Source organism: Psychrobacter sp. P2G3 (assembly GCF_001593285.1).
Lineage (GTDB): Bacteria > Pseudomonadota > Gammaproteobacteria > Pseudomonadales > Moraxellaceae > Psychrobacter.
On sequence record NZ_CP012529.1, the window covers coordinates 1,266,945 to 1,497,630 of the forward strand.

A 230,686-nucleotide genomic window follows, 5' to 3' on the forward strand; every position below is an offset into this window, starting at 1 on the left:
AATGCGTCTCTCCATTTACCATCTCCCTTGTAGATTGACGCTCTTGCTTGGCAAAGGTAGCCTGCTGACGCCGAATCCAAGGTATACGGTGGATGACAGCCATCCGAATGGCCGTATCGGTCATAGCATCAGGCGCAGATACTCTGACCTGTCCATCAGGTGGCATCACGCTGATATGTAGGTTTTTAATATCCTTGCGAGTTAGATGTATATCTAACTCGCCAATCTTAACAAGCGCTGACTTAACAATCACTGATATTCCTGTTGTGCTTTCACCAAACTAATCAGCTCTTCTAAGTCAGTATCAACTTCATATTCTTTGATGACCTGATGCACCGCATTTGTAATCTTGCGCTCTTTGATTAAATGACCTCGCCAATCTGCTTGCTTATGGAGGCGGATAGCTGCGTCTACTTTATCTGCCAAATCCTCATTTTGATCCAAGTTATCATATAGTGCGCGCTTAGCAGGGGTGTTAATGGTCTCAGGATATGCGGCACCACTTGCTGTGCCAGTCGGGTTGATTACTTTAGAGGCTAGCTGGCGTATCTTTTGTAAGTACTCAGCGTAAGCAATGGCTTTTTGTCGGCGTAGCTCAATGAGCTCATCGAGTAGGGCAGACATATGCTCATAGTATTTAGGGTTGACGGGGTTTTCATCGACAATCGTTTTGCGCACGTTGTTTTCTATGGTCTCTGCAACGTTTTCAGGGTTGCTCGCTATATCCTCAGGTATGGCTTTGATTAAAGCTTCAGGCCCTTGATTGACAATTAACTCAATAAGTCCTAAATCTTCAAAGTCGATAACCGTCTCGCTAGGTGTGGCATGAATATAAGTGTCTAACATCCTACGCATGGTTGGCTCATAGCTTTTCATATCGATATGGTCGCCACTCATAAGCTTGATGTTATTACGAACCGACTCAAAGTGCTTTACATCATCTTTGATGCGTTTGATCTCCTGATCGTTATATCCCGCTTCCGCCAGTTCATTGGCGATGTTGCCATAAGCACGTATCAGCTTGGAGACGCTTTTGTACAGGGTGAGTCTAAGCTGTTCTTGTTCTATTTTTTCAGCCTCAGTCGTGCCCTCGCTAGGGCAAAAGTAAGCGCCATAATCTTGTGTATTTCTGGGGTATTTAACAGGCTCACACAGTCCTCTAACCATCTCTAGGGCATCATCTAGGTTTTGTTTTGCCGCACTTAAGCGGTTCTTTAACAGCCCATCAATATCTTCATCTTCGTATTCCGAAAACGCGCCTTGCGTATAGTCAGAGATAGTACTGTTTAAAGACTGAAATAGATCCTGATAATCAATGATATAGCCATAGTCTTTTTCTGCACCATCGAGTCTGTTAACCCGGCAAATGGCCTGAAAAAGATTGTGATCAGCCATCTTTTTATCAATATATAGATAAGTAGCAGAAGGTGCATCGAATCCTGTCAGTAGTTTATCTACAACTATCAACAGTCGCATTTGACCTGGTTCTTCGATGAAGCGTTTTTTAACTGACTTTTCAAAGTCCTCGGCCTTAGAGCCTGCTTCTTGTTCGCTGATATCATAATAATCAGCAATCATCCTGCGATAGATTCGATATTTGAAAAGCTTCTCTGTCATGCCTTCGCCAGTTTCTTCCCCTTTGATGCTATCTGCAGTTGGTAAGTAACTGGTCACAATTGCCACTTTGCCTTTCAAGAAAGAGTTCTCAAAGGCCTCATAAGATTTACAGGCTTGATAAATACTGCTACAGACCAGCATGGCATTGCCATGACCGTCCATAAGTCTGGGCTTTTGCTGCATATCGAGCAAAATATCATTGACGATGCATTCAATGCGCGATTGGCTAGACAGAACCCGCTGCATGGTGCCCCATTTTTGCTTAAGCTGGCTTTTAGCAATATTGGTTAAGCCACGAGTATGCGCATCGAACCATTCATCGACTTTCTTAGAGGAGGTAAGCTGTTGATCGATATCACGTGCTTCATATAGAAGGTCCAATACCACACCGTCAGCAACCGCTTCATCAAACTTATAGGTGTGAATAAAGGGTCCAAATACCTCAATAGATTTCTTTTTATCTTTTTTAAGAAGTGGCGTGCCAGTAAAACCGACAAACATCGCTTCTGGCAATAATGCCTTCATAGCGCTGTGCAGCTTGCCAGACTGAGTACGGTGACACTCATCGACAAAGACAAATAAATCGCCCTTAGGGCTAAAGTCTGACGGTAAGCTGGCTTGAATGTCCTTTATAAAGTCGTCTGTGTCTTTACTGTCATGACTATCATCATCACCGCCGCGCCCAAATTTATGAACTAAGGAGCAGAGCAACCAATGGTTAGGCTGATTTAGCTGGCTAATAAGATCAGCACCGCTCTTGGTGCGATATATTGATTCATCGACACCAAAAAAGACCTTCTCAATCTGTTCATCAAGCTCAGTACGGTCAGTAATAATGAGTACACGGCTATTGGTAACATTCTCCCGTATCCATTTAGCCAGCCAAACCATGGTCAAGCTTTTGCCTGAGCCTTGGGTATGCCAAACAATCCCATCCTTGCGCTGTGCAATGTTTTTTTTTGCCGCCTGTATTCCGAAATATTGATTGTGTCGGCAGGTCTTTTTGACACCCGAATCAAAAACAATGAAGTTATTGATGATGTCTAAGAATCGGTGCTTATTGCATATATGATACAGATGGAAGTCTAAGGGCTGATCGGTGAAGTTAGCGTTTGCTAAAGTAAGATGCGTCGGTACGCTAGTATCAGACTGTGGCGTATGATTGGGGTTGGCTTCTTTCCATTCTAGGTAATACTTCTCAGGCGTTTCGATTGTGCCATAGCGTAAGCCTTGGGTATCGTTACCTGCCATAACCAGTTGTATGCTGCTAAAGAAACCGCGAATAAATTCTTTCTTTTGGTTATCTAGGTTCTGGTGGATGCCTTCGGTGACGTTGATGCTAGAGCGTTTAAGTTCAATAACGCCTAATGCAATGCCGTTGACATAAAGGACGATATCGGGACGTTTTTTATTTTCGCCCGCGATAGAAACTTCTTCGGCAATGGCAAAGTCATTGGCCTCAATATTGTCCCAATCAATCAACCAGATGGTCTCTTTATGATCGCCAGTGCCTTCTTTTTCTTTGACACCATAGCGCAGTAGTCTATAAACCTCTTTATTGGCATCGTATAGTTTAATGCCACTGCCGAGAGCGGCTGCTTTTTCTAAAGCGTTAATGGCTCGGTTTTGCAAAGTGCGACTGACATTACGTGAGCTTAACCATGCTGCCAAAATTTCAGACTCAATATTCTTGTTATTAGGTCTGTCTTTAAAGTCGCCTAGATAGCGATAGCCTAGGGTATCGGTGAAAAAGCGTACGACACGGTTCTGAGTGAGTCTTTCTATGTCGGTGACGTTACTCATTCTCAATACTCCTCAATGAGCTACAAGTTTGAATAAGCTGACTAATAACGTCATCTACCGTTGTTAATGAGGTAATCTCGTAGTGCACTGCTTCGTCGCCTGTTTCCTCGTGCTTAGTATATTCGCGCTGAAGTCCATTATTTTCAATTACATCACTAACTTTTTGAGGGTAATCGTTTGATGAGCCGTTTTTAAACTGGATTACGAAGTTCTCTGGGGCTTTTAAAATTTCGAAGTAGTAATTACTATCCGCATGACGCCAACCTTCTATATTCAGACTGGCAGGTATGGTACTAGACATGACTTCCTGATAATTTAGATTTTTAAAGGGCTTTATTAAGGATTTGTCTTGTCTTAGTTTAATTTCAATAACGCGTGTATAAAGTTCATATTGTGTATGGTTGCGTTGAGCTTCTTTAAACAAGATAAACTCATCATCATTTTTTAGAATAAAACCTTGTTTACAGTCGCTGAAAAGTTGCGGATATTGAACTAAATACTCACGCCATTTCTCTAAACCATTACTAGCCAATGCTATATCACAAATATTCTGTAGTGATGATTTAATATTATTAGCATTGAAATTGGAATCATCTAGTACAGCTTTTACGTATGCCTGTTTATCTTCCATCTCGGTAGAACCGATTCGCAATAGACGTTTCCAGCTATGATCCCGATCAATATTGTTTCTAGTCTCTTGAGTGCTTAGCAAGTTATAACGGTCGTACCATTTCTTTTTGGTAAAATACATACCTTTAGTAAGGGTCGCTCTCTCCCACAAGTAGTCTATATGTGAAGAGCCATCAGCTATTAGATTAAAGACAGAACCTAAATATTGATCGTATTTTTCAAAATTATTGTAGAAAACATCATCTTGAATGCTATCCCAGTTACAACTATTATTATTGCGATAGTATTCAAGAACACCAGAGAAGTTGAGTAAACAGCCTATCTGTCCTTTGAAAAACAGGTGATTTTCAGCCCGTAGAATTGCGTCTCTCCAATCGCCTGATTTCAGTATCAGGTGAGCTTTAATTTTTTCTTCAAGAACCTGATCTCCTGAGAATCCTGTAATTTTGGTTTCACTTGTCAATATATTTAAAATGGGCTGTTTAATATCACTTAGAGAGCTAATACTTTGTATAGTACGATAGAAAATATCAGTGCCGTCCACTATTGTGTTTTCAGTTAAGTTGTATATTACACGAGTCCATTCCATCAGTTCAGTTTGGTTTAATGACGCCTCGTTTTTTGCAAGATAAGAATAAAAAGCAAAGAATCTTAGTTTGTTTTTATAGTCTGTATCATTCTGCAAAACCTTCTTAAAAACTTCATTCTCATCATAGTATTTATTGTTAGATAAGTAGGTTGTAAAGCTCTCTTCTGAATTAGTTTTATATAGTATATCAAGCCAATTTATTAATTTTTTAATAAACGCTTGATTTAAGCATTTAAGTTTGTCGTATTGAGAGATTGTAGTCGGTAATAGTTTAGATCCTGTCCCCAATAAACTTGATAAATCTTCTTTATTGAAGTCATTACTTGTAATGTTATTGTCTAATAAATATTGATACAAAATGATTAAGCGAATAAAATTCATAAGCTCATCATCGTAAGTATCATCTTTCGTAGCTGTATTTCTATATGGCCAAAACAAATCTGCCCAATCAGTATCGATCTTATGGATGAAGTACCTATAACCATCTACCAGTGCATCATCAAAACCTTTAATATCTAACTGATAAATAGGCCAATCGCTGCTATATGACTTGATAGTTTGCTCAAGTTTGGCCTTGAAGTGCTCAAATGAAGTCAGTGACTTACCGCGAGCGTTCATTTTAATGTATAGCTCATCAGTTAAACCAAAGGACTGTAACTCCAGATACTGAAAGGTAATATAAGGAATTTCAGTCTCAGTCAGTCTTTGATATAAATTGGTTTCAACACTGCTAAACTTTTGCTCAATGGCATCTAACATGTGCAAACAAGCTTGGACGGTTGGGTCTAGCTTCCACGATGAAAAGAACCATTTACAATCGCTGATTAGCTCGCTTATTTTTAGTTTGTTTGATCTTTCAGATTGATGGAACTTATCTTCAAAGTTTGCATCCGAGGTTAAAGCATCAAAGAATTCTGCTGAGCTTGGGCGGGTCTTATAACTAAATCTAGACTTATTATTAAGTGTGAAATGCTTCCTGAACTCAGATGTACAGTTATTTTTTACTGCCAAAAACCAATGCAGTAAAAACAGAGTAGTCAGTCGTTGCTGCCCATCGAGTACTGAAAAGGATTTATCAGACTCTATACTTCCATAAATGAAGTCCAAATCTAGAGATTGGTTAGATACTGCTCGGTTTTTTGTTAGTGCTGTAGATAGGGCATCCAAAAACAGGTTTCTAACTTCATGTTGATCTTCTCTGCCTTGAGCGTAGTCACGTTGGATAATTGGGATTTCAACACGCTCGACTCTATTAAATAACTCGCAAAACGTTATTTTTTCACCCTTATCCATGGTTAAGCTCCTTGCTACAGAAAAAATCAGTAAATGTGTCTATCATCGCCTGTTGATAATCTGAGCTATCTTTGTCTTTCCAAAACAGCATTTCATCTACGTTTTTACTATAGTATTTTAAAAACACGTTTTTAGTGCATAAAGGGACATAAGTGGCTTGTTTATCAAGTTCAATAATGCATTTTCTTTTAATAGGGAAAATAGCATTCTTATAGCTACGATTGGTGCCGCTATCAAGTAAGGTTAAATTACCTATAGAGTTATCTACTTCATCATCACTACTAGGGTTATAAAATTGAGTGACACGCTGATATAACTCTTCAAACTGTGAGTACTTGAACGAAGATCTATTCAGGCTAGTCGCTTGTTCTTTAATTAGCTGTGCTTCAGTAGTTTGTTTAACTGATAGGTGTTTTTCTTGATCAACAACATCACCGTCTGAAATGTAATCAACAATCTGTTCAAGCCATCTTTTTTGCGTGTCCTGATTTTTTGGCATGTCTGAAGCCACAGAACTTATATGCTCTATATCCCATTTATCTAATTTGTAGCGCTCAAACTGGAATCTAGCATTCGATTTATCGCTGTTCAGCAAACTAACTATATTAAACAGCAATAGGACGCCACGTATTTGATTATGCTGCTTATTGCTCTCATAACTGAGTGAGGATAGGAGTGTCTCGATAATACTTTCAAGTGCTTCAAAATCTTGAGAGAGGTTTTGGGAGTCAAAAAACACTGATTGTGTTATTTTATTAAGCAGTCTGGTTCTAAAGTCACTTTTACTGTGACTGTTATCTCTAGTTTTAAATATATCTTTGATATCATGCCCTTGATGGATTAAATAGCCAATTAAGTGATAAAGCGAGCGATCGTTAAACCACTCTTCGAGTACCATAAATACTCGTTTAATTTCAAGCCATTCATCACTGACATTAATGTCATCATTTTCAAGCCATGAGCTGAATTGTAAAAAGGTTCTTAGCTTGTCGCTTTCGATAATTTTCTCTACACAATCTAACTGTGCAGCTCTAAGATCTAGTACAAACTCTATGCGATTGTCTTTCTTATTTTCTTTACTTAAAAAATACCAAAAAGCGTCATCTTGTAGACTCTTTTCGATTGAATCCCACTCTTGCGATATTTTTACCTGCTCTAAGTCAACGATGATGCTTTTATTCTTATCATCTTTATTTTCGTTGCGTTTGAAGTTGCTAGACTTTAAGAATAATGCTTTGACAAGTTCTGCATTAACCAATGGAATTTTACCCATGTTTAATCGGGTAAATACCTCGGTGGCATTTTCATGTTCGCTGAGTTCATACCATATAAACTTGACCTTAGGTTCTATATCATCACTATTTAACAGAGTTTGAGTGAGCTTGAAGGGTAACATAGGATCTTCATCATCAAACCATTCTTCAATAGCTACTTTTGCGTTACTGATATGGAAATAATCAATATTGTTTTTTGCAAGATCATTATTTATGTTTTTTAGAAAAGCTTCGGAATCTGCTCTTGTTTCATAGCTAAGCTGATAGCATGACTTAATAACCTTGGGAAATAGTTCCTGTAGATAATTTAAAATAATATAAATAGTGGTTAAACGCTGCTGACCATCTACAACCTCCCATTTGTCCTGATTTTTTTTAACGACTATGGGCTGTAAGCAATAGAACTCCTTCTTTTTAGCCTTTTGTTGAAATTCTTTAAGGTCGTTCAGTAGGTCGGTCACTTGCCGTTTAGTCCAGCGGTAGCCCCTTTGATAGGCGGGTATAAAAAACTGTTCATCTAATAAATAACTTATTGTTTTCATCTCTAGTTGATTGTCTTGCATATTATTTCCTTATAATCTTAGTGCGCTAACCGCACTTTGCCTGTCAACAGCTGCTGCATCATGCCTTGCTTAATATCTTTAGTTTTGTCTAAATGCTGCTGCAATGCCTGAATCTCAGTATCCATATCAGAGAGAATAGTGGCGATGGCGGTTTGTTCCTGCTTAATCGGTAATGCAACTGTGAGTTTTTTAAGTTTTTGAGCTGATAATCCAGGTTGAGCAGATGATTCAGAGTACTGATTGAGGTTCATTCTATTAAGCACATAAGCTAGCCATTTATAATTACAATCATCTATTGCTGTAGCAACTAAAGCATGTTCGCTCGCAAAAAACTTAGTATTCACATATTCGACATTACCGCATAACGCACCTTGACGGCCTACTAAAACATGCTCGCCATTTTTGTTGAAAGTTGAGGTATATCCTCGTAAACCATTACCGCCATAGCAGGGAAATTGGTCATCAGAATTAATATCTTTTGATGTTATTGTTTCCCCACTTTTAAGTTCAATAATTTGACCTAATTTTTTTACACCCCAATCCTCAGGAATTCTTCCCAATTCAGTCTGTCTAAACCCTTTTGGATTGCCATCTTCACGAGTAGCAAACTCAGGCAAGCGTGTTTTGCCAGTGAGTAGCTGTTGCATCGTGCCGATTTTGATGGCTTCTTTTTTCGCGATCAGCTTTTCTAGCGATTGGATTAAATTATCGACATCAGATAGGGCGGTGGCGATGGCGGTTTGTTCTTGGATTGAGGGCAAGGGCAATGGTGTCGCATTGCAGTTGTCTTTGTTTAAATAGGGCAGCGCAGTCTTAGTCGCTGCTCCGTGAAAATAACTTTCTTGATCCTTTAGCGCATACATTAAAAAATAGTTATCTATTTTTTTAGAAGGCAAAAATGCATGGAGCTGTTGATTGATGACAATATTAACGCCAGCGATTGCAACCAGTCCCAGCTCGCCCACGCAAGACATAATCACGGATCCTGCCGGTACGATTTTAGAGCCAACAGTTTTTGCTACTTCTTTTGAAATTTTTAACCCTGAGCGCGAAAAAAATACCGCTCTACCATCAATCAAGTCTGGAGTTGTTATCCAAGGAATATCGCCATCAAATTTCTGAGGTTTATTTCGACCAGGAACGATAAAATCACAGACATCTTGAACTTTAATCGAACCCCAATCCTCAGGAATAACGCCAACCTCAGTCTGTTTATAACCCTCAGGTAATTTAACCTCACTCATTACGCCACTCCCATCGCTTGCAGATGCGCTTGTACTTTTTGACTTAATGTCTCCACCTCATCTACGATTTGCGATAAAGGCTCAGCATAACGCTCATCCAGCTCCTTAATACGGTTGGCAAGCTGGGCAGTGATGCGCTCAATCTCATCTTCGATACGCCCTTGTAGCGTGGCGTGCCATTTATCATCAATCAATAGCGTCTTGATAGCCATTTCATCCAAAGTCGGATAGTGCTTAAATACTGCTAGATCTAACGCCTCTTGCGCTTCTTTTAATACCTTTTTAGCATTGGCTTCTAGCTCGAAGTAAGCGAGCAGTTGCTTGAGTGCCTCGATTTCATCGCTATCGGTGGCCAGCTTGAGACGTGCATTGACGCTCGACTTAGTAAAGCTGCCTTTGTCCGTAGCAGCATCTGCTAGTGAGCCTTCCTCATCGCCATGCTCTTCCGTATAGTCAGCTATGGTACTCGAGGCAGTATCTAGCTCGGCTTGCATTTCATCGATATGGGCTTGCTCATCGCTATAGTAGCGGTCGATGATGAGCGCAGGCGGAATCAGCTCGGCTTTATATTTCACCTTATTGATAGTCAGGTCAGGCTCTTCTTTAAGCTTTTCACCTTTAGCCACGACCAACTTGCGCAGCTGTGCGCCTACTTGCCAGCCATCTTGACTAATAGCATAGATGTCGTCCTGCAAGCTCTCACTCCAGTAGTCCATCAATATTTGATAGATATCATATTTATCGAGAAGGGGCGCTATTTCGTAGCGCTGTAGCAAATCTTCGCTGATTTTATGAATAAGGGCTTTAGGTCTATCGCCTTTGGTGATTTCACTCAGCTGGATAGCTTGCCACCAGTCATTGAATGGCGTTAAGCTTTGCTCAGCAAAGGCAATAAACTCAGGATGAGCCAATACCGCTGCTTTGACCTCAGTCGATGCCACGAGACACTCGCGGTAACCATCACGTAAATCAGAAAATAGCGTCTGGCGTAAGGTAGGTAGTACTTGCCAATAAGACTCTAGAGAGTCGATGTCGGCAACAGGGATACCGCCTTTTAAATGCGCGGTCAGATCATGCTGATCTTCATCGATACTGGCATCGATATAGCGAGGAATGTTTAAGTTATAGTCGTTATCAATGATTTCATCTAATTCAACCATTCGGCTATAGCCTGTTAGATTGATTTGAGAGTTAAAGACATCGACGATTTTGTGAATATCTTGGCTACGTAAGCGGTTTTTATTGCCATCTTTCATGTAGCCGCGGCTGGCATCTATCATAAACAGACCCGCGTCACCTTTTGCTCGACTCTCTGCAGTATTTTTATCTATCACGATGACACAAGCAGGGATGCCTGTACCGTAGAATAGGTTGGCTGGCAAGCCGATGATGCCTTTAATGTAGCCTTGCTTGATTAAGTTCTGGCGGATATGTGCTTCAGCGTTACCACGGAACAGCACGCCATGGGGTAGAATCACTGCGCCAACACCAGTGCTTTTTAAACTTTTGATGATATGTAAAAGGAAAGCATAATCACCGTTCTTCTCGGGCGGAATACCCCAAGTGAAACGGTCAAACTCATCAGACTCCGGGTTTAAACCACTGGTCCAGTTTTTATTACTAAACGGCGGGTTTGCCACGATAAAATCAAAAGTCTTAAGCTGACTGCCTTCTACAAAATGCGGGGAAGATAGAGTATTGCCTTTATAGATGTCAGCGCCTGTGGCCCCGTGCAATATCATGTTCATCTTCGCCAATGCGGTAGTCGCGAAATCCATCTCTTGACCATAGATAGTCAAGCCGTTTGGTGCTTCATCACTAACCTTTAGCAGTAGAGAACCTGAACCGGCGTATCCGTAACATATTATAGTGGTGACATGACATTAGCCTCTTAAATACAGGCCATTTACGCCTAAATATTATGTCACCATGTTAGTTTTATTAATGGTGACATAAGCAATATAATGTCACCAACAGTTAAACGTAATAAGTATTTCAGGCTGGGTCATAGACAGTTGCGTCTAGTGGTGTATTGTCATCTACACCGATAATCTTCGCTAGAATACGTGACACTTCTGATGGCGTATAAAACTGCCCCTTTGACTTACCTGATTCGGTGGCGAAATGACGCATCAGATACTCGTAAGCATCGCCCAGCAGATCATCACCATCAGCACGGTTGCCTGATAAATCCAAACCTTCAAATATACCAATCAGCTTAGACAAGCGGTCAACGTGCTCTTTGCCTTTGCCCAGTTTTTCTTCGTCGTTGAAGTCAGCCACGTCAATGACACCACGCAGGCCATTGGCTTCAGCCAGCTTAGCGATAATCTTGTCGACCTTTTCGCCGATCTCTTTGTCACCTTTCAGCGCCACCATGTCATCGAAGCTACCACCTTCTGGTACTACGATATCGCCAAAGGCATCGTCTTTATATTTATCAGACACGTACTTCATAAATAGCATGGTCAATACGTAGTCTTTGTATTGGCTGGCATCCATGCCACCGCGTAGCTCATTGCAACTTGCCCAAAGGGTAGAATAAATCTCGGTTTTCTTAAGTGCCATAGTTATAAGTCTTATGATTAGAGGATACTTTATTAAGTGAAAAAATTATCGAAGAATGGTATCACATTACAGCTTGTTTGCTTGTCATATAGACTGACCTAAAGCGTTACTATATATAAGCTCTAGTCTAGCGTCAGTATAGTTAAGATAAAAGACCATTAAATAGTAATAGAGAGTCACACGTCATCTAATGTCGTAAGTGATCAGCGGTAACTTAAACTATAGTTACTCTACAATCAACAATATCAAGACATGTAGCTATTGATTCTCAAATTTATCTATTATTTTCTAGATATTAATTGTCAATCATTAACTAGCCATTTGTTTATGTTACTATTTACTTTTTGTAAGTTACAGTTTGTAATAGTGAATGTGGCCTGTAGTCATGGATGTTTTTTGACGTAAATATTGGTCATAGGGTTGAGGTTCTTCTAATTTAGCTATATTTGGACTTGATAGGCTTAGTAATAGAGCTGTCAATCTTTTATTTGATGAGATAGGTGGTATTGATGGATTTGTTAGGTTTAGCTCAATTTTCGCAAAAGTTCTTTATTTTGCCACTATCGATGTGTGCCTTCGTTTTGATTATCGGTACAATCTTTTATTTTAATTACACTAGACCTGCTAAATTACTGAAGATCAGGCTATCAAAGCTGGCTAGCGATTTAGAAAAGCTTGATAAAGAATCTATGACTGATAAAGATTCATTAGATGCAAGCTTTACCGATGACCCTGCTTTGAAACAAGCTTGGTTAAATTACAAGCACACCTTTCATAATGTTTATGAAGTGGTGGACGGTGAAGATACTCTAGCTCATTCACGTGCAACTGCGCCTAGCGAGATATTTTTCTCTGAATCAGTTGTAGTTGACGTACCCCTGAAAGTAGAATTTTATAAACATTTACCCGGTATGATTACCGGTATTGGTATTATTGCGACCTTTATAGGCTTACTATCTGGATTATTAGCATTTGACCCTGCGGGTAATCCTGACAAGGTTCAAGATAGTTTAGATTTGCTGCTAAACGGGGTTGCCGAGGCCTTTATGGCTTCTGCAGTAGCTATTCTCGCAGCTATGGTTATCACGTGGCGTGAGAAATCATGGCTTAGACAGTGTTATGCACAGTTACAACGACTGAATACCGCCATTGATAATGCCTTCACTCCTGATGATAGTGGTGAAGAATATCTAGCCAAGCTACTTAAATCATCTCAAGCAAATGAGGCTAATGCTCGACAACTTAAAGATAGTCTGGTTAATGATTTAAAAACCATGATGACTAATTTGGTCGAAGAGAATAAAAGAAATCAAGCTGCCTTTGCAAGTCAATTGAGTGAGTCTTATGCTAAAACAAGCCAGTCGATGGCAACACAGATTGGCGAGTCTATTACAGATAACTTGCAAGGTCCTTTAGATAAAATTGCCTCGAGCGTGCAGCAGGTCAGCGGTGATCAAGGTTCGGCTGTGCAAGAACTTATGACTGATGTCCTAACCGCATTTATGAGTAAGTTGGAAACGACATTCGGTGGTCAAATGACAGGTATGAGCGACATGATGACTCAGTCTGTTACGGCCATGCGTGAGATGCAATCTGGTTTCTCTCAATTAATTACAGATATGCAAACTAACAGTGAAGTGTCGACTAAAACTTTAGAAACTCAAATGGCAAAAATGATGGAAGATATTCATCAAAAGCAAAATGAGATGTCTACCCAAATGAACGAAATGGTAGAAAATTTATCAGCAGGTTCGGCTAAGATTGGTGATCAGGGGCTATATGCTGTTGAGCAGTTAAACAGTAAGGTTTCAGAGCTTGTATCGGGTTTAGGTACTTCAATGTCAGAGTTGCTATCAAGTGTCGCAGAGCAACGTATCGAGCAGGATCGCCAAATATCAAATAACCAACAGAAATTGCATGAGCAGTCGTCTGTAATGATTGATAGCTTAGGCAGTGAAATTAAAGAGCTCATTACGCATAGCAAAGAAGCCGTTCAAACTCATAAAGAAAACATCCAAAAACTCTCTCAAGTGACCACCGATAGTATCACTGGTATGAATAATGGTGCAGAAAGAATGCGCTTGGCTGCTGAGCAGTTTACTACGGCTGGTAGCTCGCTAAGCGCAGTGACTGGTAAAACATCAGAACTTATTGCACAGGTTAATACGACTTCGACCAATATGACTAGTGCAAGCAGTAATCTGATTGAGTTGATAAGAGATTATAAAAACTCTCAAAACAGCGTTAACCTTGCAATTGAAACACTAGAAACTCTCATTCAGCAGTCAAAGTCTGAAGCTGGGATGAGTAGTCAAATGCTTAATGATATGCAGAATATGACTACAGCTTTAAGCCAAGTGAAGATGGAGATGCAAGAGTATTTAGCAGAAGTTAGTGATGTTCTAGTGAAGAGCTTTGATAGTTTTGGTACTTCCGTTGAAAGTAGTCTAAATCAATCGCTATTGTCTTTTGACAATACACTTGACCAAGCCGTTAAACGTCTTGCAACAGGGGTAGAGGGTTTAGGTAATGTGGTTGAAGACCTTGAAGATCTTACGCAAAAAACCAGACGCTAATTTTGGAGTGTATCGCTAATGATTGGTAATAGGTACGCTAAAAAACCTCGTTCGAAGGATGAGGGTGAAAAGCCTTTCTGGATCTCATTTGCTGACTTAATGACAGCGCTAATGACGCTTTTTTTGGTAGTGATGGCGGTATCTTTAATGGTAGTCACTAAGAAAATTAATGAAGCAACCCAAGCGGAGAAAGAACGCAGTTCAGAGATCTTAGATATCTGTACTAGTATTAAAGACGACCTTACTTTAAAGAATCAGCTCATCACAGTAGACTGTAGAGAGAACCGTATAAATTTTGGTGAAGCAGGTCGCTTTGGGCATAATGATTACCGATTGAACTCAGAGGGTATACAGGCTCTAAGTGCTTTGGTGCCTGTTGTCTTGGAAGCTGCCAACAGTGAAAACGGCAAAAAATGGTTTAAACAGATTGTGATTGAAGGTTTTACAGATACTGATGGTTCATACTTATATAACTTGAATTTAAGTTTACGTCGCTCGGAATGGGTGATGTGTAGTTTATTGGATCCCACATTTAACCAAGAACTCACTTTAACTAATGAGCAAAAAAACCAAATCAAACAGCTGTTTCTAGCTGGAGGTGTTTCATTCAATGCGGCAAAAGACAGTAAAGAGGCTTCACGTCGCGTAGAACTACGGATGCAGTTTTATGGCTTAAAAGAAAAAGACAGTGCTGAAGCGCAGCCAATTTTTGTTTCAGCCCCTATTGAAACCTGTCAGTTGGCAAGGTGAATGTGATGAGTATAGCTATTTTAAAGCAGAGGCTAAATCAAAGTATCGATAAGTTCTCTGAACCGGCCCAGTTGCATAACAAATTTGCTAGACCGAATAAACTAATTAAGACCTTAGGCCTTATTGAACGTAAGTTTGATGATATGGAGAATGCCCAGCCTATCGAAGAAAAAATGGTTAACTCAATTTTAAAGTTAGAAAAGCATGGCACAGACTATCTAACAAAGCGCGATTGGAAGAACCTAGCTTGGTCATTAAGTAAGAAACTGCTAAGTTATGAGGATAAAATACTTTTCACCTTTATAGGTGGCCAGCTTATTGAGCAGTTTAGCAAAATGGAGCCTGAGTCACTAAAGCCTATTTATTTCCCGCTGTTGTACGGTTATTTTGCAGTAGAACAAGACGAGATAAACAAACGACCCAATAACTGGATTCAGCTCAGAAATATCTTAAATAACAATCGCTCTACATTATTTCAGGCCACGCTTAAGCCTAAAAAATGGCTTACCACGTTAACTGCTCATCCTGAAGTACTCTCACTAGATCCTTCAAAACGATTCATTCGTGATTTTTTACAGAATAGCGATGACAGCAGAGTCAGTAATCAGTTAGAAAGTTTGAGCATTGCACCAAACAGCTGGTTTTGGGACAGTTTGGTCAACTCATCTATCAAGTCTGTTAAGACCATGAAAGAAGAGGATTACTTTAAAGTGATTCCACGTTTTTTACTGCTATTAGAAAGAAATCCTATCTATACCACCGCTATTCTAACAGCTCTACTTGAACGCTATGCTGCTACCTCAAAGCGCGCGGTAGTACACGGAGCTTTAAAGCACGTCTGTTTGACGCAATGGGATAATCCGCAATACGACTCATCAGCAGGCTGGCGGAATGTCAGTTCAGACACTAAAAAAATGGTGATTCAGTGGTTTGTCCGAGCCGACTTAGAGGCTTTCTTTAAATTATTCAGCCAAACAGCTGATGTCGACCGCTTTGATTATTGGATTAAATTTATTGATAAAATCTCGTTTTCTCAGATATTTTTAGGCCCAGCAGCCGTGCAATCTAGACATGCTGAGCATAGAAAGTTCAGAGAGCTTAATCATGGCAGATTAAAAAATATTACGGGTTCTACTCCTAGTAATAATGCTTTTTTACTAAAAATTGATAACGTCCATATTGTTGATTTTTCAGATACTGGAAATGCTTGCTATGGATATAGTGATTTACCTTTTAATCTTAGTAAGAAAAACATAACGGTTCATGAATTAAAGAGCAAACAGCATTCAATATTTAAAAGTGATTCTGGTCGAGCAATGAGTTTGAGTCATTCAGGAAACTGGGAAGCAAAATTTGATGAAAAACTCGCTGAGTTGGGCGTCTTTGCAAGCCAATCCAGTAGTCTAAAATACAAAAAACGTTATTAAAGAGCTGATATGAAACTAGCGTTCTGGAAAAGAAAAAAATCCGTTGAGCATGCTTCTGAAGAAGATGCAGTAGAAAGTATTCTGCCTTTACAGCTGCAATACGATGATATTGGCTTAAAGCACTGCTATACATCTGCAGCTAAAACGGATGCAGATTTCTATTGGGAGAGCTTGGCTGACGAGGAGGTTGCCTATCAGTCAGATGATAACTATATCTTACCATGGGAAGAGCTTTTTCAGATCCGACAAGACTCTGAGCATGATGGCGTTATTAATCTGCTCAACCTGCCGTTATCAAATGATTTATACCCAGTCATTCGTAGTGAAAATGGCCTCAGTGATTCGAATTTCCAAATTATTTTAGATGGCTGGTGCGATAACAACAAGGTTAAATTCAAAGGCTCAGTCAAGCGTACAGGAGCAATCATTAGTCTTGCTAGTAAAGAGCATCTGTTGAGTGAGGCAACTTGGAAGCTATTAGAGAAAATCAAAGAATTCTCTCGTGTCACGGATAAAGATAAATCATTAAACCAAAAGTATTGGGCGCAAATACGCAGTTTAGCGAATAAAAGTGAGGCGAACTTAGATGAGTTTCTGCGTAAAACCATCGTACTTGCCCCAGAGCAGCTTCAACTTAACCTTCGTAAAAACTTAGTTAGTACAGAGTCAGTGATAGAGGTACAGCCTGACTTTAAAGATTCACCCTCAAATTGGCTACAAACTTTTGATAAATATAATGACGTTCAAAACGAATATACGATCAGCTTACCAGAAGGTGGTTTGGCACACGTTATCATCGATCCGCAAGTTAAAAATGTGCTTAATGAAATTAAGAAGATGCCAAATCGTCGGATAGCTGGCGAGCGTGCACAGACGTTTTTACATAATCCTTTTGCTCAGTTAGGAGAAGATGCCGTCGAGGTTATCTCTTCAGAGGGTTTTGAGCAATCCAAAGAAGAAGCAGAAATCTATAGCTATCGTTTACTAATAGATAAAACTTATAATGAATTATCACATTTTAGTTTGGCTCAATTAACATTGCATGAAAACTCGAGTCGAGAACAAGATCCTATTCTTTTGGAACTCTCAAATCTAGAGCAAGCTCAACATTTTATCGCAACTTATGAGCGATCATCACCTGTTTTCTTATGGGCGGGCTATAGTATAGATAGAACAAACTACTTAGATAACCAGATGGAAGAGCTGAAAAGCGATCTAGAAAAAATTCAACAGTATGATGATGAATTGCAAGCTAAAACAGTGCTAGATTTAAGCAATTACAGCGATAGAGTGATTGGTATTGGTGAAGCTGAAAAACTGAGCTCTGAAGCCATTCAAAAAGATAGTGGTGAATCCGAATGGTTACCACAGAATTTTATTGATGAATCAGCCAACTTATCCCAATTCCCTTTCGAAAATACTGATGCCAGCACTGAACTGCTTGAGCAACGTATCCAGCATGCAGAAGCAGAAGGGGAGGATTTTGTTCTACACCCAGACAGTAATGTATCTATTGGCTTAGAAGATGCAAAAAACTTACTTGATGAGCTTCGTGAGTCAAAAGGTGAGGGCACAGCTGAAAACGATGTAGAACAAGAGCAGCCAGATATTGATGAGAAAAAGAAAAAATCCACCTTATTAATTGCCAATAATATCGATGAGGCTGACTTTACTAAGAAGAGAGCTGAAATTCTGACTTTTGATGAAAGTAATCGCCCTCCGGCCAGATTGCCCTCAAGTTTTAGAAGCCAAGAATTTAGTCTAAAAAAGCATCAAGAATATGGTATCGCTTGGCTACAAAACTTATATCAGTATGCGCCAATTCAGGTAAGTGGTTGCTTGTTAGCGGATGATATGGGATTAGGGAAAACGTTGCAGTTACTTTGTTTTATTGGTGAGTATTTAGAAACCACAGAAGATAAAAAGCCCGCATTAGTCGTAGCGCCAGTTTCTTTATTGGAGAACTGGGAGGCTGAAATCAATAGATTTTTTAGCGCAAAGTTTGGCAAGGTTCTAAGCTTGTATGGAGATAACTTAAAACAGCGAAAAATACCGAAGCACTTAATATCCTCTCAATTAAGAAATGATTACGGAATAACGAATTTGCTTGAAGAAGGTTGGTTAGATGGTGCAGATATCGTATTGACTACTTATGAAACCATGCGAGACCTTGAGTTTTCTTTAGGAAGAGTAGATTGGAGTGTCATGATATGTGACGAAGCCCAAAAAATAAAAGTGCCTACTGCAATGGTTACTAAAGCCGCTAAAGCACAAAAAGCAGACTTTAAGATCGCTTGTACAGGTACACCTGTAGAAAACTCACTTGTTGATTTATGGTGCTTGTTTGATTTCATTCAAGAAAATCTAATGGGTTCGCTTAGTGAATTTAATAAAGAGTATCGTCGTCCTATTGAAAAGAAAGACGATGAAGACAATACGATAATAGATGAGCTTCGTCAATTGATAGAGCCACAAGTATTAAGACGTATGAAGCATGATGTCGCTGAGTTGCCAGCAAAACACGAAGTTAATGATTGTAAAAATATTGAAATATCAACGCTGCAACGCACACTCTATAAACAAGTATCAAATGATTATAGAAGTTTATCTGAGCAAGGCCACAAAGGCGTTATGTTAAAAGCGTTACATGACATGCGAATGATTTGTGCTCATCCCCTAAAGTTCCAACAGCAAGCGAATATCAATGATTCGCCTAAAGCTGAATGGTTAATAAAGACTTTAGAGACCATAAAACAAAAAGATGAGAAGGTAATTATTTTCACTGAGTTTAGAGATATTCAAGTCTTTTTAAAACGCCTTCTCCTTGAGCGATATGGATTAAGCGTTACTACAGTGAATGGGGATTCAAATACTAACAGTAGAGTAGGCTTAACTCGACAGGGCATTATTGATAAGTTCCAAGAAACGGATGGTTTCAATGTGATTATTTTATCCACGGTGGCAGTGGGTTTTGGTGTGAATATCCAAAAAGCTAATCATGTGGTCCATTATACACGAAGTTGGAACCCCGCTAAGGAAGACCAAGCAACCGATAGAGCCTACCGAATTGGGCAAGATAAAGAGGTTTATGTGTACTATCCATCTATTGCAGCAACTGATTTTGAGACGTTTGAGATTAAACTGGATAAGCTACTATCAAGTAAGCGTAGTCTTGCTGATGATATGTTGAAACCAAACGTAGAGCTCACTCAAGAACTGATTCAGTCGATTTATTGATTATAGTGGTTGTTTAACTGCCTCATTATGGTTGGAGACTCAATATTCTGAGAGTGTATGACCATACTGAGGCGCTTCACATTACTTTTTACCAAGTCACCTTACCACCCACACTACCCAAAAATCGACTGACAGCTTCTGATACATCCGAGAGAGAGTTTTCCGTGACATCGAGCTGCTCCAATGCTTTTATATTGGTAAAACTATCAGGCAAACTTTGTAGGCCATTATGATAGAGCCCAAGACTTTTTAATTGATGTAGATTGCCTATAGAGCTTGGCAGGGTTTTGAGATCAGAAGCACGTATCTCTAGTTTTTCAAGGTTTGTTAAATTACCAATACTATCAGGCAAAGCTTTCAACGATTCATTGGCATATAGCTCAATACTAGTAAGCTTGCTTAGATTGCCAATAGCGTCTGGTAACTCCTGAACCTGCGTTCCTCTCATATCAAAACTGGTAAGCGATGATAGATTACCGAGCTCATCAGGAAACCTCTCTAAGCTTTTTGAAAAAATCTTAAGCGCTTTGAGGTTCTTCAGTTTACACAGTACTTTCGGGAACTCGATGAAAGCACAGTTCATATACACCAGTGTCTCTAAGCTATCTAGTTGGGCAATCTCTTCTGGCAGTTCATTAAAACCTCTGAGTCTAAGGTATCTTAAATTCTTTAAATTGCCGATAGCAGCTGGCAATGGCTCAGTGGACTCACTTTCGCTTTGTAGTACTGGTTTATTATCAATATGGCTATAACTCGTCGATTTTCCATACCCCAAATCCAGTCGCTCTAACTGGCGCAACGCTTTAGGTTCACGAGGGACAGTGCTGTCAGAGCTGCCTGCTATATTATGGTTATCAATCCAGTCCCATATCTCTGTCATCCAGCCTTCAACGCGCGTATCTTGATTGCGAGTGGTGATGTTATCTTGGTTGGTTTTATCGCTATATGCTGTCATAAGGTTACCTATTAATACCTGTTAAATAATGATGGTTAAATGAGGTGAGTGCATTCAAATTTTTATTTGGTTTTATTGTTATGCGTCAAACTGCAAAATAGTTGGGCACAGTAATAAAACCAAGGTAAGCCATATTTTTAACAAAGCTTGGTATACCAGTGACTGATAAAGATTTATAAAGCGGTTTTATGGGTTTGCTTAAAAAAGCGGAATAGCACAAAGCGCTCATAAGACTCAGTAGCTGAGTATGAGGAGAATGATTGAGAAGTATAAAGGTTGGATGTAACTGACTAGAAGTAGTCATAAAGAAATCTCCTGTTGCTCTGTCTGTGTCAAATTGAAACGACACAGTCACCTTACAGAGCGAAAAGGAGTTGTGCGTTTTACCAGTCTTTGTTTTTCATCGCGCTGGAAGTAGCGGTAAACCCACGATGTTTTTTTATGATAGCAAGCGGCTTATTATTTGTCAAAAGTGAGATTGAGCTATGCAAAAGAAACAGCACAACTAAAACTGATAAACTAACGGCTTTATGAGGAGCCTATCATGACCAAGAAGATAATAACCTATAGCGCAGAATTTAAAGCAGACGTCCAGTTATGGATGGCATAAACCACTTTTTGGATGCTTGCTGCGTTGCCAGATACACTACCTTGAAAGCTGTTTGATCAAACGTAATGGTCTCAAAAATACTCACTGTTAGCGCCATGGGCAAACATCAACACACCCTAATTTATTAAAACCTCATATTACTTCAATTTAGCGACGGCAGTTGTCGCATGCACTAATTAAGCTCTTTCTTTTCTTCTATTTTTACATTATAGTTACCCAATCAAGAAGTTATTAAGTTTGAAAGAAATAAGGCAACATGGAGTTAACCCTCGAGGCGCAATGCTTCACCCTATAACTCTGCTAGTGCTGTTAAATACCAAAAACTTTAACTTGTGCTAATCATTATTCTTGTTATCAATAAACCCAAACGAATACTAAATTATAGCCATAATGAAAATGATGGTGAAACCCTTCTTTTTGTCAAAATAATAAGACTAGTCAATCATTAAAAAATAATATTTCACTTAAATATATTGTTTTATAACGTGGTTCAAAAAGCTGCGAGCAAATTCGGCTGACTCAAATTTGTCTTGAGAATAAAACAAAAATTAAAAATACTACTATCAAAAAAACTAAAAAATAAGGAAGGTTTTATGACAAACATAACCAACGCTTTTGAGCAAAAACGTATCAATAATATAAACTGGTCAGATGTATCAGAAGTCTCTAAATCCATTCAAAATAGCGTACAAACTAAGCAAAATATCCCACTGTTTTATCTGCATAACGAATCTATCAATGACTATGAAGATGATATTTATTTTGTGAACAACAGCGATGAGACATTGAGCTTTGTTGCTCCCTATGAGCTGATGAACAGAGATTCAGATTGCTCTGAGGTAGTGATTGCTGTCGAACCAAGTGAGCGTGATAAAGCCTTTACCTATACTGATGTATTGCCTAAGCAAGGTGTGAAAATAGATCGTCAACATATCATTTATGATAGTGATTATCTTAATCAAATCATTGTCTATACCATAAGTCGTGCTAGCAAAGAGATGTGGGGTGTATGGCGTTTGAATGTTTGCGAGAAAGGCTTGTTTTCGTCGTCTTATCCCTTGCTTTGGGAAGGTGGGGCTAAACCTTCATACGTTGTAAGTGCCGATAAACGAAATGATCCCAAAGATCGTCCTATTTTACCGCCAGTACTACCCATACGTCAGCAGCTATACCAGCAATGGGTTGAACATTATGACGACGCGCGTGCAAGCTTTATGATGGCTATTACAGATGTGATCTATCGTTATGATTTTGGCATGGTGGGCTGTTATTACAATCATACATGGGATGAGTACAGCAGTGAGGCGGAGCAGATTGCCAATCGCCTCATAAAAGGTGATGCCGATAACGTAGGTGATGTTTTGGCGCTGATGACAGCGGTCTATGACTCATCGTTTGGTGCAGGGTATACCGCGGTTCCTAAAGAGGTCGCCGAGATCATCTATGATCTATGGCTGAGGCATAGAAATACCGTTAATAAGTAAAATAAATAATGATAAAGGAGAAAGCCATGATGTTTCCCACTGAAAATAATGACACATTTTTACTATTCTTTCACGGTCTTGATTCGAGCTGTGAGACCAGTAAGTATACTTGTATTAAACGTGAGCCTAAAACCTGCCAAACCGTCAATTATCGAGAGAACTTTAACGAGGTTTTCGATACTTACGACACATTAATACAAGAAAAAATAAAACAGTATTCGCGAGTGGTCTTGGCAGGGCACTCATTGGGTGCATGGTTTGCCAATCACTTCGCCCATAAATACAATCTGCGTGCGCTATTGATCGCGCCTTGTATCTATCCCAGTGAATTCTTAGCCGATCGCATACCTGAATTAGCTGATATGAAACTGTCGTTCCCGACTTATAACCCTAAGATGGTCAAAGTGATGGTTGAGATTGATGATGAGTGCTTGGATGTGGCTGTTGCCAGACGAACACTGGTCAACTTACCTAAAAGTTGGGAGATAGATTACTTTGAGCGTGGTCATCATCGTATTGCTCGTAGCAGTGATATTTGGTATCACCTAGTCCATCTGTGTGAAGATCCCATTATTTGGATGGATGAGGCGACGTATCATGGGGAAGATTAATCGCTATTACTGATATCATTTCTGACATACTGTTATTATTAAGATCTATCGTGGGTTTAACAGTTTTGTAGGCGCTATCTATCATAATTCTTGAATAGTAGTACCACAAACCTTGCAACTTCCAGCACGATATAAAACCACTCTGGTAAAGCGCATAAACCTGGACTCCGACAAGGTTGTTCGTGCTTAATTTAATGAGCCTATCTTGGCTTACTTTCATAACTTGTTGTCGGAGTCCAGGAGTCAACTATGTCTGATATTAAAGCCCAGTATTCTGAGCAGTCAAAATATACCCATCGTTACACACCGCGTCATCCGTTAGCAGAATATGCTGTCAGTCAAATAGGTAAGCTGGAGCTAAGAGCGCAAGATATTGTCCAAACCATGGGTTATTCTTCAACACATGCTATTGCTGCCTGTGATCGATTGCGTCATGTGTTGTCGAGTGAGATATTAGGGCTGAATGATACGGCTGTCGATACGCACTTCACTGCTCATGAATTCTTAAGAGATCTATTGTTCGTACTTGATATAGCATACAAGCCGTATGCAGATGATATTGCTAAAATCGAGTATGACTTGGCGCATTATCCTTACCCTTTACCTCGATACAGCTTGCGAGCCGATATTAATTTTGTATGGAGTGGGGGCGCAAATTGGATGTCACGTGGCGTAGCTAGTAGTAAGGCCAATGCCTATTTACCTGAGAATATTGCCAAAATGAATGATTCAGAGCGTGAGGCGATAGTGCAACAGTGTATCGAGGAGCATTATCAAAAGTATCATGGTCATCTACCCTATAAGGGCGTGATTAAAAGCTATCAACTTATTATTAAACAGCGTGATGAGATTATTGGTAGAGTAGAGTATGGGTTGCCTGTTAAATTATAACTATATGTGGGCAATGCTTCTTAAGGGGTTTTACATAAGTGAAAAGCCAGGCAACCCAAGCTGCCTAGCTTTAGAATTTTGAACGACTTATCTATGATTATGTTCCCGCCATACAGCATGTTCACATACCTCACAGCACCAACTGTCTTTTGAGCGCATATAAGGAATGTCTGCTGGTATCTGTAAAGGGCACACATAACCACAGTACTCGCATCGCACATCATCTAAATAAGCAAAACACTCACCGATTGTCTCAAACAGTAATTGAGGGCTTATCTTATACTTCTCACAGACGGTTTCTACATGAGCAATATAATAACTTTCGTTATCATATGCCCAGTAATCCTCGCATATTTTGATATCGTATGCGTTCTGCATCATATTAGGCTGAAGTTTTACGCTCATCATATTCTCCTTAGTAGCCGCCATAACCAGAGTGCGGTAGTAGCTCATAAAGCTCGCTCTGAAGCTGATGACACATATCATCAACCAGATAACCAAGACTCGCATCCAAGCGCTTCTGTACCCACACACGCATTGCCATATCATTACCAAAGCAGCGCTTCACTCTCAAGAAGCGTGCTAGGTTATGACCAGATGAAATATACAGCTCGCGCATCAATGAATTAGCGATAAGGTTGGCATCCTCACTAATCGCACCGTCAGGTTTAAACTCACCAAACAGCTCCTCATAATTGATAATTTTCATTATGACGTCTCCTTGTCAGTTTGTGCACTTGTAATGACTTCTTTAGTCTCAGAGCTATTTGATGCGCTGGTTAGCTTCTCCTTGCTCGCCAGTAGCAAGTTATCCATTGCTGAACCATCTTGACGGGTAATATCAGGCACATAGCGGCTATATACTCGAAACAGCATTTCTGTACTGCTGTGACCCATCTGGCGAGCAATCCACTCAGGGTTTTCACCAGCAGCGAGCCAAAGGGTCGCTGCCGTGTGCCGAGTCTGATAAGCACGCCTGTGCTTAAGTCCGAGTAGGGCAAGGGTGGGTTTCCATACCCGTCTATTCACATTACGATACTCCATTGGATTGCTTTGTGAATTGCAAAACACAAACTCTGACTTTCCATAGGTGTGTGCCTTCTGCTCTAATAAGGCGTTATGGACTAACTGTGACATCGCAATGTCACGTTGTGAGCCTAACGTCTTCGTTGGACCCATCTCACCGTTCACTAACGCAGCACGGATACTGATTTCACGCCGATCAAAGTTAATGCAGTCCCACTTAAGCCCATCGATCTCACTGGTACGCATCCCTGTAAAGAAGCGAATGGTGTAGTAGGGCTTATAATCCGCACGGACATGTTTTAAAATCAGCCATACCTCAGAAAGTGTAAAAGGGTTTACATCCGGACGAGCCTGCTTGAGATTCTTAATATTTTTATAAGGCATCTCAAACTCATGGCGATCTGATGCTTCTTCTAGTATCATACGAAGAAGTATCATGATCTGATTGATTCGTGCTACTGACAGACTTGACTGACCATCTTTACCGTAACGAACTTTGGCGAGAGAGCTACGGAAGGTCAGCAAGTCTGGTTTTTTTATGGCATGTACTGCTTTACCACCAAACTCAGGTAACAAGTACTTATCCAAGATAATCTGCGTCTTTTGCCGATAGCTCGGCCGCCATTCAATCTTCTTCTCTTCATACCAAATCTCTGAAAACTGCCTAAAAGTTGGATTGCGACTGATACAAGCTTCGGCTCTATCAGCCAGTGCCACCATCTCCTGTGCTCGTTCACTTTTGGGAAAGTAAGCAGCATAGTCAAAGATACCTAGGGTAATTTCTGCTTCCATTTTTTTCATGACTTGCGCTAATTTTTTACGATTAGCTGGGTTGTCTTCTAAACTGGTCTTTTCTCGACAGCGCTTACCTAAGTAGCGGAAGTCAACGACCAGCTTGCCAAACCGTCCTCGCATAGTAGCCATAGTAAATCTCCTTATTTTTTATTGAAGTGCCATACCGTTGATAGCGCTCATAACCGGCTTGCACATATCTTCTTCGATACGTTCCCATACATACAGAATCTTACGACCACCAAACGGGCGTATGTAGTGAATGTTTTCAATCAAAACGGTGTCTTTCATTTGATTGCGGATAGTACGTGCGTCGTACTTGATGCGTTCAGCTAGCTCATCAGTTGTTAAATAAGTATTGCTCATGGTATTTACCTCTTTTCAGTTATTAAGTCATTGCATTAAGTGATAGAATAAAAATTATTTCATCAGTCTGTAAAAATGTACCTTTGAAGTATCAGCTATAATTTACCCGCTTAAAGGTAATTAGTAACCGATTTGTGTACTATATTATCCTTTTACCTCAATGTAAAGCATTTTTACCCGAAAAGAGGTATTAATTATGATTGTGTCTAAACTTCCTGTGATTCTGGCAGAGAAAAAGTTGCGTGTAGCAGATGTCGTAAGAGCAACAGGCATGAGTAAATCAACACTTCATAAGCTATACAATGAAGAGTCATCAAGAATTGACTTCAATACTATCGACCAGTTATGTGAGTTTTTAGATGTGCAGGTGGGTGACTTATTTATTTATAAGCCAAATACTAAAAATGCTAGTGACGAGTCTTGAAGACCTACAAAAATGGAAGTAGATGCATAGAGAAGTAGAGATACAGCCTTATATACAAGACGCTTCAAAGTATAGAATTAAGGTTGGGGTTATTTTTAAAACTTACTTTTTCATGATTTGGTCACGTTTTGGTCACGCTATGAGCTCAATATACAAAAGCAGTAAAAAAGGAAAAGCGATGTTAAGAAAATATTTCTTAGCATCGCTTTTGATAAAGATAAGAATAATAAGTTGGGGTCAATTACGGAATTAGTGTTTATAGCGTGGGCACGAAATGGTCACGTTTTGGTCACGGTGCTGTTTTTTGGGCTTTCAATATATTAGCTAAACTTAGTAATTACACTTAATAGCTAATACTAAAAATCGCTGTAACCCTCGAAAATTGGACAAAAAAAAGCCTCACTGTTAAGTGAGGCTTTTTAAGTATTTGGAGCGGGAAAAGAGATTCGAACTCTCGACCCCAACCTTGGCAAGGTTATGCTCTACCACTGAGCTATTCCCGCTGAATCATCGTTTAAGTAACATCAGATGATGAAGGCGTATTATACGCAGTTTTTTTGGTCTGTCAATAACCATCATCAAAAAAATCAAAATTTAGCAAAATAGGCATGTCATCATGCTATGAATGTATGATATAACAGATTTTTATAATATGTATTCCAAAAGCTTTATGTTTTATAAATAAGCTAGATATACAACTTTATAATTATCTCCAACCATTTGAATAACCATTATGACTTACACAGATAATTCTTAAGGATAAGAGCTATGAGCCAACAATACACCATCGCTGACTATTTGTTTGATCGCATTGCTGAAGCAGGGGCGACCGAGATATTTGGCGTACCAGGTGATTTTAATTTAACCTTTTTAGACAATATTATCGATTCTGATAAATTGCGTTGGGTAGGCAATACTAACGAGCTCAATGCAGGCTACGCAGCCGACGGTTATGCACGTGAGCGTGGGTTTGCAGCGATGGTGACGACTTTTGGTGTAGGGGAGCTGTCGGCAATCAATGCCACCGCAGGCTCCTATGCTGAGTATGCGCCTGTATTGCATGTCGTCGGCGCGCCTAGTACCGCTCTGCAAGATTCCAAACGCCGCATCCACCATACGCTTGGTGATGGCGTGTTTAACCACTTTATTAAGATGGTAGAGCCAGTAACGGTAGCACGTGCGCAGCTTACCGCTGAAAATGCTGCTTCCGAGATTGATAGAGTCATTCGTGTGACCCTCAAAAAACATCGCCCAGGCTACTTGTTGCTATCGCCAGATGTCGCACGTCAGCCCATTTATCCACCTTCTACTAAGCTTGTCGATAGTGCAGAGAATATAACCAGCCAAGCAGCATTGGTCGATTTTAAGAAAGCGCTGATAGAGTTTTTACCGAATAAGACTACCACTTTAATGGCAGATTTGATGGTGCATCGCTTGGGACTACAAGACCAGCTCAAAGCATTAATTGCTGATACTGAAATTCCTTATACGACTTTATCATGGGGTAAAACCCTTCTAGATGAACAAAGCGAGCGCTGGGCAGGCACTTATGCAGGTGTGGCATCACGTCCAGTAGTGAAAGATGCGGTGGAAAACTGCGAATGCCTCATTAAGATTGGGGTGCAGTATACCGATACGACGACTGCAGGTTTCAGTCAAGATATTGATGAAAAGGTCGTTGTTGACTTGCATTATGAGCGTGCGACTATTAGCGGTAAGAACTTTGCTCCTATCGCATTAGAAGATGCCTTACAAGCGTTGCATGAAGTAATGACTTCGGGTATCAATATTGTACCCAAGCCTTTTTGTAAAGAGATCAAGCCGCATGAGCAACATGGTACTGATGAAGAAGCTATCCGTCAAGATGACTTGTGGCATGTCATCGCAGATCATTTAGACCATAATAATCTGGTGTTTGCTGACCAAGGAACCGCTTACTTTGGTATCAGTGATGTGCGTCTGCCAGAGGGCGTGACCTGCTACGGTCAGCCAATGTGGGGTTCAATCGGCTATACCTTGCCAGCAAGTTTAGGTGCTGCCATTGCATCGCCTGATAAGCGTAGTGTCTTACTCATTGGTGATGGCTCAGCATTATTGACCATTCAAGAAATAGCAGTGATGATCCAAGAGCGTATCAATCCAGTTATTGTGTTGGTTAACAATGACGGCTATACCGTTGAGCGCGCAATTCATGGTGAAAATCAACGCTACAATGATATTCCTAAGTGCAACTGGCACTTAATGCCGCAGGCTTTTGGTGCTGATGAGCATAATAGCTTGGTACTAAAAGCTGAAACGATGGGAGAATTAAAATCTGCCCTCAAGACAGCCGCAGCAACGACAGATAAAATGGTGTTTTTAGAGGTGATGACTGACAAGCATGATATTCCGCCTTTGTTAGCAGATATCAGCGCGGCGCTTAAGCCAAAGGCAGATTAAGTTTAGAGTAATTAAATAGGAAATTATAAAATCCCAAGCTACAGAAAAGCCCTATTCAACCTATTAATGTTGAATAGGGCTTTTTTATAGTTAACCAGTCTCTATATGTCATAAAAATTATTTAAAAATGAACTTTTACTAGCGCGCTTGGAACGCTTTGGTCGACACCATCAACACCAAATTTGTTTTTCCAATAGCTGTATTCCATACCGACTTCGATACGATTATCAATACCAAGCACTTTTTGCAAGTTGTACTTAATCTGCGGGTTAATATGCAACTGATTTGCCTTATCATCGTTATTAAAAGAATAATCAACATAGCCGTCAACGACGAAGTTATTTTTCTCCCAACCATAAGCCAAAGTAATTTGTTGATCATCAGCGTTACTGAAAGTGTCATCGTTAAAAGCATGATATAAAGTAGCTGAAGCATACTTCATACCATCAATAGGTATATTTAAATCAGCACCAATACCTACTAAGAAGTTATCTTGCTCAAAACCGCTACTATTCGAGCCGAACTCATAAGTACCAGCTAAGTTTACCTGCTTAATAAAGCCATTATTGTAGTCTGAAATCTTGAACTTTGGAGACAGCTCGCCATAAATATCTTTGGCTCGGCTACCTTCAGCATTACTGACGCCTTGCAAACGATCAACGAAGAAGAATATGCCACCCCAACTATGAGCGGACGCATGCTCTAAGGTAACTGTCGTCAGCTCTCCATCTTCTGCTAGTTCATAATCAGTACCGTAAAGTACAGAAACGCTCGTATCAGTAAAAAAAGTCTTAGCTTGAGCAGAGGTTAGACTGCCTAAAGCACCGATAGTAGCTGCTGCTATAAACAATGGTTTTAGATAGTAGAGCCTGTTTTTAGCTGAATGGATATGAGTTGTTGCTATTAAGTTTAAACGCACAGTATTACTCCCTTAAGTACAGTCGTTAATTTCCCTTAAAAGCGCAATTATAGGACCATGCAAAGTCCGGTTTTAACATCCTGTCCAAACGCGCTGTTATCTCTAAGGAAAGACAATTTTTAACATAGTTGACCATTTGGTCAGGATTTATATTACTATAAAGAAATTAAAATAAGTAGTATTAATTACTCAGGAATTAACGAGAGAGTTTTAAAGATGCTAAGTATTTATGAATGCCATCTTACTGTGGGAATGGTGGCTGACTCTTTTTTATTGCAGGGCTTATATATCTGACCATGATTTGTGGTATAACAATAATTTGTAATGTTCGAAACGTGAAGAACTCTGTGTCTGTTCTAAGTTATTTTGAAAACTGACTACTAAAAGTTGGATATAAAAAAAGGCTTACAATTTAATGTAAGCCTTTTATGCCTTAAAGAGTGCAGTTTTACTATCGACTATATTTCATTTACATACACATAGTAGTTAGGCATATTCTAAAATCAACTGGTTATATACCAATAATAAGCTTCAATAATTCTTAGTCAGCTTTCATTCAGATATTGCAGTTAAATCTCTCGTCTAAATATAGCAGTTAAATACAGTATCTAGATATAGTAGGCTTGGATTTTTGCTGCACAATCACGTAGTATTGGTAAAAACTGTTCGATTAATACGTCATGAGAGATACGAAGTGCATTGGTACTAATATTAATAGCGCCAATAAGTTCATTATTTGCTTTATAGACTGGCAGTGCTAGCGATAGAAGGCCTGTATCCAACTCTTGATTTACAACGACGTACTGCTGATCTTTAGCTTCTTTGAGCGCCTGACTAAGCTGATTACGATCAGTAATACTGTATGGCGTATGAGCGCATAGTTCAACGTTATTAATATAATCTTTAAGCTGTTCATCAGGAAGGCTGGCAAGAATCGCACGACCCATAGAGGTATAAGCTGCAGGTAGTCTCGTGCCAATCGCTAAGGTAATAGACATCAAGCGATGTTCAGCCGCAGAGCGGGCGATATATACCACTTCATCATCATCTAATACTGCAAACGAGCAAGATTCACCTGTTTTTTCAGTGACGCGTTCTAAATAAAACTGAATAATATCGTGATGGTGGACGCCACTTAAATAACTGGCGCCAAGGCTTAGCGTTTTCGGGGTCAAACTAAACTGACGCTTACTTTTATGAACGTAACCGAGGGCATGCAAGGTTAATAAATAACGTCTAGCCTTTGCTCTATCTATCTTGGCGCGCTCGGCTACTTCGCTCAACGTCATACTAGAGTGGTTTTCATCAAAAGTCAGTAATACGCTCATCCCTGCCGCAAGCGATGCAACAAAATCTGGACTATCTACAGGTATTTTCTCATCTTGTTCTTTATACATGCTATTCAATGATTACCAAAATTAGAGATTCTAAATGAAAATTACTCAATTAATCAATCAGCCATTTATGCATTCTGATATTGCAAAGCGCTTTTCTGATCGTTTGTTTGTGCAGGCCATGTTGGATTTTGAACTGGCCATCATAGAGGTCAGAGAATATCATAGCCTCATTCCAGCAGGCATTCTACAGCAAACTAAAGAAGCGTTAGCGATAGATTTGTTTGATATTGATGATATTGAGGCACAAACCTACCTTGGTGGCAACGCGGCTATTCCTTTTATCGCCCAAGCCAAAGCCTTATTACCTCAAGAAATAAAACCGTATTTCCATCAGACTGTGACTAGTCAAGATGTTATTGATACAGCGATGATGATGATGCTTAAGCCAGCTCTAAAACGTATCAATGACGATTTGCTGGATGTGCTACAAGCTTGCGCTATATTAATTGAGAGTCATCGTACAACACCGATGGCAGGTAGAACATTGTTGCAACAAGCTTTACCGATTACTTTTGGAGTAAAGGCCTCGCAATGGGCAGCATCGCTAATCGCTGTTATGCAAAATTTAACGCAATTAGAGCATTCTGGCTTTTATTTACAATGGGGTGGCCCTGTTGGGGTTAGTAATGAAGAGAATGAACATCATGAGTTGCCTCAACAAGTGGCGACATTACTCGGACTATCGTTGCCATTGCTGCCTTGGCATACGAATAGACAACCTATTCATGCGCTCGCTTCTGGATTAGACGCTTGTGCTGGCGCTATGGAAAATATCGTTGAAGATATAGCCTTGATGTGTCAGTCTGAATTAGGTGAGTTGGCTGAACCTGCTATTGAAGGGATGGGCGGCTCATCATCGATGCCGCATAAACGTAACCCTGTGTTGTGTGCTTTAATTAAGACCGCTACGTTAAGAATGCACGGGCATCTAAGTGTGATTAGCAACACAACCGCTCAGCCTTTTGAGCGTGCGTTGGGCCAGTGGCATGCGAGCTGGATGCCTTTAATGGAAGGCGTCGCTTTGGTCGCTGGTGCCGCAGATTATCTAAAGACTTTATTACAAGGGTTGCAAGTGTATCCCGAGCGCATGGCGGCCAATCTTGATTTAAATAGTGATGCGTATCTCGTTGAACCTTTAAAACGTCATTTTCTAGACCGTCAAGAGCGAATCTATCCTTTAATAGAACAAGCTAGCCAGCAAGCACATAGAGAGCATAAAGGCTTTGTGCAAACTTTCTTTGAGATAACAACAGAGTTATTGGTAGATGATAGCGATAATGACTCAAATGAGCTTGCAATACTTCTATCTCCTTTGACTTATTGCGGTGCAGCAGATAGACAATGTCAGCTCACACTACGAGCAATCGAAACAATAATTTCAAATTCATTAAGCATAAACAGATAACCAGATTGACAGAAGCCTAGAAAAGGGTTACGTTAATTCACTATACGAACAAGAATTCTTATATAGAACAAATTATAAATATTTTATTAGGATTATTTTTGACCATCAAAAAAAGGAATTTATGATGAAGAAAACCCTCCCTACTAGTATGGCGTTGGCAGCCTTAATTGGTTTTACTGGCTGCTCACAATCAAACGATACCGCTAATGATGCGGCTAACGGCGATGCTGCAAGTTCTAAAGAGACGACGACATTACGTTTCGCGCATTTTTGGCCAGCGACTTCAGCGACGCATACCGATGTTTTTGAACCTTGGGCAAAAAAGGTTGAAGAAGAGTCAAATGGACGATTGAAAGTTGAAATCTTTCCTTCTGCAACACTCAGTAAAGCCGACGCTGCCTATGATGCAGCTGCTAAAGGCACTGTTGATATCGGTTCTCAACTTCAGGGTTATACCAATGGCCGCTTTCCATTAACTCAAATCACAGAGCTTCCCGGTCTCTCCAATTCAGCCACTCAAATGAACTGCATGCTACAGACATTGTATGATGATGGGGTGATTTCGAGCGAATATGAAGATACGCATTTGCTATTTATGATGGGTACCGGTCCTGGAGGCATTCATACTATTGATAAGCCTATTCGTAAACCAGAGGATTTGAAAGGTTTACGTATTCGTCGTCCTTCTGCCATCGCTGGTGACATTATCGAAGCGGCAGGGGGAACGCCTGTCGGCCTACCGGCTCCTGATCTTTATACTTCGCTTCAACGCGGCGTACTGGACGGCTTAAGTCTGCCATGGGATGCGACTGGCTCATTTAAACTTATCGAGCTTGTAAATACTCATACCAATATGCCTTTTTATAGTTCCGCTATTATGGTTACTATGAATAAAGACAAATACGAAAGCCTGCCTGATGATCTCAAAAAAGTCATTGATGACAACTCTGGTAAGGAAATGGCTGCTATTGCCGGTGAAGTGTTTGACGGTGAAGACGCCAAATTTATGGCTGAGGCAAAAGCCAAAGGCGACATTATGATAGACATTCCTGATCCATTAAATGATCCTGCATGGAAAGCACCGTTAGAAGCAGGGACGCAAAAGTACTTAAAAGACACTGAAGCGCTGGGATTGGATGCTCAAACAGTCTATCAAAAAGCAAAAGAAGCCAGTGCTGCTTGTCAGTCTTAATTTGTACGGTAACATTACTTCGTACAGATGATGTTTTGTGTGATTTATAAATATTCTAATAGTGCCTTATTGATTTTATGTTTAGTAAATTTAATTATTTAAATTTTTGAACTATGTTGATTGTATAGTTAATGGTAATAATTTCTAATTTATCTACAAGGAAGAGATAAAGATGTTTATTAAAATTAAAATGGGCGCTATACCTTTATCTATAGTAATGGCATTGAGTATATCAGGTTGCTCTAATCAATCCGAGCAGGGTGGCGATACTAATTCAGCCGCAAAAGATGTAACAACGCAGGAAGTTACGACACTAAGGTTCTCACACTTTTGGCCATCTACAGCAGCTTTGCATACTGATGTGTTTGAGCCTTGGGCTAGAAAAATTGAAGCAGACTCAGAGGGTAGGCTGAAGGTTGAGATTTATCCTTCAGCCACTCTAAGTAAACCTGATATCACTTATGATTCGACTGCTAAGGGTACTGTTGATATAGGGGCGCAAGTTCAGGGCTATATCAGTGGCCGTTTTCCATTGACTGAGATTACCCAGCTACCCGGTCTTTCAAGCTCAGGTGCTCAATTAAGCTGTATGCTACAAACCTTGTATAACGATGATGTGATAGCAAGTGAGTATGAGGATACCCATCCGCTATTTATGATGGCTTCAGGACCTGGCGTTTTTCATACTATCGATAAGCCTATTAGCAAGCCAGAAGATCTCAAAGGCATGCGTATTCGCCGCCCGTTAGAGATAGCGGCTAATATTATCGAAGCGGCAGGAGGTACCCCTGTTGGTATGCCAGCATCTGATCAATATACTTCCTTGCAACGCGGTGTAATAGATGGAGTGAGCACGCCTTGGGATGCGGCAGGCGCCTTTAAGTTAGCGGAATTGACTAATACGCATACGACCATGCCTTTATACAGCTCAGCATTATTAGTGACCATGAATAAAGATAAGTATGAGAGCTTGCCTGATGATCTCAAAAAAGTCATCGATGACAACTCAGGTATGGATATGGCAAAGATTGCTGGCGGTTTATTCGATAGTGAAGATGTTAGAGTTAAAGCTGAGTCCAAAGCTCGCGGCGATACGATGATAGAGATTCCTGACCCATTAAATGACCCTGCTTGGAGCGGTATACTTAAGACAGAAATTGAAAAATATCTTAATGATGTGGAAGCGCTTGGATTAGATGCACAAGGCGTTTATAAAAAAGCCCAAGAAGCTGGCGTTGCTTGTAAGGTTTAATTTTTATTAGCGAAAAAATTAGTACCCATATTGAAGTATTGTTTTTTCAGTTTTCAGTTTTCAGTTTTCAGTTTTCAGTTTTCAGTTTTCAGTTTTCAGTTTTCAGTTTTCAGTTTCCGTTGATATAGTAAAACTCAATCTTAATAATTTTTAAGGGATTAAAAATGGTTAATAGCGTTCACCCTACAGGACTTTTTGATAATAGTGCAAAAGATTATCAGCATATTACTGCCCATCCTTTAGCATCAGCTATGGGAGCAGAAATCAGAGGCGTAGATTTAAGCAATGTCAGTGATGATGTCATGGCTGAAATCGAAGATGCTCTCTATCGACATAAAATGATTTTTTTTAGAGATCAGGAAATATCTTTTACTGATCACGAAAACTTAATCCTTCAACTTGGTGAGTTCGGAACGGATGCTTATACGACTGGTGTCCCTAATCATCCCAATATTCAACCACTCATCAAAGAAGCGAGTGTCGCCACCAAAAGCGTGTTTGGCAGTGGCTGGCACGTGGATTCAGCTTTTTTAGAATGCCCACCTTCTATTGCTATTAATTATGGTGTAGATATACCGCCATATGGTGGCGATACGATGTTCGCCAATGCTGTATTGGCTTATAACTCTTTAAGCCCAGCGATGCAGGAGATGATAGCGCCGCTAAAAGTATGGATGAGTGGTAAAAACGTCCTTGCCAATATGCAAGCAGAAAAGCAATCTCAAGAATCAGGAAAAGTAGGGGCTATCGGCAATATCGAGCTTGATTTGAATACCCAGCAGATGCTAGAAGGCTTTTATCATCCAATGGTCAGAACCCATCCCGTGTCAGGTGAGAAGTCACTGTATGTCGACAAGATTTATGCTTGCGGAATAGAAGGCATGACGGACGATGAGGCGCGACCTTTGCTTGATTTTTTATCGAGCTTTGCCACTCAAGAGTCTTTTACTTGCCGATTAAGATGGGAAAACAACACGGTTATTATGTGGGATAACAGGATTTGCTTGCATCAAGCGTTTAACGACTATGATGGTTATAGACGTGAGATGTATCGTGCGATTGTCATGGGCGAGAGACCAGTATAATAGAATTATAGTAATAGGATTGTATTATGGAAGATATTTTTGCATCTACAGTAACCCCGCCAGGCTATAGTGACGTTGAGTGGCAAGCTCGAGTCGACTTGGCGCTGTGTTATAGAATGGTTGATTACTACGGCTGGACGACTCAAGTCTATAATCATATCTCCTATAGGATACCCGGCACCGAGCATTTACTCATCAATGCTTTTGGACTCTTATATAGTGAAATAAAACCTTCAAATTTAGTAAAAATAGACTTTGATGGTAATAAGGTCGACGACTCGCCTTATCCTATCAATCAAGCCGGTAATGTCATTCATACCGCTCTTCATAAGGGCAGACCGGATGTACATTGTGTGATGCATACGCATAATGCCAACGTCCAAGCGGTCAGTGCTTTAAAGTGCGGATTTATACCTTTATACCAAGAAGCTTTCATGTTCTACGATCGAATTGGATATCACAGTTTTGAAGGCATCGTATTAGATGAAAGTGAGCAGCAACGACTCATAGATTCACTCGGACCGACCAATCATACTTTGATGTTGAATAATCATGGGGTTATCACCATTGGCCCTGATGTTGCTTGGACATTTATGCGAATGTATCAAATTATCCAAGGATGTGACGTACAGCTCAAGGCTATGGCATCAGGAGGAGAGTTGATTGCAGTGAGTGATGATGCGATGAGAAAAACAAGAGAGCAATTTGAAGGTGGTGACGCTCAAGCTGGTGCCGAAGTAAGATTGCCTGAATGGCCAGCTTACTATCGCTTGATGAATAGATTGGATCCAAACTGGGATAAGTAATAGCTCTTTGAAAGTTACACGCGCAGGAGAACAAAAATGGCATTTTTAGCAACCGACGTACACCTTATTGCTTATCAAGATAGTGGTGAGTCTTATTTACCAGTATTATTCATGGCGCATCCATTAGGGATGAGTCGTGACGTTTGGGATAAGGTATGTGACCAATTACATGGGCACTACCGTTGTATCCGCTGGGACTTACCGGGGCACGGTAGTAGCGGAGCAGCAGCAGAGGGTGTCTCAGCAGAAATGCTGGCTCATGATGTACTCGCCTTAGCCGATACTCTAGAGATTGAAAGTTTTAATTTTATCGGTACGTCAATTGGCGGTGTCATCGGTCAAAGCTTATGTCAGATAGTGCCTGAGCGTTTAGAGCAAGTTTGGCTTACCAATACCGGTGCTGTCATCGGTACCAAAGCAGCATGGGCAGAACGCGCTGAAAATGTACGTCATTTAGGCTTGGCTGAGATGGCTGAAGGCATTGTGTCACGTTGGTTCTCGCCAAATTTTGTTAAACAGAACCCTGAGACATTACAAGGCTGGCAAGTACAATTGTCACGCAGCGACGATGAGAGCTATGCCAAGCTTTGTGAAGCATTAGCACAAGTTGATAACCGCGACAAACTAACAAGCTATGCTAGAAGCGTTGCCTTACTTACTGGTTCGGATGATGTGTCTACTCCTCCTGCTACTTTAGAAGCATTGCAGTCGGCTTTTTCTGATGCACACTTGACCGTATTTGCAGGAGTAGGTCATGTCCCATCGATTGAAACACCGAATCAGTTGGTGGACTATATTCAAACGAATGCTGCTCGTGCGACTGTCGGTCAAACAGGTATCAGCTATGAGCAAGGGCTTGTACAGCGTAAGCGGATTCTTGGTGACGCGCATGTCGAAAGAGCGTCTAAAAACGCGACGACGTTAGACAGTCCGTTCCAGCAGTTTATTACTCGTAATGCTTGGGGCGAGCTATGGGGAGATCCCAGTTTGACCTTCCAGCAGCGCAGTATGATTACGACCGCTATATTGGCAGCACTTGGGCGTGATGGTGAGTTAGGATTGCATTTGCGCACTGCGCAGCGTTTGGGCATCAACGAAGCTCAGCTGCGTCAAGTACTGATGCATGTGTCTATCTATGCTGGTGTACCAGCGGCCAATCATGCGTTTTCTTTAGCCAAGGAAAATGGCTGGGGTAATGCAATACCTTAATATTAAAGCGGCTTAAAAAGACAGTGTCTTAAAATCAAAGTGTTAAATGCTTTAAGCCTTTTATAAAAATGGAGATACTCCTAATGAATCAGAACACCAGCAAAATGAGTCAAAATTATCCTTATTTTGTCGCTCGTGATCGTGCGTGGCAACCTGCCCAATATACACCGGGTTATAAAACCTCAGCTTCTCGTTCACCGCGTCAAGCATTAGTCAGTATTCAAAATGCTAGCCCTTCAGAGCGCAGTGGCCCTGTCTTTAATAATTTAGACATGGGTCAACATGATAATGATTTATTGATGAACTTCCGCACTGAAGGCTCGCAGGCAGGTTTACCTATTGGTGAGCGCATTGTGGTGCATGGCCGTGTGATTGATCAGTTTGGCAAACCAGTCCCCAATACACTAGTTGAGATGTGGCAAGCCAATGCTGGGGGCCGTTATCGTCATAAAAAAGATAGCTATCTTGCGCCTCTTGATCCAAACTTCGGTGGGGTCGGTCGCTGTATGACGGATGCTGATGGTCGTTATCGTTTTCGCACCGTGCGCCCAGGTCCTTATCCTTGGCCAAATGGTATTAATACGTGGCGTCCTGCGCATATTCACGTCTCAGTCATGGGCCCCTCGATCTCAACACGTTTAATCACCCAGATGTACTTTGAAGGTGATCCATTGGTTCCATTGTGTCCAATCGTACAAGTATTAAAAGATCCAGAAGCGGTAGAAACGATGATTGCGCGCTTGGACATGGCTATGAGCAAACCGATGGACTATTTAGCGTATCGTTTTGATGTGGTCGTTCGCGGCGCATTACAAACCTATTTTGAGGAGTAAAACATGTATAGCCAATACAAATTACAAGACGAGACGGGTCTATTACGCGAAACAGCTTCACAAACGGCAGGGCCTTTCGTCCACATAGGTTTAGCGTTAGAGATCGCAGGCTTTGAATCACGCTCAGATGAAATATGGCAGGATTTGGCTAAAGAAAATGCCGAAGGTGAGCATATTGAACTGGTTGGCTCTGTATATGACGGCAATGGCGATTTAGTACATGACGCCTTAATTGAGGTTTGGCAAGCCGATAGTCTCGGTAACTATATTGCTGATTTTGATAATAAAAAACCCTTTAGCGGTTTTGGTCGTAGTGCCTGCGCAATGGATGGTGACTTTTATTTTAAGACGATTAAACCTGGGCAAGTAGATTTTGATGGTAAATCAATGGCGCCTCATATCAATATTGCCATCTTTGCACGTGGTATCAATCTTCATTTGCAAACTAGAGCGTACTTTGATGATGAGCAGGACGCCAATGAAAATTGCCCAGTCTTAAATAAAGTTCCGTCACCCGTGCGCCGTAAAACATTGATAGCAGTCAAAGAAGCAGGTGCTGGAAAACCGCGATATCGGTTTGATATACGCTTACAAGGTGACGATGAAACGGTCTTTTTTGACTTTTAATTTGACTCTTAACATTGGGGTGGCATAGAACTCTAAACGGACTTTATTAAATATAGAGAGGGATTTCATGACTAAGACTCAGGCAACTTCAAATGCACAAGTAACGACCAAAACCCAAGTTGCCATCATTGGTGCAGGTCCATCTGGCTTATTACTCGGACAGTTATTAACCAAAGCTGGTATCGACAATATTATTTTAGAACGCCAGACAGGTGAGTATGTGTTAGGCCGGATTCGTGCTGGTGTATTAGAGCAAGGCACGGCAGACTTAATCCGTGAAGCGGGTGCTGGCACGCGTATGGATGAAGAGGGCTTAATTCATACTCACACAGACTTTAGTTTTCAAGGTGAGCATTATCAGTTAGACCTCGAAAAATACAGCGGTGGCAAACATGTGATTGTGTATGGTCAAACAGAAGTCACTCGCGATTTAATGGCTGAACGTGAAAAAGCGGGCGCTATTACAGTGTATCAAGCGGATAACGTTAAGCTACATGATATTGAATCAGACAGCCCTTATGTGACTTATCAGCATAAAGATGAAATATTTCGTATAGATTGTGATTATATTGCTGGGTGTGATGGCTTTCATGGCGTTTCGCGCAAATCTATTCCTGCTAATAAATTAGAGGAATACGAAAAAACCTATCCATTTGGTTGGTTGGGTTTGATGAGTGATACGCCGCCAGTCAATGACGAATTGGTTTATTGCGCCCATGAGCGCGGCTTTGCACTGTGTTCAATGCGTTCCCCAACCAGAAGTCGTTATTATATCCAAGTACCTGATACGGATAAAATCGAGAACTGGAATGAAGAAAAATTCTGGGAGGAGTTAAAGCGCCGTATACCACCAGAAATGGCTGAGCGCTTAGTTACTGGCCCAGCATTAGAGATGAGTATCGCTCCATTGCGCTCTTACGTATGTGAAACCATGCAATATGGCAAAGTGTTTCTGTTGGGAGATGCCGCGCACATCGTACCTCCGACCGGTGCGAAAGGCTTGAACCTTGCTGCCAGTGATGTAGAAACCGCGTTCCGTCTGTTTGTAAAAATCTACGAAGAGGGGCGTACTGATCTAATTCCACGCTATCAAGAGATATGCTTGGCACGGGTCTGGAAAGCAGTGCGTTTCTCATGGTGGATGACTATGTTATTGCATCGCTTTCAAAGTGCAGGCCGTTTTGATTTCCGTGTACAGCAGGCTGAGTTTGACTACTTTATTAACTCAGAAGCTGGCAAGACGACCATTGCGGAGAATTATGTGGGCTTGCCATGTGAGGCATTGGAATAGTAGATAAATACTGAATTATAATTAAAACGAAAAGGCCTTTAATGCTATGTTTATTATAGTATTAAAGGCCTTTTTGTTATTTAAAAACCCATATGTTTTCTCAAGATCTTATAACACATAACTGCTACGATTGAGTACAGCGGTTGTGCTACGGTTAAACGTAATCATTCAATATATTCAAATAAAGTAATGGTGTTCTTTTCACTCTAATGGACTAGATAATAATATGAATATTAATTTCCCTGACCTCGAAAAGCTGATAAAGATAGTTGAACGCTCTAACATAAATTCCTTAGAAATAACGGATGGTGACGCGCGTATCTCTATAATATGCCGATCTGATGGCAACGAGGGTATCAGCGATAACAACAATAACAACAAGCGCGATCTTGCTAGCACCTCCGGCTCAAAACAGCGAGCGAATATAAGCGCTGAGAGCAATAAAAACGCTGTTGATGATAGCGATGCAGTTCTCAATAAAAAAGAGGCAAATGAAGACGCCCAAAATCGAGTAACAGCACCTATGCTAGGGACTTTCTATCGACGCTCAGAGCCTACTGCTGATGAGTTTGTTAAAGTAGGGGATAAGGTAGACAGAGGACAGACGCTATGTATTATTGAGGCTATGAAAATGATGCACGAGGTCAAAGCTGAGTTTCCATGCACTATCAAAGAGGCATTAGTAGATGAAGGTGAGGTCGTAGAATATGGACAACCCTTGTTTGTCATTGAACCTGCCAGCTAAGATTAGCTTAGATTGCTCACTTATTGTAATTTTAAGAAGACCAGCTTAGGAAAACCGACATGTTCTCAAAAATCTTAATTGCTAACCGTGGCGAGATTGCCCTACGCATTGTTCGAGCTTGTAAACAGTTGGGTATACAATCAGTCATAGCCCATTCGGAGTCGGATAGAGACTCGCTACCCGTACGTTTAGCTGATGAGAGAATATGTATTGGCCCTGCTAATGCGACACACAGCTATCTTAACCAAAGAGCGATTGTTTCCGCGGCAAAAATGACCAACGCCGACGCCATCCATCCAGGCTATGGGTTTTTATCCGAAAATGCAGAATTTGCGGATTTAATTGAAAAGTCTGGTCTCGTTTTTATCGGGCCGACCGCAGATAATATCAGACAAATGGGAGACAAGGTCGCTGCCAAAAAACAGATGATTGCCGCGAGTGTGCCTTGTGTACCTGGTTCCGAAGGTGCTTTGCCCGCAGATAGCGATCAGATAATCAAGACTGCAAGTGATGTCGGCTATCCCGTCATTATTAAAGCGGCGAGCGGCGGCGGTGGCCGCGGTATGCGAGTCGTGGAAAAAGAGGCCGATTTATTATCCGCTATTTCTATGACGCAGACAGAAGCTAAAGCCAATTTTGGTAGTGCTATCGTTTATCTTGAGAAATACTTACAAGCCCCGCGCCATATCGAAATCCAAGTACTGTCTGATACCCACGGCAATGCTATTTATCTAGGTGAGCGCGATTGCTCTATGCAGCGCCGCCACCAAAAAGTAATAGAGGAAGCGCCAGCACCAGGTATTACGGATGAACAAAGACAGCGGATAGGTCAAGCTTGCGCGACTGCCTGCCAGCAAATGAAATATAGAGGGGCGGGCACGTTTGAGTTTTTATATGAAAACGGTGAGTTCTTTTTTATCGAGATGAATACTCGCATTCAGGTTGAGCATCCTATTACCGAGATGGTCACTGGGGTCGATATCGTTCAAGAACAAATACGAGTAGCCGCAGGGCTCAAGCTTGCGCATAAACAAAGTGATATTGTTATCACTGGACACGCTTTTGAGTGCCGTATTAATGCTGAAAATCCGGATACCTTTTTGCCTAACGCTGGCCGTATAGACTACTGTCATATGCCGGCAGGGCTTGGCATTCGAGTGGATAGCCATATCGAATCAAACTATACCGTTCCACCCTCTTATGACAGTTTAATAGCGAAAATATGCGTGCATGACCATTCAAGGGAAGCGGCGATTAAGAAGATGCAAGCGGCATTATCAGAAGCGCAAATTACAGGCATTGATACCAATATCAGCCTTCACGAGCGACTGTTTAAAGATGAAGCATTTTGTCAGGGTCAAGTGAGTATTCATTATCTAACCGAATGGATAAAAGAGAATATCTAAGTTAAGTTTTAATATTTAAAAATAGATCTGAAGCCGACATGAAAGACAAAGATAACGGAGCGTGTGGTAATGGAATTACAATGGCAGCTATGCAGTGAGACCAATCTAACTTTGTTTTTCCCTAAACCTATAACGTTAGAGAAGCAGCAACAGTGCTGGGCGCTCGCCGACAGCATACAGCAAATGCCAGAAGTCTTAGAAGTCGTCATCGGCATGAACACGCTAAGTGTCTTTACCGTCTCCTTAACATGGATCGAGCTTGAAGCGTTTAAAGATAGACTATCAGCTCTGCTTGATGACATTCCTTCAAAAACCATAAACGGTAAACATATTGAAATTCCAGTACATTATGGCGGCAAATATGGCCCTGATTTAAAAACACTGGCCACTGAACTGGGTCTCTCCGTTGAAGCGGTTGTCAAATTACATACCGAGGCGACTTATACCGTTTATTTTATTGGTTTTCAGCCCGGATTTCCTTATCTTGGCGGCTTATCTGAAGCCTTATATTTTCCAAGACATGCGACCCCCAGAACGAAAGTGCCTGCAGGCTCAGTCGGCATTGGTGGTGAACAAACCGGTGTCTATCCCTTTGAATCCCCAGGTGGTTGGCAGCTGTTAGGCCAAACTGATATACCTTTATTTGATTTAACAAAAGCGTCTCCTACTTTGCTTAACGCAGGCGATACCCTGAAATTCACAGCTATCGATATTTATAAATAAAACATCTTTAAATCAGATATCTGCTAATACCAATAAATAGGTGCTATCAATGAAGATTTTAACCACTAGTGCGCTTGCTAGCATCCAAGACTCGGGACGATTCGGCTACCGAAGCATGGGCGTGGATAGAAGCGGGGTAATGGACAGCTGGGCTTTGCAAGCGGGAAATGCGTTGTTAAAGAATGATCTTAACGAGCCTGCTATCGAAATAGCTGTCGGTAGTCTTACGGTGCAGTTTGAAGAGGACGTGTGTTTTTGTTTAACGGGTGCGCTCTACGAGGCATATATAGATGATAAGCGCATTCCTTGCTATTGGCGTATTAATGCGCAGGCGGGACAAACGCTTAAACTGCTGCGTCCATTACAAGGTATGTATACCTATCTGTGTGTACATGGTGGCTTTGATATCGAGCCTGTCCTGCAATCGTCGAGCACCAACCTAAAAGCCGGTTTTGGCGGTTTTAAAGGTAGATATCTTAAAACAGATGATGTTCTGAAAGTTAGAATAGCTTCAAGCTTACCCGTTATAGGGGTGGCTCGCCTTGAGCCAACCAATATGATTAGAGTGATAAAAAACAGTGAGTACGAGTATTTTACCTCTGCCTCAAAAGCAGCGTTTGAATCACAGCAATGGCAACTACAAAGCAGTAGCAACCGTATGGGTTATCGCTTGGATGGTACCGCACTTGAGTTTAATGAAGCTACGCAAATGAGCTCGCACGGTGTCGATATCGGCATGATTCAAGTACCGCCGCAAGGGCAGCCGATTGTTCTGATGGCTGATGCCCAAACGACAGGTGGCTATCCTAAGATTGCGACAGTGATTAACGCTGACATAGGGTTAATGGCGCAAATTCGGTTTGGTAAAACTTGTCAATTTATCGTCGTAGAGGTAGAGCAAGCATTGCGTGAGCAGCAAAAAAGACAACACTATATCGAGCAAATTAAGGAGTACGCCCATGAAAGTTGATTTAAATGCCGACGTTGCCGAAGGCTGCGGACAAGACGATAAGCTGATGACCATAGTAAGCTCGGCTAACGTGTGCTGTGGATTACATGCCGGTTCTTATGCCGAGATGCTAATCACCTTACAGTTGGCAAAAGAAAATAACGTCAGGGTAGGGGCCCATCCCAGTCTAGACGATAGAGAGAACTTTGGTCGTACCGATCAAGTTTTAGACGAAGAAGGCTATCGTGCCTTAATGCGGTATCAGTTGGGAGCAACCAAAGCGCTTTGTGACTTGGTTGGTGTGCCGTTAGAGTATGTAAAACCGCATGGCGCTTTATATAACCAAGCCGCTGCCAATGAATCATTAGCAGATATTCTGGTCAGTGAAATTAAGAATTTTGATTCGAATCTAAAAGTGATGGGTTTGTCGGGTGGCTATCTGGTCAAGTCAGCAAAAAATCATGGTCTAGAGGCGATATCTGAAGTATTCGCTGATAGAAACTATGAGAAAGATGGTTCTCTGGTCTCGCGTAGCAAAGACAATGCCCTAATAACGGACACGGATGAAGCGACCAATCATGTCATGCAAATGATTACTGAAGGCTCTGTTACCAGCGTATGCGGTGAAAAAGTGCCGGTAGATGCCCAAAGCGTCTGCTTACATGGCGACGGTGAACATGCCATTCTTTTTGCTCAAGAAATAAAAAAGCAGTTAGAGCTGAAAGGTATTGAGATATCAGCTTAATATTAGATTAATAATAGTTTGAACGACCTACTCTGTATAAAACAAGGATGTTTATGAGTACCTTAAAAAAACACAATACAGCTATTTTAGGTGCCGCTTTTTTGATGGCAACCTCAGCAGTAGGACCAGGGTTTTTGACACAAACCGCCACTTTTACCGAAAGCTTGATGGCAAGCTTTGGTTTTGTTATTTTAATCTCTATCGTCATGGATATTGGCGTCCAGCTTAACGTTTGGCGAGTAGTAGCCGTATCCAAAAAGCGTGCGCAGGAAATTGCTAATTTAGTGTTTCCTGGAGTGGGCTATTTGCTCGCTTTCCTGATTATTGCTGGAGGCTTAGCATTTAACATTGGTAATATTGGCGGCGCTGGTCTTGGTATGCAGTCGATGTTCAATATCTCGCCCATTACTGGCGCACTGATCAGTGGGGTAATCGCTGTTGCTATATTTCTAGGCCGCGAAACCGGGCCTATCATGGATAAGTTCACTCAGCTAATGGGCTTTATTTTAATTGTGTTAATTATCTATGTAATGTTTAAGTCTGATCCACCATTAGCCGAAGCAGTTACCAAAACCATCATGCCTGATAAGATTGATGCCGTCGCTATTGTGACTTTAGTAGGCGGAACGGTTGGTGGTTATATTACTTTTTCCGGTGCGCATCGATTGTTAGAAGCAGGCGTAAGCGGGGAAGAAAACCTAGACTCGGTGACCAGAAGCTCGGTCTCTGGTATTTTGATTGCCTCTGTTATTCGCGTCTTTTTATTCCTTGCCGTCTTGGGCGTGGTCTCCAAAGGTATTGCGTTAGATCCAACCAATCCAGCTATGTCGCCTTTTCAGTATATCCTAGGCAATACTGGTAAAGTTGTTTTTGGTATGGTGATTTGGGCGGCCTCAGTTACCTCTGTTATTGGCGCTGCGTATACTTCCGTATCTTTTATGACCAATTTTCATCCATTTATTGAGAGACACAAGCGCTATTTTATTATTGGTTTTATTGTCATCTCGACATTCGTCTTTGCCACTATCGGCAAGCCAGCTCAAGTACTCGTATTAGTTGGGACGTTAAATGGCTTAGTACTACCTATCGCTATGGTGATTATACTTATTGCCGCTTATAGAAAAAATATCGTTGGCAATTACAAGCACCCTATTTGGATCGCTGTCTTTGGTTGGATAATTGCCATTGCGATGAGTATCCTAAGTGTGATGACTATCGCTCAATATCTCGGCATCAGTTAAGGAGTTTATTATGGATATAGAACAAGTGGCACGGGTGGTTAAACTCGTTGAAAGCAGCCAATTATATAAAGTAACGATTGAAAATAACGGGCAGTCAGTTACAGTAGTGAATAACGTAAACCAGCATGAGATGGCCAGCCCTGTAAAATCAAAGACTATTCAAAATGGCGCAGATAGAAATAGTGTAGACATCGACAGTGCTCTATCGCAGGTGCGCGCGACTCATGTTGGTCAGGTTTATTTAAGTAAAGATGGCGCAACAGATCGTTTAGTTAGCAAAGGTGACCACATCGAAAAAGGTCAAACGATTTGCTTTATTGAGGAATTGTCTCGTTTGCTACCTGTGGTCAGTGACAAAGCAGGGGTTGTGAGCGATATATTGGTTGAGAATGGGCAAATTGTTGAATATGGGCAGCCTATTTTAGCTTTGGAAGTGTAAAAAAATTAAAGTGAGAAAATAGTCCTTATTAAGGCTATTTTTTATATTTGGCTTAACTCTTTTTGTTAGGCTGCTTGATAGGAAGTATTCTAAGTTATGTAGTACATTTTGAGCTAGGTGATTAAAATCTCTTAAGTTTAAATGTGTGGATTTGACAGTAAGGATCCATCACGGAGGCAGGTAGTATTATGTATAGTTGATATACATAAGTGTCATAGTTTTTACCCTGTTAGTTTTATAAGGTGGATGACGGATTTATCAATAGTATCTAAAACAGGGATGTATGACATCATGGAAAACGAAACGATATCAGATGTAAAAGGAGTGGTAACCCAACAAGAATGGGATATGCGAGTCAACCTTGCCGCTTGCTATCGACTGATTGCCTTATATGGTTGGGATGATTTGGTCTTCACACACATCTCAGCGCGAGTGCCAGATACCGAGGATGAGTTTTTAATCAACCCTTATGGTTTATTATTTGAAGAGATTACTGCCTCAAACCTTGTCAAAGTGAATCAAGCTGGCGAAAAGATATTATCATCAGCCTACGATATCAATCCAGCAGGATTCACCATTCATAGTGCGGTACATGATGCTCGCGCCGATGCTCACTGTGTCATTCATCTACATACCAGTGATGGGGTCGCCGTCTCTACTCAAGTGCAGGGCTTACTGCCTATTTCTCAGCAATCATTATTTCCGTTATCTAACTTGGCCTATCATGATTATGAAGGGATAGCACTAAACCCTGCAGAAAAAGTGCGACTAGTCGATGACCTTGGCGATGCCAACTTTATGATTTTGCGTAATCATGGCCTGCTAACTTGTGCGAGCACCGTTGCCGATGCGTTTTTATTCATGTATATCATGCAAAGAGCGTGCGAAGTACAAATCAAAGCCCAAAGCGGCGGCAGCGAGTTGACACATATACCACCGCAAATACTAGCTGGTATTCAAGCGGCATCAAAAGCAGTCACTAAAGAGGCTAATGGTGATATCGCTTGGCCCGCGTTATTAAGGAAACTACGCCGTACCGATCCATCATTTGAGGAGTAATGATGGATGATCACTCTGAATGAATGGCAGCAGCAGGGACAGCTTGAATCTATCAATGGTCAGCAAATCTTTACTCGACAGGGTGGGGATAAAAGTGCGCCGGTATTATTATTGATTCACGGCTATCCTAGTGCGAGCTGGGATTGGGAAGGGATGTGGGAGGCTCTGACTGATTGTTATTATGTTATCACCCTCGATATGTTGGGCTTTGGTTTATCGGCTAAGCCCAAAAATGCACGCTATCTTATTACTGAGCAAGCAGATATTTTTCAGAGTTATTTAAATAAGCTAAAGGTCAGTAACTATCATATTTTGGCTCATGATTATGGCGATACAGTCGCTCAAGAGCTGCTGGCAAGACAGGTCGACAGCAATGACGGTAGTGGTAGTCACGAGCCGCGTATTGCTAGTGTCTGTTTTCTAAATGGTGGCTTATTTCCTGAAACTCATAAACCCATATTAATCCAAAAATTATTACTATCACCACTAGGGTCTTTAGTAGCTAAACTCATTAATAAGCAGAAGTTCGCGGACAATTTACAGCGAATCTTTGGGCCAGCAACCCCGCCAACTCAAGAGGTAGTTGATACGCTATGGCAGCTATTAAACTATAATAATGGTCTAGCAGTGATGCATAAATTGATAGATTATATCCCTCAGCGCAAGCAGCATCGTGAACGCTGGGTAGGAGCTATTATCAATAGTGATGTTCCGGTAAAATTAATCGACGGCGCTAAAGATCCCATCTCAGGTCAGCATATGATCGATCGTTATCGTGAATTAATTCCCAATGCCAATGTGACTGAAATGCCAGATCTAGGCCACTATCCACAGATTGAGGATGCTGATGCTATTACTGCTGCGTATCTACAATTTAGAGAGCATATTAGCTAAAGAGTTATATAAAAAAAGGGTGCAGAATATAATGAGATGGTATGTAAGACTAAGTTTTGAAGAGAGGTATAATGGCGTCAAATTATAAAGATAATATTGGATATTGTTTATAGTATATTTTCTAGAATTTAAGCAATAAAAACAATAATAGTCTTCAATAGATTGGCTCAGATTAGGCTTGTTATGCATGTTGATTTGGCGCAATATACAATTTGACTTGTATCATAATTCATTATTCATTGCTCAGTAAGGTATGGGCTATAGACCCCACCTCTGTTTTTAGTGTCAATCAGGGCGACAAGGCATTACTTATATTTTGTAGCTATTACTCTATTTATCACTCTAATCAAACTATAAACATAGTTACTTCTAATGGGTTATCTTATAAATTATTATGATATCGAATCCATTTACTCGCCTTATCAATGTTTGGATTGCTATTCTTGTTATAGTATTACATGGTGTTACTGTATGGGCTATGGTATCTATGGATAGTCCTGAACGTCCTATGATAAATGCTCCCGAGCCTAAGACAATTCAATTAGAGTTAATAACATTATCAGCACTATCCAACGAAAAACCTGACGTAAGACCAAAACTCAAGTCCGTTTCTCAACCTCAAAAATCATTGCCACCAGTACAAGAAGTAACTGAGCAAACTGAAAACATCAAACTTACCAAATCTGCCAAGCTAGCACCAATATTAGAATCTGAACCAAAAGCAAAACCTATAGAACCTAAACCAAAAGCAGAACTATCAAATTCAGTAGAAGACTCTGTAATAGCTACAGAAGAACCTCAGTTAAATCAAGAGACCAAGGATTCTTCATCAGAGCAAAAACTAGTAATAACAGAATCAAGAAAAATATCGAATGCCACAGATGAGATAGAGTCAGATCTATCCGCGATGATTCTGGCCGTGACAAAACAGTTCAATCGCGAACAAGCTATGCAGCAGCAAGCCGTTCAGAGTCAGTCTAATAGGAAACGTATCGAACAAGATAAATTACAGCTGCAAGCTGTTAATGATGCCGTCGCCAAAGTGTTAGCAGCAGACCAAGCGAACGAAAAAAAACCTGAACAACCAGCTCTAGAGGATAAGATTGATGAGAGTAGTGAAGTAGTACCGTTTTTGGAAGAGCAAGCCAATTGGCTTGACGAATACCAACCTAATACAAGCCTTCCGCTGATAGTATGGCGCAATACTACTGCCCGATCGGGTGATATCTTTAATGTATTATTGGAGCTATATGTCGATAAAAATGGTCACATTACTGAGGTGCAACTACTCCAGTCATCCGGTAATGTAATCATCGATGCGGTAGCAATGATCCAAATAAGAGAAGGACAGTTCAATCCATTTCAAAAAAACGGTCTGCCAGTAAATGCTACTGTACCTATGCAATTAAGTTATGAGATGCCTTAGCAATAAAGAATATTCTGCTTTAGACATTTTTATAAATGGCTCTTTTTAGTTGAGATAATTAAGCTCTAACACTTAAGCTCTACATGGATGAGTTTGTAGGCTTAATAATTAGTAGAGCCTATAAGTTTTAGAACAAGATTAAAATGCCCTCTGAAAGAACCACCATAATGCAATCAAGATACTGACCACTGAACCTGCATAAAATATGATCGTTTTATAAAAACGCGTATGCCGTAGTAATAGCGCTATCGGAAATACTAAAGCGATAAATACGAGTTGCCCTAGCTCTATTCCTATATTGAAACTCAGCAATGCTAGTACGCGCTCGCTAGTGGCTAGTGGCAAATCTACAAGTACATTAGCAAAGCCAAAACCGTGAATCAGTCCAAAAACGAATGCCAGATAGACGGCGCGTACGCGTAGCAGGGGCACTAAATTGTTTAATGCTGCGAACGCTATGGATAGAGCGATTAAGGATTCAATAAAGCGGGCAGGTATACTGACGATCTGAAGCGCCGCTAAACTCAAGGTAATTGAATGCGCTAACGTGAATGAAGTTGCAATCCAAAAGACTTCAAGTAGCGCTGCTTGCGGTTTAGTAACGGCGATCAATGCTTTTTGCTTACGTAAGTAAACTGCAGGGATAAGCAGTACAAATAAGAATAATAAATGATCCCAACCAATCAGCAGGTGATGTATGCCACTTTTCAAAAAGTTTGTTGCCGTAGACAGCCATCCAGATTCAGCCCCCGAACCTAAGGGGTTTTCTCCTACAGCCAGCACTTGAAGAGGTGTCTCATCACTAGCCCCTGTTAGAATCAAGCGGTGATTGGCATCGATACCTGCTAAGATTTGATAGTCAAGATTATCGATTGAGGTCGCACAGTTTATCTCAAAGTCTGTGTACAGGTAATTAAACCCACCGCGTGTATTAATAGCCAATGGTGCAAAGCTTGTCATGTCACAGACTTGAGCACCAGCTTCTAACTTTACTTGGGATTCGATTAGCTGCTTTATGAGTGGCGTTTGCGATTTTACCTCTATCCAACTTACTTTATGATCTTGGTTTGAATCTATATCTACTAGCAAAGCAAGGTCGCGTAGTGACAACTCATATTTAGCATTATAATTAATATTTGCTGCGGCTTTGGAATTGCTCGTTTGAAGGTTCAAGTAAGCTGTACTAGATTCGTGCGCCTGTAGTGCCGTGCAAGTCATCGCTAGTAAAAGCAGCGTCAAGTAACGATAGCTATGACTCCAAATGCGTCTGCTAAGTGCGCTCATAAAGGCTTATCCTTGCTTGAAGTTTGCATGCCTGAGGGTGGGCAGTTCAAACAGTCACTAATTTTACCCAAACGTAGATCGCGTTCAAGTGCTGGATATTCAAACTGAGTGTCTTTTATGAATTGGCGTATAACTTCAATGTCTTTTTGGCTGCCAGCTTGGATAGCTGCTTTTGTATAAATCTCAATATCAGCTGTTTCGCGTTGCTGTTGCCAGTTGTTTCGAGCCAACTGTAGTGCCGAGTCGATTTGATTAGCAAGCATGGCGTAAGTAGCTTGTTCACGCATATGTGCATTTTCTTTGCGTATTTGCCATACCTCAATACGTTCTTCCATGAGCGCTAAGTTTTGTTTAGATTTAGGGTCACGCAGTTTGATTTGAGCCGTGATGAGTCGCAACAACAACGCATCTTTATCAGTATGAGTTTTAAGCAGTTGAATTACTTCTTGATACTCTCCGTTACTCAATAACCAGTCAGCGCGAGCCATGAGTGCAGGTACAGTTTGAGCATCTATAACGCTAAAAACTTCATCAGCAAGAGAGGTATCTTGGCTTCTTAATGCCGCGTCCGCTTGAATGAGATATATCCAGCGTGCTGTAGATGCATCAAGTTGAGGTGCAATAGCAGCTAGCTCATTTAGAGTTTGTTTTGCCTGTGTGATCTGACCAGTCATGCTCTGTATTTGAGCCTCGCATGCTGCACGGTAGACACTGAGTGATGAATCATTAAGCTTTTTGCAGTAACCCATGGCTTCCTCAAACTGACCTTGAACAACTAACAGAGAGGAGAGAGTCAAAAGGGCATCTGGATTAGCAGTATCTTTACTTAGTATCTGTTTTAACAATTCTTTTGCTTCAGAGAACTTATGATCTGATTGTAAAGCCCGCGCTCGTAGCATGAGTGTCTCTATGCTTTGATCTGTTGTTTGATCAAGTTGCGCTCTTGCTTGGCCTAGTGCGCGTGGGTCGCCTTGCAAGTAAGCACGTTCTAATAGCTGGCTAGTCTGTTCAGGATCATTTGTATTTTTGCTAGACGAAAAATCGTCTGAGCTGAGATAGCGTGCAGGCGGTGAATCTGAAGGTAAGGTTTCAAGAATCTGTTGGTCATCTTTAGGAATAAAAGGGGTGGCATAAAGTAATTGGCTGCTTATGATTAATAAACATAGTAATCCGATAAGTTGCTTAATCCATTGCATAAATTCTGTCCGTTCAAAACATAAAGAAACACCTGAACAGTAGCCTGATCAGGTGCTCGATTTACCTCATATCAGACTACAATGAGGCGTTGGCGCCCGTCACAGCGACAGGTTCTGCCAAGTTGGCTTCGGGAAGTATAATCCGATCGATGTCTTGCGGCTCATCGGTGTTTACATCTCTACTGACGTCAATTACGGTAGATGTCCTGCTAACCGCCAATTTTGCCTTAGCTTGATCTATCGCTACTTTGCTATCAGTCCGATCCTGTGAGTTAGAGTTGTTATTATCGTTAAAGCAACCAGAAAGAGCGGCCGATCCGGTGACTAATACTGCTAAAAGTACATAGCGCATCGTATTTCTCCTTGAGTTAGATTCAACTTATCGGCTACCTGGATTAGGGGTGGTTAGATAAGGAAAGACTGAGTCAAACTCGGTAGCGGGTTTAAGTGCACCATCAGTAAATAGAGCTTTTCCGGCCCTGGCATCAGCAGGGACACAGGTAACATCTGCTGGTAAGCCCGCGTGACATAATGCACCCATAGATACTCTTAAGGCAATATCGGTTACATCATCTCCAGGTCTTCTGCCATTCGGAAACCCTGCAACATCTTTGCTATTGGCACTAGGTCGACCATCGTTTTGACCAGGAATGATACTAATGACACCTAAGTCGTTTTGATTAGCAGCTGCTACTGCAGGTGTGCTGGTATTCAAACGCAACATATCCGCTGGTACAACTTTGGCAGGTTTATTGATAGTCGGAACACCTGTCAAAAAGGCAGTGACTAAATCTTGACGTGGAAAATTAGTTGGCGCTGGTGCTTGTGGGTACAAAGTCTGAATCAACGCAGGAAGCGTAGGATAAAAGACATAAGGCGCAAATTTAGCCACGTCATCTTTTGGTTCTGAGGCATTAAATTTGTCTTTGTCCTTAAGACCGATTACAACTTCGTTGACCAGTGGCATACCGAGTCTTGAAACCTGAGTCCATGCACCGCCTTTTTTTGCTGTGGTACTAATACCAGATTCAGGAGAAGGATTTACTAAAGTCGCCTGACGGACACTAGCGGTCGTCCAAGCTCCAATTACTGGATCGTTACCAGCTGAGTTGACTAAGCACGCTTTAGGAACTTCCAACGCAATTGAGGTAATGTTTTTACCTGCCAACACGTTCGTACCGGCATTACGTGCACCCAATGGGTTTAGGTTAATCAGATCAAACACCTTACCTAAATCGATAGCAAAGCTTTCAGCACGTTGACCGACGAACACTTTACCTTGCCCACAGCTACCCATGTTCAAAGTTTTGATAAAGCCTTTTGCATACGTTGGGTAGTCTGCAAAAGATTTAGTACCGATATAGTCAAACGGCTTGTTAAAATTCCCCAGCGAAGTACGCGAGCCGCTGCGGCGATCGCCTTTAACCATCGTCACTTCGTAACTCTCGCTAGTTTGTACATTAGCGGGGTTTGAAGCATCACCAGCATTAGACAAAGGAATCGCAACGTTTGGCGTTGATGGGTTACTGTCTGAGTCAATTTCAATGCTATTTAACTTTTGGTTAAAGTCAAACTGGAATGTGAGATCTTCGACCGCATCGCCATTGTTGTCGATATGAATCTCATACAGTGCATCGGCGTCTAGGGCGAAGTAATTGGGTCCGCCGTAAGCGTCTTGAAGTGGTAAGTAGTTAGCAATAATCGTGACATAATCTGCACGATTATTCTCATAACTATTAAACATATAAAAGTCAGTGGCATCGACTTTAGGAGTTTTAGTGATAGAAGGGGCTTCACGGTGGCTAGATGCCACAGCGCTTGCGCTAATGCACAATGCCATCGCTGCTATTAGAGCCTTAGTAGTATGTTTCATACGAAATCCTTGTAGAGAAACTTGAGGGGTACTGGCTGCTAAAATAACTTAGTATTACGTATAATTTATAAGTAACTTAAACTAAACTATTCTTACGACAAATTAAACTAAACTATACGTATAAGCAAGATTTTAGTTAGGAGGGTGTGTACAAGATAATTAAGAATAACAGCCGAAAAAACACTCGTTACATTGTAATTTGTTCATCATAATCCAAAAATATATGCTCTTTACGATCTATAGATTTCTCAGAAATTAATAATAAAAAATTTTCTGATCCTATAAAAATTAAGGGATGGTAGATTTTTACAGATAGTAGAGTTTAATCAACACTTTAATTTTAATAATAAGTCCAATATAAATAATTCGTTATTAATGAAACGTTTAGCACCTTCTATACTGTTGTCTAAAGTGAATTTTATTCAAATATTTTTATATAACATGAAAAATTAAACCGATGATAAGCGCTAATTCATCATTAATTTGTTCTCAGTTTTGATTGAAAGCGGTAAGGATGTACACAGGTACTATCATTAACCGTCTAGTAGATTAATAACAGTATGGAGTAATAGGTATTGTTCTTTTATTAGATCTTAACAAGTTGATAGGTAGAAATTACTGAAGGATTGATCTTTCAGAAATATCACATGTAAATTGATGAGCTATGCTGTCAAATCCGTAAATATTAACTTAGGAGATTTTGATTAAGCAGCCTGACGATAAGAGTCAAACCACATTTGTCTTGGCACTTTATAGCTTAGAACCTTTTGGACCCTAGTACCACTGCGAGCATAGCCCTCATTTTGCGTTGGGGCAAAGCAATGCCTCGCTTTATCCCTCCTCATTTAATATCTCTCGTTCCTCTTCAGCTATTTTTAATTGCGGTTTAAGTTACTTGATTCCTTCAAGAGCTGCCATAACTTCAGTATAATGTGGTTCTATACTATATCTCTGGATTTTCTTAGTCATGGTAAACTACTCGTCGAGTGGTCAGTTTACCAGGTTCATCTTTACGATTTTTTCAGCATGGCTCAATCTCTAAGTGATTAAAAATTACTTATTTAATTAAGCAAACACAATAAAGCAGCCATTTCATTAACTTTGTACTACCATACGCCTTTAATAAGAAGAGTTTATTATGCCAAACCAACGTCCGTTGTATATTCCCTTTGCAGGTCCTGCACTGTTAGAAACCCCTTTACTAAATAAGGGTAGCGCTTTTTCATCAGAAGAACGTGACAGCTTTAATTTAACAGGTTTATTACCTCACAACATTGAGACGATTGAAGAACAATCATTACGTGCTTATCATCAACTTCGCTCATTTACTAGTGATATGGATAAGCATATTTACTTGCGTAATATACAAGATACCAATGAAACCTTATTTCATCATTTGATTGAGCAGCATATTGAGGAAGTTATGCCGCTCATATATACACCAACGGTTGGGCAAGCTTGCGAAAAATTCTCACAAATTTATCGCCGTAAACGTGGTTTGTTTATCTCTTATCCTGAGCGCCATAAAATCGATGACATGCTGCAAAATGCCACCAAACAAAAAGTAAAAGTGATTGTTGTCACTGATGGTGAACGTATCTTGGGCTTAGGAGATCAAGGCATTGGAGGAATGGGCATTCCAATTGGCAAACTGTCGTTATATACGGCCTGTGGTGGTATTAGCCCGGCATATTGTCTACCAATTTTGTTAGACGTAGGTACTAACAATCAACAGTTACTTGACGACCCTATGTACATGGGTTGGAGAAATCCACGCATCTCTGGTGATGAATATAATGAATTTGTAGACTTATTTATTCAAGCGGTTAAACGTCGTTGGCCAGAGGTATTATTACAATTTGAAGATTTTGCTCAGGAAAATGCGACACCATTACTGAATAAATATCGTGATCAGCTATGTTGCTTCAATGATGATATTCAAGGGACCGCTGCTGTTTCAGTCGGTACATTGATTGCAGCGTGCTTGAATAAAGGTCAGAAACTTAGTCAACAAAAAATAGCATTCTTAGGTGCAGGATCGGCAGGTTGCGGTATCGCCGAACACATTATTCGCCAAATGCAGCGTGAAGGATTAACGGAAGAACAAGCCCGCAGCCAAGTATTTATGGTTGACCGTTATGGCCTGCTCACTGATAGCATGACAGAGCTACAAAAATTCCAAGAACCGTTGGTACAAAAAGAATCAGATATTGAAAGTTGGGATAAAAGTAAGAAACTCGGTTTAGCGCAAGTGGTTAAACAAGCAAAAATAACGGTATTATTCGGTGTAAGTGGACAAAAAGGTTTGTTTACCCAAGAGGTGATCGAAACGTTATGTGCTAATACTGAACATCCAATTGTATTACCGCTTTCAAACCCAACGTCTCGTGTTGAAGCAACACCGCAAGAAGTCACTAATTGGAGCAAAGGTAAGGCAATTGTTGCAACCGGTAGTCCTTTTCCTCATACAACTTTTGAAGGTCAGACTTTCGAGGTCTCACAGTGTAATAACAGCTATATTTTCCCCGGTATTGGCCTAGGTGTTTTAGCATCGCGTGCGACGGGCATCAGCGATAATATGTTAATGGCTGCAAGCCAAGCATTGGCAGATATATCAATGGAATATGAAAAAGCACCAGGTGCAGTATTACCTCCAATTAAAGTCATTAGAGAGATCAGTGAAAAAATAGCCTATGCAGTCGCACGACAAGCGATTGAAGATAAGTTAGCATTACCTGTCACGGCAGAAAACCTAGAACGTCGATTAAAAGCTAATTTTTGGTTACCTAAATACCGTAACTATCGTCGTACCTCTTTCTAGCGGTTAAAAAGTAACTGCTAGAAAGCACATAAAAGAAGTACCTATAAAAAAGCCGAATGTTATTGAAAATAGCATTCGGTTTTTTAGTACTTATATTAGTATTAATCTTTAGATAATAAAAAACCCTTACAAGCCAATGACTGTAAGGGTTTGAATTTGGTGGGCCCAGTAGGACTTGAACCTACGACCAAAGGATTATGAGTCCTCTGCTCTAACCAACTGAGCTATGGGCCCTAACGTTAGACGCACAATGATACCTGATTTTTTTAATTTTTCAAGTAAAAGATAACAACTAAACGATATTATTTAGCTATCGTCACTTGCTTACTAAATATTACCACCAGCTAGGGTCAAACTACGACCACCATCTACGTTAATAATCTCTCCTGTGACATAGCTGGCCTTTGCCAAATACAACACGCTTTGGGCAATATCATCTGGCGTACCAATCCGCTGCATAGGAATAGAGTCGATGATACTGTGCTGCTGTGTGTCATCAAGTGCTTGGTCGCTATCGGCATCAGGCAATACGTTTACTCCAGGTGCAACGCCATTAACGCGAACATAAGGCGCCATATCTAGCGCAAGAGACTGTACCATCATCCGGTGTGCTGCCTTTGCCATATTATAGACAGTGTAGTGCTTAAACGGCTTATTATGAGCGTGAATATCAAGTAAGCTAATGATGCATCCATGCTGCTTTTGTAAGTAAGGTAAAAAAGCTTGGCTAAGTAATAATGGCGCTTTGGCATTGGTCAAAAACAGCTCATCCCATTGGTTATTGTTAATATCACTGAGCGGAGTAGGATAAAACCTTGATGCGTTATGTACTAGCACATCAAGCTGTCCAAAATTATCTATAACGGATTGGACGAACTGAGTTAATAAACTGCCATCGTTGACAACTGCTAAATCTGCAACGATAACTGCAGCGCTATTGTTACGGATTGTATTAAGCTGAGCTGCTAGAGCTTTTGCTTCTTGCTCACTACGATGACAATGAATAATGACACGATAGCCTTGATGATGCGCTGCCCGAATAATAGCTGCACCAATACGCTTGGCGCTACCAGTAACGAGCATTACGGGGCCACCATCATCAGATCTTACTGTAGATTCAACTGTCATAAAATAAAGTTTCCATCATCTAATCGTATTTCGTTTAATCAAAACGGTTGTGAGCTATGATTATTAGATTGCTCTATAGTAACCAAATGCGCAACACGTGCCTCATTTAATGCTCTGCCAATTGCAGCGCCTTTAATATCTGGAGCAATGGCTTCCATACCGATGGCATGAAAGCTGTTTAATGCGAGCATCATTTGGCGGTGCTGACAGGCTAACTGCAATACGTGACTGGTTACCAATAGCTGTGAGAGCTTATTAGGTTCTTTGTGGGCGCTACAGGCTTGGATAAGGTCGATTTTCTCAGCTGCAGTCAAGCCATCTATGGTGTTCAGTTTGCTGGCTTGTTGAATGAATAGGGTTGCAAACTGAGTGGGTGCTTTAGGTACTTTGGCGCTGTTACCTATAGAAGTAATGGCTTTTAGAGCAGCTTTTTTCTCATCATCCGTAACACTAATATTTAGATGAGATGATGGAGTTTTAGGGTCAGGTTTGGAATCGAATAACGATAGATTAAGGCTAGCCATCAATAGCGCCCAACGCTGGGATAAGTTCAATTGCATTTGACCAGCAAAGTACAGCGCCGTCTGCACTGTTTCTCGTATATGTACATTGCTCCAAGCATGATGCAATGGCGCAAAGTACTCAGCTAAAGCACCGATTGCATACAGCTGCTCCCAATAAACCTGAGGAGAGCTCTGCATCGTTGCACGGCTTGATTCTTGCCAAATGCGTTCAGCACTTAAATGCGCAAGCTCACCTGAATCGACCAATTGGTGCATGAGTGTGATGGTTTCCTCAGCAACCTGAAAGCCTAAGCTGTAATAACGTCCATAAAAGCGCGCGACTCGCAGCACCCGTAGTGGATCTTCGCTAAAAGCCTCCGATATATGACGTAAGGTCTTGCTTTGGATATCATCGAGTCCTCCGTGATAATCGATCACTGCACCTGTGAGAGGCGTGTCGTCGGTTAAACTGGTGACTTCAATTGCCATCGCATTGATAGTTAAGTCGCGGCGCTGCAAGTCTTCCTCTAAGCTGACATCAGGGCTGGCATGCACACTAAAACCTTGATAGCCATGACCAAGTTTGCGCTCAGTACGTGCTAATGCATACTCTTCCTGAGTAGTTGGATGCAGAAATACCGGAAAGTCTGCACCTACTTGCTGAAAGCCCGCTGCTAGCATCTCATCGACAGTTGTACCAACCACCACAAAGTCTTTATCTATAATAGGACGACCTAACAGCTGATCACGAACTGCACCACCGACGAGATAGACTTGCATTGGAGCCTCTTTTATTTGCTAGATAAATTTTAATAACATGAATTTTGACAATGTTTTTATTGGATCAAAAAAAACCAGTCAATACCATTTATTACAACGGCATTGACTGGTTTTAGTATAGCAGACTGCTACTAATGATGATTAATAGTAGTAAGCCGGCTTTAGCGATATCATTACAGTTATCGACCGTTTTCTAAGTCTTGAGCTTCGGTTACAGCAAGGGCTGTCATATTTACCACACGGCGAGCAGTCACTGATGGAGTCAGGATATGTACAGGCTTGTTAGCACCTAACAAGATAGGACCAATAGAAGCACTGCTTGTTGCTGTTTTGAGCAAGTTAAAGGCAATATTTGCTGCATCAAGCGTTGGCAAGATGAGCAAGTTGGCAGCGCCTTTTAGAGGGCTTGATGGCATATCTTCTAAGCGGATATGCTCGTTAAGAGCGGCATCACCTTGCATCTCACCATCAAAGTCAAAATCTACATTCATCTCATTCAGTAGCTCATAAACTTTGCGCATTTTAACAGCACTGGCACGATTAGAGGTACCGAAGTTTGAATGTGAAACTAAAGCAACACGAGGTGTAATACCGAAACGGCGTAATTGATCAGCAGCCAACACTGTCATTTCAGCTAATTGATCGGCAGTAGGATCTTCATGGATATAAGTATCAGCAATAAAGATATTGCGGTCTTGCATTAAGACAGCATTCATCGCATAAAAGTCTTTAACGCCTTCTTTTTTACCGATAACGTTTTGAACATACTCTAAATGCAGTTGATAGTGGCTAAACGTACCACAAATCATACCTTCAGCATCACCATTTTCAACTAACAATGAGCCAATTAAAGTGGTTTTGCGACGGACATCGCGACGTGCAAGCTCGATACTAACACCGCGGCGTTTGTTCTTCTCGTAATAGCCCTGCCAGTAGTCTTTATAGCGCGGATCATCATCTTGGTTGATAATAGTCATGTTTACGCCATCTTGTAGACGTAAGCCAAGCCTTTTGATATTGGCTTCGATCACTGAAGGACGTCCGACCAAGATAGGTTTTGCCAGCTTCTCATCAACGACGACCTGTACGGCAAGAAGGACATTATTGTCTTCACCTTCACAGTAAACGATACGTTTTGGATCTGATTTGGCGCGAGAGAAGATAGGCTTCATTACAAACGCTGAGTTATAAACAAACTCAGATAAGCGCTGACGGTAAGCATCAAGATCATCAATCGGTAGAGTCGCAACACCTGAGTCCATAGCAGCTTTGGCTACTGCAGAGGCAATCTCAATGATTAAGTTTGGCTCTAGCGGTCCTGGAATGAGGTATTCACGACCGAAGCTTCTCATGCTTTCGATGTCTCTGACGTTTTTAGTTGGTGTCGCTTCGACATGTGCCATCGCTGCAATTGCACGTACGCAAGCGATTTTCATCTCTTCGTTAACAGTCGTTGCACCTACATCTAATGCACCGCGGAAGATATAAGGGAAGCATAACGCGTTGTTAACTTGGTTTGGATAATCTGAGCGTCCGGTTGCCATGATGACATCTGGACGTACTGAATGCGCCAATTCTGGCATAATTTCAGGCGTTGGGTTGGCTAGAGCAAAGATAATAGGGTCTTTGGCCATACGGCGAACCATATCGGTGCTCAAGATACCAGGCATTGACAAGCCTATGAACATGTCCACATTGTCCATCACATCATCAATGCTACTGGCATCGGTGTCACGAGCATAACGTTGTTTTGACTCGTCAAGGTTTTCGCGACTAGTGGTAATAATTCCGCGTGAGTCAGAGACAAATATATTGTTCTGATCCACACCAAGTGCACAGATAATGTCTAAGCAAGAGATTGCTGCAGCACCAGCGCCTGAACAGACAATTTTGATCTCTTCAACCTTTTTGCCAGTCAGAATTAATGCGTTAAGCATGGCAGCCGCAACAATAATTGAAGTACCGTGTTGATCATCATGGAAGACCGGAATTTTCATACGCTTGCGCAATTCGCGCTCGATTTTAAAACATTCAGGCGCTTTAATGTCTTCTAGGTTGATACCACCAAACGTTGGCTCAAGAGAGGCCACTGCTTCGATAAATTTATCAGGATCATTTTGATCAATTTCAATATCGAAAACATCAATACCAGCGAATTTTTTGAATAATACCCCTTTACCTTCCATCACTGGTTTTGAAGCCAATGGACCGATATTACCTAAACCCAGTACAGCAGTACCGTTGGTAATAACACCAACCAAATTGCTACGTGCAGTATATCTAGCGGCTGCTGTTGGGTCTTTTTGAATTTCAAGGCAAGGAACTGCAACACCTGGCGAATAGGCCAAAGCTAGGTCGCGCTGATTAGCGAGCTGCTTGATAGGAGTTACCGAAATTTTACCAGGTCTTGGAAATTCATGATAATGCAAAGCAGCTTGTTCGAACTGCTCTTGATCTGTATTGGGATTATCCATATTCAAATTGGTATCGTCATTCATAATAATGGCCATTGTTGGAATAAATTGAAATAAAACAAAGTGTGATAAACAAAATAAGTTAACGCTTGACCCTAAAAAAATCGTTGAATATGAGCTCCAGCAATTACTAGATTGAGGAACTACTAACAAATTATTAAAAGGCGATGCACAGTCGAAAGAGCGTTAATCTGTGATTAGATGGCATCGTAAAATAGAAAGCTAGTAAACATAGCTATTCTAGCATTATTGACAATTAGCTGCCTAGGGCGTGCCCTCAATCTGAACGAACGAACTTTTAATGGGCTAAAAATGGCTATATTTTCGTCAATCTTTGAAAATTCCTAGACAATATGTTCATATTCTCTGCAAAACTTCCTTTGATTGACAAAAATCTATCTCATTTTTATCACCATTATCAAAATGAGGACACGCCCTAGTCAACCATAGCGAAATGCATAACTTATATAATAAATTGATAACGAACATTTAGCCAGTTGATAGTGATAAATAAAGTAAAATTTACAATATATATGCAAGATTGTGACTATTGTTTTTCAAAACCAGTTTGGTTGTTGATTATTAACCAAACTGGCTATGATTATTGGCTTTAAATTTATCAAAAAAATATGATTGTTTATGACGAACAGCTAATTGGCATTTGCGGCGCATGAGGCGCAGGGGGACTGCTATCAAGTGCTGTCGCGATATCCTGTACAGTATAAGGGCTGGCGAGCAGGTCATATAACCGCGCTACCTCCTCAAACTGGCCTTGTTCAGCAGCAGTAATAGCCCGCTGAGCCATACTATTACGTAATACATAAACTGGATTAGTCGTTTGCATCTCGTTGATAACTTGCGCAATAGGTAGCGCTTGCACATGCTCTAAGTAGCGCGCTGACCAGTCTTGCCAAACTTTTAATGCCTCACCTTGCAATTCATGAGTCAAGGTAGCTAATAATTGCTTTTCATAAGGGCAATCTTCTGGAGATACTAAACCTAAGAGCGCACGGAAGCTGTTGGTATAATCAAGTAAGTTGTCCTCTAACAAGGTTAGCCATTCGAAAGCCAAAGTTAAGCTTTCTTTTTGATGCGCTAAGCCTAACTTGCGGCATAATCCTTGTTGATAGTGCTGCATAAAGGTGGCTTCATAAGGTGCTAAGCAATCTGATAAGGCCTCACGCGTCACTCCTTCTAATCGCATAAAGTGTGGCAACCAGATGTTGAGGTTCCAATGTCCAATAGCGGGCTGGTTTTGATAGGCGTAGCGTCCGGTATGGTCAGAGTGATTGTTAATCCAAGCAGGATCAAAACGTTCCATAAAGCCAAATGGACCAAAGTCTAAGGTACTACCAGTGATGGATAAGTTATCAGTATTCATCACCCCGTGAGCAAAACCAATCAGCTGCCAGTCAGCTATCATACGTGCGGTACGCTCAACGACGGCTTGCAAAAATGCTAGCACTGGCGTTTCGCTATCACGGCATTTTGGATAATAAGTATCAATCATATAATCGGTAAATTCACCGAGCAAATCAGGGGCAAAGCTTGCAATCCATTCTATGTGACCTAAGCGAATATGACTATCCGCTACCCGCATCAAGGCAGCACCTGCTTCCATACGTTCGCGGCGTACAGGCGTATCGGATACGACAAAGCCCAGCGCATTAGAGGAGGGGATACTGAGCTGGTTGAGGGCATGACCACATAAATACTCACGAATAGTACTGCGTAAGACTGCACGTCCATCACCCATCCGCGAATAAGGTGTCAGACCAGAGCCTTTAAGGTGCAAGTCTTGCAATTGGTTATCATTGTCTAGTACTTGTGCCACGAGCAAGCCGCGTCCATCACCCAATTGACCTGCCCATTGTCCAAACTGATGACCTGCGTAGGCCATTGCCAAAGGCTGAAACTGAGCAGGTACATACCGACCCCCGAGAATCTCAACCCAGCGTGCCATTAAATCTTTGTCATCTATCCAACCAAGCTGCTCTGCCACTTGGGTATTAAAATGCCCAGCACGCGGATTTTCTAGCGCTGTTGGTGGCTGCTTATGATATAAACGTGGGTCTAAATTGACATAGGTATTTTGATAGCGCATACGTGCTTTTCCTATTGATACTGACTAAATATGAATAATAACGACGATATAAAAAACAATGAATCTACTATAACATAGCCCTAGTGCTACACCTGTGCACTCTGTCCATGTCTTGTAATTTATCTTGAATTAATCACTGTTATAGAATGGCAAATTACTTTGATGATTTGCAATTGTAGCTTTTGCTTAAAATCCAATTTCCAATACAATATTTGACTCGCTGTACTCATATTGAATAAGTCTATATTGGCTAAGCTTATATCAAATATTGATAAAAATTCACAAAAAAATCCCCCTATCTTTTGCAGAGAGGGGGATGAGGTAGCATTATCATGAATACGCTAATTAATAATTAGCTAGCCAATTTTAGGCGGCTTTTTTATTATATCCAATCGAGCGAAAGGCAATCTTCAAGTTGTCATTATGCTCATGGATTTTCTGTTCAATCTTAGCATACTCAAGTTTGAGCTTGTCATCGACTTCATGCAAGCGATCTGCAAATTCAGTCTTTTTCATCTCAACGGCTTTGGCCTTTAGTGCCTGCCATTCTTCTACAGTTTGCGTAAAGGCATCGTATTCAAACTTGATGCGATCTTGGAAGCTTTGCATGACATGCGGAATATCAATGCCGCTTGCACTTACTGTATCGATCTGCTGTTGAGCTTGTTTAAACTGCATTTGAACTTCAGCGTGCTTAATTGTCGTATCATCAACTGTACGAAGCTCAGTCGTCAGACCAAATTTAGATAAGCCAGCAATCAACCATTTAGTAGGGTCATACTGCCACCATTTCACACCGTTACGATAATCGTATTGGAAGAAGTGATGATAGTTGTGATAACCCTCACCCCACGTAAAGATAGCTAAAATGAAGTTATCACGAGCAGTGTTGGTATCAGTATAAGGACGCGAACCAAACATATGGCATAACGAGTTGATAAAGAAAGTAAAGTGATGAGTCAATACTAAGCGTAGCAAACCTGCTAGTACTAAAGTCCCCCAAACATCACCCAATAACCAACCAACAGCTGCTACTAAACCGACGTTCGTCGCTAGCACCCAAAGACCATAATATTTATGCTGAATTTGAAGTACTTTATCTTTGGTCAAATCTGGAATGTTTTTGTAGTCAAACTTACCGCTTGGATAGTTACGTAGCATCCAACCGATATGACTAAACCAAAAACCACGCTTAGGTGAGTACGGATCTTCCATACGGTCATCAACATGGCGATGATGGCTACGGTGACCAGAAACCCAATCAAATGCAGAACCCTGTACTGCCAATGTCGAACCAAGCAATAAGAAATTTTTGACTACTGGATGTGCTTTATAGGCACGATGCGAGAGTAGACGATGATAACCTGCAGTGATACTGATACCTGTCCATACCATAAAGGCACCAAACACCCCCCAAACAGGTGCACTGACTTGATGGGTAAACAAGTACCATGGAGTAATGATAGCAGCAGCAATAGGCGTTGCTACTAGTATGGTCGCCGGTATCCAGTTGATTGGCGCCTTTTTAAACTCAAGTTCACGTAAATCGATGGTTTGGTCATTCATGGAGACATCGCTTTGCTCAGCAACGTTTGAATAGTTGCGTTTAGCGGTAGGTTGCTCATCGAGCGCAGCTTTTGCTTTAGCATTATCAAACCAAGTCTTAAAACGCGTCACCTGCGTGGTTGCGTTATCCAAAATGCTGTCACCAGATTTGATAGCGAAACGTAAGCCTTTAAGCGGTAAGCCCATTGCTTTTTTTGCAATCATATAATATTCCTAGCGGTATTAGTTTCAGCCCCTATATTAACCTAAAAAGAGACGAAAGTGAACGGTTATGCACTAGAAAAATCTTAATAAATAACAATAACTTGTATGAGTTATTAGATATTATATTGTAAATACCCTGCTAACTATCAGGAATTAGGTGAAAGTGTAAGTTCTGCTAATATTATGTTAAGTCGCTATATGGCATAGAGTTATATCAGTAAGTGTGAAGAGTGGTTTTTGATAGCTTTATATCAATTATGTTGGCATGTCATAGCAATTGTGTTGGAATATCTGTGATAATCACATCAACCTGCCATTTTACAAGTTGCTTCGCTACTTCAATGTCATTTACTGTCCATGCACTCACTGGTAAACCGTGCCGATGAGAGTTTTGGATAACCGACTGCGTAATGAGCGGATAATATATACCAAGCCGGGTACAGCCCAATTGCAAGGCAGTATTAGGTGCTGATGCAAGTAATTGTGGCATACGTACTAATAAGCCCCGCGGGATATGTGCGAGTGATTTATTACGTTGAAGCTGGGCGAGAAGTTGGACATCAAAGGTGGTTAGAACGATAGGTAAACTGGCAAGTGGCGTATCTACTAGATAACGTGTCAGTGCCTGTATTAATTTGGAATAATTTGTGCGGTCATGGGTTTTAATCTCTAGCTCAATATGAGTAAATTGAGTCAAAGTAGGGATGAGTATTTTGGGCTTTTGAGTAACAGGTATTAAATACTTAGATAAACTTGATTGAAAAAGAACAGCTTTAGAGGGATAAATCATTGATTGAGCTAACATATCTAAAGTAATGATTTTATGCCCTGATTGTAGTTGGCGTTGAATCTCAACCAAACTGAGCTGATCTACTCGTGACTGCAAGCCACATAATCGTTGTAACGTCTCATCATGAAATATTATCAAATGACCATCTGCAGTCAGCTGTACGTCAAACTCTACCCCTGCCAAGCCACGTGGCTGTAAACCATACGCATGCTCAAAACCATATAGTGTATTTTCTAACGCTTCACTACGTGCGCCTCGATGACCTAAAAGCAGCGTATTATCAAGTTTTATCATAAATGCCTGCTATCAATTGTTTCTTAGCTCAATAGTATGATGCCTCGTAAAATTTTGCCAAAAAATATAAAAACTGTGTGGTACGAATTTAAACAGTTTAATTTTAGAGGGCTTAGCAAAAATAGCAATTATCATCAACTCAGTTAAGATAATAAGCCAGTTAAGCTATAAATATCTTAATGAATGTTTGTTGCATTTTTGCAACTAAAAACGTCTTTTATGGTCCTTGATAGATTTTATTTGTATATCAATGGTCTACATTACTGACCAACAGCTGTAAACCTCGTATAATGGCCTGATTTTAATATTGGTCTTACGTAGCTATCATGGCTGTATGACAATCTAGATAGCAATACTGTCCATCGTTGACGGTGCAAATGAGTAAATCGGGAGCAAAATAGATATGAGCGTAGCGAATAAAAAATGGATGAAATGGCAGAAAGCTGCTGGTATTAGTGTGATATGTGGTTTAGCTATTGCTGGGTGTGATCGTTCGGATAAAGAAGACGATACTGCCGAGACAGCAGAGGTGACAACTGAGCAACCGGCAGCCAATGATGGCACAGTTGTTCCTGCTATTAGCTGTGATAACCCAATGGTACAAGATCGTTTGAAAATCTCCCTAAAAAATATGCTCAATCAGCAGGCACAGACATTGGCTGCTAATTATGCAAACGATGCAGAAGTAAGTGTAAACACTGGTGCTATCAGTGATAAGGTTAACAGTATTTTAATTGATGTACAAAATGCTGCAATTTTACAAGAAGCCAATGCTAATGGCATGACGACCTGTCAAGCAAGTGTCAGCATGACGTTGCCAAGTGAGGATTTATATCAAGCTAGCCAAATGCGTGCTGCTAATAACCAGCCAAGTTTGCAGACTAGTCTCGCGCAAGACAATATTCGCATTAATAATAATATGCTAGTCGATGATACGTTTACTTATGTCGTTGGTGCTCAAAGTGGTCAGATACAAGTACGTATCGCCGGACAGCCAGCCTTAATTACCGTAGTATCTGATGTGATGGCAGGCTCTGTCTTAAAATCAGTTGTGGATGAGCAAATAGCTAAGCGTCAAGCACAAGAAGCTGCTCGTCGCCGTGAAGCTGCGCGCAAAAACAGTGAAAACCAAGTAAATCGCCAGCCTAAAGCTGTAACCCCAGTTGAGCCAGTGCGTCCAGCTAAACCTGCTACGCCACCTAAACCTGCTACGCCGCCTACTATTAATCAAGGTAATAGCCAAAGTAGTGCTCAAGCAGTAGAGCTACCTAGTGTTGACGCTAAAGCACCAGTAACGCCAGAAGTACCAAAGATCGTTCCTAAAGATGAAAGCATTGATATGGTTATCGTTGAAGATGAAAACGCTACTTATTAACAGTTAGCACTACTTTTGAGCTAGATGATAATTATTTCAAAGTTAGTTATTTAAAAGCTTAGATAAGAAAACGCCCGCAACCATGATAAGTTGCGGGCGTTTTACGTATTGAAGAGTGGTGATGAAACGAAATGAAGTTAGATGATTAAACAAATTATATGCTAGCCATCATTATTCTAGCTGTTTTGTTTCTAGTTATCGTTCTATCCATTAGTTTACTTATTGTTAGTTGTGAAAGCCTCTAGTACCTTACTATTCCATAGTATCTCAGAGACTTGTTCGGGGTCAGTACAGAAGCGTGCGGCGACAAACAGCCAATCAGATAAGCGATTGATAAAGCTCACCGCAGTACCACGAATTGCTTGTGGACGCTCTTGCTGTAATAGCACTGCTTGACGCTCAGCACGGCGACAAACCGTACGCGCTACATGCAGTTGGCTGACCAAAACTGAACCTGTCGGTAAAATAAAATCTTTTAACGGTGGCAGGGTGGTATTCATCGCATCAATCTGTTGTTCTAACCATTCAATATGGGTTGCACTCACACCTTCATATTCTGGCATGGCAAGCTCGCCACCGATATTGAATAATAAATGTTGAATAATGATTAAGGCTTGTGCAAAGTCCAACTCTTTTTGTTGCAAACGCTCAGGTAACTGTTGTTTATTTGGCGTCTCGTTATCAGTTATCGCTTGTGTGAGATGTGCCCGTACTAGGCCGATATGTGAGTTAAGCTCATCGATATCGCCCATTACGCTAAATAGGTTATCAGCTTTACTAACGCGACTACCATCTGCCATGCCAGTACTGCCGTCATCTCCAGTACGTGTATATATTTTGCTTAAGCGATTACCCATGTTTAAATCCTTAGATGTTTTTATCGTTGAATACAGTTAGTTATGCGCTCATTGTAGTATTTTACAGTCGTTTTCGCTAAGATAATGGGTTAAGTTTTATATTGTAGTAATTTTTGGAATTATAAGCGGAATTTCAGGCTTGCTAATAAGCTTAATACTGCCAATATGTTCCTTTTATCTCAATTTATCTATCTTGTTTTAATTAAAAGGCTTTTATACCATGAACACACCACTTGCCGACGCTATGTCTCAGCTTGCCATTTATGATTCACTGACTGGCGGTAAACGTCAGTTTGAACCGCTTAAAGCCGGGCAGGTAGGCATGTATGTGTGCGGTATGACTGTCTATGATTATTGTCATATTGGTCACGCCCGCGTGATGGTTGGGTTTGATATGGCGGTACGCTGGCTTAAGCAATTGGGTTATGACGTTAATTATGTACGCAATATTACCGATATTGATGACAAAATCATCGCTCGCGCTAACGAGAACGGCGAAGATATTAGTGTACTGACTCAGCGCTTTATCGAAGCGATGCACGAAGATGCGACCGCACTTGGCTGCCAAATGCCGGACGCTGAACCACGTGCCACTGATCATATTGATGAGATGCAGCAAATGATTGAGACGCTGGTCACCGGCGACTATGCGTATGCAGGCGACAATGGTGACGTTTATTATGCAGTAGATAGCTTCGCAGATTATGGCAAATTGTCAAAGCGTAATCTTGATGATATGCAGGCAGGCTCGCGAGTCGATGTCGAAAATGATAAGCGGAATCCGTTTGACTTTGTACTCTGGAAATCGGCAAAACCTGATGAGCCGCAATGGGCATCACCATGGGGACAAGGGCGTCCAGGCTGGCATATTGAGTGCTCGGCCATGTCGACTAAGTGCCTAGGCAATACCTTTGATATTCATGGCGGTGGTCATGACTTACAGTTTCCGCATCACGAAAACGAGATAGCCCAATCTGAAGCAGCGACTGGCTGTGAGTACGCGCGTAACTGGATGCACGTTGGTTTTATCAATGTCGATGGCGAAAAAATGTCTAAGTCATTAGGCAACTTCTTTACCATTCGCGATGTAACCGCAAAATATTTGCCTGAAACGGTGCGCTTCTTTTTATTATCGAGCCATTATCGTAGCCAAGTGAATTTCTCTGATAGTGCCTTAGATGAGTCGCACAATAGCCTAAGCAGATTATACAATGCGTTAAAGCTAGCCGAGCAGCAAAAAGGGCAGGCTTTGACAGTCACTGACGAGTTGATAAATGATGCTTACAGGAGCACTGCTGGGCAAGATTTCATTAAAGCGATGAATGATGACTTTAATAGCTCAACGGCGATTAGTGTATTATTTGGGCTGGCACGTGATATTAATAAAGCTGTCAAGGCTGAAGAGGTAGATACTGCATGGCAGTTGGCGCAGCAGCTAAAAGCGTTGGCACAGGTGCTGAACATTCTACAGCAGCCAGTCCAACAGTTTCTGCAAGCAGTGATTGGCGAACAAGCGGATGACGGATTAACCGATGCTGCTATTGATGGCTTAATCATTGAACGTGCAGATGCCAAAACCAACAAAAATTTTGCACGTGCTGATAAGATACGTGAACAACTAAAAGAGGCAGGTATTGAGCTTGAAGATAGCCGTGCTGGTACGACATGGCGTCGTGCTTAACGTAAAATCTAGCTTTCGTATATACGTATACTAACAAATTAAGTCAGCTTTACGCTGGCTTTTTTTTGCTGACTGCATTAGCTTATTATCAATCTAAAGCTAAAATTTTTTTGTATGCAAACTCCTTATAACCAACGATTTTTTAAAAATATGAATACTTTTAGAAGTGATGATGTTAAAGGTAATAAAATTGCAAATCGTCCTAAGTGCTCTTACTCTTACGAAGCTACGTGGTGCACTGTGCTTCAATCGATATTTGGTTTTATAGTCATTGCACTGGGTACTATTTACACTCCTGTTTATGCTGCAACCAGTGATAATGAAGCTAGCACTAGTGAACAGAACGCTGGTATTCAAGATGATTCAAAATCACAGGTGGCGACCAAAGCAGAGAACTTAGTAGATTATGCTGCCCAAAAGATTGAAACAATCAAAAAGGAAGGTGTTAGTGTCTCCGGTGTAGCAGAAGAGATTTTTGATCCAACTGAACGCAATGCAGTACAACAAGCTGGAAACTTACAAGGCGATACAGGACTTAAAGGAGAGTATAACGAAGGCTACTATCTTTTAGACAAAATCAATACTGGTCTACCCCCATTGTCTGAGCCACCAAACCTATCAACACCGTTGGCTACTTTAGAGTTTTTCCAATCAGCAGTGATGAAGCAGCAATTTGACTTGGCAGCCTATGCGCTTAATATGAACCTGATTGATAGTGAGGTTCAGCGTAGTCGTTCACTTGAATTGGCCAAGCGTCTTGATTTTTTGTTATCTGAAAGAGAGCTCTACTTATTTGATGACCTGCCAGATCGTCCTGATGGTTTAATCGAGCCTCCACTTGGCAATACCAGTAGTGTAATGGGTATTCCGCGACGCTCTATTCAACTCGGTTACATCGAGTACCGTGAACGCCGTGTACCTGTCTATCTGGAGCGAGTACAAGTTGATGACAAGGCACCAATTTGGGTGTTCTCAGCGCAAACGGTTGGCAATATTGACAATCTTTATGAGCAATATCATCCAGCAGAGTTTGAACGCTATCTACCTACATGGATGAAAATACAGTTTTTTAACATTGCCTTATGGGAGTTTTTAGCATTATTTTCATTTTTCTTAGTGACTATGGGAGTAGGTTGGCTACTTAGTAAGGGTACTGAAAAAATTATCAGCCGTTATATTGATGATGATCAGAAATACAGCTCTTACGTCGGCAGCACTAATGGTGTGGCAGACTTAGTCAGTAAGCTAACCGTGCCGCTAACCTTTAGCATTAGCTTTTTATTAGTTTTTACTTTAGTGTCGGGTGGTTTTCCCTATCTAGATGCAGTAGCATCATCGACTCGTCCAATCATTTGGATTGGGTTAGTGTTTAGTACCATGTGGTTGGGTATACGCGTTATTAACTTTTTTGCCAATCGCTATCAAGACATGCAAATTGAGAATTTGGCTGAAGAGCACTTTGATAAGGAGCGTCGCCGCCGCACTTATGTGTCGGTATTTCGTCGCGTTTTTATCTTTGCCATGATTCTCGGCAGTATTTGGATTGGTCTTAGTGAATTCACTAATATGGAAGGCCTTGGCACGACGTTATTAACATCGGCTGGTATTGCTGGCGTGGTCATTGGTATTGCCGCCCAACCTATACTAGGTAATATTATTGCTGGTGTACAGGTGGCCGTCACTCAGCCAGTACGTATCGGCGATACAGTGATGATGGAAGGTGATTGGACAACGATTGAGGATTTACGTTATACCTATGCGGTGCTAAAAACATGGGATGAACGCCGCTTGATTGTACCGATGCGTAGACTAATTACTGAAATTGTAGAAAACTGGTCACATACGGAAGTTCATCAAACTTGTGTGGTTTACCTATATGTTGACTACGGCGCAGATATTAAAGCCATTAGAAAGAAGTTTGTGGAACTAGTGCAAGCGAATGAGTTGTGGGACGGCGAAACCGAACCTGAGCTGCTCACTGTATCATTAAGCGAAAATACGATTAAATTACGTGGAAGTTTGGCTTCTGATGGTCCTATGAGTGCTTTCGACTTGGAATGTCAGGTACGTGAACAGATGCTCAACTATCTGTACCATGAACAAAGAGAACATCTACCAGCTGAACGCTTGATATTCAAGGATAGAGATGAATAAGTAGTCATAGGTTAAGTTTTTTGCCCATAAAAAAGTGATGAACATAATTAGACAGATATCAGTAAAATAATCTGATAAATATAGCATGCGATTTGCACGCTTATTTGTTATAATATGGCGTTATTTTTAAGGGATAACTGAGCTATTAAGAGTAAGACTGCGCTATATTTGCGCTAACTTACAACTGATAAATCAATTGCAATTTTCGAGTGTCTCCATTTGTTTAATGACAAATAACTACTGGTTTATTGCTAATTATCTAAAGCTCTATGATTGTAAGTCTTTGCCACATAAGACTTAAATATCGTAAGGTCATACCGGTATCTTGGTTCATTGTCTTAATATGAAAATCCCACCCATCAAAATAACCACCACTAGGGGTCTGTATGTTGCGAATTGTCGATGAAGCCTTAACCTTTGATGACGTCTTGTTGTTACCAGCCTATTCTGAAGTCCTGCCAAAAACTGCCAATCTGTCTACTCGTTTGACCAAAAATATCACTCTGAATCTGCCGCTAATTTCTGCTGCTATGGATACTGTGACTGAGTCAGAGATGGCTATTACTATGGCACAGCTGGGCGGCATGGGTATTTTGCATAAGAGTATGGATATCGTTAAACAAGCCATGCAAGTACGCCGCGTCAAAAAGTTCGAAGCAGGTACGGTCGTTGATCCTATTACGGTACATCCAGAGATGACGATCGGTAACTTATTACAGCTAACTCAAGATAATAATATTTCAGGTGTGCCTGTAGTAGAGAAGGGTACAGATAAAGTCGTTGGTATCGTTACCCATCGTGATTGGCGCTTTGAGACCAATTTATCGTTACCAGTTAGCCATATCATGACGCCAAAAGAGCAGTTAGTCACCGTTCATGAAGGCGAAAGTAACGAAAATATCAAAAAATTGCTGCATGAGCATCGTATCGAAAAAGTCATTGTCATTGATGATAATTTCCGTCTACGTGGCCTGATTACAGTTAATGACTTTGCCAAAGCTGAAAACAACCCTAATGCTTGTAAAGATGAGCATGGTCGTCTGCGTGTTGGCGCTGCTGTTGGTACGGGTGCAGATACACAAGCGCGCGTTGAGGCTTTGATTGAGGCTGACGTGGATATTATTGTAGTCGATACAGCTCATGGTCACTCAAAGGGTGTCATTGATAAAGTCTCTTGGATTAAGAAAAACTACCCAAATGTGCAAGTTATCGGTGGTAATATTGCGACAGGCGACGCTGCTAAAGCCTTACGCGATGCGGGTGCTGATGCGGTAAAAGTCGGTATTGGTCCTGGGTCTATTTGTACCACGCGTATTGTCGCTGGTATTGGTGTACCCCAAATCTCCGCTATCGATAATGTTGCCAGTGCATTGCAAGACAGCATTCCATTGATAGCAGATGGCGGTATTCGCTATTCAGGCGATATAGCAAAAGCAATCGCTGCTGGTGCGTCGTGCATCATGGTAGGTTCGCTCATGGCTGGTACTGAAGAAGCACCGGGCGAAGTTGAGTTGTTCCAAGGTCGTTACTATAAAGCCTACCGCGGTATGGGTAGCTTAGGCGCGATGTCAGGTTCGAACGGTTCATCAGACCGCTACTTCCAAGATGCCAAAGATGGTGTAGAAAAACTCGTACCAGAAGGTATCGAAGGTCGCGTTCCTTATAAAGGACCAGTTGCTGGTATTGTTAACCAATTGGTTGGCGGTTTGCGCTCATCAATGGGCTATACCGGTTGTGCTACTATCGAAGATATGCGTAGCAAACCACAGTTTATCAAAGTCACATCAGCAGGCATGAAAGAATCTCATGTCCATGATGTGCAAATTACCAAAGAAGCACCGAACTATCGTGTGGACTAAACGAAAGCGTTAACTAAATTATCGCTTTAAATATTCATTCTTTGATATATAATGTCTTTAAGATACAAACAGTCAACAATGCTCGTGTGTTGTTGGCTTTTTTTATAAACGATGCAGTAGATAGACTGTGATGTCTGATGGCATTATCTAGTCTTTTACTTTTAGCACCTAGCATAAGGATATAATCATAATGAGCTATTTTGGTACCGATGGTATACGTGGAAAGTTTGGTCAACTACCTATTACCCCCGATTTTATTTTAAAACTAGGTTATGTAACGGGGCGAGTGCTCATAGAAAATAATGATAATCCTAATCGCAAACCGAGTGTCGTAATTGGTAAAGATACACGCCTATCAGGCTATGTAATTGAAGGAGCGTTGCAGGCAGGTTTTAATGCCGCAGGGGTAGATGTTCATATGCTTGGCCCATTACCGACACCAGCTATTGCACATATTACTCGTAGTTTCCATGCAGATGCTGGCGTTGTTATTTCAGCTTCACATAACCCTTATTATGATAACGGTATCAAATTATTCTCAGGTAATGGCAAAAAGCTGACCGATGAGATGCAAAATGCCATTAATGATAAGTTACAAGCGATGATGAATGCATCTCATAGTGATAATGATTTACTTATGCCTATTGTAGATCCAGCGCAGTTGGGTAAGCATACTAGAATTGATGATGCTATAGGTCGCTACATTGAATTCTGTAAAGGTAGCTTTCCTTATCAGTATGATTTAGGCCATCTGACGGTAGTAGTAGATTGCGCGAATGGTGCAGGCTATAGTGTAGCGCCGAGAGTCATGCGTGAGCTTGGTGCCACGGTGATTGCTATTAATAATAAACCTGATGGCATTAATATTAATGCTAACTGTGGCTCGACGCATCCCGAAGGTCTGCAAAAGGCTGTATTAGAGCACAATGCAGATGTTGGTATTGCTTTAGATGGTGATGGCGACCGTATCGTGATGGTTGATGAAAAAGGCGAGCTGGTCGATGGTGATGGCATCTTATATGTACTTGCTACCCAAGGTCAGACGCGTGCTGAAGGGGTTGTAGGTACGCTCATGAGTAATATGGGTTTAGAGCTGGCACTACAAAACGAAGGCATTGAATTTACCCGTGCCAAAGTTGGCGATCGTTATGTGATGCAAGAGCTTGAAGCCAATGACTGGATACTAGGCGGAGAGCCATCGGGACATATTTTATGTTTAGATAAGAGTCGTACTGGGGATGCTATTATTGCAAGCTTACAAGTGCTTGCCGTTATGCAATCACAAGGTAAAGCATTAAGTGAGTTGACGGAAGGCTTTGAGATCTTACCGCAAAAACTTGTCAATGTCCGTTTGAATCAAATGCAGGACCCTTACGAGTATGAGGAATTGGTGACAGCTTTTGATAAAGCACAGACTACTTTAGAAGGTCGTGGTCGTTTGCTTATCCGTCAATCAGGCACAGAACCGATGATTCGAGTTATGGTCGAGTCAGATGACGAAATTGAATGTGATGTAATGGCCAATGATTTAGCCAACCACATTAAAACCGTATTGGGCTAATGGTGTTTGATATGATAATAATATTAAAATAAGGAAGCACAATGAGCATGGACTTTACTGATCAGCGTTTATCATATGAAAAAGGTAGTCTTGATCAGCAGTCGGTACCAGCATCACCGTTTGAGCTGTTAAAAGGCTGGATGAGTGAGGCGATAGAGCAGCAAGTGCAAGAGCCGTATGCTATGAGCTTAGCGACTTGCGGCGCGGACAATAAGCCTAGTGTCCGTATCGTTCTTATGCGCGAAATCACTGAGAATGGCGTAGTATTTTATACTAACTACGAAAGCGCTAAAGGTCAGGATATCGCAGAAAATCCAAATGCTGAGGTACTGTTCTTTTGGCATGAGCTTGAGCGTCAAATTCGCATTAGTGGCAGCATTGCTAAAATAAATGCTGATAAATCTGCAGCTTATTTTCAAAAGCGTCCACATGATAGTCAAGTAGGCGCGTGGGTCAGTCAACCACAAAGCGGTGAAGTGGCTAATCGCGAAGTAATGGAGCAAACCTTTACCGAGCTGCAAGCTGATTACCCAGAGAATTCACAAGTACCAACGCCGGAGTTTTGGGGTGGTTATGAGATTACCATTAATGAGATTGAGTTTTGGCAAGGGCGCGCTAGTCGCATGCATGATCGTATTGTCTATACTCGTGATAGCAGTAATGTGAATAAAGATGATGCTAGCTGGTCTACCAAGCGCTTATTGCCATAAGCTTCTCATTCTTTATTGCAAATAAAAAGGAGCCCAATTTAATTGGACTCCTTTTTTTTAGTTATCATTATTTATAGTGGCTAAAATGACAAACAAGACATTTATGTTTGTCTAGATTCATCATACTCGGCTTCAAGGCGCATAGCGTTTTGATAGCTCTCAATGCCAGCAAGCTGCAATGCATATTGCTTAATGTTAGGATAATCTTCAAGCTTTTGACGCTTAGCAAGAATAATTAAATCAAACGATAGCATAAAGTCGGCACCACTCAGTTTATCACCTACAATAAACGACTTATTTTCGACTGATTTATCCAGATATTTGAACAATCTGGTTTTTTCTGTCTCGATATAACCGTTTAAAAACGCATTGTCATCAATGCCTGCTTTACTAGTAAACAGTTCAAGCATTAATGGCAACATGAGTGAGCTTTCTGCAAAATCAATCCATTGCAGATAATAGCCATAATCTGAGCTATCTGTTGCAGGACGCAGACGATCTGGCGCAAATCGTTCAATCAACAACTCAGTAATAGCACCTGACTCAGCATAGATTTGTCCATCCATCTCGATAACCGGAGACTTACCAAGTGGATGTACCGCCTTTAGTGAATCTGGTGCTAAATGAGTCTTGGCATCGCGTTGATGACTGACAACTTCATAAGGCACACCCAGCTCTTCTAATAGCCAAAGCGTACGTAGCGAGCGCGATTGATTAAGATGATGTAAGCGAATCATAGTATTGGCCTTTTTTGATTAGTCTGTTGTGTTAGTCATCGATCGAATGCTATTAGCCTTTAAGCTTAGCAATCAAACGTTTAGCAGCTTCTTCTGATGAGGCTGGATTCTGACCAGTAATCAACAAACCGTCTTCGACCACAAACGACTCCCAATCAGCGGCTTTTTCATAGTTACCGCCATTAGCTATCAGCGCATCTTCTACCAAGAATGGCACCACATCGGTAAGGCCAACTGCTTCTTCTTCTGTGTTAGTAAAGCCAGTAACGGTCTTACCTTTTACTAAGTATTCACCGTCAATCTTAACGTTTTTGAGTGCTGCAGGAGAATGACAAACAAAGGCAACAGGCTTGTCTTGCTTCACAAAAGTCTCAATCAAATTGATAGAGTTTTCATCGACTGCCAAATCCCATAATGGACCATGACCACCAGGATAGAATACTGAATCAAAATCTTCCGCTTTCATATCAGCAAGTTTTTTGGTATTGGCAAGATGCTTTTGAGCATCGCTGTCTTCTTTAAAACGCTTGGTATCTTTCGTTTGCGCATCTTCAGTATCGCTACTAGGATCAAGTGGTGGCTGACCACCAGCAGGAGAGGCGAGGGTCACATTGACGCCAGCATCAAGAAAAGCATAGTAAGGGGCTGCGAATTCTTCTAGCCAAAAGCCAGTTTTTTTACCAGTATCGCCTAATTTGTCGTGTGAAGTTAGTACCATTAAAATATTCATATTTGTCCTTTTTTATTAAAGTGATTTTTAAATTATTGATTGTTAGCAGTCATGCTTAATTCATAAAACCTAGTAAATATTGGCATTAACGATGACTGCTAGCCGTATTCATGTAACAGTATTCATGGTAAAGATGTCATTTTCAGTAGTTGTCTTAACAAATTATGTTGTTAAGTCGTTATTTAACTGTCCAGTGAGCATCGGTTATTTAACAAGAATTATTTAACGTCAGCTACTTTAACGACTGTTTTACCGAAGTTATCGCCATTTAGCATACGAACGAAGGCATTTGGTGCATCGTCTAAGCCCTCAGCGATGGATTCTTTGGTTTTCACGTCACCTGACTCAACCCATTTGCTCATGGTTTTTAGGAACTCTGGGAAATGATCACCATACTCTTCAAAGATGATAAAGCCTTTGATGGTTAGACGGTTGGCCAATACTTGACCCATTAGCATACCTAAACGATCTTTGCCATCAGGCAGTTCAGTCGCGTTGTATTGAGAGACCAGACCGCACACTGGGATACGTGCATGAGCATTTAATAATGGCATGACCGCGTCAAATACTTTACCGCCGACGTTTTCGTAATAGATATCGATACCATCTGGGCAAGCGGCTTTTAATTGTTCAGCGAAATCATCGGCTTTATGGTCAATACAGACATCAAAGCCAAGCTCATTCACTGCAAAGTCACATTTCTCTTTACCGCCTGCGATACCAACGGTGCGTACGCCATATTGATTACCAACTTGACCAACTGTTGCGCCAACGGGACCTGTTGCGGCAGCGACGACCAGCGTCTCACCTTTTTGTGGTTTACCGATATCAGTCAAACCCATGTAACCGGTAAAGCCAGGCATCCCCAATACGCCTAAACCATATGAAGGGTTTGGCATATCTTTATCTAATTTCAGTACGCCTTCGCCATCACTGACGCTATAATCCTGCCAGCCTGAATTTGAAACAACCAAATCGCCGACGGCAAATTTATCAAGGTTAGATTCAACGACTTGAGCAACCGTTGCGCCCATCATTACATCGCCAACTTCTAGTGGATCAGCATAGCTTTTAGCATCGCTCATACGTCCGCGCATATACGGGTCTAATGATAAATAGACGGTACGTAGCAGCATCTCATTTTCATTTGGCGTTGGGATATCGCTGGTTGTCATGTCAAAGTTTTCAGCTTTTGGCGCGCCATGAGGGCGACTGGCCAATTTAATTTGACGGTTTATTTTTTGATTTTGTTGTTTATCAAAGCTCATTTTAATAATCCTTATTTTATTTATTGGTTTATAGTTTTAAAGTATGGTGTTAGGTTTTAAAGTTAGCAGCCACTCAACAGTGAATGGCTACTAATAATAAAAACAATACGCAAAGCTGCTGTTTTATATAAAGTTATTATTTTTATTGGCTTATATTCTCAGATTACAGCTTCTAAAAGACTCTACTACTATTAAGCCACACTGGTTAACGAACGTTCTAAGATACGACGTGATACTTCTAAGTCATTGTTACCGTGTTCGCCCAGTTTTACCATGTTATGCGCTTCAAGCTGCTTGATAATCGGGTCAATCGCTGACTCATCTAATTCAGCATCTGCTAAGCTAACTGGTAGGCCAAGGCTACGGAAGAAGTTCTCGGTATATACGATAGCAGTCTCGATGATGCTGTCGTCGTCTTGTTTTGTATCAGTATTGCTATCGATAGCCCAAACGTTACGGGCATATTGAAGTAACTTGTCTTTTTTGCTTTCTTTTAGCTCACGCATTACCGATGGCAACAAGATGGTAAGAGTACGAGCATGGTCAATGCTATGTAATGATGTTAATTCATGACCAACCATGTGTGTCGTCCAATCTTGTGGTACACCAGTGCCAATCAAGCCGTTAAGCGCCATAGTTGCCGTCCACATAATATTCTTACGTGTCTCTAAGTTTTCTGGATCTGCTTTAACCGCTGCGCCTTCCTCAATCAAAATCTTAAGTAAGCTCTCAGCGAAGGCATCTTGCACTTTCGCATTGACTGGATAAGTCAGGTATTGTTCCATCACATGGACAAAGGCATCAGCAACACCGTTCATTACTTGACGTTCAGGTAATGTCATCGTCTTGGTTGGGTCTAGAATTGAGAATTTAGGGAAGACAAGTGGACTACGGAAAGGTAGTTTTGCTTGACGTTCACTATGGTTAACCACACCGCCGTTATTCATCTCAGAACCAGTCGCTGGAATAGTCAATACGGCACCCAAATCGATAGCAGTATCTATGTTTGCACAACCATTAAGAAGTGCATCCCATGCTTTTTCACGTGAGACAGTGCTGTCATCTTCGTTAAGTGAAGACACGAGCGCGACAAACTTACTACCATCAATGACTGAACCACCGCCAACTGCTAATAGAAAGTCAATGTTATGTTCATTAACCATATCAGCTGCTTTAAGCAGAGTATTGAATTCTGGGTTTGGCTCGATGCCGCCAAACTCAAAGACTTCGCGATTTCCGCTCGCTGATAACGCTTTTCTGACTTCGTCTAGAGTACCTGTGCGTTCAGCCGAGCCGCCACCATAAGTGATAAGTACTTTTGCATCATTAGGCACTAGATCTGATAGTTGTTCGATTTGGCCTTCGCCGAAGACGATACGTACTGGATTGTAATATTGAAAGTTATTCATAAGGTTCCTGAAATTCATTTAGTATTGGTTGAGTGTATGGTTTGTAGAAGTTTATGGTTTGCAAAAACAGACTAGAAAATTATCTAATCCGTTTTTGCGTATGTGGGCATTGTACAGTAATTAGACCGGTCGTCTATAGGTTTTTACAAAACTCTCGTATATCTATCATTTATAAGAAACTGGATATGAAAATGAGAATGCAAAATCTTTGAGCAGAACTTAAAGTACAAGCTTAGTAACCCATATGCTGTTAAGCGCTGCTTAGATCATCTTGAGAGTAAAGTAGTTAGGATGAAACTGATAGATAAAGAGGCTTGTCTAATATAGCTCATAGGCTAGACGTAATAGGTCTTGGAAATAGTTTTTACAAACTTAAAGCTAGATATAAAAGGGATACAGAGCAAAGAGCCGCTATTAGCGGCCCATCTCTGTAGTGGTCATCTGCCATACTTCGGCAAGTGGTGTATTGGTTTGACTAATTTTAGCAATCAAGCTAGCACCAAGCCATGCAAAGTACCAACGCTTCGCCACACTTTCTGCAGCGATATTATCGAGTTGTGGTACAGAGTTATCTGCCCAGCCAGCTTTGATTTGTTCGGCAAGCCAACTGATGGTTTGCTGGTAACCGGCGTAAAGTACTTTACGCATGGGCTCTGACATATCGGCAACCTCAGCGCTAAGCTTAACGACCAAGCATTTTTCGTGATCACAGCCGTTTTGCTGAGTGTCATACCAGCTTTGAAAATAGTCATAAAGCTTTTGCTGCGCGCTAATATCTTGGGCGCCAATAGTCTCAAGGCGATTCTTATACTTGGTAAAGTAATGATTGATAATAGCTTCACCAAACGCTTCTTTCGAAGCAAAGTAATGATAGAAAGAACCTTTAGGGACGCCTGCCGTGTCTAGTATCTGCTTGATACCGACAGCAGTGAAGCCCTTCTGCGCAATCAGTTGGTAACCTATCGCTAGTAGGTGGGCCCTTGTATCTGATGGGGTGATATTCGATGGAGCAATATCTGAAGGTGCAATATTTGATGTTGTAGCAGTTTTAATAATAGACATAAGAGCTCTGTTCTCCTTAGAACAATGTTTTTTAGTTTTATAATTATATTAGTGTAAGAGTTTCAAACTAAGGCATCAGGTTATAACGCTTAAAAACATTGCGTAGTGCTGTGTAGTGCTATATTACATAAGTATAATTTTATAGAAGTTACGTTTTATCAACAATGTTTAACGCCGAAGCAGTCTTGTTTTATCTACCGTCTATGTTACCATTAGACCAGTCGTCTAGCAAGCTTGGTTTTTGACTTAATAGCTTTATCGTCTATATAAGGTATATAGTCTAGAATCTTGCTAGCGCTTTTTTATGATTTTCGCAAAATATTTTATAAAGAATAATTTTAATTAACATCACACTAATAATTATCACAACTAATTAAGGATAGTAGTTATGACAACCAATAATACTGATAGCAATAACAACGCCTATAGCGACTTTCATTTGCAGTATATTGCAGGTGAGTGGCAGAGCGGACAAGATGACAGCATCAATACTAATGTCAATCCATATAATGGCGACACGCTGGTCGAGATTAAACAGGCGACGAAAGAACAGCTTGATGAAGCCTATCAGGCAGCGAATGCGGCACAAAAAGAATGGGCACAAAAGACGCCAGCTGAGCGTGCCAGTTTAATGTATAACGTCGTTAATGTCTTAGATCAGCGTCAAGACGAAATTGTCGATTGGCTCATCAAAGAGTCGGGCAGTACGCGTATCAAAGCAATGGTAGAGTTCGGTAGTGCGCGTGCGATTACGCTTGAAGCAGCCAGTTTCCCTAACCGTGTCCATGGCGAAATTCGCGCATCAAACACCCCCGGTAAAGAAAACTTCGTCTACCGTGAGCCAATCGGTGTCGTAGCCGTTATTAGCCCATGGAACTTCCCGCTACATCTTACCCAGCGTTCTATCGCGCCTGCATTAGCACTCGGTAACGCGGTTGTACTTAAGCCTGCAAGTGACACACCTATTACCGGTGGTTTATTGTTAGCAAAAGTATTCGAAGAAGCCGGTTTGCCAAAAGGATTACTCAACGTTGTCGTCGGTGCTGGTAGTGAGATTGGTGATGCCATTGTTACTCATGACATTCCAAGCTTTGTATCATTTACTGGTTCAACTTCAGTGGGTAAACATATTGGCGAATTGGCCAATGGTGGCGATTACATCAAGCAAGTTGCGCTTGAGCTCGGTGGTAATAGCCCATTTGTGGTATTAAAAGACGCAGATATTGAGCAAGCGGTTAAGGCAGCAGCCTTCGGTAAGTTCCTTCATCAAGGTCAAATCTGTCTCGCTATCAACCGTATTATCATTGAAGACGAGATTTATGATGACTTTATTGAGCGCTTCTTAGCTCATGTTAAAACCTTAAACGTCGGTGATCCGAACAAGCAAGATACGGCAGTCGGTCCAATCATTAATGAAAAACAAGTCAAATCACTGAAAGAAAAAATCGCTAAAGCACAGGAAGAAGGTGCCAAAATGATTTTGAGTGGTGAGATAAAAGGTCAGGTAGTACCACCGCATATCTTTACTGAAGTCACTCGTGAGATGGATTTGTCACGTAATGAGGTGTTCGGACCATTGGTCGGTATCATCCGTGCCAAAGATGAGGATGATGCGTTATCGATAGCCAATGACTCCATGTATGGTCTATCTAGTGCGGTATTTACAGTAGATATGCAAAAAGGTCTGCGCTTTGCGCGTGGTATCAGAGCTGGCATGACCCATATTAATGATATCTCAGTCAACGATGAGAGCAATATGCCATTTGGCGGCGAGAAAAATTCAGGTATTGGCCGCTTTAATGGTGAATGGATACTGGAAGAATTTACCAGAACGCATTGGATATCAATGCAAAACGAACCGCGTCAATATCCATTCTAATTTAGCCGTTTTAATAATACTAAACTTAATTAACACGTATGAAAAAGACCGCTTTTTTAGCGGTCTTTTTTTGTGTGAGTATTGGTCGTTCTATCTAAGAATTTTCTATCTAAGGTTGTGCTATCGAGAATGAAAACCTAGCAAGGCTTCAATTTCTTCAATAGTCATATTTCTAACAAGCGCTTGCTCTTCTACTGACAAACGATTGGTATGTTCTTTTATCATCGTATGGATGCTACGAGAGATCTCAGATGTCGTTGCATAATACATTTGTGGCTGTTCTTTGGTAAGCGTCATCAAAAATTTATTGACGATTTTGCGTTTTTCTTCCGGTGCATTTTCTTCAGTCATAGTATTCTCCTAGAAGTGAACCATTTAAGCAGCGAAGGTCTTAACAGTCAATGAGGCGAGTGTAATGTAAAAGATGAAGGAGCGATAATGTTTACGGTTATCCATTGTATAGCTTATAACATTCATTTAAAATGAATTTTAATATCTATTTTCTAAAATTACCCTAAGAAGACGGTCATGCAATCTATCAACTTACCTAGCAAGCCACCAAGCTCTCCGCATCCTATTCTTAATTTGAGCTTTCGCATATTTTTTAGTGCAGCGGCAGTATTTGCGGTGGTGATGATGGTGCTGTGGTCATTTGTATTTACTGGACATACTGATATCGATGCACAGGTTTTAAATCCGTTGTACTGGCACGGCCATGAGATGATTTATGGTTATGCCTTGGCAGTGGTCGCAGGATTCTTGCTGACAGCGGTAAAAACCTGGACAGGAGTAATGATGCCGCATGGCTATAAGTTGCTGGGTATCTTTAGCTGCTGGTTGCTGGCACGTATTAGCTGGTTCGCTTTTGGGCTTGGCATGACGATTGCGGGTAGTAGTATATCGTTGTTATATGCTGCCGCAGTATTTGATTTATTGTTCATCGGCTTAATGGCTTTTGTAATATTTCGAGCAGTATTGCAAGTAAAGCAGTATAAGCAGATGGGTATTTTAGCGAAGCTGGCGCTATTAACGTTGGGCAACGGATTGTGTTACTGGGGGATTATCAACGCAGACATGAGTACGACCAGAGTAGGTATCTACTTGGGTTTTTACTTAATTATCGGCTTGGTATTGACCATTGGCAGGCGCGTGGTGCCATTCTTTATTGAACGGGGTCTTAGCGTGACCAATGCTGAAGGCGTCAAAGAAACCGTCACCTTACGTAATAGCAAAGTGCAAGATATCGCCAGCCTAGTGTTCTTTTTAGCCTTTTTTATCGTGGATTCGTTTTACCCTAATAAGTACTTACTTACCGTTACCGCGCTTGGCGTGGCAGTGGTCAATATCGTGCGCCTAAAAGGTTGGTATCACCGCGGTATTTGGCAAAAACCATTGTTATGGTCACTATATATCGCGTTTTTAGGTATGTGTTTGAGCTTCTTGTTGTATGCGCTACAGCCATGGTTAGGGTACGCGCATAGTATTGCTATGCATGGGTTAGCGATTGCAGGTGTTGGGATGATGACGGTGGCGATGATGACGCGTGTATCACTTGGGCATACGGGACGCAGTATTCATCAGCCACCCAAGAGCGTGAATGTAATGTATATTTTGATGGTGCTGGTATTTGTTAGTCGGGTATTATTACCACTCGTTGATATGAGTCATTATCTATTATGGATTATGATTGCTCAAAGCGCATGGATTGCCTGCTTTGTGCTATTTTGCATGAGTTATCTGCCGATGCTCGCACGTCCTAGACCCGATGGTTTATTTGGGTAATGACTTATAGTTTATAGTTTTTTGGTAATTAGGTTTGAATGGATAAATTTTTAAGTAATTTGAATTAAATAGGAGCGCAAATTTATGCGACTGACCAATTATAGTGATTATGCACTGCGCTCATTAATTTATTTAGCAGTGAAGCCAGAGCCAGAAACACTGGCAAATATCAGTGATATCGCTAGCAGCTATAATATATCCAAAAGTCATTTGACCAAGATTATTCATCAATTAGGTCAGCTTGGTTATATAGAAAGTGTGCGCGGTAAGAATGGTGGTATTCGGCTGGCTTATGCGCCTAAAGACATCAATTTGGGTGTATTGATTAAACAGATAGAGCCTGATTTTGACTTGGTCGAGTGCTTTGCCACGCCAGTCAGCAGTGATGATAGAAAGCCACGCTCGACAGGTTTGCCAATCACGCTTATCAATGAAGATGTCAATAAAACTGTAGGCTGTGTAATTACGCCAGTATGTCAACTTAAAGGCGTGTTTTTTGAAGCGTTAACGGCGTTTATTACCGTCCTTGAAAAATATACCTTGGCAGATATTATTAAAAATGAAGACGAGTTGAGTCAGTTTTTGTTCTCCCAAAAGATGTAAAAAGGCTCAACATCAGCGATATAGTAAATCCACTATATTGCTGGTTTTGAGCCTAGATTTTTATCATTCAAGTTTAGTAGTACTCAAACAATAGACTTTCTGAATACTACTAATACTTGTTATTGGCTATTAGTTGCTAAGCTGCTCTACCTTACGCGAGCCTTGTGGCTGAATAGGGCGGTTATTACCTTCGTACAGATCAGACATAATATCAAACTGATCGCTAGCAAGGGTCAGAGGTTGCTTACTGACATACCATTGGACTTGTTCTGAACAAGGTGGTGTCGTTAGCGAGCCACTATAATGATAGAAAGTAGGCATTACAGGTGCTAAAGCAGACAAATCAACTTTATTGGCTGTGAATTCATCATCGTTTAAGGTAGTGATTTTAGTGCCGTTTAGCAATACGCGTAGCACATCATTGGCTTCACCAATTTGCAGCATAATACCCATTACAGCAAGATTGCCTTCACTATTGGCATGAACAAAATGAATTTCGCCTGGATAGTTCTGACTACCGAATTGATGCTCGCTTGGGGTATGGTAATGGAATTGCTTGAGCACATAGCGCTTATTGTCTAACTGAATTGTATTGTCTTCGGTCGTTGGTGTGTAGACGACAGTATGACCATTATCATGAATGCGGACATCGGTAGATTGGTTATAGTTAATGACAGGAGCGGCTGCACTACTGGCGGTAACGTTTGTAATATTGATAGGCGATTGCTGTTTGCCAATTTTGCAAGCGTTAGCACCTTCGACGTCACCCCAATATTCGGGGCCTGTATTGCCTACATATGACCATTTAGGATGATGGACGCTATTATTATCTTGCGCTGCCACTACGGTCGCATTGGCATCAGTAGGCTGATCTTTCAAAGCTTGCTGATTAGAGGTACAGGCAGAAAAACCTAGGGTGCTTACTGCCAAGATAGCAGTCGCTAAATAATGACGATTCATATTACAGTCCTTAATATGGTTAAAACGATAGTGTTATAGTTCGTTCAAAATAAAATCGATACGGCTTCTGTCAGCCTCGCGCGCAGATAAAACACATCACACTTTTATTTGATATGGGCTATAGCTTGCACTTAGTTTATTTATATCAACATTATTATCAATTGGCTATAAAACAGATTTATTAAAATATGGTTAAATGAATAATTAATAAATTTAACACTATTCGTTAATAAGAATATATTTGTAAGAAGGGTTTATAACAGAACGGTATTTATTTAGCAAATTACGATTACAGAAAAATATTAATGTGTAATAAACAGTTTTTGGAAAATTTTAAGAGATTTTCTCTTTAAAAGATGAACTTACGCAGTTATTTCTCAGAGTAGTAAAATCAAAGAAGCCACCAAGATGGCAGCTTCTTTTCTAGCTTTATCTTTTAACTTTTAAAGAATTACGCTTTTTCAAGCTTAGGGCGCGCTTTTTCAATAGCTTTTAATAGTGCCTTTTCAAATCCACCAATTTCAAACTTAATCAAGCTTGAATGGGCAGCACAGAAGTTATGAGTTTCGCGCCATTGATGCGCAAGCTCGGTTGCCCAGTTGCAATACTGTTTACCTGCATCTGGCTCATCTTTAAGCGCTTGCTTGGTAGTAGGATGTAATAGTAGCTCAGGTAAGACTGCTTCAAGAAGCTTTGCCGGTGGACTCATAAAAGTATCGTCAACGTGTAAGCTTCTGCTAGCAGGATGATAAGCCAATAGCGAACCTGCATGAATTTTTTCATTAGGCGAGATATAGTAGACCCCCTGAGATAAGGAGAATTCAAGCTCCGGATAACGCTTGGCGACTGCATCGCTTTCGACCAAATCATCTGCCCATGATATCTCAGGTATTTGTTCATGATGACGGCTACTGCCGTAAAATTCGGCTTGCGGAAAGTCTTTTGCCATTTGGACGCAATGCACCGTATGGAAAGGATGAAGATTTAACACTGCCTCTACATCTTGACCGTCATTAGTCAATGCCATGACTTTATCTCGGACATCATCCGTCAGCTTATAGCTATCTAAAAAAATAAACTTGCCTGACTCTAATTGCACGAGCGAGCATTGAGTGCCTATATCAAGCACCCCTCCCAATCGGAATGACCCGCGTATATTCCAAAATCCTGCCCCTAAATCATAAATTTTATCTGCCATTAGCAATATTCCTTAATAATGGATAATTTGTAAAAATAGTAAATTAAAAATTTGAATCGAAAAGTTGAGTAGTTAAAGCATACTATGCTTCAAGCTCAGGACGCGCTTTATCGATGGCAGAGAGTAGAGCTGCCTCAAATCTGTCTTCTTCAAACTCGACCAAACCTGAAGGCGCGCCACAAAAATTGCGTACCTCACGCCACTTATGCGCCAGCTGAGTTGCCCAATCGCAATACTCTTTACCCGCATTAGGCTCATCTTTAAGTGCTTTTAAAGTTGTTGGGTGTAAGCCTAAGTCAGCTTGTACAGTATTAATTAACTTCGAAGGTGGAATCTCAAAAGTATCATCAACATAGATACTCAGACTGGCTGGATGGAATACCAGAAGTGAGCTGGCATGAACACTCTCATCAGGTGCGATGTAATAAATACCTTTGGGTAAAGAAAGTTCAAGCTCGGGATAACGTTAAGCGACAGCGTCACTTTCAACCAAATCGTTACTCCATTGCACGTTAGGAGCCTGCTTGGGATGGCGACGGCTACCGTAAAAGGTCGCTTGCGGAAAGTCTTTTGCCATCTGCTCACAATGAACAGTATGAAAGGGATGCACGTTCAACACCGCTTCGACATCTTGACCATCATTGGTTAGTGCCATTACTTGCTCGCGCACGTCATCCGTCAGAGTGTAGCTGTCTAAGAAAATAAAACGACCAGATGACAGTTTTACCAAGGCACATTGAACACCTATGTCTAGTATGCCATTTTTAATAAATGAGCCTCTGATACTCCAAAATCCTGACCCTAAGTCATAAATCTTATCTTCCATAGTTGTTATTTCCTGTTGATTAATACTTGATCAAATAGTTGTTTAAAACTGGAGACTATAGCTGCTGTCACAGTTGTTTTTGAAAATTATGAACTGCGAATTTATTAAAGTCTGTTATAAAAGCGATGTGGAATGTATAGATAATTTAGACTGATGCTGATTGGGCAACTAAAACAGAACATAATACGGTTCTAACAATGGATAAGTGATTTCAATGAAAGGGCAATAATGTATCAAAACATTTAATAGGCAATGCTTGACAGTATGCATCTGTAATTGTTATAAAGCATCTACCTAAACGAATATAGTTAAACAAATGCCTATATCATCAGATTCAAATCTTAGAAAGATATATATTAGAGATTATAAGTCACCTCAAGCTGCTGTAGACTATGCCAAGTCTATCGGCGGCGCTCGGATTATATTCCCAAATGGAGATTATCCATGTAGTTTGGTGATTAATAGTCCCAATATCGAGCTGTTTAGTGATGGTAATACCATACTACGTGCTGCAGGCTCTTCTACTGTCGTTGATGTACAGGCAGGCGGCATAAACTTTGTCTTAGATGGCTTTGATATACGTGGTCAAACTTTACGTGATGAACTGACATCTAATAGAAATGGCACCAAGAATAATACTAAGGCTTTGCACTGTATTCGCATTCAAGAACGTGGGTCTCGCCTGCGTAACTTCAAGACAAGTGGCGCGCGCTATGATGGTATTTATCTTAAATATGACGGAAAAATCGATTTTGAGGCGCAGGACTTTTTATGCGACTCCACTGCTCGTAACCCAGTATCTATTATTGCAGGACAAGGCTTTAAATTTATACGGGGTAAAGTGCGTTTAGATAATAATTTTTCTGCCGGACAAGGTAAATTAAGAAGCGGTATATATTTATTTGATTGTGAGCCAAATACTACCAGCGATAGGTACCGAGATATTGTCTTTAAAGAGGTAGTTTTTGAAAATGCTGGTAAACGTTATGGCAATAACCAAGTTATATTTCAAGATACCAATATAGGCAATTCAAATGATTTGGGTGTGCACTTTGAAGACTGTGATTTTATTAAGTCTGGTACAGCTACTGGATCTGCCTATGTACGCCTTAAAGCTGATGGAAAATTGAAAGAGTTTAGTAATATTCACTTTGAAAGAACCTATCATCAAAACAGAGCCATGGCAATTGCTAGCGGTCGCGAGCTATTACTTAAAAACTCATCCTTTAACGATGTTGTTATTGATGATCGAAACCTAACATTTGCTATTAGATTATCTTCTGGCACGGTCGTTAATAATGTGCGCACAACAGCTGATAAGTCATCGGCTAAATCTAAAGCCCCAACTGTCCGTACATTCTTAAATAAGCCCGTAAATTTGCTTTTAGATAAGAAAAGTAATGTAAAAGTTATCGATGTTCCTGGGTACTAAAATTATAGTTCTAATCAATATAAGCTGCCTTAAGCGGCTTTTTTTGTGTCTTAAGATTATAAATCGTGTTGGTCAAAAAGTTGCAGCTTTGATTAAAAGTATTATGATTACTCTATGATTCAGCTCTCATAATTATTCTTAACGTTTAAGCTTGATAACCAATACCAAACTTACATAACATTTTGCATCTTAAGCCCAACTTTTAGTGTGCTACCATGATGCGCTTGTCATTATGACTATAAATTTAGGCCTTTATATTTATATATTTACAGCCTGTTCCTACCACCCACGCCGATATCAATCGCGTATAACATAGTCAGTAACTTTGTGAATCACACACCAGATAACGCCTCAATTAATAACACACCGCAAGATAGCGCGAATTCAACTGTCTCTGCAAAATCATTGACTACCTATGCTCCTCAATCTAATTCACCTTCATGGGTTTTAAAACTAACCATTGGCTTGATTGGCATGTTTGCTTTTTTGCAGGTGTATTCAATCCAAGCAGTGTTACCTGTACTGATGGTAGACTTTGCTGCGACTGAGGTCCAAGCAGGCATGGTCGTTGGCGCGACAGTGATGGCGATTGCTATCATGTCACCATTTTTAGGAATGTTGTCCGATGCAGTAGGGCGCAAATCATTTATAGTCGGAGCGTTATTATTTTTAGCGATACCGACAGCGCTCATTGCGCAAAGTCCGAGTATTGGCTGGATGGGTCTGTGGCGCTTTATGCAGGGCTTGTCCGTGCCCGGTATTACCGTAGTGACGATTGCTTATATTGGTGAAGAGTTTGAGGGACGGGCAGTTACTGAACTGATGTCATTTTACGTTTCAGGTTCAGTACTTGGTGGCTTTTTAGGACGTTTTCTGCTTGGGCATTTGCATGAGCTTATCGGCTGGCGTTATGGTTATTATGTGATGGCGGCGATGACGCTGATAGGGGCAGTATGGGTAGGTAAAATGCTACCAACCTCACGTTGTTTTGAAGCCAATCCAAACTTTCGATCCGCTATGCAGACGTTGGGCGAACATCTGACGAACCGTTATGTGGTTACGGCTTGCTTGCTCGGTGCTTGCGTACTGTTTTCTTTGGTGGGCTGCTTTACCTTTATCAATTTACATCTGGCCAAGACTCCATATGAGCTAGGTACTGGACAACTTGCCAATATCTTTGCTGTGTATTTAATAGGCGTAGTCATTACCCCATTATCGACGACACTATTGCGCCGATTTGGCGCAGCGCGTACGGTACGAGTGGCAGTAATGGTATCGATGGTAGGGGTGCTATTGACCTTAGTGACGCCGTTATGGGGTGTGATTATTGGGCTAGCGATCATGTCATCTGGGGTCTTTATCACCCAAGCTGCGACCATTAGTTATATTGCAGTCAACGTCAAAAAGGGGCGCTCATTGGCCTCTGGTTTATACTATATGGGCTATTACGCAGGCGGGACAATGGGTGCATGGCTATGCGGAATTGCCTATGCACGTGGGGCGTGGACGCTGACAGTATGGCTGTTGTTAATTGTGCAGGTTTTAGCGTTATTGGTAGCAAGTTTTGGCATGATTAAAACCAAAGCTCGTACTGCTTAAGTTAAGTCTCGTACTATTCAAGATAAATATCAGCTAACACAATGTGGTAAGTAGTGGAATCATTATCCTCGAATGCTGAGTGTTGTCACGCTTACGTGCGCGCGCTTTACATAGGACTGGTTTTTTCTTACTATCAATAAGCACCCTGTTAAAAGGCAACTTATAGTCAATCTACTATAAAAGAGTTGCGGCGTTAACCTCGCTTATTAAAATAATGGCTTGCTTCTAAGTAAAAACAAAATTATTAAAAATTTAATTGCCTATGCCTTATTTATATTTATTCATAATTTACGAAAATGAGAATTCACAAAAACGACAAACAAGGAAGTCCGATACATGTCAAATATTTATAACAGCGCCCCGTCAGCCTACGAGTTTCCACTACTGATCAAACAACTATTAAACCGCGCCAAAACAGTATCATTAGATCAAGAAATTATTTATGCGGACAAAAAACGCTTAACTTATAAAGATTTATTTACCCGCATTAACCGTTTAGCCAATGTCTTAGCGGGCTTAAATCTCGATGCTGGGGATGTGGTAGCAGTGATGGATTGGGATAGTCATCGTTACCTTGAATCGTACTTTTCTGTGCCTATGTCGCAGTATATTTTGCAGACGGTCAATATTCGCCTGTCGCCTGAAAAGGTGCTTTACACTATTAATCATGCTAAGCCAAAAGTATTAATGCTGAACTCTGAGTTCGCAGCTTTGGTTAAAGATTATCAGTTTGAGAACTCAAGTATTGAGCATATTATTTGGCTTGATGATAATGGCATGACGGTTGAAGGCGTTTTTGGTGGTAACCAAGGTCGCGTTATCGGTGAGTATGAAGCGTTATTAGAAGCAGCTGACACGAACTTTGATTTTCCGGATTTTGATGAAAACACTATTGCCACAACCTTCTATACTTCAGGAACGACAGGTGATCCAAAAGGCGTGTTCTTTAGCCATCGCCAATTGGTGTTACATAGCTTAGCAGAAGCAGCGTCACTAGGTATGCTACCTAACAAACAAGGCGTCAGCTACGGTGATGTCTATATGCCGATGACCCCGATGTTTCATGTTCATGCATGGGGCTTTCCGTTTACGGCTACTATGATTGGCTTAAAACAAGTCTACCCAGGTCGCTACGCCCCTGATACTTTGCTGGATTTAATTATTAATGAAAAGGTAAGTATCACCCACTGCGTGCCAACGATATTGCAAATGGTACTTAAAGAAGCACAAGATCGTGATGTCAGCTTTAATGGTTTAAAAATGATCATTGGTGGTTCAAGGTTAACTGAAGGCTTGGCTAAGTCGGCATTGGCACAAGATATTGAGGTATATACAGGTTACGGAATGTCAGAAACTGCACCATTGATTAGCTTAACTGACTTTAGTGTTGATGAGCCTGAGATGACTGAAGATGAAGATATTAGCCGTCGCTGTATGACAGGTAAGCCAGTATTGATGGTCGATGCGCAAGTCTGGAGTACAGATAATGAGTCGGTAGGCGTCGGTAAAGAGAACACTGGCGAGTTGGTACTGCGTGCCCCATGGTTGACCCAAAGCTATCTAAAAAATGATGATGCGGGTAAAGAGCTATGGGAAAACGGCTATATGCATACTCAAGATATTGCCTATATTAGACCTGACGGTTATATCAAAATTACCGATCGTCTCAAAGACGTTATCAAGTCTGGCGGCGAATGGATCTCATCATTAGAGATTGAGACTATTTTATCGTTGCATCCAGCGGTAGCGGACGTGTCAGTAATTGGTGTCCATGATAAACAGTGGGGTGAGCGCCCATTAGCACTAGTGGTGCTAAAGCCAAATAAACAAGACACCAGCGCTGAAGATATTATTGCCATTGCAGAGCAGGCAGTCAGTAAAGGTATTATCCCCAAATATGGTGTACCAAGTGATTTTAAGTTTGTTGATGAGCTGCCTAAAACCTCTGTTGGCAAGCATGATAAAAAGGTAATGCGAGAGATGTATGCCAATCAGACGCAAGTGTAATTAATCTTCACTGTAATCATATTGCAGTTTATGTGCTAAACAGTTGACCTTTATTACTAGCTCTGCTACATTTTAAACCGATACATAACGTATCGGTTTTTTGGTTCTAGCAGGGAAAGCCAGAGCAACAATACTTAAGCTATTATATAAATTTGCTATATTGTACTTATAATATATAAAGCGACTATTCAAACTTCATTTGCTATTTCATATAGTATATATAGTCGTATTGCATCACATTTCGTTTACGCTAAGGATAGCCATTATGAGCGAGCAAGCCAACAATTTAGCTTCTAACCAAGCCTCCAAAGACACCGTCACCTCTACGCAGAATGCCACCTTTGCTGATATCTATAACGCTTCAATCAATGATCGGGAGCAGTTTTGGGCAGAGCAAGCAAAGCGTATCTACTGGCATAAAGAGCCTGAGCAAATCCTTGACGATAGTAATCTGCCTTTTGCTAGATGGTTCGTTGGTGGTGAAACTAACCTTTGTTATAACTGTGTAGATCGTCATCTTCCAGAACGTGCTGAGCAAGATGCTTTTATTTGGCTCTCATCAGAGATCAATCAAGAGTTAACAGAGACTTATCCAGCAGTGATTGACGCGTTTAAAGATTTGGGCAATAACGTTGAGTTTTATACTGACTATACCAAACGTCGCCTAACCTATAATGACTTATATAAAGAAGTTAATTACTTTGCAGATGTGCTGCAGCGTCATGGTATCGAGAAGGGCGATCGCGTTATCATTTATATGCCGATGATTTTAGAGGCCGCTTATGCCATGCTGGCCTGCGCTCGTATCGGTGCGGTACATTCGGTCGTATTTGGTGGTTTTGCCGCGCACAACTTAGCTATTCGCATGGATGATGCCGAGGCAAAAATGGTCATCACAGTCGATGCTGGCCTGCGCGGTGGCAAGGTGGTTAATTATAAAAACCTTGTGAATCAAGGGGTCGAGCAGGCGAGCGTAAAACCTGAACACGTGCTAGTAGTCAATCGCGGCGTGTTGCCGTTTGAGCCGCAAGCTATTGATGTGGATTATGCGACTCAGCGCCGCATCAGCTGCGAGGCCAATGCTGTGGTAGAGCCAGTTTGGCTTGAGTCAAACACGCCATCGTATCTGCTCTATACTTCTGGTACTACGGGTACGCCAAAAGGCGTGCAACGTGATACGGGCGGTCATGCAGTAGCACTCACTACCTCGATGGATTATATCTACGATGGCAAGGCAGGCGAGACCTTTTGGGCGATATCAGATATTGGCTGGGCGGTTGGACACTCTTATACGATTTATGCGCCATTGCTGGCTGGCATGACGAGCGTGATGTATGAAGGCTTACCACATCTACCAAATCCAGGTATCTGGTGGCGTATCGTAGAAGCCAACAAAGTTAACATTCTATTTACTGCACCGACCGGTGTGCGTATGCTCAAAAAGCAAGATGAGACTTGGATGACGCGCTACGACGTCTCAAGCGTGAAGTCATTCTTTTTGGCAGGCGAACCACTTGATGAGTCAACGGCCAATTGGCTTACTCAGCATTTAGGTGTGCCAATTTTAGATCATTATTGGCAAACAGAATCCGGCTGGCCCATCCTAAGCAATACCCCAAAGTTTGATCATAAACCGCACAAACAAGGCTCGCCTGGTTATCCAATGTATGGCTATGATGCGCATGTTATCAATGAGGAAACAGGAGAGCCTTGCGCTGCTGGAGAAAAAGGTCTATTAGCCATTAGCGCACCATTGCCGCCGGGTTGTCTCACGACTGTATGGCGTAATGATGAGCGCTTTATCAGCAGCTATTTTGGGCTGTTTGATGGTAAGCAATATTCAACTTCAGACTATGCTGTAACCGATGAAGATGGGTACTTCTATATTCTTGGTCGTACCGATGATGTGATTAATGTAGCTGGGCACAGACTTGGTACTCAAGAGATTGAAGAAGCTATTAGTACTCATCCAGAGATGGCGGAGTGTGCAGTCGTAGGTATTCAGGATGAGTTAAAAGGCGAATTGCCCATCGCTTTTTGTGTGCTAAAAGATCATGAGCAAGTAGCGACTACCGAAAACCGCTTCCGTCTTGAGCAGCAAGTAATCGGTGCCGTTGTGAAGTCCCTTGGTGGTATCGCCAGACCTGCGGCGATTTACTTCCCGCAAGCACTACCAAAGACTCGCTCTGGCAAAATCCTACGCCGTGCTATTCGCGCATTAGCAGAGAACAAACCTACCGGTGATATGTCAACACTTGATAATCCAACTGCCATTGATGCCATTAAGCAGTCTATGAAAGATTATTGATTAATATGAAAGGTTAATCCGTATTCGCTAGTTGTGAATAATTATCTGAATATTGCACAAAAGCTCATGAATCGTCATGGGCTTTTTTGTTTACTCAACTGTTCTATATATCAACGCTGATAGCTAACGTTACCAAAATTTCAACAAAGCACTTGACCCTAAAATTGATTTATTGTTATAGTCAATAACGATACGAAATAAATCATTTTAAAATAAATTTTCATTAATATTAAAACATCGATTTTGACACTCTTAATAAATACAGACGCTGCTTAACGGCAGTCTCGCAAACAAGATAAGGATATCTTATGCACCACGTCCAGCAGCTCATCAATGGTCAATTTACCAAATCAACGACTAGCGAATGGCTCGATATCACTGATCCAGCCACGCAAGAAGTCATCGCTAAAGTCCCGCAAACCACTGACGATGAGATCAATCAAGCCGTCGCTGCCGCCCAGACGGCTTTTCAAACATGGCGCAAGACCCCAATTACCACGCGTGCGCGAATCTTTTTAAGATATCAAGCGCTCATACGTGAGCATATGGATGAGCTAGCAGGAATCTTAACTGCTGAACAAGGCAAAACCATTGCTGATGCTCGCGGGGATGTATTCCGTGGTTTAGAAGTGGTCGAGCATGCAGCGGGTATTGCTAACTTACAGATTGGTGATTTTGTTGAAAATGTCGCCTCAGGCGTTGATACGTATAGTATCTGGCAGCCACTAGGTGTCTGTGCTGGTATCACCCCGTTTAACTTCCCAGCGATGATTCCGCTATGGATGTTTCCAATGGCGATTGCTACGGGTAATACTTTTATCTTAAAGCCTTCTGAACAAGACCCAATGGTTACCATGCGTTTGGTTGAGTTGGCAGTCGAAGCGGGCGTGCCTGAAGGTGTGCTCAACGTGGTGCATGGTGGCAAGGCCACCGTTGATGCCATTTGTGATCACCCAGATATCAAAGCGGTTTCATTTGTTGGTTCTACCGCTGTTGGTAAGCATGTCTACGAGCGCGCTAGTAAATCTGGCAAACGTGCCCAGTGCATGATGGGCGCCAAAAACCATGGCGTTATCTTGCCTGATGCCAATAAAGAACAAACGCTCAATCAGCTAGCAGGCGCTGCATTTGGTGCTGCCGGTCAACGTTGTATGGCGCTGTCAGTCGTGGTGCTAGTCGGTGCAGCAGGTGAGTGGATTGATGATATCAAAGCCAAAGCAACAGGCTTAGTCGTATCAGCAGGTAAGCATGATAAAGACTTAGGTCCACTGATTTCTCCTGCTGCAAAAGCCCGTGTTGAGCATCTCATTGATACTGGTGTAGAAGAAGGGGCTAGCTTGATTCTTGATGGTCGTGGTATTACCGTAGAAGGCTATGAGAAAGGCAACTTCGTAGGACCGACTATCTTTGATAATGTCACAAGTGATATGCAAATTTATCAGCAAGAAATCTTCGGTCCAGTACTTTGTATTATGCGTGCAGCTAGCCTTGATGAGGCAATTGAGATGCTTAATGCCAATCCACATGGTAATGGCACGGCTATTTTTACTCAGTCGGGAGCGGCCGCGCATAAATTCCAACAAGATATTCAGGTCGGTCAAATCGGTATTAACTTGCCAATTCCTGTGCCACTACCGATGTTCTCATTCTCAGGTTCACGTGCTAGTAAGCTTGGCGATCTCGGTCCTTATGGTAAGCAGGCAGTACAGTTCTATACTCAGACTAAAACGGTGACTGCACGCTGGTTTGATGATGAAGCAAGTCGCGGAGTCAACACCACTATTTCAATTTAATCGTTCATTCACTATGTTTGCGATATAGCGTCAATCTTACTTAATATGTGCTTTACTAGTAGAGCATAATTTTGTGAATGTCGTTATGTCGCTGCTATACTGTATAAACGATGTTGGATTGATGACTTACCAAACTTTCTTCACCATATTTGCTTTGCAAGCACAAGGATGATCTTATGGATTTCTCATTAACGGAAGACCAAATTGCTTTTCGCCAAACCGCTCGGCAATTTGCCCAAAAAGAGCTAAAGCCGAACGCGGCTGAGTGGGATCGTACCTCACATTTCCCAATCGATGTCATCAAAAAATCAGGCGAGCTTGGATTTTTAGGGTTATATACCAATCCAGAATATGATGGCTTAGGGCTACCGCGCTTAGACTCTGCAATGGTATTTGAGGAGCTGGCATGGGGTGATACGGCAGTCGCTGCTTATATGAGTATTCATAATATGGCGGGCTGGATGATCGGTGAGTATGGTAGTGATGCCTTATGTAAAAAGTATTTGCCCAATATGGTCAGTGGTGAATGGCTTGGTAGTTATTGCTTAACTGAGCCGAATGCTGGTTCTGATGCGGCTTCATTACGTACCAAAGCCGACAAGCAAGGCGACTATTATGTACTCAATGGCGAAAAAACCTTTATCTCAGGCGCAGGCTCGACCGATGTCTTAGTGGTTATGGCGCGTACAGGCGGTGCAGGCCCAAAAGGGGTTTCAGCATTTGTAGTAGACGCTGACAGCGATGGTATTGAGTATGGTAAAAACGAGCATAAAATGGGTTGGAAAGCGCAACCAACGCGTGCTATTAGCTTTAAAGACGTTAAAGTGCCAACAGAAAATTTAATCGGCGAGGAAGGCCAAGGCTTTCGTATTGCGATGAAAGGCTTAGATGGCGGTCGTATCAATATCGGTATCTGTGCGGTAGGTACGGCGCAGTCAGCGCTAGAGACAGCGACTAATTACGTCCAAGAGCGCAGTCAATTTGGTAGCCCGATTGCCAGCTTACAGTCAGTACAGTTTAAACTTGCGGATATGCTCACTCAAACAGTTACCGCGCGGCAAATGCTGTATCTAGCGGCTAATAAAGTCGATAACAATGATGGGCAAGCTTCTACCTACTGTGCGATGGCGAAGCGTCTTTCCACTGATCTTTGTTTCGATGTTGCCAATGAGGCCTTACAGCTACATGGTGGCTATGGTTATCTAAATGAGTATCCGCTAGAGCGACATGTACGAGACTTGCGTGTCCATCAGATTTTGGAAGGCACCAACGAGATTATGCGAGTGATTGTCTCGCGTCAGCTCATGCAGGATAATGCATTGAGTCAATTGCGTTAATCGAAGTACGCAACTATTTTATGGCAATATTTTAAGTTCGCTATGGTTTTCTATGGCTATTTTACCTAGCGTCTCACCAATAAATCGTACCAAATTCCGATAAAATAAAGGATTATTTATGACGGATTATACCAATCTCAAGTTATCAATTGACGGTCATATTGCTACCGTGACATTGAATAACCCACCAGCTCACACGTGGACGATGGACAGTCTGCCGGCCCTCAAGCAGCTGATTACTGACCTGAATGCGAATGATGATGTTTATGCCTTAATTATCCATGGCGATGGTGAGAAATTCTTTTCAGCAGGTGCGGATTTAAATAATTTTTCAGACGGTGATAAAGGCCAAGCAATCAGCATGGCCATTGCTTTTGGTGAAGCTTTTGAAGCGCTATCAGCGTATCGCGGTGTCAGTATCGCAGTCATCAACGGCTATGCGATGGGCGGTGGACTTGAGTGCGCGCTGGCCTGTGATATCCGTATCGCAGAAGCGCATGCACAGATGGCCTTACCAGAGACCGGGGTGGGCTTATTGCCATGCGCGGGCGGTACGCAGAATCTGCCTTTACTGGTCGGTGAAGGCTGGGCAAAGCGTATGATATTGTGCGGCGAGCGCGTCGATGCCGAGACAGCATTACGCATTGGCTTAGTCGAAGAAGTTACGGCAAAAGGTGGCGGTTTATTAGCGGCGCAAGCCTTAGCGCAAAAAGTCGCTAAGCAATCACCCGTTGCCGTCAGTTATTCTAAACAGCTTATCCAAGCGGCAAGAAACACCCCGCCTGCACAGAACCTTATCCATGAGCGCGAAGCTTTTGTTAAGTTGTTCGACACCAAAGATCAGCGCGAAGGCGTGCAAGCGTTTTTAGAGAAGCGCAAACCCACTTGGCAAAATAAATAGGCCAAATTAAATCAGACTTAGCGCTAATATTTTTCCTTTTAATTTTTAGGTTACTTTTATGACAGCAGCTACGACAGCGACGGACGATACTAATAATCAAAATTCCGTAGAAAATATCACACAAGAAGCGCCAGTATTGTTCGATACCGAGCCGACAGAGTGTGGCCATCTTATCGGAATAATGACGTTAAATACGCCCAAATCTCTCAATGCACTCAGTGTTGAGATGTGTCAGTTATTAGCTCAGCAGCTAGAGCAGTGGCAAAATGACGATCAGATAGTGGCATTGGTATTAAAAGGGGCAGGTGATAAGGCGTTTTGTGCCGGCGGCGATATTCGTAAGCTGTATGACAGTATGTCTACCAGTGCGCCGCTACCGAACCCTTATGCGACAGAGTTTTTCGGTCATGAGTATCGTCTTTATCGGCAGATGCATTTTTATCCAAAGCCGTTAATCCTCTGGGGCGATGGCATTATTATGGGTGGCGGCATGGGTTTGATGGCTGGCTGTAGTCATCGTTTGGTCACTGAGCGCACCCGCTTTGCCATGCCAGAAGTGACTATTGGACTGTTCCCTGATGCCTCTGGCAGTTGGTTCTTGCAGCGCATGCCAGCTAAAACAGGTTTATTTTTAGGGCTAACAGGTGCGATGTGTAACGGCAATGACGCTTTATTATCTAATCTTGCAGAGTCTGCCGTTGCCAGTAGTGATTACGAGGCCATCATACAAAGTTTAAAACAGAGCGATTGGCAAGTGGCAGCAAGTAGCACCGATAAATGTCACAACAATAGCGCCCATAGTATCGTTAGCCGCGCACTGGCAGCACAACCAGTAGCCGAATTGCCTGCTAGCAAGTTAGCGACATATTGGAAACCTATCCAACAGTTGATGAACAGCGGCGGACTGGGAGATATTGATGCACTTCTACAACGCGATGAGGCGCTGGCAAAGCTAGATACAGACTTTGCAGCAGACAGCTGGACGCAGCGGGCAGTAGACACTTATCGTCAAGGTTGCCCAGTTACTGTCGCTCTGACCTACGCGCTTTATCATAAAGTCACGGACTTATCGCTAGAGCAGGTTCTGTATTTAGAGGCCAACGTAGCGGTGCATTGTGCGGCCAATCCTGACTTTAAAGAAGGCGTACGTGCGCTACTGATTGACAAAGATCGTAATCCACAATGGTCACGTTCATTAGCAGAGTGTCTCAGCACCGAAGGGCAGGAATATATACATCAGCACTTTGTAAACCCTTATGCTAAAGGCGAGCATCCCTTAGGCGATTGGTTGGGTGATGAAGCGTTAGGCAGCCAGCTTGTGCGCTAAGTATCTTTAACTATATATAAAGCACTATAAACAATCTAAATTAAATAATGCAATACCATATGTAGCACTGTCTGCATAAGCAATCATCAAGGAGCGATGAGATGGGAACAAAGGATTCAAGTTTAAGCAATACAGCTGCGATCGATAACAATACTGCTAAGCCAAATATAGCCTTCATTGGGCTTGGCAATATGGGCGCACCGATGGCAGAGAACTTGTTAAAGGCAGGTTATACGCTCTCTGTCTATGACTTGTCTGAGGAGGCGACCCAGCGCTTGCAGCAAGCAGGTGCCAGTGTAGCTAATAGCCCTAAAGATGCTGCGAGCAATGCACAAGTCATTATTAGCATGTTGCCTGCGGGCAAGCACGTTCATTCTGTCTATCTAGGTGAAAATGAGGCTGATGGCTTACTAGCAGAATTACCCAAAGGTACATTGGTCATTGATAGCAGTACCATCGCGGCAGCTGATGCTAGGACGGTGGCAGAGGCTGCAAGTAAGCTTGGTATAGACTTTTTAGATGCGCCAGTCTCTGGCGGTACGGGCGGTGCTATCGCTGGTAGTTTAACCTTTATCGTCGGTGGCAGCGCTGATGCGTTCGCTAAAGCCGAGCCAATACTAGCCGTTATGGGCAAAAACATCTTTCATGCAGGCGACCATGGTGCCGGACAAGTCGCGAAAATCTGTAATAACATGCTGTTAGGTATTCTAATGGCGGGAACGGCAGAGGCGATTAATTTGGGGGTAAAAAATGGTCTCGACCCTAAAGTACTATCAGATATTATGCTACAAAGCTCAGGTCGTAATTGGACATTAGAAGTCTATAACCCTTATCCGCAAGTGATGGAGAACGTCCCATCTAGTAATGGCTATAAAGGCGGCTTTATGAGTAAGCTGATGCAAAAAGATTTAAATCTTGCGATGCAAACCGCTAAAGATACGGATGTTGAAACTCCAATGGGAGCCAAAGCGACAGAGCTTTATGAAGCACATACAGTAGAAAATGGCGATAAAGACTTTTCTAGTATTATGGCGCGTCATGATAGTTCGGTATTGTCTTAAGGCTCCAAGTGCTTAAAATTCATGATGCTCAAAGTTCTTAACACTTAAGGTTCTTAATCAGTTTTAAATAGAGTACTTTTGCTAGTTGTCATAGCACTAGCAAAAATAAAGTATAAAAAAGGTCTGCGCTATAAAAATAGCGCAGACCTTTTTTGTATTCGGTCATATTTTTTCTTAATGATACAGACTCTAGTTTTGTAGCTCATACACCAACGCTTGAATGTCTTGCGCTGCTGTTTGCAATCTTGGTACATGTGTCAGTAGATCATCTAAAGATACGCGTATGGTAGGTGCATGCAAATACAAAGATGCTAGATAGCGCGATTTCTTGTCCAATATTGGCACCGATACCGCTACCATCTCAGAGATGAATTCTTCATTATCTACGCCAACCCCTGTCTTGGCAATATGGTCAAGTTCAGCATTTAGGGCATCAATGTCTACAATGGTGTTTTTAGTAAATTTATTTAAAGGCAAGTTACTTAGCATTTTACGGCGACTTGCGGGTGAGAGCTGACTTAGATACAGTTTGCCAGTTGCCGTACACCACATAGGAGATTTAGCCCCAACAGGTAAGTATATCTGTAGTGGCAATGATGTTGTGACGCGATTGGTATAGATCATATCCATATGATAAGGGATACCAATACCGCAAGTTTCTTGAATATCATCTACTAGCTTTTGCAAAATAACTTGGCGTTCATTAAAGAACTGCCGCTGTTGCCATAAAGCCACACTTAGATTGCGTACGCGCTTACCAGGGATAATACCACCACCAATATCAATCGCTACAAATCCTTCATCGACTAAATTTTGAATCAAACGATGAATGGTTGGTTTTGGAATATCAAGCTCTTGTGAAAGCTCAAGCGGAGAGATAGGTTTAGGCGCATAGGATATCGTTTCGATAATCTCTAATACACGGGTAATCGAAGACACTTTCGGCATATAGATAGCTCAGTAATGATGAATGATAAGTAACGTCGGGCGTTATAGTATTAGTCACATCGACAAATTAAAGAGACTAAAGTTAAAGAGACTATAGCCAGATAAACACTATATATAGATTATAAAATAAAATAAGACTGAAAGGTGAGCTGTATCATAAACTTTTTTTGAGAGCAACTATTGATACATCATCTGACAAATCACAACAAACAGTAGTAATAAACTATATAACCCTTATTGAGTTATTTTAGAGGATACGACATCATAGTTACATACTTTGCAGTACTGTTGCGCAAGCTTTTACTATTTAAGGTATATATATTTATACTGATTAGTTACTTTGAGAGTATCGTGTAACGGCAGGGCGATTTTTTACAGGTTCGTGTAGTAATTATTACAATTTCTATGCAATCTTTACATAATGGCAAATAAAAAGCTCCTTTGTAGGGGTGACTTTTGAAGCCAAAATTGTTTTAATCTGCTCAACAAAACGATTGTTTAAAATAGAACAGAAATAATCGTTTTTTTGGGCTAGTTATTTCATACTTTAGGAGAACAACCATGAAACTTATTAAATTAACTGCAATCTCTGCTGCTGTTTTAGCATCAACTGCTGCTTTAGCAGCTGAGCCTGTAATCGTTGTTGATAACAATGATGCAGTAGTATACGAAGCTGAGCCTGTAGCTGTTGCGTATGAAGCTGAGCCTGTAGCCGTTGCATATGAAGCTGAAGTAGCTCCTGCTGCTTATAATAATGATGCAGGTGTTATTCGTAACACTACTGGTGCTATTTTCGGTGGTACTAAGACTTTATTTAACACAGCTATTAACCCAGCATCTGTTAGTGCTGAAGTTGGTACTTTAGGTTATGGTGCTAACGTAGCATGGAGCATCAACGAAAAAACTGAATTACAAGCTGGTTGGGCTGGTGGCGATGTTGCTGACTTATTTGGCGGTGATTTCGATGCAAACGACGTAAACTATGACGTTGATACTGATTTTAGCAACCCGTACTTAGGTGTACAGTTACGCCCTATGTCTAACTGGTTCACTGTTGGTGCTGGTATCATCGTTCCTGACAACGATATCGATGTCCGTGCTAACGCTGAAGGTCCAAACTTTAGAATTGATAATGTCGATTATAACTCTGCTGAAACTGGTACTTTAGAAGGTACTATGGAACATCGTAACAAACTAGCTCCATACGGTACTATTGGTTTCCGTCCTAACATCGGTAACAACTGGGGTGTATTCGGTGAAATCGGTGCAGCTTATATGGGTACTACTGATGCCACTGTTCGTTCAAGCAACCCAGATGGTGATGTCACAGCTACTTCAGTAAATGGTACTACTACTGTTACAGGTAACGATGTTGCAGCTGCAGCAGAAAAAGAGCTAGAAGATAAAGATTGGTTAGAGTGGATGCCAATTGTTAAGCTTGGTGCAACTTACCGCTTCTAATCTAATCACAGTTTAAGTACTGTCATTAGAAGAAGAGTAAAAGCATAAAAAACGACCCTAAAAAGGGTCGTTTTTTTATGTCTGCTCCAAAGTACTAAATAGTCGTAAAGAGATAAGGTTGACAAAATTATGCTAAAAAATGACCACGGTCTGGTGAGAAAGTAACAATGTAATCTGATAGCCTAACTCATTATCTTCAATAATAGTTAGAAGCGAATTATTTTGTTCAAAGTTGACAACAATATTCGGAATGAGATGTTCATAGTTCATTCCTAATCCTTGCGCCAACTTATAATGGTGAATCTTAATAAAGCTCTCTTTTATCTGCCAAAGTAACTTAGCAGTGGTTTCACGTTGAGTAGTGGGCAATGTTTGTAGCAGAGCAATCTCGTTAGAGTGATAAAAACGCTGTGCCACATGCCAATCGACTTTATTGGTTTCTATATCAATACCCACAGTGCGCTGACGACTGATAATTACAGCAACCTTATTATTTGCATAACTATCACTTGAATGACTAAAGCACACGTAGTATTTGCTATTAATGAGTCGATAAGGGTATTGGGTTTCGTCTAACGTATCCTCTATTTCTAACTTGGTCAGTAACTCTTGTAGCAATAACCGAACGCCTAGACGTTGTTGTTGACGTTGATTCAGAGCGTTTTTGCGTGCTGATAAATATGTTTCAGCAGTATAGTATTGCCAGTTAAAATCAGTAAAATTAATAGGATGAGCGCGTAGAGTGTTAGACACTAATGATAGAGGTGGCTTATTCCGTAAGCTTAGATGTAAAGGTGAGCCCACATCGGCAACTGCGCACCATGTCATAGGATCAAGTTGAGTATATTCGATGTTAAAAAGATGTGGGATTGGCATAATTTTTTTATATCAAAAGTTAAAAACGATTATAAAGAAATATAAAAAGTTAATTAATAAATAGCAACTATATATAAACCTTGAGAAAGTAACCATTATTATTATCTTAATTTAACATCATTTTAGCTGAACTAAAAAGCCCAACAATATTAATATTGCTGGGCTTTTTTTGATGCTAAATAAAGTCTATCAACTACATATAATAGCTCTTAGTAGGAAAGCTCGGCACGACGGTTCTGTGCATAAGCTTCTTCAGTAGTACCAGCCGCAGCAGGACGCTCTTCGCCATAACTGATGACTCGGATGTTATTTACAGAAACACCTTGGGCAGCAAGATAATCACGTGCTGCCTGTGCACGGCGCTCGCCTAGAGCAACGTTGTATTCACGGCTACCGCGTTCATCAGTGTGACCTGCAATCACGACACCAGCTGCTGGATTTGAGCTTAATAGGTTAGCATGTTGGTTCAAGATGCTAGCAGATTGTGAAGTAATTTCACTACTGTCAAAGGCGAAATATACAACGGCTTGAAGATTTTCAGCACCAGTAAGAATAGCATTTGAATTGTCTACAACCACAGCACCAGTGTAACCGACTTGACCACCTGGGATACCTAGAGGAGCAACGACGACTTCAGAAGTAGCGCGCTTAGTAGCACAACCAGTTGTGATTGCGACAGCACCTGATAATAGGGCAAGCGCAGCGATTTTAGCAAAACGGCTATTGGATATAGGGTTAGACAACGTAGAGTTAATTGACATGATGAGCTCCTAAATTTTTAATAAAATTTGTTTTTTTTGAACTGCTTATAGTAAAACCTAGGCAATTACTGCCCATAGTAGAATCAATGTTACGTTATGTAAATAACATTACTGTAAATCATGTCAAAATTTGTCAGCTATTACAATATACATTTGGCAACTTTTAGTGAGAATCAGTGGTCTGACAAGTCATAAAGCCATTACCAGCGATGTTTGTTCCAGTTTTCAGGGTTGGCCCAATAATCAGCATTCAGCCAATTTGGTAGCTTTTTATAATCATATAAATTAAATTGCCATAACGTTAATGATGCTGACAAGTTTGACGATGACTGAGGCAATGGAGTCTCACCTAATATATCAAGAGGTGTAAAGCCATAAGCTCGCAGATCTAAAGTACTATCAAGAGCAATAACTAAATGTGCAGCATAGAGGTCACGGTAGCGCATTAGCAATGGAATGTAGGGTTGCAGCATGTCTAATGATAAGTTGGGTAGCCAAAAGCACGCAAGTTGGTAGCGCTGCGGTATGGATTGCGTCGTAAGCTCTGATAATGTGGAGAAGTCTGCTATTTTTTTCGTAGCGGCATTTATACTAGCAGGAGTGTTGACAGTTTTTTCATCATTAGCCCCTTCATTTTTGAGACCCAACTGCGATCTTAACTCAGCAAGCATTTTCTGATTTTCAACTGTCCATAATAGCTGAGGGATATTATTCGACTTTATATTATTCGATGTTTTATTGACGGTGTTTTTATTATCTGAAATCGCTGCATTATCCTCAATATTAGATGGTGAGATTGAATCGTCGAGGGTGGGTAGTAGTGCCTCTATATAATCATCCAATATATTTAGGGTAATCGTACTATTCGTTGTATTTGCCGATGAGTCAGTCATAGAGTATTGCCAGCTGATTAAAAAATGAGTCATATTTTATTATAGAGGATAAATAAAAAGTTTGGTGACCGAGCTTAAAACTTGCTCGCCCTTGAAATCTAGCAGACTGAGCCAATGTAGCAATAGAAATGAGTATCATATAGTCTATCGCTTATATACAAAAATACTGTAGAAAATATATCGCTTTGTTTTACCTCACAACTATGCTCATTTGCTCATTATAATGATAATTATTGGCTCAAGCATATTCATCTTAAATAATAGGAATTTCTATGTCTATCTCTGAAACTGATGCTCAAATCATTAACCCTGATATGCCTGACGTGCCACCACATGCACCTAGAAAAATTCATCTGACTGATTATCAGCTGCCAAGTTTTGATGTGGATACCGTAGATTTAGATATCAAGATTTTCGATGATTATGCAACGGTTGATAGCAAGCTAGTCATGAACCGCCAAGCGGTAGGTGATTTGGTGCTATACGGTGAAGATGTTGAGCTCGTTACTATTAAGGTTGATGGTGAGCCTCTTAGCTCTGAGCAGTATAGCCAAGCAGATGGCAAACTCACGATTGCTGATGCTCCTGATAATTTAACGTTAGAGTTGCAGGTTCGCATTCATCCGCAGACCAACACTGCGCTAGAAGGTTTGTATATGGCAGGCACTGGTAGCGATACCATGTTTGTCACCCAGTGTGAGCCAGAAGGCTTTCGCAAGATTACTTTTTATCCAGACCGTCCCGATGTACTGGCGATATTTACCACGCGCGTTGAAGCAGATAAGCGTTATCCGACACTGCTCGCCAATGGTAATTTGGTGGAGCAAGGTGAAGTTGCAGATGTGCCAGACCGTCATTATGCTATTTGGCATGATCCGACCAATAAGCCAAGTTATCTGTTTGCCTGTGTTGCTGCTGATTTAGATGTGCTTACCGATCATTATACAACCAGTGAAGGTCGCGAAGTCACGCTTGAAGTGTATGCTAAATCTACGGATATTGATAAATGCCATGTCGGTATGCAAGCATTGAAAGACGCGATGGAGTGGGATGAAGTTAATTACGGCCGTGCGTATGATTTGGATCGCTACATGATAGTCGCGGTCAGTCAATTTAATATGGGCGCAATGGAAAATAAAGGCCTAAACATCTTTAATACCGCCTGCGTATTGTCTAGTCCTGAGACCACGACCGATGCGCGTAGCTTTAATGTCAAAGCAGTCATCGCTCATGAATACTTCCATAACTGGACGGGTAACCGTATTACCTGCCGTGACTGGTTCCAATTGTGCCTAAAAGAAGGGTTGACGGTTTATCGTGATCAATCCTTTTCAGCGGATCAGCAGTCGAGTGCGGTGCAGCGTATCGATGATGTAGCGACATTACGTGCGCATCAGTTTGCGGAAGATGCAGGACCACTTGCGCATCCAGTACGTCCTGAAAGCTTCGTTGAGATTAATAATTTTTATACCACCACTATTTATGAAAAAGGCGCTGAAATCGTGCGCATGCTGGCCAATACATTGGGGCCGGATAATTTCCGTAAAGGCACTGACGAATATTTTCGTCGTTACGATGGTCAAGCAGTCACAGTTGAGGACTTTTTATCAGCACTAAGCATTACTGACGATAAAATCGAGGACTTCATCGATTGGTACCGTCAACCAGGTACGCCAATGCTGTCTGGTCATCAAGACTATGATAGCGAGACGCAAACGTTGACCATTACTCTGAGTCAGCAAACGCGCCATGTGAGCGGATTTGAAGCTCCTAAACCTTTACCGATTCCAGTAGCGACAGCGCTATTCGATAAAGCGTCTGGTGATATAGTCGGCGAGCGTATGTTGTTGTTAGATCAGGCTGAGCAAACCTTTAGCTTCGATAATATTACCAGTGAACCTGTGGTGTCATTACTCCGTGATTTCAGTGCGCCGGTACAGCTCAACTATGACTATCAAGATGAAGACTTGGCATTTTTACTCAAACATGAGACCAATGGTTTTAACCGCTGGCAAGTGACGCAGATGCTAGTAAATCGTATTTTACTGCAAGGTCAGGGCTCTAAAAGCAGTCCTGAGGTATATCTGCAAGCATTGGCACAGACCTTACCAACCTTGGCTACTGACGATGCTATGTTGGCTGCACGCTTGCTTGATATTCCATCAGCGCAAGAGTTGGCCTCTGCCATTCACAAAAACTACGATCCGATATTGATTAAAGAGCAGCGTGAAGGCTTGTATCGTCAAGTGGCAGAGTCACTATCGGGGCAGTGGACAACGCTCTATGAACAACTGCCGTTACAGGCTTATGAGGATAGCTCTGAGGCTCGCGGGAAGCGTGCCTTGCGTAACGTAGTATTGGATATGGCATTGACTGCCAAAGTTGCAGGCACGGCTGAATTGGCACAGCAGCAGTACGATAATGCTAGCTGTATGACCGAACGCTTTGGTGCATTAAAGGCGATGGTCAACCATCAGGTCGCAAATGCTGATGAGTATTTGGCAGATTTTTATAATCGCTTTCAAGCCGATGACTTAGTAATTGACTTATGGTTTAGTGTGCAAGCCGCTGCTGACAATGTGAGTACTAATAAAATTAAAGATCTGCTGAATCATGCAGATTTCGATTGGAACACGCCCAATCGTGTACGCTCAGTAATCAGCGCTTTTACCTCGCAGCCGACTATACTTTGGACGACAGAAGGATTGGACATCTATACCGATGTGATTCAAAGGTTGGATGATGCCAATCCTGTCTTGGCCTCGCGCTTACTGCAAGTGCTGGCACGCTGGTACACATTGGTTGAACCACGTCGTCAAATGGCGCATGAGCAGCTTATCAGTTTGCAGGAAAAAGCATCTTCTAAGCATGTACTTGAGAGCTTAGATAGTGTGCTAGGCGCGGCAGCGGATTAATAATTTGCTTTAACAAGTAAAATAAAAGGCTAAACTAAAATATCAGTTTAGCCTTTTGACGTTATGAGTTAGGCTATTTGAAGATCTAAATTCTCGGCTTGGGCGCAGGTTCTCTATCTGAATCACCAGAATTTGGCTCGCCTTTTGGTTCGATTAGTAAAACCTTCACTTCATGCTCTGCGCGTGGTCGATGGCTCACACCTTTGGGTACGATAAACAATTCCCCAGCTTTGACAAGACGAGAATGTTCACCTTCTATATCCATAAACATCTCGCCCTCTAACACATAGAAAAAGTCGTCCGTTTCTTCATGTTTATGAAAGGGGTACTCTCCTTGAAATTTTACTACCATCACTTCGTTTTGATTATAATCAGCAACGACATGTGGATCCCAGTAGCTTGAAAACATGCTTAGTTTATCCGAGAGTTTAATGGTATTCATGGTTTTCCCTTTTCATATAAAGATCATTTATCCCATAATAAACTAAAAGCTTATTGTTTTAATTTGATTAGGCAATAAAAAGCCCACCTACGCATAGATGGGCTTTTTCTCAATTAATATTTAGGTAGTTAGCTATTAGCGATTAGGTAAAATGTCTTTCACCGTATCACGTAGATTATGTATAGCAGTCACGGTACTATCCCAATCGAGACAACCATCGGTGATAGATTTACCATACTCGAGCTGGCTCAAATCTTCAGTAAGCTTTTGGCTGCCACCTTTTAAATGGCTTTCAATCATCATGCCGATAATTGATTTATTACCGTTTTGAATCTGCTCAGCGACATTTTGGATGACCATCGGTTGTAAGTAAGGGTCTTTACCTGAGTTTGCATGACTTGAGTCGATCATAATCTTACTGCTGGTTTTTCCTTTAGCTAGCTCGTTTTCGACTTGGGCGACAGCGGTTTCGTCATAGTTAGGTTTGCCATTACCACCGCGCAGTACGACGTGTGCATAAGGGTTGCCTTTAGACTTGATGATAGATACTTTGCCATCTTCTGATAGACCTAAGAAGCTATGACCAGCTTTTACTGCTTGCATAGCGTTGACTGCGACAGTCATGCCACCGTCAGTACCATTCTTAAAGCCTACTGGGCACGATAAGCCTGAACTCATCTCACGGTGTGTTTGGCTCTCAGTGGTACGTGCGCCAATCGCTGACCAGCTGATCAAGTCCTGCATGTACTGCGGGGTATTTGGGTCTAAAGCTTCAGTCGCACAAGGCAAACCCTTCTCATTTAAATCAAGCAGTAGCTTACGAGCGGTACGTAGACCTTTTTCGATATCGAAGCTGTCATTCATATCAGGGTCGTTAATCATGCCCTTCCAACCAACAGTAGTACGTGGCTTTTCAAAATAGACACGCATAACGACAAAGATAGTGTCTTCGACTTCTTTTGCCAATACGGCTAAGCGGTCAGCATATTCGTGCGCCGCCTTGATATCATGGATAGAGCAAGGACCGATGACTATAAACAGGCGCTTATCTTTACCATCCAAAATATCTTGAATAGTATGGCGACCTTTTAGAACGGTTTTATAAGCTTCGTTCGAAAGGGGCAGCTCAGCTTTTAGCTCAGCGGGAGTGATCAAAGGAATGAATTTTTCAATGTTCACGTCATCAATATCTGCATTATGGGTAGCTGGTGTTGTCATGATTACACTTCGTCTAGCTAATTTATAGGGATATTCATTATGCGGTCAAAATTGCATGTTGACAAGGGCAGTCGTTCAGTTAATTGACTGATAACTGGAATGTTAAAACCAAAATTTTGTTATACTTGCCCATTATCGGGATGCGCAGGGTGCATTTTTACTATATGTAGCTCATTTATGGTCTACAGTTTTACGCATTAATGTACTTAATATGTTTAATAAAAAATCAAAATCATAGGTTAAGGCACATAGTTTCATACTTTACTACATAGACAAGCCCTGATTATTTTGTTTGTACTAATTGTTTTAGACGTCTGATTTTAGGCGCTTCCCCATCTGATTCTTATGGCATACGCTTTGCTGTATTTTTTAATTGTTCATTATTGCATTGTTAATGTTGAGACCTGTCATGACTGATTCTGCCACGCCCTTTCAAACTACTGAAGAATCTGCCGATTCATTTGGTATGACGAATGATAATCACCAGTTGCCAAACAAACCGCTGGTGATTGGTATTGTTGCAGGTGAAGTATCTGGTGATAGTTTGGGTGCAGATTTTATGCAGCAAATGAATAACCTGCGTGATGATATCATTTGGGTAGGGGTTGGCGGGTCAAAAATGCAGGCGCAAGGGTTACACAGTATTTTCCCATTAGCACGCCTAGCGGTGATGGGTTTGGTGGAAGTGTTATCGCAGTTGCCTGATTTGCTCAAAGCACGACGTGAGCTATTAGCAGCTTTTCAGGTTGCTCATATAGACTGGTTTGTCGGTATTGATGCGCCTGATTTTAATCTACGGGTTGCAAAGAAGCTCAAACCAAAAGGGGTGTTCTGTGTGCAGTATGTTAGCCCGTCAATTTGGGCTTGGCGTGAATCGCGTATTCACGGCATTAAGGCAGCGACCGATTTAGTACTATGCTTATTTCCATTTGAGCTGCCAGTATATGAGCGTCATAACCATCCTGCGATATGTGTCGGCCATCCGCTATTGCGAACCCTAAATCAAGACTTGGTAGATACCCCGACCAATCAGCTACGTAGTGAGCTGGTCTGGCATAATGACGGCTTGCAACAGTTTTTTATTGAGCGTTTCGATGATGTTAGTCAGTTGATTTGTGTAATGCCGGGATCAAGGCGTGGTGAGATAACCGCTATCTTGCCACTCATGCTAGACGGTATTCAGAAGTTATTATTAGTAGATCCTAAACTGTGCTTTATCATACCAACTGTTGATCAAAACCATCAATACATCGTACAAGATGTGATTGATCAACGCTCAGAGCAATTGCGTGCTGCTATTGTTGTAGTCTATGACGAAAGCCAGCCAGCCTTTAGCCAACAGGCCATGGCAGCCTCTGATATTATTATGCTGGCATCGGGTACGGCAACGCTTGAAGCCATGCTCCTTGAACGCCCGATGGTCGTTATTTATCAATTAAATCAGCTTACTTATCAGATTGCCAAGCGTCTGGTAAAAGTACCCTATGTCGCATTACCTAATATATTAGCAGGAAGAACTATCGTAACTGAGCTTATACAAGAGCAGGCGAGTGGGGAAAATATTTGCCGAACAGTCACAAAGTTATTGCAGCCTCGCGCCTATGCTGAGCAGTTACAAGCTTTGATCGAGACCAAGCAGACATTGCAACAGCAAAGCAATCATGAGCCAGCTAATAGTGTGATTGCGCAGTGGTTTGCTCAAGGTAATCGTTAAATTATTAATTGATTGGTTTAATTGTTATTGATCGAAGCATTATTGATTGAAATATTATTAATTAAAACATTGTTAAAAAATAAATAAAAAGTCTGATAATTATGGATATTGAAACCTGTTTAGATAGTCGTATTATTCATATTAAAAGCGATATTGAGCTCATAGATGTTAAAGGACAGTTTATTAGTTTAGCTGCTCCGATTCGCTTAACTGGTCAATTACGGCTTACTGACGATTTACGTCAGATACTTGCGTGTATAGACAATGAAGTAGAAAAATTAACGCTACAGATTGGGGTTGATGAAGCAGGGCGCGGCCCCTTGCTAGGCAGTGTGAACGTGGCTGCCGCAATACTACCAAGCGCGTGGTCAGGTTTGATTGAGATGCAGACATTAGTGAATACGCCGTTATCTATACTGACGGACTCCAAGCAATTAAGCGAAAAAAAACGCGATAAGCTTTATCCATTGGTGCAACAAAACGCTTTAGGTTATGTGGTTGCAGAGATTCCAGCAGCGGTCATTGATCAGATAAATATTCTGCAAGCAACGATGCTTGGTATGCGCTTATGTACAGAGGCGCTATTAGTTGCGGTAGCAGAGCAAATTGCAAATGATACAAGTAGCACGTCATACAATCTGCAGGCTCAGGTATTGTTCGATGGAAATCGCTGTCCAGAGTTAGATTATCTGAAACTCTCATCTTTTGGTATATCTGAGTCAAGCATTGATTGCCAAGCTTGGGTAAAGGGTGATGCACGTCACACTAGCATTGCAGCTGCTAGTATCTTAGCAAAAGTCAGCCGCGACCAGACTATGTATCATTTAGATTCGTTGCATCCACAGTATAGTATCGCTAAGCACAAAGGTTATCCCACTCGTGTTCATATGGAAGCCATTGAGATGTATGGCGTATTGCCTGAACATCGTCGTAGTTTTGCGCCAGTAAGGCGAGTACTTGAGAATAAATGACGAATTAAATCTAGAAGAACTACTTATTCTACAAGGTGATTGAAGGCTAAATAGCCTAAGCAAATAATCTTACAGCTTTCACATTAATCCTAAATTTATTATTCAAACCCCTCTCCAAATTACCTTTCAAATCAACTCCTAAAATTCACGTTATATCAAACCGTCTCCTACAGACGGTTTTTTTATTGTCATAGACGGTTCTATTTACTATGAATTGGCATGCTTATTGCTCATTTTGACTATGGTCACTCAATATGCTCACTTCATGCTTTTATAGGATAAACGATGAATTTTATTACCTCAGAAAAAAGTCTCGTCATTGCTCTTTCTTCAGCTCTGCTTTTAACTGCTTGTGGCGGTGGTGGCAGTGAGAGTTCCGATACTAGTACTAGTACTAATTCAAGCAACTCGAACTCACCTGAAGCAATTAGTCCGTCAAGCCCTATTGATACTTCTAAGCCATCAGAGCCTAACACTTCTCCTGAACCGTTAAAACCGACTACTTCTCCTGAAACATCAGCGCCTGAGGCTACATCGCCAGTATTAAAAGTTGAAGTCGATATGAAAGATGTGGAGAGTAAGAGCTATGATGGGGCTGCGCAGGTTGGCTCAAAGCTATTAAACTCACAAAGACAAGCCTGTGCGCTTGGTGGGTTAGCACAGAATAACGAGCTAACCAAAATAGCAACCCAGCACGCGCAGTACATCCAGCATGTTTTCGCAAATAGTAGCCCAACGATGTTTAATGCGCACGATGAAAGAGAGATCGAAGATATAAAGACATGGACAGGAAAGAACAATCCATTCTTTACAGGTATTAGCTTCAAAGATCGTCTACTTAAAGCTGGATATTCAAACTTGGCTCATGGTGTTGTAGAAAACATATCGAGAATAACGTATTACAGCTCAGCTGGTAGAGTCGCGTCACCAGAGTATGCTGCGCATTCAATGACTAAGTCTCTACTAGCTGCACCTTATCATATGCGTCTATTAGTAACTCCTAACCTTAGTCAAACAGGCTCAGGTATGATAGCTTACAAGCCTTATGGTAAGGCTACTGATAAAAGTCAGGGCTATGTTTTTGTCAACGCATCATCAGCTGATCGAAATACAGAAAATCGTTCGGTTGAGGGACTGTTTACTTATCCTTGTACTGATGTAGCAGATACAAATACTGCGCTTTACAATGAGTTTCCAAGCCCAGTGGCAGGGACAGGACGTGACCTAGGTACTGATCCTATCGGCCAGCCTATCTATATCAACATGCCATCGGCTAAAAACATTAAAATTAGTAATATTAAGTTTCGTGATATCCAGCGTAATATAGACGTGCCTGTAGACCTGCTAGATTATAGCAATGACCCTCATAAGAGAACCGCCTACGAATTACCGCAAAACGAAGCTTTTATTCTGCCGATTACTGATAGTTTGCAAAGCTGTGAAACTGGTCGTAGAGTAGGTAAAAACTGTGGTCTTTATGGCAATAGTAAATACCAAGTCAGCTTTGATGTTCTAGTAGATAATAAGACGCTAGAAACTAAGCAGTTTACCTTTACAACAGGTGAAGTTAACTATTAAACCTGTATGCACGTTAGCGTATAAGTCTTGCGCTAACGTGCACACAGTTAATCAAAATGACGAGTCCGGCTGCTTTAGAAATGCTTTTTCTTCAGCAGTCGACTCTCTATCTAAAACCTCATTACGATGCGGATAACGGCCAAACTGACCAATGATGTCTTTGTGGCGATGTTCAAAGTCCAAGGTGTTCGCATGATCTAATTGCTCAAACAGTGGTAAATAGCGCTCATGGATCATCGCTGACTCAGAGTGCATAAATGGCATGATAATAAATTTGCGCCATTCCATCGGCAAACTATTAAAATGTGGCTGCCCAATAGCTTCTTGAGCCAATACCAGTGCCATGCCATCCTGCGCAAAAGCACAAGCCTGTCCGCGACATAGATTGCGTGAAAACTGATCTAAAACAATAATTTCTGCTAAGCGTCCCGCCAAAGCCGTGGTTGAGCTGTTACTATCTGTTGATGTTTCTGCGGTTCGCCAAATCACGCATTCACCTTGTTTTGCGGCTTGCCAAATTTTGCCAAACTTATCATTTATTTGCTTATCAAAACCATCGTTTTGGTCAAACCAGTATTGCTCATTATCTTTGTCGAACCAAAAATCTAACACTGCACGCGCATCAGGATTAAGATGGGTCATATCGATATTCTTTGGATCGAGTTGAGATAAGTTAGCTTGGCTGGTAGAAGTGGAATAATCGGTCGAAAGCGACATAAGATATTCTAATTATGATGAATTTAGTCTACTATAGCGCAAATATTTATATCTGTCATAACCCTATCAAAAGCCATTAGGTTATCTCTTATGAACTCGATAAAAACTTTAAAACCAGTTGCCGTACCAACACCTTATTATTTGCTTGATGAAGCTGCAATAGTCGCTAATATGCAGATTATTGCACGTCTGTGCGAGCTGTCTGGTGCTAAGGCATTACTGGCACTCAAATGCTTTGCCACATGGGGTGTCTTTGACGTCATGCACCCTTATTTACATGGCACAACATCGTCTTCACTAAATGAAGTGCGTTTAGGCTATGAAACCTTCGGCAATAATAGCAATGGCAATAGCGAAGATAAAAAAGAGACTCATGCCTATAGCGTGGCCTATAGTAGCGATGAGATATCTGAAGTGCTTAGCTATGCGGATAAGATTATCTTTAACTCTATCTCGCAATTAAATGCTTTTAAAGACCAAGCCCGTGCACAAAATATTTCAGTAGGGCTGCGCTTGAATCCAAAGACCAGCAATTCATCATTTATCATCGCTGATCCTGCTCGTCCCTTTAGTCGTCTTGGTGAGCATGATAAAGATAAGATTGCAGCGGTGCTCGGTGATATAACTGGGGTGATGATTCATAACAACTGTGAGAACGACAGTTTTGAAGCCTTTAGTGCTAGCTTGGCTGATATCGAAGATAGATTTGGTGACGTTTTAGCACAGCTCGAATGGGTCAGCTTGGGCGGTGGCATTCATTTTATCGCCCCTGATTATCCACTAGAAAAACTCGCTGAAAGGTTAAAAGGCTTTAGCGAAAAGTATGACGTACAAGTCTATCTAGAACCTGGCGAGGCAAGTATCCATGGCGCAGGGTCATTGGTTACGACGGTATTAGATACCATGCATAATGAAAAAAACTTAGCCGTCGTCGATGCTTCTATCGAAGCACACATGCTTGATTTGCTGATCTATCAGGAGTCAGCGTCTATTGCCTCTATTAATGATGAGTCGGTTGATGTTGTGCCCGCTAGCACTGATCAAAAATATGACGCGCCTGACAATACGATTATCTATGGTCGTTCTTGCTTAGCAGGCGATATCTTTGGCGAGTATGCATTACCTAACCATTTAAAAGTAGGTGATAAGATTGCATTTGGTAATGCCGCAGGTTATACCATGGTGAAGAAAAACTGGTTTAATGGGGTCAACATGCCAGCGATTGTTATTCGTCGTTTGGATGGCAGTATTGACGTACAGCGTGAATTTGACTATCAAGACTATAAAGCGAGTTTGTCCTAACTTCATTGAGCTAATGATTGGCATAACCTTTAAACAATGGTTCAAGAATCATTATGCATTCTGAAGTTTTTAAGTTATGTTGTAATTTTTGCCGAAAAGCGAATAAAAATTGTTATAATTGCCGCTGGCAAAGGCAGCAATATTTGTCTAACGGGTGCGTGGGTTTTCCTCGGTCTTCCTTTTTAATTCACGCATATCATTCACTCGTTTCTGTTTTGCATAGCCAATATCAATGGTATCGACAGGGACACAAAGGAGGATTGTTCATTGAACACAAATCAACAAGCTAAGTCCAACAAAAAAGATGTACTCATCATCGGAGCAGGCGGCGTCGCTCAAGTAGTTGCTCATAAATGTGCAATGCATAATGATGTACTCGGCGACATTCACATTGCCTCGCGTACTCAGGATAAATGTGATGCGATTGCTCAGAGTGTGAAAGATAAAGGTAGCTTTAAGCAAGCTGCCGTTTTACATACCCATCAAATCGATGCGATGGATGGTCAAGCGCTTGTAAAACTAATACAAGATACGGGCATCCAGATCGTTATTAATGTCGGATCGCCTTTTCTTAATATGAGCGTGCTTGAAGCCTGTATCGAGACAGGTGTCGCTTACATTGATACTGCTATTCACGAAGATCCACGCAAGATTTGTGAGACGCCACCATGGTATGAAAACTATGAATGGAAACGTCGTCAGCGTTGTGAAGACAATAACATCACTGCTATTTTAGGTGCAGGATTTGATCCTGGCATGGTTAACGCCTACGCGCGTCTTGGCTATGACATGATGGACGCAGGTTCGGTCACTGACATCGATATCATCGATATCAACGCAGGTAGCCACGGCAAATACTTTGCGACCAACTTTGATCCTGAGATTAATTTCCGTGAATTCACAGGTACGGTTTATTCTTGGCAAGATAGCAAATGGCAATCTAACAAGATGTTCGAAGTGAAGCGCACCGATGATCTGCCAGTCGTTGGCGTGCAAAATAGCTATTTAAGTGGTCATGATGAGATTCATTCTTTATCAGCCAATTTAGATGTGCCGAATATTCGTTTTTGGATGGGTTTTGGTGAGCACTATATTAATGTTTTCACCGTGCTACAAAATCTAGGTCTATTGTCGGAGCAGCCAGTGATGACTGCTGAAGGACAAGAAGTTATTCCGCTAAAAGTCGTTAAAGCTGTGCTACCAGATCCAAGCTCACTAGCACCCAATTATACGGGTAAAACTTGTATCGGCGATAAGGTTAAGGGTAAAGTTGACGGCGTCGATACTGAGGTGTTTATCTATAACGTCTCAGATCATAAAGAAGCTTATGAAGCGATGGGTAGTCAAGGTATCTCTTATACTGCAGGCGTGCCACCTGTTGCTGCTGCTATGCTAGTTGCTACTGGCGAATGGGATGCTGGCAAGATGGTCAACGTCGAAGAGCTGGATGCCAAGCCGTACATTAATCTTTTGAATAAGATTGGCTTGCCAACGCGTATTCAAGACAGTAAAGGTGATAGAGCGTTAGAGTTCGATATTTAACATGTTCTAGGTATTCAAAAAAAGCCTGTCTAATTTCTCAATAAGAGAGTTAGATGGGCTTTTTAATATGTCTTCATTAATTATCTTCAATAATTAATAACTTAAGAATTTTCTTCAATTCCAAACCAAGAATCAAGGTATCGAAAAATCTAACACTATTACCTATACTCATTACCTAGACCTATCCTCAGACATCCATTACCGGCACTATCAAATTATTCGCTATATGACATAATCCTATTATTAAGTTATAGCTTAACTGACAATTCTGAGGCTTAATTGACAACTCAGAGCATGCTCGCTTGTCCAATATAAATTCAATACAGGGAGTAAAAATGACCAACGAACCAAATGACGATAGCTTAACCGAGGCTGACCAGCCAAATGAGCAAGTTGAAAGTTCGCGCACACCGTTCGAGCGTAGCCAGTTTGGCGGTACAAAACGTCAATCCAAACCTTTTGATGAAGACGTTCCTATATCGCGTAATGATCTGCAAAAAGGCGCGCAAGAATTATCAGAAAACAGCGTTGCCCCTATTAATTGGAGCGTGCTGATTATCTCCTCGCTAGTGATTGTTGCCTTTTCCATATGGGCGATTTTTATGCCTGTTAATGCCAGCACGACGATGAGAGCGGTGGTGGATTGGATTGCGACCAATCTTGGCTGGTATTACGTGATTACGATGGTGATAGTCATCGGCTTTGTGCTTTGGGTCGCATTATCCAAAGAAGGCAGCATACGTCTTGGGCCTGATGATTCGTGGCCACAATACAAGCTAGGTACTTGGGCGGCGATGTTATTTGCGGCTGGCGTTGGTATTGATTTGCTGTTTTTCTCGGTGACCGGTCCTGTCGTACAATATTTAACCCCGCCTTCTAGTGATGGGTCGAGCGCCGCAGCCATGCAAGATGCTGTCGTTTGGACGATGTTTCATTACGGCATCGCTGGCTGGTCGGTTTACGCATTGCTCGGTATGGCGATGGGCTATTTTGCCTACCGCTGGGATATGCCTTTATCCATTCGAGCGGCCCTTTATCCATTACTTGGTAAGCGGGTAAAAGGTCCTATCGGTCATGGTATTAGTATCATTGCATTAGTGGGTACGGTGTTCGGTGTGGCGACGACGATGGGTATCGGCGTGGTACTGCTCAACGTTGGTTTCTCAAAGCTGTTTGGTTTAGAGGAGGGCTTAACGTTACAGATTGCCCTCGTGGTTGGTGCCGTTATCTTGACCATTCTTGCCACTACCTCAGGTGTTGACCGTGGTATTCGCTGGATATCCGAGTTGAACCTTTGGAGCGCAGTGGCAATGATGGCGTTTATCCTTATCGCTGGCGAGACGGCATTCTTATTAAATGCTCTGGTTGAAAACCTTGGTCAGTTCTTTGTCACGCTACCTGCTAGGATGTTCAAAACCTTTGCTTATGTACCCGGTAGTAGCGACTGGATGGGCAGTTGGACGCTGTTCTTTTGGGCTTTTTGGCTGGCATGGGGACCGTTCGTTGGGGTGTTTTTAGCTCGTATTTCGCGTGGTCGTACGCTACGTGAGTTCGTCATTGCCGCGATTACCGTGCCGGTATTGTGCGACTTTATCATTGTTTCTTTCTTTGGTAATTCAGCCCTTTATCAGGTAATGCAAGGCAACACAGCCTTCGCTGAACTTGCAGTGCAAAGCCCAGAGCGCGGTTGGTATGCGCTACTTGAGCTGTTCCCTGGTGCGACTATTTTGGTAGCTTTAGCGACACTTTCAGGATTACTATTCTACATTACCAGCGCCAACTCAGGGGCGATGGTCATGTCGAACTTTTCAACCTCCATTCCCGATCCATCAGAAGATGGCCCGAAGTGGCTACGTATCTTTTGGGCGGTATTGACGGCGATGTTGACCATCTCTATGTTAATCGCAGGCGGCGTCATTACCATGGAATACGCCACGCTTATCTTCGCGCTTCCTGTGACCATTATCGTTTATTTGGTGATGTTCTCTTTTTCTAAAGCGTTAAAAATAGAACGAGCCGAGCGCGAAGGCACCGTGCTGCGCCGTCCTTCGGTGACGCCAAGCGGTGGTTATATACCAGAGCGTTCATGGAAGCAGCGATTGGGACAAATGCTTGCATACCCATCTAAGCGTGAGACCGTCCAATTCCTTGAGCGTGTCGTCCGCCCAGCGCTAAACGATGTCGCCAATGAGTTTGAGCGTCAAGGTTATGATATCGAGCGCGATAACATCCCTCACATAGCTGATGACATTGATATTGGCGGGCCATTGCTAAAGGTATCCACCGATGCTCTGAATAACTTTTATTATCAAGTCTCTATGGTTGAGACGCCGTCGCCTACCTTTAGTGGCAAGATGTCGCCTGTCAGTGACGTTTATTACCGTTTAGAGGTGACGACCCAAACCGGCACGGGCGGTTATGACTTGATGGGATTGACCAAGCAGCAAGTTATCGATGATGTCCTTGAGCAATACGAAGCTTACATGACCTTTATTAGCGCCCCAGCAGACACTAATACTGGTCTGGACAGCGCGTTGACGTCAGTGGGAATAACAGGTAAGAGTTGAGCTGCTGGTCGTGATTAAACCATATAGATAATAGGGGAGCCAATCCTGCCATCCGCTATTATCTGCCATTTCTGCTAGGGCAGTGGCTACTGGCGGGACAGGTTGCTGCTACCGCGACACCCTGACCCGCCAAGCCTTTGCAACCTAGCAGTTATGACAGGATAGCCGCTACTGTCAGGGCTAGCGGTGACATCGCGTTCTTGCTACTATCTATCGTGATTTGAGCAATTTTTATCGGTGCGCTGGGCGCATCCTACGGCTACTAATAGAGTTTAACGAAAATTATAAAAATTAATATGAGAGTAATTTAAGACTTCTATGAACGTGAGTTGATATAATTCAATAGTTAAAGTTATTAAAAAAATATGTAGATTTAACCTACTAATGTTAGATATCTATCATGACATTAAAATTTTAAGTAGATATGAGGATTTAATTATGAGTGATAAACCAACAATTTTTATCGCATCTTCGTCAGAGGCTCTACCTGTTGCAGAAGCTGTTCATATTAAACTTGATACAGAGTTTCGCCCGAAACTATGGGAAAATGCTTTTGATTTATCTTCGATGACAATAACTACACTTATAAGTAAAACAAAAGAAGCTGACTATGCTGTTTTTGTATTTCATCCAGATGATAAATCTCTAATACGTGAAAAAGAATATAGCTCTGTCAGAGACAATGTTATCTTAGAACTAGGTATGTTTATAGGAGCGCTTGGGTTAGAAAAATGTTTTATTTTGGTACCAAACTCTTCCAAATCAACCTTTCGTCTGCCAACTGATTTAGCAGGAATAACAGCATCTTTTTATGATGATCAAGATGTTGACGTGTCTGATGCTGTAACAAGTAGTTGTGCCAAAATAAAACAAATAATAAAGAAATTGGAAGCCAAAGAAACTAAAATAGCTACAACAACTGAGTCAGAAGTACTAAAAGAGCAGTTAAGTCATGCGCAGTCACAACTTTGGATGGTCAATCATGATGTTCAGCGGTCAAAAGAACAGTCTCAATCTTTTCTAGAGTCAATAAAGAGTCATTTCTTCTCTATTGCAAAACCTGCAACTCCTGGGGAAATAAAATTTTGGGAAGATGGGGCTAAGGGAAGTTATTTGAAGGATATAAAAATACGAGAGAATAATGTTTACTTCGTAGACAAGGATGTAATCATTCCACCATTACATGGTGCAAATTCTATTTCAATAATTGTCGCAAAGAGCGTTAGAGTTCATGGTGTTGATAAATGGAGTCATAATAGTATTTATTATATGGATGGATTCAGGACAGACGCCTATGTATGACTGGTTTTCAAGAGGTTGTTTATCGTGGATTGGATAGTAAAAATTCGATACAATGCTTAAGATACTTATCAAATAGGTTTAATAGATTTACCTAAACTAAGGCGCAACTTATAGATAATAAATGTATAAGTTGCGCCTTAGTAGATCAGAAAAGAGATAGTTAGCTAACTTCCACTAGGATTATACTTCCTTAACGCCGCAATACGATCATCAAGCGTTGGATGTGAGCGGAAAAGGTTAGCGATACTAAAGCCTGTGGACTGCCCAGACGAGATTGCAAATGCTTTCATGCTCTCTGGCATTTGATCTGGACGTTGTGCAGAAGGGCGCAAGGCATCAAGCGCACTAATCATTTTGTCTTTGCTGGCAAGCTTTGCACCCATCTCATCAGCGCGGAATTCACGCAGACGTGAGAACCACATGACGATGGCAGATGCCAAGAAACCAAGCAGAATATCCATCACGATACTAGTGACAAAATAACCAATACCAGAGCTATTACTCGTATTCTTAAAGACAGTCCGGTCGACAAAGCTACCAATGATACGTGCAAAGAACATCACAAAGGCGTTCACCACGCCTTGGATAAGAGCAAGGGTTACCATATCACCATTTGCCACGTGACCAATCTCATGCGCCAACACCGCTTCTACTTCATCTTGATTCATGTTCTGCAATAGACCAGACGAGACCGCGACCAAAGCCTTGTTTTTATTCCAGCCAGTTGCAAAGGCGTTTGGCTGTGAATTATTAAATATCCCCACTTCTGGCATCCCAATATTTACCGCTCGTGCTTGTTTAGCGACGGTATCTACCAGCCATTGTTCCGTAGCGTTGCTTGGCGACTCAATGACAACCGTTCCCGTAGATCTTTTCGCCATCCACTTTGAGATAAATAGCGAAACCATCGAACCAACCATGCCGTATATACCGCACATAATAGCAAGGCTGTTATAATTTAGTCCGCCCACGCCATGTACACCACCAATCCCAAAAAATCTGGATAAGATACCAAACACGATGCTAAATACCACAATCACCGCTAAGTTGGTCAATAAAAACAATCCAATACGCATCATTACGTTAACTTCCCAATTAAAATTTAAATGCAACTTTAAGACCTAATCTCATAATTGAGATATTATTGCTTTATATATGTTTTTATATATTATAGCTCTTCATAAATGGCGTTGTCTTGATAAATAACAATCTCAGTTAACCGTCCACACACACCGAAATCGCCAAAAGAACGAAAGCATAAGAATTAAAAACAGTCAGCTCATCTAATAGACAGTCAACTGTTCAGATATATCATTTAATCATGCATAAGGTCTAATAATGAACGCTCTAGAGCTAAAAGTACCACCTGTAGCCCAGGTCACCATTACCGCAGCTGCCATGTATGGCGTAGCTAAAATCATGCCAAGCTTGCAGTTCTCTTTTAATGGCTCAACTGCACTAGCGATTTGTTTGGGTGTTATAGGATTGGGCAGTGGTATTATGGGAGTGGCTGAATTTAAAAAAGCACAAACTACCGTTAATCCACATACTCCCGAAAAATCTACGAATCTAGTGACACGCGGTATTTATCAATACACTCGCAATCCTATGTATGTGGGATTGGTACTTATCTTATTATGCTGGGCATTATATTTGTCTCACTTTCTTGCGTTTGTGTTAGTGCCAGTTTTTATGCTTTATATGACTCGTTTTCAGATTCAGCCAGAAGAGCGGATGATGGAACAAAAATTTGGCAAGCGTTATCAAACGTATCTAAAGAAGGTGCGGCGTTGGATTTGAGGTATAGTAGGTAAAATGTTTTATTATTAATTAACGATTAAATCAGGGAGATAATGTTATGGAAATGAAAAATATACCTTTTGGGATTACTGACTGGACGGAAGTAGAAGCAGTAGAAATCAAAGGTGAGACTGGCACAGGGTATTGGAAGACTTGCGAATTTAACAATATCAATGTGCATATGGTTGAGTATTCTGCAGGCTACCTTGCGGATCACTGGTGCTATAAAGGGCACATTTTGTTCTGTGTTGAAGGAGAATTAAACACGGAATTAAAGGACGGTCGTACTTTTACCTTGACACCGGGTATGACTTATCAAGTAGCGGACGATACAATCGCGCATCGCTCGTCAACGAAGATAGGCGCTAAGCTGTTTATTGTGGATTAATGATGCTCGTAAAAGTATTATAAATGTGACTAAAAATGAGAATATAAAAGGCGGGATTCTGGATTGTGTCGTTACGGGCGATAAAGTGTTTATTTCTGGCAATGCCGTGCAGTATTTGACCGGATTTATCACCGTTTAGGAGTAGTGGTTTTGACTGAATTGAAAACCGTTGGGCTGTTTGTGCTGACAGCATTGGCTGAAATTGTGGGTTGCTATCTGCCTTATCTATGGCTGCGAGAAGGTAAGTCAATTTGGCTACTTATCCCCGGTGTGCTTAGTCTGGCAGCCTTTGTATGGTTGCTGACCTTACATCCAACCGCTGTAGGTCGAGTTTATGCGGCTTACGGTGGGGTGTATGTTGCAATGGCAATTATTTGGCTATGGACTATCAACGGCATTCGACCAACCACATGGGATATATTAGGTTCTGCGGTCGCGCTGCTGGGAATGGTGATTATTATGTTTGCGCCACGCAGCACCTAATATAAAAGCAGCGCCTAGCATAAAAAATGCCAATCAAACCGTGAGATTCAAGTGGCACAGCTTTAATATTATAGTTCAGATTAATATAGGTTCAATTAGCATATTGATGTACTTAATATTAATGTTTGCCTAAGATACTACCATTATCTTCTTTTTTAGATTTTTTGGCGGCTTTTTTCTCTTTTGCTGTTAACAGCGGTTTCTTTTTTACATTCTTCTTACTATCTTGACCTTTACTCATGGTTCTTTCCTTTTTAAGGTAACTTATACTGCCTTCTGATTGAGTCAAATGGGGCTGACTATCGGGCGGTATTGATACAATTGTCGCAGACGCTGCGTTCTGAATTAAGTATAGCCCTAAGCCTCCGCAATAGATAGCGATAGCACAATTTCCCTACGCTCCACTCAATTCATCCTTTTAAGCTCGGTTATATTTAACTCTGCTTTTATATTGAAATTAAGCGTATTCAAATTGAGTTTTTGGCTAGAGTCGCGCTCGAATAATGTATAAAACAATAATAGTATTAATAAGTGCTTACTTACGGATACATGCCGATTTGCTATAATAAGCGTTAAGCCAATGATTAGGTTTGGCAAACTCTTACTTATTAATATCTAGCACAATAGTGCTTACTGTTTTGGTCAAAATTATTATGCGTATTCGTAAACTATTTAAATTTGAAAATGCTCATATTGTTCGTAACTGTAGCTCTGAGCGCTGCAAACACTCTATCCATGGTCATAGTTATCAGATTGAGCTTATCTTAGAGGCCACTCGTCTAGATCATGGGCAAATGGTCTATGATTTTGGCTTATTAAAGTCTTCGATCAAAGACATCATCGATAGCTTTGATCATGCGATTTGTTTTTGGAATAAAGACGATCCTGAGTATATCGCTGCCTGTAAGAAGTTCAGTGCACGCTGGATTAGTTTGCCAGTGTCACCTTCAGCAGAGCAATTCTCACGAGTTATCTTCTTTTGGGCACAAGAAATCCTAAAACAAACCCAAATGCAAAATGGTGAGTCTGATGTCAGCGTCTACTCGGTGATTGCACACGAAACCGCAACTGGTTATGCCCAGTGTTTTGCTGATGATGTGGCTAATGAGCAAATGGGCAAGCTGGTATTAGAGGATTTTGAATTTAGCGAGCAAGTCTGTAGTGAGTGGCATGATCCTGAATTATATGCCAAGCTGATACGCGGTGAGAATTTTGTAAATCCTTCGGTAACGATGCAGGTTCACGAACAACAAGCAGGTACAGTCTGATGTCTAATCATAATGATACGCCTTTTACTGATAAACAGTTGCGAATATTAACTCTATATTCAGAAGCAGATACCGAAAGCTTAGCCGAGCAGCTTGCCGCCTTGTTAGTGTCAGGTAGCGTTTGGCTGGCAGGTGATTTGGGCGCAGGTAAAACCACGCTGACACGCTATTGGTTGCAAGCACTTGGGCATAAAGGTGCGGTAAAAAGCCCGACTTATACTTTGGTCGAGCCTTATAGTATTGAGCAAGGCAATGGCGTAACTAAGCTGGTTTATCATACTGATTTATATCGTATACAAGACCCTGAAGAGTTGTCTCTTATTGGTTTTGATGAGTACCTTGATGATAAAGATGCGCTGGTTATTATCGAATGGCCAAGCCGCGCTGATAATTATCTACCACCGCCGACACTGTTCATTGATATGACTCAAAGCGTTGATGAGTCACGTCAGGTGGAGATACGATTATCAAAGATAGGGGAAGCGCAAGGCTTAGACTTATCAGTTTTGAAAATTTAGCTCAAAAAATGCCTGCAATCCAAAATATATGTCCCTCACTAATGCTAGATAATCACTCTAATACACGAATCAAAAAACTATCACCGCTACTAATCAATCAATTAGCAGCAGGTGAGGTTGTGACGCGTCCATCAGCTGTGGTTAAAGAGTTGCTTGAAAATGCTATCGATGCTGGTGCCAGTAATATTGAAGTGCATATTACTCAAGGCGGCATGGGTATGATTGAAGTGGTGGACAATGGTGTTGGTATTCATCCTGATGATATGGTCATGGCGATTACTCGTCACGCGACCAGTAAAGTTGCTGATGTCGCAAATTTACATGGTATTACTACTTTGGGTTTTCGCGGGGAGGCATTGGCAGCAACGGCGGCAGTTTCACGATTGACGCTAACCAGTAGTCATGATGATAGTGGTATCGGCCGCCAGTTGCAGGTCACTGGTATCTTAGATGATCTGCCGAAACTGATACCTGTTGTGCACAATCGCGGTACGATAATCACGGTAAAGGACTTATACTTTAACGTGCCAGCACGCCGCGGTAATTTGAAATCTATTTCGACCGAGTTTAGTCATATCGAAACGATTGTGCGTGAAGTAGCTTTGGCACGCGCTGATGTAGCGCTTAGTCTCTTTCACGACAATAAAAAACGGCTGTCGCTGTCCAGTGCGTTGTCTTCAAGTTCGTTATCGATAAATGTTAACGGAAAAAACAATAACGCTAGTCGTCTGCCGTTATCACGTCTTGAACAAGCGACGGGTAGGCCATTGACGGATAACGCGCTAGAAGTAGCAATTGATTTATCGAGTCTAATGCAGCAGCCTATAGGGCATGCTGATAATCATTACTCAGGTAATCAGGTAAGTATCAGTGGTTGGTTATGGCCTAGCACTGATTCACAGGACGCCTTGCCAAAGCTGCTATATGTGAATGGTCGTTTGGTAAAAGAGCCGATCGTTAGCAATCAGTTGCGCCAACTTGCTCACAGTGCTGGACTTAGTAGCATCGGTTACGCCCTTTATTTTGATCTACCAACCGAGTGGCTCAATATCAATGTGCATCCATCCAAACAGCGGATCAAAATCAGCCCGTTAAATAATATCATGGCACATTTAAGCCATGCAGTTCGTTTGAAACTTAAAACGGTTAGTACAACGGAGACGGTAGCAACTACCGATTACGATAGACAGATGCTAGACAGAAATACCTCTCCAAGCACATCTTTTAATGCGTCATTGCCTAAGACATTTGCTACTAGTAACTTAGCGCAAAACAATCAAGTACATACTCCTAAATATCCGTATCAACTGTCAGCAAGCAAACAGTTCTCTAAAAACGTAGCGGAATTCTGTTCAGCAAAATCTTATGTTGACGAATCGTCTGATAAGAATGTTAAACCTTCAAGTGCAACTTCCGCTGATAGCCTTAATATTTTGAATAGCTCATTTATAAAGACAGGGCGTTTACCAGTTTGCTTGGATGTTATTAATAGCTTAAATGGTTTAGTAAGTGAATCTTCTAACCCTAAAGACATCGATGATAAATCGCTGCCTTGGTTATTGTTTTACAACCAAGGACAGCTTTCACTTATTAGTGCAGCAGATTGGCACTTAAAGCTTCGTCTATTATTTGAGTCACATGTACTTAGCAGTAATATATTTAAAAAAGATGAAATGCTAAATAGCGCAGCATGTGTCAATCAGCAACTTGCTATTGTAAGCGCGCAAATGACTGCGCAAGATTTGACGATTTTTATAGTAGATGTTGAAGAGTTGCTAACTAACAATGCAATCAAAGTCATAGACCGCAATCAATTAGTTTCGTTGATGCTATTATCTGCCTCCGAACAAACTACATTCAGTTAATCTGAGCCTTAACAATAAATACTAGCTTTTATATAGCTAGCCTCTGTTCTATCTATTCAAACTACAACCAGTAAAGGCATCCCTATGCGACATTCGTCTGATAGCTCATCCCGTAGCTTGAGTCCCAATCTAGCGGATAATAGCGTGATTTGCTTGATGGCACCAACCGCGAGCGGTAAGACTGCACTGGCTTATGAGTTGTACGATACAGGTCGTTATGAGCTAATCTCAGTAGATTCGGCTCTAATATATCGTGATATGAATATCGGTACAGCGAAGCCAACTGCTACTGAGCTGGCGCGCTATCCACATCATTTAGTTGATATTATTGATCCTATGCAGAGCTATAGTGTCGCTGAGTTCGTCAGCGATGTCGCCCGTTTGATTGATAGCTGTCACGAGAACGGCAAGATACCCTTACTAGTCGGCGGCACCATGATGTATTACATGGCGCTACTGGATGGGCTATCTCCAGTACCTGATAGCGATGATAGTGTTCGCGTACGCGTAGAGCAGTGGCGACAGGAAGAGGGCATTAGTGAGCTATATGACTATCTGGGTGAGGTTGATCCGATAAGTTATCAGCGTCTTAATGCCACTGATACTCAACGTATTACTCGCGCTATTGAGGTATATCTGCAAACAGACATTCCTATCAGTGAGTGGCAGCATAAGCCTAAGCAAGCATTGGCGCACAATCCCAATCAGCAGTGGCATGCATTAGCAGTGATGCCTGATCGCCCATGGTTACATGAGCGTATCGCACAGCGTTTAGATATCATGTGGAATGAGGGGCTAGTAACTGAAGTAGTTAGCTTGCTTGAGCAGTATCCACTGACACCAAATCTGCCTTCTATGCGCTGCGTTGGCTATCGTCAAGTATTAGAATACCTAGTACATACTAATCATCCAATATTTGAGCAACCGCATTTGGATAAAGCTCAGTTCAATGATGCCTTTGGTGAACCCGAAGAATTAGCCAATCAAAACATGAAACAGAATATCGCGTTTCAGTCGCAAGCACAGTCATCAATGCTTAATAGTCAGGCTGAAGCACTTGCTTGTTATCAAATGCAAAATAAGGCATTATATGCTACAAGGCAACTGGCAAAGCGTCAATACACTTGGCTTCGTAAGTTAACTCAATTACCGATTATCAATACTGATTCAACAGGTGATGATAAAAATAACAAAATCGTCATACCATCATTTACGACCATGGCGCAAGCTGGTGAATATCTACGTTGATTATTAATTAATACTAATCGTTGATACTATCTGAAAAACGGTACATGACATTAAGTACATATGCTATCAGTAGTAAACAACATTCTTTATAAGTTGATATCGACAATAAAAATAAATCACAATAAGTTTCAAAGTGTAGTCTAGATAGCTGTTATAATTTGGTAACCTACCATTTATAGGCAGGTTATGTTGACTATTGCTAATTGGTTGTTACATTAAAGTGTTTTTTTCTAATAAAAACTACCATAGAAACAACTGGTTACTTAATTATTTACAATAATCTGGCATTCAAGATAAAGTAGAATTACTCAAGAAAAATTAGTGCTTATTTAGATACGTTTTATTAGTAAAACTTATTATTGTATCTTCCTCTAACCATTATAATTAAACAAGCACTTATAATATAATTATATAATATTTAGGAGAGTTTTTATGTCAAAAGGACAAACATTACAAGATCCGTTCTTAAACTCACTACGTAAAGACCGCATTCCGGTGTCTATTTTTTTGGTCAACGGCATTAAATTGCAAGGCCAGATTGAATCATTTGACCAATATGTTGTTTTACTTAAGAATACTGTCAGTCAAATGGTTTATAAGCATGCTATCTCAACTGTAGTGCCAGCTCGTAATCCACGAGGCACGAGTACAACGGCGACTACAGGTAGTAGCATGCAGACTCAAGGTGCCGCTGGATATCAAGGTGGTAGTACCAGTAGCGGATTTGAGCGTGGTAGCACTGCAGGTGCAGCTAGCGGTTTTGAAGAACGCGGTTTTGCTTCTAATCGTAGCGGTTTTAATCGTGGTGGCTTTAGCCAAGGTCAAGATCGTGGGTTTGAACGTGGCGGTTTAGGTCAAGGTCAGGATCGCGGGTTTGAGCGTGGTGGTTTTGGTCAAGATCGTGGATTTGAAAATCCAGCAGAAAGCACTGACCCTGAAGATAAGCCGAATGATGATATTGATAACAATAACAACAATTAATCGAAGATACATATGAAGGCGCATCATATCGTTAGTAATCGCCTTTATTAATAAAAAAGACCTGCTATTGAGTGGGTCTTTTTTGTATAAACCAGATGAGTATTATACAAACCATAGCGATATTACTGCCACTATCGCTATTCTGTTATTAATCTAGCGCACCATTAAAATTTTCTAGGCTGTATTATTAATATTACTCCCAATATAGTAAAATACGTTATCCATTATAAGTATCGAGTCAAACCATGAGCAACTGCGCAAAAAACCTTACCCATGCCCAATTTATAACCACTGCTATTGATGCCATCAATACTGAGATGGCAGCACTGGCATTGTTAACGGAGCAAATAGACGATAGGTTTGCGCAAGCTTGTGATATTATTTTGGCTTGTAAGGGTCGAGTAGTCGTGACTGGTATGGGTAAGTCAGGACTGATTGGGCGCAAAATAGCAGCGACTTTCGCCTCGACTGGAACGCCAGCATTTTTTATGCATCCTGGCGAAGCAGGTCATGGCGATTTAGGAATGCTTGTAAAAGGCGATGTGCTACTGGCCATCTCTAACTCTGGTGAATCTGACGAGATTAAGACGTTATTGCCAGTCGTCAAAAGGCTGGGTATTCCGCTGATAAGTATTAGCCGAGATAAACGCGGTATGCTACCGCGCGCAGCTGACATTGTATTAACGCTTGGTAAATCACAAGAAGCTTGTCCGCTTAATCTAGCACCTACCTCTAGTACTACCGCCACTTTAGCGTTGGGAGATGCCTTAGCTGTCGCTTTAGTGCATGCACGCAACTTTACCTCAGAGGATTTTGCGTTATCGCATCCAGCAGGCGCACTTGGTCGTCAGCTACTAACGCGAGTAGAGGACTTGATGCACAGTAATGTAGAAAACCTGCCTCTCATCAATCAAAAAGCCCCATTGCAAGATGCGCTATTCATCATGTCTGCTGGTCGTTTGGGTATGACAGTGGTAGTTGATGATGAGAAAAAAGTCGTTGGTGTATTTACAGATGGGGATTTGCGCCGTGGTTTAGAAAAAGGTATCGATCTTGCTATCCCAATACATGATGTGATGAGTACTAATCCACGACAAGTGAGCAAAACAATGCGCGCATCAGATGCGTTAAGCGTAATGAACGAAAATGCGATTAGCCAGTTATTGGTGATAGATGAGCAAGAGCGTTTAGAGGCTATTATTACCGTACATGACTTGCTACAAGCAGGTGTAAAGTAATAACTTAAACTGAATAGATTTTACAATTGAATAAAAAACTTCATAAGAGATAAATTATGCAAGACTTAATCAAAAAAGCCGGACAAGTTAAGATGCTTGTGATGGATGTTGATGGTATCTTATCGAATGGTCAGATAATCTATGATGCTAATGGCATTGAGACCAAAGCATTCTCAGTGCAAGATGGCGTTGGGATTAAGTCTTTAGCACGTTATGGTATTTTAACCGCTATTATTACTGGTCGTAGTAGCCCTATGGTCAATAAGCGCGCCGCTGAGACGGGTGTTGACTATGTGGTACAAGGCCGTGACGATAAGCTTATCGCCTTAACAGAGCTGCTTTCGACATTAGATCCAGCATTAAATATTACCGCTGCCGATTGCGCTTATATGGGTGATGACTTACCTGATATTAAAGCCATGCAAACGGTTGGCTTTGCTGCGACAGTGCCTAATGCACATGCCGAAGTGATTAATCGCAGTGATATGGTGACTACGCGCGCAGGTGGTACAGGGGCGGTACGTGAAGTATGTGATCTTATTTTAAAAGGTCATGGACACTATCAAGACTTTATCGCGCACTATACGCTTGATGAAGTACAGGCGCAGGATAACTTGTCGTGAATACTCGTGTTTTAATTATTTTAGCGTTAATCATTGCTGGTATCGCTGGTTGGTTTTTTCAGCAACAAGGTAAGATTACGCCACCAGTAAATATAGAAGCTTCTGAGGTTGATTATGAGGCGACTGATATCAAAGCGGTACAAACCAATGAAGAAGGCGAGACGGAGTACGAGCTCAATGCTGACTCACTGACACATAATCCAGTGACCAATCAAGATGAGATGTCAGGTATTACCATGAATTGGGAGCCATCTGATGAGCAGCGTTATAAGATTCAAGCGGGCAGTGCTACTATTAATCAACAAACAGGAGAGCTGCGTTTATCTGGTGGCTTTACCTTGGTTAGTGAAGACAAAGCTGGTGTGGCATCAGATATTGAACCGATTAAAGTCACAGGTCAGACGCTCAAAGGTAATACTAAATCACGCCAAGTCTATAGCGATGAGTCAGTCAAGGTTGAGCAGGGTATGAATCGTTTTGAGGCTTCCAGTATGAAAGCCAATCTTGAGACTGGTGAATATGAATTTGGGCAAGTGGCTGTGACCTTTACGCCAGCTGAGCGTCAAGATAAAGCATTATTTTAATATCTTGTATAGTACGTATGATAGCCTCAGATAGTTTAAAATAGAGGGTAAAGGTACTCGCAATAAATTGTCTAACAAGTGACTCACTTATTACTACTCGGTATTCAACTTTATTAATTTAGTTTAGTTACCTAACGGCTTTTGCTTTTCTACTACTCATTACCTCCTAATTATAAAAGAGTAACTGCTTATGAAACCTAAATTTTTGCCTACCATTCGTTGCAATCAAGTGCCACAATTTTTACGTATTTTACCGATAACCATGATATTAGCATTACCGCTATATAGTCATGCGTTGCCATCAGATGCTAATCAATCCATCAAGTTATTGGCGGATAAAGCGACTTATAGCGAGCGTACTGGTGTCACCAGTTACTCTGGCAATGTCATTATTACTCAGGGTACACTAAAGCTTACTGCTGATGATATCACCGTAAATTTATCGCAGCAGCGCAGCATTAATTCGGCAGTGGCAACTGGACGTCCAGCGACGATGCAACAAGTCATTACTCAAGAAAAAGGACTGGCAAAAGGTCAAGCAAACAAGATTGATTACAATGCAGTGAGCGGTATTATTACCTTAACGGGTAATGCAAGACTGGTTCAAAATGGAGCTAGCTTTGCGGGTAATGTGATTCGTTATAGCCTAAAAGCTGGAGATGTTGAGGCCACAGCTGGTAATAGCCAGCGTGTTGAACTGGTACTTCCACCCAATAATAATACCAACCAAAGCGGTATACGCTAGAATGATTTTGTCAGTTTTTATAAGCGTCTAAATTTTGCATTAGTATGAGTATCGTATGAGTGATAGTAGCAGTTTTAATAGCAGTCTTGACAGTCAGAATACGTCTGTAATAAACAGTACGACTACGCCTGTAGTCGAGCGTCTGACGATGCAAAATTTAGGTAAGCGTTACGGCAAGCGCTGGGTAGTTAAAGATGTCTCATTCTCTGTCGAGCAAGGACAAGTCGTTGGCTTGCTAGGACCTAACGGTGCAGGTAAGACAACCAGCTTTTATATGGTAGTCGGTTTAGTCAATATGGATAAAGGCCGCGTTACCTTAAGCAAAATGGACTTGTCTAAGTATGCCATGCATGAGCGTGCTCGTGCTGGTATTGGTTACCTGCCACAAGAGGCTTCTATCTTTCGTAAGTTATCAATCGAAGATAATATCTTGGCTATTTTGCAAACTCGTAAAGAGTTATCAGCCGCTGAACAGCGACAAGAGCTTGAAAAATTAATCGGTGAGTTCCATTTGGAGCATGTACGTAAATCCCTAGGGATGAGTGTCTCAGGCGGTGAGCGTCGCCGTTGTGAGATTGCACGCGCTTTAGCAGCTGACCCTAAGTTTATCTTATTAGATGAGCCTTTTGCTGGGGTTGATCCTATCTCTGTTGGTGATATCAAAGACGTTATTTTGGCGTTAAAAAATCGCGGTATTGGCGTACTAATCACCGATCATAACGTTCGTGATACCTTAGCCATTTGTGATAAAGCTTATATTGTTTCAGAAGGTGCCATTATCGCTGAAGGCACATCGTGTGAAGTATTAGATAATGAGCTAGTAAAATCAGTCTATTTAGGTAAAGACTTTCAAGTATAGGTAATCCTGTGCGTAGCCGCTCATCTATAACTCATAAATAAGAACTATAGATGAGCGGTTAAAAATATTTGGGGCTGTCCTAGATAAGTAAAATAATCTAGGATAGTCATATGAGAAAGAGTAGATTAAGTTGGTACAAACAAACTAAGCTTATCGAACTATTTGTTGCCGGTTCTACCGCAAGAACAGCAGCAAGCTTAGTGGGTGTTAATAAAACAACAGCCAGCTATTACTTTCACAGGCTAAGACTACTGATTTATGAAAATAGTCAGGAACCTGGCCTTCTAGAAGGCGAAATAGAAGTTGATGAGAGCTACTTTGGCGGCAGACGCAAAGGCAAACGTGGTCGCGGTGCTGGTAACAAAGTTCCTGTTTTTGGACTGCTTAAGCGCAATGGTAGCGTCTATGCTTGTATCATCCCTAATGCCAGAGCTGATACCTTAATCCCTATTATAAGAGAGAAAGTAAAGCCTGATAGTATCGTTTACACAGACTCCTTTAGAAGTTACAACGCACTTGATGTCAGTGAGTTTACCCATTACCGCATTAACCATTCAAAAGAGTTTGTACAAGACAGTAATCATATTAACGGAATAGAGAACTTTTGGAGTCAAGCAAAGCGTCATATGCGTAAATATAATGGCATCCCAAAAGAGCATTTCCATCTGTTTTTAAAGGAATGTGAGTGGCGTTTTAACTACAGTGATCCGAAACGTCAATTACGTCAGCTAAAACAATGGGTTAAAAAGGAACTGAACTAGTTATCTAGGACAGCCCCAAATATTTTTATAGTATTCGATACATCTTGAGTTTTTATTTACTAACCCAATTTAACTATTATAATTAATTCATCTAACTCTGCACTTTCACGTCTGCATTACCAACCTTCATTCTTTTTTATCGAAGCGGTTATTGGTTTATCATAATTTATGATGACTTATCCTATATAAATAAAACTATCTTAATCTCTCTTTATTTCGCAACCTAAACAGGGCGCATACACGATGGCAAAAAATAAAAGTAGCTATGTCTGTCAGCACTGCGGTGCACATTTTGGTAAATGGTCGGGACAGTGCTCTGATTGCGGCGAATGGAACAGTTTAATAGAAGCCCCAAATGTTAGTATGCCGCATCATAATAAAAATACCTCTAAACCCGCAGCCAATAGAGCAACGCCGCGTGGCGCAAATGGTGGTGCTCCAACAGGAAATTATTCAGGAACGCATAGTGCTGTCATGCCTCTTAATGCCGTTAGTGTAGGGTTAGACACACGTCTGCCAACAGGTATTAGCGAGTTTGACCGAGTATTAGGTGGTGGGTTGGTTGCCGGTTCGGTGGTACTGATAGGTGGTGATCCTGGTATTGGGAAATCTACTATTTTGCTGCAAACGGCGACCAATATGGCACGTGCAGATTCGTTAGCGGGTAGTGCGCTCTATGTAACTGGTGAAGAGTCGTTGGCACAGGTGGCGATGCGAGCCAAACGTTTAGATTTACCTGCTGATCGTTTGCGAGTTCTGGCTGAAACCAATGTAGAGACCATTTGCGCCGCACTAACTCAAGAGCAGCCTGCTATTGCAATTATTGATTCGATTCAGACCATTTATACGGATGCGATTAATTCAGCTCCTGGCGGTGTCAGCCAAATTCGAGAGTCGGCAGCTATTTTGACTCGCTATGCCAAACAGACTGGGACTGCTTTGTTTCTAGTGGGTCATGTGACCAAAGAAGGTACATTGGCAGGTCCAAGAGTACTTGAGCACATGGTGGACACAGTTTTATACTTTGAAGGACAGTCTGACTCACGATTTCGTATGATTCGTGCCGTCAAAAACCGCTTTGGCGCCGTTAATGAGCTGGGTATCTTTGGTATGACTGACATGGGTCTCAAAGAAGTCGCCAATCCATCGGCCATATTTTTGAGCCGCTATGATAAGCCAGTTGCTGGCTCAGTGGTTATGGTTAGCCGTGAGGGCACACGTCCACTATTGGTTGAGGTGCAAGCACTGGTTGATGACTCTCAAGGACAGCCAAGACGTATGGCTTTGGGGCTTGATTTTCAGCGTCTATCAATGCTGCTCGCGGTTATGCACCGTCATGGTGGTATTCACACTAGCGGACAAGACGTTTATGTCAACGTGGTTGGCGGGGTTAAAGTGATAGAGACGGGTTCGGATTTGGCAGTGCTATTAGCTTGTGCCTCTAGTATTAGAGAAAAGCCTTTGCCGTCATCATTGGCAGTATTCGGTGAGGTGGGCTTGTCGGGAGAGATTCGACCCGTACCGAACGGTCAAGAACGCCTAAAAGAGGCCATGAAACATGGATTTACTCATGCTATCATTCCTAAATCAAATGCACCTGCCAGTAACTCGCCGCAGTTCAAAGGTATTACTGTACACGCTGTAGAGCGTTTGGATGATGCTATAGAGATAGCCTTCGAGATTTAGTCTTCATCTGAGTAAAACTTTCTTAATAATAGCATCCATAAAAAAATTTCCAGACTCACTTGAGTTTGGAACTTTTTTACATTTTTAATATGCTTTATATATTTTGAATTGCTAGTTTTTCTAAGTCTGTAACTTTAATTGAGTATTTAAAACTATAACCTAAAAAACTATGGACCTGAAACACGTTCAATTGAAACGTTGCCAACACCTTTACTAGTGATGCCTAAACGTTTAGCTGCACCATAAGACAAATCTAGAACGCGATTACCATGGAATGGACCACGATCATTTACCTTTACTACTACGCTTTTGCCATTAGTTTTATTGGTTACTTTTACATAGCAGTTTAGTGGCAAAGAACGATGAGCAGCTGTCAGACCATTCATATCAAAAGTATCGCCACTGGCAGTTTTACGGCCATGGAACTTACGACCATACCAAGAGGCGAGACCAGTTTGTTTGAACTTGCTGACAGAATTAGAGGCCACAGCAGTCAGTCGCTCTAATACATCTTCATCATCAGTGACTTGACTAGTATCATTAGCCAATAGAGAGCTGTTAATAGCTAACGATGCTGGCTGACGTGCAGATTTTACTAAGCTTGAAGCATTATCATGTTGGCGAGTAAGCTCACCAAGTACACGATCAATATGGGAGGCGTTATCTTGAGACAAGGTCGCAAGGGATGTTTTTGCTTCTACGGCATTGGCATTAGATGCTATTGCAGAGCCAGCAAACAAACACACTGACATTGTAAGTAAACCAGATAGACGCTTATTCATAGATACCTCTATAACTTATATATTAAGACATAGTATCCAAAACCTAGGGTTGAGCACAACAGAATAAAGTAATTCTGATAACGCTACAGATCATGCATGCTCGTCATCTATGTAAGTACCATAGGATATGAGCAATGGCTGGATAAGTCTCAAAACATGGGTAATTTTCATTTCGCAAATTTTCAATGTAAAGCTACTAATTAAGAATTCAAAGTTTTACTATCTTATTTTGTTATGAATACGTTAACTTAAGTAGTGCCTTTGAAAAGCTAGATGCTCACTATACGGAGCAGCTACGACCGAAATATAATTGAATGCAAAGTTTATTAGCAACTCTGTACATGTTATGTATCAAAGAGTAGTAAAAAGAGAGTAACGCAAATTTTTGTAAAAAACAAGGATTAAAGTTTAATGATGATTGTTATTAATGACAAATGTATTAAAGATATAAACAGGTAACTTTCTACATATTTCTGTAACAATAACAGCGTCTTAGATAACATTGTTTTTTATGATAATAGTGTAATTTTTATAAGGAATATTTTTATTTACTAAATAAATATTTTTATAAATGTTTGTTTTTTGAATTGATGTTATTTATATCGGATACTCATAATACTTTTTAATATATGCTTCATTTTGAATATAAACAATCTAATATAAATTGTTATCTGTATTTTTACTTCTTTATATTTATAATTCTGGTTCTTTTAACCATTAGATTGCAATTTTTATAATCTTAAAGCCAATATTTATATAAGACATATTTTTTGAACCATAGTTAATTATTAATTCATACTCACACTATATTATTTAGCTTAAGTAAAAAATACTGCTACATAAGCTTATGAGCAGGGCGGAGTATGGTTTTGATATATTAGCTATCAGGACAATTTGACTAATCAGCTTTGTGAGTATGAATGGACATCAAAAGTCCAAACCCGCCCATTAAGGTTACAATTGCAGTACCACCGTAACTAACGAAAGGTAAGGGAACGCCAACAACAGGTAGAATGCCTCCAACCATGCCAACATTCACAAATACATAGACAAAAAACGACATCGCAATAGCACCTGCTAATAGGCGGCTATAGGTATCAGGGTGGGTAAAAGCAATATATAGTGCACGTATTAATAGGCAAGCATATATCAGCATAAGTAGTATCACACCGAATAGGCCAAATTCTTCTGAGAAAGCAGCAATGATAAAGTCAGTGTGACCTTCAGGCAAAAAGTGCAGTTGTGATTGTGTACCGTCTAGATAACCTTTACCTGATAGTCCTCCAGAACCGATGGCAGTTTTAGACTGAATAATATTCCAACCCGCTCCCTGTACGTCATCTTCAGGATTAAAAAGGGTTAACACTCGCGTACGCTGGTAATCGTGTAATAAAAAATACCATGCAAAGGTTACAAAGGGTATGGCTAACGCTAGCGCTGCTGAAATCATCCACCATGAAAGACCTGCCAAAAACAGGACAAAGAGCCCACTTGCTGCAACGAGTAGTGAAGTACCAAGATCTGGCTCTTTTGCGATCAGTATTACCGGTACAATGATAATGCCCAAAGTTATTATTACACTTGAAAATGATGGCGGTAGTTCACGTTTGGATAAGAACCATGCACACATCATTGGCATACCCAGTTTCATAAACTCTGATGGCTGTACGCTGCCAAAACCTGGCAAATTAATCCAGCGCTGTGCTCCCATCCTTACTTCGCCAATAATATCAACCAATACCAGTAGTATCAGTCCTAACACATAAAAAACAGGAGTAAAGGTGCGATAGATGCTAGGTGGCACTTGCGCCATAATAAACATGACTGTAAAAGCCACTCCATAGCTTACTATTTGTCGGACAACCATACTAACGTCTTGGGTTGAAGCACTATATAAGATAGTCAGGCCAATACAGCAAATCAGCAATAACAGTACAGTCAGCCATGGGTCTATATGAATACGCTGCCACAGCGTTCGTTCATGACGTTGGCCGAAATGATGGCTTTGGCGTGAAAAGCGATATTGTGGATTAGAAGACATAGGCAAAAGTGACTGTAATAAAAGGAAGTATATTAAAAGAGACAGTTTAAGAATGCTTTTTATTAACTATTATCATAAATCTGAACACTAACTATAAAAAAGCAATCAAAAATAAGGTATGGTAAATATAATAATTCTACTAAAAGTATCTTTGATGTAGCAAGATACCTAGTTTTAAGACATTATTATCGTATAGCTATCGTAGAAAATAACAACAATAGGGTGACTTGATAGTAATAGAGTAACGTGATTATAAAAAATGATAATGATAAATGTTAATAACAAAATTATTAGCTATTATCAGGGGCGATAGTTTAGCCTGCTTGCGTAAAATTTGATAGTATCGATAAAATATTTATTAGTGATAACTGCTCACATGACCCATGTAAATAATAGTATTCATAGGTTTTCCTATAAGCCTAAATGTAAACAGGCCAATTTTTCTATTTACCCGAAAGATATTTACCCTTCTATAAATCTGAAATTTCATATGACATCAATTATAAAACCTTTAGTTGCCTTTATCGTTTGTAGTAGCAGCGTTATTGGACATGCTGCTATTTTAAATGACAGTAGCGAGCGTCGTATTCAAGTGCGTCATGCTAGTGATAGCAGTAGTAATGCCTATATCGCCCCTGCTGCTAGCATTAATCATAAATCGCCTGTGTTAAGTGGTGATAGTATGCAAGGTTTGATTAACCAAAAACAACGCGAATATGAGTTTGATTCTAAGGTATCAATAGAAGAGAATAAACGTGTGAGTGTGAATACTCGCAGTCCAAATTATAGTACTTCTGACTTTAAACGTGTGACTTACAATCCTAAGTACAACACAGCCAGTAATACTTATAACAGTATGGTTGATATGGACTTCAATGGTTGGTTAAACAGCAACAGCTTTCGTGCTCAAGAAGTGGCAAATTTTCAACGTTATTTAAGCTCACAGATTGGTGCCCGAAACGTTCCACCACTTGAAGAGCTTCTTACTACTGCACGTAGCTGGGACAAGTGTGGTTATGAGCCTTATCAGCTGCCCCCACAAGAATTGTGGTCAAATATAGTACCTACTTTGCGGCTTTATAGTAATTTAAAGAACCAAGGTATCCTGCCTGCAAGTAGTAAAATACGTTCAGCATATCGTAGCCCAGGATTGAATGGTTGTGCGGGTGGTGCGAATAGCAGCAAACATATGACCGCAGGGGCAATAGATATTTGGGTGCCTGAATACGATGATAATTTTTGGCTACTGAGTAATTTGCAAGACGGTCTATGTCAATTTTGGCAATATCAAGGTCAGTCTCATAATTTTGGCTTAGGATTGTACTCAACGGGCGCAATACATCTAGATACGCAAGGTTATCGAAAGTGGGGTTTTAATCATGCCAGTAGTAGCTCCTCATGTCGCTATTAAATTTAAACAGCGCCATAATTTAAAAAACTAAGCCTAACTACTGGAGTCTTTGATATTGAGCTGATCAAATATGCTTAAGAGCGGTTGATAGATCCCATATAGCTATTTGGTTAGACCTATAAGTCATTAAAAACTAGTAATATTGTCCCAAACTATGTTCTAATAATCACAAATAATTGTCTACATTTTATACAAGTTCCTTGTTTCATAAACAAGGTTCAAGAGTTTGATACAAGCGGGATTTATGAAGGGTTTTCGGTCGATAATATCAGGCGCACGTAGGTTTAATTTGAGCAATACACTTAATTCTCAATCAAACACTTTACGTCTTATGTTGGTTGTTGTTGCTATCTTGTTGGTACTACTTAGCAACTCTTGTAGTCCGGAAATGCCTACGGATAGTCAAGCAGATGCATCACTGGCGCAGCAAAAACAGTTAGAAGTTGCCAATATTGAGGATAATATTACCAACTCGTATGCAAGGTTAGCTGCAAATCGTGCAGATATTTGTCCCAAACTATTGCAAAAAGACATGGGTAACAACGATATTAAGCGTGTTGCCGAAGTGATGGTTAATGACTATTGTGACTATTTTTTATATTTAGAGGCTGGACAGCGCATTGATGTCGATGTCGATAATAGACAAATAGAAGCCCTACTGATTGTGCCCACTATGCATAACTTCGCTAATGGCGAGTATCAAGTGGCATCCTATGATAAGCATGTAATCCGACTAGCCTATAATGGCGCTACATACAAGCCTGAACGCTTAAGCTACGACGTTGCGATAACAGTTACGGATTAAGTATCCGTAACCTTGTTTTCTTAACTTATATCAAAAGCGCCTGCTAAAAAATTACTCAGATTTGATCGTTTTGGTTTGCCAAGGATCGTCCTGTCCAACTGTCACAATCAAGAATTTATCTGGATTAAGAGTATCGCGCATAGTCTGATTCACTCCTGATAGTTTAACGTTTTCAATACGTGCCATATAATCCGTCAGATAATTATCTGGCAGTTGATAGAAGTTCATCATTCCCAGCAAACCATTAATTCCCGCATTACTTGCAAAGCTCATCGGAAAGCTATTCTTCATATTGTCCGTGGTTAGACGCATCTCATCATTGTTAATCCCGTTATCTAACGTATCATTAATGACCGTTAAGCTGGCATCAATAGCATCGCGAGCCTTGTCATTGCGGGTTGAAAAACCTATCTGGTAAGGGCCACGAGTTAGCATTGGACTCATAGAGCCTGATATACCATAGGTATAACCTAGATTTTGACGTATCTCAGTCATCAACCGCGCATTAAAATTACCGCCTGCTAATACCTCATTGCCAATAGCAAAATTGGTTTGTTGCTGTTGCGCTTGAGGGTCGGTAGCACGCTTATTACCTAGTTGTCCCATTAGTACTGTGGTTTGGCTGCTAGGAAAGGGGATGTGAATATTCTTTGCTTGGGTGAGTGGTTTTGGCTCGGGTAAAGCATTGGCGGCCTTGCCTATAGGTAAATTAGTAGTAATGTCTTCAGCGAGTTTTTTGGCTTGAGCGAGCGTCAAGTTGCCAGTCATTGCTAATGAAGCATTGGCAGCGACAAGGTAGCGATTTTGAAAGTCAGTTAGGTCTTTTTTCTCGATACTGGGTACTGTTTCAAGCGTACCTGACGAAGGATGGGCATAAGGATGGCTGCCATATAGAGCGTTATCAAAAGCCAGATTGGCAAGGCTATTAGGATCTTGTTTCTGCTGTTGCAGACCGACTAATAGACGTGCTTTGTTACGCGCTAAAATTGATTGATCAAAGTTGGACTGTGTCAGCATTTGCGTCATCAAATCGATGGCTGGTAGTAGATGAGCATCATCAGATAAGCTACGTAGCGAGACGATAAACATATCCTTATACGCACTACTATTTAAATCAATCCCTAATGTTTCAACCGCTCGCGTAAAGTCATCTTCGTTCAAGCTCTCAGTGCCTTGCGTGAGCATCGTAGCGGTCATATTAGCAATGCCAAAGCCATTCGCACGTATATTACCATCGCGTGCACTACCAGCATTAAAACGTAAATCAATATCTACGATAGGTAACGTGGTTGCTCGTACAAAAGATACGGGCACGCCGTCCGTCGTTTTAAAGTGTTCGATAGTTGGTACTGTTACTTGTAAAGGTTTAACGTTGTTAAGACTGGTAAGCTTAGCCAATGCTGCAATGGGCGCGTTTACATCGACCGCAGCAGCGGGCTCACGATATTCTTCAGCACCGACTGAGTCTGCATAAGCGGGAGCAATAAACGCTGTTAAGCCTAGTAGAATGCTAGCACTAAGATGAGACTTGCAAATAGATTGAGACCAGGTTGAGTCTGGATGTGGTAGCGTTCTTTTGATCATGAATATAAAAGTTTTCTGAGTCATATCTTTCTTCTTATAGATGTTCTTAAACTATAGGCTTCTTAGGAAAGAAGGATGGCGCAAAACTATAACGAACATTAGCAATTTATTCTAAGTACTAAGTTTTAAATACCGAATTTCAAGCATTGATTATTAATTGCTTGTTGGTGCCTTGCTTGTTTTAGTTTCATCTGTCTTTTGTTTAGGCGGTACGATATGCATCACGGTCAGATTATCGTTTACAAGATACTTTTTACTAGCAGCCTGAATATCAGCGATGCTCACACCATCAAGCTTGGCAGGTAAGCTTGCAAGCAATCTGTCATCCAGCCCTATAGATTGTAGCGAGCCTATCATCCGTGCTTGGCCTTCCATACTGTCTTGCGCATATACCAAACCTGTAACGGTATTGGTCTTAGCACGACTGATTTCATCAGCATTAATAGGATCAGTGGTAAGCTTATTGATTTCAGCTGTGATAGCTTCTTGTGCTTGGGTTAAGCTTACGCCTTCACGCGGCGTTGCTTGTATTAAAAACAGTCCATCACCGCGATCAAGTAAGTCGTAAGAAGTACCGACTGTGGTCAGCAAACCTTGCTCGCGTATGAGTCGACTCTCTAAACGCGCTGATAGACCACCATCTAACACATCTTGGGCAAGTGATAGCGCATAAGCTTGCTTTTCATTGTTCGCGCCAACAGTCGATAGGCTAGGGACGTTGTAACCCATCAACAATACAGGCACTTGTACCGCTTGCTCAGAGTCAACTTTTTGATAACCACGGAAGCCTTGCTGTTTGACCGCAGGGCGTGTGGGTAATTTGCTGGCAGGCAGATCACCGAAGTAGCGTTTGACTTGTGCTAAGACCTCTTTTGGCTCAACGTCACCGACGATAACTAAGGTTGCATTATTGGGTGCATACCAAGTCTTATACCAATCTTTTAATTCTGTCAGTTTAATGGATTCAAGCTCGCTCATTGGCCCGATGACAGATTCACCTTTAGGACTATCAGGTAAAGCCAACAGGCGAAACGACTCATAAGCTTTGGCAAGTGGATTGTCATCAGTACGTTGACGACGTTCCTCCATGACTACTTGATGCTCTTTAGTAAAAGCTTTTTCATCAAAAACTAAGTTTTTCATGCGATCCGCTTCTAATTCCAAAGCTAAAGCCATTCTATTAGCGGGAAAGAGCTCGTAGTAGCCAGTGTAATCGTAGCTGGTGAAAGCGTTATTAACGCCGCCAAACTTTGCAATCAAGCGCTCATAATCATCGCTTGAAACGTCAGCTGTCCCTTTAAACATCATATGTTCGAGCAAATGCGAGATGCCACCTTTATTTAACGGCTCATCCGCAGAGCCAACCCGATACCAGATCTGCGTCATCGCTACTGGCGCCCGATGATCTTCTTTGATAATTATCTTGAGCCCATTTTCTAACTGATATTCATGTCGACCTGACATATCGATAGTCAGATCCGAACTCATGGATGGCTTAGCAGTTACTGTGTCAGGCTCAGCTGTTTGTTTCAGACCACTGGTTTGACATGCAGTTAGAGTAGTGGCGAGTGCTAAGGCGCAGGCCATACGTAACGATATAATAGGTAATGGTGAAGACAAGGGCATGGTATGTTCTACTTATAAAAAATGACGACTTATCAAAGACGATGACTTATTAAAAACTATAAAATAATATTGTTGTCTTAAAGATAACAACCGCAAGCGCTATAAAGATTTATGTCCACCAACAATCACACTGGCTGTTGGTTTGAATTCTTGCGTCGTACTACAGCCTACGCTTAATAAGAGTGGTATGGAAATAACCATAGCGATTCCAATATTTATAACAAGTTTCAAATGAGAAACCGTTGGTACAGGTTTATAATTGGTTTTATGAGTTGGTATTATCGATGACATAAGTATTCCTGATTTTAGAAGACAGTTTTAGAAAAAGAGCTTTCTTAAGCTCACCTTTAGAGGTAAGACCACCAAATGTATAGATATGCTAATTGATGGCATACCATAGACTGGTAATGAAAATTATTACAAAATCTTTTTTAAGTCATTAATTAATTCAGCTGTTGGCTCTAGTGCTTGCAGAGTAGCACAACCTACAGTTGAAAAAGACAGGGCTGCTATAAGAAGCAACAGGCTGAGCGCATTAGCCTTTCTATAAATAAATTGCCTTTTAGGAATAGGCTTAATATCAGGTCTTATGCCGTTTGATGGATATTGTCGCTTTGGCAAGTATATATGCTTTAAAAAGCAAGTTTGTTTTAGAGGTGGCATGGCTATTCCTATTCATTGAATAAAAAGACCGAACGGCTAATTGATTGCTCAGAGCAGGCAAGTATTAAATAGACTGTAGCGAAATTTGACCTTACCAAAGTCAGATTTTTGTGTCTGAACCTTAACCAAGCTTTCTTACAAATCGGCTATTACTTTATCATTCGCTATCACGGACAGCGCTGAGCGACACTTGAATTATGCTAAACTAGCACAAAAACCAGCTTTCGTTTTAATGATATTAAATATAATGATATTCATTGCACAATAAATAAATTACTGACATTGATAACTTTTAGGGCAAGCTTATGAATAATCCGAATAATGCCAACCGTGTGGTCATCAATCTTGATGGCAGCCTTGATGATTTAGATGACGATGATATTACCTTACCGAGTCTACCGACGCAATCAGTCCCCATTATTGATGATTCTGGTGTCGATGAAGTTGAAACAGCAATTAAGGCTGATGAGCAAGGTAATGGTGTTAGTCATACAGCAAATACGGATGTATCAAGTGCAGATGCTGCAGAACAGATAGCTTTAGGTGCGCCAATCGTCATGCCTGCAGGACAGCATACGAGCGAAGATACAGTGGTGAGTAACGATAAGATCGACAATAAGACTAATCGTACTGCTGTACCAAAAATGCCGCTACAAGATCAGTGGAGCGACAATTCCAGCAATAAATCTCGAGCCGCTAACCCTCAATCTGGCAGTACTGGAAATATCAATCCTGACAGTGCAAGTCAAGCTAGCGTTTCTGAATCTAGCGTTCCTATGAGACAAGCTGTACCCAGTATGCCTCAAGACGAGCAAGAAAATGAAACCCAAGGTCGTCAAAAAGGCAGCTGGTTCAACCGCATGAAGTCAGGGCTGAGTAAGTCACGTAAGAATTTAGCGGAAGGTATGGTCAGTATTCTTATCGGTGGTAAAGAGATCGACGATGAGCTGTTAGAAGAAGTCGAAGATCAACTGTTGGTCGCTGACATTGGTGTAAACGCAACCAACCGCATTATTAAGAGTCTAACCGAGCAGACAGCACGTGGGGACTTAATCTATGCACATTCATTGTATAAAGCGTTGCAAAGTGAGTTGGTCGATATCTTAACGCCAAAAGTTGCGCCACTGGTCATCGACACCAGCAAAAAACCTTTTGTTATTTTAGTTGTAGGCGTTAATGGTGTTGGCAAAACGACGACTATTGGAAAACTTGCCAAACGTCTACAAGGTGAGGGCAAATCGGTCATGTTGGCTGCGGGTGATACGTTCCGTGCGGCCGCGACTGAGCAGCTGCAAATTTGGGGTGAGCGTAATAGTATTCCAGTCGTAGCGCAAGGTCACGGCTCAGACAGCGCCTCTGTTATCTTTGATGCCATGCAGTCTGCTAAGGCTAAAAATATCGATGTGTTAATTGCTGATACTGCTGGTCGCTTGCAGAATAAAACGCATCTAATGGCGGAGCTTGAAAAAGTCGTGCGCGTCATGCGTAAAGCCGATCCAAGCGCGCCGCATGAAGGTATGATTGTTCTGGATGCTGGTACAGGACAAAATGCTATCAATCAAGTTGAGCTATTTAATAAAGTCGTGCCTTTGACGGGTATTACTATTACCAAATTAGATGGTACTGCCAAAGGCGGGGTCGTGTTTAATATTGCTGAAACTACTGATGTGCCTATCCGCTACATTGGTGTTGGCGAGTCCATTGATGATCTACGTGCCTTTAGTCCTAAGCAGTTCGTTGCAGCATTGTTCGATACGGATGAAAGTTAAGATTTTTCATAAATTGAGTATTATTTCATTAGAGCTAAGTTGGAGGTAACTATGATAGTCACTACAACAAGTTTTGGTCAACATCGACTAATTTTAATGGCAAGCGCTAATGAGAATGATATTGCTCAGCTTGCTGAAGTTAATTGGCTATTAAAAGGCCAGTCATGGCGTCACTCTAAATCATTTACTAAGCTCAAAAAGCACTATAAGCTTAGCGAGGATGATTTTATATTTATAGATGAAGATGAATTAAATAGTAAAGATGCCTCTCAATCTTTACTATTAGCTGCCATCGGCCAGCTTAATGAGTATGCTGATGGTAGACGTGACGCTTTTGATTTGTCATTAGATATATCTTTAGGCACTGAGTTTCAGCAAAAAGTATGGCGAGCATTACAAGATATTGCGCATGGCGAAACGATAAGTTATGCAACGCTTGCTCAGCGTGTTGGTAACCCTAAAGGATTCCGAGCAGTGGCAAACGCTAACGGCAAAAACCCTTTTAGTATCGTTATTCCCTGTCATCGAGTGATTGCCAGCGATGGTAAGCTGGGTGGCTATACTGGCGGGCTGGACAAAAAAGAGTATTTATTAGCGCTTGAAGGTGTAAAGAATAAAACCTAGTTTAAGAGATTTTAGATGAACGGTTATTGGATGTATTGTTAAAACGCATTAAAAAAGAGCCAAACGCTAAAAACGTTTGGCTCTTTTTATGAGTGATCGATCATTTATTACTGGTAAGTTATTGCTGGACAGAAACTATTGCTCAAGTTGTGCCATCACGTCAGCAGAGAAGTTCACATTGCTATAAACCTCTTGTACATCATCTATGTCTTCTAGCATATCAATCATCTTCATGACTTTTTCTGCATCATCGATATTATCAATCTCAGCACTGGTCGATGGTGACATAGTCACTTCAGCATTATCAGATACCAGACCTGCAGCATTGAGAGCATCTTTGACTTGACCGAAACTTTCCCACTCAGTGATGACAAGCAGGCTTTCACCATCATTTTCAATATCAAGTGCGCCTGCATCTAATGCAGCAAGCATCACTTCATCTTCTAAGCTTACATCATTAAAAGTGATTTCGCCGCGCTTATTAAAAAGGTAAGCGACTGAACCTGAAGTACCAAGATTGCCATCGTACTTGGTAAAGGCATGGCGCACTTCACTGACAGTGCGATTAACATTGTCGGTCATGGTTTCGACCAGTACTGCGACGCCACCGATACCATAGCCTTCATAGCTGATCTCATCCATGTTTTCAGTATCACCGCCACCAGTACCGCGATCAACAGCACGATTGATGGTGTCTCTGGTCATATTGACTGATAAGGCTTTTTCAATAACGGCCCGTAAACGTGGGTTTTTGTCAGGGTCAGGATCACCTTGCTTAGCAGCTGAAACAATTTCACGAATAATCTTGGTAAATACTTTACCTTTTACTGCATCCTGACGGGCTTTACGGTGTTTAATATTTGCCCATTTTGAATGACCTGCCATATTATATCCTTAAGTGCTATATACTTTTTAGTATGAGCTCAATGTGAGTCATACCTATTACGAGTACTTTTTTATACCAATGTTTGAATGTTTTTGGAGCTTATAAATTTCACACTAACTAGCGCTTTTAATGTACTGTTGTAAGGTTATAAGCTTACGTTAACGTTAGCAATTTGTATGTTGCTAAGAGCTATTTTTTGCTACACTGTGGCAACTTATATGTTGTGATAACTGCTATAAGCGAACAATATTATAAACCAATTTTGCGTATTTTGAATAACTTGCGCTTATCCATCACACTTTAAATCATTGGATGCTATCAAGCCACTGATTCTATGAAGCCACTGATTCTATGAAGCAACCAACCGCTGAAGCCATTACTCATTTACGCAATCGCATTCACATTACTATTGAAGGCACAGATACCCGTTTGGGTAAGCTTTTTGATATTGTACTATTGATTGCCATTTTGACCAGTGTGGCTATCGTAATGCTTGATAGTGTTCTATACATGCGTTTGCAATATGGCACACTGTTTTTTTACGCTGAATGGTTTTTTACGATTTTATTTACGATTGAGTACGCTCTAAGGTTATTCTCAGCACCCAATCGTATTCGTTATGTTTTTAGTTTTTTTGGAATAGTGGATTTATTATCCGTATTACCAAGCTATTTAAGTCTAATGTTTGTGGGTGTGCAGTACTTACTCGTGATACGTATTTTACGTATTTTACGTATTTTCCGCGTTCTCAAGCTCAAAGCGTATATGCAACAAGCTGGATTTTTGGCTTCTGCGCTTAGAACCAGTCAGCAAAAGATTACGGTATTTTTCTTATCGCTCGTCTTATTAGTAACGATCTTTGGCTCGGTTATCTATGTTGTGGAAGGTCCAGAAAATGGCTTTACCAGTATTCCATTATCTATCTATTGGGCGATAGTAACCATGACTACAGTGGGATATGGTGATATATCACCAAAAACGCCACTAGGGCAAGCAATTGCATCCATGGTCATGATTACTGGTTACTCTATCATTGCAGTGCCAACAGGGATTTTTACCTCTGAGCTGGCACGTAATATGCGACCACAGCTCAATCCAATCACTTGTCCCAACTGTGGGAAGTTTGGTCACGCAGTTGGTGCGACATTCTGTGATCGCTGTGGCCATGCGCTACATGTTTAACGGTCGCTAGTATTGATTTTTTAGGTCTCTATGTATTCATTAGTTAGCAATGATAAGTCAATTTCCACCCCGAGGTTAACTAAGTTCCAGTACTGTCCTGATACGGTACGATCAAGCATCATGGTAGTTGCGGAAGGCTGAAATTGAGCAAAGTATTTTAAAGACGTACGCATCTGAGCAATAACTTCGTGGTGCACTTGACTACTAGAAAAATCAAAATGGCCATCTTGATGAGGCTTAATAGATAAAGGCTTCAAGCCAATAGCGAGCCATTGCTGGTAAAACTCGCCTGGAATATTGGTATCATCATTCCGGCGTATTCCCAGTGCAATCAGATCTTGTTCAAGTGCCGTCACATCGCCTTTGATAGCATGTTTAGCAAACCTACGAAACAATTGCACCTCACTATCACTATAGCTGCGAATACCGCCAAAGTCGTAAGCTACTACGCTACCATCAGTGCGGAAGGCAAAGTTACCGGGATGAGGATCACAGTGCATCCGGTATAAGCCAAATAGCTGGCCTGCTGTAAAATGAAACAGGCGCTCTGCTATTTTTTGCTTAACATCATTATCCCATGTCGCCGCTACTGTTAGCGTCTCTCCCATCTCTTCTGTCAAAGTCAAAATTCGTTTAGAAGAGTGGCTACCAATGACCTTAGGGATGATAAGACCGTTGTCCTCAGCATGAAATGCCCCAAATACCCGTAAGTTATGGGCCTCTTTAGTATAATCAAGCTCATCATGTAAGCTTTGACGTATCTCGTCAAATAGCTGATTTTGCAGGTCACGACTCATGTTAAGAACGCCAGCAATCTTTAAGGCCATGCGTACTTGCTTTAGATCACTGTCGCAATTCTCATCAACATCTAGATATTGCACCTTAACTACGACCTTTTGGCCAGAGGGCAGAGTAGCCTTGTGTACTTGACCAATGGAGGCTGCCGCAAAAGGTACTTCTTCGAATTCTGCAAACAGCTCACTAATAGATGCTTCAAGCTCACGTTCTACCTGTGTGCGTATCTGTACATATGGCATGGGTGGCGCATCTTTTTGTAGCTTTTCAAGCGCCGTTGCAACCTCTGGTGGAAACACATCTTTATATTGCGAGGCGATTTGCCCCACTTTCATGACAGCGCCCTTCATCTCACCAAGCGTTTCAGCGATTTGAACGCCTACATCTTGCATTAACTCTGAGCGTGCCTGTAAGCGTTTTTCTTCGTCACTAGAGAGGTGCTTTAGCGAGTTCTTAGCAGCTTTACCTGCAATACTTGCAGTCATGCCAGCAAGTTTCATAAAGCGTTTTCCGGACGATTTAGCCATTCATATCACCGTATATTGATTTTTTAGTTTTTTGCTTATAAATTAATGATTGATTAAAGAACGAGTCATATTTAATGCAATATTTCAGCCAATAAAACCCTTGATTTTAAAAGCGTGCTAGGGTTTTTCTAAAGACTGTATTAAGGCATGTGATAATGCCACTTAGCTGTCATTGTCCAAGTCAATGTGGTACGAATTAACCAGCCAATAATCGAGTGCCATCTGATAGCCTAAGTGGCCTAAACCACATATTACTCCAACTGCCACATCACTTAAGTAAGAATGTTGCCGAAAAGGTTCACGTGCATGAACATTAGATAGATGCACCTCTATGAATGGCTTTTGAGTGGCTAGTAGGGCATCGCGAATAGCGACTGACGTATGGGTAAATGCAGCTGGATTAATGATGATAGCATCCACTTGTGATACAGCATCAGCTAACAAACCATGATGCTGAATAGCATCAACGAGCTGTCCTTCGTGATTGGATTGAATACAAATAAGTTCAATGCCATGCTTTGCTGCTCTTATTGTTAAATGTTTTTCGATATCAGTAAGGGTTGTATGACCATAAATTTCTGGCTCGCGCTTACCTAATAAGTTGAGGTTTGCCCCATTAATGAGTAGTATTTTGCGTGTCTGTAGATTGTCTGTTTCTGAACCAGTTGCGTCTGCTACTGTTGTTTTTGAAGCTGATGCTGACGGGGAAGAGTTGCTCATAAGTTTCTCTACAGATTTAGGTGAATGTAATATTAGGTCTAATAGGGTTTGTAATTATAACTCATCTATAGTTTACTAATAAATCTTTAACATCATGTCACAGGCATGGTTTTATGGTGATTGCATATGCTTTGGCAATGCATTAGTGAGAGATGCCTTTGTAGACCTTACCTTTGCGTTAATACTCTTGTAAACGAAATATTCATTGAAATAACGGATAAGTAAGAGATTAAACTGTTACGCTAGATATGGGACTTTATCATAATAGCTCAATTGTTAGTTTATAAAAAATTACATAGATAGCTTACCTAAACATCAAAAATCATGTTAAATGACTTTGTGTTGCTAAAAACCCATGCTATGATATTTTTAAGTAGTGAATCTTGCGATTTTGTTGCTGCTACTTTTTGGAACAATTATAAGTAGCAATCATCCTTAAGTGATGATGCAACATCGCTAGTAAGTGCGTTAAGGCGCGATTATTTCATCTAAGAAGAAATTCTTATTATTTGATGAAAATGAATGTCCTTATATATTCTAAACGCAACTTTTAAATGATGGTATTTAAATCGTTATTGATTAAATAATTGATTTAAATTCTGATTTCATAATCTTAGACCCCGTTTATATGCAATTTCGCAAAGGAAGTTGGGGCTAGGCGTAATTTTAGGAAGCAATGTTATGTCAGATCGTGAGCAAGGTATCGTTAAGTGGTTTAATGATTCAAAAGGCTTTGGTTTTATTCAACGTAATAGCGGTGAAGACATTTTTGTCCATTTTCGCGCTATCCAAGGTGATGGTTATCGCTCTTTAAAAGATGGCGAAAAAGTTGAGTTTAACGTAGTGGAAGGCCAAAAAGGTCTACAAGCTGAAGAGGTTAGAAAAGTAGAAGACTGATCAATTCAGTCATTATAGTAGTTTAGCTATAATGATTTTACTAACTGCTGATATACTACTGAGTCAAGCCTGTCTATTCTTATCGATATTGGGTTTATTACAACATCGATAAGAATAGACATTAGGCTTGGCTTTTTTACGCTCCTATATTTCATAGGCCGTTAATTATTAGTTGCAGTTATCTATCCGCATTCATCTGCATTCATATACCAGCAGCTTTATCTAAATCTAAAAGCTACGTTAAGGTTTGCTGTGAGTCTGCTACTGTCAATACATAAGGATGATTTTTTGAGTAATTTTACGACATTTACTGATTTGCCACTTTCAGCGCCAACATTACGAGCAATCAGTGATTTGGGTTTTACCGAGTTAACGCCTATCCAAGCTCAGATATTACCACATACATTAGCGCATCAAGACGCGATTGGACAGGCGCAAACGGGAACAGGCAAGACTGCGACTTTCTTGATTACTATTATGGAAGCTTTACTTAAGCGTCCTTTTGGTCAGGAAGAAGAGCGTCATTTAGGTGAGCCTCGCGCCGTGATAATGGCACCAACACGCGAGCTTGCGCAGCAGATTTTTGATGATTGTGTGGCATTGACCAAATATACCGAGCTACATAGTGTCTGTATTATGGGTGGTACTAATTATGAGACTCAACAGCATGAGCTTGAGCGCCAATATGTAGATATTTTGGTGGCTACACCTGGACGTTTGATTGATCTTATGCATAAAGGTATGGTCTATTTGGATCGTGTAGAAGTACTTGTGTTAGATGAAGCTGACCGTATGCTTGATATGGGTTTTATCCCCGATATTAAACGTTTGGTTGGACGCATGCCAGCTAACACTGATCGTCAAAGCCTGCTGTTTTCAGCTACCTTTAATCAAGATGTTATGAACCTTGCTTATCGCTGGTTACATGAGCCCCAGTTTGTTGAAATTGAGCCTGAACACAAAACTAGTGAGCTAGTAGACCAGCATTTTTATTTACTAACAGAAGATCAAAAGTTAGAAGCGTTGCAGCGTATTATTACTGATAGCGCTGTAGAAAAAGTCATTGTCTTTGCCAATCGTAAGGATCAGGTGAAGCGTCTGTATCACAAGCTTCGTCAAGCGCATAAAATTGTTATGCTATCAGGTGACGTGATTCAGCAGAAGCGTGAAAAATACTTACAGCGTTTTAAAGACGGTCACGCCTCTATATTAGTCGCAACTGACGTAGCTGGGCGCGGTATTCATGTTGACGATATCAGTCATGTGGTTAACTATACCTTGCCGGATCAGCCAGATGACTATGTACATCGTATTGGTCGTACAGGGCGCGCTGGGCAAACAGGTATCAGTATTAGCTTTGTGAGTGAAGATGATGCTTTTAATCTACCTGCATTAGAGAAACACTTAGATACTAAGTTTAGCCTTGAGCAATGGCAACAGTAGTTATATCAATACTAAAAGCTTAAGTGTTGTCAGAAAAAGCCCGCAGCGATATTAACGTTGCGGGCTTTTTTTCGACATGCTTATAAGATATTGGCTTTTGGTATTTTCTGAGCTCAACTATTGAGAATGGTTCATGGTTTCGGAGTCAGCATCCATATAATGCATATTAGAATCCATTTGGCTCATATCATGATGGGTAGAGTCGCCTGCTTCAGAGGTCATAGCAGAAGAGCTACCATGATTCATTTGTGCGCCACTATCATGTCCACCATGCATATTAGTCATTATGATAGGCACAAACGCCACAGCCATTCCCGATAGTACCATCACTACACCATTTAGCTGGCGCAAGCGAAAGCGACCAATTTTGTCACGCATCCAGCTGACTGTTTTATGAGTAGCAACTAACATTGGCACTGTACCTAGACCAAAGACAAACATCAGTGCTGCGCCTCCTAAAGGATTATGAGCGACAACTGCAATAAGTAGGGCGCCATACACAAGTCCACAAGGTAGAAACCCCCATAGCAGACCAGCAGTTAAAGCACGTGGAAAGGTAGTGAGTGGAAATACCTTTTGGCGTAGTGGTCCAAGGATTTGCCAAAAACGCATACCAAAGCGCTCAAGCTTGGTTAAAAATGGCGCGCCCAACATTGTGACGCCAACAAGTACTAGCACTAAACCCAATAGAATACGTGGCATACTATTGCCTTTCATCAATGGCTCTAATACGGTTGTGCCAATTAATCCTGCCATCAAACCTAAAAAAGAATAGCTAAGTAAACGTCCAAGATGATAGGTAGCAACCAAACCACGGCGCTTGGCAGGACTAGCATCCTTCATTGATAGTCCAAATGCGCTCACCAGTCCGCCACACATGCCTAAGCAATGCGGTGAACCAAAAAATCCCATTAGTAATGCTGCAACTAATAATGCTGTGGTCATGAGCAGCAACTCCTAGAGTAAATAATAAGGTGAGAAAATGTTTATTCTATTGAAAATAAAAGCAGTAGATCGTTAACTAGATTAGAAGTTTTTAAAAATTTAATGCTATTTTTTATTATTAAGATCTGTATTGCTACCAGTTGTTATGTCATCTTCGTCCAAAATTACACTTTTAACAGTAGTTTCAGTGGATATTGTATCCGTTTTTTGAACAGTGTCGCTTGGCTCATGCGATTGGATAACCTGACGACGCTCTTGTCGATCATCCAAGATAATACGCTGCGAGGCATTATCTAAATCCTCAAACTGATTGGATTTTACGGCATAACGTACTGCCCATATAGCGACCACAAACAGCATTAAGCTTAATGGAATCAATAAAAATATACTGAGCATGGCAAACCTCTTAAATAGCAGTTTATTCTATTATTATACACTTATTGCAAGTGTAATAAATTGAGCTATGCAGGCGAAATCTGGGCAACTAAATTGGCACAAATTCATGAAGTATTTGTATTATTCATCAAAGGTTTTGACTGCATTACCTCTAGGCGTTAATAACTGCTGAGTGCTGACTTCTTCTGCAAGGCGACAGTCTGATTGCGGGCGCAGAACATCACGTAAATAAGCGGCTATTTCATAAACAGCACGTCTTGAATGGCTTAAGTTTTGTGCAGGCTCCATCCAATCAAGTTGAACGGGTAGTGGCGCGTTGATAGGAGTGCTATTAATCCCGTTTAGGGCAAATTGCCTGCGTGCCCGCGCCATATGATAGCTATCAGTGACAAGGTAAACATGATATAGAGGAACACGTTTGGCCGTAAACCGTGCATTTTCGCAAGTATTCATACTGGCGTTTTCGCTAATTGGTTCATCAATGCCGTGCTCGATGAGCCATTGACTCATCCAAGGCGCTTCAGCACCACTTAAAATAATAGGTAGCGGAAAATCATGATAGGCAATAGCGGCAGTACGGATACGGTTGAGACTATAACCATTAAGGATAGTTTGATTATTATTATCATTAGTGAGACCACCACCAAGGACCACATAAGCAGTAGGCGGCGAACTCATGGCACTAGCCGATATCGTAGGTAGCGGTAGATGCTCGAATACATAAGTAACCGTACGAGAAAACAGCGGTGTGAACAAACTAACAAGAATCAAAATAATCGCAGTCGAGCCCAGAAAAAAAGTCATATTAATAATACGAAACAATTTAATCATGCGTTCAGCTGAGCGCAGGTAATGCCCTGACAGCTTATGAGACCATGAACGCTTAGACCCCATGCTCACCATATCCAACTGTGCCATTAGTATTAACCCAAACTGGCTCACGGGCTAAAGTGATAGCAAATTTTTCATAAATACAGCTTATGATATGGTTCTGGGCTATTGCCACATCATCTTGGGTGGCTTGGTAAGGACGGTGATTAGTCAGTACTAATGCTTGTTTTTTATGAGTTACGATTGGTTCGATACCGCCGCCTTTTAGACCTGCTTGCTCTATTAACCAACCTGCTGCGACTTTGACCATTGAATCTGGCATTGGGTAGCCCACAATATCAGAATAATTACTCTGTAATGATATGAACTGGTTTTGACTGATAATAGGGTTTTGAAAAAAACTACCACAATTAGGGAGCTGTTTAGGATCAGGAAGTTTTCGTTGTCGAATATCGATGATAGCATGCATCACGTCCGCAGGAGCTGGTTGCATACGTCCTTGTTGCTCAGCATAACGTTGCGCCACTGTCTGGACATCACCATAACTAGCTAATACCTTTGTCTCATCAGTATGCAAGCGAAAACCCACACGGCTGATTAGCCAAGTGTTAGGCGTACGCTTAAAGATACTATCGCGGTAGCCAAACTCACAGTCAGTAGCGGTAAGAGAGTGCCAAGTTTTGGTCGGTAAGTGATAAGCGCGCACATACTGCAAATAGTCTTCTAACTGAACGCCATATGCTCCGATGTTCTGCACAGGCGCTGCACCAGTTAGCCCAGGAATCAAAGCCAAGTTTTCTAACCCGTACCAGCCTTGATTGACCGTATGAATAACCAAGTCATGCCAGTTTTCGCCTGCCATGACTTCAATATCAACATAATCTTGAGTCTGATCGGTGAGAGTAATGCCATGCATTTGCGGTCGTAGCACGATAGCTTGCAACTGCGTAGGTAACAGCACATTACTACCACCAGATAACACAAACAACGGCAGATTATGCCCAGTATTTTTTACATAACTTGTCATGAAGCTATCTAGCTGCGCCTCATCTTGTAAAGTCACTACTGTATCAGCTACACAAGCGAGCGCCATTGTATTGGTATGAGAAAGATCATGCGAACAATCATATTGGGCACTAGGAGCATGATGCAAATCTGTAGTCATAAAGCGACCTATTAGGCAAATAAATGGGGGCTGTTAAAGTAATGATTAAATTTCAAGTAGGCCTTAATACGCTCGTTATTATAAGGGATACGCGCTACAAAAGCAGATAAAATACTTAGGTTTTAGTATCCAACCAATGTTATTTAGCCATCATTACATTTGTATGCCTAAAGTTTCCTTACATGGCTTTCCAGCTTTCAATCCATGCTTGTGCGCTAGATTCAATACGTTCAATAACGTTTTCAAAAGCTTCTCCATCACCCTGAAAAGGATCTGGCACATCATCGCCGCCATAGGTAGGATCTTCTTCGCTAAACAAAGCTAATTTAGCCAGAGGTTTTTGCGACGTACCTTCAATACTGTCTTTTAATGCTTGCAAATCAGCTAGGTTCTGACCGTCCATTGCAAGGATTAGATCAAATTTACGAAAATCGTCAGCACTTATCTGACGTGCCACTAATTTGCTAATATTGTAACCATGACTCTTAGCATGGCGCTGTGAGCGTACGTCAGGGGTATGACCAATATGCCAATCGCTCGTACCTGCTGAGTCTATTTTCATTGAAAGCCCTGCAATAGCAGCTTGCTGACGGAAAATTTCCTCAGCAGTTGGTGACCGACAGATATTGCCTAGACAAACCAATAATACAGATGATGGTGCAGAAGCTTTAATCAGCATAATATGACCCTTTGTGACAATAAAAAAACATGCTATAGGGAACCAACATTAATAATGTGGTTCGTTAGCATGTTAGTGGATAAATAAATCAGCGCCAATTAGAGTAAAATGATAGACAGTTATCTTTGCTTAATTTAATAACGTCTACTTGTAATCTATTATCATCTAGCGCGACTTGTTAAGCGTAACGGTTAATGTGGTGAATAACAAGAGCACAGGCAAAACAATAGAAATATTTTAATCTTGCTGATGTTTGAAGCGTTGTAAATCACGGCGCTCCTTCTTGTTAGGCTTGTTATCAGGTCGAGCAAGGTTGGCAAGTTTACGCTGCTCAGCATAGTACGCGCGGCGCTCTTCACTTTCCTCAGTCTCTGAATACAACACTTGAGCGTTGGTAGCATTGCCACGTTGTGCAGTTAATGCTTCGACGACGACTGTCTTTTCGGTCATGGCAGTGGCTGAGCCTTGTCGGATACTCAATTCATCTCCGACTGCAATCTCTTTGCTGGTTTTGACACGGCTACCTGCATAATGCACGCGCCCACTTTCGATGGCTTCTTTGGCAAGAGTGCGAGTACGATAAAATCGCGCTGCCCATAACCATTTATCGAGCCGCATACGCACAGCATCAGGTTTACTGTGGCTGGGTTGATTATGGTTTTTATTGTGTTTACTCATCAAAACCTCATAGATATCAATAAACTAAGATAATAATGGTGTTTCTTTTACGAATTAAAAGAGTGATAGCTTATTAAAATAACAGATGATTTAAATGTTTGTCTGTATTTAAAACAAGATAGCATCAACGGAGACTAGGGCGGCTTTATGCCAAAACAATGGTATGTGACAAGCTTCAATACCATTATTGGTTTGAGCGACCAAGGTTGCCAGCGGATTAACCGCAATAAAATCGATAATACTATCAAAATTGTTTTCGGCAAAATTTGAAGGGACATGCATGGTATTCTCAATCTAAGCCTTAGTTAAAATCAGTTACACCATTGTTTTTCACACGGTATACCATCGTTGTTACCGTCCATTTTCGTATCTAGGCAGTTATTTGTGAAATAAGTGGCTTCTGCACACGAGGTCATCTGAGAGCAATGCTTTCTGCCATCGCATGAGAAGCTTGGCGCTGCTGGCTGTGACGTTAATACAGGACTTACTGCAGAGGTTGATGTTGAATTTGGATCAGAGTCAACGTAGGTTGGCGTTATATCATCAAGGTCATCAGATGTGAAAGCAACTCCAGTTGATGTGTCATTCGCAATATTAGGTATAGGATTACTCGTGAAATTTTTGGGTTGAAGGATTTTGTAACCTATAATTGCTAAAGTCAACAATACAACGATCATCAATATTTTCCTTATCACTGCTTAATACCTATCAATAATATTTACAAACGAATAATCACTATTAATTCATCTATAGCAGTTTTCTAATTAATTAAAAAACTGCCACTGAAAATGATAGCTTACGTCTATTTTTATTTTAAAAATAACTGATAGCCAATATTGTCATTTAGCATGGTGCAGTCATAGCCAATATCAAGTAGGGCGTCTTGTAATTGACGTGAATTACTCTCAGAGGCTTGCAGACCAACCAACACTCGACCTTCAGCAGCACCGTGATTGCGATAATGGAAAAGCGTAATGTTAAAATCATCGCCCAGTTTTTCTAAAAACGTTAGCAGTGCACCTGGGCGCTCAGGAAAGGTGATTTTTAATAATTGCTCGTTTTCGACATGAGCATGTCCACCAATTAAATGACGAATATGTGATTTAGCGATATCATCATCAGTTAAGTCATGCGCCGTATAGCCATCAGCTGCTAATTGGTTACTAATCGTTTGACGTTCTTTATCACCTTCTTTTAGCGCAATACCGACAAAGATTGACGCAGGCTCCATAGAGTCTGGCGACTTTTTGCTATCAGCACGGTAATTGAACTCAGTGATATTACGTCCATGCAGGCTGCGGCAAAAATTTAAGAACGCACCGGTCTGCTCAGGAATAGTCACGCCAAAGATGGCTTCTTTTTTCTCACCGATTTCAGTACGCTCAGCGATATAACGTAGGCGGTCAAAGTTCATATTGGCACCGCAAATGATGCCGACGCAGTTTTTACCTTGTAAATCATTAGCTTCAATATATTTTTTCATACCAGCGACTGACAATGCGCCAGCAGGTTCAACGATACTACGATTTTCTTCAAAGATATCTTTGATAGCCGCGCAGACTTCATCATTGGTACAGGTCACGACCTCAGGCTCAACAATTGGCCCTGAATTATCGCTTTTTTGCGTACGTACGACGTCAAAAGGTAGCTCACCAATTTGGGCGACTGCCACACCATCGACGAATAATCCTACTTGCTCAAGTTTGACTCGCTCACCGGTCTCAAGCGCCGCTTTTAGGCAGGCTGATTGTTCGGCTTCTACAGCGATGACTTTGACATGCGGAGCCACTTCACCCAAGAATGCCGCGACGCCTGAAATCAAACCGCCACCGCCAACCGCAACGAAGACATAATCCATATTGCGCCATTGCTGGGTTAGCTCAAGTCCGATGGTGCCTTGTCCAGCAATGACCAATTCGTCATCGTAAGGTGGGATAAAGGTTAAGCCCTCAGTCTCAGCACGATTGATGGCATAGCGATTGGCTTCATCAAAGCTGTCACCATGTAAGTCGACATTACCACCAAGCGCTCTAACGGCATCAACTTTAATGTCAGGTGTCGTCGTGGGCATTACTATAATGTTTTTAAGATTAAGGGTACGGGCAGAGTAAGCAACCCCTTGCGCATGGTTGCCCGCTGAAGCACAAATCACTCCGCGCGCTTTTTGCTCATCATTCAGTTGGCTAATACGGTTATAAGCACCACGCAATTTAAAAGATTTGACTGGTTGCAGGTCTTCGCGCTTAAGTCGAATATCATTGGTAAAACGCTGGGTCAGCTTAGGTGCGGCCTCAAGTGGCGTTTGAATAGCAACGTCATAGACAGTGGCTTGCAAGATGGCTCGTACCCAATGTGATAGCATAATGATCCCTAAACAAATGATATATGATGATAAAAATGAAATAGATTAGCCTATGCTGATTTTGACTATCTTGCAAGACACAATTGCAAGTTTTGCTTAGAATTTGATGCTTTGATGGATATGAAAGGTTTGTTTATAGCAAGTAGCACAGCTAAACAAAGATTAAATTAGAGTGGTCATTACCCTAACATCCATCAAATTCATCGGTTATAATAGCCACGCATTTTGATATTATTCTCACGTTGCCAAGGATTTATGATGAGCGATCAGCAAGCACAGAAACAAGCCGCAGCCAAAGCTGCTCTAAGCTATATCGAAGATGACATGATACTTGGGGTAGGGACGGGCAGTACGGTCAACTGTTTAATTGAGTTGTTGCCTACATTGAGGCTTGCTGGCGCCGTTGCTAGCTCACAAGTCACCGAAGATAAGCTTCGCGCGCTTGGTATCGAGATAGTTGATCTAAACTTTGCAGGTCAGCTTGACATCTACATTGATGGTGCTGACGAAGTTAACGCGCAGTTGCAATTAATTAAGGGCGGCGGCGGCGCACTCACTCGTGAAAAAATCGTCGCAGCGGCGTCTAACAAGTTTATATGCATGGTTGATGAGAGTAAAAGTGTCGAGATACTAGGACGCGCGTTCCCAGTACCAATTGAAGTGTTGCCACAAGCACGCTCATACGTAGCTCGCCAGTTAGCCCTTCTAGGCGGTGAACCCGTTTACCGTGAAGACTTTGTCACAGATTATGGCAATGTGATCTTAGATACTTATGATTTGGATGTTAGTAATCCAATAGCGCTTGAGAAAGAGTTGAACAATATCGTAGGCGTGGTATGTAATGGTATTTTTGCCGCCAATCAAGCAGATGTACTGTTAAAGGCGGGTAGTAATGGGGTGACGACACTCACTCGTTAAAAACGGCTCTTTAGACGGCTCGTCAACTAGTTGCTAATTTCTAATCGAAAGCTAAAAAGGCAGAACACTATAAATGTGATCTGCCTTTTTTATGCGTAATACTCTATGCGTAGTATTTTATAAATAGTTTGCTTAGTTATCTATGCAGGTAGCTTAATCTTGTCTTTTAATAAAAATTCCATCAAAGCTTTTTGTGCGTGTAAGCGGTTTTCTGCTTCATCCCACACGACAGAGCGTGGATCATCTAGCATATCATGAGAGATTTCTTCGCCGCGATGGGCAGGTAGACAGTGCATAAAGACGACGTCAGGATCTGCTTTATCTAATAGCGATGGCGTCACTTGATAAGGCGCAAAACGACGCGCACGGGTATTTTGCTCTGACTCTTGTCCCATACTTGCCCATACGTCGGTGACAATGAGATTAGAGTCTTTGGCAGCGTCTTGTACGTTTTCAACGAGACTGACACAATGCGAGAAGCGTTCCATCAGTTTTGGGTCAGGCTCAAAGCCATAAGGAGCCGCTACACGTAGCTCAAAACCAAACTGATTGGCTGCTTGCATAAATGATGAGCACATGTTGTTGCCATCACCCACCCACGTCACGATTTTGTTTTCAATACTGCCGCGATGCTCGTAGTAAGTTTGCATATCAGCAAGCAGCTGGCAAGGATGGAATTCATCAGTTAAGGCATTAATAATTGGCACACTTGAATACTTAGCAAAGGTCTCGACCTTTTCGTGGCCAAAGGTACGAATCATAATAATGTCGACCATGCTGGAGATAACGCGAGCTGAGTCTTCTAACGGCTCGCCGCGACCAAGTTGCGTATCATTTGGTGATAAAAAAATAGCACTACCACCAAACTGTCCCATACCAGTCTCAAAAGAGATGCGTGTACGGGTGGATGACTTCTCAAAGATCATGCCAAGCGTACGACCAACAAACGGCTGATATATCTCGCCTGCGTGTTGCATCTTGCGCAATTCGCTGGCGCGTTTGATAAGATTTTCTAGTTCTTGTTTGGTTAAATCAGATAAGGTCAAAAAATGGCGCAAACTCATAGCAATCCTAGCAGTCGATCACAGTCAATGAAACGTTATCAGCCGTCAATGGCGACAAGCAACTGCCTTGGCCGTGGTGACAACAAACTTTTAGTATAGCGTAATTACTTTCAATGTAAATGCCAATTTTTGGTATCTGAGCCAGTATGATGACTGACCTATAGTAAGTAAATTAAATAGAAATACAGTTGCACTTATGCACGTTTGGGACGAGCGCTTAATCTACATAGTAGCTCATAGCCAATAGTGCCTGCATGACTGGCGACTTCATCAACGTGCGGCATAGCGCCCCACAGGAAGACTTTGCTATCAAGTGCGATATCTACCGGAGCTGCGCTCAAGTCAATGACAATCATATCCATAGCAACTCGCCCACGGATAGGGCATGGATAGCTTGTGTCGCTTTCAGCATCGATAATACAAACGTAAGCATCATCGCTGATGACGCGTGGATAACCATCACCGTAGCCAATACTAACAAGAGCAGTTCTCGTATCTTGCTGTGCAGTCCAGCGGCTGCCATAGCCGATTGCATCACCAGCATTAACTACTTGCATTGCCATAATATGGGCGCTAAATTCCATCGCAGGCTGTAGGTTTAAGTCGTTAGCTGATTGATCGATGACAGGTGAGCTACCGTATAACATGATACCTGGACGTACCCAGTCAAAATGGTTATCAGAGAAATTTACTATTCCTGCTGAATTACACAATGAGCCTTCAATAGCTGGGCTTATCTGTTGTTGCAAATAGCTCAACATCTCAGAGAAGCGCTGTATTTGAATGGCATTTAGCGGATGGTCACGATTATCAGCGTTCGCAAAGTGCGTTGTTAGAATAAGCTGGTAACCAGCATCGTGTAAGCACTGTGCTGCTTCTACGACCGTCGTTTCGTTGAAGCCTAAACGATTCATGCCAGTATTATATTTTAGCCAAACTTGACGCGCTGGGCTGTCAGCTGCTGGGACGTTCTCTAAAGCCCAGTCTAACTGCGGTGCATGATGAATCACACAGCTGCAAGCGTTATCGATAGCTTGCTGCCACTCTTTGGCGCTAAACACCCCTTCAACCAAACCAATCGCTTTATCCCAGCCCAGTTGCCGCGCCTCCATTGCTTCGGCAAACGTTGCAACGCCAATACCATCTGCTTGCTGCAATGCTGGCAACACGGCAGCCACGCCATGACCATAAGCGTTGGCTTTTACCATTGCCAGCACTTTAGCATTGGGCGCGCGTTTTTTGACTTGATTCAAATTGTGAGTAAGAGCAGCAGGATTAATAGTAATGGTAGCAGTGCGCATAATTAAATTCTTTATTAGCAATTGGTTGTTAGAAAGTAGTTATAAGTCGTCAATCATTAAATTGACGTTATTCATCATTCATCGTCAAAAGTCACACCTTGATAGTACTCAGGCGTCAGGTTGATAAAGCGGGTAAATTGACCTTCAAAACCTAAACGTATGGTACCGATAGGACCGTTACGCTGCTTACCGATAATGATTTCAGCCACCCCTTTATGGTCTGAGTTTTCATTATAAACCTCATCACGATAGATAAACATAATCAAATCGGCATCCTGCTCAATTGCACCGGACTCACGTAAATCTGACATGATTGGACGCTTGTTAGGTCGGTTTTCCAAGCTTCGGTTCAGCTGCGATAGGGCAATGACTGGACATTCAAGCTCACGTGCTAGAGCTTTTAGACTACGAGAGATTTCCGAGATTTCTCCAACACGGTTACCATCGAGGCCAGGGACTTTCATCAACTGTAAATAATCGACAATGATAGCGCCAAGCTTGCCATCATGGTTTTTAGCGATACGGCGACAGCGTGAGCGCAGCTCTGATGGTGGCAATGCAGTACTATCATCAATGTATAAATGCTTAGACTGCAAATGCTGAATCGCGTTCATCATTTTTGCCCACTCATCTTCATTCATTTGTCCTGAACGCAAATGAGTCTGATTAATGGCGCCCCAAGAAGATAGTAGACGCATCACAATAGATTCTGCTGGCATCTCCATAGAAAACACAACGACAGGCAAATCTTCATTAAACAACACGCCTTCTGCTAAGTTCATAGCAAAAGTAGTCTTACCCATAGAAGGACGTGCGGCGACAATCACTAAATCGCCTGCTTGTAGACCTTGGGTTTTATTATTCAGCTCAGCAAATGGTGTCTGTAAGCCGATCATACCGTCAGGATTTGATTTGAGCTCCTGAATTTTATCAATTACGTTGGTCAATACTGAGGTAATACCGACAGGGCCGCGCTGCTCAGCACGCTTATTGTGTTGCTCGTTGATGCTAAATATCTTGGCCTCAACGTTATCTAAAATATCGCTGACCGTTTGATCTTTAGGATTATAAGCAAGGGTCAGCATATCGTTGCCAGTGGTAATCAGCTGGCGTAGGGTTGATAATTCTCGTACACGCTGAGCGTAGGCGGTCAGGTTAAATAAAGTTGCAGGGCTTTGACTCAAAATATCTGCCAAGTAGCTGTCGCCGCCAGCGGTTTTGAGCAGTTTTTGCGCCTCTAGCCAATCATGTACCATGACAGTATCGTAGGGTTCGTTAACCGCTGCCAAGTGAGCGATAGCATCAAATATGTGTTGATGACGTCCCGCATAGAAGTCGTCTTTGGTGACGATATCTGCAATCTTGTCATATGCCTCTTCGATACTCATCAAAGAAGCCAGTAGCGCCTTTTCAATATCTATATTGTGCGGGGGCTGCTGATTGAGTAGGTCGTCAGTTTTGCTAGTGTCTGCCATGAGTGCCTAAGTATTTATAAGTGAATTATTTATAAGTCAGTACTTCTAAAATCGCTACAAGTATAGCGCTAATTGTAAGCGCTATATCATAAAATGGCGCATCCAGCACCTACGATAAGTACCACAAAAACAAGCCTCAATTGATGCTACAATTAAAAGCGAAAGTCTATCACATTATGATTGTTAAGAGGCTGACAATAGATAGTTTCTCTAATTCTGTTAGTCAGTTTATTGTCAAAAATAGCGACTGTCATAACCGTATAAATGACGATTTCTTTTATAAAAAATATAATAATATCTGGTATTTAAGACAAAAATAAGGATAAATTCATGAGTCAAAAACAACCGTTATTAATCACTACAGGTGACCCTGCCGGTATCGGTATGGATGTAGTATTGTTATTAGCAGAAGCAGGGAAATTACAGGATTTTGCGCGGCCAATCTGGGTGACAGCCGATGCCAAAGCAATGCAAACGCGTGCAGACCAACTAATCGCTGCTGGTGTACTAAAAAACTGTCCTACTTGGCAGAGTGTCGCGCTCACTTCATCGTTAATAACTGATATTGATAGTATGGACTTTAATACGGCAAACAATGCATTTCTATTATTGGACATACCTTGTGCAGAGCCTGTGCTGGCAGGTCGTATTGACACTAAGAATGCAGCAATGGTTGCCAAACAATTGGAAATCGCTCATCAGCTTGCAGTGAGCGAAACCGTAGCCGCCATCGTCACTGGGCCCTTACAGAAGTCTGCGTTAATTGATGCAGATATTAAACTATTAGATGGCACTATGTTTAGCGGTCACACGGAATTTTTTATGCAGCAAAGTGGCTGTGAAAAAGTGGTAATGATGCTGGCCAATCAAGTGATGAAAGTTGCTTTAGTTACGACTCATCTAGCTTTAAGAGATGTACCTGCTGCTATCACTGTAGATAATGTTCGCCAAACCGTGCAAATCGTACTTGATGATATGCAGTCGAAGTTTGGCATAGCAAATCCGTGTATATTAGTTTGCGGTCTTAATCCGCATGCAGGTGAAGGTGGACATTTAGGCATGGAAGAAATTGAGATTATCAACCCCGTACTGCAAGAGTTTATTGCCGCTGGCGTAAACGTATCAGAAGCGATGCCAGCCGATACGTTATTCACCTCTAGGCATTTAAATAAATGTGACGCGGTGATTGCAATGTATCATGACCAAGGACTTCCTGTGCTAAAATCGCACGGCTTTGGTGATACGGTTAACCTAACCTTAGGATTGCCTTATATTCGTACGTCAGTCGATCATGGCACAGCGCTTGATTTGGCAGGGGGCGGCGGTGCAAGTGCTACTAGCTTGTATCAGGCATTAGTTATGGCAAATGAGATGGCTAACAAGTCATTATCTAGATAGTTAACGTATGCAGAATGAAGCATGATGCTAAAATACAGCCAGATTATAAGCTGTGGTATAATTTTGACCCAATACAATGCTATAAAATACAATGCTGCAAAATTATCTTTCAGCATCGTCCTATATTGTTGATGTCTATTAATAAGCTATTCTGTAGCTTTGTAATCTCATTTTATTATTTCGTTTCTCATTAATTAAGAATCTTTTATGTCCACAAACTCGTTTGATGCTAATACATTAGCTGCTAGCTTGCGAACTGCCAAACACCAACCGCGTAAACGCTTTGGTCAAAACTTTTTACATGACAGCAGTATTATTCGCCAAATTGTTGATAGTATTCGTCTAGACCGCGATGACAACTTGATAGAAATTGGCCCTGGTATGGGTGCTTTGACTGAGCCTTTATTGGCAGAAGTTGATGCCATGACCGTGGTTGAGCTGGATCGTGATTTAGCAGATAGCTTACGCATTCGTATCGGCGCAAACAGCCATCCTAACTTTACGATTGTTAAAGAAAATGCCATGAATGTGGACTATCGTGAATTTTATAGCACCGATCGTGGCAAGCTACGTGTGGTGGGCAACCTGCCTTATAATATCTCAACGCCAATACTGTTTCATTTGCTTGGCTATTCTGATGTCATTCAAGACATGCATTTTATGCTGCAAAAAGAAGTGGTCGAGCGTATCACTGCTGATGTCGGTAGCAAAACTTATGGTCGTCTGTCAGTTATTATGCAATATCACTGCGAGACTGACTATCTGCTGACTGTTCCTAGAGGCGCGTTTAATCCACCGCCTAAAGTGACCAGTGCTGTGTTTCGTCTGACACCGCATATTGATAAACCAGTCGTCGCAGAGGATGAACAGTATTTTGCTATCGTGGTGCGTGAAACCTTTAACCATCGCCGCAAAACTTTACGTGCTATCTTCAAAAAATCAACGCTATTACCGACCTTGAGTGAAGATGACTTTGCAGCTTGTGGTATTGATCCTCAAGCACGTCCAGAAACACTCAGTGTGAGCGACTTTGTGGCGTTAAGTAATCAAGCCAAGAGTGTAGAAGAATAAGCTCTACCTGGATTCAACAACTAATAGTTCAATTGCAATAGTCAGTCGTTGTACTTTCACACGTGTACAGCGCTATTATCATTAGTACTTAGGGTGTATCCTCATTTTGATAATGGTAATAAAAATGAGATAGATTTTTGTCAATCAAAGGAAATTTTGCAGAGAATATGAGTATATTGTCTAGAAATTTTCAAAGAGTGACGGAAATATAGCCATTTTTAGCCCATTAGAGGTTTACTCGTTCAGATTGAGGACACGCCCTAGCTATTTAAAAGAATCATTTAGATAATCATCGAGGGATTATGAGTTTTCGCCACCAATATGTCATCGGTGATTTACAAGGTTGCTATGCTGCGTATCAAAAACTACTCGAGACCTTAGATTTTGATCCTACACAAGATAAATTATGGTTCGCGGGTGACTTAGTCGCACGTGGAGAGGATTCGTTAAATACTTTGCGCCATGTGAAAGCACTATGCGAGCAGGGTGCGGCGGCGACTGTCCTTGGTAACCATGATTTAAATTTACTTGCAGTATGGCGGGGCGCAACTAAGATTAGGAAAAAAGATAAAACCGCGCCGATTTTTGCCGCCGAGGACAGTGAAGAATTATTGCAGTGGTTAAGGCGTCAACCGATTCTAGCGTATCCTGATGAGCGCACAGTATTGGTACATGCAGGTATACCACCGCATTGGACGATCGATGTAGCTGCACAATATGCCCAGCAGTTAGAGGCGCAATTGAAAGGTAGTTTGCAACAACTGGATCGACTATTACCGCACTTGTATAGTAAGAACGCTGATGATTGGCATGATAATATTAATGGCTTTACCAAGATGCGTGCAATATCTAATTATTTTACCCGTATGCGCTTGTGCAAGCAGGATGGGACGCTTGAATTTAGTTTTACTTCTAGTCTAGATCAGCATATGCCTGATGATTTTATGCCATGGTTTGAATGGCAAGTACCACGTGCTCGCAAAATATTATTTGGTCATTGGGCAGCCTTAAAGGGTGAAGTGGACTTGCCACATGCGCGCGCGCTTGATGGTGGCTGTGTTTGGGGTAACTCTCTACTAGCTTACCGACTCAGTGATGGCAAAGTGATAACGTCAAATGAGCAGTGTCCGAACTCTTAATGATCGCTTATCTAACCTTGATATACAAGGCTAGATAAGCGGTCTGTTTTAAGTAGTTCTGTTATAGCAGTCTACTTTGAGTGGTCTACTAATAGATTTTATCAGTGTAATAGACTGGTTTCATTGGGGTATACCCAAAATATAGATCCTCTAAACGATAACTCATCTATCAGTAGTTGAGGCGGTTCAGAAAACTGATTTTACATCCATAGGTCGAGTCGTATGGCGTTTTGCCATATATTTGCCCAGTAAGGGTAAGCAAAATGCTGGTAATTGAAAAGCACCCAGTAACGGTAAAAACACCGTACCCATGAAGGGTGCAGTTATGGTGTAAGCAAGTAATACATTGCGTCCACCACACACCAACGCAGCGATAATGGCATTTTCATAGCCAAAACGCCGATATATTATATAAGCGGTAAAATAAAACACCAATGCCAATGCAGAACTTAGCACCAGTAATGACAACGCTTGCCACGGATTATGATCAAAGGTAGTACGAAACCCTGCCATCAGTCCCAGTGGAAATAACATCAGGAGTAAAATATTAAACTGTGCAATTTTGGGATAATAACGCGACAAAATAGGCGGTGAAACGAACCGACGCACCGCCACAGCTAGCACTATTGGCATAACAATATAAACTAACAAGCGATTAACATATATGCCAACGTCTATATGCGCATTGTCATCGCCTAATAGCCACAATACGCCTAATAATGTACATGGCATAACGAACGTAGCAGCGATAGTTTTTGCCGTCGCCAGTTGTGCATCAAATCCCACCGCATTGACCAACGCACCACTACCGAACAATGGGGCAGTGGCACCAAGACCTGCAATCGCCAATAGCCAATCGCCACGTACACCGAGTGCATAAGCAGTTACTATTAAAACCAGACTCATACCCCCGCTTTGTAACAAGGCAAAAACCCATACATAGCTTGTCGCTATACGCTTTAAAAGCGCATATTGGTCAATGCCTAGTAAAGTAAAAAACATCAAGAAGAACAATATTTGGGGTAAATATACCAATACTGTATTGGATAAGTTTGGAAAAACAAAGCCCACAATTGCACAAACTGGCATAATTAATGTGCTATGGCGCGCAATAAAACGAAGAAGCATGACCTTTCCTAATAAAAAATATTCGTAAAAAAGTGGGTATTACTTCCCTTTTTTTACCATCCGTTATGCAAATAATCCCCACATGATACTATTTTAATATTTGGGGCTGTCCTAGATAACTAGTTCAGTTCCTTTTTAACCCATTGTTTTAGCTGACGTAATTGACGTTTCGGATCACTGTAGTTAAAACGCCACTCACATTCCTTTAAAAACAGATGGAAATGCTCTTTTGGGATGCCATTATATTTACGCATATGACGCTTTGCTTGACTCCAAAAGTTCTCTATTCCGTTAATATGATTACTGTCTTGTACAAACTCTTTTGAATGGTTAATGCGGTAATGGGTAAACTCACTGACATCAAGTGCGTTGTAACTTCTAAAGGAGTCTGTGTAAACGATACTATCAGGCTTTACTTTCTCTCTTATAATAGGGATTAAGGTATCAGCTCTGGCATTAGGGATGATACAAGCATAGACGCTACCATTGCGCTTAAGCAGTCCAAAAACAGGAACTTTGTTACCAGCACCGCGACCACGTTTGCCTTTGCGTCTGCCGCCAAAGTAGCTCTCATCAACTTCTATTTCGCCTTCTAGAAGGCCAGGTTCCTGACTATTTTCATAAATCAGTAGTCTTAGCCTGTGAAAGTAATAGCTGGCTGTTGTTTTATTAACACCCACTAAGCTTGCTGCTGTTCTTGCGGTAGAACCGGCAACAAATAGTTCGATAAGCTTAGTTTGTTTGTACCAACTTAATCTACTCTTTCTCATATGACTATCCTAGATTATTTTACTTATCTAGGACAGCCCCTAATATTTTAATTACATAATCGTGCCACTGTTACGGTTTACTGCCTTTTAATGCTGTGCCATTTTTTACTAAAAAGACGCCGCATATTTCATGGTTTATACTGGTGTTTGCAGTGAGCTTTTTATGCTCTCTAGGTTTGCGACATTATCGATATCACTATTGGGCAGATAAATACCATAAAAGTATCTCTTTGATGCGTATGGGTATGCTGAACCACGCTGGGATTGTTTAAGATCCAATGATCTTAGAGAGTAGGAAAATTCCGAGTTGTCTCAATTCATAGATACAGGTAGTAGGTTATTAAATAGCCATAATATGACTAATATTATATTTTTAGACGAAGCTAAAAGAATTATATTTGAGACTGAAGATATGAGGTTTAGTATTACAGACGTTATGGTAAATGGCTAAATCTAGTAACTTTGAATATTTATGTGATGAATATCAATGAGGTATCAAAAAAATATTGTTAGACATGTTATCAGCCGTTGACCAAGTATAAAGCTACCAAAACTGTCCTATTAATTAGGCAGTTTTGGTGGTTTTTTAGGTTTCGGTAATGGCGTTTTTGCATCGCCGGCTGCTTTGTTATTGGGGTTTTCATTATCAGCACTACTGTTTTCGCTACTATTAATGGCATCGAGTGTTTTGGTCGCTTTATCGTATTGAATATCACTAGAATAAGGCACGCTATTAAGTTCTTCATCTACTAAACCATCATCTAGGTCAACAACCTTTTTTGCTAAGGCTTTTGGTGAAGAGATGTGTGTTGTTTGCCCAGAGCTTTTCAGTGAATTTGAATCTATGAGGTTATCGCGCTCGTTGTCTTGAGGCTGATTATCATAGTAGATATCTGTCGTCATCTGCTCACCTTGTGCATTAGCAGCTACAGATTTAGGTAATATTTTGACGTCAGATAAACGTCGCACTACATAATTGCTAGGTAACGGCTTGCCACCTTTTTGTCCAGCAGTATCATCAAATATCATATGTCCTTGACTATCGATACGTGCGTATTTCATTGGCTTATCTCGGGGCCAAAAAAAGTCAGATGGGTGACTGATGATATGCCCAAAAACCAGTTTTGTTAGTCGGCTCCATTCAAAGAATTGCACCTCTTTTGAGCGCAATGCGACGAAGAGTGCCAGTGAAAAGCTGACCATTAGGTTGACCATACCGATCAGTGCAACACCAAGAATAGAGATTAAAATAACATCCCAACTGATTTGTGCCGATGACATATTGAATAGTCCATGAGCCAAATTGGCAGATGCAAAGGCAATATGGCGAATATCAATGGGTAAGCCAAATAAGAAGCCAATGGTAGCGGTACTACCTAAGAATACACCGAATAAAAAATTGCCCATAATAGCGCCCAGATTGGCTTCCACAAAGCCACCCAAACGCTGAAGCCATGTTTCAGGGAGTAAACGCTGGAGCAACCAATGCCTGCGAATACGAGCGCCAATCTGATTATAGACAGCCAAGTTATCATAGTAACCAGCAATAAGGCCGGACAGGAATAGATATACGCCGGCAATGGCAGCGTGGGGTAGTGCTAAAGATCGAAAGGGGTCAAGATCATGAAGTAAATGTCCTGCTTTATCGGTGTCAATCATCGGTACGCCTGTATACTGTAACCAAGCAAAAGAGATGATTAATGCTACTGGTATAGCTAGCATAATGTTACCCATGATGGCGATAAACTGGGTGCGCAAGATATCCACTACTAGCTCTGATAACTTAGTAAGCTGATGAGATTTTTTTCCAGAGCCTTCCGATATGGTCGAAGCAATGGCAGCGGCAGTCATTGCTGGCTGCTTAGTCGCAACCGTACCATGCACGATATGAATAAAAACAAAGCCTAAACCATAAATCATACTGTTAATAAATGCTCGCCCCATCGGTGCAAGCGCCAAGTGATAAGCCAATATTTTAGTAGTGGCCATAAAGGCAATAATGAAGCCACCAATGGACGCTTTTTTGAACATGTTTTGATAGCCAGCTCTATCTGTGCTGATATAGTGCTCACCAACGCGGCTAGCATTTTCAGTGACTTTGCGTGACAGCAGCTTAGTATTATTATCAATCAAATAGCCAATACTGTAACGACGGTTAGCAGTCGTAATAAGGGTCTGAATCAGATCAATCACGGCTTTGTCGCGATTGTGACCGCTATCAGCAACCAGTTCGGTCAAAATGCGCATACGCTGTAAGCTTTGATCAAGGCGTAACATCATATTGGTCAAGCGAATAGAGATACCAGTCTTATAGATACGTTTACGTACTGTTGCCACGATATCTTCACACTGTTCAAGCATGACAAGTAGGGGTGCAGGATTGACCGCATGTTCGGGAGTAATATCCGTTAACGTGTCGAGCTCGTGCGCCTGCCGATATTGATTAACGAACAATACTGCTTCTTGGTTTTGTGCGACAAAGGATGCTGAGTAGTTCAAAATTTGCGGATAAGCTTCCATTAAATCGGGGTGCAGACCGATACCGCTAATACGGTAAGACAAAATAACAATCGCATTTAGAATACTGTTTTTGGCCGTAGCTACTAGAGGTAAATGCTCGTCTTTGACTTTGAGAAGATCGACGAGAGCATCCCATTTATCTTTTTCGATATGAGCGAGCCAGCGTTCATCCTGACGTTTATGAAACAAATAGCCGACCAGCTCAACGACTGAATCATCCTGAGGTAGTAGCGGTAAAAACCGATGACCGATCAAGCGGCGTAAACTACTAAAAAAACCTTCATCTGACATAATGCCAGTGTCGGTATATAGGGCAATTTGACGGTATTGAATGATTAGCTTTAATACAAAGCTGGCAAGACCATCGCTATATTCTGGATGTTGGCGCAAGATGTCGATAAGGGTTTGGATATTTTGATTAGCAAGTGCAGGCTCTTTCTCATTGACTCGCAGCTCATTAATCAAGCGCTTAAGTACAGACGGCTCTGGCACGTCACTCAAGGCAGTAATCTGTTGTAAAATACGTTTTATCTCTGACACAGCGTACCCTTTATCGTTATTATTTTGATAGTCAATATTTTGATATTTATAATGTCATATCATTTATAGCTATGACTATCTATAGAGAAATTAGAGGTTATTAGGTATTTATTAAGCGTTTAGATGCAAATATTTTTGACAGTCTAAGAGTGAATGCAAGTTATTTGGAGTTATTTTAATCGCAAGCACATTACAATGCTGAATTATTTTGTTAGCAATTAATTTTGGCAAAAAAAAGGACAGTAATCATACTGTCCTTTTTTGTTGGTAAGTTTTTATTAATAAATAAATAGCTATTAGTTTTTGAAGACTAATTAGCTGGCAGGTACATTAAAATAATCCAAGTCAAAATTCATCATTGGATCGCTACCAGCTTTGACCATCTGCGCATGAGCATCAATGCGCGGCAAGACGCGACCAACAAAGTAATCAGCAAGCTTGGCTTTATTGGTATAAAACTCGCCATCTTTACCGTTAGCTGCTTCAACCATCAGCGCAAACATATATGAGTAGCATAGATAGCCGACTGCATGCATATAATCAACTGCGCAGCCATTAATCTCATTTTTGCGAGAACCGATGTTAGTCAAGACTGTTTTAGTCAACTCTTCGACAGTATCAGCGGCATCTAATGTCGCTTGCTTAATACCATGATCAGCTTGCATAGTGTTAACATAGTCACGAATTTCACCTAAGAAATGGGTGATATATTTACCGTCGTTACGGGCAACTTTACGGCCTAATAGATCAAGTGCTTGAATACCGTTTGCACCTTCATAAATCTGAGCAATACGCGTGTCACGCACGATTTGCTCCATGCCCCATTCGCGCACATAGCCATGACCGCCGAAAACTTGCTGGCAATCGATAGTGGCTTCCAGCGCTTTATCAGTTAAGAACGCTTTTGCAATCGGTGTTAGTAGAGCAACACGTGCAGCAGCTGCTTGAGCTGCTTCAGGATCAGTGCTGAACTTTTCAGTATCTAGTTGTTTGGCGACATACATCGCAAAGCAGCGTGATGCTTCAGCGTTAGCTTTAGCATTCAATAGCATACGGCGCACATCGGCATGGTGAACGATAGCATCAGCTGGTTTCTCTGGGCTTTGTAGCTGAGTATCACTACGACCTTGACCACGTTCAAACGCATAAAGTGCAGCGTTTTGATAAGCAAGCTCAGTACCGCCAAGTCCTTGCAGACCCATCGTTACGCGCTCATAGTTCATCATAATGAACATTGAAGATAGGCCAGTATTCTCAGCACCAACCATCCAGCCTTTTGCATCGTCGAAATTCATGACACAAGTCGCTGAGGCTTTGATACCCATTTTGTGTTCGATAGAGCCAGCTGATAAGGTATTACGTTCGCCTACGCTGCCATCATCATTGACCAAGAATTTCGGTACAACGAATAATGAGATACCTTTTGAGCCTTCTGGAGCATTTGGCGTTTTAGCTAATACGAGATGAATAATATTGTCGGTTAAGTCGTGCTCACCGCCAGTAATAAAAATTTTGGTACCAGAGATGTTATAGCTACCATCATCATTTGGTATGGCTTTGGTTTTGATAATACCTAAGTCAGTACCTGCGTGCGGCTCAGTTAAGCACATGGTACCTGACCATTCGCCTGAGTACATTTTTTCTAAATACGTTTGCTTTTGCTCTTCTGAACCAGCCGCGTTGAGACACAAGGTTGCGCCAACCGTTAGGTTAGGGTAGAGCGTAAATGATTGGTTGGTAGTAAAGAGCATCTCTTCGGTGAGCATGGTGACCATTTTTGGAAAACCTTGTCCACCATACTCAGGATTACCGCCAAGTCCGACCCAACCTGATTCAGCATATTGCTGATAAGCTTCTTTAAAACCTTTAGGCGTAGTGACGACGCCATCGCCATGATAAGTCGCGCCTTCTTCATCACCGCTACGATTGATAGGTAGCAAGACGTTTTTACTTAATTTGGCCATTTCTTCTAAAATCATATCGACTGTTTCCATGTCGACATGAGACAAATTGTCATTATTTTGCCAAAATTCATGAGCTTTAAAGACATCAGTCAAGATGAAGCGCATGTCAGTCAGAGGGGCATTATAAACAGCCATAAACATTCCTTTGGTTTAAAATTAATAAAATTTAATTCGCATAGTATTTGAAACTATAATTTTACATTGTTAATTATGAAGCTATATACAGTGTTTGCTTATATTTATCATGATGTTCTTAAGGAGCAACGGTAACTACTGCAACGGTTATTAACAGATTTAGACTTGTGACAATAAGTAAAGTTTAGCAAATTAGTAGATGAGCTTGTGTATCTCTTAGTGAATAGTGCGTACACTAAAAGTTCGCATGCACTCTTGCAGCGCGCAAATAACATATTTGAATGTTCAACAGACCTTAATATAAACAAAATAAATCGGCAACATACTGAAGTACGCTGCCGATAATAAGCCATTTAAATCACTATACTAACGTCCAAATGCAGTTTTTGATTATATATCTAACTGCATATCTAACTGCTTAATTCAAAAGAAAATGTATAAACGTTTATGCTCATGTATCGCTTAATACCACTACTGATTTAGCTTTGAGGTGCAAACAGTGCAGCTTAAAATCTTTATATAAATCAAGTTGAAAATTAGTGATTTAAGAAAAACCGCAGCATCTCCTTTGAAGCATCTGGACCCTTGGGATCAGTGTAAGACCCTGCGCTACTGCCGCCTGCCCAGCTATGCCCAGCCCCGTGAATCTTCCAATATTCTAACTGACTAACCCCTTTACTATCACGAATCTCTAGTTGAGTACTGCGACAATTTTGCTCAGAGCATTGCTTATGCTGGTGGGTCGTTAAACCAGTTTCTTGCGCTTGTAAGTGCTGCTCTGCCTGCTCAAAGATCTGCCCGCCATTACGGATACTCACCGTATGATCCTGATCACCATGAAACACAATCGTCGGGACAAACTTACTACTCCCTGTACGTTTTGGAGTAGCTGCGCCACCCTGACGCATTGTCATTAATGCAGACGGCAGATCGGTGGCACTGCGATAAGCTAACCCTGAATGCACGCCAATCGCTGCATATAGTTCTGGATAAGCCTCTGCCATAATCACTGCCATAGCAGCGCCTGCGGATAGCCCTGCAATGTATACACGTGATGAGTCCACTGCGTAATCTTTAATAATAGATTGAGTCAATGCCGCAAGCCATGCAGGCTCACCTTGACCTTGCCGTTGATCAGTAGGTTTAAACCAGTTCCAACAGCGATTTTGATTAGCAGAAGCTGGCTGAGAAGGATAGACGATCAGGCAACGGTGTTCTTCTGCCAACTCATTCATACGTGTACCCGCTGCAAAATCTTCCGGTGATTGAGTACAACCATGCAGCATGACTATTAGAGGTAAATGTAAACCTTCTTCCACTGCTTTTGTGTAGTTTGAGGGAATATATAACCGGTAGTCATGATTTCCTTGAGATGACTTAAGGGTGCCTTTAAGAAATTGCGCATTGTCAGGAATAGTCGGCTCATTATGCGTATTGAACCCAGTACGCAGGGTACTCACATTCATAACCGTTGGTAAGTCCAGCTTAAAATTCTTCATTTTATCTGTAAGATCTTGCAAGTGATTAGGCAGTTTACTGGACAGCTTATCAGTGCTTGTAGGCTTGTCCGTCGGGGTCGGGGTCAAACGATCTTGTAGCGTTGGCACATCAGATGCTATATCAGGCGTCACATCCTTGATAGTCTTCTCATCAGTATGGCTGGCTGGTGCTGCGCCGCTCAAGTTCTTTTGAATTAAGTTAGTGGCCTCTTGTAGCTGGCCTGATTTCATCAGTTTCATCGCTTCTTCAAGATGCGGTGGTATCATGCTAAATTTTGAAAAACTCATTTGTTATTTCCCGTTACATTCATACAAATTTTAAGAGTGGTCGTAAAAGAAAATGCTTAAATCATTTTGTTAACCAATACGGCTTTTATCTCTGGGCTTGCCTGCAGCACACCTAATACCGTAATACTTTCAATAGTAGCTTCCACCAGTTCTGGGGTTACGTCTGCCGCGATGGTCGCCAGACCCAATACTTGAATATGTAATTTTTCATTACGCTCTTGAACGTCTTCAAGATCGGCGCGGGTGTAATGACGTAGGCCTAACTCTAAGGTTTTACGAGCAACGGTTTGACGCACCACGTCAGCATGCGTGGTTAGCTGATTGCGTATCGCAGTGCGAATAAAGTCAGTGCGATTAGAATAGAAACCTTCCTGCACCATTAAGTCGACTTGTCCAAGATCAACGTAGCCTAAATTAATAGTGACCTTTTCTGTATCACCTGCTCTAGTACGAATAGGCGTTATATTGTTGCTTGCCATCGTGTCTTCCTTTGAGTAAAAACTGCTTGATGTGGTAATTATACTCCATATAGAATCCAATTGGAGTATAAAATTAATATTTTAATAAAAATTAACAAGCGAAGTTCTTAAAGTACTTTTAAATCTATACTCATACCATCCCTAAAAATTTAAAGATTAAAGCAACGCGGAAGACTTATACAAGTAACATATCTGATCTAAATTTCAAATTAGTATGAGCTATCGTAGGCTATGGCACTTAAACTACTTATCAAACTGCACACTATCAATAAGCCAATACCAAAAAATCGGCAACATATCTAAGTATGTTGCCGATCCTTATACCGCTTCTAAATTCTTCATCGATCAAAATTTGTAGCATCTAACCATAATAGAGTTTATCTAGGCTTGATTCTAAAAAGCAAATTGATCAACGTCCATGCTCATGTACGGCTCAACACCAGTACTGATACGTTGTACATGCGTAGTAGTGCGCGGTAACAACTTAGCAAAATAGAACTGTGCTGTTTTAACCTTGGCGTCATAGAAGGCATGTTCACTGTTGCCGTTTGTAATCTCAGTTTGAGCAACCAATGCCATACGTGCCCATAAATAGGCAAGGGTAACATAGCCACTGAAATACATGTAATCAACGGCAGCACCGCCAACGGCATCTGGGTTTTCAGTTGCTTGCATGCCAATACGTGCCGTCAAATCGCCCCATTCTTTTAAATGCTTGGCAAGTGGACGGATGAACTGGCCCATCTCATCGTTGTCTTTATTATCTTCGCAGAAATTTTGAATGATATTGACAAAGTTTGCAAGCAATTTGCCTTGTGAGCCTAAGACTTTACGACCAAGTAGATCAAGTGCTTGAATCTCAGTAGTACCTTCGTACAAGCAGGCGATACGCGTATCACGGACGTTTTGCTCCATGCCCCATTCGCTAATGAAGCCATGACCACCATAGACTTGCACGCCATGATTAGCAGCTTCTAGACCAGTTTCGGTTAAGAACGCTTTTGCAATTGGCGTCAGTAATGACAGCATTTGATCCGCAAATTTAAGATCGTCGCCTTCGCCTTTTGCGACAGTATCTGCAAAATGAGAGAGATAATATACTAGTGCGCGGCCACCTTCAGCGAAGGCTTTTTCAGTCAATAGCATATTACGGACAGCTGGATGCACGATGATAGGATCAGCGACTTTATCTGGCGCTTTAGCACCTGATAGTGAACGCATTGCTAGACGATCTTTGGCATAAGTAAGCGAGCCTTGGAACGCATACTCTGCAGCAGTTAGACCCTGAACAGCAGTGCCGATACGTGCCACGTTCATAAAAGTAAACATGCACTGTAGGCCACGGTTTTCTGGGCCAATCAAATAACCGATTGCACCATCAAAGTTCATGACACAAGTCGCTGAGGCTTTAATACCCATTTTGTGCTCGATAGAGCCGCAGACAACGTTATTGTTTTCGCCTAAGCTATTGTCTTCATTAACCATTATCTTTGGTACGATAAATAATGAAATGCCTTTGGTACCAGCAGGTGCACCTGGCAAACGCGCTAAGCAGATATGAATAATGTTCTCAGCCAAGTCATGCTCGCCAGCTGAAATAAAAATCTTTTGACCAGTAATGCTATAGCTGCCATCGTCATTCGGCTGAGCTTTGGTACGGATAATACCCAAGTCAGAGCCCGCATGTGCTTCAGTAAGACACATAGTACCTGACCATTCGCCAGTGACCATTTTTTCTAAATAAGTTTCTTTTTGGCTGTCAGTACCATGGTGCTCGATGGTTTGGATAGCGCCATGTGACAAGCCAGGATACATAGAGAATGACCAGTTAGCCGTACCAACCATCTCATTGATGACCGTAGATAATGAAAATGGCATGTTTTGACCACCAAAATCTTCTTCAGCAGAGAGTGCAGGGAAGCCAAGCTCACAATACTGCTTATAAGCTTCTTTAAAGCCTTTAGGCGTTGTAACCTTGCCATTATCAAACTGGCAGCCCTCAGCATCGCCACTTTGATTTAGCGGTGACAATTCATTTTCAGCAAAACTTGCAGCCATCTCAAACAGGCTGTCCATTAGTTCACGGTCAGCTTCTTGAAATTTTGGTAAGCGTTTATAGTGGCTTTCGCTATCAAGTAACTCATGCATGACGAATTGAATATCACGTAAAGGGGCTTTGTACTGCATAACTTCCTGTCCTTTTTTTGGGTATGACCGACAGCGAATGAACGACTCTATTTATTGATATCTTAGCTGTTAGTATGTTACTGGTATCAGACTTGCCTACACTAATGACTAGAAGCAACGACACCGGTCATATAAAATAACGTTGAAAAATGATAAAAGAATTATGACTGTATTAGTAAATTCACCACAAAAGATAGGCGTTCACTGGGAATTATACAAGTTTGGTTGTAATACTGATAAGTCATCAACCCATCTTGCATCCTTTATATAATCAACGTTAGCGAACAAAAAATAGTACTAAAACAGGGCTAACTACGGTGCGAAGAAAAGCTATATAAGCCAATCTATATAGTAGTAACGATTGTTTAAACTAATTGAGATCCGTATTCGGAAGAGACGAGTGCCTCAACATTTTGGTTGCTATATCAGCGCAGACAGGCCGACCAAACCAGTAACCTTGTCCATACTTACAGCCCATTTGTAATAACAAATCGCGCTGTTGTTCGGTCTCGATTCCTTCAGCGATAGCGCTCATATCTAAAGCAATAGCCAAATCTAATATAGCTTTAACTATAGCGGACTGCGTACGGTTATCAACGATTTTATCGATGAAGCTTTTATCAATTTTAATAAAGTCAAAAGGGTATTCTTGCAAATAACTGAGCGAGGCGTAGCCAGTACCAAAATCATCGAGTGCTAAACAGACCCCCAGTGCTTTTAGAGCAATAAGCTGTTGCTTAACACTAGCGTGCCGTAGCATCAGAGAAGATTCAGTGACCTCAATATGCAACTGGTGAGGTTGAATAGAGTATTGAGTAAAGAGATTGCTTACAAAGTCAAAAAACTCAGGATGGCTAAATTCAGCAGCATCCGTATTAATACAGACATGTTGGGTAAAGTTCATTGACTCCCAAATGCATAACTGCTCAGCAATTTGAAAAGCCATTTGGCGAAATAAATCAAATGACAGTTTATGTTTAATAATAGCTTCAATAAAGTCCTTTGGTTGTAGTAGCCCGCGTGTAGGATGTTGCCAGCGTACCAATGCCTCAAAACCAGTAATAACCCCAGTATCTAGAGCTACTTTAGGCTGATAATATGCTATGAACTGCTTAGCAACTATCGCTTCACGCAGCTCGGTCTCTAACTGCATACTATCAATTGATGGACAGTTTAGCTCATCGTTATACCACCAAACATCATCGCCTCCATGCTCCTTAGCATACTGTAAAGCCTTTTCAGCCTTGTTTAGTAAGCTGCTCAATTGATTACCGTCTTTAGGGTAATAGCTGACGCCGACGGAGATTTGCAAATAGATACTAGTGCTGTTTAAGACAAACGGTCGCTCACACATATGCATCAGGCTATCGAGCTCATGGCGTACCATATGGGCATCTGTAAACTCGAATAACAACCCAAAATCATCACCACCTAAGTGTGAAAAGCACAGTAGTTGATTAAGCTCAAGGCCATTGATTCTAGCGACAAATTCTTTGATAAGGGCATCGACGTTGTCTTGTCCGAGATTGTTAATCAAAATACGATAACGGTCGATATTTACTCGAATAATAACCACTTCTTGGAAGCTATCCATCAATACATCATTGGTCTGACTCAAAAACACTTTGCGATTGGGTAGACCTGTCAGCTGATTGTGATTAAGTAGATGGGCGACTTGTTGTTGGTCTTCTACGACTGAGGAGATATCGCGCACCATTCCTACATAATAAACGGTTTCATCGGCATAGATCCTACGGTAAGATATATGACAGTTAAGCGTTCGACCGTAACGGTTTAATAGGGCAAAATTATTTTCATAAAAACCATCGTCATCCAATTGATTAGATATATCCTGTAATATAGAACGCTCTTTCTCTGATAGGAATTCAGCGGCATATATACCAAGTGGTCGACCAATCATAAATGGCTCTTCAAAACCAATCATTGCTTCATAAGCAGCATTAACTGACATATAGCGTAGATTGGCATCTAAGATAAATACGGCATCTTCCAGGCACTCACACAGCTCCAATAATAATTGCTGCTTAATCGATGGTGAGATGGGAACAAAGGTAGTCATAATTGAGACTCAATAGTCAATCAAGGTGGTAGTCATGCACATTTTCATAAGCTTAGCGAGTAAGATAGTCATTAGGCATTCACTCACTGGATTTTATTTTTAATAATAAATGAGTATGTTTGTTTATTAATGTTGATGATAAAGCGCATTTAATGTGGCTAGAGCGACTACAGGTGCCGTCTCTGTACGGAGTACTCGATTACCGATTTGCCAAGGGGAAAAGTGAGCTTTTTCTGCTTGCGCACGCTCATCGTCACTCAGTCCACCTTCAGGGCCAATCAATAGCTTGATATAGGGTGATTCGCGTTTCAGTACTGCTAACAAGGACTCAGGCATAGCAGGTTGTCCTGCTGCTGGCACACTCATTTGTAAGCGTAAGTCTGATGGCTGCTGTAATATCTGATAGTAAGCATCTTGGCTTAGTGCCGCGACAATAGGGCTGACGGGCAGGCCGTTAATATTTTTCTCAGTATTCTCATTTATACTGTTAGCAGTAACTTTGCTCACAGCGTTAATAGCTGTATCTGCTCTCAACCATTGGTCAATAGACTGAGGTGCAAGAATAAGCGGCGGTCGATTTAATCCGCACTGCTCGCATGCGGCGATAGCTACTTGCTGCCAGTGTAAAAGCTTTTTGTCTACTTGCGCAGGTTTTAAATTAACTTCACCATGATGGCTGCTTAACAACTGAATAGCGGTCACGCCTAGCTCAGTGGCTTTCTGAATTGCATAGTCCATACGTTCGCCACGACTCATCACTAAGCCGATTTTGCTGATGACAAGCGCACTACGATCATCATCTAAATGTGCTAATAAGGTGACGGTTGCGTGCTTTTTACTAATCTCTTGTAGCTGTACACGATATTCACCACCAAAACCATCGAACAGAATACCTTGGTCACCAACATTTGCACGTAATACGCGGCACCAGTGATGTACGATACCTTCTGTTAATGCAAGCTCTGAGCCAACAGATAAAGTACTCAGTTTAGGGTAATTGATATCGATGTTGCTACTGGCATCGCGTTCATCACTTATAGCATAAAAAAAACGTCGCACAATCACTTAATCCTGTATTTCAAACAATAATCTTTCTCAATATCTTAGCAGAATATTGTTTAGGTAAAAGTATCTCTATAGTAAATAGAGCTTAGTATAAGAGTAAATTTTTTAACCATCTAATTGATATGCAAAATTAATGAACAGCATAAAAAAGCTGGCATTCCAAAGAATGCCAGCCATTAGAAGAATTTGCGTTAAATCTGGGAAGTAAGACCTAAAGCTTCAACTAAGCGCTTGTTGGGCTCAACTTTATTCATGCTATAAAAATGCATGGCAGGTACGCCCTCGCTGATTAAGCGCTCACACAGACGATAGACGACATCAAAGCCAAACTCGCGAATAGCTTTACGATCATCACCGAAATCAGTCAATCGCTTGCGCACGTAACGTGGAATATCAGCACCACAGCTATCAGCAAAGCGCATTAGGTTACTAGAGTTAGTAATAGGCATAATACCAGCCACCAATGGCTGTACTACTGTATCGATACCGCGCTTCTCTAAAGTATCACGCAGATACAAATAGCTATCAGCGTTATAAAAGAACTGGGTGATCGAAGCATTGGCGCCAGCTTGGTATTTATTGACCAAGTTGTCAATATCAAACTCAAAGCTACGTGCTTGTGGATGCATTTCAGGATACGCAGCCACTTCGATATGGAAGTGATCGCCTGAATGTTCACGAATAAACTTAACTAAGTCTAATGCAAACGGCAGCTCACCCATGCCGACCTGACCTGAGGGTAAATCACCACGCAGGGCTACCAAACGCTTGATACCTAAGCTCTTATAATGCGTTAAGAGTTCGGCTATTTCAGTCTTGTCATCGCCAATACAAGACATGTGCGGCGCAATATCTGTCTCACCGCGTGCACATAATGCTTGTACGATATCTAAGGTGCGGCTACGAGTTGAACCGCCAGCACCATACGTTACCGAAAAGTAGGTCGGTGATAGCTTATTCAACTCATCGTAAGTGCTAAGTAGCTTTTCGTGGCCTTGCTCGGTCTTAGCAGGGAAAAACTCAAAGGAGAAAGCAGGCTTACTCACAGGCTAGCTCCTTTTAGTATTTATAAGCGTCAGGCTTGAACGGACCTTCGACAGGCACACCCAAATACTCCGCTTGCTTTTCAGTCAGCTTGGTTAGCGTACCGTTAAAACCTGCAACCATCGCAGCAGCGACTTCTTCGTCGAGTTTTTTAGGCAATACTCTGACGTATAAGTTGTCAGTGCGCTCATCAACTGGCAAGTCAGCGAACTTTTCTTCGAACAGATACATTTGTGCCAATACTTGGTTGGCAAATGAGCCGTCCATCACACGTGATGGGTGACCGGTTGCGTTACCTAGGTTTACTAGACGACCTTCAGCAAGCAAAATCAAATAATCGTTTTCATCGTCTGAGCGGAAGATTTGATGCACTTGTGGCTTGATCTCAACCCAGCGCCAGTTGTCACGCATAAATTGCGTGTCGATTTCGGTGTCAAAGTGACCGATGTTGCAGACCACGGCGCCCGGCTTCAATGCGGCTAGCATGTGTCTATCACAAACATGGTAGTTGCCAGTAGTGGTGACAATCATGTCGGTATCTTCGAGCAAGCGCTTGTTGATATTTTCTGCGCCGCCAGTGTTATCGCCATTGATGTAAGGTGATAATACTTCAAAGCCATCCATACATGCCTGCATGGCACAGATAGGATCGACTTCTGAGACACGTACAATCATGCCTTCTTGACGTAGACTTTGCGTAGAGCCTTTACCCACATCACCATAACCAATAACTAGAGCGCGGCGACCAGCAAGGAACATGTCAGTAGCACGTTTGATGGCGTCATTTAAGCTATGACGGCAGCCGTATTTGTTGTCATTTTTAGATTTAGTAACCGCGTCGTTGACGTTGATCGCTGGTACTTTTAGCGTGCCTTTATTGAGCATCTCAACCAAGCGATGCACACCTGTAGTAGTCTCTTCTGAGATACCATGGATGCTATCAAGCATTTGGGCATAATCATTGTGAATCAACGCGGTTAAATCACCGCCATCATCCAAAATTAAGTTTGCATCCCAAAGCTGACCTGATTCTTCACCGCCAACATGGATTTGTTGACGTAAGCACCACTCATACTCTTCTTCGGTTTCGCCTTTCCAAGCATAAACAGAGATACCAGCAGCCGCAATAGCCGCAGCAGCATGATCTTGAGTTGAGAAGATGTTACATGAAGTCCAGCGTACTTCAGCACCTAACGCGACTAGTGTCTCGATAAGGACAGCAGTCTGGATGGTCATGTGAATACAGCCGGCGATTTTTGCGCCTTTGAGCGGTTGGTCAGCTTCATAGCGACGACGCAAACCCATTAGGGCAGGCATTTCGGCTTCAGCAAGGGAGATTTCACGGCGACCGTAGTCAGCTAAGCTGATGTCAGCAACTTTATAGTCAATAAAAGAGGGATTGATCGTATGGGCAGATGGTATGTTAGACACTGCGTCCATAATATGCTCCTATCAGTTAATAGATAAAAAGAATAAAAACGCAGGTGCCGTTGTTTGCGCTGTCAGTATCCAAAATGATGGACACTCAACAGTTAACCGAGCCTAACATAGTTTATGATTTGTATGGCTCTATAGCCTGAATACAAAGATCAATAATTATGGTGCAACACCTCTCGGAGGTCGTTATTGTAATAGATGAGTCTGCGATTGTCACCTACTGGATAACATAAATGTTAGGTAATAGAGGTATATATAGTTTTGCAGTTTTAATAGACGTAAAAAAGGCCATCGATTGATGACCTTTTCGTATTTAAACAAATACTGGCTTTTTATACCTTTAAATAAACTTAGAACCAGTTATAAGTTAGTGAGGTAAAGAAGTTAGTACCATCGGTATTATAACCTGGTATGGTCGTGTACTTCTCGTTAGTAATATTATTTAAACGCGCCGTCATAGATAGACTATCAGTTAATTGATAGTTACCACTGATATTGAACAGGCCATAATCCTCAACGAGTTGTGCATCAGTGTTGGCAACACCGCTATAATAATCGCCTACGTATTGATATTCAGCACGGATATCTACGCTTGGTAAACGATAGCCTAAGTAGACTAGACCTTTATGTTCAGGACGAATAGATAGAAAGTTGCCATCATTATTGCCGCCACTATTGTTTTTTGCTTCTTGATAGTCATAGCTACCACCGAACAGATAATTATCAATTACCCAATCTGAGGTTAGCGATAACCCTTTGATTTTAGCTTCATCAACATTTTCACTGCTGCCTGCCCACTGATCTTCAGGAGTAGGGTTAGCAACATAACCAATTAAGTCTTCAACTTTATTATGATAGCCAGTCAAACGCGTCGACTGCACATCATTATCGTATTCAATAAAGGCTTCATAATTATCGCTGGTTTCAGGTTTTAAGCTAGGATTACCTGAGCCAGGATAGTATAAATCATTGAAAGTTGGTGCACGAAAGCCTTTTGCATAATTGACACCAGTGCGTAAGTTAGGATTAATATGATAAGCACCGCCTAAATTATAAGTGGTTTCATTACCATATTGTGAGTCATCATCGAAACGTAAGTTAGCTTGCGCATCAAACTGATTATTAGCCAGAACATAACCTAAAAATGCACTGGTGACATCGCGATCATCAACATCATATTGAGTCGTATCGATACTTTGATTGAGATATTCTACACCGTAAATACCCTGACCAACTGGAAGCTTATGTTGACCCACTAGGCTAATTTGATCTTGTTTAGTATCATAAACACTGCTATAGGTTGGATTATCAGACTTATCTATAGAATGTCCATATTGTAGCTTTACAGAAGAACCTGGCATGTAACGCCAATCGACAAACGCTTGTGCTGCACCATTTTCTTGATCAGAATAAGTATCTTCTGCCGCGCCATTATCAAAGTCAGTGGTAGACTTGCTATATAAGGCGCTTGCACCTGCAAGCCATTGGTCATTAATGCGTTGAGTTAAGGCAAGGCTGACATTATTGCTTTCAAAGCCATCATCATCTTTATTGTAAGATGAGTACTCGTTACTAGGATCAGGTAAAGTCGCATTAAAGCCATCCGTCTCATTATGGCTTGCTGATAGGCTCAATGTCGTTCCCGTCTTATTAGCAAATTGTGCACTGGCACCATACAGATATTCGTCATGTGAGCCTGCCCCAACCGTTACCGAAAAATTGGTTCTGTCAACGTTTGCACCTTTTGTAAATACTTGAATGACACCACCCATAGCGTCTGAGCCATAGATACTAGAGCCTGATGCACCGTATAAAATCTCAATACGGTCGATTTGATCAGCAGGTAATAAGCTAAGGGTCGCGCCACCTGCACTAATTGAACTATAGCGTATACCATCGATTAAGACTAAGATTTGATTACTACCATACCCACGCATGTAGAAGTTTGAAGTGGTTCCAGGACCGCCATTAGTATAATGACTGATACCAGGCTGATGTTTGAGCACTTCAAGGGCGCTTTGACCCTGATAACGTTGTAGCTCTTCACTGTCAACCACACGAGTCTGGGCGATGGTGTTGCTGATTTTGGTAGGGGTGCGCGTAGCCGTCACAACGATTTCATCAAGCTCAACTTGTGGCAATCCGCTATCGTTGATTTCAGGTGTCGCTGCTATCGCTGTGTTGAATACAAGAAGACCAAGCGCGCTTAAAATGCTCAAACGAAGATAAGTAGTCGAAGTTGAACGTAAAAAAGTCATAATTAATCCAAAAGTTATCGAGCCAAAATTACCAAAAATGTCATAAGGTGACAGCTGTGCTCATTATCTATAAAAGTTACTGCTTTATAAACAACTTTAACCTAATGTTTCTTCACGGTAAGCTGAATGGATTTCATGATGAGCTGCTATTTATTCATCTAAAGATTATCACAATCAATTTGTGAGTCGTTTTATAAGGAATATTAGCAAAGTAGCGCCACGGAATAAGAAATAAATTACTAACGTAGGTTACGATAAAACGCGCAATCAAAAGTACTGATGTTGCAAATAATTGCTATCATAGTGGCAGGTTTTTTCTGTTTTTTGTTGTGCTATTCATAAATCTAAGAGGTTTGTTTTGTCTATTAAGTGTTATCTAAACTCTGCTACTGCATCAATCTCATTAAGCAAAACATCTTTAATGATAGTGTCACTTTTGATTGCTTTGATATTGAGTATGGTATTGCCGAATACCGCTATTGCTGCTGAAGCGGGAGCTGGTGCGCTTGGTGTAGGTGGTAGTAGTGAAGAGACTGTACGCGAACCGTTGCCAGATTCGTTTGGACGTGATACACCACGCCATACGGTACAAGGGTTTATCAGTGCGCTAGGTGAAAATGACTACTTACTAGCAAGCAACTATCTTAATTTATCCAAATCTGACAATCCAACGACAGCTGTGCGGGAGTTCAAACAGGCGCTTGACGCTGGTGGTCGCTTTCAGGCTGACTTGCAGCTCAATAATACGCCTGAGGGTAATTTAACTGACCAGCTGCCGCCAAGCCAAGAAAATGTAGGTAGTATTAATATTGGTGAAAAAAGTGTGCCGCTGTTGCTTGAGAGGGTCGTGTCCAAGCAAGGTGAGCAGTACTGGCAATTCTCCACTGATACGCTTAATTCAATACCAGAAGTTTTAGAAAATACCAATCCTACTTTAGTCTCGCGTTATACGATTGACTCGCTTGAAGGCAAAAAAATATTTGGCTATCAGCTGACGGATCTGGTCGCTGCACTAACTATGATTATCAGTAGCTTTGTACTGACTTATATCATGGTTTGGATACTGTATCATTTGCTAAAAATTGCCTACCCACGAGTACGCGATGTGCCACTGCCTGTGCCTGACAAGGTTATACTGCCACTGGCTGTCGTGATTATGGCACTCATCTTATCTGAAGTGATGGTTTATGCTGGCGTGTCAGTAACACTGCGTGAGCCAGTCAATCGTTTTACTGATATCGCTTCTTGGCTCGCTATAACTTGGTTACTACTACGAGTAATCGATGCGATTTTTACTCGTGCTGTCAACTTAAGCTATAAGAAAAACTATACTGAACGTGTCTCCATTTTGGGTCTACTGCGTAAAGTTGTCAAAGCGCTGTTATTAATATTCGCTGTTATTGTCATATTTGGTAATTTGGGCTTCGATTTGACGACTGGTATCGCTGCTTTAGGTGTGGGTGGTTTAGCCTTAGCGCTTGGTGCACAAAAGACGATTGAGAACCTTGTTGGTAGTGTCGTAGTGGTAGCAGATTCGCCAGTTCGGATAGGTGACTATTGCAAGTTTGGTACTTATGAAGGTACGGTAGTTGATATTGGTATTCGCTCATCACGTGTCCGTACGCTATCTCGTACAATTGTTACTGTACCGAATGGTGACTTCTCGTCTATGCAAATTGAGAACTTTACCTCTCGCGATATGTTCCGATTTTTTCATCAGTTATATCTAAAGCGTACTGCTGATATCGAAGTTGTCTTTAAAATGGTAAAAGACTTGGATGAATTTTTAAATGAGCATTACTTGACCAACCAAGAATGGAACCAAGTCAATATTTTAGAGCTGCGTCAAGATTGTTATGTCATTCAATTACAGGCCTACATCAATGCTAATGATGTAATGGAATTTTATGATAAGCAAAACGTAGTATTCGTTGATGTATTAACTCAAGTGAAAAAATATAAAGTCGAACACGCATTGCCAACGCAGCAATTGATCGTTAACCAAGCTGAGCTTGAACAGCATATGGAAAACGATATTGAAAATAGTGATGATGGAAAAAATAATAGTGAAAACAGCGATAGTCAAAATAATACAGCTGAACTATTAGCAGATTCAGAAAATGGAAGTAATACCAGTACGGATACGGATGGCAAGCAAGATAATGCTGTTGATTTAAACAAAGATGTCGACAGTACTAAAAAGGATAAAGCAGCTAATAAGAAACAAGAAAGAATTAGAAAGGCTGATGGAAAAAAATCCCATAAAGGGAGTAATTATGCTTTAGCAAAACGTAAGTTCAGGCACGCCAAAAAGAACTTCAGCCTTTCTATATGGAATCAGCCTTAGAGGGTCATTTAAGGAAGTCACTTAACGTTTTGTTAGTTATGCGTTTATAAAGGCACTGCAGTTTTCTTACGTAAGAGGCCGTAGTGCGCCCATAGTAGTAAACTTGCGGCGCTAAGATGCGGTGACCATACTTCGATCAGAATTTTCAATTGTTTTGGGGTTGGACGTTCTGTGAGATCTAACAACTGCATTGCTGCAACTTTAATCGCCAAATCATCGACTGCAAGCACATCTGCTCGTTTCAAAGAAAACAATAAATACATCTCAGCAGTCCAACGTCCGATGCCCGTAACAGCGGTTAAGGTTTTAGTCACGTCCTCATTCGTCATAGTTTCCAATGCTACAAAATCTATATCATGATCTACTAAAGATCGAGTATAACGAATTTTCTGTTTAGATAAACCTTGTGTCCGTAAGGTCTCGTCTGTTGCCTCAGTAATCGCTTGTGGATTGGTCAAATCAGCATCAACCAAGCGTTGCCAAATACTTGCAGCAGCTGCCACAGATAACTGTTGACCGACCATCGCTCTCATCAATTGTTTAAACCCACCTGCATTGTGCCTAAGGCTAGGCACACCAACTTGCTCATAGACAAGCGCAAATCTTGGTTCAATGGCAATTAATTTAATGATGTGTTCTTCTAGCTCTTGAGGGCTCTCAATAATCTGTGTGCTCATAATGGATTCACTCTAATAAAAAACGTGCCTAAAAATAGTCTAGATGTTTATCTAAAGCTTGCTGTTAAAGAAATATAGGATTTATTTATACAAAAAAGGACTGCCATTTGCAGTCCTTTTCATCTCTTTTACTGATCTAACACTAAAAGCTATTCGCCATCTGTTTTAGATTTTTTGAGTAGTACCAGTACTGCACCGTTACCGCCATCTTTTGGCGGGGCAGAGCAAAAAGCTAATACTTCTGGTAACTGACGTAGCCAACCATTTACACAGGTTTTCAGAATAGCTTCGCTACCTTTGCCATGGACAATTTTTACCATAGTCTCATTGTTCTGCTTGGCTTGGCTTAGCAATTGAGTCATAGCAACACGTGCTTCCTCAATAGTACAGCCATGAATATCTACGGCGTCATACCAACGTAGCTTGCCTTGTTTCAGCTGAGTAAAGATCTTATTTTGCAGCGTAGGCTGTTTATATGATAAGTAAGCTTCAGCTGCCACAGGGTTAAGTAGCGCTTGCATATCTGATAAACCTGCATCCAAATCGCTACTTTCACCACCTTGAGCAGCTGCACGTTTTGAGAGAGTAGCTGCATCAGGTTTGCGTGCTTTTGATGCGTTGGCTGGTGAACGAACGTTCTTATCATCAAGTTGATTTACGCCGTGCATCGCTTGCATAAACAGAACTTTATCATCATCGATATGTTCACTGTCTAACTGTTTGACTGTTTTCTTTACTTGCTTTTGGGTTAGCAATGAAACAGGTTCTGTTGGCTTTTGATCTACGCCATCAGGTGAAGTAGTATCATGACCTTTGCTCAGTTGCCCTTTGAGCTCTTTGAGCTGATCTTGCATTTCTTTTGAAAATAGAGAGTTTGCCATAAAAGTTAACGTATCGTTGGTTAATGAATGAGTGATTTGTTTATTAGCCCTTTAAAAGCTATCTAATCTTAAATTAAGCTATTTCAGTTACTTTACTCGTCTGCTGCGACGCCCGCAAGTAAGGATTGTAACGCTTGTCCAGGGTGATCGGTCTTCATGAACTGCTCACCAATTAAAAAATGCTGAATATCGTGGTCTAACATCAAACGAATATCATCGCTACTATGAATACCACTTTCGGTAACGATAAGTGGTTTCTGCGCTGTACTATCAGCGTCAGTAGCCAAAGCTTCGATTAAAATATTTTTTAAATCGAGAGTAGTTTGCAAATTGACATCGAAAGTATTTAAATCACGATTATTAATGCCGTAAATATTGTGCTCTGAACGTGGCAGCTGGAGTGCGCGCTCAAGCTCAGCTTTGGTATGTACTTCAATCAATACATCCATACCTAATTCGATACTCAGCGCATGTAGCTCTTGTAACTGGGTATCGTCAAGGCAAGCCATGATTAACAGAACACAATCTGCACCCATCAAATAAGATTGATAAATTTGATAAACATCAATCATAAAATCTTTGCGCAATATAGGCAGGCTTGTAGCGTTAGAAGCTTGGATAAGATAGCTGTCATCACCCTGAAAATAATCACGATCAGTCAATACAGATAAGCAACTGGCACCAGCTTGCTCATATTGCTGAGCAAACAAAGCGGGCGCAAAGTTATGATTAATGATGCCCTTAGATGGTGATGCTTTTTTAATTTCAGCGATGATGCCGATACCGTTGTTTTTGTTACTGGCAGCTCGTAGGGCTGCTGCAAAGCCACGGCGTGATTTATTATCAGCGGCTACTTTTGCTTGGAGATTTTCAAGAGATAGCGCCTCACGAGCCGCTTTTACCTCGATCTGCTTAGTCGCGACAATACGCTGTAACACTGAGGGAATATCTGTATTGGTTGTGGTCATACTGTTATCCGAATATCGTTGAATGTAAATACACAGTGATTGCTAGGTTTGTATCTTTTAACAATGTTGTATAAGTTAAGCATTAGCTATTAGCTGCTGTGTATACTTGGCTAATGATTCAAGCTTAGTCAAAGCATCGCCATTTTGAATAACTTTTTGCGCTCGGCTCACACCATTCGAGTAGTTGCTGGCAAGTCCTGCGGTGTATATCGCCGCTCCTGCATTTAGTGCAATCATATCACGCGCTTTGAGCACAGCACGATCATGGGTGTCCTCACCCGATAAAGCAGCGCGTATCAGCTCAAGACTTTGCTCAGGAGAGTCGACATCGAGACCGATAAGGGTTTGTGATTCGATGCCAGCATCTTCTGGCATCATCTCATAGACTGATATTTCACCGTCTTTTAACTCAGCGACCGTGGTCGAAGTTGCAAGGCTGATTTCATCCAAACCGTCTTTTGCGCCGACAACCATGACATGACGTGCGCCTAAATTTTTCATGACTTTAGCGATAGGCTCACACAGCTGGGCAGTAAATACACCAATGACTAAATTAGGTGTCCCAGCTGGGTTGGTCAAAGGCCCTAAGATGTTAAAAATGGTCCGTGCTTTAAGCTCACGGCGTACCGGATTGGCATAACGCATGGCACTATGGTGGTTGGGTGCAAATAAAAAGCCTATACCTTCATTTTCGATACAGTTTTTCGCTTGTTCAGGCGTAAGTGCCAAACTGATACCCGCTTGCTCAAGTAAGTCGGAACTACCAGACTTAGTCGATACTCCGCGGTTGCCATGCTTAGCAACTTGCGCACCAGCTGCAGCGACAACGAAGGCTGACGCAGTAGATACGTTGAATAAATTAGCGCCATCGCCGCCTGTGCCGACGATATCAACTAAATAATCACAGTTCTTTGGTGCAATATTGGCAGCCAACGCGCGCATGGCACTAGCCGACGCAGTAATTTCATCAATTGATTCACCTTTCATACGCAGACCAGCCAAAATAGCACCCATCATGGCATTGCTACATCTGCCCTGCATAATAATGAGCATGACTTGATACATCTCGTCGAAAGTTAAATCAATATGTTGAAAAATTCTACCCAAGGCAGTGGTCAATAACTGATGAACGCCTTCATCAGAAAGCTGAGCAATATCATCTGGTATATGAGCAGCTGGTTTATAGTTTTCCTGTAAATTAGCAGTGGTCATTAAGGTCTCACTTCTTATTATTTTTTACATTGGTTTTAATTAGATGTTTGGATTGGTTTTGTCGGTTTAGACTTTAAATCCAGTTTTAATAGTCAGCTAGCCCACTTGCGGCAACTCATCTGCAGATAATACTGCCAGATTATGGGTCCGCAAAAAATTATTAAGCAGCTGATATCCTGCTTCACTTAAGATGGATTCGGGATGGAATTGAACACCTTCGATTGCGAAAACTTTATGACGTATGCCCATAATCTCTTCAATGCTACCATCCTTGTTTTGTGTCCACGCAGTCATCTCTAAACAATCCGGTAAGCTAGTTTTATCAATCACGAGGGAATGATAACGCGTCACTTGTGATGGGTTAGGTAGGTCGGTAAAAACGCCTTGACCAGTATGATAAACAGCTGATAAGCGTCCGTGCATGACTTCACCGGCTTTGACCACTTGTCCGCCAAATGCTTGCCCAATCGCTTGATGACCCAAGCATATCCCCAAGATAGGGACAACGCCTTTAAAGGTATCAATCACTTCTAAGGAAATACCCGCACGATCTGGATCACAAGGGCCAGGGCCAATGACGATGACATCGGGAGCAAGGGTTTTAATCTGTTCGATTGTGACTTGATCGTTACGCCAGACGGTGATGTCCTGCTGTAATTCACCGAAGTACTGTACAATATTGTACGTAAAGCTGTCGTAGTTATCGATCATCAGAATCATTATGCTCTCAATCTATTGGTATGGTTATAATTTATAAACGCTCTACTATTATGCTCGTATTTATCAGGCAAAATTTTATAGAAGCTTGATATCTTACCACTATTTTAGTGGGTATCAAACGGGACACCTATCTATCCAGCTGTTCTTAGAGGTTTTATTTTTTATTACAAGCGTATTTTACTAAATACTAACCTTATTGTAGAAAAATAAAGATTTTTTGCGCACCAATTTAAACCAAAAAAATACTTGAGCACTAATTTAGTGCATTTTTCATATCATTAACGCCTATTATTGTGCAGGTGATAGAGTTGGCATATATATAGTTTTGATGCTGAATTTAGACTTATCCTATACCTACCATGGTTTATCATACAAAATTAACTTTAGGTCGTGATTGCTAAATAAATTTGGCATAGGGTTTGCACCCTTATATTACAATTAGGATGCTAATATAAATTCATCTCGTACCATTCATTATTATAAGTTTAAGGTTAAAATCTAGCAGATGAGTTGGTTGAGATGTTATAACTGTTCAGCATTATTGATCAGATATTGCTAAAATAGCGCCAGCATCGTGTAAGCTTATAAGCGGTAGAGGAAAGTGATTGATCGATATCACAATCATGAGTCTGAGCTAATACCTAAATATAACAGTGAGCACAGCTCTTTAAAACGTAACAACATGATAACCACAAGGGAGACTATTCATGTCTAATAAATTATTGGATCTTATCAAATCATCTAGTGCAAAATGGGTTGATTTTCGCTTTACCGATACTCGTGGTAAAGAACAACATATCAGCTTTCCAGCTTCTACTATCGACGAAGAAGTAATGGAAGATGGCAAGATGTTTGATGGCTCATCTATCGCTGGTTGGAAGGGTATTGAAGCTTCAGATATGATTTTGCGTCCTGATCCAGATACTGCTTTTCTTGACCCTTTCTTTGATGCAGTCACCGTTGTAGTCACGTGCGATATCATTGAGCCAACGACTTTGCAAGGCTATGACCGCGACCCGCGTTCTATCGCTCGCCGTGCTGAAGAATACTTAAAATCGACTGGTATTGGTGATACTGCATACTTTGGTCCTGAGCCTGAGTTTTTTGTATTTGATGAAGTAAAATGGTCGATTGAGATGTCAGGCGTCAGCCATAAGATCGTTGCTGAAGAAGCAGCATGGTCGACTAACAACGATTATGAGTGGGGTAACATGGGACACCGTCCACGTGTTAAGGGCGCTTATTTCCCAGTACCACCAATCGATAGCTCACAGGACATGCGTTCTGTCATGTGTGAGCGTCTAGAAGAAATCATCGGTGAAGGCTGTATCGAAGTCCATCATCATGAAGTTGCGCCTTGTCAGTCAGAGATTGGTGTCGCATTCAACACTTTAGTACGTAAAGCTGACGAAGTGCAGCAGTTAAAGTACGTCGTTCATAACGTTGCCCATCAGTTTGGCAAAACGGCAACTTTCATGCCAAAACCTGTGGTCGGTGATAACGGCTCTGGTATGCATGTACATATGTCTATCTCAAAAGACGGTGTAAACACTTTCTCTGGTGATGAATATGCTGGTCTGTCTGAGACAGCACTATATTTCATTGGGGGCATCATTCATCATGCCCGCGCTCTGAATGCTATTACCAACCCTTCGACTAACAGTTATAAACGCCTAGTGCCACATTATGAAGCGCCTATCAAACTGGCATATTCTGCTTCTAACCGCTCAGCGTCTATCCGCATTCCACATGTTAGTAGTCCAAAAGCCGTTCGTGTTGAAGCACGCTTCCCTGATCCAGCAGCCAACCCGTACTTAACTTTTGCAGCGCTACTGATGGCTGGCCTTGATGGTATTCAAAATAAGATGCACCCAGGTGATGCCGCTGATAAAAACTTGTATGATTTGCCTCCAGAAGAAGAAGCGCAAATCCCAACGGTTGCTGAAAGCTTAGAGGTCGCGCTACAAGCGTTACGTGATGATCATGAGTTTTTATTAAAAGGTGATGTATTCACTGAAGAGATGCTAGAAGCATTTATCGCGCTAAAAGAAGAAGAAGTACAGCGTGTCAATGTTACTGTGCATCCAGTTGAATTTGATTTATATTACAGCTGCTAGTTAACAGTTAAAGCGCTCAGATAATTTGAGTAATAAAAGCCAGCTAAGTAAATCTTAGCTGGTTTTTTCTTTTTTAAAAGAACTTGTAAAACTAAATAATAAGCTTCCTAAAAATCACTACTGATTTAGCGTTAAAAATCCCGCATAATAGTGTTAATCATATATTAATAATAAGCACTTATTAGGTTGGCTGACTATGTATACGCATTCGAAAAATAAAATGAAAAAACAAGACAGTTCACAGTTTAGAAATATCAAGCTAACTGGGTTGTTAGCAGGTGTGTTCATTGGTACAGTCAGCCTTTATGCACCGATGATTAATGCCGCGCCCATCTATAAAGTGGTAGATGAAAAAACTGGACACGTAACTTTTACTGATCGTCCGCAAAGCTATGAAAATCAGGCCAATAAACAAGTCAGCCAAACCGATGTTGTTACTAATGTTACTGCTAATAATACTGCTAACGATAATAATGTTAGTAACAGCTTAGGTGCTGGTTCTAATGGCAGAGCTAACACATCATCTCAAACGACAAATTCTCCAGCAGTCTCACAACAGACTGCATCTCCTGCTACCAAATCTGCACGAGTGAGATATCAGCTGACCATGATAGAGCCGAGCGAAGCACGTGCTTATCGCCGTCCTGCACAGAGTATCGATGTCAAACTACAACTAAAGCCTGTGCTACAAGCTGGCGATCAAGTAATAATTTATCTTGATGATAATGAAGTGGCGCAAGGCCTGAGTGCATCTATCGCAACGGTAGATATTTTACCGGGTACGCATAGTATTCGAGCCGTTATCAAAAATGAAGCAGGGCAAACGCTTAGCCAAATTGAACGTACTATTTACGTAATACAAAATACGGTAATCTTGCAGAATAAAAAGAAAATTGCCGCGCAAATGCTTGCTTATCAGCGTCTACCATGGCATCAAAAAGTAATGTTAAAATTGCGTCAAAAGGAAATCAATCTGCAAAAAGCACAGAACAGCCAACCTATAACTAACGATACTTTTACTAAGATATCTGGGCAATAGCTAGGTAAAGTAGCCAAATAAAACATCAGTGCTCAAGGGTTTATCAGTGCTGAAAGGTTTAATGATAAATATAGTTTAACAATTTTTATAAAGGGGCAATCACTATCAATAGTGATTGCCCCTTATTTTTGCTTGGAAAATACTGTAATCAAACCAAACTTTAATTAGCTGATGTTTTGCCCACTTAGTTCAATTATTTGGTAAGCTCAATTGTACCGTTAGCGGTGACCGATATTGTACTGTTACCAGACTCAAAGCTCTGACTCGGAACTGATGCATCTGCTGCCTCAGCTTTCATATTCATGCTGCTATACATTGGACGAGGATAGTTGCTACCAGTGTTTAAGCTAACATTCACTACACGATAGCCATGAGCATCCCAAGCGCGTGTTAGATTTTTAGCTTGCTTTTGAAAAGAACGAGAAGCATCAGTCATTAACTTTTGCTCTAGCGCGTCTTTTTTATCATCTGAGACCCCAAAATTTAGATTATCCATCACTAAGGTCTCTTGCAAATCAGCAATAAGCTGGCTAGTCGCTGCAAAATCTGTGCTTTTAAGATCTATATTTGCCTGTCCTGTCCAGCCAATAATTTTGTCGTTTTTATCGTAGCGTGGATAAGTGCGTTGCTGGCCGGTGCTGACTGTCACACTAGGGTAGCGTTTAGCAATTTTCATAGCGTTATTGATTGAAGTGTTGAGAGTCGTGGCCAGTGCTTTAGCATTCGTAGCTTGAGCTTTTTTATACATGCTGGCACGCACTTCATCATTTTGGACTTCTTCTTTAACTTCCGTTTGGAAGCTAAGTTGATCATAACCAGTTGGTTCTGCATGCGCACTGCCCATCATAGCGGTTAGTAGGCAAGCGGTACCAGTAGTAAGAGCTACTTTATTAAGTAAAGTGCTTCTCATAATTATCTCCTAAGTAAAATTAATAATATTGACACAGATCATGTTCAAATAGGAATTGCGATCTATATTAGAAGCTATAGGCATTCATTTTATTTTGTTAGGAATTAGCTTCACTAATTAAAATAGCAAAATTTAGACGAGTCCTTGTGAGAATTTTGTCACTAAATATCGCAATTGTTTGCTATGGTAATTAAACAGTTTTGAGATAGGGGTTGTAATACTGAAAAATTCTTGTATAATCTGCAACTGGTGGCTCCATTGGTAGCCTCGCAACATTGTTCTATGAATCCCGCCAGGACCGGAAGGTAGCAACGGTAATAGTTATGATGTGTGCCGAGGATGTGCTTTTGGAGTCGCTTTTTTTTGCTTAAAATTTGATAACTGCTTCGATAAACCATTTAAAAAGTTTATATGATGTACTAAGCCCTTCATTGCAAAGGGCTTTTTTTGTGCCTGCATTTCGTCTGATTCTGGCGTTTCATTGATTAAGATAGGTTAAAATAATATGTATTAAATTTTATCAACGCTGATATTAATACTGAAAGATTTGAGGCTCATTTATGAAAATATTCGTTTGGCTATTTATTATTATTGTGGTGCTAGTCGTTGTTTTTGGTGTATCGATATTTAACAAGTTGGTACGGGCGCGCAACCAAGCGAAGAATGGCTTTGCACAGATAGATGTGCAGCTAAAGCGCCGTCATGATTTGATTCCAAACTTGGTAGAGACTGCTAAGCGTTATTTAACCCACGAAGAAGAGACACTCAGCCGCGTGATTAGCGCACGTAACCATGCCCAAAGCTTGCAAGACTCTAATAAGCATCAACCAGACTCACTTGAGCATATGGCATTATTTGCTAAAGCAGAAGGTATGCTTTCCAAAGCATTGGGGCAATTCTCAGCTGTCGTGGAAGCGTATCCGGAATTAAAAGCGGACAGTATGATTAAAGAGTTGATGGATGAGCTCACCAATACAGAGAACCGTATTGGCTTTGCGCGTCAGCATTATAACGATAGCGTGATGTTCTACAACAATGACCGCGAAGTGTTTCCAAACAATCTTGTCAGCAGCACCTTTGGATTTCGTCCACTTAGTCCTTTAGTGTTTGAAGACAGAAAGGCCATTGCTCAAGCACCTGTCGTCAATATGGGCTGATGTTTCATTATATTCAGATGCGTTTAGCTATCTTTAAGTCAGGCATATAGATGGATTTTTTTGGTGAACAGCGGACACGTACTCAGCGCAGCCTGTTGCTCTACGGGCTGTTTTTTCTCATAGTATTTGCACATATAGCAGTGGCGCTTGGGGTAATGACGCTGCTGCTTACCCTATTTACTGGTGGTGTGTACTATTGGGCACTGGTACTAGTCATTGTTTGGACGTTGGCTAGCTTTATTGGTGGTAGCTTTTTAGAGTACTGTCGTTTAAAGGCTGGTGGCCGTGCTATTGCCCAGCGCGTGGGTGCGGTGCGTTTGTTTATTGATAATAGTCAGAACACTTGGGAACATAGCAGCGGGGTCGCCCATCAGCATGAGACGGTTGCCAAGGTTCGCTTTAGTGACCGTCATATAGCGGTACGTGATGAGCGTGATTTTCCGCCTGTTTATCGGCGTTATTATGAGATTGCCCAGCAGTTGGCTATTGCTTCCGGTCTAAGTATGCCGATTCTCTATGTGCTGCCTGATGAGCAAGGCATCAATGGTTTCGTTGCGGGTCGCCATAGTCAGGATATGGTGTTAGTCGTCACCCAAGGTGCGCTAGATAAACTGTCTGATGATGGGCTATACGGGCTTATAGGGCATGAATATGGTCATATCTTGCATGGCGATGCGACGTTCAATTTGCAGCTGATGGTAGTATTAGCAGGTTTGCAGATAGTCTATGACTGGAGTGATCCTATCAGTAATAACGCCTCTAGTTATAGTCGGCAAGGCAGTTATTTCGATAGCTCGATTAATAGCTCTTTTAATAGTGCTGTTAATCGAGACATGCCTTTGCCACAAAGCGCAATCGATAGTCGTGCGCGCAGCACTGAAGCGCAGACAGAAAGCTTTACTACCCATAGCGATTGGGTATCTTACTGGCAAACCCAATCGAACAGTCATCAGTCATCAGCAAAAAGTCAGTCTAGATGGCTACAAAATAGACCTGTGATTAATCGGCAAGCACCGCGCAGTGTTTGGACATTGTTGTTACATGGGTTGAGTTTTTCGAGTATGGCAAGTGCGCAGCTGATTAAGCATAGCTTTAACCGTCAGCGTGAATTGCTCGCTGATGCGACCAGCGTGCAGCTGACACGCTCGCCTGCAATTATCGAAACTTTAAAAGCCATTCATCAAGATTCACTTGGTTCACGCTTATCAAATATCGCTGATATCAATGGGCTGAGTCACTTCTTTTTTGCTAGCAGTGGGGCGGATCTGGGGGATGTCTCATGGTTTGCTACGCATCCTAACTTAGCTGAACGCATGAGTGCCATTAATGCTAATGCTTATCATGACTTTGCCGTTCAGGTCGCAAGAGAGAAGCGCATAAATCAACAAAAGATAAAAGAGATATATGAACAGCGTCGTCTTGGAGACTGGAGTGAAACAAAAAATAGCCTAAGTGAAGAACCTCAAGCAATCCTTAATAAGCCTTCTCCATTACTGTCTGATACTCAGCAATTTGACAAAGCATCCAATAAGTCTGCTACTGTTTCTAGTAATAATGTTAATAGTAAAATTAATAACGAGATTGATGCAGATGCAGGACTCGAATTTACGGTAGAGGCAGATGTCGTTATTGATGGACGCTTGCAGGTACTGGCAGAAGATATTGGTACTTATCATCTGTTAAAACCATGGATGGCAAAACCTGACAGCGATTTGCCATCAGCAGCTTTGATTAGTATTGACGATATAAACAAAGTCACGCTACCACAGCATGTGCTCAATCACAGTCATCACCCACTAGGAGCGCAGGCATTAATAGAAGCCATCATGCTATGCCATCAAGGACAGACAATATCTACGACTGGCATGTATGATTTAAAAGATATTTGGATTGGGCTTCCAAACGATAGTGTGTCTGCTGCTGACACCGATGCTAATACTAATATTAATACTTTCAGTGACCCTCAAATTTTAGCGCATACGCTAGACCATAAATTATTAAAAATAGTGGCGAGTTTTGACCGGCGTTTAGACAGCGCTTTGATTACATTCGCTGTGAAGCAAATCAGTCAGCATAACTTATCAGAAAGCACTATTGATCAATTACGTCTCAAAAGTGAATGCAGTCATAGTAACCAAGCCCATCAACACTATGTAAAGCAGCAAAAATGCCGTACGATGCTGTTGCGCTATCAACAAGGCATGCTTGAGCTGTTTGGAAAACAGCTATCAGCTGATCTGACCAAAAGTTTTTCTGATAACCTATCAGATGAAAAAAATTTAACAGGTGATGCACAGTCAGTACCGACTCCTTTGAATAATGCGACAATATCAACTCCAGCGCAGCAAGCTTCACCAATTCTATCGTTATGGCAAGCGCTGCATTTACAGCAATTACTGCCGATATTTTCCGAACTTTTAAACGATAGTGATGTAAATACACAGAGTGAATGGCAACTGTTATTACGGAGGGGCATGAGTGATATATGTGCTCAGATTGACCCTTCTGGACAGGTGTTTAACGGCCTTAATGTGGCTAAGAGAGCTATAGTGACGTTGCTTGCATACCGGCTATCGAAAGATGTCAAAGGTCAAATGATATCGACATTAGATAGCTCAGTATATATTTCAGGGCTCGGCTATAATAATGACAGTGTTGCGCACTATATTGTAGATTTACATCGCCATGCGCGCTTGATTGATGTTGATTTAACCGCGGTCAGTGATGCAAATTTGCAGTGGTTATTACTAACCGCTCAAAGTCTAAATAGCGTTCAGCTATTGGCTATTTTTAATGCTGTGCCTGCCCATCCTGCATCTACTTCTATTGAATCTACAATAGAGACTCAGAGGAAAGAGAATTATCCAGAGAGACAACAAGAAAGCAGTCAAATAGACTATAATGAATATCGGCAATGGCTGAGTACATTGCATACGGTGATGTTACACGATACGATAATCAGTCAAGATGAGTATGATTGCTTGATGGTACTCGCAGAGCAATGGTTAGGCGTTCGCGAGCTGTTTTGAATGCAGCTTGGCTGACGCCTCAGAAACTATTAAAAACTGTGATGAGTACTTTAGTTAAGCTGTCAAACTGATCAGCCCATCTGTAAATGATTCAAACAAAATAAGTAGGATAATAGAGACACATGAGTGATATCCAAGAACCGCTAATTGTATTGCAGCGCCGCATGCAGCAACGCCAAATTCTAGCGATGATGGGTATCAATCAGTGGGTGCAGCCGAATTCAGAAACCCTAAATATTGCAGATATTTCTGCGCCTGTTTTACCTGACCCTACTATAATTAATAGCGCCATTCAGTCTACTTCTGCCGATACAACTATTCAACAGCCAAGCATTAGCCGTCCAAATATAGAACATCCAAGTATTGACGCTGCAAACGTTGATCATTCAAATATAGAGTCTGCGGAATCTATATCAGGCATAGTAGATGATGAATCTATTAACCATTATCATGATGACGTTAATGAGCCAAATTTAAGCTATCCTGACGAACAAAGCCCCGTTACCTATAGTTTTGACACGACTGTCCCTGATACCTCTAAGACAGTCATTACATCCCTTGTAGATTCTGTCGTTCAGCAAGCCGCTATTGCTGACACAAATAGCGCTGAGAATTTTAAGGAAGATAGTTTTAAAGAGGACAGCTTTAAAAAAGTAGTGCCATTTGATTTACAAGGTGGTCGCTATGGCGATTGGGTGGTTTTGGTTGATATCCAAGCACTTAATAACGACAGTCAAAAACTGTGGCAAAATATCACGCAAGCGTTGTCAATCACCTGTGAGACAACATCATTTCCTATCTGCGAGGGGATGGATACGGCTGAGCTTGCCAATGCTAGCCTTGCTGGATATGTGTTTAAAATTGGACGCAGCGAAGAGATAAAAGTTGCTGCATTAACTGCGTTGCCTGATAGCCTTGCGCATCCTACTCTGACTACTGTGCCTACATTGGATGAGATGCTTGCTGATAGTAGCCTTAAGCGTCAGCTTTGGGAGCAGTTGTCGAGACAGAGTTAAAGACTTACAGTCTGCTGCAATAGCTATTGAACATAGTGATTAAGAATAAAAATAGAGACAAGACTTACCTTAAGAGGTTTTAAAGCAGCAGTTTGAAGCCTTAGCTTTTAAAACTTATATAACAACGATGATTTCATCATATTTAGGATAATGATTATGACTACCAAAGCCGCTCCTAACCGTGTACCTAATTTTTCAGCGGGACCCGCCACTATACCGACCGCAGTGCTAGAGCGTGCGCAAAGTGAGCTACTTGATTGGCAAGGGCGCGGTATGTCAGTCATGGAAGTGAGCCACCGTAGCAAAGAGTACATCGCAATTACCGAAAAAGCCGAAGCTAAATTGCGCTCATTGATGGACATTCCAGACAATTATAAAGTGCTGTTTTTGCAAGGTGGTGCAAGCTTACAATTTTCAGCGATACCATTGAACTTATTAAATGGTGGGCGCGGTGACTACCTGACTACGGGTGCATGGTCAGGTAAAGCCATCAAAGAAGCGAAGCGTTATGCCAATCTAGGTCTTGGTAAGATTAATCTAGTGGCAACTGGTAAAGACAGTAACTTTACTGATGTGCCAGCCCAAAGCGATTGGAATATAAGCGAAGATGCGGCTTATTTTCATTACTGCGCCAATGAGACTATTCATGGTTTGCAAATATTTGAGCCACCACAAGTTGATGCACCTCTAATTGCTGATATGTCATCTTCTATCTTGTCACAGCCAATCGATGTCTCTAAGTTTGGGATGATATATGCTGGTGCGCAAAAAAACATTGGTCCAGCAGGATTAATCATTGTGATTATTCGTGAAGACTTATTGGGACAGGCGAGTGAGTGGTGCCCGCTACTAATGAACTACGAGCATCAAGCTGAAAAAGAATCCATGTCAAACACGCCAGCGACGTATTCTTGGTACTTGGCAGGGTTGGTATTTGATTGGTTAGAAGAGCAAGGCGGCGTTGCTGCTATCGGCAAAATTAATCAGCAAAAAGCAGATTTGCTCTACAAAACGATTGATGACAGCAACTTCTATAGTAATCCAGTTGATCCTAAGTATCGCTCTATCATGAATGTGCCGTTTACTTTAGCAGACAGCAGCCTTGATAAAGTATTTTTAGAAGAGTCAGAGGCAGCAGGTTTGATGCATTTAAAAGGTCACCGCGATGTAGGCGGCATGCGTGCCAGTATCTATAATGCGGTGTCACTAGACTGGGTGCAGAAATTGGTTGACTTTATGATCGCGTTTGAAAAAAAGCACGCTTAAGTTAGCATAAGCTTTAGAACAAAGGACGCAGCTTTTATGAGTTGCGTCTTTTTTTATCAAAAGTCAACCTTATTTTTGGATGAGTAGGGCGTTATACCGTAACCGTAACACTGCAAACCATTAGGCTAAAAAACCTAAATTTGTTATGATGAAATTTTGCAGCAATTATGAGAGCTTATGTTGCGCCGTATGTTCTTTTAATTGTCATTTAAGCTGCAATGAATTTTCAGTCATTAAGTAAATTCTGCATAAATCCATTTGGTTTGGTAGAGGGGTTTGTTATAACTTTATTATGATAAAAAATACCATGCTAAAAACTGTCCTGTTAGTGGCAATTGTGAGTTGGATACCAGCCAGTATCGCAGTTCCAATCACCACGACTGCGCTTGGTCATAATAGTACCACTGAGTATATTGATGCGCCCTTTATGCCCTATGCCAATCCAAATGCACCGACAGGGGGTACATTATCGCTTGATGCGCGTGGCACCTTTAATGCTGCCAACAAATGGATGACAACTGGTGTGGCAATGATTGGCACCGATTATCTATATGATACCTTGATGACTGGCTCACTAAATGAAGCTTTTACCATGTATCCGCAGCTGGCAAGCAAGGTGACTTACGACCCTGATGACACCAGCTGGATTATCTATCATATTAACCCTGCCGCACGCTTTTGGGATGGGTCTCCTGTGACCAGTAGCGATGTCAAAGCTACTTATGACGCGATACTAAACAAAGGGCCGATGTATATCCGCAGTTATTTAGGCGATATTAAAGCCATTGAAATTATCGATAAGCAACAAGTAAAGTTTGTCTTTGCCTCAGATAATAATAAAGAGATTTTATTAACAGTCGGGCAGTTTCCTATTTTTGCCAAATCCTCTATTGATGCTAACTTTGAAAAAATCAGCTTAACGCCATTGATGGGCAGCGGTCCTTATAAGTTAGGTCGTGTCGATGCGGGGCGCGCGGTTAGTTATATACGTGATCCCAATTATTGGGGTCGTGATTTGATGGTTAATCGCGGTCGTTATAACTTTGATATGATTAAGTTTGTGTATTATCAAAGCGATGAGATTGCCTTTGAGGGTTTTAAATCTGGGCAATATCGCTTCCGCCCTGAAAACAAAGCCTCTAATTGGGCAACGGGTTACAATTTCCCAGCCGTCAAAGCAGGTATGATTAATAAAGAAACCATAAGTAGTGAAAACCCAGTACCGATGCAGGGTCTAGTGATGAATGTGCGTCGGCCACTTTTTCAAGATATTCGCGTTCGCCAAGCATTGACGGCTGCTTATGATTTTGAGTGGATGAATAAAACCTTGTTTCATGGGCAGTATGAACGCTTGCAAAGCTTCTTTCATGGCTCTGAGCTTGCCGCTACTGGTACGCCATCTGCTGCTGAGATGCAGGTGCTAACACCTTTGTTATCTAAGCTTGAACCAATACAGCGTCAAGCCGTATTAGCAAAGTGGCAACTGCCGACTAGTGATGGTAGCGGCTTTAATCGCAAAGCGTTATTAAAGGCGCGGCAGCTGTTGCTAGATGCTGGCTTTTATTATGACGATATGAAGCTATATCAACCTGATGGTAAGCTTGCTCAGATCGAAATTTTGATGACGGGCGAGACTATGGGACGTGTATTGTTGCCTTATATTCGTAATTTAAAGCGGTTAGGATTTGATGCCACCCTACGTCAAGTGGATGGTCCGCAATATTACGAGCGTGTGCGCCGTTTTGATTATGATATGGTGGTTGATGTATTCGCCCAAAGTTTATCCCCTGGTGCTGAGCAAGCGGCTTTTTGGGGTAGCGCGGCTACCGATGAGCCTGGTAATAGAAATACAATCGGTATTAAAAACCCAGTTATCGATGAGATAACAGCTGCACTTGCAAATGCTAAGAGCCGTGAAGAGATTGTTTTATATACTAAAACACTCGATCGCCTGCTACGAGCTGGTCATTATTTAGTACCTCTATATGGCAAATCTGCAACCAATGTTGCCTACTGGAATCAATATCGTCATACTGAAAAGCTGCCGACCAACGCTGTAGGCATTGATTATTGGTGGTCAGATAAAGAAGCAGAAGCACGCGTTGATAAATATTTAAGACAATAAGTAACAATTTTTTTAAAGTAACGGTCTTTAGTAGTGGACCTTTTTAAAATAACAGCAATTTAAGATATTGATAAGGTTACAAACTAAAAGTATTGGCTATCGTTATTTAACACAGACAAAGTGGTTTAGCCGTTCATGGATAACTAGTAATAGAAATAACTATTGGTAAGGATTTAATATGAGTATTCGTATTCACCCAATTAAAGCGTTCAATGATAATTATATTTGGACATTAATCAATGAAAGTAATAAACAGGCGATTGTCATTGATCCAGGTCAAGCCGAGCCGGTTGTTGCCTATCTAGAAGAGAACCAGTTAGAACTCACCTCGATTTGGACTACGCATCATCACCACGATCACATTGGCGGCGTAGCAACACTGCAAGAGTCTTATCCTATGACGCATTTGGTCGCACACAGCGAGCATACGGTAGACGAAGATCAGACTATTAAAGATGGTAGTACGGTAAGTGCGTGGGGCTGTTCTGCACAAGTATGGGATGTCTCAGGTCATACTGCCAGTCACATGGCTTATATATTAGATATCGACGGCAGTAAGCATTGCTTCTGTGGTGACACCCTGTTTAGTGCTGGTTGCGGACGCGTTTTTACTGGGACGATTGAGCAATTGCATGACAGCTTTAAGCGCTTAAATGAGCTGCCTGCTGAGACGTTACTGTATCCAGCCCACGAATATACTGCTAGCAATCTACGTTTTGGCCTATCTATTGAGCCTGACAATGAGGCGATGAAGCAAGCACTGGCGCAAGCAGAAGAAAAAACCGCCCAAGGCGTTCCAACTTTACCCGTAACCTTAGAGCATGAGCGTGCAATAAATGTGTTTTTACGGACGCAAGAGCCGAGTGTGATAACAGGCGTAAAGTCTAAAGTAAATATCGATGATGACAAATCTTTGACGGTGTTTGCAGCGTTACGTGAACTTAAAAACAACTTCTAAATGCTAAGTTGTCATATCTGTTTATTCTAGGAAACCGCCATTATGGGTCGTTATATCTTAAAAAGATTGTTACTGATATTACCGACGCTATTTTTGATATTGCTGGCGAACTTTGTGATTGTACAAGCGGCTCCTGGCGGTCCTGTAGAGCAGCAGCTAGCGCTTATCGAGCAGGGCGCAAAAGACAATGCGCTCGGTGGTAATATCGGCGCGGGCAGTGCGGGCGGTAATAACAGTACCTATCAAGGGACTCGTGGTTTATCAGAAGAAATGGTTGCAGCGATTAATGCCCAATACGGCTTTGATAAATCGGCACCTGAGCGCTTTTGGCTGATGTTAAAGAACTATGCTCAGCTGGACTTTGGTGAGTCTTTTTTTAAAGGCCAATCAGTGACCGATCTCATCATAGAGAAGCTACCAGTATCAATCTCGCTTGGGCTTTGGAGTACGTTACTGATTTATATGATAGCCATTCCACTGGGTGTTTATAAAGCCATGCATCATGGCTCGGGGATTGATAAAGCCACCGCTATGCTACTTGCCATTGGGCATGCGATACCTGTATTTGTGTTTGCAGTCATACTACTGGTGTTTTTTGCGGGTGGTAGCTACTGGAATATTTTTCCACTGCAAGGACTAACCTCTGAGAATTTCGATCAATTAAGCGCATTTGGTAAAGTGAAAGATTACTTTTGGCATCTTGCATTGCCACTGCTGGCAAGTACCGTTGGCGGTTTTGCAGGCTTAACCTATTTGACCAAGTTTAGCTTTCTAGAAGAGCTGGGTAAGCAATACGTGCTCACCGCCCGTGCGAAAGGCTTGGGTGAGCGTCAAGTTTTATACGGTCATGTTTTTCGTAATGCGATGCTGATTATTATTGCCGGTATTCCAGCGGCTATCGTTGGAATTTTCTTTGCTGGTAACTTCCTCATTGAAATCATCTTTAAGCTTGATGGTTTGGGATTGTTAGGTTTCGAAGCCATTCAGCAGCGCGATTATCCAGTGATATTTGGTACGCTATTTATCTTTACCTTGGTGGGACTGTTATTACAGTTAATCAGTGATTTAAGTTATCACTTAATTGATCCCCGTATTGATTTTGAGGGGCGTTAATGTCAAGTCATCCACTACCTTCAACACCCTCAACCGCATCTTCTATTCCACTAGAAAAAAAACGCCGTTTAAATCCTATTTGGCAGGCGCGACTTAATCGCTTTCGCCGTAATCGCCTTGGCGTGATATCGCTGTTTGTTTTTGCGCTGATATTTATCATCTGTATGGCAGCCAATGTGATTGCCAATGACAAGCCACTACTGGTGCAGTATCAAGGCGATTACTATTTTCCAGTGTTGAAAGCCTATCCTGAAACAACTTTTGGCGGGGTATTTGAGACCGAAACCAATTACAAAGACCCTGCGGTGCAAACGCTGATTAATGATCAGGGTTATTATGTGATGCCGCTGATTCCCTTTGCCGACCAGACGCCAAACGTTGAGCTGGGCATTCCATATCCGGCCGCACCCAATAGCCAGAACCGGCTGGGTACTGATGATATGGGTCGTGATGTACTAGCGCGGATACTTTATGGCATGCGGGTATCGTTATTGTTTGGTCTGGCACTGACGCTAGCAGGTGCGTTGATTGGCGTCATCGTCGGTGCGATACAAGGTTATTACGGTGGCTGGGTAGATTTGGCAGGGCAGCGTTTCATGGAAGTGTGGGGCGGTATGCCACAGCTGTTTATGATTATTATTTTGGTCAGCTTGTTTAGCCCTAGTATCACCATGCTATTTGCCATGATGCTGTTATTCGGTTGGATGGGGCTGGTTGGTCTGGTGCGGGCAGAGTTTCTGCGGGCGCGTAACTTTGATTATGTCCGTGCCGCTCGCAACCTTGGGGTGTCGGACAGTCAAATCATGCTCAGGCATATCTTGCCTAATGCGTTGGCCTCAAGCTTGTCGCAGCTGCCGTTTATCTTAACCGCCAATATTATTGCTTTAACAGCACTAGACTTCTTAGGATATGGCTTACCGCCTGGGTCACCGTCGCTGGGTGAGCTGATGGTACAGGGGAAAAATAACCTTGATGCTCCTTGGTTAGCCTTATCGGGATTTTTTAGTTTAACCTTTATTTTATCATTGCTAATTTTCGTTGGCGAAGCACTGCGTGATGCCTTTGATCCGAGGCGCTCCTGATATGACAACTGATAAGATGATAAACGCCAATATGAAAACTGCTACTGAGCAAAACAACCGTTTAAACAACAGTCATAGCAATGTACAAAACAAACTCATGCTGACAGTGAATAAGCTTAGTATTGCCACCAATGTAGGTACTGCTTTAGTCGATAAGCTATCGTATGAACTAAGACAGGGACAAACGCTAGCTATCGTTGGTGAGTCTGGCTCTGGTAAGTCGATTGCCAGTCTCGCATTATTGGGGTTGTTGCCAGACAGCTTGACCGTTACTGGTGAGGTGCAGTTAGCAGATGTAACAGGAATGGCTACATTGCCGGTCACTAATAATAGGACACGTAACGCAGCGTTACGATCTGTGCGTGGGCAGCGCATTGGGATGGTGTTTCAAGAGCCAATGACGGCGCTCAATCCGCTACACACGGTCGCTAAGCAAATTGCAGAATCTCTGCGTCTCAGCGGTGTGCCAAAAAAGCAATGGCGAGAGAAAAGCATTGCCTTGTTAGACGATGTCAATATTAGCGACCCTGCTGATAAGCTGAAACGCTATCCGCATGAGCTATCGGGTGGTCAACGTCAGCGGGTAATGATTGCCATGGCATTAGCGCAGCAGCCTGATATTTTAATCGCTGATGAGCCAACCACCGCGCTTGATGTCACCTTGCAACATGAGATTCTCGCCCTGTTAGATGATCTTAAGAGACAGCATAATATGGCGATGATATTAATCAGCCATGATCTCAATTTGGTCAGGCGCTACAGCGATGAAGTCATCGTCATGCGTCAAGGGCAGACTATTGAGCAGGGGAAAACCGCAGCGGTATTCAGTCAGCCTAAGGCAGAATATACCCGCTCGCTTATCAAACAAGACTTTGGACAAGCGCTGAATTTATTTGAGAATGAAAGTCAGCAACCAACCGTATTGCAGGTCAGCAATTTACAAGTACAGTTTCCAATTGAGAAAAGCTTGTTTGGCAGTACTAAACGTTGGTTCGATGCGGTAAAAGATGTCGATATGATCCTGCAAAAAGGGCAGGCATTAGGTATCGTTGGTGAGTCAGGCTCTGGGAAAACAACAATTGCACTTGCGTTAAGTCAGTTACTCAGCAATCAAACGCGTGTCGGTGGTCGGATACTGGTTAATGGACAGGATATTTCAGCATTGTCCAAGAGCGAGCTGCGTAAGTTCCGCTCACAGATTCAAATGGTATTTCAAGACCCCTTTGCCAGTATCAATCCTCGCATGACGGTCATGCAGATAGTCGAAGAAGGATTATTAGTACAAGGTGTTGATAAAATATCCCGCCAGCAGGCAGTGATGGAGAGTCTTGCTACCGTGCATTTGCCGTTAGAGTTTGTGCAACGTTATCCGCATGAGCTATCGGGCGGTCAGCGTCAACGGGTGGCGCTTGCACGCGCACTAATTATGCAGCCAAGTTTATTGATACTGGACGAGCCAACTTCTGCGCTTGATAGTACCACGCAAGTCACTGTGGTCAACTTGCTACGAGAGATTCAGGAAAAACTGCAAATCAGTTATATATTTATCAGCCATGATTTAAAAGTAGTACGCGCGTTATGTCAGCATATTATGGTGCTAAAAGAAGGCATGTGCATAGAGTCCGGACCTACCGAAGATATTTTTAATAATCCAAAACATCCGTATGCGAAGCAGTTATTGCAGGCAAGTATGCTATAGCCTAAGCAGTCAGAATGGAATAGCTATATGAATTTAGATAAATCGGAACACCCTACATGATTGGCAGGCTCAAAATAAAACCCATCCAAGCCCGAGATCCTAATGAGCCAAATCGACCATCAACCACGCTTGAGCTGTTGTTTGATTTAGTCTATGTCATCGCCGTTGCTGCTGCTGCAAACGGTTTTTATAATCGCTTGAATGAACATGATCTTTCAGGGTTTTTAACCTTTATCGTGGCATTTTTTATCCTGTGGAATGCATGGACCAGCTTTACTTGGTTTGCGTCAGGATATGATCCTGACGACTGGTTTTATCGCATATCAGTGATGTTTCAGATGTTTGGCTCGCTTATGATAGCAGCCAATATCCATCAGTTTTATGAGCAAGGGCTGACATGGATTGGGGTAATGGGCTATGCCATTATGCGGCTGGCGAGTTGTAGTCAGTGGTGGCGTGTCTATCGACAAGTACTAGGACATAAAAAGGTCGCTGGGCGTAGTATAGTCGGTTTATTAACCTTGCAAGCACTCTGGATAATTTGGCTGTTTCTACCCGCATCATTACAAACGCCTGCATTGTTCTTATTTATCGTAGCAGAGTTACTCATGCCTGTATGGGCACGCTCGGAGCAGTTCAACAATTGGCATCCTGGACACATTGCAGAGCGTTATGGCCTGTTGACCATTATCGTATTAGGCGAGGGTGTGGTAGGGGTTAGCAATACGATTCAATATTTTTTAGCCAATTCTTCTTCCGCTGCAAGCTCTATTATGTTTCTAGGCTCAAGCTTAGTAGCATTGGTGTTTTCTTTATGGTGGTTATATTTCATCGTCCCTTTCGATACGATCCTAAACAAAGAACGCCGTCGCCATGATTTGTTTTTATTTGGCTATGGTCATTTCTTTATCTTTGCCTCAATAGCAGGTTTAGGCAGTATGCTTAATTTGGTTACCGAGTCCGTAGCGGGCGATACCAGTGATGGCGCAAATCAAGTCATCTCACAGACGTACGCGATGGGTATGTTGATGGGCATGTTAAGTGTGTTTTTATTGACGCTAACGATACTGCGAGAGTTAATGTGCCGCAAGTCGAGTAACAATATTGTTGCGATGGTCATTGCTTTAATCATTATTGGGCTGAGTTATATTGCTGTGGCGCAAGGTTTGAATATTACTTATGGTATTTGGCTGAGTATTTTAGCGCCTGTAATGATGATTTGGTATTTTGGTCAAGATAATGAGCAATGGTTAGTTAAAGAGAGTAGTTAATAACGATTGAGAACACATCAGTTCACAATAATAGCTGTATTTTAAAAGCTACAGTGTCAAAATGAGATCAAACAGTAGTTAGCTATTATAGCTACTTACACACTTCTTAGCATTTCCGTTTAAAGGATTTTTCATGCCCACAAAAAAAACAAGTATTTCTAAGCTCATTAATACTGATGGTTTGCAGTATGCAGGTTACCTAGCGGTTGCCAAAACTCGAGCTAAGATATTAAATGCCTTCTCACATTTAATGACAATACCAAGGCCTCTATTGTTTGTAGGCGAAGAAGCGTGTAATGAGCTGTGTGACATGATTATCAATGAAGGTGGCCGCAATGTATTCATTGTCACTGATGCTGTGCTTAACAAGCTAGGTATACCAGATAAAGTTACTGATTATCTACAAAAAAATAACATTGGCTATCATGTCTATGACGGTATTACACCAGACCCTACTTTTAAAGTGATTGAAGATAGTTTACGTCAATCTGTGAATGCTAATTGTGATGCCGTATTAGCTATCGGTGGTGGTTCGGTGATTGATACGGCCAAAATGATTGCTATGTGCCAAAGCAACAACTACAAGCCAAAACAGCTCATTGGACTTTTTAAAGCCAAAAAACCTTGTATGCCACTTTATTGTATTCCTAGTACCGCGGGTACCGGCTCAGAAGCCACTATTGGTGCAGTTGTCTCAGACGATAAAACCCATCAAAAGGCGATCGCTATCGATCCAAAAATGGTGCCATTAGCAGCGGCTATTGACTCGACCATTATGCAAGGTATGCCCGCGCATATTACAGCCGATACCGGTATTGATGTCCTCACCCATGCCTTAGAGGCGTGGATGAGTATAAACGCTAGCGCTGAGACCGATTACTACGCTGCTTCTGCTGTCAAATCAGTTATGCAGTATCTACCGATAGCCTATACAAATGGGGACGATCTCAAAGCCAGAGAAGAAATGGGGATTGCAGCTCATTATGGTGGTATTGCTTTAAATAAAGCAGGTCTTGGTTATGTTCATGCCATCGCTCACCAGTTAGGGGCGTATTATAATGTTCCGCATGGTCGCGCTAATGCGATCGTGCTACCTTATGTACTTGAGCTAAACCGTAAGGCGAGTGAAAAAAGATTGGCAATATTGGCAAGAAAGACTGGTATTATAAAGAGTGGTCAAGCTGATAACGGTGATAACGATGTGGCAGACCATCTTATTGCCCAAGTGCGAGACTTGCTCGAAACAGTAGGTATCAACCCTACTGTTGAAGGTATAAAAACTAGTGATTTTGATAGTATCGCCAAAGCGGCTGCTAAAGAAGTCAGCGACACTTATGCGGTCCCTACTTATATGAAGGCACCGGAAATAAAAGATATCTTAATGAGAATTAAGACAGCGAGTGATGATCGTACCAATAAGGCTAAAAGTAGTGATAAAAGTAATGATAAAGCTGCCTAGTAGATAGAATCTTGTTAGAGAAGACGTCACTAAATTTGTATACGAGATGTTTTTAATCGGTTGAAAGTTTATCAAAAGTCCTTCATATACAGCAATATGGGAATCTTTCGGTACTGCCTATGTTTTGGTACTTCCTAAGGGTTCTATAGTTTTATAACGTTACTCTTAGGAACTTCTATGAATCGTAAATTAAAGACAAGCGCTATTATCATAAGTATGGCCGCCAGCAGTATTTTTTACGTCGGCTGTGCTTCTACTGAGAATACTGCCACCGTAAAAAACACCTCCATTGACAACCCTTATGCACCTACTGATCCAAACTTGGCAGTGGCTACGCTAGCTGGCGGTTGCTTTTGGTGCGTAGAAGCGGGTTATGAGAAAATCCCTGGCGTTGTAGAAGTGGTCTCAGGTTATGCAGGCGGCCAGACTGAAAATCCAACTTATAGCACGGTATCGGCAGGTGGTACTGGTCATACTGAAGCGGCGCAAATATATTATGATCCGACAAAGATTACCTACAATGGTATCGTTCAAGCGCTATGGCGAATTGCTGATCCTACTGATGACAAAGGTCAGTTTGTAGATAGAGGTACTCAGTATCGTCCGGCCATTTTTTATAACAATGACCAAGAAAAGCAGATAGCAGAAGCTGCTAAGCAATCATTACAAGCTTCTGGTGTTTATAACAAGCCAGTAGTGATCGAAATTGTTCCTGCTAGCAAATTTTATCCAGCAGAAGAGTATCATCAAGATTATTATAAGAAGAACCCACTACGCTATAAGGCCTATACTTTCAATTCTGGTCGCTACCAGTTTATTGAAAGCGTGTATGGTAAGAATTACCAGTTGGATTTCAGTAAGTTTAAACCTACTGCGGCCAGCGCAAAGCCAGAAATGACAAGCAAGGCTGTAAACGGCAAAACAGGCGCTGGTTTTAATCCAGAGACGTTTGTGAAGCCGACACAAGCTGAGCTTAAAAAATCACTAAGTGACATTCAATATAAAGTCACGCAAAAAGACGATACCGAGCGCGCCTTTGATAATGCCTATTGGGATAACAAAGAGCCTGGACTGTATGTAGACGTGGTGTCAGGTGAACCGTTATATTCATCTCGTGATCAATACAAGTCTGGCACAGGCTGGCCGAGCTTTACCCGTCCACTGAATGCTAGTCTGGTGGTGGAAAAAGCAGATCGAGGAATATTTGGAACTCGTACCGAGATTCGCAGTCGTTATGCAGATTCACATGTAGGTCATGTCTTTGACGATGGTCCAGCACCTACAGGTAAACGCTATTGCATGAACTCAGCAGCTATGCGCTTTATTCCGTTAGCTCAAATGGAAGAGGCCGGTTACGGCGACTTGATTGCTCAAGTAAAAGCAGTTAGTTAAGGCTGTTTGTTCAGAATTAGAAATCGCTCACTATTGTCTAAATGACATGGTGGGCGATTTTTTTGTAAGAGCTTAGCGATTGTGAATACATCAATTACAGCGACAGCGTATATTAGAAATATTGAAACTGGCACAAAAAAAGGATACTCATGTATCCTTTTTTATTCTTTAGCATTTTGAAAAGACTTAAAACGCCGGTTGACGCTTAGGTACTGCGCCTAAGAACTCATTACGTGCTTGATTATCATGCACGTATTCACCAAGCATCGCTGTACTGCGTGTGGTTGAATGCTGCTTACTAACTCCGCGCATCATCATACACATATGCGATGCATCCATTACTACTGCCACACCGCGACAGCCAGTCACATCCATAATGGTTTGTGCCACTTGTTCACTTAAGTTTTCTTGAATTTGCAAACGACGGGCGAACATATCGACGATCCGAGCAAATTTTGATAAACCTAATACGTGTCCATTAGGCAAATAGCCAATGTGTGCAACGCCGTGAAAGGGCAACATATGATGCTCGCATAGCGAATAAAATTCAATGTTCTGTACTAATACCAACTCACGGTTGGTCGATGGGAATACTGCGTCATTGACAACTTCATCCAAACTTTGATGATAGCCTTGGGTCAAATGAGCAAAGGCTTTTGCCGCGCGCACGGGAGTATCTTCAAGACCAGGACGTGCTAAATCTTCGCCTGTTGAGCCAATCAACTGACGATAGGATTCGATACTTTCTTGATATTCTGAGGTTATTATTGGGGTGTTACTCATAAGTTTGGCAGCCATCCAAAATGTAGGTGTAGCTTAACGCTAAATCCTTGGTTATAAACAACGCTTATAAAGGATTTTTATAAAAAGTGTGCAAGCTGGGAAGGGCTGTGATTATACTTGAAATCAGCCCAACTTAATACCGTTATGGACAATGCTTAACGGTTTAATAAATGAGTGCAAAAAATAAGGTGTTATTAGTTTACGACTGTTTACTTAATTTGATTCGTGTATAATAAGCTATCTTTTCTGACATCTTTTTGCTACTTATCTTATAGTAGCTTTACTGATGATATTGAATCACCTTAATTTTAAATCGTCTTAATCGGTCAACAAGGAAACATTATGCTACTGCAAGGACAACGTTTTGTCGTAACTGGCATCGCAAGCAAACTCTCTATCGCATGGGCTATCGCAGAAGCGCTACATCGTGAAGGGGCGTCATTGATCCTAACGTATCCAAACGATAAAATTAAAAAGCGTGTCGATATGGCAGCCGAAAAGTTCGAAGCTGATTTAGTGCTTGAATGCGATGTGGCATCAGACGACTCCATTGCCGCTTGTTTTGAGCAAGTCGCTGCCCATTGGGGTGATGGTATAGATGGTGTTGTCCATGCAATTGGCTTTGCACCGATGGATCAACTTGATGGTGACTTTGTCAGCGCTACCACTCGTGAAGGCAGTCATATTGCTCATGATATCTCAAGCTATAGCTTTGTTGCATTAGCCAAAGCCGCTCGCGAATTGCTGGCTATGCGCCATGGTTCTATGTTGACCTTGACTTATGAAGGTAGTATTTCAGTACTGCCAAACTACAATGTCATGGGTATGGCTAAGGCCAGTCTTGAAGCCAGTGTTCGCTATTTGGCGACCTCTATGGGCGGTGAAGGTATCCGTGTTAACGCCATCTCAGCAGGACCTATTCGTACTCTTGCAGCTAGTGGCATCAAATCTTTCCGTAAAATGCTCGATATCAGTGAGAAGATTGCACCGTTACAACGCAATGTTAATCAGATGGAAGTGGGTAATGCAGCATTATTTTTGCTATCGCCTTGGGCATCTGGTATTACTGGCGAGATTATGTTCGTTGATGCAGGTTTCAATACGGTTGCCATCAGTGAACAATTAATGATGCTTGATGAAGAATCTAAGTAATCACGTTTAACTATTTAACTATAAGCTATAAACTTTATAATTTGAAATGTATAGAAGGCAGCCAATCGGCTGTCTTTTTTGGTTATACTATGCACTTTTTTGCTAATAAGCCTTTAGGCGATAGATATGATAACCAAACTACCAAATTGGATATTGTGGGGCGGGGCGGTATTAGCGTTTAGTGCCGGTTGTGTTAATACCTCAGCACTCATGGGCTTTGCCGGGTTGTCTGTCTCTCATGTCACTGGCAACGTTAGCTTATTTGCAGCGGCTATTGCCTATTTAGACGCTCGCAGCATCTTATATATCGGTGCGTTACTACTGTCTTTTTTGGCAGGGGCGATATTAAGTGGTTTTGTTATTGGTCAGACTTCTTTGAAGTTAGGCAGACGTTATGGGCGCGCGCTATACATTGAAGCGGCGTTATTATTGCTTAGTTACTGGTTATATCAACAACATGATTATTTAGGACAGTTGGCTGCGGCAATGGCTTGCGGATTACAAAATGCGATGGTAGCTACTTATAGTGGGGCGGTCATTCGTACCACACATTTGACAGGCTTGACATCAGATATGGGTGCAGCGATTGGCAACTGGCTAGCTGGACGACCGATTAGTAAGCCAACACTCGGTTTTCAAGCCATTATTTGGTATTGCTTTTGCGGTGGCAGTGTTGTGGGGGCGTTTCTATATGCCAAAGTTGGTTATGGTGCGCTATTTGTACCAATAGCTATCGTGTTGACAGCAGCGTTTGTCTACAACCGTGCTTCAGATCGTCTGCCAGAAATCAGGCAACCTAGACAAAAAAGACACCCATCTAATTGATAGGTGTCTTCGTATTTGTAAACCGAATTATATCGTTATAAAAACTATAGAGCTAAGTTTTATTTTTCTTCGTCTTCATCATGATTTTCATGCTCATGCAAGCCTTGCATCATATCAAGAACGCAATCATCAGTGCGTTGTTGGTCTTCTTTGGCAAGGTCATCTTGGTTGATATCTGTTGGTGCCATTTTAGTCGTTGCGTCAGCTTTGTCACGGTTTGCGTCTGTTTTATCATGGTCTGCCATGAGATGCTCCTATTTGTTTCTATATTCCAATTTTTTATATCGTAATCGCCTTTTATATCACAACTACGACATTCCACAAGAATCACTAATATCAATTAGATAAGTTTCATGGATTTACCTATTGAGTATGAGATATCATTGCTTGCTTGTACAGGGTCAGACTGAGCCAATTTAGTGATGATGTGTAACGATGTGATTGTTTCTACAAGTCGCTTATTACACTATGCTTTATTTAGTAATTTGAATAAAGTGCTGATTATAATGATGACTAGCACATCAAACAAAGAGCGCTAGTGGCTGCTATCTACGGTCGATAACTTGATGAAAAAACGTTATTTATAAGGTTTGTGTAAGGTTTTTTTTGTAATTATAAAAAAATATTGGAAGCGAAGTTCTTTTACGATGGTGGTGTATTTTAGTAGGTAAGCGATGAGGTAACTGCTGACCATTAAAATACGCTTTTATTTTTATGACTTTTAATAATGTCTCTGGGCGCAATAAGGACACTTTATGTCAGAGCAAAAACTAGACAGCCATCTTCCGGATGATGGCAATGAATATTTATTTACCGACACCTTTCCAAAAGGGACAGGTAAAGGGCTTATAGTTGTCGCAATCGCTGCAATCGTTAGTATGATTATCTACAATGTATTACCATTTGAGATCAATGCTAATAAAGGCCTTGCCATGCTGTTTTTTATTGGCGTATTATGGCTGACTGAAGCGGTACATGTGACGATCACCGCGCTCTTAGTAGTAGTGGTAGGTGCGCTAATTGGTATACCAGAATTCGATGCCAAGATAGGTTTGCAGAGTTTTGCAAGCCCAATTATTTATCTGTTCTTTGGTGGTTTTGCTTTAGCAGCAGCTCTACATGTACAGCAATTGGATAGAAAGATTGCGCTGAAGATACTATCAATGTCTGGTGGTAATCTTGGCACAGCGGTCTTTTTGATATTTGGTGTGACAGCATTTTTATCGATGTGGATATCAAATACAGCGACTGCAGCGATGATGTTACCACTGGCTCTTGGTATCTTAACGCAGGTCGATCGAGAAAAAGATCGCGGCACCTTTGTGTTTGTATTATTGGGTATCGCTTATTCTGCCAGCTTAGGTGGTCTAGGTACTATCGTTGGTTCACCCCCTAATGCTATCGCTGCTAAAGCACTAGATATCGCTTTTGTCGATTGGATGAAGTTTGGTGTACCAATGATGTTGGTGCTGCTACCGTTATTGTTAGGGGCAATGTATTTCGTGCTTAAACCTAACCTCAATCGCAAGGTCACTGTTACACAAGAAGCGCCTATTGAGTGGAATAAGCCTCGTGTATTAACGATTATCGTCTTCATCGTAACAGCATTCAGTTGGATATTTTCCAAAAAAATCGGTGCAGCACTCGATATTACGGATACCGATTCTATTATTGCGCTGTCAGCAGCAGCAGCGGTAGTCAGCTTGGGACTAGTGTCTTGGAAACAAGTATCAGACAATACTGATTGGGGCGTGCTCATGCTATTCGGTGGCGGTATCGCGCTATCGACAGTATTGAAAGTCTCTGGTGCATCTTTAGTGCTTGGTGAGACAGTCGCCAATGCATTATCTACTGCACCTATTATCTTGGTCATGATTGCAGTTTCAGCATTTATTATTTTCTTGACAGAATTTGCTTCTAATACAGCGTCGGCAGCGCTATTAGTGCCAGTATTTGCCGCTATCGCTGAGCAAATGGGATTACCACATGAAGTGCTAGTGTTGGTCATTGGTATTGGTGCATCGTGTGCCTTTATGCTACCGGTAGCCACACCGCCGAATGCTATTGTCTTCGGTACAGGTCTAATAAAACAGTCAGAAATGATACGCACGGGCGTGGTATTAAATATCATTGCCACATTCGTAGTCGGGCTGTGGGCTTACTTTTTCCTAATTTAATTTTTTCCTGATTTAATAATGCGTTAACCAACAAAAAACCGATATCTGATTATTTAGATACCGGTTTTTTTATGCTTGTGTGAAGTTGATTTTGTATGAGCTGACTAGAGCGTGTCCTAAAAACTATTCAGCATAATTAATCCACACCCAGCCATTCTCCAGCCATTCGCTCAAATCGTCTGAATCCACATTCTTGACGTCTTGACTGTATAAATGCTCACCATTGGCTAAACGTACAAGGACAGCCTTTGTCGCATCATCCAGACCATCGATACGCTGACCATTGGCATACAGCGTGATGCCATCATTGGTTTGGCTATAGAGTAGGCGATTGCTATAGTCGGCTTGCAGCGTTGCACCTTCTGATAAGGCTTGCATTAGCTCATCAGTATCTACCGTTTCTTCGGGTACCAGCGCATCATATTGACGTTTGCTCACGACTTCCGACACTGCTTGATGAATGATATCGTCGCCACGCTCAGATTGCAGCATTTGCAATAACTGGTCTTTAATCGCATCAATACTATCTGCTTGCAATTCACCTGACGCTTGCATCGTTTGTGGCAATAACATTGGGATAAATAAATCGCTGTCATTGGTGGCGATATCAGCTAGGCTATCAATAATTTGCATTAAGTTTGGACGACGACAGCCAAAAGAGATGGTCAGGCAATCATCTTGAGCAACCCCAAAATGCGAGAGTTTTGGCGGTACATAGAGCACATCACCAGCTTCTAGTATCTCATCAAAGATGATCTCGCCCATATCATCAAATAATCGAATCGGCTCATCTGCGACAAACTCAGTGCTCTTATCACAGAATTTGCCGAGCTGCCAACGCCGGGACCCAAACCCTTGCGCTAAAAACACATCATAATCGTCATAGTGCTTGCCCACCGAGCCGCCTTTGGGTGCATATGAGACCATAATGTCGTCACGCTGCCATTGCGGAATAAAGTCAAATGCCTGCCATAACTGTCCAAGCTCAGGTGACCACTGTTCCATATTCTGAACCAGCACTGTCCATTGTTCTGGTAAATTATCAAAATCTGCTTCGGACAATGGGCTCTTTTTGAGTTGCCATTGTGGCAGGGCTTCTTGCTTAGTCGCTGCTTGGGTTAACAAGCGCGCCGAAGCGTCTTCTTCAACGGCAAGGCCAAGCATGTCTTCTGGCTCGAACATGCCGACTAACTGTGGTAAACCTTGCTTAATAAGTAATGGTTTTTTTTGCCAATACTCGTTCAAGAATTGCTCAGGAGTAATAGAATCGGGTAAACAAAGTGGAATTGAGGTCATTGATAAATCCATATCTGAAAATGGGTATAAGATTAATAGTGAGGAGTGCTTTATAGGAAGGTTTTAATAGTTTATGATTATCGCCTATCTGATAGTGAGCATTACAGTATCAATAGCTACTGTCAGAAAATCCCATCAATCGTAGGAAATTTATGAAAAAATTACATTTTATCGTCATCATCGCTAGCGTGTTTTTATTACAAGCCTGTGTCCATAAGATTGTGACCGTACCTGCTAAAGTCGCTTATAAAACCACCAAAGGCGTGGTAAAAGGCACAGTCGCTGTCGGTAAAGCCATCATACCGGGCGATAGTGATGACGACAAAAAAGACGATTAATTTATTCTATGACAACCATTTTGTGTCTGTTCTAAAAGGCTGTTATTTAACGGTTATTGCTAAAGCTACGATTCTGAAGTAGAAGCTTGAAATAAAAGAATACCTGCTGCAATCAGCCCACCGAGGAGTGCTAACGCCATGTCCTTGTGGGCATCCCAACTATCACCTTGCTGACCATTATAAGCTTCTGCTGCCTCTGGTGATAAGGTCGTTGCAATACCCCACTCTAGTAGCTCATAGAGTAGGCTTGATGACATATTAATCATGAGTGCAATAGCGATTAAAAGTTTGACTGATTGAACCTTAAAGATGGACTTTGAGATCTCAACCATCGCAGAAAATAGCAACAATCCATAGCTAAAATGCACCAGCCTGTCATACATATTGCGCTGCCAACCAGACAACTCGCTTAAATGTACACCGAATAGCTGCTCTGTCCAATCATCGTAGGGCACATACGAATATAGATAGCGCGCACCTATAATGTGGATAATTAAAAATATTGAAGCGAGCACATAAGAGCGCGAGCTAATATGCCAGTAGCGGTATGCTAATGTCATTAATCCCAAAAACAGCAACGTGCCTAATTGATGGAATAGGTAGCTTGACCACTTTAGAGGCTCAATACTTGCCAGTACCATGACGATAAATACCGCAACAGTACTGACAATGACAGAGTTAAACTTTCGATGCATTTGCACGCTTTTTTTGTTAGCTGTTATCGATAGCTAATGATTAAAGCTTAGCAATCCATTCTTTAATCGTACGTGCTTGCTCAGCCGCATTACCGATATAGGTCGCTGGAGTCATCTCACGTAGACGTGCTTTATCGCTATCTGAAACAGCTGCCAGCTCGTCACTTTCAACGAATGTCAACATCGCTTCGCGAGTCATGGCATTACCACGAGTTAAGGCTTTAAGCTTCTCATAAGGGTTCTCAACACGGTAGCGACGCATGACCGTTTGAATCGGCTCAGCCAATACTTCTTGTGCTTGGTCAAGGTCGTCATTCAAGCGCTGTGCGTTCAATTCAAGTTTACCAACGCCTTTTAAACAAGCATCAAATGCAATCATGCTTTGTGCCAGACCAACACCGATATTACGTAGTACGGTTGAGTCTGATAAATCACGCTGCATACGTGAGATTGGAAGCTTCTCACCCAAATGTGCCAACATCGCATTGGCAACGCCCAAGTTACCTTCTGAGTTTTCAAAATCAATCGGATTGACTTTATGAGGCATCGTTGATGAACCAACCTCACCATCTTTTAGACGCTGCTTGAAATAGCCTAAGCTAATATACTGCCAAATATCACGGTTAAAATCGATCAAGATGGTATTGAATCGTCTTACCACATCAAATAATTCAGCGATGTAATCATGCGGCTCAATTTGCGTGGTATAAGGGTTAAAGGTCAGCTCTAAACGCTCATTAATGAATTGCTCAGCATGGGTCTGCCAATCAACATCAGGGTAGGCTGAGAAGTGAGCGTTGTAGTTACCAACAGCACCATTGATTTTACCCAGTAGTTCAACTTGACCGATTTGCTTGATTTGACGGGCTAGGCGATAAGCCACGTTTGCCATCTCTTTACCAAGCGTGGTTGGACTGGCAGTTTGACCATGCGTACGTGACAACATCGGTTGGTCAGCATGAGTAATCGCCAAGTCAACGATGCTATCGGTTACTTGCTGCATTTTGGCAACCACAATCTCGCGGCTGTCTTTTAACATCAACGCATATGACAAGTTATTGATATCTTCACTGGTACAGGCAAAGTGAATAAATTCTAGTGAGTCAACTAAAGCATCCTGACCACGGAATTTGTCTTTAATAAAGTACTCGACCGCTTTTACATCGTGATTGGTTGTCGCTTCGATATCTTTAATCGCTTGCGCATCCGCTTCGCTAAAGTCGTCAACAATGCTGTTTAAAAAGGCATTGGTATCTGCATCAAATGCTGCTAATTCACCAATTGCACTATTATCTGCCAAAGATTGTAACCAACGGATCTCAACGGTGACGCGAGCTTTAATTAGACCAAACTCAGACAAGTAAGGGCGTAAGCTATCAGCTTTAGATGCGTAACGGCCATCAATTGGGGATAGTGCGGTAAGTAGAGTCATAGTCATGCCTCGATAGTTATGGAGATTAAAAATTATGAGAAACTTCAAAAGTCTAAATTAGAAATATCGTCATAAAAAAGCGGGGTTGAAATAATTGAGCGTAATATAGCAGAAATACGGGTTTAAAAAACCCGCCTATTCATATAACTTCATATTTAAGGTGTATTGGCTGTATCAGATTGTGTCGTGCCATACTTAGTATTAAAGTAAAAACTACGTTCCGTTCTTGGATCTAAAATTAAACTTACCGTTTTGACAGTACCGTTATCACCGATAGCTACACTGTCTGTGGCATAGTCGCTTGCTTGATAACTTGGATTTGCAAGTTTGGACGTCACTATAGCGTTATTTACATTTTTTTCTTGCAAGACATCTTGTAGAACAAAGTTATTGATACTGAGGTTGGCACGATTAGTGGCGATAATTTTGTAGGCAATACATCTTCCAGGCTCAATATTATCAATAGATTTGGTGCTAAAG

General features: G+C 41.5%; 188 protein-coding genes, 2 tRNA genes, 1 other RNA gene and 1 pseudogene (2 of these 192 only partly in view). 102 read left to right on the forward strand and 90 right to left on the reverse strand.

Annotated features, from left to right (window positions below; genetic code table 11):
* From AK823_RS05330 to AK823_RS14315, 7 genes and pseudogenes are all read right to left on the reverse strand, one after another.
* Nucleotides 1-253, reverse strand: partial view of a SprT family zinc-dependent metalloprotease gene (locus AK823_RS05330; protein ID WP_068327004.1) — the beginning only. 485 nt of this gene lie to the left of the window's left edge; only the first 253 of its 738 coding nucleotides appear in the window; it begins with the start codon at nt 251-253; the stop codon falls past the left edge of the window.
* Complete coding sequence (locus AK823_RS05335) at nt 250-3,420, reverse strand: HsdR family type I site-specific deoxyribonuclease (protein ID WP_068327007.1); 3,171 nt, start codon at nt 3,418-3,420, stop codon at nt 250-252. Before AK823_RS05335 ends, AK823_RS05330 begins: the two co-directional genes overlap by 4 nt.
* Entirely contained in the window at nt 3,413-5,932 is a 2,520-nt protein-coding gene (locus tag AK823_RS05340; RefSeq protein WP_068327010.1) for a DUF262 domain-containing protein, read from the reverse strand. The genes AK823_RS05335 and AK823_RS05340 overlap by 8 nt, the downstream gene beginning before the upstream one ends.
* Nucleotides 5,925-7,769: a DUF262 domain-containing protein gene (locus AK823_RS05345; protein ID WP_068327013.1), complete on the reverse strand. Its 1,845-nt coding sequence runs from the start codon at nt 7,767-7,769 to the stop codon at nt 5,925-5,927. Before AK823_RS05345 ends, AK823_RS05340 begins: the two co-directional genes overlap by 8 nt.
* 17 nt (nt 7,770-7,786) lie before the next feature.
* On the reverse strand, nt 7,787-9,013 hold the full coding sequence (locus tag AK823_RS05350; protein WP_068327016.1) for a restriction endonuclease subunit S: 1,227 nt from the start codon (nt 9,011-9,013) through the stop codon (nt 7,787-7,789).
* Entirely contained in the window at nt 9,013-10,881 is a 1,869-nt protein-coding gene (locus tag AK823_RS05355) for an N-6 DNA methylase (RefSeq protein WP_343286420.1), read from the reverse strand. Before AK823_RS05355 ends, AK823_RS05350 begins: the two co-directional genes overlap by 1 nt.
* Nucleotides 10,882-11,014: 133 nt before the next feature.
* A pseudogene (locus AK823_RS14315) lies at nt 11,015-11,581 on the reverse strand (type I restriction-modification system subunit M N-terminal domain-containing protein); the annotation flags it as partial.
* Between the two features lie 509 nt (nt 11,582-12,090).
* Between AK823_RS14315 and zorA the strand changes: the two are divergent.
* The 4 genes from zorA to AK823_RS05380 are packed head-to-tail and all read left to right on the forward strand — an operon-like array spanning nt 12,091 to nt 19,571.
* Nucleotides 12,091-14,157 (forward strand): anti-phage ZorAB system protein ZorA, encoded by a 2,067-nt coding sequence (gene zorA, locus AK823_RS05365; protein WP_068327022.1) that lies wholly within the window; start codon nt 12,091-12,093, stop codon nt 14,155-14,157.
* Nucleotides 14,158-14,175: 18 nt separating this feature from the next.
* On the forward strand, nt 14,176-14,907 hold the full coding sequence (gene zorB1, locus AK823_RS05370; RefSeq protein ID WP_068327024.1) for a type I Zorya anti-phage system protein ZorB1: 732 nt from the start codon (nt 14,176-14,178) through the stop codon (nt 14,905-14,907).
* A 5-nt stretch (nt 14,908-14,912) separates the two neighbouring features.
* Entirely contained in the window at nt 14,913-16,334 is a 1,422-nt protein-coding gene (locus tag AK823_RS05375) for an EH signature domain-containing protein (protein ID WP_068327026.1), read from the forward strand.
* 9 nt (nt 16,335-16,343) lie between these two features.
* The gene (locus tag AK823_RS05380) at nt 16,344-19,571 is read left to right on the forward strand and encodes a DEAD/DEAH box helicase (RefSeq protein WP_068327030.1); all 3,228 of its coding nucleotides are present in this window, start codon (nt 16,344-16,346) and stop codon (nt 19,569-19,571) included.
* Nucleotides 19,572-19,659: 88 nt separating this feature from the next.
* Here AK823_RS05380 and AK823_RS05385 read toward each other — a convergent pair whose 3' ends face one another.
* Both AK823_RS05385 and AK823_RS14050 read right to left on the reverse strand, forming a co-directional pair.
* Nucleotides 19,660-20,526 (reverse strand): leucine-rich repeat domain-containing protein, encoded by an 867-nt coding sequence (locus AK823_RS05385; RefSeq protein ID WP_068327033.1) that lies wholly within the window; start codon nt 20,524-20,526, stop codon nt 19,660-19,662.
* An 85-nt stretch (nt 20,527-20,611) separates the two neighbouring features.
* The gene (locus AK823_RS14050; protein ID WP_149031844.1) at nt 20,612-20,830 is read right to left on the reverse strand and encodes a hypothetical protein; all 219 of its coding nucleotides are present in this window, start codon (nt 20,828-20,830) and stop codon (nt 20,612-20,614) included.
* An 899-nt stretch (nt 20,831-21,729) separates the two neighbouring features.
* Between AK823_RS14050 and AK823_RS05390 the strand changes: the two genes are divergently transcribed.
* From AK823_RS05390 to AK823_RS05400, 3 genes are all read left to right on the forward strand, one after another.
* Nucleotides 21,730-22,620, forward strand: a complete 891-nt coding sequence (locus AK823_RS05390) for a hypothetical protein (RefSeq protein WP_068327036.1) — start codon at nt 21,730-21,732, stop codon at nt 22,618-22,620.
* Nucleotides 22,621-22,646: 26 nt separating this feature from the next.
* Nucleotides 22,647-23,231, forward strand: a complete 585-nt coding sequence (locus AK823_RS05395; RefSeq protein ID WP_068327039.1) for an alpha/beta hydrolase — start codon at nt 22,647-22,649, stop codon at nt 23,229-23,231.
* 249 nt (nt 23,232-23,480) lie between these two features.
* Nucleotides 23,481-24,122 carry a hypothetical protein gene (locus AK823_RS05400; RefSeq protein ID WP_068327042.1) on the forward strand — a complete coding sequence of 214 codons (642 nt, stop codon included), beginning with the start codon at nt 23,481-23,483 and terminating at the stop codon, nt 24,120-24,122.
* 87 nt (nt 24,123-24,209) lie between these two features.
* Here AK823_RS05400 and AK823_RS05405 read toward each other — a convergent pair whose 3' ends face one another.
* Genes AK823_RS05405 through AK823_RS05420 form a run of 4 tightly spaced genes read right to left on the reverse strand, consistent with a single transcriptional unit; the run spans nt 24,210 to nt 26,306 of the window.
* A complete protein-coding gene (locus AK823_RS05405) occupies nt 24,210-24,527 on the reverse strand; it encodes a hypothetical protein (protein WP_068327045.1) in 318 nt (105 codons plus the stop codon).
* Between the two features lie 10 nt (nt 24,528-24,537).
* Entirely contained in the window at nt 24,538-24,831 is a 294-nt protein-coding gene (locus AK823_RS05410; RefSeq protein WP_068327048.1) for a hypothetical protein, read from the reverse strand.
* Nucleotides 24,831-26,072 carry a site-specific integrase gene (locus tag AK823_RS05415; protein WP_068327051.1) on the reverse strand — a complete coding sequence of 414 codons (1,242 nt, stop codon included), beginning with the start codon at nt 26,070-26,072 and terminating at the stop codon, nt 24,831-24,833. The genes AK823_RS05410 and AK823_RS05415 overlap by 1 nt, the downstream gene beginning before the upstream one ends.
* Nucleotides 26,073-26,090: 18 nt before the next feature.
* Complete coding sequence (locus tag AK823_RS05420; protein ID WP_011513303.1) at nt 26,091-26,306, reverse strand: hypothetical protein; 216 nt, start codon at nt 26,304-26,306, stop codon at nt 26,091-26,093.
* A 196-nt stretch (nt 26,307-26,502) separates the two neighbouring features.
* Between AK823_RS05420 and AK823_RS05425 the strand changes: the two genes are divergently transcribed.
* A complete protein-coding gene (locus AK823_RS05425; protein ID WP_068327055.1) occupies nt 26,503-26,730 on the forward strand; it encodes a helix-turn-helix transcriptional regulator in 228 nt (75 codons plus the stop codon).
* Nucleotides 26,731-27,158: 428 nt separating this feature from the next.
* Here AK823_RS05425 and AK823_RS05435 read toward each other — a convergent pair.
* Nucleotides 27,159-27,233 (reverse strand) — tRNA-Gly (locus tag AK823_RS05435).
* Nucleotides 27,234-27,498: 265 nt separating this feature from the next.
* Between AK823_RS05435 and AK823_RS05440 the strand changes: the two genes are divergently transcribed.
* On the forward strand, nt 27,499-29,169 hold the full coding sequence (locus AK823_RS05440; protein ID WP_068035234.1) for a thiamine pyrophosphate-binding protein: 1,671 nt from the start codon (nt 27,499-27,501) through the stop codon (nt 29,167-29,169).
* Between the two features lie 121 nt (nt 29,170-29,290).
* On the opposite strand, the gene AK823_RS05445 is transcribed toward AK823_RS05440, so the two are convergent.
* Together AK823_RS05445 and AK823_RS05450 are read right to left on the reverse strand one after the other, a co-directional pair.
* Nucleotides 29,291-30,088, reverse strand: a complete 798-nt coding sequence (locus tag AK823_RS05445; protein WP_228138920.1) for a DUF5020 family protein — start codon at nt 30,086-30,088, stop codon at nt 29,291-29,293.
* A 608-nt stretch (nt 30,089-30,696) separates the two neighbouring features.
* Nucleotides 30,697-31,485: an IclR family transcriptional regulator C-terminal domain-containing protein gene (locus AK823_RS05450; RefSeq protein WP_068035238.1), complete on the reverse strand. Its 789-nt coding sequence runs from the start codon at nt 31,483-31,485 to the stop codon at nt 30,697-30,699.
* Nucleotides 31,486-31,519: 34 nt separating this feature from the next.
* On the opposite strand from AK823_RS05450, the gene AK823_RS05455 reads away from it, so the two are divergent.
* From AK823_RS05455 to AK823_RS05545, 19 genes are all read left to right on the forward strand, one after another.
* On the forward strand, nt 31,520-32,890 hold the full coding sequence (locus AK823_RS05455; protein ID WP_068327061.1) for a lyase family protein: 1,371 nt from the start codon (nt 31,520-31,522) through the stop codon (nt 32,888-32,890).
* A gap of 124 nt (nt 32,891-33,014) precedes the next feature.
* Entirely contained in the window at nt 33,015-34,082 is a 1,068-nt protein-coding gene (locus AK823_RS05460; RefSeq protein ID WP_068327063.1) for a TRAP transporter substrate-binding protein, read from the forward strand.
* Between the two features lie 172 nt (nt 34,083-34,254).
* Nucleotides 34,255-35,334 carry a TRAP transporter substrate-binding protein gene (locus AK823_RS05465; protein ID WP_068327066.1) on the forward strand — a complete coding sequence of 360 codons (1,080 nt, stop codon included), beginning with the start codon at nt 34,255-34,257 and terminating at the stop codon, nt 35,332-35,334.
* Nucleotides 35,335-35,498: 164 nt separating this feature from the next.
* The gene (locus AK823_RS05470) at nt 35,499-36,419 is read left to right on the forward strand and encodes a TauD/TfdA family dioxygenase (RefSeq protein ID WP_068327068.1); all 921 of its coding nucleotides are present in this window, start codon (nt 35,499-35,501) and stop codon (nt 36,417-36,419) included.
* 26 nt (nt 36,420-36,445) lie between these two features.
* On the forward strand, nt 36,446-37,225 hold the full coding sequence (locus AK823_RS05475; protein ID WP_068327070.1) for a class II aldolase/adducin family protein: 780 nt from the start codon (nt 36,446-36,448) through the stop codon (nt 37,223-37,225).
* Between the two features lie 36 nt (nt 37,226-37,261).
* On the forward strand, nt 37,262-38,434 hold the full coding sequence (locus AK823_RS05480; RefSeq protein WP_068327074.1) for an alpha/beta fold hydrolase: 1,173 nt from the start codon (nt 37,262-37,264) through the stop codon (nt 38,432-38,434).
* A gap of 104 nt (nt 38,435-38,538) precedes the next feature.
* Entirely contained in the window at nt 38,539-39,267 is a 729-nt protein-coding gene (pcaH, locus tag AK823_RS05485) for a protocatechuate 3,4-dioxygenase subunit beta (protein WP_068330165.1), read from the forward strand.
* A gap of 3 nt (nt 39,268-39,270) precedes the next feature.
* Nucleotides 39,271-39,894: a protocatechuate 3,4-dioxygenase subunit alpha gene (gene pcaG, locus AK823_RS05490; RefSeq protein WP_068327077.1), complete on the forward strand. Its 624-nt coding sequence runs from the start codon at nt 39,271-39,273 to the stop codon at nt 39,892-39,894.
* Between the two features lie 67 nt (nt 39,895-39,961).
* On the forward strand, nt 39,962-41,185 hold the full coding sequence (gene pobA, locus AK823_RS05495; protein WP_068035254.1) for a 4-hydroxybenzoate 3-monooxygenase: 1,224 nt from the start codon (nt 39,962-39,964) through the stop codon (nt 41,183-41,185).
* 226 nt (nt 41,186-41,411) lie between these two features.
* Nucleotides 41,412-41,930, forward strand: a complete 519-nt coding sequence (gene accB / locus AK823_RS05500; RefSeq protein ID WP_068327079.1) for an acetyl-CoA carboxylase biotin carboxyl carrier protein — start codon at nt 41,412-41,414, stop codon at nt 41,928-41,930.
* 59 nt (nt 41,931-41,989) lie between these two features.
* Nucleotides 41,990-43,336: an acetyl-CoA carboxylase biotin carboxylase subunit gene (gene accC / locus AK823_RS05505; RefSeq protein WP_068327082.1), complete on the forward strand. Its 1,347-nt coding sequence runs from the start codon at nt 41,990-41,992 to the stop codon at nt 43,334-43,336.
* Between the two features lie 69 nt (nt 43,337-43,405).
* A complete protein-coding gene (pxpB, locus tag AK823_RS05510; protein ID WP_068327085.1) occupies nt 43,406-44,059 on the forward strand; it encodes a 5-oxoprolinase subunit PxpB in 654 nt (217 codons plus the stop codon).
* Between the two features lie 49 nt (nt 44,060-44,108).
* On the forward strand, nt 44,109-45,029 hold the full coding sequence (locus tag AK823_RS05515) for a biotin-dependent carboxyltransferase family protein (RefSeq protein WP_068327088.1): 921 nt from the start codon (nt 44,109-44,111) through the stop codon (nt 45,027-45,029).
* Nucleotides 45,019-45,753, forward strand: a complete 735-nt coding sequence (gene pxpA, locus AK823_RS05520; protein ID WP_068327091.1) for a 5-oxoprolinase subunit PxpA — start codon at nt 45,019-45,021, stop codon at nt 45,751-45,753. The genes AK823_RS05515 and pxpA overlap by 11 nt, the downstream gene beginning before the upstream one ends.
* Before the next feature lie 53 nt (nt 45,754-45,806).
* Nucleotides 45,807-46,994 (forward strand): NRAMP family divalent metal transporter, encoded by a 1,188-nt coding sequence (locus tag AK823_RS05525; RefSeq protein WP_068327094.1) that lies wholly within the window; start codon nt 45,807-45,809, stop codon nt 46,992-46,994.
* 10 nt (nt 46,995-47,004) lie between these two features.
* Complete coding sequence (locus tag AK823_RS05530) at nt 47,005-47,433, forward strand: biotin/lipoyl-containing protein (RefSeq protein WP_068327097.1); 429 nt, start codon at nt 47,005-47,007, stop codon at nt 47,431-47,433.
* A 291-nt stretch (nt 47,434-47,724) separates the two neighbouring features.
* Nucleotides 47,725-48,492, forward strand: a complete 768-nt coding sequence (locus AK823_RS05535) for a class II aldolase/adducin family protein (protein ID WP_082785646.1) — start codon at nt 47,725-47,727, stop codon at nt 48,490-48,492.
* 6 nt (nt 48,493-48,498) lie between these two features.
* On the forward strand, nt 48,499-49,386 hold the full coding sequence (locus AK823_RS05540) for an alpha/beta hydrolase (RefSeq protein ID WP_068327100.1): 888 nt from the start codon (nt 48,499-48,501) through the stop codon (nt 49,384-49,386).
* Nucleotides 49,387-49,873: 487 nt separating this feature from the next.
* A complete protein-coding gene (locus AK823_RS05545) occupies nt 49,874-50,812 on the forward strand; it encodes a TonB family protein (protein WP_068327102.1) in 939 nt (312 codons plus the stop codon).
* Between the two features lie 138 nt (nt 50,813-50,950).
* On the opposite strand, the gene AK823_RS05550 is transcribed toward AK823_RS05545, so the two are convergent.
* From AK823_RS05550 to AK823_RS05565, 4 genes are all read right to left on the reverse strand, one after another.
* Nucleotides 50,951-52,096 carry a HupE/UreJ family protein gene (locus AK823_RS05550; RefSeq protein ID WP_068327105.1) on the reverse strand — a complete coding sequence of 382 codons (1,146 nt, stop codon included), beginning with the start codon at nt 52,094-52,096 and terminating at the stop codon, nt 50,951-50,953.
* Nucleotides 52,093-53,292 (reverse strand): tetratricopeptide repeat protein, encoded by a 1,200-nt coding sequence (locus AK823_RS05555; RefSeq protein ID WP_068327107.1) that lies wholly within the window; start codon nt 53,290-53,292, stop codon nt 52,093-52,095. Before AK823_RS05555 ends, AK823_RS05550 begins: the two co-directional genes overlap by 4 nt.
* A 76-nt stretch (nt 53,293-53,368) precedes the next feature.
* Nucleotides 53,369-53,644, reverse strand: coding sequence for a hypothetical protein (locus AK823_RS05560; protein WP_068035280.1), 276 nt, complete (start codon nt 53,642-53,644; stop codon nt 53,369-53,371).
* 27 nt (nt 53,645-53,671) lie between these two features.
* Nucleotides 53,672-55,165 carry a DUF4331 domain-containing protein gene (locus AK823_RS05565; protein WP_068327110.1) on the reverse strand — a complete coding sequence of 498 codons (1,494 nt, stop codon included), beginning with the start codon at nt 55,163-55,165 and terminating at the stop codon, nt 53,672-53,674.
* 1,138 nt (nt 55,166-56,303) lie between these two features.
* Between AK823_RS05565 and AK823_RS05570 the strand changes: the two genes are divergently transcribed.
* The gene (locus AK823_RS05570; protein ID WP_068035282.1) at nt 56,304-57,986 is read left to right on the forward strand and encodes an NAD-dependent malic enzyme; all 1,683 of its coding nucleotides are present in this window, start codon (nt 56,304-56,306) and stop codon (nt 57,984-57,986) included.
* 157 nt (nt 57,987-58,143) lie between these two features.
* On the opposite strand, the gene AK823_RS05575 is transcribed toward AK823_RS05570, so the two are convergent.
* The 7 genes from AK823_RS05575 to AK823_RS05605 form a co-directional block, all read right to left on the reverse strand.
* A tRNA-Ile gene (locus AK823_RS05575) sits at nt 58,144-58,220 on the reverse strand.
* A gap of 93 nt (nt 58,221-58,313) precedes the next feature.
* Nucleotides 58,314-59,114, reverse strand: coding sequence for a pteridine reductase (locus AK823_RS05580; RefSeq protein ID WP_082785648.1), 801 nt, complete (start codon nt 59,112-59,114; stop codon nt 58,314-58,316).
* Nucleotides 59,115-59,152: 38 nt separating this feature from the next.
* On the reverse strand, nt 59,153-60,397 hold the full coding sequence (locus AK823_RS05585) for a tRNA nucleotidyltransferase (RefSeq protein ID WP_068327113.1): 1,245 nt from the start codon (nt 60,395-60,397) through the stop codon (nt 59,153-59,155).
* Nucleotides 60,398-60,576: 179 nt separating this feature from the next.
* Nucleotides 60,577-62,895: an NADP-dependent malic enzyme gene (locus AK823_RS05590; RefSeq protein WP_068327116.1), complete on the reverse strand. Its 2,319-nt coding sequence runs from the start codon at nt 62,893-62,895 to the stop codon at nt 60,577-60,579.
* 613 nt (nt 62,896-63,508) lie between these two features.
* On the reverse strand, nt 63,509-64,975 hold the full coding sequence (locus AK823_RS05595) for a YdiU family protein (protein WP_068327119.1): 1,467 nt from the start codon (nt 64,973-64,975) through the stop codon (nt 63,509-63,511).
* A gap of 366 nt (nt 64,976-65,341) precedes the next feature.
* Nucleotides 65,342-66,541 carry a fatty acid desaturase gene (locus AK823_RS05600; RefSeq protein WP_203226524.1) on the reverse strand — a complete coding sequence of 400 codons (1,200 nt, stop codon included), beginning with the start codon at nt 66,539-66,541 and terminating at the stop codon, nt 65,342-65,344.
* A gap of 472 nt (nt 66,542-67,013) precedes the next feature.
* A complete protein-coding gene (locus AK823_RS05605; RefSeq protein ID WP_068327122.1) occupies nt 67,014-67,829 on the reverse strand; it encodes a glycerophosphodiester phosphodiesterase in 816 nt (271 codons plus the stop codon).
* Nucleotides 67,830-68,232: 403 nt separating this feature from the next.
* Here AK823_RS05605 and AK823_RS05610 point away from each other — a divergent pair, with 403 nt between their 5' ends.
* Nucleotides 68,233-69,204, forward strand: a complete 972-nt coding sequence (locus tag AK823_RS05610) for a hypothetical protein (protein WP_068035294.1) — start codon at nt 68,233-68,235, stop codon at nt 69,202-69,204.
* A gap of 215 nt (nt 69,205-69,419) precedes the next feature.
* On the opposite strand, the gene AK823_RS05615 is transcribed toward AK823_RS05610, so the two are convergent.
* Nucleotides 69,420-70,061, reverse strand: coding sequence for a cob(I)yrinic acid a,c-diamide adenosyltransferase (locus tag AK823_RS05615; RefSeq protein ID WP_068327125.1), 642 nt, complete (start codon nt 70,059-70,061; stop codon nt 69,420-69,422).
* A gap of 220 nt (nt 70,062-70,281) precedes the next feature.
* On the opposite strand from AK823_RS05615, the gene cysS reads away from it, so the two are divergent.
* From cysS to pdxH, 5 genes are all read left to right on the forward strand, one after another.
* Nucleotides 70,282-71,742 (forward strand): cysteine--tRNA ligase, encoded by a 1,461-nt coding sequence (gene cysS, locus AK823_RS05620; RefSeq protein WP_068327128.1) that lies wholly within the window; start codon nt 70,282-70,284, stop codon nt 71,740-71,742.
* 150 nt (nt 71,743-71,892) lie between these two features.
* On the forward strand, nt 71,893-73,896 hold the full coding sequence (locus AK823_RS05625) for a mechanosensitive ion channel family protein (RefSeq protein ID WP_082785649.1): 2,004 nt from the start codon (nt 71,893-71,895) through the stop codon (nt 73,894-73,896).
* Nucleotides 73,897-74,282: 386 nt separating this feature from the next.
* The gene (gene guaB, locus AK823_RS05630; protein WP_068327131.1) at nt 74,283-75,755 is read left to right on the forward strand and encodes an IMP dehydrogenase; all 1,473 of its coding nucleotides are present in this window, start codon (nt 74,283-74,285) and stop codon (nt 75,753-75,755) included.
* Nucleotides 75,756-75,945: 190 nt separating this feature from the next.
* Nucleotides 75,946-77,316 carry a phosphoglucosamine mutase gene (gene glmM, locus AK823_RS05635; RefSeq protein ID WP_068327134.1) on the forward strand — a complete coding sequence of 457 codons (1,371 nt, stop codon included), beginning with the start codon at nt 75,946-75,948 and terminating at the stop codon, nt 77,314-77,316.
* Between the two features lie 47 nt (nt 77,317-77,363).
* Nucleotides 77,364-78,026: a pyridoxamine 5'-phosphate oxidase gene (gene pdxH / locus AK823_RS05640; protein ID WP_068039093.1), complete on the forward strand. Its 663-nt coding sequence runs from the start codon at nt 77,364-77,366 to the stop codon at nt 78,024-78,026.
* Between the two features lie 101 nt (nt 78,027-78,127).
* Here the strand turns inward: pdxH and AK823_RS05645 are convergent, their stop codons facing one another.
* The 5 genes from AK823_RS05645 to AK823_RS05665 form a co-directional block, all read right to left on the reverse strand.
* The gene (locus AK823_RS05645; RefSeq protein ID WP_068035307.1) at nt 78,128-78,763 is read right to left on the reverse strand and encodes a glutathione S-transferase; all 636 of its coding nucleotides are present in this window, start codon (nt 78,761-78,763) and stop codon (nt 78,128-78,130) included.
* 52 nt (nt 78,764-78,815) lie between these two features.
* On the reverse strand, nt 78,816-79,493 hold the full coding sequence (locus AK823_RS05650) for a type 1 glutamine amidotransferase domain-containing protein (protein ID WP_068035309.1): 678 nt from the start codon (nt 79,491-79,493) through the stop codon (nt 78,816-78,818).
* 218 nt (nt 79,494-79,711) lie between these two features.
* Entirely contained in the window at nt 79,712-80,761 is a 1,050-nt protein-coding gene (locus tag AK823_RS05655; protein ID WP_068327137.1) for an NADP-dependent oxidoreductase, read from the reverse strand.
* A 191-nt stretch (nt 80,762-80,952) separates the two neighbouring features.
* On the reverse strand, nt 80,953-82,170 hold the full coding sequence (locus tag AK823_RS05660) for an iron-containing alcohol dehydrogenase (RefSeq protein ID WP_068327140.1): 1,218 nt from the start codon (nt 82,168-82,170) through the stop codon (nt 80,953-80,955).
* A gap of 414 nt (nt 82,171-82,584) precedes the next feature.
* On the reverse strand, nt 82,585-83,232 hold the full coding sequence (locus AK823_RS05665) for a TetR/AcrR family transcriptional regulator (RefSeq protein ID WP_068035315.1): 648 nt from the start codon (nt 83,230-83,232) through the stop codon (nt 82,585-82,587).
* Between the two features lie 388 nt (nt 83,233-83,620).
* Here AK823_RS05665 and AK823_RS05670 point away from each other — a divergent pair, with 388 nt between their 5' ends.
* Nucleotides 83,621-85,111, forward strand: coding sequence for an aldehyde dehydrogenase family protein (locus AK823_RS05670; protein ID WP_068327143.1), 1,491 nt, complete (start codon nt 83,621-83,623; stop codon nt 85,109-85,111).
* Between the two features lie 120 nt (nt 85,112-85,231).
* Here the strand turns inward: AK823_RS05670 and AK823_RS05675 are convergent, their stop codons facing one another.
* Nucleotides 85,232-85,462 (reverse strand): hypothetical protein, encoded by a 231-nt coding sequence (locus tag AK823_RS05675; protein ID WP_068327145.1) that lies wholly within the window; start codon nt 85,460-85,462, stop codon nt 85,232-85,234.
* A 177-nt stretch (nt 85,463-85,639) separates the two neighbouring features.
* On the opposite strand from AK823_RS05675, the gene AK823_RS05680 reads away from it, so the two are divergent.
* The gene (locus AK823_RS05680) at nt 85,640-86,893 is read left to right on the forward strand and encodes an NnrS family protein (RefSeq protein ID WP_068327148.1); all 1,254 of its coding nucleotides are present in this window, start codon (nt 85,640-85,642) and stop codon (nt 86,891-86,893) included.
* Between the two features lie 84 nt (nt 86,894-86,977).
* Nucleotides 86,978-87,496: an Rrf2 family transcriptional regulator gene (locus AK823_RS05685; protein ID WP_068327151.1), complete on the forward strand. Its 519-nt coding sequence runs from the start codon at nt 86,978-86,980 to the stop codon at nt 87,494-87,496.
* 129 nt (nt 87,497-87,625) lie between these two features.
* Here AK823_RS05685 and AK823_RS05690 read toward each other — a convergent pair whose 3' ends face one another.
* The 3 genes from AK823_RS05690 to AK823_RS14345 form a co-directional block, all read right to left on the reverse strand.
* A complete protein-coding gene (locus AK823_RS05690) occupies nt 87,626-88,456 on the reverse strand; it encodes a carbonic anhydrase family protein (protein ID WP_068327154.1) in 831 nt (276 codons plus the stop codon).
* A gap of 451 nt (nt 88,457-88,907) precedes the next feature.
* Entirely contained in the window at nt 88,908-89,654 is a 747-nt protein-coding gene (locus AK823_RS05695; RefSeq protein WP_068327157.1) for a hypothetical protein, read from the reverse strand.
* Between the two features lie 466 nt (nt 89,655-90,120).
* Complete coding sequence (locus AK823_RS14345; protein ID WP_343286417.1) at nt 90,121-90,480, reverse strand: hypothetical protein; 360 nt, start codon at nt 90,478-90,480, stop codon at nt 90,121-90,123.
* Between the two features lie 316 nt (nt 90,481-90,796).
* On the opposite strand from AK823_RS14345, the gene AK823_RS05705 reads away from it, so the two are divergent.
* The 9 genes from AK823_RS05705 to mmsB all read left to right on the forward strand — a co-directional run bounded on the left by AK823_RS05705 (nt 90,797) and on the right by mmsB (nt 104,245).
* On the forward strand, nt 90,797-91,912 hold the full coding sequence (locus tag AK823_RS05705) for a hypothetical protein (protein ID WP_068327160.1): 1,116 nt from the start codon (nt 90,797-90,799) through the stop codon (nt 91,910-91,912).
* A gap of 405 nt (nt 91,913-92,317) precedes the next feature.
* Entirely contained in the window at nt 92,318-93,511 is a 1,194-nt protein-coding gene (locus tag AK823_RS05710; protein ID WP_068330176.1) for an MFS transporter, read from the forward strand.
* A 336-nt stretch (nt 93,512-93,847) separates the two neighbouring features.
* The gene (locus tag AK823_RS05715) at nt 93,848-95,518 is read left to right on the forward strand and encodes a fatty acid--CoA ligase (protein WP_068327162.1); all 1,671 of its coding nucleotides are present in this window, start codon (nt 93,848-93,850) and stop codon (nt 95,516-95,518) included.
* Between the two features lie 265 nt (nt 95,519-95,783).
* Nucleotides 95,784-97,826, forward strand: a complete 2,043-nt coding sequence (locus AK823_RS05720) for a propionate--CoA ligase (RefSeq protein ID WP_068327165.1) — start codon at nt 95,784-95,786, stop codon at nt 97,824-97,826.
* A 308-nt stretch (nt 97,827-98,134) separates the two neighbouring features.
* On the forward strand, nt 98,135-99,619 hold the full coding sequence (locus tag AK823_RS05725; RefSeq protein ID WP_068035338.1) for a CoA-acylating methylmalonate-semialdehyde dehydrogenase: 1,485 nt from the start codon (nt 98,135-98,137) through the stop codon (nt 99,617-99,619).
* A gap of 176 nt (nt 99,620-99,795) precedes the next feature.
* Nucleotides 99,796-100,956: an acyl-CoA dehydrogenase family protein gene (locus AK823_RS05730; RefSeq protein ID WP_068327168.1), complete on the forward strand. Its 1,161-nt coding sequence runs from the start codon at nt 99,796-99,798 to the stop codon at nt 100,954-100,956.
* Between the two features lie 118 nt (nt 100,957-101,074).
* Complete coding sequence (locus AK823_RS05735) at nt 101,075-101,857, forward strand: enoyl-CoA hydratase (protein WP_068327171.1); 783 nt, start codon at nt 101,075-101,077, stop codon at nt 101,855-101,857.
* Nucleotides 101,858-101,915: 58 nt separating this feature from the next.
* The gene (locus AK823_RS05740) at nt 101,916-103,184 is read left to right on the forward strand and encodes an enoyl-CoA hydratase/isomerase family protein (protein WP_082785651.1); all 1,269 of its coding nucleotides are present in this window, start codon (nt 101,916-101,918) and stop codon (nt 103,182-103,184) included.
* A 101-nt stretch (nt 103,185-103,285) separates the two neighbouring features.
* Nucleotides 103,286-104,245 (forward strand): 3-hydroxyisobutyrate dehydrogenase, encoded by a 960-nt coding sequence (mmsB, locus tag AK823_RS05745; RefSeq protein WP_068327175.1) that lies wholly within the window; start codon nt 103,286-103,288, stop codon nt 104,243-104,245.
* A gap of 189 nt (nt 104,246-104,434) precedes the next feature.
* On the opposite strand, the gene AK823_RS05750 is transcribed toward mmsB, so the two are convergent.
* Nucleotides 104,435-105,193 carry an IclR family transcriptional regulator gene (locus tag AK823_RS05750; RefSeq protein WP_068327178.1) on the reverse strand — a complete coding sequence of 253 codons (759 nt, stop codon included), beginning with the start codon at nt 105,191-105,193 and terminating at the stop codon, nt 104,435-104,437.
* 561 nt (nt 105,194-105,754) lie between these two features.
* Between AK823_RS05750 and AK823_RS05755 the strand changes: the two genes are divergently transcribed.
* The gene (locus tag AK823_RS05755; RefSeq protein WP_068327182.1) at nt 105,755-106,654 is read left to right on the forward strand and encodes a hypothetical protein; all 900 of its coding nucleotides are present in this window, start codon (nt 105,755-105,757) and stop codon (nt 106,652-106,654) included.
* A gap of 132 nt (nt 106,655-106,786) precedes the next feature.
* Here the strand turns inward: AK823_RS05755 and AK823_RS05760 are convergent, their stop codons facing one another.
* From AK823_RS05760 to AK823_RS05770, 3 genes are all read right to left on the reverse strand, one after another.
* A complete protein-coding gene (locus AK823_RS05760) occupies nt 106,787-107,530 on the reverse strand; it encodes a 4'-phosphopantetheinyl transferase superfamily protein (protein WP_068327185.1) in 744 nt (247 codons plus the stop codon).
* Between the two features lie 209 nt (nt 107,531-107,739).
* A complete protein-coding gene (pal, locus tag AK823_RS05765) occupies nt 107,740-108,291 on the reverse strand; it encodes a peptidoglycan-associated lipoprotein Pal (RefSeq protein WP_068035354.1) in 552 nt (183 codons plus the stop codon).
* 200 nt (nt 108,292-108,491) lie between these two features.
* Complete coding sequence (locus AK823_RS05770) at nt 108,492-109,184, reverse strand: DUF6231 family protein (RefSeq protein ID WP_068327188.1); 693 nt, start codon at nt 109,182-109,184, stop codon at nt 108,492-108,494.
* 314 nt (nt 109,185-109,498) lie between these two features.
* Between AK823_RS05770 and pepN the strand changes: the two genes are divergently transcribed.
* Entirely contained in the window at nt 109,499-112,099 is a 2,601-nt protein-coding gene (gene pepN / locus AK823_RS05775; protein WP_068330179.1) for an aminopeptidase N, read from the forward strand.
* An 85-nt stretch (nt 112,100-112,184) separates the two neighbouring features.
* On the opposite strand, the gene AK823_RS05780 is transcribed toward pepN, so the two are convergent.
* Both AK823_RS05780 and AK823_RS05785 read right to left on the reverse strand, forming a co-directional pair.
* Complete coding sequence (locus AK823_RS05780) at nt 112,185-112,541, reverse strand: cupin domain-containing protein (RefSeq protein ID WP_068327191.1); 357 nt, start codon at nt 112,539-112,541, stop codon at nt 112,185-112,187.
* A gap of 135 nt (nt 112,542-112,676) precedes the next feature.
* Nucleotides 112,677-113,759 (reverse strand): 3-deoxy-7-phosphoheptulonate synthase, encoded by a 1,083-nt coding sequence (locus tag AK823_RS05785; protein ID WP_068035360.1) that lies wholly within the window; start codon nt 113,757-113,759, stop codon nt 112,677-112,679.
* 466 nt (nt 113,760-114,225) lie between these two features.
* Between AK823_RS05785 and lpxB the strand changes: the two genes are divergently transcribed.
* From lpxB to AK823_RS05800, 3 genes are all read left to right on the forward strand, one after another.
* A complete protein-coding gene (gene lpxB, locus AK823_RS05790) occupies nt 114,226-115,473 on the forward strand; it encodes a lipid-A-disaccharide synthase (protein WP_149031891.1) in 1,248 nt (415 codons plus the stop codon).
* 101 nt (nt 115,474-115,574) lie between these two features.
* Entirely contained in the window at nt 115,575-116,444 is an 870-nt protein-coding gene (locus AK823_RS05795) for a ribonuclease HII (RefSeq protein WP_082785653.1), read from the forward strand.
* A gap of 285 nt (nt 116,445-116,729) precedes the next feature.
* Entirely contained in the window at nt 116,730-118,022 is a 1,293-nt protein-coding gene (locus tag AK823_RS05800) for a CAP domain-containing protein (RefSeq protein WP_068327194.1), read from the forward strand.
* A gap of 51 nt (nt 118,023-118,073) precedes the next feature.
* Here AK823_RS05800 and AK823_RS05805 read toward each other — a convergent pair whose 3' ends face one another.
* The gene (locus tag AK823_RS05805) at nt 118,074-118,664 is read right to left on the reverse strand and encodes a DUF924 family protein (protein WP_228138935.1); all 591 of its coding nucleotides are present in this window, start codon (nt 118,662-118,664) and stop codon (nt 118,074-118,076) included.
* A gap of 165 nt (nt 118,665-118,829) precedes the next feature.
* Here AK823_RS05805 and nspC point away from each other — a divergent pair, with 165 nt between their 5' ends.
* The 4 genes from nspC (at nt 118,830) to AK823_RS05825 (ending at nt 125,452) form a co-directional block, all read left to right on the forward strand.
* Nucleotides 118,830-120,041, forward strand: coding sequence for a carboxynorspermidine decarboxylase (gene nspC / locus AK823_RS05810; RefSeq protein ID WP_068327199.1), 1,212 nt, complete (start codon nt 118,830-118,832; stop codon nt 120,039-120,041).
* Between the two features lie 267 nt (nt 120,042-120,308).
* Nucleotides 120,309-121,583: a saccharopine dehydrogenase family protein gene (locus AK823_RS05815; RefSeq protein ID WP_068327202.1), complete on the forward strand. Its 1,275-nt coding sequence runs from the start codon at nt 120,309-120,311 to the stop codon at nt 121,581-121,583.
* Between the two features lie 335 nt (nt 121,584-121,918).
* Nucleotides 121,919-124,150 (forward strand): choline BCCT transporter BetT, encoded by a 2,232-nt coding sequence (gene betT / locus AK823_RS05820; protein WP_068327205.1) that lies wholly within the window; start codon nt 121,919-121,921, stop codon nt 124,148-124,150.
* Between the two features lie 438 nt (nt 124,151-124,588).
* Nucleotides 124,589-125,452, forward strand: a complete 864-nt coding sequence (locus AK823_RS05825; RefSeq protein ID WP_068327208.1) for a nucleotide-binding protein — start codon at nt 124,589-124,591, stop codon at nt 125,450-125,452.
* 164 nt (nt 125,453-125,616) lie between these two features.
* Here AK823_RS05825 and htpX read toward each other — a convergent pair whose 3' ends face one another.
* Nucleotides 125,617-126,531: a protease HtpX gene (gene htpX, locus AK823_RS05830; RefSeq protein ID WP_068327210.1), complete on the reverse strand. Its 915-nt coding sequence runs from the start codon at nt 126,529-126,531 to the stop codon at nt 125,617-125,619.
* A 259-nt stretch (nt 126,532-126,790) separates the two neighbouring features.
* Here htpX and AK823_RS05835 point away from each other — a divergent pair, with 259 nt between their 5' ends.
* From AK823_RS05835 to AK823_RS05845, 3 genes are all read left to right on the forward strand, one after another.
* Nucleotides 126,791-127,252 carry an isoprenylcysteine carboxylmethyltransferase family protein gene (locus AK823_RS05835; RefSeq protein WP_068327213.1) on the forward strand — a complete coding sequence of 154 codons (462 nt, stop codon included), beginning with the start codon at nt 126,791-126,793 and terminating at the stop codon, nt 127,250-127,252.
* A 58-nt stretch (nt 127,253-127,310) separates the two neighbouring features.
* Nucleotides 127,311-127,640 carry a DHCW motif cupin fold protein gene (locus tag AK823_RS05840; RefSeq protein ID WP_068327217.1) on the forward strand — a complete coding sequence of 110 codons (330 nt, stop codon included), beginning with the start codon at nt 127,311-127,313 and terminating at the stop codon, nt 127,638-127,640.
* Between the two features lie 150 nt (nt 127,641-127,790).
* Nucleotides 127,791-128,123 (forward strand): YnfA family protein, encoded by a 333-nt coding sequence (locus AK823_RS05845; RefSeq protein WP_068327221.1) that lies wholly within the window; start codon nt 127,791-127,793, stop codon nt 128,121-128,123.
* Nucleotides 128,124-128,241: 118 nt separating this feature from the next.
* Here AK823_RS05845 and AK823_RS14320 read toward each other — a convergent pair whose 3' ends face one another.
* Nucleotides 128,242-128,364, reverse strand: a complete 123-nt coding sequence (locus AK823_RS14320) for a hypothetical protein (RefSeq protein ID WP_264753646.1) — start codon at nt 128,362-128,364, stop codon at nt 128,242-128,244.
* Nucleotides 128,365-128,776: 412 nt separating this feature from the next.
* Between AK823_RS14320 and AK823_RS05850 the strand changes: the two genes are divergently transcribed.
* The 12 genes from AK823_RS05850 (at nt 128,777) to radA (ending at nt 140,499) form a co-directional block, all read left to right on the forward strand.
* Nucleotides 128,777-129,391 (forward strand): 6-carboxytetrahydropterin synthase, encoded by a 615-nt coding sequence (locus tag AK823_RS05850; protein WP_068035383.1) that lies wholly within the window; start codon nt 128,777-128,779, stop codon nt 129,389-129,391.
* On the forward strand, nt 129,391-129,909 hold the full coding sequence (gene tsaE, locus AK823_RS05855; RefSeq protein WP_068035385.1) for a tRNA (adenosine(37)-N6)-threonylcarbamoyltransferase complex ATPase subunit type 1 TsaE: 519 nt from the start codon (nt 129,391-129,393) through the stop codon (nt 129,907-129,909). Before AK823_RS05850 ends, tsaE begins: the two co-directional genes overlap by 1 nt.
* Before the next feature lie 41 nt (nt 129,910-129,950).
* Complete coding sequence (gene mutL, locus AK823_RS05860; RefSeq protein ID WP_068330184.1) at nt 129,951-131,774, forward strand: DNA mismatch repair endonuclease MutL; 1,824 nt, start codon at nt 129,951-129,953, stop codon at nt 131,772-131,774.
* Nucleotides 131,775-131,858: 84 nt separating this feature from the next.
* Nucleotides 131,859-133,022, forward strand: a complete 1,164-nt coding sequence (gene miaA, locus AK823_RS05865; protein WP_068327224.1) for a tRNA (adenosine(37)-N6)-dimethylallyltransferase MiaA — start codon at nt 131,859-131,861, stop codon at nt 133,020-133,022.
* A gap of 432 nt (nt 133,023-133,454) precedes the next feature.
* Complete coding sequence (gene hfq / locus AK823_RS05870; RefSeq protein ID WP_068327226.1) at nt 133,455-134,003, forward strand: RNA chaperone Hfq; 549 nt, start codon at nt 133,455-133,457, stop codon at nt 134,001-134,003.
* 245 nt (nt 134,004-134,248) lie between these two features.
* Nucleotides 134,249-135,241: a KpsF/GutQ family sugar-phosphate isomerase gene (locus tag AK823_RS05875; protein WP_068327229.1), complete on the forward strand. Its 993-nt coding sequence runs from the start codon at nt 134,249-134,251 to the stop codon at nt 135,239-135,241.
* A 56-nt stretch (nt 135,242-135,297) separates the two neighbouring features.
* Nucleotides 135,298-135,864: an HAD hydrolase family protein gene (locus tag AK823_RS05880; RefSeq protein ID WP_068327232.1), complete on the forward strand. Its 567-nt coding sequence runs from the start codon at nt 135,298-135,300 to the stop codon at nt 135,862-135,864.
* Complete coding sequence (gene lptC / locus AK823_RS05885; protein ID WP_068327235.1) at nt 135,861-136,448, forward strand: LPS export ABC transporter periplasmic protein LptC; 588 nt, start codon at nt 135,861-135,863, stop codon at nt 136,446-136,448. Before AK823_RS05880 ends, lptC begins: the two co-directional genes overlap by 4 nt.
* Nucleotides 136,449-136,638: 190 nt before the next feature.
* Complete coding sequence (gene lptA / locus AK823_RS05890; protein ID WP_068327239.1) at nt 136,639-137,193, forward strand: lipopolysaccharide transport periplasmic protein LptA; 555 nt, start codon at nt 136,639-136,641, stop codon at nt 137,191-137,193.
* Between the two features lie 148 nt (nt 137,194-137,341).
* Nucleotides 137,342-138,052 carry an LPS export ABC transporter ATP-binding protein gene (gene lptB, locus AK823_RS05895; protein WP_203226599.1) on the forward strand — a complete coding sequence of 237 codons (711 nt, stop codon included), beginning with the start codon at nt 137,342-137,344 and terminating at the stop codon, nt 138,050-138,052.
* Nucleotides 138,053-138,162: 110 nt separating this feature from the next.
* The gene (locus AK823_RS05900; protein WP_068325289.1) at nt 138,163-138,813 is read left to right on the forward strand and encodes an IS1595 family transposase; all 651 of its coding nucleotides are present in this window, start codon (nt 138,163-138,165) and stop codon (nt 138,811-138,813) included.
* Between the two features lie 243 nt (nt 138,814-139,056).
* The gene (gene radA / locus AK823_RS05905; protein WP_068035404.1) at nt 139,057-140,499 is read left to right on the forward strand and encodes a DNA repair protein RadA; all 1,443 of its coding nucleotides are present in this window, start codon (nt 139,057-139,059) and stop codon (nt 140,497-140,499) included.
* Between the two features lie 167 nt (nt 140,500-140,666).
* Here radA and AK823_RS05910 read toward each other — a convergent pair whose 3' ends face one another.
* Entirely contained in the window at nt 140,667-141,281 is a 615-nt protein-coding gene (locus AK823_RS05910; RefSeq protein ID WP_068035406.1) for a septal ring lytic transglycosylase RlpA family protein, read from the reverse strand.
* A gap of 898 nt (nt 141,282-142,179) precedes the next feature.
* On the reverse strand, nt 142,180-143,322 hold the full coding sequence (gene rodA / locus AK823_RS05915; protein ID WP_068327244.1) for a rod shape-determining protein RodA: 1,143 nt from the start codon (nt 143,320-143,322) through the stop codon (nt 142,180-142,182).
* Nucleotides 143,323-143,812: 490 nt separating this feature from the next.
* Here rodA and AK823_RS05920 point away from each other — a divergent pair, with 490 nt between their 5' ends.
* Both AK823_RS05920 and AK823_RS05925 read left to right on the forward strand, forming a co-directional pair.
* A complete protein-coding gene (locus tag AK823_RS05920) occupies nt 143,813-144,733 on the forward strand; it encodes a D-Ala-D-Ala carboxypeptidase family metallohydrolase (protein WP_068327247.1) in 921 nt (306 codons plus the stop codon).
* A 289-nt stretch (nt 144,734-145,022) separates the two neighbouring features.
* Nucleotides 145,023-145,538: a hypothetical protein gene (locus tag AK823_RS05925; RefSeq protein WP_149031845.1), complete on the forward strand. Its 516-nt coding sequence runs from the start codon at nt 145,023-145,025 to the stop codon at nt 145,536-145,538.
* Between the two features lie 51 nt (nt 145,539-145,589).
* On the opposite strand, the gene AK823_RS05930 is transcribed toward AK823_RS05925, so the two are convergent.
* The 3 genes from AK823_RS05930 to AK823_RS05940 all read right to left on the reverse strand — a co-directional run bounded on the left by AK823_RS05930 (nt 145,590) and on the right by AK823_RS05940 (nt 149,411).
* Complete coding sequence (locus tag AK823_RS05930) at nt 145,590-147,146, reverse strand: pitrilysin family protein (protein ID WP_068327253.1); 1,557 nt, start codon at nt 147,144-147,146, stop codon at nt 145,590-145,592.
* A gap of 129 nt (nt 147,147-147,275) precedes the next feature.
* Nucleotides 147,276-148,748, reverse strand: coding sequence for a pitrilysin family protein (locus tag AK823_RS05935; RefSeq protein WP_149031846.1), 1,473 nt, complete (start codon nt 148,746-148,748; stop codon nt 147,276-147,278).
* A 417-nt stretch (nt 148,749-149,165) separates the two neighbouring features.
* A complete protein-coding gene (locus AK823_RS05940) occupies nt 149,166-149,411 on the reverse strand; it encodes a hypothetical protein (protein WP_068327256.1) in 246 nt (81 codons plus the stop codon).
* A 797-nt stretch (nt 149,412-150,208) separates the two neighbouring features.
* Here AK823_RS05940 and ftsY point away from each other — a divergent pair.
* Together ftsY and AK823_RS05950 are read left to right on the forward strand one after the other, a co-directional pair.
* The gene (gene ftsY, locus AK823_RS05945) at nt 150,209-151,180 is read left to right on the forward strand and encodes a signal recognition particle-docking protein FtsY (protein ID WP_227514145.1); all 972 of its coding nucleotides are present in this window, start codon (nt 150,209-150,211) and stop codon (nt 151,178-151,180) included.
* Nucleotides 151,181-151,231: 51 nt separating this feature from the next.
* Nucleotides 151,232-151,804, forward strand: a complete 573-nt coding sequence (locus tag AK823_RS05950; protein WP_068327262.1) for a methylated-DNA--[protein]-cysteine S-methyltransferase — start codon at nt 151,232-151,234, stop codon at nt 151,802-151,804.
* A gap of 135 nt (nt 151,805-151,939) precedes the next feature.
* Here AK823_RS05950 and AK823_RS05955 read toward each other — a convergent pair whose 3' ends face one another.
* Nucleotides 151,940-152,689 (reverse strand): YebC/PmpR family DNA-binding transcriptional regulator, encoded by a 750-nt coding sequence (locus tag AK823_RS05955; RefSeq protein WP_068035420.1) that lies wholly within the window; start codon nt 152,687-152,689, stop codon nt 151,940-151,942.
* 352 nt (nt 152,690-153,041) lie between these two features.
* Here AK823_RS05955 and AK823_RS05960 point away from each other — a divergent pair, with 352 nt between their 5' ends.
* On the forward strand, nt 153,042-153,872 hold the full coding sequence (locus AK823_RS05960; protein WP_068035423.1) for an ion transporter: 831 nt from the start codon (nt 153,042-153,044) through the stop codon (nt 153,870-153,872).
* 20 nt (nt 153,873-153,892) lie between these two features.
* Here the strand turns inward: AK823_RS05960 and AK823_RS05965 are convergent, their stop codons facing one another.
* Nucleotides 153,893-155,194, reverse strand: coding sequence for an AarF/ABC1/UbiB kinase family protein (locus AK823_RS05965; RefSeq protein ID WP_068327265.1), 1,302 nt, complete (start codon nt 155,192-155,194; stop codon nt 153,893-153,895).
* 162 nt (nt 155,195-155,356) lie between these two features.
* Nucleotides 155,357-155,914, reverse strand: a complete 558-nt coding sequence (aroQ, locus tag AK823_RS05970) for a type II 3-dehydroquinate dehydratase (RefSeq protein ID WP_068327268.1) — start codon at nt 155,912-155,914, stop codon at nt 155,357-155,359.
* 681 nt (nt 155,915-156,595) lie between these two features.
* On the opposite strand from aroQ, the gene AK823_RS05975 reads away from it, so the two are divergent.
* Both AK823_RS05975 and AK823_RS05980 read left to right on the forward strand, forming a co-directional pair.
* Entirely contained in the window at nt 156,596-156,811 is a 216-nt protein-coding gene (locus tag AK823_RS05975; RefSeq protein WP_068035429.1) for a cold-shock protein, read from the forward strand.
* A gap of 288 nt (nt 156,812-157,099) precedes the next feature.
* Nucleotides 157,100-158,254 carry a DEAD/DEAH box helicase gene (locus tag AK823_RS05980; RefSeq protein WP_068035431.1) on the forward strand — a complete coding sequence of 385 codons (1,155 nt, stop codon included), beginning with the start codon at nt 157,100-157,102 and terminating at the stop codon, nt 158,252-158,254.
* Nucleotides 158,255-158,371: 117 nt separating this feature from the next.
* On the opposite strand, the gene AK823_RS05985 is transcribed toward AK823_RS05980, so the two are convergent.
* The 9 genes from AK823_RS05985 to ilvA form a co-directional block, all read right to left on the reverse strand.
* Complete coding sequence (locus tag AK823_RS05985; protein ID WP_068327271.1) at nt 158,372-159,199, reverse strand: sulfite exporter TauE/SafE family protein; 828 nt, start codon at nt 159,197-159,199, stop codon at nt 158,372-158,374.
* 105 nt (nt 159,200-159,304) lie between these two features.
* Complete coding sequence (gene ccoS, locus AK823_RS05990; RefSeq protein ID WP_068327274.1) at nt 159,305-159,595, reverse strand: cbb3-type cytochrome oxidase assembly protein CcoS; 291 nt, start codon at nt 159,593-159,595, stop codon at nt 159,305-159,307.
* Nucleotides 159,596-159,715: 120 nt separating this feature from the next.
* Nucleotides 159,716-160,513 carry a YdcF family protein gene (locus AK823_RS05995; RefSeq protein WP_228138921.1) on the reverse strand — a complete coding sequence of 266 codons (798 nt, stop codon included), beginning with the start codon at nt 160,511-160,513 and terminating at the stop codon, nt 159,716-159,718.
* Complete coding sequence (gene murB, locus AK823_RS06000; RefSeq protein WP_068327281.1) at nt 160,479-161,591, reverse strand: UDP-N-acetylmuramate dehydrogenase; 1,113 nt, start codon at nt 161,589-161,591, stop codon at nt 160,479-160,481. The genes AK823_RS05995 and murB overlap by 35 nt, the downstream gene beginning before the upstream one ends.
* Before the next feature lie 178 nt (nt 161,592-161,769).
* The gene (locus AK823_RS06005) at nt 161,770-162,270 is read right to left on the reverse strand and encodes a low molecular weight protein-tyrosine-phosphatase (protein ID WP_068327284.1); all 501 of its coding nucleotides are present in this window, start codon (nt 162,268-162,270) and stop codon (nt 161,770-161,772) included.
* Nucleotides 162,271-162,507: 237 nt separating this feature from the next.
* Nucleotides 162,508-162,948, reverse strand: coding sequence for a S4 domain-containing protein (locus AK823_RS06010; RefSeq protein WP_068327287.1), 441 nt, complete (start codon nt 162,946-162,948; stop codon nt 162,508-162,510).
* A gap of 108 nt (nt 162,949-163,056) precedes the next feature.
* Nucleotides 163,057-163,230, reverse strand: a complete 174-nt coding sequence (locus AK823_RS13930; RefSeq protein WP_082785654.1) for an FMN-binding negative transcriptional regulator — start codon at nt 163,228-163,230, stop codon at nt 163,057-163,059.
* 29 nt (nt 163,231-163,259) lie between these two features.
* Complete coding sequence (locus AK823_RS14350; RefSeq protein ID WP_203226580.1) at nt 163,260-163,625, reverse strand: excalibur calcium-binding domain-containing protein; 366 nt, start codon at nt 163,623-163,625, stop codon at nt 163,260-163,262.
* Between the two features lie 131 nt (nt 163,626-163,756).
* Nucleotides 163,757-165,310 (reverse strand): threonine ammonia-lyase, biosynthetic, encoded by a 1,554-nt coding sequence (ilvA, locus tag AK823_RS06020; RefSeq protein ID WP_068327290.1) that lies wholly within the window; start codon nt 165,308-165,310, stop codon nt 163,757-163,759.
* Nucleotides 165,311-165,568: 258 nt separating this feature from the next.
* Here ilvA and rpiA point away from each other — a divergent pair, with 258 nt between their 5' ends.
* Nucleotides 165,569-166,228, forward strand: a complete 660-nt coding sequence (rpiA, locus tag AK823_RS06025; protein ID WP_068327293.1) for a ribose-5-phosphate isomerase RpiA — start codon at nt 165,569-165,571, stop codon at nt 166,226-166,228.
* Between the two features lie 140 nt (nt 166,229-166,368).
* Here rpiA and argF read toward each other — a convergent pair whose 3' ends face one another.
* From argF to dnaB, 3 genes are all read right to left on the reverse strand, one after another.
* Nucleotides 166,369-167,292: an ornithine carbamoyltransferase gene (argF, locus tag AK823_RS06030; RefSeq protein WP_068035449.1), complete on the reverse strand. Its 924-nt coding sequence runs from the start codon at nt 167,290-167,292 to the stop codon at nt 166,369-166,371.
* 194 nt (nt 167,293-167,486) lie between these two features.
* On the reverse strand, nt 167,487-168,593 hold the full coding sequence (gene alr / locus AK823_RS06035) for an alanine racemase (protein ID WP_068327295.1): 1,107 nt from the start codon (nt 168,591-168,593) through the stop codon (nt 167,487-167,489).
* Nucleotides 168,594-168,667: 74 nt separating this feature from the next.
* Nucleotides 168,668-170,068, reverse strand: coding sequence for a replicative DNA helicase (gene dnaB / locus AK823_RS06040; protein ID WP_068035453.1), 1,401 nt, complete (start codon nt 170,066-170,068; stop codon nt 168,668-168,670).
* Between the two features lie 330 nt (nt 170,069-170,398).
* On the opposite strand from dnaB, the gene pdxA reads away from it, so the two are divergent.
* The 3 genes from pdxA (at nt 170,399) to AK823_RS06055 (ending at nt 173,676) form a co-directional block, all read left to right on the forward strand.
* Nucleotides 170,399-171,466, forward strand: a complete 1,068-nt coding sequence (gene pdxA, locus AK823_RS06045) for a 4-hydroxythreonine-4-phosphate dehydrogenase PdxA (protein ID WP_068327298.1) — start codon at nt 170,399-170,401, stop codon at nt 171,464-171,466.
* Between the two features lie 207 nt (nt 171,467-171,673).
* Nucleotides 171,674-172,537 carry a 16S rRNA (adenine(1518)-N(6)/adenine(1519)-N(6))-dimethyltransferase RsmA gene (gene rsmA, locus AK823_RS06050; protein ID WP_068035457.1) on the forward strand — a complete coding sequence of 288 codons (864 nt, stop codon included), beginning with the start codon at nt 171,674-171,676 and terminating at the stop codon, nt 172,535-172,537.
* Between the two features lie 302 nt (nt 172,538-172,839).
* The gene (locus AK823_RS06055) at nt 172,840-173,676 is read left to right on the forward strand and encodes a symmetrical bis(5'-nucleosyl)-tetraphosphatase (protein WP_068035459.1); all 837 of its coding nucleotides are present in this window, start codon (nt 172,840-172,842) and stop codon (nt 173,674-173,676) included.
* Between the two features lie 186 nt (nt 173,677-173,862).
* Here AK823_RS06055 and AK823_RS06060 read toward each other — a convergent pair whose 3' ends face one another.
* The 12 genes from AK823_RS06060 to AK823_RS06115 all read right to left on the reverse strand — a co-directional run bounded on the left by AK823_RS06060 (nt 173,863) and on the right by AK823_RS06115 (nt 193,070).
* Nucleotides 173,863-174,804: a lantibiotic ABC transporter permease gene (locus AK823_RS06060; protein WP_068035461.1), complete on the reverse strand. Its 942-nt coding sequence runs from the start codon at nt 174,802-174,804 to the stop codon at nt 173,863-173,865.
* 119 nt (nt 174,805-174,923) lie between these two features.
* A complete protein-coding gene (locus AK823_RS06065) occupies nt 174,924-175,574 on the reverse strand; it encodes an IS1595 family transposase (RefSeq protein WP_068325289.1) in 651 nt (216 codons plus the stop codon).
* A 561-nt stretch (nt 175,575-176,135) separates the two neighbouring features.
* Complete coding sequence (locus AK823_RS06070; RefSeq protein WP_068327300.1) at nt 176,136-178,634, reverse strand: site-specific recombinase; 2,499 nt, start codon at nt 178,632-178,634, stop codon at nt 176,136-176,138.
* Between the two features lie 314 nt (nt 178,635-178,948).
* Nucleotides 178,949-180,733: an acyl-CoA dehydrogenase C-terminal domain-containing protein gene (locus AK823_RS06075; protein WP_068327303.1), complete on the reverse strand. Its 1,785-nt coding sequence runs from the start codon at nt 180,731-180,733 to the stop codon at nt 178,949-178,951.
* A gap of 536 nt (nt 180,734-181,269) precedes the next feature.
* Entirely contained in the window at nt 181,270-182,520 is a 1,251-nt protein-coding gene (locus tag AK823_RS06080) for a PHB depolymerase family esterase (protein WP_068327306.1), read from the reverse strand.
* Nucleotides 182,521-182,576: 56 nt separating this feature from the next.
* Nucleotides 182,577-182,999 carry a CopG family transcriptional regulator gene (locus AK823_RS06085; protein ID WP_068035469.1) on the reverse strand — a complete coding sequence of 141 codons (423 nt, stop codon included), beginning with the start codon at nt 182,997-182,999 and terminating at the stop codon, nt 182,577-182,579.
* Nucleotides 183,000-183,392: 393 nt separating this feature from the next.
* Nucleotides 183,393-185,186 (reverse strand): acyl-CoA dehydrogenase C-terminal domain-containing protein, encoded by a 1,794-nt coding sequence (locus tag AK823_RS06090; protein WP_068327308.1) that lies wholly within the window; start codon nt 185,184-185,186, stop codon nt 183,393-183,395.
* Between the two features lie 370 nt (nt 185,187-185,556).
* Nucleotides 185,557-187,266, reverse strand: a complete 1,710-nt coding sequence (locus AK823_RS06095; protein ID WP_068327312.1) for a bifunctional diguanylate cyclase/phosphodiesterase — start codon at nt 187,264-187,266, stop codon at nt 185,557-185,559.
* A 126-nt stretch (nt 187,267-187,392) separates the two neighbouring features.
* Nucleotides 187,393-188,325, reverse strand: coding sequence for a 16S rRNA (uracil(1498)-N(3))-methyltransferase (locus tag AK823_RS06100; RefSeq protein WP_068327317.1), 933 nt, complete (start codon nt 188,323-188,325; stop codon nt 187,393-187,395).
* 197 nt (nt 188,326-188,522) lie between these two features.
* Nucleotides 188,523-189,377, reverse strand: a complete 855-nt coding sequence (locus AK823_RS06105; RefSeq protein WP_068035478.1) for a methylenetetrahydrofolate reductase — start codon at nt 189,375-189,377, stop codon at nt 188,523-188,525.
* A gap of 13 nt (nt 189,378-189,390) precedes the next feature.
* Nucleotides 189,391-190,815, reverse strand: a complete 1,425-nt coding sequence (ahcY, locus tag AK823_RS06110; protein WP_068327321.1) for an adenosylhomocysteinase — start codon at nt 190,813-190,815, stop codon at nt 189,391-189,393.
* A gap of 347 nt (nt 190,816-191,162) precedes the next feature.
* On the reverse strand, nt 191,163-193,070 hold the full coding sequence (locus AK823_RS06115) for a TonB-dependent receptor (protein WP_068327324.1): 1,908 nt from the start codon (nt 193,068-193,070) through the stop codon (nt 191,163-191,165).
* A 421-nt stretch (nt 193,071-193,491) separates the two neighbouring features.
* Between AK823_RS06115 and AK823_RS06120 the strand changes: the two genes are divergently transcribed.
* On the forward strand, nt 193,492-195,417 hold the full coding sequence (locus AK823_RS06120) for a mechanosensitive ion channel family protein (RefSeq protein WP_149031847.1): 1,926 nt from the start codon (nt 193,492-193,494) through the stop codon (nt 195,415-195,417).
* A gap of 44 nt (nt 195,418-195,461) precedes the next feature.
* Here the strand turns inward: AK823_RS06120 and AK823_RS06125 are convergent, their stop codons facing one another.
* The 5 genes from AK823_RS06125 to AK823_RS06145 all read right to left on the reverse strand — a co-directional run bounded on the left by AK823_RS06125 (nt 195,462) and on the right by AK823_RS06145 (nt 199,875).
* On the reverse strand, nt 195,462-196,094 hold the full coding sequence (locus tag AK823_RS06125) for a DNA-3-methyladenine glycosylase (RefSeq protein WP_068035487.1): 633 nt from the start codon (nt 196,092-196,094) through the stop codon (nt 195,462-195,464).
* Nucleotides 196,095-196,243: 149 nt separating this feature from the next.
* A complete protein-coding gene (locus tag AK823_RS06130; RefSeq protein WP_068327330.1) occupies nt 196,244-196,975 on the reverse strand; it encodes a Smr/MutS family protein in 732 nt (243 codons plus the stop codon).
* A 92-nt stretch (nt 196,976-197,067) separates the two neighbouring features.
* On the reverse strand, nt 197,068-197,943 hold the full coding sequence (gene trpC / locus AK823_RS06135) for an indole-3-glycerol phosphate synthase TrpC (RefSeq protein ID WP_068327333.1): 876 nt from the start codon (nt 197,941-197,943) through the stop codon (nt 197,068-197,070).
* Nucleotides 197,944-198,018: 75 nt separating this feature from the next.
* Nucleotides 198,019-199,155, reverse strand: coding sequence for an anthranilate phosphoribosyltransferase (gene trpD, locus AK823_RS06140; RefSeq protein WP_068327335.1), 1,137 nt, complete (start codon nt 199,153-199,155; stop codon nt 198,019-198,021).
* Between the two features lie 96 nt (nt 199,156-199,251).
* Nucleotides 199,252-199,875 (reverse strand): aminodeoxychorismate/anthranilate synthase component II, encoded by a 624-nt coding sequence (locus tag AK823_RS06145; protein WP_068035495.1) that lies wholly within the window; start codon nt 199,873-199,875, stop codon nt 199,252-199,254.
* Nucleotides 199,876-200,582: 707 nt separating this feature from the next.
* Here AK823_RS06145 and glnA point away from each other — a divergent pair.
* Both glnA and AK823_RS06155 read left to right on the forward strand, forming a co-directional pair.
* Complete coding sequence (glnA, locus tag AK823_RS06150; protein WP_068035497.1) at nt 200,583-201,992, forward strand: type I glutamate--ammonia ligase; 1,410 nt, start codon at nt 200,583-200,585, stop codon at nt 201,990-201,992.
* Nucleotides 201,993-202,188: 196 nt separating this feature from the next.
* On the forward strand, nt 202,189-203,031 hold the full coding sequence (locus AK823_RS06155; protein ID WP_228138922.1) for a DUF4124 domain-containing protein: 843 nt from the start codon (nt 202,189-202,191) through the stop codon (nt 203,029-203,031).
* A 193-nt stretch (nt 203,032-203,224) separates the two neighbouring features.
* Here the strand turns inward: AK823_RS06155 and AK823_RS06160 are convergent, their stop codons facing one another.
* Entirely contained in the window at nt 203,225-203,941 is a 717-nt protein-coding gene (locus AK823_RS06160; protein ID WP_068327338.1) for an SIMPL domain-containing protein, read from the reverse strand.
* Nucleotides 203,942-204,197: 256 nt separating this feature from the next.
* Between AK823_RS06160 and ffs the strand changes: the two genes are divergently transcribed.
* The 13 genes from ffs (at nt 204,198) to msrA (ending at nt 221,508) form a co-directional block, all read left to right on the forward strand.
* An RNA gene (gene ffs / locus AK823_RS06165) (signal recognition particle sRNA small type) lies at nt 204,198-204,294 on the forward strand.
* A gap of 207 nt (nt 204,295-204,501) precedes the next feature.
* A complete protein-coding gene (locus AK823_RS06170; RefSeq protein ID WP_068327341.1) occupies nt 204,502-205,098 on the forward strand; it encodes a LemA family protein in 597 nt (198 codons plus the stop codon).
* Nucleotides 205,099-205,148: 50 nt separating this feature from the next.
* Complete coding sequence (locus tag AK823_RS06175; protein ID WP_068327344.1) at nt 205,149-208,127, forward strand: M48 family metalloprotease; 2,979 nt, start codon at nt 205,149-205,151, stop codon at nt 208,125-208,127.
* Between the two features lie 122 nt (nt 208,128-208,249).
* On the forward strand, nt 208,250-209,143 hold the full coding sequence (locus AK823_RS06180; RefSeq protein ID WP_068327347.1) for a hypothetical protein: 894 nt from the start codon (nt 208,250-208,252) through the stop codon (nt 209,141-209,143).
* A gap of 156 nt (nt 209,144-209,299) precedes the next feature.
* Complete coding sequence (gene serC / locus AK823_RS06185; protein ID WP_068327349.1) at nt 209,300-210,409, forward strand: 3-phosphoserine/phosphohydroxythreonine transaminase; 1,110 nt, start codon at nt 209,300-209,302, stop codon at nt 210,407-210,409.
* A 292-nt stretch (nt 210,410-210,701) separates the two neighbouring features.
* Entirely contained in the window at nt 210,702-212,534 is a 1,833-nt protein-coding gene (locus tag AK823_RS06190; protein WP_068327352.1) for an extracellular solute-binding protein, read from the forward strand.
* Nucleotides 212,535-212,712: 178 nt separating this feature from the next.
* Nucleotides 212,713-213,492, forward strand: coding sequence for a hydroxyacylglutathione hydrolase (gene gloB / locus AK823_RS06195; protein WP_068327354.1), 780 nt, complete (start codon nt 212,713-212,715; stop codon nt 213,490-213,492).
* 42 nt (nt 213,493-213,534) lie between these two features.
* Nucleotides 213,535-214,605 (forward strand): microcin C ABC transporter permease YejB, encoded by a 1,071-nt coding sequence (gene yejB, locus AK823_RS06200; RefSeq protein WP_068327356.1) that lies wholly within the window; start codon nt 213,535-213,537, stop codon nt 214,603-214,605.
* Nucleotides 214,605-215,687 (forward strand): ABC transporter permease, encoded by a 1,083-nt coding sequence (locus tag AK823_RS06205; protein WP_068327357.1) that lies wholly within the window; start codon nt 214,605-214,607, stop codon nt 215,685-215,687. Before yejB ends, AK823_RS06205 begins: the two co-directional genes overlap by 1 nt.
* 1 nt (nt 215,688) lies before the next feature.
* Complete coding sequence (locus tag AK823_RS06210; RefSeq protein ID WP_228138923.1) at nt 215,689-217,386, forward strand: dipeptide ABC transporter ATP-binding protein; 1,698 nt, start codon at nt 215,689-215,691, stop codon at nt 217,384-217,386.
* A 56-nt stretch (nt 217,387-217,442) separates the two neighbouring features.
* Nucleotides 217,443-218,657 carry a low temperature requirement protein A gene (locus AK823_RS06215; protein ID WP_068327359.1) on the forward strand — a complete coding sequence of 405 codons (1,215 nt, stop codon included), beginning with the start codon at nt 217,443-217,445 and terminating at the stop codon, nt 218,655-218,657.
* Between the two features lie 133 nt (nt 218,658-218,790).
* The gene (locus tag AK823_RS06220) at nt 218,791-220,116 is read left to right on the forward strand and encodes an iron-containing alcohol dehydrogenase (RefSeq protein ID WP_068327362.1); all 1,326 of its coding nucleotides are present in this window, start codon (nt 218,791-218,793) and stop codon (nt 220,114-220,116) included.
* Between the two features lie 177 nt (nt 220,117-220,293).
* The gene (gene msrA, locus AK823_RS06225) at nt 220,294-221,508 is read left to right on the forward strand and encodes a peptide-methionine (S)-S-oxide reductase MsrA (protein ID WP_068327365.1); all 1,215 of its coding nucleotides are present in this window, start codon (nt 220,294-220,296) and stop codon (nt 221,506-221,508) included.
* A gap of 186 nt (nt 221,509-221,694) precedes the next feature.
* Here msrA and folE read toward each other — a convergent pair whose 3' ends face one another.
* Entirely contained in the window at nt 221,695-222,291 is a 597-nt protein-coding gene (gene folE / locus AK823_RS06230; protein ID WP_228138924.1) for a GTP cyclohydrolase I FolE, read from the reverse strand.
* Between the two features lie 342 nt (nt 222,292-222,633).
* Here folE and AK823_RS06235 point away from each other — a divergent pair, with 342 nt between their 5' ends.
* Together AK823_RS06235 and AK823_RS06240 are read left to right on the forward strand one after the other, a co-directional pair.
* A complete protein-coding gene (locus AK823_RS06235; protein ID WP_068035523.1) occupies nt 222,634-223,443 on the forward strand; it encodes an enoyl-ACP reductase in 810 nt (269 codons plus the stop codon).
* Between the two features lie 126 nt (nt 223,444-223,569).
* The gene (locus tag AK823_RS06240) at nt 223,570-224,268 is read left to right on the forward strand and encodes a YoaK family protein (RefSeq protein ID WP_068327371.1); all 699 of its coding nucleotides are present in this window, start codon (nt 223,570-223,572) and stop codon (nt 224,266-224,268) included.
* Between the two features lie 59 nt (nt 224,269-224,327).
* Here AK823_RS06240 and AK823_RS06245 read toward each other — a convergent pair whose 3' ends face one another.
* Nucleotides 224,328-224,513: a hypothetical protein gene (locus AK823_RS06245; protein WP_068035527.1), complete on the reverse strand. Its 186-nt coding sequence runs from the start codon at nt 224,511-224,513 to the stop codon at nt 224,328-224,330.
* A gap of 510 nt (nt 224,514-225,023) precedes the next feature.
* Between AK823_RS06245 and AK823_RS06250 the strand changes: the two genes are divergently transcribed.
* On the forward strand, nt 225,024-226,445 hold the full coding sequence (locus AK823_RS06250) for a DASS family sodium-coupled anion symporter (protein WP_068035529.1): 1,422 nt from the start codon (nt 225,024-225,026) through the stop codon (nt 226,443-226,445).
* Between the two features lie 123 nt (nt 226,446-226,568).
* On the opposite strand, the gene AK823_RS06255 is transcribed toward AK823_RS06250, so the two are convergent.
* Nucleotides 226,569-227,741: a cupin domain-containing protein gene (locus AK823_RS06255; RefSeq protein WP_068327373.1), complete on the reverse strand. Its 1,173-nt coding sequence runs from the start codon at nt 227,739-227,741 to the stop codon at nt 226,569-226,571.
* Nucleotides 227,742-227,893: 152 nt separating this feature from the next.
* On the opposite strand from AK823_RS06255, the gene AK823_RS06260 reads away from it, so the two are divergent.
* Nucleotides 227,894-228,079, forward strand: coding sequence for an NF038104 family lipoprotein (locus tag AK823_RS06260; protein WP_025653303.1), 186 nt, complete (start codon nt 227,894-227,896; stop codon nt 228,077-228,079).
* A gap of 65 nt (nt 228,080-228,144) precedes the next feature.
* Here the strand turns inward: AK823_RS06260 and AK823_RS06265 are convergent, their stop codons facing one another.
* The 3 genes from AK823_RS06265 to AK823_RS06275 all read right to left on the reverse strand — a co-directional run.
* The gene (locus tag AK823_RS06265; protein ID WP_068327376.1) at nt 228,145-228,774 is read right to left on the reverse strand and encodes a DUF2238 domain-containing protein; all 630 of its coding nucleotides are present in this window, start codon (nt 228,772-228,774) and stop codon (nt 228,145-228,147) included.
* Between the two features lie 40 nt (nt 228,775-228,814).
* Complete coding sequence (gene purB, locus AK823_RS06270; RefSeq protein WP_068327378.1) at nt 228,815-230,206, reverse strand: adenylosuccinate lyase; 1,392 nt, start codon at nt 230,204-230,206, stop codon at nt 228,815-228,817.
* Between the two features lie 155 nt (nt 230,207-230,361).
* Nucleotides 230,362-230,686: the 3' portion of a hypothetical protein gene (locus tag AK823_RS06275; RefSeq protein ID WP_068327381.1), read on the reverse strand. It continues 1,547 nt past the right edge of the window; the window shows 325 of its 1,872 coding nt (coding positions 1,548-1,872); its start codon lies beyond the right edge, outside the window; it ends in the stop codon at nt 230,362-230,364.

Coding starts and splice junctions, on each gene's coding strand:
- AK823_RS05410 (WP_068327048.1), bottom strand. CDS start 24,831: ATGAAAATTATCAATTATGAGGAGCTGTTTGGTGAGTTTAAACCTGAC.
- AK823_RS06065 (WP_068325289.1), bottom strand. CDS start 175,574: ATGAGAAAGAGTAGATTAAGTTGGTACAAACAAACTAAGCTTATCGAA.
- AK823_RS05345 (WP_068327013.1), bottom strand. CDS start 7,769: ATGCAAGACAATCAACTAGAGATGAAAACAATAAGTTATTTATTAGAT.
- AK823_RS06175 (WP_068327344.1), top strand. CDS start 205,149: ATGGATTTTTTTGGTGAACAGCGGACACGTACTCAGCGCAGCCTGTTG.
- alr (WP_068327295.1), bottom strand. CDS start 168,593: ATGCGCACTGCTACCATTACTATTAATCCTGCTGCTCTTACTCACAAT.
- AK823_RS05780 (WP_068327191.1), bottom strand. CDS start 112,541: ATGAATACCATTAAACTCTCGGATAAACTAAGCATGTTTTCAAGCTAC.
- AK823_RS05685 (WP_068327151.1), top strand. CDS start 86,978: ATGCGACTGACCAATTATAGTGATTATGCACTGCGCTCATTAATTTAT.
- AK823_RS06080 (WP_068327306.1), bottom strand. CDS start 182,520: ATGAGTTTTTCAAAATTTAGCATGATACCACCGCATCTTGAAGAAGCG.
- AK823_RS05950 (WP_068327262.1), top strand. CDS start 151,232: ATGATAGTCACTACAACAAGTTTTGGTCAACATCGACTAATTTTAATG.
- AK823_RS05785 (WP_068035360.1), bottom strand. CDS start 113,759: ATGACAACACCAGCTACCCATAATGCAGATATTGATGACGTGAACATT.
- AK823_RS06255 (WP_068327373.1), bottom strand. CDS start 227,741: ATGACCTCAATTCCACTTTGTTTACCCGATTCTATTACTCCTGAGCAA.
- AK823_RS05455 (WP_068327061.1), top strand. CDS start 31,520: ATGAAAATTACTCAATTAATCAATCAGCCATTTATGCATTCTGATATT.
- AK823_RS06245 (WP_068035527.1), bottom strand. CDS start 224,513: ATGGCAGACCATGATAAAACAGACGCAAACCGTGACAAAGCTGACGCA.
- rsmA (WP_068035457.1), top strand. CDS start 171,674: ATGTCCACAAACTCGTTTGATGCTAATACATTAGCTGCTAGCTTGCGA.
- yejB (WP_068327356.1), top strand. CDS start 213,535: ATGGGTCGTTATATCTTAAAAAGATTGTTACTGATATTACCGACGCTA.
- AK823_RS05390 (WP_068327036.1), top strand. CDS start 21,730: ATGACAAACATAACCAACGCTTTTGAGCAAAAACGTATCAATAATATA.
- AK823_RS05350 (WP_068327016.1), bottom strand. CDS start 9,013: ATGAGTGAGGTTAAATTACCTGAGGGTTATAAACAGACTGAGGTTGGC.
- AK823_RS05940 (WP_068327256.1), bottom strand. CDS start 149,411: ATGCCACCTCTAAAACAAACTTGCTTTTTAAAGCATATATACTTGCCA.
- guaB (WP_068327131.1), top strand. CDS start 74,283: ATGTTGCGAATTGTCGATGAAGCCTTAACCTTTGATGACGTCTTGTTG.
- AK823_RS06130 (WP_068327330.1), bottom strand. CDS start 196,975: ATGGCAAACTCTCTATTTTCAAAAGAAATGCAAGATCAGCTCAAAGAG.
- AK823_RS05475 (WP_068327070.1), top strand. CDS start 36,446: ATGGAAGATATTTTTGCATCTACAGTAACCCCGCCAGGCTATAGTGAC.
- accC (WP_068327082.1), top strand. CDS start 41,990: ATGTTCTCAAAAATCTTAATTGCTAACCGTGGCGAGATTGCCCTACGC.
- AK823_RS06095 (WP_068327312.1), bottom strand. CDS start 187,266: ATGACTACCTTTGTTCCCATCTCACCATCGATTAAGCAGCAATTATTA.
- AK823_RS06010 (WP_068327287.1), bottom strand. CDS start 162,948: ATGAGTAAACACAATAAAAACCATAATCAACCCAGCCACAGTAAACCT.
- AK823_RS05705 (WP_068327160.1), top strand. CDS start 90,797: ATGCCTATATCATCAGATTCAAATCTTAGAAAGATATATATTAGAGAT.
- AK823_RS06155 (WP_228138922.1), top strand. CDS start 202,189: ATGTATACGCATTCGAAAAATAAAATGAAAAAACAAGACAGTTCACAG.
- AK823_RS05675 (WP_068327145.1), bottom strand. CDS start 85,462: ATGACTGAAGAAAATGCACCGGAAGAAAAACGCAAAATCGTCAATAAA.
- AK823_RS06125 (WP_068035487.1), bottom strand. CDS start 196,094: ATGAGCACACAGATTATTGAGAGCCCTCAAGAGCTAGAAGAACACATC.
- AK823_RS05625 (WP_082785649.1), top strand. CDS start 71,893: ATGAATACTTTTAGAAGTGATGATGTTAAAGGTAATAAAATTGCAAAT.
- pcaG (WP_068327077.1), top strand. CDS start 39,271: ATGTATAGCCAATACAAATTACAAGACGAGACGGGTCTATTACGCGAA.
- AK823_RS05690 (WP_068327154.1), bottom strand. CDS start 88,456: ATGAATCGTCATTATTTAGCGACTGCTATCTTGGCAGTAAGCACCCTA.
- AK823_RS05605 (WP_068327122.1), bottom strand. CDS start 67,829: ATGATAAAACTTGATAATACGCTGCTTTTAGGTCATCGAGGCGCACGT.
- tsaE (WP_068035385.1), top strand. CDS start 129,391: ATGTCTAATCATAATGATACGCCTTTTACTGATAAACAGTTGCGAATA.
- ccoS (WP_068327274.1), bottom strand. CDS start 159,595: ATGCTCAGTATATTTTTATTGATTCCATTAAGCTTAATGCTGTTTGTG.
- AK823_RS05800 (WP_068327194.1), top strand. CDS start 116,730: ATGAATTTTATTACCTCAGAAAAAAGTCTCGTCATTGCTCTTTCTTCA.
- AK823_RS05755 (WP_068327182.1), top strand. CDS start 105,755: ATGAAACTTATTAAATTAACTGCAATCTCTGCTGCTGTTTTAGCATCA.
- pepN (WP_068330179.1), top strand. CDS start 109,499: ATGCCTGACGTGCCACCACATGCACCTAGAAAAATTCATCTGACTGAT.
- AK823_RS05725 (WP_068035338.1), top strand. CDS start 98,135: ATGCACCACGTCCAGCAGCTCATCAATGGTCAATTTACCAAATCAACG.
- AK823_RS05530 (WP_068327097.1), top strand. CDS start 47,005: ATGGATATAGAACAAGTGGCACGGGTGGTTAAACTCGTTGAAAGCAGC.
- AK823_RS05985 (WP_068327271.1), bottom strand. CDS start 159,199: ATGACCACAGCATTATTAGTTGCAGCATTACTAATGGGATTTTTTGGT.
- AK823_RS05405 (WP_068327045.1), bottom strand. CDS start 24,527: ATGAGCGTAAAACTTCAGCCTAATATGATGCAGAACGCATACGATATC.
- AK823_RS05585 (WP_068327113.1), bottom strand. CDS start 60,397: ATGCAAGTCTATCTCGTCGGTGGTGCAGTTCGTGATCAGCTGTTAGGT.
- AK823_RS06260 (WP_025653303.1), top strand. CDS start 227,894: ATGAAAAAATTACATTTTATCGTCATCATCGCTAGCGTGTTTTTATTA.
- AK823_RS06005 (WP_068327284.1), bottom strand. CDS start 162,270: ATGCTGATTAAAGCTTCTGCACCATCATCTGTATTATTGGTTTGTCTA.
- AK823_RS05840 (WP_068327217.1), top strand. CDS start 127,311: ATGGAAATGAAAAATATACCTTTTGGGATTACTGACTGGACGGAAGTA.
- AK823_RS05540 (WP_068327100.1), top strand. CDS start 48,499: ATGATCACTCTGAATGAATGGCAGCAGCAGGGACAGCTTGAATCTATC.
- radA (WP_068035404.1), top strand. CDS start 139,057: ATGGCAAAAAATAAAAGTAGCTATGTCTGTCAGCACTGCGGTGCACAT.
- AK823_RS05550 (WP_068327105.1), bottom strand. CDS start 52,096: ATGAGCGCACTTAGCAGACGCATTTGGAGTCATAGCTATCGTTACTTG.
- AK823_RS05375 (WP_068327026.1), top strand. CDS start 14,913: ATGAGTATAGCTATTTTAAAGCAGAGGCTAAATCAAAGTATCGATAAG.
- lptB (WP_203226599.1), top strand. CDS start 137,342: ATGCAAAATTTAGGTAAGCGTTACGGCAAGCGCTGGGTAGTTAAAGAT.
- rpiA (WP_068327293.1), top strand. CDS start 165,569: ATGAGCGATCAGCAAGCACAGAAACAAGCCGCAGCCAAAGCTGCTCTA.
- miaA (WP_068327224.1), top strand. CDS start 131,859: ATGCGACATTCGTCTGATAGCTCATCCCGTAGCTTGAGTCCCAATCTA.
- AK823_RS14050 (WP_149031844.1), bottom strand. CDS start 20,830: ATGACTACTTCTAGTCAGTTACATCCAACCTTTATACTTCTCAATCAT.
- AK823_RS05835 (WP_068327213.1), top strand. CDS start 126,791: ATGAACGCTCTAGAGCTAAAAGTACCACCTGTAGCCCAGGTCACCATT.
- zorB1 (WP_068327024.1), top strand. CDS start 14,176: ATGATTGGTAATAGGTACGCTAAAAAACCTCGTTCGAAGGATGAGGGT.
- mmsB (WP_068327175.1), top strand. CDS start 103,286: ATGGGAACAAAGGATTCAAGTTTAAGCAATACAGCTGCGATCGATAAC.
- serC (WP_068327349.1), top strand. CDS start 209,300: ATGACTACCAAAGCCGCTCCTAACCGTGTACCTAATTTTTCAGCGGGA.
- trpD (WP_068327335.1), bottom strand. CDS start 199,155: ATGACCACTGCTAATTTACAGGAAAACTATAAACCAGCTGCTCATATA.
- AK823_RS06090 (WP_068327308.1), bottom strand. CDS start 185,186: ATGCAGTACAAAGCCCCTTTACGTGATATTCAATTCGTCATGCATGAG.
- AK823_RS06085 (WP_068035469.1), bottom strand. CDS start 182,999: ATGGCAAGCAACAATATAACGCCTATTCGTACTAGAGCAGGTGATACA.
- AK823_RS06240 (WP_068327371.1), top strand. CDS start 223,570: ATGATAACCAAACTACCAAATTGGATATTGTGGGGCGGGGCGGTATTA.
- betT (WP_068327205.1), top strand. CDS start 121,919: ATGACCAACGAACCAAATGACGATAGCTTAACCGAGGCTGACCAGCCA.
- AK823_RS05615 (WP_068327125.1), bottom strand. CDS start 70,061: ATGGGTAATCGCTTAAGCAAAATATATACACGTACTGGAGATGACGGC.
- AK823_RS06215 (WP_068327359.1), top strand. CDS start 217,443: ATGATTGGCAGGCTCAAAATAAAACCCATCCAAGCCCGAGATCCTAAT.
- AK823_RS06210 (WP_228138923.1), top strand. CDS start 215,689: ATGACAACTGATAAGATGATAAACGCCAATATGAAAACTGCTACTGAG.
- AK823_RS05740 (WP_082785651.1), top strand. CDS start 101,916: ATGACAGCAGCTACGACAGCGACGGACGATACTAATAATCAAAATTCC.
- AK823_RS06055 (WP_068035459.1), top strand. CDS start 172,840: ATGAGTTTTCGCCACCAATATGTCATCGGTGATTTACAAGGTTGCTAT.
- AK823_RS05335 (WP_068327007.1), bottom strand. CDS start 3,420: ATGAGTAACGTCACCGACATAGAAAGACTCACTCAGAACCGTGTCGTA.
- pxpA (WP_068327091.1), top strand. CDS start 45,019: ATGAAAGTTGATTTAAATGCCGACGTTGCCGAAGGCTGCGGACAAGAC.
- accB (WP_068327079.1), top strand. CDS start 41,412: ATGAATATTAATTTCCCTGACCTCGAAAAGCTGATAAAGATAGTTGAA.
- AK823_RS05680 (WP_068327148.1), top strand. CDS start 85,640: ATGCAATCTATCAACTTACCTAGCAAGCCACCAAGCTCTCCGCATCCT.
- rodA (WP_068327244.1), bottom strand. CDS start 143,322: ATGTCTTCTAATCCACAATATCGCTTTTCACGCCAAAGCCATCATTTC.
- argF (WP_068035449.1), bottom strand. CDS start 167,292: ATGAGTTTGCGCCATTTTTTGACCTTATCTGATTTAACCAAACAAGAA.
- AK823_RS05590 (WP_068327116.1), bottom strand. CDS start 62,895: ATGAATGACGATACCAATTTGAATATGGATAATCCCAATACAGATCAA.
- AK823_RS05670 (WP_068327143.1), top strand. CDS start 83,621: ATGACAACCAATAATACTGATAGCAATAACAACGCCTATAGCGACTTT.
- pdxH (WP_068039093.1), top strand. CDS start 77,364: ATGGACTTTACTGATCAGCGTTTATCATATGAAAAAGGTAGTCTTGAT.
- AK823_RS05660 (WP_068327140.1), bottom strand. CDS start 82,170: ATGAATAACTTTCAATATTACAATCCAGTACGTATCGTCTTCGGCGAA.
- pcaH (WP_068330165.1), top strand. CDS start 38,539: ATGAGTCAAAATTATCCTTATTTTGTCGCTCGTGATCGTGCGTGGCAA.
- AK823_RS05595 (WP_068327119.1), bottom strand. CDS start 64,975: ATGCGCTATCAAAATACCTATGTCAATTTAGACCCACGTTTATATCAT.
- AK823_RS05450 (WP_068035238.1), bottom strand. CDS start 31,485: ATGTATAAAGAACAAGATGAGAAAATACCTGTAGATAGTCCAGATTTT.
- AK823_RS05695 (WP_068327157.1), bottom strand. CDS start 89,654: ATGGCAGATAAAATTTATGATTTAGGGGCAGGATTTTGGAATATACGC.
- AK823_RS05910 (WP_068035406.1), bottom strand. CDS start 141,281: ATGAATAAGCGTCTATCTGGTTTACTTACAATGTCAGTGTGTTTGTTT.
- AK823_RS06120 (WP_149031847.1), top strand. CDS start 193,492: ATGATAGTGTCACTTTTGATTGCTTTGATATTGAGTATGGTATTGCCG.
- AK823_RS05565 (WP_068327110.1), bottom strand. CDS start 55,165: ATGAAACATACTACTAAGGCTCTAATAGCAGCGATGGCATTGTGCATT.
- AK823_RS05515 (WP_068327088.1), top strand. CDS start 44,109: ATGAAGATTTTAACCACTAGTGCGCTTGCTAGCATCCAAGACTCGGGA.
- AK823_RS06265 (WP_068327376.1), bottom strand. CDS start 228,774: ATGCATCGAAAGTTTAACTCTGTCATTGTCAGTACTGTTGCGGTATTT.
- ilvA (WP_068327290.1), bottom strand. CDS start 165,310: ATGCTATCACATTGGGTACGAGCCATCTTGCAAGCCACTGTCTATGAC.
- AK823_RS05760 (WP_068327185.1), bottom strand. CDS start 107,530: ATGCCAATCCCACATCTTTTTAACATCGAATATACTCAACTTGATCCT.
- ftsY (WP_227514145.1), top strand. CDS start 150,209: ATGCCTCAAGACGAGCAAGAAAATGAAACCCAAGGTCGTCAAAAAGGC.
- AK823_RS06145 (WP_068035495.1), bottom strand. CDS start 199,875: ATGATTCTGATGATCGATAACTACGACAGCTTTACGTACAATATTGTA.
- nspC (WP_068327199.1), top strand. CDS start 118,830: ATGAACTCGATAAAAACTTTAAAACCAGTTGCCGTACCAACACCTTAT.
- AK823_RS05600 (WP_203226524.1), bottom strand. CDS start 66,541: ATGAATGACCAAACCATCGATTTACGTGAACTTGAGTTTAAAAAGGCG.
- AK823_RS05850 (WP_068035383.1), top strand. CDS start 128,777: ATGCGTATTCGTAAACTATTTAAATTTGAAAATGCTCATATTGTTCGT.
- AK823_RS05655 (WP_068327137.1), bottom strand. CDS start 80,761: ATGAGCTTTGATAAACAACAAAATCAAAAAATAAACCGTCAAATTAAA.
- AK823_RS05425 (WP_068327055.1), top strand. CDS start 26,503: ATGATTGTGTCTAAACTTCCTGTGATTCTGGCAGAGAAAAAGTTGCGT.
- AK823_RS05920 (WP_068327247.1), top strand. CDS start 143,813: ATGACATCAATTATAAAACCTTTAGTTGCCTTTATCGTTTGTAGTAGC.
- AK823_RS06075 (WP_068327303.1), bottom strand. CDS start 180,733: ATGGCTGTTTATAATGCCCCTCTGACTGACATGCGCTTCATCTTGACT.
- AK823_RS05995 (WP_228138921.1), bottom strand. CDS start 160,513: ATGGCACAGTTGGATATGGTGAGCATGGGGTCTAAGCGTTCATGGTCT.
- AK823_RS05965 (WP_068327265.1), bottom strand. CDS start 155,194: ATGGCTAAATCGTCCGGAAAACGCTTTATGAAACTTGCTGGCATGACT.
- AK823_RS05420 (WP_011513303.1), bottom strand. CDS start 26,306: ATGAGCAATACTTATTTAACAACTGATGAGCTAGCTGAACGCATCAAG.
- AK823_RS14350 (WP_203226580.1), bottom strand. CDS start 163,625: ATGATCGTTGTATTGTTGACTTTAGCAATTATAGGTTACAAAATCCTT.
- AK823_RS05460 (WP_068327063.1), top strand. CDS start 33,015: ATGAAGAAAACCCTCCCTACTAGTATGGCGTTGGCAGCCTTAATTGGT.
- pxpB (WP_068327085.1), top strand. CDS start 43,406: ATGGAATTACAATGGCAGCTATGCAGTGAGACCAATCTAACTTTGTTT.
- AK823_RS05770 (WP_068327188.1), bottom strand. CDS start 109,184: ATGACTGACTCATCGGCAAATACAACGAATAGTACGATTACCCTAAAT.
- cysS (WP_068327128.1), top strand. CDS start 70,282: ATGAACACACCACTTGCCGACGCTATGTCTCAGCTTGCCATTTATGAT.
- AK823_RS05415 (WP_068327051.1), bottom strand. CDS start 26,072: ATGGCTACTATGCGAGGACGGTTTGGCAAGCTGGTCGTTGACTTCCGC.
- AK823_RS05750 (WP_068327178.1), bottom strand. CDS start 105,193: ATGCCGAAAGTGTCTTCGATTACCCGTGTATTAGAGATTATCGAAACG.
- pobA (WP_068035254.1), top strand. CDS start 39,962: ATGACTAAGACTCAGGCAACTTCAAATGCACAAGTAACGACCAAAACC.
- AK823_RS05560 (WP_068035280.1), bottom strand. CDS start 53,644: ATGCGCTATGTACTTTTAGCAGTATTAGTCACCGGATCGGCCGCTCTT.
- AK823_RS05720 (WP_068327165.1), top strand. CDS start 95,784: ATGAGCGAGCAAGCCAACAATTTAGCTTCTAACCAAGCCTCCAAAGAC.
- trpC (WP_068327333.1), bottom strand. CDS start 197,943: ATGACCACAACCAATACAGATATTCCCTCAGTGTTACAGCGTATTGTC.
- AK823_RS05545 (WP_068327102.1), top strand. CDS start 49,874: ATGGATAGTCCTGAACGTCCTATGATAAATGCTCCCGAGCCTAAGACA.
- AK823_RS06060 (WP_068035461.1), bottom strand. CDS start 174,804: ATGCTTCTTCGTTTTATTGCGCGCCATAGCACATTAATTATGCCAGTT.
- murB (WP_068327281.1), bottom strand. CDS start 161,591: ATGACTACAGATTTGCATCATGCTCCTAGTGCCCAATATGATTGTTCG.
- AK823_RS05880 (WP_068327232.1), top strand. CDS start 135,298: ATGCAAGACTTAATCAAAAAAGCCGGACAAGTTAAGATGCTTGTGATG.
- AK823_RS13930 (WP_082785654.1), bottom strand. CDS start 163,230: ATGCATGTCCCTTCAAATTTTGCCGAAAACAATTTTGATAGTATTATC.
- AK823_RS06235 (WP_068035523.1), top strand. CDS start 222,634: ATGCTACTGCAAGGACAACGTTTTGTCGTAACTGGCATCGCAAGCAAA.
- AK823_RS05380 (WP_068327030.1), top strand. CDS start 16,344: ATGAAACTAGCGTTCTGGAAAAGAAAAAAATCCGTTGAGCATGCTTCT.
- AK823_RS05665 (WP_068035315.1), bottom strand. CDS start 83,232: ATGTCTATTATTAAAACTGCTACAACATCAAATATTGCACCTTCAGAT.
- AK823_RS05805 (WP_228138935.1), bottom strand. CDS start 118,664: ATGACCCATCTTAATCCTGATGCGCGTGCAGTGTTAGATTTTTGGTTC.
- AK823_RS05825 (WP_068327208.1), top strand. CDS start 124,589: ATGAGTGATAAACCAACAATTTTTATCGCATCTTCGTCAGAGGCTCTA.
- AK823_RS05400 (WP_068327042.1), top strand. CDS start 23,481: ATGTCTGATATTAAAGCCCAGTATTCTGAGCAGTCAAAATATACCCAT.
- AK823_RS06115 (WP_068327324.1), bottom strand. CDS start 193,070: ATGACTTTTTTACGTTCAACTTCGACTACTTATCTTCGTTTGAGCATT.
- AK823_RS05465 (WP_068327066.1), top strand. CDS start 34,255: ATGTTTATTAAAATTAAAATGGGCGCTATACCTTTATCTATAGTAATG.
- AK823_RS05440 (WP_068035234.1), top strand. CDS start 27,499: ATGAGCCAACAATACACCATCGCTGACTATTTGTTTGATCGCATTGCT.
- AK823_RS05570 (WP_068035282.1), top strand. CDS start 56,304: ATGCCAAACCAACGTCCGTTGTATATTCCCTTTGCAGGTCCTGCACTG.
- AK823_RS05715 (WP_068327162.1), top strand. CDS start 93,848: ATGTCAAATATTTATAACAGCGCCCCGTCAGCCTACGAGTTTCCACTA.
- AK823_RS05480 (WP_068327074.1), top strand. CDS start 37,262: ATGGCATTTTTAGCAACCGACGTACACCTTATTGCTTATCAAGATAGT.
- glnA (WP_068035497.1), top strand. CDS start 200,583: ATGTCTAATAAATTATTGGATCTTATCAAATCATCTAGTGCAAAATGG.
- pdxA (WP_068327298.1), top strand. CDS start 170,399: ATGAGTCAAAAACAACCGTTATTAATCACTACAGGTGACCCTGCCGGT.
- AK823_RS05580 (WP_082785648.1), bottom strand. CDS start 59,114: ATGACAGTTGAATCTACAGTAAGATCTGATGATGGTGGCCCCGTAATG.
- AK823_RS05395 (WP_068327039.1), top strand. CDS start 22,647: ATGATGTTTCCCACTGAAAATAATGACACATTTTTACTATTCTTTCAC.
- AK823_RS05385 (WP_068327033.1), bottom strand. CDS start 20,526: ATGACAGCATATAGCGATAAAACCAACCAAGATAACATCACCACTCGC.
- aroQ (WP_068327268.1), bottom strand. CDS start 155,914: ATGAGCAACTCTTCCCCGTCAGCATCAGCTTCAAAAACAACAGTAGCA.
- ahcY (WP_068327321.1), bottom strand. CDS start 190,815: ATGGACGCAGTGTCTAACATACCATCTGCCCATACGATCAATCCCTCT.
- pal (WP_068035354.1), bottom strand. CDS start 108,291: ATGTCAATTAACTCTACGTTGTCTAACCCTATATCCAATAGCCGTTTT.
- AK823_RS06205 (WP_068327357.1), top strand. CDS start 214,605: ATGTCAAGTCATCCACTACCTTCAACACCCTCAACCGCATCTTCTATT.
- AK823_RS05960 (WP_068035423.1), top strand. CDS start 153,042: ATGAAGCAACCAACCGCTGAAGCCATTACTCATTTACGCAATCGCATT.
- AK823_RS06190 (WP_068327352.1), top strand. CDS start 210,702: ATGATAAAAAATACCATGCTAAAAACTGTCCTGTTAGTGGCAATTGTG.
- AK823_RS06250 (WP_068035529.1), top strand. CDS start 225,024: ATGTCAGAGCAAAAACTAGACAGCCATCTTCCGGATGATGGCAATGAA.
- dnaB (WP_068035453.1), bottom strand. CDS start 170,068: ATGGCAGACACTAGCAAAACTGACGACCTACTCAATCAGCAGCCCCCG.
- AK823_RS05795 (WP_082785653.1), top strand. CDS start 115,575: ATGGATATTGAAACCTGTTTAGATAGTCGTATTATTCATATTAAAAGC.
- AK823_RS06220 (WP_068327362.1), top strand. CDS start 218,791: ATGCCCACAAAAAAAACAAGTATTTCTAAGCTCATTAATACTGATGGT.
- AK823_RS05930 (WP_068327253.1), bottom strand. CDS start 147,146: ATGACTCAGAAAACTTTTATATTCATGATCAAAAGAACGCTACCACAT.
- AK823_RS05525 (WP_068327094.1), top strand. CDS start 45,807: ATGAGTACCTTAAAAAAACACAATACAGCTATTTTAGGTGCCGCTTTT.
- AK823_RS05555 (WP_068327107.1), bottom strand. CDS start 53,292: ATGCAATGGATTAAGCAACTTATCGGATTACTATGTTTATTAATCATA.
- AK823_RS14345 (WP_343286417.1), bottom strand. CDS start 90,480: ATGGAAGATAAGATTTATGACTTAGGGTCAGGATTTTGGAGTATCAGA.
- AK823_RS05610 (WP_068035294.1), top strand. CDS start 68,233: ATGAGCGTAGCGAATAAAAAATGGATGAAATGGCAGAAAGCTGCTGGT.
- AK823_RS05900 (WP_068325289.1), top strand. CDS start 138,163: ATGAGAAAGAGTAGATTAAGTTGGTACAAACAAACTAAGCTTATCGAA.
- AK823_RS06160 (WP_068327338.1), bottom strand. CDS start 203,941: ATGAGAAGCACTTTACTTAATAAAGTAGCTCTTACTACTGGTACCGCT.
- AK823_RS05645 (WP_068035307.1), bottom strand. CDS start 78,763: ATGATTCGCTTACATCATCTTAATCAATCGCGCTCGCTACGTACGCTT.
- AK823_RS05650 (WP_068035309.1), bottom strand. CDS start 79,493: ATGAATATTTTAATGGTACTAACTTCACACGACAAATTAGGCGATACT.
- AK823_RS05935 (WP_149031846.1), bottom strand. CDS start 148,748: ATGCCCTTGTCTTCACCATTACCTATTATATCGTTACGTATGGCCTGC.
- mutL (WP_068330184.1), top strand. CDS start 129,951: ATGCTAGATAATCACTCTAATACACGAATCAAAAAACTATCACCGCTA.
- AK823_RS05955 (WP_068035420.1), bottom strand. CDS start 152,689: ATGGCAGGTCATTCAAAATGGGCAAATATTAAACACCGTAAAGCCCGT.
- AK823_RS05535 (WP_082785646.1), top strand. CDS start 47,725: ATGGAAAACGAAACGATATCAGATGTAAAAGGAGTGGTAACCCAACAA.
- msrA (WP_068327365.1), top strand. CDS start 220,294: ATGAATCGTAAATTAAAGACAAGCGCTATTATCATAAGTATGGCCGCC.
- AK823_RS05735 (WP_068327171.1), top strand. CDS start 101,075: ATGACGGATTATACCAATCTCAAGTTATCAATTGACGGTCATATTGCT.
- lpxB (WP_149031891.1), top strand. CDS start 114,226: ATGACGAATGATAATCACCAGTTGCCAAACAAACCGCTGGTGATTGGT.
- AK823_RS05730 (WP_068327168.1), top strand. CDS start 99,796: ATGGATTTCTCATTAACGGAAGACCAAATTGCTTTTCGCCAAACCGCT.
- AK823_RS14320 (WP_264753646.1), bottom strand. CDS start 128,364: ATGAGTAAAGGTCAAGATAGTAAGAAGAATGTAAAAAAGAAACCGCTG.
- lptA (WP_068327239.1), top strand. CDS start 136,639: ATGAAACCTAAATTTTTGCCTACCATTCGTTGCAATCAAGTGCCACAA.
- AK823_RS05340 (WP_068327010.1), bottom strand. CDS start 5,932: ATGGATAAGGGTGAAAAAATAACGTTTTGCGAGTTATTTAATAGAGTC.
- folE (WP_228138924.1), bottom strand. CDS start 222,291: ATGAGTAACACCCCAATAATAACCTCAGAATATCAAGAAAGTATCGAA.
- gloB (WP_068327354.1), top strand. CDS start 212,713: ATGAGTATTCGTATTCACCCAATTAAAGCGTTCAATGATAATTATATT.
- AK823_RS06180 (WP_068327347.1), top strand. CDS start 208,250: ATGAGTGATATCCAAGAACCGCTAATTGTATTGCAGCGCCGCATGCAG.
- AK823_RS05470 (WP_068327068.1), top strand. CDS start 35,499: ATGGTTAATAGCGTTCACCCTACAGGACTTTTTGATAATAGTGCAAAA.
- AK823_RS05875 (WP_068327229.1), top strand. CDS start 134,249: ATGAGCAACTGCGCAAAAAACCTTACCCATGCCCAATTTATAACCACT.
- glmM (WP_068327134.1), top strand. CDS start 75,946: ATGAGCTATTTTGGTACCGATGGTATACGTGGAAAGTTTGGTCAACTA.
- AK823_RS06170 (WP_068327341.1), top strand. CDS start 204,502: ATGAAAATATTCGTTTGGCTATTTATTATTATTGTGGTGCTAGTCGTT.
- purB (WP_068327378.1), bottom strand. CDS start 230,206: ATGACTCTACTTACCGCACTATCCCCAATTGATGGCCGTTACGCATCT.
- hfq (WP_068327226.1), top strand. CDS start 133,455: ATGTCAAAAGGACAAACATTACAAGATCCGTTCTTAAACTCACTACGT.
- htpX (WP_068327210.1), bottom strand. CDS start 126,531: ATGATGCGTATTGGATTGTTTTTATTGACCAACTTAGCGGTGATTGTG.
- zorA (WP_068327022.1), top strand. CDS start 12,091: ATGGATTTGTTAGGTTTAGCTCAATTTTCGCAAAAGTTCTTTATTTTG.
- AK823_RS05975 (WP_068035429.1), top strand. CDS start 156,596: ATGTCAGATCGTGAGCAAGGTATCGTTAAGTGGTTTAATGATTCAAAA.